This window comes from Modestobacter sp. VKM Ac-2985, assembly GCF_026967925.1.
Lineage (GTDB): Bacteria > Actinomycetota > Actinomycetes > Mycobacteriales > Geodermatophilaceae > Modestobacter.
The window spans coordinates 1,083,613-1,309,944 of the sequence record NZ_JAPVBI010000001.1 but is presented as its reverse complement, the minus strand read 5'-3'; the positions used below and the strand labels follow the sequence as shown (position 1 = coordinate 1,309,944).

The 226,332-nt window shown below is 74.1% G+C and carries 218 protein-coding genes, 6 tRNA genes and 1 pseudogene (1 of these 225 only partly in view); 92 read left to right on the top strand and 133 right to left on the bottom strand.

Annotated elements, in window-relative coordinates:
• The 3 genes in view from O2V61_RS06190 to ndk are tightly spaced (at most 60 nt apart) and all read right to left on the bottom strand, a layout consistent with a single transcriptional unit that may run on beyond the window.
• On the bottom strand, nucleotides 1–757 hold the 5' portion of the coding sequence (locus tag O2V61_RS06190) for a TIGR03936 family radical SAM-associated protein (RefSeq protein ID WP_269182434.1). The gene continues 11 nt to the left of window position 1, outside the view; the window shows 757 of its 768 coding nt (coding positions 1–757); the start codon lies at nucleotides 755–757; its stop codon lies off the left edge, out of view.
• A complete protein-coding gene (locus O2V61_RS06185; RefSeq protein ID WP_269182433.1) occupies nucleotides 757–2,685 on the bottom strand; it encodes a TIGR03960 family B12-binding radical SAM protein in 1,929 nt (642 codons plus the stop codon). The genes O2V61_RS06190 and O2V61_RS06185 overlap by 1 nt, the downstream gene beginning before the upstream one ends.
• A 60-nt stretch (nucleotides 2,686–2,745) precedes the next feature.
• Complete coding sequence (ndk, locus tag O2V61_RS06180; protein WP_269182432.1) at nucleotides 2,746–3,165, bottom strand: nucleoside-diphosphate kinase; 420 nt, start codon at nucleotides 3,163–3,165, stop codon at nucleotides 2,746–2,748.
• A gap of 72 nt (nucleotides 3,166–3,237) precedes the next feature.
• On the opposite strand from ndk, the gene O2V61_RS06175 reads away from it, so the two are divergent.
• Nucleotides 3,238–3,459: a helix-turn-helix domain-containing protein gene (locus tag O2V61_RS06175; RefSeq protein WP_036336706.1), complete on the top strand. Its 222-nt coding sequence runs from the start codon at nucleotides 3,238–3,240 to the stop codon at nucleotides 3,457–3,459.
• A 1-nt stretch (nucleotide 3,460) separates the two neighbouring features.
• The gene (locus O2V61_RS06170; RefSeq protein ID WP_269182431.1) at nucleotides 3,461–3,997 is read left to right on the top strand and encodes a Clp protease N-terminal domain-containing protein; all 537 of its coding nucleotides are present in this window, start codon (nucleotides 3,461–3,463) and stop codon (nucleotides 3,995–3,997) included.
• 7 nt (nucleotides 3,998–4,004) lie between these two features.
• Here the strand turns inward: O2V61_RS06170 and O2V61_RS06165 are convergent, their stop codons facing one another.
• Nucleotides 4,005–4,394: a DUF4233 domain-containing protein gene (locus O2V61_RS06165; RefSeq protein WP_269182430.1), complete on the bottom strand. Its 390-nt coding sequence runs from the start codon at nucleotides 4,392–4,394 to the stop codon at nucleotides 4,005–4,007.
• On the bottom strand, nucleotides 4,391–5,788 hold the full coding sequence (locus O2V61_RS06160; protein WP_269182429.1) for a bifunctional folylpolyglutamate synthase/dihydrofolate synthase: 1,398 nt from the start codon (nucleotides 5,786–5,788) through the stop codon (nucleotides 4,391–4,393). Before O2V61_RS06160 ends, O2V61_RS06165 begins: the two co-directional genes overlap by 4 nt.
• A 19-nt stretch (nucleotides 5,789–5,807) precedes the next feature.
• Here O2V61_RS06160 and valS point away from each other — a divergent pair, with 19 nt between their 5' ends.
• Nucleotides 5,808–8,393, top strand: a complete 2,586-nt coding sequence (valS, locus tag O2V61_RS06155) for a valine--tRNA ligase (RefSeq protein WP_269182428.1) — start codon at nucleotides 5,808–5,810, stop codon at nucleotides 8,391–8,393.
• Nucleotides 8,394–8,435: 42 nt separating this feature from the next.
• On the opposite strand, the gene O2V61_RS06150 is transcribed toward valS, so the two are convergent.
• The 6 genes from O2V61_RS06150 to O2V61_RS06125 all read right to left on the bottom strand — a co-directional run bounded on the left by O2V61_RS06150 (nucleotide 8,436) and on the right by O2V61_RS06125 (nucleotide 14,332).
• Nucleotides 8,436–9,287, bottom strand: coding sequence for a DUF559 domain-containing protein (locus O2V61_RS06150; protein ID WP_269182427.1), 852 nt, complete (start codon nucleotides 9,285–9,287; stop codon nucleotides 8,436–8,438).
• A gap of 242 nt (nucleotides 9,288–9,529) precedes the next feature.
• A complete protein-coding gene (gene clpX, locus O2V61_RS06145; protein WP_269157253.1) occupies nucleotides 9,530–10,804 on the bottom strand; it encodes an ATP-dependent Clp protease ATP-binding subunit ClpX in 1,275 nt (424 codons plus the stop codon).
• Between the two features lie 321 nt (nucleotides 10,805–11,125).
• Nucleotides 11,126–11,761 carry an ATP-dependent Clp protease proteolytic subunit gene (locus tag O2V61_RS06140; protein WP_269182426.1) on the bottom strand — a complete coding sequence of 212 codons (636 nt, stop codon included), beginning with the start codon at nucleotides 11,759–11,761 and terminating at the stop codon, nucleotides 11,126–11,128.
• Between the two features lie 2 nt (nucleotides 11,762–11,763).
• Nucleotides 11,764–12,414, bottom strand: a complete 651-nt coding sequence (locus O2V61_RS06135; RefSeq protein WP_442928895.1) for an ATP-dependent Clp protease proteolytic subunit — start codon at nucleotides 12,412–12,414, stop codon at nucleotides 11,764–11,766.
• Nucleotides 12,415–12,714: 300 nt separating this feature from the next.
• Nucleotides 12,715–14,163: a trigger factor gene (gene tig, locus O2V61_RS06130; RefSeq protein WP_269182425.1), complete on the bottom strand. Its 1,449-nt coding sequence runs from the start codon at nucleotides 14,161–14,163 to the stop codon at nucleotides 12,715–12,717.
• Nucleotides 14,164–14,258: 95 nt separating this feature from the next.
• Nucleotides 14,259–14,332, bottom strand: a tRNA-Pro gene (locus O2V61_RS06125).
• 76 nt (nucleotides 14,333–14,408) lie between these two features.
• Here O2V61_RS06125 and O2V61_RS06120 point away from each other — a divergent pair.
• Both O2V61_RS06120 and O2V61_RS06115 read left to right on the top strand, forming a co-directional pair.
• Nucleotides 14,409–14,482: transfer RNA gene (locus tag O2V61_RS06120), tRNA-Gly, on the top strand.
• Nucleotides 14,483–14,641: 159 nt separating this feature from the next.
• The gene (locus O2V61_RS06115; protein ID WP_269182424.1) at nucleotides 14,642–14,947 is read left to right on the top strand and encodes a hypothetical protein; all 306 of its coding nucleotides are present in this window, start codon (nucleotides 14,642–14,644) and stop codon (nucleotides 14,945–14,947) included.
• A 61-nt stretch (nucleotides 14,948–15,008) separates the two neighbouring features.
• Here O2V61_RS06115 and O2V61_RS06110 read toward each other — a convergent pair whose 3' ends face one another.
• The 4 genes from O2V61_RS06110 to O2V61_RS06095 all read right to left on the bottom strand — a co-directional run bounded on the left by O2V61_RS06110 (nucleotide 15,009) and on the right by O2V61_RS06095 (nucleotide 21,032).
• On the bottom strand, nucleotides 15,009–17,543 hold the full coding sequence (locus tag O2V61_RS06110; protein WP_269182423.1) for an ABC transporter permease: 2,535 nt from the start codon (nucleotides 17,541–17,543) through the stop codon (nucleotides 15,009–15,011).
• Nucleotides 17,540–19,087 carry an ATP-binding cassette domain-containing protein gene (locus O2V61_RS06105; RefSeq protein ID WP_269182995.1) on the bottom strand — a complete coding sequence of 516 codons (1,548 nt, stop codon included), beginning with the start codon at nucleotides 19,085–19,087 and terminating at the stop codon, nucleotides 17,540–17,542. The genes O2V61_RS06110 and O2V61_RS06105 overlap by 4 nt, the downstream gene beginning before the upstream one ends.
• A gap of 179 nt (nucleotides 19,088–19,266) precedes the next feature.
• Entirely contained in the window at nucleotides 19,267–20,475 is a 1,209-nt protein-coding gene (locus O2V61_RS06100) for a glycosyltransferase (RefSeq protein WP_269182422.1), read from the bottom strand.
• Complete coding sequence (locus tag O2V61_RS06095) at nucleotides 20,472–21,032, bottom strand: DedA family protein (protein ID WP_269182421.1); 561 nt, start codon at nucleotides 21,030–21,032, stop codon at nucleotides 20,472–20,474. The genes O2V61_RS06100 and O2V61_RS06095 overlap by 4 nt, the downstream gene beginning before the upstream one ends.
• Nucleotides 21,033–21,340: 308 nt before the next feature.
• Here O2V61_RS06095 and O2V61_RS06090 point away from each other — a divergent pair, with 308 nt between their 5' ends.
• Nucleotides 21,341–22,627: a sensor histidine kinase gene (locus O2V61_RS06090; RefSeq protein ID WP_269182420.1), complete on the top strand. Its 1,287-nt coding sequence runs from the start codon at nucleotides 21,341–21,343 to the stop codon at nucleotides 22,625–22,627.
• Nucleotides 22,624–23,301 (top strand): response regulator, encoded by a 678-nt coding sequence (locus O2V61_RS06085; protein WP_269182419.1) that lies wholly within the window; start codon nucleotides 22,624–22,626, stop codon nucleotides 23,299–23,301. The genes O2V61_RS06090 and O2V61_RS06085 overlap by 4 nt, the downstream gene beginning before the upstream one ends.
• Nucleotides 23,302–23,374: 73 nt before the next feature.
• Here O2V61_RS06085 and O2V61_RS06080 read toward each other — a convergent pair whose 3' ends face one another.
• From O2V61_RS06080 to O2V61_RS06030, 11 genes are all read right to left on the bottom strand, one after another.
• Nucleotides 23,375–24,067, bottom strand: a complete 693-nt coding sequence (locus O2V61_RS06080; RefSeq protein ID WP_269182418.1) for a GTP cyclohydrolase II — start codon at nucleotides 24,065–24,067, stop codon at nucleotides 23,375–23,377.
• On the bottom strand, nucleotides 24,064–24,783 hold the full coding sequence (locus O2V61_RS06075; protein WP_269182417.1) for a RibD family protein: 720 nt from the start codon (nucleotides 24,781–24,783) through the stop codon (nucleotides 24,064–24,066). The genes O2V61_RS06080 and O2V61_RS06075 overlap by 4 nt, the downstream gene beginning before the upstream one ends.
• Complete coding sequence (locus tag O2V61_RS06070; RefSeq protein WP_269182416.1) at nucleotides 24,776–25,732, bottom strand: lysylphosphatidylglycerol synthase transmembrane domain-containing protein; 957 nt, start codon at nucleotides 25,730–25,732, stop codon at nucleotides 24,776–24,778. The genes O2V61_RS06075 and O2V61_RS06070 overlap by 8 nt, the downstream gene beginning before the upstream one ends.
• A 47-nt stretch (nucleotides 25,733–25,779) precedes the next feature.
• The gene (locus O2V61_RS06065) at nucleotides 25,780–26,832 is read right to left on the bottom strand and encodes a glycosyltransferase family 4 protein (RefSeq protein ID WP_269182415.1); all 1,053 of its coding nucleotides are present in this window, start codon (nucleotides 26,830–26,832) and stop codon (nucleotides 25,780–25,782) included.
• Nucleotides 26,829–27,227 carry a 6-pyruvoyl trahydropterin synthase family protein gene (locus tag O2V61_RS06060; protein ID WP_269182414.1) on the bottom strand — a complete coding sequence of 133 codons (399 nt, stop codon included), beginning with the start codon at nucleotides 27,225–27,227 and terminating at the stop codon, nucleotides 26,829–26,831. Before O2V61_RS06060 ends, O2V61_RS06065 begins: the two co-directional genes overlap by 4 nt.
• A 4-nt stretch (nucleotides 27,228–27,231) precedes the next feature.
• A complete protein-coding gene (locus tag O2V61_RS06055) occupies nucleotides 27,232–28,206 on the bottom strand; it encodes a zinc-dependent alcohol dehydrogenase (protein ID WP_269182413.1) in 975 nt (324 codons plus the stop codon).
• Nucleotides 28,207–28,258: 52 nt separating this feature from the next.
• On the bottom strand, nucleotides 28,259–30,562 hold the full coding sequence (locus O2V61_RS06050; RefSeq protein WP_269182412.1) for a CDP-alcohol phosphatidyltransferase family protein: 2,304 nt from the start codon (nucleotides 30,560–30,562) through the stop codon (nucleotides 28,259–28,261).
• 162 nt (nucleotides 30,563–30,724) lie between these two features.
• A complete protein-coding gene (locus O2V61_RS06045) occupies nucleotides 30,725–31,618 on the bottom strand; it encodes a hypothetical protein (RefSeq protein WP_269182411.1) in 894 nt (297 codons plus the stop codon).
• Nucleotides 31,615–32,379, bottom strand: a complete 765-nt coding sequence (locus tag O2V61_RS06040) for a class I SAM-dependent methyltransferase (protein ID WP_269182410.1) — start codon at nucleotides 32,377–32,379, stop codon at nucleotides 31,615–31,617. The genes O2V61_RS06045 and O2V61_RS06040 overlap by 4 nt, the downstream gene beginning before the upstream one ends.
• A gap of 78 nt (nucleotides 32,380–32,457) precedes the next feature.
• Nucleotides 32,458–33,468: a sigma-70 family RNA polymerase sigma factor gene (locus tag O2V61_RS06035; protein ID WP_269182409.1), complete on the bottom strand. Its 1,011-nt coding sequence runs from the start codon at nucleotides 33,466–33,468 to the stop codon at nucleotides 32,458–32,460.
• 104 nt (nucleotides 33,469–33,572) lie between these two features.
• Complete coding sequence (locus O2V61_RS06030) at nucleotides 33,573–35,387, bottom strand: cell wall-binding repeat-containing protein (RefSeq protein ID WP_269182408.1); 1,815 nt, start codon at nucleotides 35,385–35,387, stop codon at nucleotides 33,573–33,575.
• Nucleotides 35,388–35,645: 258 nt separating this feature from the next.
• Between O2V61_RS06030 and O2V61_RS06025 the strand changes: the two genes are divergently transcribed.
• Nucleotides 35,646–36,971 (top strand): sensor histidine kinase, encoded by a 1,326-nt coding sequence (locus tag O2V61_RS06025; protein ID WP_269182407.1) that lies wholly within the window; start codon nucleotides 35,646–35,648, stop codon nucleotides 36,969–36,971.
• A gap of 17 nt (nucleotides 36,972–36,988) precedes the next feature.
• A complete protein-coding gene (locus tag O2V61_RS06020) occupies nucleotides 36,989–37,633 on the top strand; it encodes a response regulator (protein ID WP_269182406.1) in 645 nt (214 codons plus the stop codon).
• A 15-nt stretch (nucleotides 37,634–37,648) separates the two neighbouring features.
• Here O2V61_RS06020 and O2V61_RS06015 read toward each other — a convergent pair whose 3' ends face one another.
• Complete coding sequence (locus O2V61_RS06015) at nucleotides 37,649–37,999, bottom strand: MmcQ/YjbR family DNA-binding protein (RefSeq protein WP_269182405.1); 351 nt, start codon at nucleotides 37,997–37,999, stop codon at nucleotides 37,649–37,651.
• A gap of 180 nt (nucleotides 38,000–38,179) precedes the next feature.
• Here O2V61_RS06015 and O2V61_RS06010 point away from each other — a divergent pair, with 180 nt between their 5' ends.
• Nucleotides 38,180–40,393 (top strand): MMPL family transporter, encoded by a 2,214-nt coding sequence (locus tag O2V61_RS06010; protein ID WP_269182404.1) that lies wholly within the window; start codon nucleotides 38,180–38,182, stop codon nucleotides 40,391–40,393.
• A 71-nt stretch (nucleotides 40,394–40,464) separates the two neighbouring features.
• Nucleotides 40,465–41,706, top strand: a complete 1,242-nt coding sequence (locus O2V61_RS06005) for a GNAT family N-acetyltransferase (protein ID WP_269182403.1) — start codon at nucleotides 40,465–40,467, stop codon at nucleotides 41,704–41,706.
• A gap of 63 nt (nucleotides 41,707–41,769) precedes the next feature.
• On the opposite strand, the gene O2V61_RS06000 is transcribed toward O2V61_RS06005, so the two are convergent.
• Nucleotides 41,770–42,360 (bottom strand): hypothetical protein, encoded by a 591-nt coding sequence (locus tag O2V61_RS06000; RefSeq protein WP_269182402.1) that lies wholly within the window; start codon nucleotides 42,358–42,360, stop codon nucleotides 41,770–41,772.
• 10 nt (nucleotides 42,361–42,370) lie between these two features.
• The gene (locus O2V61_RS05995; RefSeq protein WP_269161910.1) at nucleotides 42,371–42,856 is read right to left on the bottom strand and encodes a ribose-5-phosphate isomerase; all 486 of its coding nucleotides are present in this window, start codon (nucleotides 42,854–42,856) and stop codon (nucleotides 42,371–42,373) included.
• Here O2V61_RS05995 and O2V61_RS05990 point away from each other — a divergent pair.
• Together O2V61_RS05990 and O2V61_RS05985 are read left to right on the top strand one after the other, a co-directional pair.
• Nucleotides 42,855–43,568, top strand: coding sequence for a DUF429 domain-containing protein (locus O2V61_RS05990; protein ID WP_269182401.1), 714 nt, complete (start codon nucleotides 42,855–42,857; stop codon nucleotides 43,566–43,568). The genes O2V61_RS05995 and O2V61_RS05990 overlap by 2 nt on opposite strands.
• Entirely contained in the window at nucleotides 43,565–44,320 is a 756-nt protein-coding gene (locus O2V61_RS05985; RefSeq protein ID WP_269182400.1) for an MBL fold metallo-hydrolase, read from the top strand. The genes O2V61_RS05990 and O2V61_RS05985 overlap by 4 nt, the downstream gene beginning before the upstream one ends.
• 58 nt (nucleotides 44,321–44,378) lie before the next feature.
• On the opposite strand, the gene O2V61_RS05980 is transcribed toward O2V61_RS05985, so the two are convergent.
• From O2V61_RS05980 to O2V61_RS05970, 3 genes are all read right to left on the bottom strand, one after another.
• Nucleotides 44,379–45,146, bottom strand: coding sequence for an SDR family oxidoreductase (locus O2V61_RS05980; RefSeq protein ID WP_269182399.1), 768 nt, complete (start codon nucleotides 45,144–45,146; stop codon nucleotides 44,379–44,381).
• Between the two features lie 42 nt (nucleotides 45,147–45,188).
• Complete coding sequence (locus O2V61_RS05975) at nucleotides 45,189–45,806, bottom strand: hypothetical protein (protein ID WP_269182398.1); 618 nt, start codon at nucleotides 45,804–45,806, stop codon at nucleotides 45,189–45,191.
• A gap of 206 nt (nucleotides 45,807–46,012) precedes the next feature.
• Complete coding sequence (locus tag O2V61_RS05970; RefSeq protein WP_269182397.1) at nucleotides 46,013–46,678, bottom strand: DsbA family oxidoreductase; 666 nt, start codon at nucleotides 46,676–46,678, stop codon at nucleotides 46,013–46,015.
• A 157-nt stretch (nucleotides 46,679–46,835) separates the two neighbouring features.
• Between O2V61_RS05970 and pepN the strand changes: the two genes are divergently transcribed.
• Nucleotides 46,836–49,385 (top strand): aminopeptidase N, encoded by a 2,550-nt coding sequence (gene pepN, locus O2V61_RS05965; protein WP_269182396.1) that lies wholly within the window; start codon nucleotides 46,836–46,838, stop codon nucleotides 49,383–49,385.
• Nucleotides 49,386–49,470: 85 nt separating this feature from the next.
• On the opposite strand, the gene O2V61_RS05960 is transcribed toward pepN, so the two are convergent.
• From O2V61_RS05960 to O2V61_RS05950, 3 genes are read right to left on the bottom strand one after another with little or no spacing between them, the layout of a single operon-like run.
• A complete protein-coding gene (locus tag O2V61_RS05960) occupies nucleotides 49,471–49,941 on the bottom strand; it encodes a DUF5130 family protein (RefSeq protein WP_269182395.1) in 471 nt (156 codons plus the stop codon).
• 58 nt (nucleotides 49,942–49,999) lie between these two features.
• Complete coding sequence (gene ctaJ / locus O2V61_RS05955; protein WP_269182394.1) at nucleotides 50,000–50,332, bottom strand: aa3-type cytochrome oxidase subunit CtaJ; 333 nt, start codon at nucleotides 50,330–50,332, stop codon at nucleotides 50,000–50,002.
• Nucleotides 50,333–50,378: 46 nt separating this feature from the next.
• On the bottom strand, nucleotides 50,379–51,815 hold the full coding sequence (locus tag O2V61_RS05950) for an amidase (protein WP_269182393.1): 1,437 nt from the start codon (nucleotides 51,813–51,815) through the stop codon (nucleotides 50,379–50,381).
• Nucleotides 51,816–51,852: 37 nt separating this feature from the next.
• Here O2V61_RS05950 and kynU point away from each other — a divergent pair, with 37 nt between their 5' ends.
• Complete coding sequence (gene kynU, locus O2V61_RS05945) at nucleotides 51,853–53,118, top strand: kynureninase (RefSeq protein ID WP_269182392.1); 1,266 nt, start codon at nucleotides 51,853–51,855, stop codon at nucleotides 53,116–53,118.
• A gap of 19 nt (nucleotides 53,119–53,137) precedes the next feature.
• On the opposite strand, the gene O2V61_RS05940 is transcribed toward kynU, so the two are convergent.
• The 4 genes from O2V61_RS05940 to O2V61_RS05925 all read right to left on the bottom strand — a co-directional run bounded on the left by O2V61_RS05940 (nucleotide 53,138) and on the right by O2V61_RS05925 (nucleotide 56,554).
• Entirely contained in the window at nucleotides 53,138–53,818 is a 681-nt protein-coding gene (locus tag O2V61_RS05940) for a class F sortase (protein ID WP_269182391.1), read from the bottom strand.
• A 1-nt stretch (nucleotide 53,819) separates the two neighbouring features.
• A complete protein-coding gene (locus O2V61_RS05935) occupies nucleotides 53,820–54,887 on the bottom strand; it encodes a hypothetical protein (RefSeq protein ID WP_269182390.1) in 1,068 nt (355 codons plus the stop codon).
• Between the two features lie 178 nt (nucleotides 54,888–55,065).
• The gene (locus tag O2V61_RS05930; RefSeq protein ID WP_269182389.1) at nucleotides 55,066–55,920 is read right to left on the bottom strand and encodes an SCO6745 family protein; all 855 of its coding nucleotides are present in this window, start codon (nucleotides 55,918–55,920) and stop codon (nucleotides 55,066–55,068) included.
• 22 nt (nucleotides 55,921–55,942) lie between these two features.
• Nucleotides 55,943–56,554: an HNH endonuclease gene (locus tag O2V61_RS05925; protein WP_331254056.1), complete on the bottom strand. Its 612-nt coding sequence runs from the start codon at nucleotides 56,552–56,554 to the stop codon at nucleotides 55,943–55,945.
• 132 nt (nucleotides 56,555–56,686) lie between these two features.
• Between O2V61_RS05925 and O2V61_RS05920 the strand changes: the two genes are divergently transcribed.
• A complete protein-coding gene (locus O2V61_RS05920; protein WP_269182388.1) occupies nucleotides 56,687–58,765 on the top strand; it encodes a prolyl oligopeptidase family serine peptidase in 2,079 nt (692 codons plus the stop codon).
• Between the two features lie 10 nt (nucleotides 58,766–58,775).
• Here O2V61_RS05920 and O2V61_RS05915 read toward each other — a convergent pair whose 3' ends face one another.
• Nucleotides 58,776–59,771 (bottom strand): ABC transporter substrate-binding protein, encoded by a 996-nt coding sequence (locus O2V61_RS05915; RefSeq protein WP_269182387.1) that lies wholly within the window; start codon nucleotides 59,769–59,771, stop codon nucleotides 58,776–58,778.
• 295 nt (nucleotides 59,772–60,066) lie between these two features.
• Here O2V61_RS05915 and O2V61_RS05910 point away from each other — a divergent pair, with 295 nt between their 5' ends.
• The 4 genes from O2V61_RS05910 to O2V61_RS05895 all read left to right on the top strand — a co-directional run bounded on the left by O2V61_RS05910 (nucleotide 60,067) and on the right by O2V61_RS05895 (nucleotide 64,118).
• Entirely contained in the window at nucleotides 60,067–61,392 is a 1,326-nt protein-coding gene (locus tag O2V61_RS05910) for an MFS transporter (RefSeq protein WP_331254216.1), read from the top strand.
• Nucleotides 61,389–61,787: a globin gene (locus O2V61_RS05905; RefSeq protein WP_269182386.1), complete on the top strand. Its 399-nt coding sequence runs from the start codon at nucleotides 61,389–61,391 to the stop codon at nucleotides 61,785–61,787. The genes O2V61_RS05910 and O2V61_RS05905 overlap by 4 nt, the downstream gene beginning before the upstream one ends.
• A gap of 107 nt (nucleotides 61,788–61,894) precedes the next feature.
• Entirely contained in the window at nucleotides 61,895–63,424 is a 1,530-nt protein-coding gene (locus tag O2V61_RS05900; protein ID WP_269182385.1) for a glycoside hydrolase family 13 protein, read from the top strand.
• Between the two features lie 94 nt (nucleotides 63,425–63,518).
• Nucleotides 63,519–64,118 carry a biotin transporter BioY gene (locus O2V61_RS05895; RefSeq protein ID WP_269182384.1) on the top strand — a complete coding sequence of 200 codons (600 nt, stop codon included), beginning with the start codon at nucleotides 63,519–63,521 and terminating at the stop codon, nucleotides 64,116–64,118.
• 86 nt (nucleotides 64,119–64,204) lie between these two features.
• Here the strand turns inward: O2V61_RS05895 and O2V61_RS05890 are convergent, their stop codons facing one another.
• Entirely contained in the window at nucleotides 64,205–64,618 is a 414-nt protein-coding gene (locus O2V61_RS05890; RefSeq protein WP_269182383.1) for an acyl-CoA thioesterase, read from the bottom strand.
• A gap of 81 nt (nucleotides 64,619–64,699) precedes the next feature.
• On the opposite strand from O2V61_RS05890, the gene O2V61_RS05885 reads away from it, so the two are divergent.
• Nucleotides 64,700–65,131 (top strand): protein-tyrosine phosphatase family protein, encoded by a 432-nt coding sequence (locus O2V61_RS05885; protein ID WP_269182382.1) that lies wholly within the window; start codon nucleotides 64,700–64,702, stop codon nucleotides 65,129–65,131.
• Nucleotides 65,132–65,278: 147 nt separating this feature from the next.
• Here the strand turns inward: O2V61_RS05885 and ettA are convergent, their stop codons facing one another.
• Entirely contained in the window at nucleotides 65,279–66,949 is a 1,671-nt protein-coding gene (gene ettA / locus O2V61_RS05880) for an energy-dependent translational throttle protein EttA (protein ID WP_269182381.1), read from the bottom strand.
• Between the two features lie 114 nt (nucleotides 66,950–67,063).
• The gene (locus tag O2V61_RS05875) at nucleotides 67,064–67,591 is read right to left on the bottom strand and encodes a single-stranded DNA-binding protein (protein WP_269182380.1); all 528 of its coding nucleotides are present in this window, start codon (nucleotides 67,589–67,591) and stop codon (nucleotides 67,064–67,066) included.
• A 201-nt stretch (nucleotides 67,592–67,792) separates the two neighbouring features.
• On the opposite strand from O2V61_RS05875, the gene O2V61_RS05870 reads away from it, so the two are divergent.
• Nucleotides 67,793–67,868: transfer RNA gene (locus O2V61_RS05870), tRNA-Arg, on the top strand.
• A 116-nt stretch (nucleotides 67,869–67,984) separates the two neighbouring features.
• Here O2V61_RS05870 and O2V61_RS05865 read toward each other — a convergent pair.
• Both O2V61_RS05865 and O2V61_RS05860 read right to left on the bottom strand, forming a co-directional pair.
• Entirely contained in the window at nucleotides 67,985–68,161 is a 177-nt protein-coding gene (locus tag O2V61_RS05865) for a hypothetical protein (protein WP_269182379.1), read from the bottom strand.
• Nucleotides 68,162–68,406: 245 nt separating this feature from the next.
• Complete coding sequence (locus O2V61_RS05860; protein WP_269182378.1) at nucleotides 68,407–69,147, bottom strand: response regulator transcription factor; 741 nt, start codon at nucleotides 69,145–69,147, stop codon at nucleotides 68,407–68,409.
• A 269-nt stretch (nucleotides 69,148–69,416) separates the two neighbouring features.
• On the opposite strand from O2V61_RS05860, the gene O2V61_RS05855 reads away from it, so the two are divergent.
• Nucleotides 69,417–70,079, top strand: coding sequence for a response regulator transcription factor (locus O2V61_RS05855; protein WP_269182377.1), 663 nt, complete (start codon nucleotides 69,417–69,419; stop codon nucleotides 70,077–70,079).
• A 12-nt stretch (nucleotides 70,080–70,091) separates the two neighbouring features.
• Here the strand turns inward: O2V61_RS05855 and O2V61_RS05850 are convergent, their stop codons facing one another.
• On the bottom strand, nucleotides 70,092–71,249 hold the full coding sequence (locus O2V61_RS05850) for a hypothetical protein (protein WP_269182376.1): 1,158 nt from the start codon (nucleotides 71,247–71,249) through the stop codon (nucleotides 70,092–70,094).
• A 199-nt stretch (nucleotides 71,250–71,448) separates the two neighbouring features.
• On the opposite strand from O2V61_RS05850, the gene O2V61_RS05845 reads away from it, so the two are divergent.
• Entirely contained in the window at nucleotides 71,449–72,183 is a 735-nt protein-coding gene (locus O2V61_RS05845; RefSeq protein ID WP_269182375.1) for a GAF and ANTAR domain-containing protein, read from the top strand.
• A gap of 9 nt (nucleotides 72,184–72,192) precedes the next feature.
• Here the strand turns inward: O2V61_RS05845 and O2V61_RS05840 are convergent, their stop codons facing one another.
• The gene (locus tag O2V61_RS05840; RefSeq protein ID WP_269182374.1) at nucleotides 72,193–73,263 is read right to left on the bottom strand and encodes an LLM class flavin-dependent oxidoreductase; all 1,071 of its coding nucleotides are present in this window, start codon (nucleotides 73,261–73,263) and stop codon (nucleotides 72,193–72,195) included.
• 238 nt (nucleotides 73,264–73,501) lie between these two features.
• Here O2V61_RS05840 and O2V61_RS05835 point away from each other — a divergent pair, with 238 nt between their 5' ends.
• Nucleotides 73,502–73,915 carry an STAS domain-containing protein gene (locus tag O2V61_RS05835; protein WP_269182373.1) on the top strand — a complete coding sequence of 138 codons (414 nt, stop codon included), beginning with the start codon at nucleotides 73,502–73,504 and terminating at the stop codon, nucleotides 73,913–73,915.
• A gap of 96 nt (nucleotides 73,916–74,011) precedes the next feature.
• Nucleotides 74,012–76,318: an EAL domain-containing protein gene (locus O2V61_RS05830; protein ID WP_269182372.1), complete on the top strand. Its 2,307-nt coding sequence runs from the start codon at nucleotides 74,012–74,014 to the stop codon at nucleotides 76,316–76,318.
• A gap of 58 nt (nucleotides 76,319–76,376) precedes the next feature.
• Here O2V61_RS05830 and O2V61_RS05825 read toward each other — a convergent pair whose 3' ends face one another.
• Nucleotides 76,377–77,207, bottom strand: coding sequence for an SGNH/GDSL hydrolase family protein (locus tag O2V61_RS05825; protein ID WP_269182371.1), 831 nt, complete (start codon nucleotides 77,205–77,207; stop codon nucleotides 76,377–76,379).
• A gap of 109 nt (nucleotides 77,208–77,316) precedes the next feature.
• On the opposite strand from O2V61_RS05825, the gene O2V61_RS05820 reads away from it, so the two are divergent.
• Nucleotides 77,317–78,102 carry a transglutaminase-like domain-containing protein gene (locus tag O2V61_RS05820; protein WP_269182370.1) on the top strand — a complete coding sequence of 262 codons (786 nt, stop codon included), beginning with the start codon at nucleotides 77,317–77,319 and terminating at the stop codon, nucleotides 78,100–78,102.
• A gap of 12 nt (nucleotides 78,103–78,114) precedes the next feature.
• Here the strand turns inward: O2V61_RS05820 and O2V61_RS05815 are convergent, their stop codons facing one another.
• Nucleotides 78,115–79,101: an NAD(+)/NADH kinase gene (locus O2V61_RS05815; protein WP_269182369.1), complete on the bottom strand. Its 987-nt coding sequence runs from the start codon at nucleotides 79,099–79,101 to the stop codon at nucleotides 78,115–78,117.
• Nucleotides 79,102–79,104: 3 nt separating this feature from the next.
• Nucleotides 79,105–80,529 (bottom strand): dihydrolipoyl dehydrogenase family protein, encoded by a 1,425-nt coding sequence (locus O2V61_RS05810; protein WP_269182368.1) that lies wholly within the window; start codon nucleotides 80,527–80,529, stop codon nucleotides 79,105–79,107.
• A 26-nt stretch (nucleotides 80,530–80,555) separates the two neighbouring features.
• On the opposite strand from O2V61_RS05810, the gene O2V61_RS05805 reads away from it, so the two are divergent.
• The 3 genes from O2V61_RS05805 to O2V61_RS05795 all read left to right on the top strand — a co-directional run bounded on the left by O2V61_RS05805 (nucleotide 80,556) and on the right by O2V61_RS05795 (nucleotide 84,585).
• A complete protein-coding gene (locus O2V61_RS05805; protein ID WP_269182367.1) occupies nucleotides 80,556–81,065 on the top strand; it encodes a flavin reductase family protein in 510 nt (169 codons plus the stop codon).
• A 248-nt stretch (nucleotides 81,066–81,313) separates the two neighbouring features.
• Nucleotides 81,314–83,914 carry a bifunctional FO biosynthesis protein CofGH gene (locus tag O2V61_RS05800; RefSeq protein WP_269182366.1) on the top strand — a complete coding sequence of 867 codons (2,601 nt, stop codon included), beginning with the start codon at nucleotides 81,314–81,316 and terminating at the stop codon, nucleotides 83,912–83,914.
• A 50-nt stretch (nucleotides 83,915–83,964) separates the two neighbouring features.
• Nucleotides 83,965–84,585, top strand: coding sequence for a hypothetical protein (locus O2V61_RS05795; RefSeq protein WP_269182365.1), 621 nt, complete (start codon nucleotides 83,965–83,967; stop codon nucleotides 84,583–84,585).
• 47 nt (nucleotides 84,586–84,632) lie between these two features.
• Here O2V61_RS05795 and yczR read toward each other — a convergent pair whose 3' ends face one another.
• The gene (gene yczR / locus O2V61_RS05790; RefSeq protein WP_269182364.1) at nucleotides 84,633–86,015 is read right to left on the bottom strand and encodes an aminotransferase-like domain-containing protein; all 1,383 of its coding nucleotides are present in this window, start codon (nucleotides 86,013–86,015) and stop codon (nucleotides 84,633–84,635) included.
• Between the two features lie 60 nt (nucleotides 86,016–86,075).
• Between yczR and yczE the strand changes: the two genes are divergently transcribed.
• Entirely contained in the window at nucleotides 86,076–86,732 is a 657-nt protein-coding gene (gene yczE / locus O2V61_RS05785) for a membrane protein YczE (RefSeq protein WP_269182363.1), read from the top strand.
• 88 nt (nucleotides 86,733–86,820) lie between these two features.
• Nucleotides 86,821–87,792 (top strand): LacI family DNA-binding transcriptional regulator, encoded by a 972-nt coding sequence (locus tag O2V61_RS05780; protein ID WP_269182362.1) that lies wholly within the window; start codon nucleotides 86,821–86,823, stop codon nucleotides 87,790–87,792.
• 42 nt (nucleotides 87,793–87,834) lie between these two features.
• On the opposite strand, the gene O2V61_RS05775 is transcribed toward O2V61_RS05780, so the two are convergent.
• The gene (locus O2V61_RS05775) at nucleotides 87,835–89,760 is read right to left on the bottom strand and encodes a glycosyl hydrolase family 28-related protein (RefSeq protein ID WP_269182361.1); all 1,926 of its coding nucleotides are present in this window, start codon (nucleotides 89,758–89,760) and stop codon (nucleotides 87,835–87,837) included.
• 155 nt (nucleotides 89,761–89,915) lie between these two features.
• On the bottom strand, nucleotides 89,916–90,761 hold the full coding sequence (locus O2V61_RS05770) for an SRPBCC family protein (RefSeq protein WP_269182360.1): 846 nt from the start codon (nucleotides 90,759–90,761) through the stop codon (nucleotides 89,916–89,918).
• A 134-nt stretch (nucleotides 90,762–90,895) separates the two neighbouring features.
• On the opposite strand from O2V61_RS05770, the gene O2V61_RS05765 reads away from it, so the two are divergent.
• The 4 genes from O2V61_RS05765 (at nucleotide 90,896) to O2V61_RS05750 (ending at nucleotide 94,835) form a co-directional block, all read left to right on the top strand.
• Nucleotides 90,896–91,345 carry a cupin domain-containing protein gene (locus tag O2V61_RS05765; protein WP_269182359.1) on the top strand — a complete coding sequence of 150 codons (450 nt, stop codon included), beginning with the start codon at nucleotides 90,896–90,898 and terminating at the stop codon, nucleotides 91,343–91,345.
• Nucleotides 91,346–91,387: 42 nt separating this feature from the next.
• Complete coding sequence (locus tag O2V61_RS05760) at nucleotides 91,388–93,067, top strand: DUF885 domain-containing protein (RefSeq protein WP_269182358.1); 1,680 nt, start codon at nucleotides 91,388–91,390, stop codon at nucleotides 93,065–93,067.
• 391 nt (nucleotides 93,068–93,458) lie between these two features.
• Nucleotides 93,459–93,722: a WhiB family transcriptional regulator gene (locus O2V61_RS05755; protein WP_269171920.1), complete on the top strand. Its 264-nt coding sequence runs from the start codon at nucleotides 93,459–93,461 to the stop codon at nucleotides 93,720–93,722.
• Nucleotides 93,723–93,821: 99 nt separating this feature from the next.
• Complete coding sequence (locus O2V61_RS05750; RefSeq protein ID WP_269182357.1) at nucleotides 93,822–94,835, top strand: NADPH:quinone reductase; 1,014 nt, start codon at nucleotides 93,822–93,824, stop codon at nucleotides 94,833–94,835.
• Here O2V61_RS05750 and O2V61_RS05745 read toward each other — a convergent pair.
• Nucleotides 94,832–96,367, bottom strand: coding sequence for a helix-turn-helix domain-containing protein (locus O2V61_RS05745; RefSeq protein ID WP_269182356.1), 1,536 nt, complete (start codon nucleotides 96,365–96,367; stop codon nucleotides 94,832–94,834). The genes O2V61_RS05750 and O2V61_RS05745 overlap by 4 nt on opposite strands.
• 144 nt (nucleotides 96,368–96,511) lie before the next feature.
• On the opposite strand from O2V61_RS05745, the gene O2V61_RS05740 reads away from it, so the two are divergent.
• The gene (locus tag O2V61_RS05740) at nucleotides 96,512–97,003 is read left to right on the top strand and encodes a nucleoside deaminase (RefSeq protein WP_269182355.1); all 492 of its coding nucleotides are present in this window, start codon (nucleotides 96,512–96,514) and stop codon (nucleotides 97,001–97,003) included.
• Nucleotides 97,000–98,295 carry a cytosine permease gene (gene codB, locus O2V61_RS05735; RefSeq protein ID WP_269182354.1) on the top strand — a complete coding sequence of 432 codons (1,296 nt, stop codon included), beginning with the start codon at nucleotides 97,000–97,002 and terminating at the stop codon, nucleotides 98,293–98,295. The genes O2V61_RS05740 and codB overlap by 4 nt, the downstream gene beginning before the upstream one ends.
• 95 nt (nucleotides 98,296–98,390) lie before the next feature.
• On the opposite strand, the gene O2V61_RS05730 is transcribed toward codB, so the two are convergent.
• The 6 genes from O2V61_RS05730 to O2V61_RS05705 all read right to left on the bottom strand — a co-directional run bounded on the left by O2V61_RS05730 (nucleotide 98,391) and on the right by O2V61_RS05705 (nucleotide 104,823).
• Nucleotides 98,391–100,721, bottom strand: a complete 2,331-nt coding sequence (locus tag O2V61_RS05730) for a LamG-like jellyroll fold domain-containing protein (RefSeq protein WP_269182353.1) — start codon at nucleotides 100,719–100,721, stop codon at nucleotides 98,391–98,393.
• Nucleotides 100,722–100,909: 188 nt separating this feature from the next.
• Nucleotides 100,910–101,161 (bottom strand): Txe/YoeB family addiction module toxin, encoded by a 252-nt coding sequence (locus O2V61_RS05725; RefSeq protein ID WP_269182352.1) that lies wholly within the window; start codon nucleotides 101,159–101,161, stop codon nucleotides 100,910–100,912.
• Nucleotides 101,158–101,403, bottom strand: a complete 246-nt coding sequence (locus tag O2V61_RS05720; RefSeq protein ID WP_269182351.1) for a type II toxin-antitoxin system Phd/YefM family antitoxin — start codon at nucleotides 101,401–101,403, stop codon at nucleotides 101,158–101,160. Before O2V61_RS05720 ends, O2V61_RS05725 begins: the two co-directional genes overlap by 4 nt.
• Nucleotides 101,404–101,442: 39 nt before the next feature.
• Nucleotides 101,443–102,603: an acyl-CoA dehydrogenase family protein gene (locus tag O2V61_RS05715; protein WP_269182350.1), complete on the bottom strand. Its 1,161-nt coding sequence runs from the start codon at nucleotides 102,601–102,603 to the stop codon at nucleotides 101,443–101,445.
• On the bottom strand, nucleotides 102,600–104,594 hold the full coding sequence (locus tag O2V61_RS05710; protein WP_269182349.1) for an ATP-binding protein: 1,995 nt from the start codon (nucleotides 104,592–104,594) through the stop codon (nucleotides 102,600–102,602). The genes O2V61_RS05715 and O2V61_RS05710 overlap by 4 nt, the downstream gene beginning before the upstream one ends.
• Before the next feature lie 52 nt (nucleotides 104,595–104,646).
• Nucleotides 104,647–104,823, bottom strand: coding sequence for a hypothetical protein (locus O2V61_RS05705; RefSeq protein WP_269182348.1), 177 nt, complete (start codon nucleotides 104,821–104,823; stop codon nucleotides 104,647–104,649).
• Between the two features lie 98 nt (nucleotides 104,824–104,921).
• Here O2V61_RS05705 and O2V61_RS05700 point away from each other — a divergent pair, with 98 nt between their 5' ends.
• Nucleotides 104,922–105,452 (top strand): ferritin, encoded by a 531-nt coding sequence (locus tag O2V61_RS05700; RefSeq protein WP_269182347.1) that lies wholly within the window; start codon nucleotides 104,922–104,924, stop codon nucleotides 105,450–105,452.
• 52 nt (nucleotides 105,453–105,504) lie between these two features.
• On the opposite strand, the gene O2V61_RS05695 is transcribed toward O2V61_RS05700, so the two are convergent.
• Nucleotides 105,505–107,106, bottom strand: a complete 1,602-nt coding sequence (locus O2V61_RS05695) for a carboxyl transferase domain-containing protein (protein WP_269182346.1) — start codon at nucleotides 107,104–107,106, stop codon at nucleotides 105,505–105,507.
• 63 nt (nucleotides 107,107–107,169) lie between these two features.
• Between O2V61_RS05695 and O2V61_RS05690 the strand changes: the two genes are divergently transcribed.
• A complete protein-coding gene (locus tag O2V61_RS05690; RefSeq protein ID WP_269182345.1) occupies nucleotides 107,170–107,766 on the top strand; it encodes an SACE_7040 family transcriptional regulator in 597 nt (198 codons plus the stop codon).
• A 10-nt stretch (nucleotides 107,767–107,776) separates the two neighbouring features.
• On the opposite strand, the gene O2V61_RS05685 is transcribed toward O2V61_RS05690, so the two are convergent.
• Nucleotides 107,777–109,537 (bottom strand): hypothetical protein, encoded by a 1,761-nt coding sequence (locus O2V61_RS05685; RefSeq protein WP_269182344.1) that lies wholly within the window; start codon nucleotides 109,535–109,537, stop codon nucleotides 107,777–107,779.
• 118 nt (nucleotides 109,538–109,655) lie between these two features.
• Nucleotides 109,656–110,879 (bottom strand): hypothetical protein, encoded by a 1,224-nt coding sequence (locus O2V61_RS05680; protein WP_269182343.1) that lies wholly within the window; start codon nucleotides 110,877–110,879, stop codon nucleotides 109,656–109,658.
• Nucleotides 110,880–111,018: 139 nt separating this feature from the next.
• Between O2V61_RS05680 and orn the strand changes: the two genes are divergently transcribed.
• Both orn and O2V61_RS05670 read left to right on the top strand, forming a co-directional pair.
• Entirely contained in the window at nucleotides 111,019–111,699 is a 681-nt protein-coding gene (gene orn, locus O2V61_RS05675; RefSeq protein WP_269182342.1) for an oligoribonuclease, read from the top strand.
• Between the two features lie 62 nt (nucleotides 111,700–111,761).
• Nucleotides 111,762–111,837: transfer RNA gene (locus tag O2V61_RS05670), tRNA-His, on the top strand.
• Nucleotides 111,838–111,979: 142 nt separating this feature from the next.
• Here O2V61_RS05670 and O2V61_RS05665 read toward each other — a convergent pair.
• Nucleotides 111,980–112,639, bottom strand: a complete 660-nt coding sequence (locus O2V61_RS05665) for a TVP38/TMEM64 family protein (protein ID WP_269182341.1) — start codon at nucleotides 112,637–112,639, stop codon at nucleotides 111,980–111,982.
• A 226-nt stretch (nucleotides 112,640–112,865) separates the two neighbouring features.
• Between O2V61_RS05665 and O2V61_RS05660 the strand changes: the two genes are divergently transcribed.
• The 5 genes from O2V61_RS05660 (at nucleotide 112,866) to O2V61_RS05640 (ending at nucleotide 117,956) form a co-directional block, all read left to right on the top strand.
• On the top strand, nucleotides 112,866–113,996 hold the full coding sequence (locus O2V61_RS05660) for a sensor histidine kinase (RefSeq protein WP_269182340.1): 1,131 nt from the start codon (nucleotides 112,866–112,868) through the stop codon (nucleotides 113,994–113,996).
• Nucleotides 113,993–114,664 (top strand): response regulator, encoded by a 672-nt coding sequence (locus O2V61_RS05655; RefSeq protein ID WP_269182339.1) that lies wholly within the window; start codon nucleotides 113,993–113,995, stop codon nucleotides 114,662–114,664. The genes O2V61_RS05660 and O2V61_RS05655 overlap by 4 nt, the downstream gene beginning before the upstream one ends.
• An 88-nt stretch (nucleotides 114,665–114,752) precedes the next feature.
• Complete coding sequence (locus O2V61_RS05650) at nucleotides 114,753–115,448, top strand: DUF2306 domain-containing protein (RefSeq protein ID WP_269182338.1); 696 nt, start codon at nucleotides 114,753–114,755, stop codon at nucleotides 115,446–115,448.
• A gap of 163 nt (nucleotides 115,449–115,611) precedes the next feature.
• The gene (locus tag O2V61_RS05645; protein ID WP_269182337.1) at nucleotides 115,612–117,468 is read left to right on the top strand and encodes a SpoIIE family protein phosphatase; all 1,857 of its coding nucleotides are present in this window, start codon (nucleotides 115,612–115,614) and stop codon (nucleotides 117,466–117,468) included.
• Nucleotides 117,465–117,956, top strand: a complete 492-nt coding sequence (locus O2V61_RS05640) for an ATP-binding protein (RefSeq protein ID WP_269182336.1) — start codon at nucleotides 117,465–117,467, stop codon at nucleotides 117,954–117,956. The genes O2V61_RS05645 and O2V61_RS05640 overlap by 4 nt, the downstream gene beginning before the upstream one ends.
• Before the next feature lie 58 nt (nucleotides 117,957–118,014).
• Here the strand turns inward: O2V61_RS05640 and O2V61_RS05635 are convergent, their stop codons facing one another.
• From O2V61_RS05635 to O2V61_RS05620, 4 genes are read right to left on the bottom strand one after another with little or no spacing between them, the layout of a single operon-like run.
• Nucleotides 118,015–118,680 carry a cation diffusion facilitator family transporter gene (locus O2V61_RS05635; RefSeq protein WP_269182335.1) on the bottom strand — a complete coding sequence of 222 codons (666 nt, stop codon included), beginning with the start codon at nucleotides 118,678–118,680 and terminating at the stop codon, nucleotides 118,015–118,017.
• Complete coding sequence (locus O2V61_RS05630) at nucleotides 118,677–119,072, bottom strand: ArsR/SmtB family transcription factor (protein ID WP_269182993.1); 396 nt, start codon at nucleotides 119,070–119,072, stop codon at nucleotides 118,677–118,679. The genes O2V61_RS05635 and O2V61_RS05630 overlap by 4 nt, the downstream gene beginning before the upstream one ends.
• Nucleotides 119,073–119,104: 32 nt before the next feature.
• Complete coding sequence (locus tag O2V61_RS05625) at nucleotides 119,105–119,425, bottom strand: DMT family transporter (RefSeq protein ID WP_269182334.1); 321 nt, start codon at nucleotides 119,423–119,425, stop codon at nucleotides 119,105–119,107.
• Nucleotides 119,422–119,778, bottom strand: a complete 357-nt coding sequence (locus O2V61_RS05620) for a DMT family transporter (RefSeq protein ID WP_269182333.1) — start codon at nucleotides 119,776–119,778, stop codon at nucleotides 119,422–119,424. The genes O2V61_RS05625 and O2V61_RS05620 overlap by 4 nt, the downstream gene beginning before the upstream one ends.
• A 135-nt stretch (nucleotides 119,779–119,913) precedes the next feature.
• Between O2V61_RS05620 and O2V61_RS05615 the strand changes: the two genes are divergently transcribed.
• Entirely contained in the window at nucleotides 119,914–120,456 is a 543-nt protein-coding gene (locus tag O2V61_RS05615) for a DUF1353 domain-containing protein (RefSeq protein ID WP_269182332.1), read from the top strand.
• A gap of 11 nt (nucleotides 120,457–120,467) precedes the next feature.
• Here the strand turns inward: O2V61_RS05615 and O2V61_RS05610 are convergent, their stop codons facing one another.
• On the bottom strand, nucleotides 120,468–121,670 hold the full coding sequence (locus tag O2V61_RS05610; protein WP_269182331.1) for a L,D-transpeptidase: 1,203 nt from the start codon (nucleotides 121,668–121,670) through the stop codon (nucleotides 120,468–120,470).
• A gap of 200 nt (nucleotides 121,671–121,870) precedes the next feature.
• Here O2V61_RS05610 and O2V61_RS05605 point away from each other — a divergent pair.
• Nucleotides 121,871–121,946, top strand: a tRNA-Lys gene (locus O2V61_RS05605).
• 317 nt (nucleotides 121,947–122,263) lie between these two features.
• On the opposite strand, the gene O2V61_RS05600 is transcribed toward O2V61_RS05605, so the two are convergent.
• Nucleotides 122,264–122,917: an ANTAR domain-containing protein gene (locus O2V61_RS05600; RefSeq protein ID WP_442929171.1), complete on the bottom strand. Its 654-nt coding sequence runs from the start codon at nucleotides 122,915–122,917 to the stop codon at nucleotides 122,264–122,266.
• Nucleotides 122,918–123,328: 411 nt separating this feature from the next.
• On the opposite strand from O2V61_RS05600, the gene O2V61_RS05595 reads away from it, so the two are divergent.
• The 3 genes from O2V61_RS05595 to O2V61_RS05585 are packed head-to-tail and all read left to right on the top strand — an operon-like array spanning nucleotide 123,329 to nucleotide 125,273.
• Nucleotides 123,329–124,054 carry a GAF and ANTAR domain-containing protein gene (locus tag O2V61_RS05595; protein WP_269182329.1) on the top strand — a complete coding sequence of 242 codons (726 nt, stop codon included), beginning with the start codon at nucleotides 123,329–123,331 and terminating at the stop codon, nucleotides 124,052–124,054.
• A gap of 32 nt (nucleotides 124,055–124,086) precedes the next feature.
• Nucleotides 124,087–124,881 (top strand): enoyl-CoA hydratase/isomerase family protein, encoded by a 795-nt coding sequence (locus tag O2V61_RS05590; protein WP_269182328.1) that lies wholly within the window; start codon nucleotides 124,087–124,089, stop codon nucleotides 124,879–124,881.
• A gap of 20 nt (nucleotides 124,882–124,901) precedes the next feature.
• Nucleotides 124,902–125,273: a hypothetical protein gene (locus O2V61_RS05585; RefSeq protein ID WP_269182327.1), complete on the top strand. Its 372-nt coding sequence runs from the start codon at nucleotides 124,902–124,904 to the stop codon at nucleotides 125,271–125,273.
• A 1-nt stretch (nucleotide 125,274) separates the two neighbouring features.
• Here the strand turns inward: O2V61_RS05585 and O2V61_RS05580 are convergent, their stop codons facing one another.
• Nucleotides 125,275–126,450 (bottom strand): MFS transporter, encoded by a 1,176-nt coding sequence (locus O2V61_RS05580; RefSeq protein ID WP_269182326.1) that lies wholly within the window; start codon nucleotides 126,448–126,450, stop codon nucleotides 125,275–125,277.
• A 56-nt stretch (nucleotides 126,451–126,506) separates the two neighbouring features.
• Between O2V61_RS05580 and O2V61_RS05575 the strand changes: the two genes are divergently transcribed.
• Nucleotides 126,507–127,058, top strand: a complete 552-nt coding sequence (locus O2V61_RS05575; protein ID WP_269182325.1) for a gluconokinase — start codon at nucleotides 126,507–126,509, stop codon at nucleotides 127,056–127,058.
• Nucleotides 127,059–127,112: 54 nt separating this feature from the next.
• Here O2V61_RS05575 and pruA read toward each other — a convergent pair whose 3' ends face one another.
• Nucleotides 127,113–128,738 carry an L-glutamate gamma-semialdehyde dehydrogenase gene (pruA, locus tag O2V61_RS05570; RefSeq protein ID WP_269182324.1) on the bottom strand — a complete coding sequence of 542 codons (1,626 nt, stop codon included), beginning with the start codon at nucleotides 128,736–128,738 and terminating at the stop codon, nucleotides 127,113–127,115.
• Nucleotides 128,739–128,792: 54 nt separating this feature from the next.
• Nucleotides 128,793–129,725, bottom strand: coding sequence for a proline dehydrogenase family protein (locus O2V61_RS05565; protein ID WP_269182323.1), 933 nt, complete (start codon nucleotides 129,723–129,725; stop codon nucleotides 128,793–128,795).
• A gap of 173 nt (nucleotides 129,726–129,898) precedes the next feature.
• On the opposite strand from O2V61_RS05565, the gene O2V61_RS05560 reads away from it, so the two are divergent.
• Both O2V61_RS05560 and O2V61_RS05555 read left to right on the top strand, forming a co-directional pair.
• Complete coding sequence (locus tag O2V61_RS05560; protein ID WP_269182322.1) at nucleotides 129,899–131,101, top strand: PucR family transcriptional regulator; 1,203 nt, start codon at nucleotides 129,899–129,901, stop codon at nucleotides 131,099–131,101.
• Between the two features lie 169 nt (nucleotides 131,102–131,270).
• Nucleotides 131,271–133,658, top strand: coding sequence for a SpoIIE family protein phosphatase (locus O2V61_RS05555; RefSeq protein WP_269182321.1), 2,388 nt, complete (start codon nucleotides 131,271–131,273; stop codon nucleotides 133,656–133,658).
• Between the two features lie 36 nt (nucleotides 133,659–133,694).
• Here the strand turns inward: O2V61_RS05555 and O2V61_RS05550 are convergent, their stop codons facing one another.
• From O2V61_RS05550 to O2V61_RS05530, 5 genes are all read right to left on the bottom strand, one after another.
• Nucleotides 133,695–134,327, bottom strand: coding sequence for a class F sortase (locus O2V61_RS05550; protein WP_269182320.1), 633 nt, complete (start codon nucleotides 134,325–134,327; stop codon nucleotides 133,695–133,697).
• Nucleotides 134,324–135,370 carry an ice-binding family protein gene (locus O2V61_RS05545; protein ID WP_269182319.1) on the bottom strand — a complete coding sequence of 349 codons (1,047 nt, stop codon included), beginning with the start codon at nucleotides 135,368–135,370 and terminating at the stop codon, nucleotides 134,324–134,326. The genes O2V61_RS05550 and O2V61_RS05545 overlap by 4 nt, the downstream gene beginning before the upstream one ends.
• Before the next feature lie 178 nt (nucleotides 135,371–135,548).
• The gene (locus O2V61_RS05540) at nucleotides 135,549–136,598 is read right to left on the bottom strand and encodes an FAD-dependent oxidoreductase (protein ID WP_269182318.1); all 1,050 of its coding nucleotides are present in this window, start codon (nucleotides 136,596–136,598) and stop codon (nucleotides 135,549–135,551) included.
• 44 nt (nucleotides 136,599–136,642) lie between these two features.
• The gene (locus O2V61_RS05535) at nucleotides 136,643–137,407 is read right to left on the bottom strand and encodes a class I SAM-dependent methyltransferase (protein WP_269182317.1); all 765 of its coding nucleotides are present in this window, start codon (nucleotides 137,405–137,407) and stop codon (nucleotides 136,643–136,645) included.
• On the bottom strand, nucleotides 137,404–138,441 hold the full coding sequence (locus O2V61_RS05530; RefSeq protein WP_269182316.1) for a methylenetetrahydrofolate reductase C-terminal domain-containing protein: 1,038 nt from the start codon (nucleotides 138,439–138,441) through the stop codon (nucleotides 137,404–137,406). The genes O2V61_RS05535 and O2V61_RS05530 overlap by 4 nt, the downstream gene beginning before the upstream one ends.
• A gap of 135 nt (nucleotides 138,442–138,576) precedes the next feature.
• Here O2V61_RS05530 and O2V61_RS05525 point away from each other — a divergent pair, with 135 nt between their 5' ends.
• Complete coding sequence (locus O2V61_RS05525; RefSeq protein WP_269182315.1) at nucleotides 138,577–139,596, top strand: ATP-binding protein; 1,020 nt, start codon at nucleotides 138,577–138,579, stop codon at nucleotides 139,594–139,596.
• 15 nt (nucleotides 139,597–139,611) lie between these two features.
• Here O2V61_RS05525 and idi read toward each other — a convergent pair whose 3' ends face one another.
• Nucleotides 139,612–140,160: an isopentenyl-diphosphate Delta-isomerase gene (gene idi / locus O2V61_RS05520; protein ID WP_269182314.1), complete on the bottom strand. Its 549-nt coding sequence runs from the start codon at nucleotides 140,158–140,160 to the stop codon at nucleotides 139,612–139,614.
• Nucleotides 140,161–140,312: 152 nt separating this feature from the next.
• Between idi and O2V61_RS05515 the strand changes: the two genes are divergently transcribed.
• Nucleotides 140,313–142,922 (top strand): EAL domain-containing protein, encoded by a 2,610-nt coding sequence (locus tag O2V61_RS05515; RefSeq protein WP_269182313.1) that lies wholly within the window; start codon nucleotides 140,313–140,315, stop codon nucleotides 142,920–142,922.
• Between the two features lie 39 nt (nucleotides 142,923–142,961).
• On the opposite strand, the gene O2V61_RS05510 is transcribed toward O2V61_RS05515, so the two are convergent.
• From O2V61_RS05510 to O2V61_RS05495, 4 genes are all read right to left on the bottom strand, one after another.
• Nucleotides 142,962–143,348 carry a DUF2267 domain-containing protein gene (locus tag O2V61_RS05510; protein ID WP_269182312.1) on the bottom strand — a complete coding sequence of 129 codons (387 nt, stop codon included), beginning with the start codon at nucleotides 143,346–143,348 and terminating at the stop codon, nucleotides 142,962–142,964.
• Nucleotides 143,349–143,413: 65 nt separating this feature from the next.
• Nucleotides 143,414–144,544, bottom strand: coding sequence for an enolase C-terminal domain-like protein (locus O2V61_RS05505; RefSeq protein ID WP_269182311.1), 1,131 nt, complete (start codon nucleotides 144,542–144,544; stop codon nucleotides 143,414–143,416).
• Nucleotides 144,544–147,633 (bottom strand): FAD-binding and (Fe-S)-binding domain-containing protein, encoded by a 3,090-nt coding sequence (locus tag O2V61_RS05500; protein WP_269182310.1) that lies wholly within the window; start codon nucleotides 147,631–147,633, stop codon nucleotides 144,544–144,546. The genes O2V61_RS05505 and O2V61_RS05500 overlap by 1 nt, the downstream gene beginning before the upstream one ends.
• A 3-nt stretch (nucleotides 147,634–147,636) precedes the next feature.
• Nucleotides 147,637–149,424: a thiamine pyrophosphate-requiring protein gene (locus tag O2V61_RS05495; RefSeq protein ID WP_269182309.1), complete on the bottom strand. Its 1,788-nt coding sequence runs from the start codon at nucleotides 149,422–149,424 to the stop codon at nucleotides 147,637–147,639.
• Nucleotides 149,425–149,593: 169 nt separating this feature from the next.
• Between O2V61_RS05495 and O2V61_RS05490 the strand changes: the two genes are divergently transcribed.
• From O2V61_RS05490 to O2V61_RS05470, 5 genes are read left to right on the top strand one after another with little or no spacing between them, the layout of a single operon-like run.
• The gene (locus O2V61_RS05490; RefSeq protein ID WP_269182308.1) at nucleotides 149,594–149,824 is read left to right on the top strand and encodes a hypothetical protein; all 231 of its coding nucleotides are present in this window, start codon (nucleotides 149,594–149,596) and stop codon (nucleotides 149,822–149,824) included.
• Between the two features lie 6 nt (nucleotides 149,825–149,830).
• Entirely contained in the window at nucleotides 149,831–150,274 is a 444-nt protein-coding gene (locus tag O2V61_RS05485; RefSeq protein WP_269182307.1) for a PPC domain-containing DNA-binding protein, read from the top strand.
• Nucleotides 150,275–150,323: 49 nt separating this feature from the next.
• Nucleotides 150,324–151,157, top strand: a complete 834-nt coding sequence (locus O2V61_RS05480; protein ID WP_269182306.1) for an alpha/beta fold hydrolase — start codon at nucleotides 150,324–150,326, stop codon at nucleotides 151,155–151,157.
• A gap of 53 nt (nucleotides 151,158–151,210) precedes the next feature.
• Nucleotides 151,211–152,581, top strand: a complete 1,371-nt coding sequence (locus tag O2V61_RS05475; protein ID WP_269182305.1) for an MFS transporter — start codon at nucleotides 151,211–151,213, stop codon at nucleotides 152,579–152,581.
• 53 nt (nucleotides 152,582–152,634) lie between these two features.
• Nucleotides 152,635–153,714: an NAD-dependent epimerase/dehydratase family protein gene (locus O2V61_RS05470; RefSeq protein WP_269182304.1), complete on the top strand. Its 1,080-nt coding sequence runs from the start codon at nucleotides 152,635–152,637 to the stop codon at nucleotides 153,712–153,714.
• 94 nt (nucleotides 153,715–153,808) lie between these two features.
• Here O2V61_RS05470 and O2V61_RS05465 read toward each other — a convergent pair whose 3' ends face one another.
• Together O2V61_RS05465 and O2V61_RS05460 are read right to left on the bottom strand one after the other, a co-directional pair.
• Nucleotides 153,809–154,963 carry an acyl-CoA dehydrogenase family protein gene (locus O2V61_RS05465; RefSeq protein ID WP_269182303.1) on the bottom strand — a complete coding sequence of 385 codons (1,155 nt, stop codon included), beginning with the start codon at nucleotides 154,961–154,963 and terminating at the stop codon, nucleotides 153,809–153,811.
• Nucleotides 154,964–155,034: 71 nt separating this feature from the next.
• Nucleotides 155,035–155,889: an aldo/keto reductase gene (locus tag O2V61_RS05460; RefSeq protein ID WP_269182302.1), complete on the bottom strand. Its 855-nt coding sequence runs from the start codon at nucleotides 155,887–155,889 to the stop codon at nucleotides 155,035–155,037.
• A gap of 596 nt (nucleotides 155,890–156,485) precedes the next feature.
• On the opposite strand from O2V61_RS05460, the gene O2V61_RS05455 reads away from it, so the two are divergent.
• Entirely contained in the window at nucleotides 156,486–157,085 is a 600-nt protein-coding gene (locus O2V61_RS05455; RefSeq protein ID WP_269182301.1) for a histidine phosphatase family protein, read from the top strand.
• Nucleotides 157,086–157,218: 133 nt separating this feature from the next.
• Here O2V61_RS05455 and O2V61_RS05450 read toward each other — a convergent pair whose 3' ends face one another.
• Nucleotides 157,219–158,298, bottom strand: coding sequence for an EAL domain-containing protein (locus O2V61_RS05450; RefSeq protein WP_269182300.1), 1,080 nt, complete (start codon nucleotides 158,296–158,298; stop codon nucleotides 157,219–157,221).
• A gap of 119 nt (nucleotides 158,299–158,417) precedes the next feature.
• Here O2V61_RS05450 and O2V61_RS05445 point away from each other — a divergent pair, with 119 nt between their 5' ends.
• On the top strand, nucleotides 158,418–159,038 hold the full coding sequence (locus tag O2V61_RS05445) for a TetR/AcrR family transcriptional regulator (RefSeq protein ID WP_269182299.1): 621 nt from the start codon (nucleotides 158,418–158,420) through the stop codon (nucleotides 159,036–159,038).
• A gap of 30 nt (nucleotides 159,039–159,068) precedes the next feature.
• Here the strand turns inward: O2V61_RS05445 and O2V61_RS05440 are convergent, their stop codons facing one another.
• Genes O2V61_RS05440 through O2V61_RS05420 form a run of 5 tightly spaced genes read right to left on the bottom strand, consistent with a single transcriptional unit; the run spans nucleotide 159,069 to nucleotide 162,743 of the window.
• Complete coding sequence (locus O2V61_RS05440) at nucleotides 159,069–161,336, bottom strand: heavy metal translocating P-type ATPase (protein WP_269182298.1); 2,268 nt, start codon at nucleotides 161,334–161,336, stop codon at nucleotides 159,069–159,071.
• Complete coding sequence (locus O2V61_RS05435) at nucleotides 161,333–161,539, bottom strand: heavy-metal-associated domain-containing protein (RefSeq protein WP_269157379.1); 207 nt, start codon at nucleotides 161,537–161,539, stop codon at nucleotides 161,333–161,335. Before O2V61_RS05435 ends, O2V61_RS05440 begins: the two co-directional genes overlap by 4 nt.
• 26 nt (nucleotides 161,540–161,565) lie before the next feature.
• The gene (locus O2V61_RS05430) at nucleotides 161,566–161,859 is read right to left on the bottom strand and encodes a metal-sensitive transcriptional regulator (protein ID WP_269182297.1); all 294 of its coding nucleotides are present in this window, start codon (nucleotides 161,857–161,859) and stop codon (nucleotides 161,566–161,568) included.
• Nucleotides 161,860–161,890: 31 nt separating this feature from the next.
• A complete protein-coding gene (locus tag O2V61_RS05425; protein WP_269182296.1) occupies nucleotides 161,891–162,388 on the bottom strand; it encodes a DUF427 domain-containing protein in 498 nt (165 codons plus the stop codon).
• A gap of 49 nt (nucleotides 162,389–162,437) precedes the next feature.
• Entirely contained in the window at nucleotides 162,438–162,743 is a 306-nt protein-coding gene (locus tag O2V61_RS05420; RefSeq protein ID WP_269182295.1) for a DUF3618 domain-containing protein, read from the bottom strand.
• 63 nt (nucleotides 162,744–162,806) lie between these two features.
• On the opposite strand from O2V61_RS05420, the gene O2V61_RS05415 reads away from it, so the two are divergent.
• From O2V61_RS05415 to O2V61_RS05405, 3 genes are all read left to right on the top strand, one after another.
• Nucleotides 162,807–162,890 (top strand) — tRNA-Leu (locus tag O2V61_RS05415).
• Between the two features lie 42 nt (nucleotides 162,891–162,932).
• Nucleotides 162,933–163,196, top strand: a complete 264-nt coding sequence (locus O2V61_RS05410; RefSeq protein ID WP_269182294.1) for a hypothetical protein — start codon at nucleotides 162,933–162,935, stop codon at nucleotides 163,194–163,196.
• 9 nt (nucleotides 163,197–163,205) lie between these two features.
• Nucleotides 163,206–163,904 (top strand): hypothetical protein, encoded by a 699-nt coding sequence (locus tag O2V61_RS05405; RefSeq protein ID WP_269182293.1) that lies wholly within the window; start codon nucleotides 163,206–163,208, stop codon nucleotides 163,902–163,904.
• On the opposite strand, the gene O2V61_RS05400 is transcribed toward O2V61_RS05405, so the two are convergent.
• Together O2V61_RS05400 and O2V61_RS05395 are read right to left on the bottom strand one after the other, a co-directional pair.
• A complete protein-coding gene (locus O2V61_RS05400) occupies nucleotides 163,897–164,817 on the bottom strand; it encodes a DUF6910 family protein (protein WP_269182292.1) in 921 nt (306 codons plus the stop codon). The genes O2V61_RS05405 and O2V61_RS05400 overlap by 8 nt on opposite strands.
• Nucleotides 164,818–164,857: 40 nt before the next feature.
• A complete protein-coding gene (locus O2V61_RS05395; RefSeq protein WP_269182291.1) occupies nucleotides 164,858–165,106 on the bottom strand; it encodes a hypothetical protein in 249 nt (82 codons plus the stop codon).
• Nucleotides 165,107–165,252: 146 nt separating this feature from the next.
• Here O2V61_RS05395 and O2V61_RS05390 point away from each other — a divergent pair, with 146 nt between their 5' ends.
• Nucleotides 165,253–167,241 (top strand): glycosyltransferase, encoded by a 1,989-nt coding sequence (locus O2V61_RS05390; protein ID WP_269182290.1) that lies wholly within the window; start codon nucleotides 165,253–165,255, stop codon nucleotides 167,239–167,241.
• On the top strand, nucleotides 167,238–167,783 hold the full coding sequence (locus tag O2V61_RS05385; RefSeq protein WP_269182289.1) for a hypothetical protein: 546 nt from the start codon (nucleotides 167,238–167,240) through the stop codon (nucleotides 167,781–167,783). The genes O2V61_RS05390 and O2V61_RS05385 overlap by 4 nt, the downstream gene beginning before the upstream one ends.
• On the opposite strand, the gene rdgB is transcribed toward O2V61_RS05385, so the two are convergent.
• Both rdgB and rph read right to left on the bottom strand, forming a co-directional pair.
• The gene (rdgB, locus tag O2V61_RS05380; RefSeq protein ID WP_269182288.1) at nucleotides 167,780–168,388 is read right to left on the bottom strand and encodes an RdgB/HAM1 family non-canonical purine NTP pyrophosphatase; all 609 of its coding nucleotides are present in this window, start codon (nucleotides 168,386–168,388) and stop codon (nucleotides 167,780–167,782) included. The genes O2V61_RS05385 and rdgB overlap by 4 nt on opposite strands.
• Nucleotides 168,385–169,107 (bottom strand): ribonuclease PH, encoded by a 723-nt coding sequence (gene rph, locus O2V61_RS05375; RefSeq protein ID WP_269182287.1) that lies wholly within the window; start codon nucleotides 169,105–169,107, stop codon nucleotides 168,385–168,387. The genes rdgB and rph overlap by 4 nt, the downstream gene beginning before the upstream one ends.
• A 224-nt stretch (nucleotides 169,108–169,331) precedes the next feature.
• On the opposite strand from rph, the gene O2V61_RS05370 reads away from it, so the two are divergent.
• The 3 genes from O2V61_RS05370 to gndA all read left to right on the top strand — a co-directional run bounded on the left by O2V61_RS05370 (nucleotide 169,332) and on the right by gndA (nucleotide 171,800).
• Nucleotides 169,332–169,736, top strand: coding sequence for a YjbQ family protein (locus O2V61_RS05370; protein ID WP_269182286.1), 405 nt, complete (start codon nucleotides 169,332–169,334; stop codon nucleotides 169,734–169,736).
• Nucleotides 169,737–169,784: 48 nt separating this feature from the next.
• Nucleotides 169,785–170,285: a thioredoxin-dependent thiol peroxidase gene (bcp, locus tag O2V61_RS05365; protein ID WP_269182285.1), complete on the top strand. Its 501-nt coding sequence runs from the start codon at nucleotides 169,785–169,787 to the stop codon at nucleotides 170,283–170,285.
• Between the two features lie 75 nt (nucleotides 170,286–170,360).
• The gene (gndA, locus tag O2V61_RS05360) at nucleotides 170,361–171,800 is read left to right on the top strand and encodes an NADP-dependent phosphogluconate dehydrogenase (protein ID WP_269182284.1); all 1,440 of its coding nucleotides are present in this window, start codon (nucleotides 170,361–170,363) and stop codon (nucleotides 171,798–171,800) included.
• A 65-nt stretch (nucleotides 171,801–171,865) separates the two neighbouring features.
• Here the strand turns inward: gndA and O2V61_RS05355 are convergent, their stop codons facing one another.
• From O2V61_RS05355 to O2V61_RS05325, 7 genes are all read right to left on the bottom strand, one after another.
• Nucleotides 171,866–172,825: a DNA polymerase domain-containing protein gene (locus O2V61_RS05355; RefSeq protein ID WP_269182283.1), complete on the bottom strand. Its 960-nt coding sequence runs from the start codon at nucleotides 172,823–172,825 to the stop codon at nucleotides 171,866–171,868.
• A 60-nt stretch (nucleotides 172,826–172,885) separates the two neighbouring features.
• Nucleotides 172,886–173,626, bottom strand: coding sequence for an MBL fold metallo-hydrolase (locus O2V61_RS05350; protein WP_269182282.1), 741 nt, complete (start codon nucleotides 173,624–173,626; stop codon nucleotides 172,886–172,888).
• The gene (gene murI / locus O2V61_RS05345) at nucleotides 173,623–174,450 is read right to left on the bottom strand and encodes a glutamate racemase (RefSeq protein ID WP_269182281.1); all 828 of its coding nucleotides are present in this window, start codon (nucleotides 174,448–174,450) and stop codon (nucleotides 173,623–173,625) included. Before murI ends, O2V61_RS05350 begins: the two co-directional genes overlap by 4 nt.
• Nucleotides 174,451–174,521: 71 nt before the next feature.
• Nucleotides 174,522–175,184, bottom strand: coding sequence for an HAD-IA family hydrolase (locus O2V61_RS05340; RefSeq protein WP_269182280.1), 663 nt, complete (start codon nucleotides 175,182–175,184; stop codon nucleotides 174,522–174,524).
• Entirely contained in the window at nucleotides 175,175–176,125 is a 951-nt protein-coding gene (locus O2V61_RS05335) for a PLP-dependent cysteine synthase family protein (protein WP_269157398.1), read from the bottom strand. The genes O2V61_RS05340 and O2V61_RS05335 overlap by 10 nt, the downstream gene beginning before the upstream one ends.
• Nucleotides 176,126–176,169: 44 nt before the next feature.
• Entirely contained in the window at nucleotides 176,170–176,448 is a 279-nt protein-coding gene (locus O2V61_RS05330) for a MoaD/ThiS family protein (protein ID WP_036333445.1), read from the bottom strand.
• Nucleotides 176,449–176,585: 137 nt separating this feature from the next.
• The gene (locus tag O2V61_RS05325) at nucleotides 176,586–177,059 is read right to left on the bottom strand and encodes a M67 family metallopeptidase (RefSeq protein WP_269182279.1); all 474 of its coding nucleotides are present in this window, start codon (nucleotides 177,057–177,059) and stop codon (nucleotides 176,586–176,588) included.
• 123 nt (nucleotides 177,060–177,182) lie between these two features.
• Between O2V61_RS05325 and O2V61_RS05320 the strand changes: the two genes are divergently transcribed.
• Nucleotides 177,183–177,536, top strand: coding sequence for a hypothetical protein (locus O2V61_RS05320; RefSeq protein ID WP_269182278.1), 354 nt, complete (start codon nucleotides 177,183–177,185; stop codon nucleotides 177,534–177,536).
• Here O2V61_RS05320 and O2V61_RS05315 read toward each other — a convergent pair.
• Together O2V61_RS05315 and clpS are read right to left on the bottom strand one after the other, a co-directional pair.
• Complete coding sequence (locus O2V61_RS05315) at nucleotides 177,475–177,984, bottom strand: DUF2017 family protein (protein WP_269182277.1); 510 nt, start codon at nucleotides 177,982–177,984, stop codon at nucleotides 177,475–177,477. The two genes, O2V61_RS05320 and O2V61_RS05315, sit on opposite strands and share 62 nt — an antisense overlap.
• Entirely contained in the window at nucleotides 177,981–178,277 is a 297-nt protein-coding gene (clpS, locus tag O2V61_RS05310) for an ATP-dependent Clp protease adapter ClpS (protein WP_269182276.1), read from the bottom strand. The genes O2V61_RS05315 and clpS overlap by 4 nt, the downstream gene beginning before the upstream one ends.
• Before the next feature lie 62 nt (nucleotides 178,278–178,339).
• On the opposite strand from clpS, the gene O2V61_RS05305 reads away from it, so the two are divergent.
• Both O2V61_RS05305 and O2V61_RS05300 read left to right on the top strand, forming a co-directional pair.
• The gene (locus O2V61_RS05305) at nucleotides 178,340–179,635 is read left to right on the top strand and encodes a nicotinate phosphoribosyltransferase (RefSeq protein ID WP_269182275.1); all 1,296 of its coding nucleotides are present in this window, start codon (nucleotides 178,340–178,342) and stop codon (nucleotides 179,633–179,635) included.
• Nucleotides 179,636–179,687: 52 nt separating this feature from the next.
• On the top strand, nucleotides 179,688–180,248 hold the full coding sequence (locus O2V61_RS05300) for an isochorismatase family protein (RefSeq protein WP_269182274.1): 561 nt from the start codon (nucleotides 179,688–179,690) through the stop codon (nucleotides 180,246–180,248).
• A gap of 112 nt (nucleotides 180,249–180,360) precedes the next feature.
• Here the strand turns inward: O2V61_RS05300 and serB are convergent, their stop codons facing one another.
• Entirely contained in the window at nucleotides 180,361–181,611 is a 1,251-nt protein-coding gene (gene serB, locus O2V61_RS05295; protein WP_269182273.1) for a phosphoserine phosphatase SerB, read from the bottom strand.
• Between the two features lie 158 nt (nucleotides 181,612–181,769).
• Nucleotides 181,770–183,530, bottom strand: a complete 1,761-nt coding sequence (ctaD, locus tag O2V61_RS05290; protein ID WP_269182272.1) for an aa3-type cytochrome oxidase subunit I — start codon at nucleotides 183,528–183,530, stop codon at nucleotides 181,770–181,772.
• A 275-nt stretch (nucleotides 183,531–183,805) separates the two neighbouring features.
• Between ctaD and O2V61_RS05285 the strand changes: the two genes are divergently transcribed.
• Complete coding sequence (locus O2V61_RS05285) at nucleotides 183,806–184,081, top strand: GlsB/YeaQ/YmgE family stress response membrane protein (protein ID WP_269182271.1); 276 nt, start codon at nucleotides 183,806–183,808, stop codon at nucleotides 184,079–184,081.
• A gap of 82 nt (nucleotides 184,082–184,163) precedes the next feature.
• Here O2V61_RS05285 and O2V61_RS05280 read toward each other — a convergent pair whose 3' ends face one another.
• From O2V61_RS05280 to O2V61_RS05265, 4 genes are all read right to left on the bottom strand, one after another.
• On the bottom strand, nucleotides 184,164–185,012 hold the full coding sequence (locus O2V61_RS05280) for a putative RNA methyltransferase (protein WP_269182270.1): 849 nt from the start codon (nucleotides 185,010–185,012) through the stop codon (nucleotides 184,164–184,166).
• The gene (locus O2V61_RS05275) at nucleotides 185,009–185,527 is read right to left on the bottom strand and encodes a metallophosphoesterase family protein (RefSeq protein WP_269182269.1); all 519 of its coding nucleotides are present in this window, start codon (nucleotides 185,525–185,527) and stop codon (nucleotides 185,009–185,011) included. The genes O2V61_RS05280 and O2V61_RS05275 overlap by 4 nt, the downstream gene beginning before the upstream one ends.
• 57 nt (nucleotides 185,528–185,584) lie before the next feature.
• Nucleotides 185,585–186,508, bottom strand: coding sequence for a cation diffusion facilitator family transporter (locus tag O2V61_RS05270; RefSeq protein WP_269182268.1), 924 nt, complete (start codon nucleotides 186,506–186,508; stop codon nucleotides 185,585–185,587).
• A gap of 113 nt (nucleotides 186,509–186,621) precedes the next feature.
• Nucleotides 186,622–187,506 carry a M23 family metallopeptidase gene (locus tag O2V61_RS05265; protein ID WP_269182267.1) on the bottom strand — a complete coding sequence of 295 codons (885 nt, stop codon included), beginning with the start codon at nucleotides 187,504–187,506 and terminating at the stop codon, nucleotides 186,622–186,624.
• A gap of 294 nt (nucleotides 187,507–187,800) precedes the next feature.
• Between O2V61_RS05265 and O2V61_RS05260 the strand changes: the two genes are divergently transcribed.
• The 3 genes from O2V61_RS05260 to O2V61_RS05250 all read left to right on the top strand — a co-directional run bounded on the left by O2V61_RS05260 (nucleotide 187,801) and on the right by O2V61_RS05250 (nucleotide 191,301).
• On the top strand, nucleotides 187,801–188,982 hold the full coding sequence (locus O2V61_RS05260; RefSeq protein ID WP_269182266.1) for a zinc-dependent alcohol dehydrogenase: 1,182 nt from the start codon (nucleotides 187,801–187,803) through the stop codon (nucleotides 188,980–188,982).
• A gap of 172 nt (nucleotides 188,983–189,154) precedes the next feature.
• The gene (locus O2V61_RS05255; RefSeq protein WP_269182265.1) at nucleotides 189,155–190,372 is read left to right on the top strand and encodes an MFS transporter; all 1,218 of its coding nucleotides are present in this window, start codon (nucleotides 189,155–189,157) and stop codon (nucleotides 190,370–190,372) included.
• A 38-nt stretch (nucleotides 190,373–190,410) separates the two neighbouring features.
• On the top strand, nucleotides 190,411–191,301 hold the full coding sequence (locus O2V61_RS05250; protein WP_269182264.1) for an oxidoreductase: 891 nt from the start codon (nucleotides 190,411–190,413) through the stop codon (nucleotides 191,299–191,301).
• 119 nt (nucleotides 191,302–191,420) lie between these two features.
• Here O2V61_RS05250 and O2V61_RS05245 read toward each other — a convergent pair whose 3' ends face one another.
• From O2V61_RS05245 to O2V61_RS05230, 4 genes are all read right to left on the bottom strand, one after another.
• Complete coding sequence (locus O2V61_RS05245) at nucleotides 191,421–193,067, bottom strand: ABC-F family ATP-binding cassette domain-containing protein (RefSeq protein WP_269182263.1); 1,647 nt, start codon at nucleotides 193,065–193,067, stop codon at nucleotides 191,421–191,423.
• Nucleotides 193,068–193,081: 14 nt separating this feature from the next.
• The gene (locus O2V61_RS05240) at nucleotides 193,082–193,291 is read right to left on the bottom strand and encodes a hypothetical protein (RefSeq protein ID WP_269182262.1); all 210 of its coding nucleotides are present in this window, start codon (nucleotides 193,289–193,291) and stop codon (nucleotides 193,082–193,084) included.
• Nucleotides 193,292–193,458: 167 nt separating this feature from the next.
• A complete protein-coding gene (locus O2V61_RS05235) occupies nucleotides 193,459–193,890 on the bottom strand; it encodes a DUF1801 domain-containing protein (protein WP_269182261.1) in 432 nt (143 codons plus the stop codon).
• A 133-nt stretch (nucleotides 193,891–194,023) separates the two neighbouring features.
• Nucleotides 194,024–194,941: an isopenicillin N synthase family dioxygenase gene (locus tag O2V61_RS05230; protein WP_269182260.1), complete on the bottom strand. Its 918-nt coding sequence runs from the start codon at nucleotides 194,939–194,941 to the stop codon at nucleotides 194,024–194,026.
• Between the two features lie 65 nt (nucleotides 194,942–195,006).
• On the opposite strand from O2V61_RS05230, the gene O2V61_RS05225 reads away from it, so the two are divergent.
• Genes O2V61_RS05225 through O2V61_RS05215 form a run of 3 tightly spaced genes read left to right on the top strand, consistent with a single transcriptional unit; the run spans nucleotide 195,007 to nucleotide 197,695 of the window.
• Nucleotides 195,007–195,570 (top strand): GNAT family N-acetyltransferase, encoded by a 564-nt coding sequence (locus tag O2V61_RS05225; RefSeq protein ID WP_269182259.1) that lies wholly within the window; start codon nucleotides 195,007–195,009, stop codon nucleotides 195,568–195,570.
• 51 nt (nucleotides 195,571–195,621) lie between these two features.
• Nucleotides 195,622–196,674: a winged helix DNA-binding domain-containing protein gene (locus O2V61_RS05220; protein ID WP_269182258.1), complete on the top strand. Its 1,053-nt coding sequence runs from the start codon at nucleotides 195,622–195,624 to the stop codon at nucleotides 196,672–196,674.
• A 49-nt stretch (nucleotides 196,675–196,723) separates the two neighbouring features.
• Nucleotides 196,724–197,695 (top strand): aldo/keto reductase, encoded by a 972-nt coding sequence (locus O2V61_RS05215; RefSeq protein ID WP_269182257.1) that lies wholly within the window; start codon nucleotides 196,724–196,726, stop codon nucleotides 197,693–197,695.
• A gap of 32 nt (nucleotides 197,696–197,727) precedes the next feature.
• Here O2V61_RS05215 and O2V61_RS05210 read toward each other — a convergent pair whose 3' ends face one another.
• Nucleotides 197,728–198,645: an SDR family NAD(P)-dependent oxidoreductase gene (locus tag O2V61_RS05210; RefSeq protein ID WP_269182256.1), complete on the bottom strand. Its 918-nt coding sequence runs from the start codon at nucleotides 198,643–198,645 to the stop codon at nucleotides 197,728–197,730.
• A complete protein-coding gene (locus O2V61_RS05205; RefSeq protein ID WP_269182255.1) occupies nucleotides 198,549–198,995 on the bottom strand; it encodes a nitroreductase family deazaflavin-dependent oxidoreductase in 447 nt (148 codons plus the stop codon). Before O2V61_RS05205 ends, O2V61_RS05210 begins: the two co-directional genes overlap by 97 nt.
• Before the next feature lie 235 nt (nucleotides 198,996–199,230).
• On the opposite strand from O2V61_RS05205, the gene O2V61_RS05200 reads away from it, so the two are divergent.
• The gene (locus O2V61_RS05200; RefSeq protein ID WP_269182254.1) at nucleotides 199,231–199,860 is read left to right on the top strand and encodes a neutral zinc metallopeptidase; all 630 of its coding nucleotides are present in this window, start codon (nucleotides 199,231–199,233) and stop codon (nucleotides 199,858–199,860) included.
• A gap of 68 nt (nucleotides 199,861–199,928) precedes the next feature.
• On the opposite strand, the gene O2V61_RS05195 is transcribed toward O2V61_RS05200, so the two are convergent.
• The gene (locus O2V61_RS05195; protein ID WP_269182253.1) at nucleotides 199,929–200,792 is read right to left on the bottom strand and encodes a siderophore-interacting protein; all 864 of its coding nucleotides are present in this window, start codon (nucleotides 200,790–200,792) and stop codon (nucleotides 199,929–199,931) included.
• 354 nt (nucleotides 200,793–201,146) lie between these two features.
• Here O2V61_RS05195 and O2V61_RS05190 point away from each other — a divergent pair, with 354 nt between their 5' ends.
• Genes O2V61_RS05190 through O2V61_RS05180 form a run of 3 tightly spaced genes read left to right on the top strand, consistent with a single transcriptional unit; the run spans nucleotide 201,147 to nucleotide 203,306 of the window.
• Nucleotides 201,147–201,956, top strand: coding sequence for a hypothetical protein (locus O2V61_RS05190; protein ID WP_269182252.1), 810 nt, complete (start codon nucleotides 201,147–201,149; stop codon nucleotides 201,954–201,956).
• Complete coding sequence (locus O2V61_RS05185; RefSeq protein WP_269182251.1) at nucleotides 201,953–202,606, top strand: phage holin family protein; 654 nt, start codon at nucleotides 201,953–201,955, stop codon at nucleotides 202,604–202,606. The genes O2V61_RS05190 and O2V61_RS05185 overlap by 4 nt, the downstream gene beginning before the upstream one ends.
• Nucleotides 202,607–202,640: 34 nt before the next feature.
• The gene (locus O2V61_RS05180; RefSeq protein ID WP_269182250.1) at nucleotides 202,641–203,306 is read left to right on the top strand and encodes a DUF3618 domain-containing protein; all 666 of its coding nucleotides are present in this window, start codon (nucleotides 202,641–202,643) and stop codon (nucleotides 203,304–203,306) included.
• Between the two features lie 306 nt (nucleotides 203,307–203,612).
• On the opposite strand, the gene O2V61_RS05175 is transcribed toward O2V61_RS05180, so the two are convergent.
• Together O2V61_RS05175 and O2V61_RS05170 are read right to left on the bottom strand one after the other, a co-directional pair.
• Nucleotides 203,613–204,791, bottom strand: coding sequence for an acyl-CoA dehydrogenase family protein (locus tag O2V61_RS05175; RefSeq protein WP_269171208.1), 1,179 nt, complete (start codon nucleotides 204,789–204,791; stop codon nucleotides 203,613–203,615).
• Nucleotides 204,792–204,984: 193 nt separating this feature from the next.
• Nucleotides 204,985–205,767, bottom strand: a complete 783-nt coding sequence (locus O2V61_RS05170) for an isocitrate lyase/PEP mutase family protein (protein WP_269182249.1) — start codon at nucleotides 205,765–205,767, stop codon at nucleotides 204,985–204,987.
• A 111-nt stretch (nucleotides 205,768–205,878) separates the two neighbouring features.
• Here O2V61_RS05170 and purT point away from each other — a divergent pair, with 111 nt between their 5' ends.
• A complete protein-coding gene (gene purT / locus O2V61_RS05165) occupies nucleotides 205,879–207,069 on the top strand; it encodes a formate-dependent phosphoribosylglycinamide formyltransferase (protein WP_269182248.1) in 1,191 nt (396 codons plus the stop codon).
• Between the two features lie 129 nt (nucleotides 207,070–207,198).
• Entirely contained in the window at nucleotides 207,199–208,407 is a 1,209-nt protein-coding gene (locus tag O2V61_RS05160) for a DUF2786 domain-containing protein (RefSeq protein WP_269182247.1), read from the top strand.
• A gap of 124 nt (nucleotides 208,408–208,531) precedes the next feature.
• Here O2V61_RS05160 and O2V61_RS05155 read toward each other — a convergent pair whose 3' ends face one another.
• Nucleotides 208,532–208,675, bottom strand: coding sequence for a hypothetical protein (locus O2V61_RS05155; RefSeq protein ID WP_269157432.1), 144 nt, complete (start codon nucleotides 208,673–208,675; stop codon nucleotides 208,532–208,534).
• 125 nt (nucleotides 208,676–208,800) lie between these two features.
• Entirely contained in the window at nucleotides 208,801–209,409 is a 609-nt protein-coding gene (locus tag O2V61_RS05150; RefSeq protein ID WP_269182246.1) for a TetR/AcrR family transcriptional regulator, read from the bottom strand.
• Nucleotides 209,410–209,497: 88 nt separating this feature from the next.
• On the opposite strand from O2V61_RS05150, the pseudogene O2V61_RS05145 reads away from it, so the two are divergent.
• Nucleotides 209,498–210,748: pseudogene (locus O2V61_RS05145) on the top strand (DHA2 family efflux MFS transporter permease subunit); the annotation flags it as partial.
• 281 nt (nucleotides 210,749–211,029) lie between these two features.
• Here O2V61_RS05145 and O2V61_RS05140 read toward each other — a convergent pair.
• Nucleotides 211,030–212,622 (bottom strand): APC family permease, encoded by a 1,593-nt coding sequence (locus O2V61_RS05140; protein ID WP_269182245.1) that lies wholly within the window; start codon nucleotides 212,620–212,622, stop codon nucleotides 211,030–211,032.
• Nucleotides 212,623–212,825: 203 nt separating this feature from the next.
• Here O2V61_RS05140 and O2V61_RS05135 point away from each other — a divergent pair, with 203 nt between their 5' ends.
• The 3 genes from O2V61_RS05135 to O2V61_RS05125 all read left to right on the top strand — a co-directional run bounded on the left by O2V61_RS05135 (nucleotide 212,826) and on the right by O2V61_RS05125 (nucleotide 217,529).
• A complete protein-coding gene (locus O2V61_RS05135; protein ID WP_269182244.1) occupies nucleotides 212,826–214,931 on the top strand; it encodes a SpoIIE family protein phosphatase in 2,106 nt (701 codons plus the stop codon).
• A 117-nt stretch (nucleotides 214,932–215,048) separates the two neighbouring features.
• A complete protein-coding gene (locus O2V61_RS05130) occupies nucleotides 215,049–216,011 on the top strand; it encodes a sensor histidine kinase (protein ID WP_269182243.1) in 963 nt (320 codons plus the stop codon).
• Nucleotides 216,012–216,230: 219 nt separating this feature from the next.
• Nucleotides 216,231–217,529, top strand: a complete 1,299-nt coding sequence (locus O2V61_RS05125) for a Cache 3/Cache 2 fusion domain-containing protein (RefSeq protein WP_269182242.1) — start codon at nucleotides 216,231–216,233, stop codon at nucleotides 217,527–217,529.
• A gap of 30 nt (nucleotides 217,530–217,559) precedes the next feature.
• Here the strand turns inward: O2V61_RS05125 and O2V61_RS05120 are convergent, their stop codons facing one another.
• The 11 genes from O2V61_RS05120 to O2V61_RS05070 all read right to left on the bottom strand — a co-directional run.
• Nucleotides 217,560–218,447, bottom strand: a complete 888-nt coding sequence (locus tag O2V61_RS05120) for a type II secretion system F family protein (protein ID WP_269182241.1) — start codon at nucleotides 218,445–218,447, stop codon at nucleotides 217,560–217,562.
• The gene (locus tag O2V61_RS05115) at nucleotides 218,447–219,385 is read right to left on the bottom strand and encodes a type II secretion system F family protein (protein ID WP_269182240.1); all 939 of its coding nucleotides are present in this window, start codon (nucleotides 219,383–219,385) and stop codon (nucleotides 218,447–218,449) included. Before O2V61_RS05115 ends, O2V61_RS05120 begins: the two co-directional genes overlap by 1 nt.
• Nucleotides 219,385–220,695, bottom strand: a complete 1,311-nt coding sequence (locus O2V61_RS05110; RefSeq protein WP_269182239.1) for a CpaF family protein — start codon at nucleotides 220,693–220,695, stop codon at nucleotides 219,385–219,387. Before O2V61_RS05110 ends, O2V61_RS05115 begins: the two co-directional genes overlap by 1 nt.
• Nucleotides 220,696–220,751: 56 nt before the next feature.
• On the bottom strand, nucleotides 220,752–221,930 hold the full coding sequence (locus O2V61_RS05105; protein WP_269182238.1) for an AAA family ATPase: 1,179 nt from the start codon (nucleotides 221,928–221,930) through the stop codon (nucleotides 220,752–220,754).
• Nucleotides 221,927–222,664: an RcpC/CpaB family pilus assembly protein gene (locus tag O2V61_RS05100; RefSeq protein ID WP_269182237.1), complete on the bottom strand. Its 738-nt coding sequence runs from the start codon at nucleotides 222,662–222,664 to the stop codon at nucleotides 221,927–221,929. Before O2V61_RS05100 ends, O2V61_RS05105 begins: the two co-directional genes overlap by 4 nt.
• A gap of 5 nt (nucleotides 222,665–222,669) precedes the next feature.
• Nucleotides 222,670–223,632, bottom strand: a complete 963-nt coding sequence (locus O2V61_RS05095; RefSeq protein WP_269182236.1) for a pilus assembly protein TadG-related protein — start codon at nucleotides 223,630–223,632, stop codon at nucleotides 222,670–222,672.
• On the bottom strand, nucleotides 223,620–224,042 hold the full coding sequence (locus O2V61_RS05090) for a TadE family protein (protein WP_269182235.1): 423 nt from the start codon (nucleotides 224,040–224,042) through the stop codon (nucleotides 223,620–223,622). Before O2V61_RS05090 ends, O2V61_RS05095 begins: the two co-directional genes overlap by 13 nt.
• A gap of 95 nt (nucleotides 224,043–224,137) precedes the next feature.
• Nucleotides 224,138–224,359 carry a Flp family type IVb pilin gene (locus O2V61_RS05085; RefSeq protein WP_269182234.1) on the bottom strand — a complete coding sequence of 74 codons (222 nt, stop codon included), beginning with the start codon at nucleotides 224,357–224,359 and terminating at the stop codon, nucleotides 224,138–224,140.
• A gap of 181 nt (nucleotides 224,360–224,540) precedes the next feature.
• Complete coding sequence (locus O2V61_RS05080) at nucleotides 224,541–225,239, bottom strand: prepilin peptidase (RefSeq protein WP_269182233.1); 699 nt, start codon at nucleotides 225,237–225,239, stop codon at nucleotides 224,541–224,543.
• Nucleotides 225,240–225,323: 84 nt separating this feature from the next.
• Nucleotides 225,324–225,815 carry a class I SAM-dependent methyltransferase gene (locus tag O2V61_RS05075; protein ID WP_442929164.1) on the bottom strand — a complete coding sequence of 164 codons (492 nt, stop codon included), beginning with the start codon at nucleotides 225,813–225,815 and terminating at the stop codon, nucleotides 225,324–225,326.
• Nucleotides 225,816–225,919: 104 nt separating this feature from the next.
• Nucleotides 225,920–226,332 (bottom strand): LytR C-terminal domain-containing protein (locus O2V61_RS05070; RefSeq protein WP_269182232.1); only part of this gene is annotated, 413 nt, incomplete at its 5' end.

The window sequence follows — 226,332 nt, the reverse complement described above, 5'->3', positions numbered from 1 at the left end:
CCGGCTCCCCCTGGCAGCGGGAACTGGCCACGCGGTCGGGCCCGAGCGGATCGGCGACGTCACCACTGTCGTCGAGCCGGCCCTGCGCCTCACGCACGGCCCGGGCGGGCAACGGCGGGTGCAGGTCGGCGACGGCAGCCAGAGCGGCCATCACGTCATCCGGTCGAACGGTCGGCGTGAGCTGCCGTACGACCAGGAGCAGTATGGCACAACCTGCCTCAACGGAGACTGCAGCCGAGACGACGGCGGCCCGCGCGTCGACGTCCTTGGTGCCGTTCTTGGTCCGTTTCGCGACCAGCACCACCTCATGGGCGAGGAACGTCTGCACGGCGGCGGAGAGCTCGTCGGCGTCCACCCCGGGCAGGTCGATCCGCCACCGGGTGGCGTCGAGCCGGTCGGCCAGGGAGCCGTTGCCCTCGACGGCCTCGACGCACTCCAGGACGTCGATGCCCGGCGGCAGCGAGGCGTCCAGTGCGGCCCGCACCTGCTCCGGGTCGCGCCGCGCGGACAGCCCGATCTCGAAGTACTCCGCCTCCGAGGCCGTGCCGGTCGGCGCCGCCCCCATGTAGGAGATCTTCGGGTGCGGGCTGAACCCGGCGGAGAACGCCATCGGCACCTGGGCACGACGGAGCGCACGCTCGAGGGCGCGGGCCAGGTCGCGGTGCGAGGCGAACCGCAGCGGGCCGCGCTTGGTGTAGCGCAACCGCAGCTTCTGCACGGTCGGCGGCGGCGGCGGGCCGTCCGGGGTGCGGGCCACTACCGGTTGACGGGGGTCAGGGGCAGCAGGCTGCGCCCGGTGGGCCCGATCTGGATGTCAGTGCCCATGGTCGGGCAGACACCGCAGTCGTAGCAGCCGGTCCAGCGGCAGTCGCCGACCTCGTCCTCGCTGATCGCGTCCTGCCAGTCGTCCCAGAGCCACTCCTTGTCCAGCCCGGAGTCCAGGTGGTCCCAGGGCAGCACCTCGTGCTCGGTGCGCTCCCGGGTGGTGTACCAGGCCAGGTCGAGCCCGAACGCAGCGAGCTCCTCGGCCGCAGCCGTCTGCCACCGGTCGTAGGAGAAGTGCTCGCTCCAGCCGTCGAAGTGCCCGCCGTCGCGCCAGACCCGCTCGATGACCCGACCGACCCGGCGGTCACCGCGGGACAGCAGCCCCTCGATCACGCCGGGCTTGCCGTCGTGGTAGCGGAGACCGATGGAGCGGCCGATCCGGCGGTCGGCGTTGATCGCCTCGCGCAGGATCCGCAGCCGGTGGTCGATCGTCTCGGCACTGGCCTGCGCCGCCCACTGGAAGGGCGTGTGCGGCTTGGGCACGAAGCCACCGATGGAGACGGTGCAGCGGATGTCCTTGGTGCCACTGGCCTCGCGGCCGGCGCGGATCACCTCGACCGCCAGCTCGGCGATCTCCAGCACGTCCTCGTCGGTCTCGGTGGGCAGACCGCACATGAAGTAGAGCTTCACCTGGCGCCAGCCGTTGGCGTACGCCGTGGTGACCGTGCGGACCAGGTCCTCCTTCGACACGGTCTTGTTGATCACCCGGCGGATCCGCTCGCTGCCGCCCTCGGGCGCGAAGGTCAGCCCGGAGCGGCGGCCGTTGCGGGAGAGCTCGTTGGCCAGGGTGACGTTGAAGGCGTCGACCCGGGTGGAGGGCAGCGACAGGCCGGTGTTGGTGCCCTCGTACCGGTCGGCGAGCTCCTTGGCCAGCTGGCCGATCTCGGAGTGGTCGGCGCTGCTCAGCGAGAGCAGGCCCACCTCCTCGTAGCCGGTGGCCTTGAGCCCGGCGTCGACCATCGAGCCGATGCCGGTGATCGTCCGCTCGCGGACCGGGCGGGTGATCATCCCGGCCTGGCAGAAGCGGCAGCCACGGGTGCAGCCGCGGAAGATCTCCACGCTCATCCGCTCGTGCACGCTCTCGGCCAGCGGGACCAGCGGCTGCTTGGGGTAGGGCCACTCGTCGAGGTCCATCACCGTGCGCTTGCCGACGCGGGCCGGGACGTCGTCCCGGGTACGGCGCACCTCGGCGATCGTGCCGTCGGCGGCGTAGCTGACCGCGTAGAAGCGGGGCACGTAGACCCCGTCGACCCGGGAGAGCCGGGCCAGCAGCTCGACCCGCCCACCGGGGCGGCCCTGCTCCTTCCAGGCGGCGACGACGTCGGTGATGTCCCCGACGACCTGCTCACCGTCCCCGAGCACCGCGCAGTCGACGAAGTCGCTGACCGGCTCGGGGTTGAAGGCGGCGTGCCCGCCGGCGACGACCACCGGGTGGCTCTCGTCGCGGTCGACCGCGTGCAGCGGGACGCCGGCGAGGTCGAGCGCCTCGAGCAGGTTGGTGTACCCGAGCTCGGTGGCGAAGCTGACGCCCAGCAGGTCGAACTCCCGCACCGGGCGGTGCGCATCGACGGTGAACTGACCGACGCCGTGCTCGCGCATCAACCCGGCGAGGTCGGGCCAGACGGCGTAGGTGCGCTCGGCCAGGGCGTCGGGGCGCTCGTTGAGCACCTCGTACAGGATCATGAGGCCCTGGTTGGGCAGGCCCACCTCGTAGGCGTCGGGGTACATCAGCGCCCAGTGGACGGCGACGTCGTCCCACGGCTTCACCTGGGCGTTGAGCTCGCCGCCGACGTACTGGATCGGCTTCTGCACCTGGGCGAGGAGGGGCTCGAGGCGGGGGTATAGAGACTCGACAGTCATGACCCGCCCAGGGTAGCCGCTCTCGCCAGGGGCCAAAGTCGCGACTTTGGCCCCTGGGTGTCAGAGGGCGGGGAAGAACAGCGCGATCTCGCGCGCGGCGGACTCGGGCGAGTCGGAGCCGTGCACGATGTTGGCCTGCACCTCGAGGGCGAAGTCGCCGCGGATCGTGCCGGGCGCGGCCTTCACCGGGTCGGTCGCGCCGGCCAGCGCGCGGAACGCCTCGATGGCGCGCGGGCCCTCGACCACGAGGGCCAGCAGCGGCCCCCCGGTGATGAACTCGACCAGCGAGCCGAAGAACGGCCGCTCGCGGTGCTCGCCGTAGTGCTCCTCGGCGACGTCGGCGGTCAGGGTGCGCAGCTCGGCGGCGACCAGGCGCAGGCCCTTGGCCTCCAGGCGGGCGATGACCTGGCCGACCAGGCCCCGGGCCACGCCGTCGGGCTTGATCAGGACCAGCGAACGCTCAGCAGTGGGTGCAGACACGCCCGGGAGCGTACGGGACCTCGGCTGTCAATCCAGGTTGACACCTCACGCCCGTCAATCTAGGTTGACGACATGGCCTCCCCCACCGACGTCACCACCGCCGCCGCGGCCGACGACCCGGACACCGGGCTCCGTGCCATCCGTGCGCTCCGCGACCTCGCCGACCGCCTGGAGGTGCTGCAGGTCGGCAACGCCCGGGCGCGCGGCTGGTCCTGGCAGCAGATCGCCGACGCCCTGGGCGTCAGCAAGCAGGCCGTCCACAAGAAGCACGCCACCTCGAGAAGGGACCGCTGACGTGTTCGAGCGCTTCACCGACGAGGCCCGCCGGGCCGTCGTCGTCGCCCAGGAGGAGGCCCGCACGCTGCGGGCGGAGAAGATCGACCCGGTGCACCTGCTGCTGGCCCTGGCCGAGGACCCCGGCCGCGGCGGCGCGGTGCTGCGTGCCGCCGGCGCCGACCACCCGACCCTCCGGTCGGCTCTGGACCGGTCGGGCAGCGCCCTGGACGCCGACGCGCTCGCCACCGTGGGCATCGACCTGGACCAGGTGCGCGCCGCCGCGGAGTCCGCGTTCGGCCCGGGCGCCCTGGACCGCGGCGCTCGCGAGCCGGCCGGGCACATCTCCTTCGCCGACGGCAGCAAGCGCGCCCTCGAGGAGTCGCTGCGGCACGTGCTCCGGTCGAAGGTGCGCCGACGGGCCCGGGCCATCGACACCGGAGCCCTGCTCGCCGGGCTGCTGGCCGTCGGCGACCCGGTCGTGACGCGGGTGCTCCGGCAGGTGGGCACCGACGCCGACCGGCTGCGCGGTCAGCTCGGGGACGCCTCGGCGGCGTGAGCTCCCGTCAGCCGGCGGGCGGCGCCGGAGGTGCGGTCGGCGGCGGCCCGAAGGGCGTGCCCAGCAGCTCCTTGCGGACCTGGAGCAGGTACAGCCAGATCAGCACGAACACGCCCCCGACCACCCACATCGCCCCGCTGATCAGCCCGGTGAGCAGCAGCGGCACCTGCAGTGCCGTGCCGATGACCAGACCCTGCGGACGGCGCTGCACCCCGCTGGCCAGGATCAGCAACACGGCCAGGACGAGCACGACCGTGAGCCGGGTGCTGGTCAGCCCCTCCCCGGTCTGCGCGATGCCGCGCGGCACGAAGAGGACGGCGATCCCCTCCAGCAGCAGGATCGCGGCGGCAGCTCCCCCCAGCGCCTTGCCGGCGCGCACCGGGTCGGGCGCCGTCACGACCGCGTGCCGCCGAGCAGGCTGCGGGCCTCCCCCGCGGTGATCACACTGCCGGTGACCAGCACGCCGGACCCACCGAGTGCGTCGTCGGGACCGGCCTCGGCCAGCTCCATCGCCGACTCCAGCGCGTCGGTGAGCAGCGGGTGCACGCTGACCCGGTCGGCCCCGAACACGTCGACCGCCAGGGCCCCCAGCTCGTCGGCCGGGATCGCCCGCGGGGAGCTGTTCTGGGTGACCACCAGTTCGGCGCACAGCGGCTCCAGCTCGGCCAGCATGCCGCTCACGTCCTTGCCCTGGACGCAGCCGACGACGCCGACCAGCCGGGTGAAGTCGAAGGACTCCCGGACCGCCTCGACGGTGGCCGCCATCCCGGCCGGGTTGTGCGCCGCGTCGACCAGCACCGCCGGAGAGGTGCGCACCCGCTCCAGCCGCCCGGGCGAGCGCACTGCGGCGAAGGACTCCTGGACGACGTCCTGGGCAACCGGGCCGGTGGCCGACCCCGCGCCCAGGAACGCCTCCACCGCGGCCAGCGCCACGGCGGCGTTCTGCGCCTGGTGCGCACCGAACAACGGGAGGAAGACCTCGTCGTACTCACCGCCCAGCCCCTGCAGCCGCACCTGCTGGCCGCCGACGGCGACCCGCCGCTCCAGCACGCCGAACTCGGTGCCCTCGCGGGCGACGGTCGCGTCGACCTCGATCGCCCGCCGCACCAGCGCCTCCAGCGCGCCGGCCGGCTGGTGGGCGAGCACCGCGACCACACCGCCGTCCGGTCGGCCGTCGGGCAGCACGCCGTCCCCGGTGGCCGGCTTGATGATCCCGGCCTTCTCGGTGGCGATCGTGGCGACGTCGGGCCCCAGGTACTCGGCGTGGTCCATCGAGACGGGCGTGACGACGGCGACCCGGGCGTCGGCGACGGTGGTCGCGTCCCAGGTGCCCCCCATGCCGACCTCGACGACTGCGACGTCCACCGGCGCCTCGGCGAAGGCGGCGTAGGCCATCGCGACCATGACCTCGAAGAAGGACATCGGGACGTCGCTGCCCGCGTCGACCATCTGCACGTAGGGGGCGACGTCGTCGTAGACCTCGACGAAGCGCTCGGCCGGCAGCGGCTCGCCGTCGAGCACGATCCGCTCGCGCATCGACTCCAGGTGCGGGCTGGTGAACCGGCCGACGCGCAGGCCGAAGCCGCGCAGCAGCTCGTCGACCATCCGCGCCGTCGTCGTCTTGCCGTTGGTACCGGTCACCTGGACGACGGGCATCGCCCGGTGCGGGGAGCCGAGCAGGTCGACCAGGGCGGAGATGCGGGTCAGCGACGGCTCGAGCCGGTTCTCCGGCCACCGCGCCAGGAGCGCCTGCTCGACCCGGGCCAGGTCACGGGAAAGGGAGGTGCTCATCGCTCTTAGGATGCCAGTCATGGTTGCCGACACCCGATCCCTGGACAGCACTCCCCCGGGGAGCACCGGCGGCGTACCCGAGAAGCCCTCGATCGACGGGCTGGAGGAGAAGTGGGTGGCCCGCTGGGCCGAGGGCGACACCTATGCCTTCGACCGTGACGCCGCGCTGTCCGCACCCCGCGCGCAGACCTACGCGATCGACACCCCGCCGCCCACGGCGAGCGGGTCGCTGCACGTGGGCCACGTGTTCAGCTACACCCACACCGACATCGTCGCCCGCTACCAGCGGATGCGCGGCAAGCACGTCTTCTACCCGATGGGCTGGGACGACAACGGCCTGCCCACCGAGCGCCGGGTGCAGAACTACTACGGCGTGCGCTGCGACCCCTCGCTCCCCTACGACGAGGACTTCCAGCCGCCGGAGAAGCCGGGCAAGGACCAGCAGCCGATCTCCCGGCGCAACTTCGTCGAGCTGTGCGAGCGGCTGACCGCCGTCGATGAGGCGGAGTTCGAGAAGTTGTGGCGCCGGGTCGGCCTCTCGGTCGACTGGGCAGGTGTGTACCGGACCATCTCGGAGTCCTCCCGGGCCACCGCGCAGAAGATGTTCCTGCACAACCTGGCCCGCGGTGAGGCCTACGCCCAGGAGGCACCGACCCTCTGGGACGTCACCTTCCGCACCGCGGTCGCCCAGGCCGAGCTGGAGGACCGGGAGCGCCCCGGCGCCTACCACCGGATCGGGTTCCACTCCGCGGACGGCCCGGTCTTCATCGAGACCACCCGGCCCGAGCTGCTGCCGGCGTGCGTGGCCCTGGTCGCCCACCCCGACGACGAGCGCTACCAGCCGCTGTTCGGGACGACGGTCACCACTCCCCTGTTCGGCGTCGAGGTCCCCGTGGTCGCCCACCGGCTGGCCGAGCCGGACAAGGGCTCGGGCATCGCGATGATCTGCACCTTCGGTGACCTGAACGACGTCACCTGGTGGCGGGAGCTGCAGCTGCCGACCCGCGCCGTCATCGGCTGGGACGGCCGCTTCCTCGCCGAGCCGCCGGCCGACGTGCCCGCCGACGTGTACGGCGAGCTGGCCGGCAAGACCTCCTTCAGCGCGCAGCAGCGGATCGTGGAGCTGCTCCGCGAGTCCGGCGACCTGGCGGGCGACCCGAAGCCGATCACCCACCCGGTGAAGTTCTTCGAGAAGGGCGAGCGCCCGCTGGAGATCGTCACCACCCGGCAGTGGTACATCCGCAACGGCGGACGGGACGGCGACCTGCGCGACGCGCTGCTCGCCCGCGGCCGGGAGATCCAGTGGGTGCCCGAGCACATGCGGCACCGCTACGACAACTGGGTCGAGGGGCTCAACGGGGACTGGCTGATCAGCCGGCAGCGGTTCTTCGGTGTGCCGTTCCCGGTCTGGTACTCCCTCGACGCCGAGGGCGAGCCCGACTACTCCGCGCCGATCCTGGCGCCGGAGTCGGCGCTGCCGGTCGACCCGTCCTCCGACGTCCCCGAGGGGTTCACCGCCGACCAGCGCGGCGTGCCCGGCGGGTTCATGGCCGACCCCGACGTGATGGACACCTGGGCGACCTCGTCGCTGTCGCCGCAGGTCGCCTCGGGCTGGGAGACCGACCCGGAGCTGTTCGCACACGTCTTCCCGATGGACCAGCGGCCGCAGGCGCACGACATCATCCGCACCTGGCTGTTCTCCACCGTCGTCCGGGCGCACTTCGAGCACGGCACGGTGCCGTGGACGCACGCGACCATCTCCGGCTTCGTGGTCGACCCCGACCGCAAGAAGATGTCGAAGTCCAAGGGCAACGCGACCACCCCGATCGACGTGCTGGAGCGCTACGGCACCGACGCGGTGCGCTGGCGCGCCGCCGGTGCCCGGCCGGGAGCGGACTCGCCGTTCGACGAGGCGCAGATGAAGGTCGGCCGCCGGCTGGCCATGAAGGTGCTCAACATCGGCAAGTTCGTGCTGGGGCTGGGGGCCTCTCCCGACCTGACCGCCGAGGCGGTCACCGAGCCGATCGACCGCGGGCTGCTCGCCTCCTTGGCGCAGGTGGTCGACGAGGCCACCGCGGCGATGGAGGCCTACAACTACACCCGGGCGCTCGAGGTCACCGAGTCGTTCTTCTGGTCCTTCTGCGACGACTACGTGGAGCTGGTGAAGACCCGGGCGTACGGCTCCGGGGCCGCGGCGGCCTCCGCCCAGGCCACGCTGGCGCTGGCGCTGTCGGTGCAGCTGCGGCTGCTCGCCCCGGTGCTGCCGTTCGTGACCGAGGAGGTCTGGTCCTGGTGGCAGACCGGCTCGGTGCACCGTGCGCTGTGGCCGACCGCGACCGAGCTGCCGGCCGGTGGCGACCCGGCGGTGGTGTCGGCGGCGGCCGAGGTGCTGTCGCTCGTCCGCAAGGCGAAGTCGGATGCGAAGACGTCGATGCGCACCGATGTCGCGACGACGACGGTGACCGTGTCCGAGGCGCGGATGGCGGCGGTCGAGGCCGCGCGCGGTGACCTGGTGGACGCCGGCCGGATCGCAGAACTGACCGTGGTCGCCGGCGACGGCCCCCTCCACGTCGACGTCGTCCTCGCCGAGACACCCGAGGTCTGACCGTGTGCGCTGAGTGCCAGGTGCCGACTCTGGATCTGGCACTCAGCGCACGACGTCGAGCCCGAAGAGGCGGCGGCGGGCCGCGTGGACGGTCAGGATCTCTCTTCGGCAGGCGGCGGCTTCGGCCGTGAGCCTCCGGTAGCCGAACCGGAGCGTCTGCCACCCGACCGTGGCCACCACGGCGTCCCGGCGGATGTCCCGCTCCCGCTGTTCGCGGGAGCCGTGCCAGGCGGCACCGTCCATCTCGACGGCGAGCAGCACGTCCTCGCAGGCGGCGTCGAGGAGGAACCGCTCCCCCGCCACGGTGAGCGGACGCTGCTGGACGAACGCCGGCATGCCCGGAGCCCGCAGGACCTGCAGGCAACCCCAGATCTCGAGCTCGCTCTGACACCCGTCCGCGAGCAACCGGACGAGTTCGGTCAAGGCAGCCCGCCCGGGCAACCGGGGACGCCGAGCCAGCTCATCGGCCAGCTGTCGCGCCGTGCACAGCCGCCGGCGGACCGCGGTGATCGCTGCTGCGCGGACAGCGGGGCGCCCGGCACCGGAGGGATCAGCCCACGCGTCGACGACCGAACGTTCGACCGACGTCACCGGCAACCCGCCGACCGGCCGCACGTGCCAGTCGACGTCGGCCACCCGGTGCAGCACGACTCCCGGGACACCCCGACCGCTGCGGCCCGGCGCCACGGTGACGTGGACGGGACCGGCGGGCGGCGCGACGAGGCCCCAGAGCGCCAGGGCGGTGGCGTGGCTGACCACGGCCTCCCGCGACCGGACGGCGGCAGCCACCCGGACCCGCCAGTCGGTCGTCGACCCCGGCACCGCGTAGCAGCCACCACCGAGACGCAGCAGCCGGCCACTCGCGACCCAGGAGCGGACGGTCGTCGGGCTCACCTGCGCCGTCAACTGCGCCCACGTGGTCCATCCTCGCGGTCCGATCAGGCCTTCGACGTCGTGCCGCACCCTGACAGCCTGGCGCGCGCAGCCCGGGCGCCGCAGCCGCGCCGAACATCTGTGGACGGCGGGCGCGGACTGTCAGTCGGGCAGCTGCCAGCTGACAGTCTGCGCACACCGAACCCGGAAGAAAGCGACGGCCCGCTCCCCGGAGGGGAACGGGCCGTCGGGTTGGGGCTGGGTTACGCGGACTTCTCGCGGGGGGCGCGGGCGGGCTTGCGGGGCACGATGGTCGGGTTCACGTGCTCCAGGACGACCTCGCGGGTGATGACGACCGTGGCGACGTCCTCGCGGCTGGGGATGTCGTACATCACCGACTGGAGCACCTCCTCCATGATCGCCCGCAGACCACGGGCACCGGTGCCCCGCAGGATGGCCTGGTCGGCGATCGACTCGAGTGCGTCGTCGGTGAACTCCAGCTCCACCCCGTCGAGCTCGAACAGCCGCCGGTACTGGCGCACCAGGGCGTTCTTCGGCTCGGTGAGGATGTTCATCAGCGCCGTGCGGTCGAGCTTCTGCACGCTGGTGATCACCGGGAGTCGGCCGATGAACTCGGGGATCATGCCGAACTTCAGCAGGTCCTCGGGCATGACCTGCGCGAAGGCGTTGGCCTCCTCGATCTCGGCCTTGCCGCGGACCTCGGCGCCGAAGCCGATGCCCTGCTTGCCGGTGCGCGCCTCGATCACCTGGTCCAGCCCGGCGAACGCACCACCGACGATGAACAGCACGTTGGTGGTGTCGATCTGGATGAACTCCTGGTGCGGGTGCTTGCGCCCGCCCTGCGGGGGGACCGACGCGGTCGTGCCCTCGAGGATCTTCAGCAGCGCCTGCTGCACGCCCTCACCGGAGACGTCCCGGGTGATCGACGGGTTCTCGCTCTTGCGGGCGATCTTGTCGACCTCGTCGATGTAGATGATCCCGGTCTCGGCGCGCTTGACGTCGTAGTCGGCCGCCTGGATGAGCTTGAGCAGGATGTTCTCGACGTCCTCGCCCACGTAGCCGGCCTCGGTGAGCGCCGTGGCGTCGGCGATCGCGAAGGGCACGTTGAGCATCCGGGCCAGCGTCTGCGCCAGGTGCGTCTTGCCGCAGCCGGTCGGGCCCATCAGCAGGATGTTGGACTTGGCGAGCTCGACGCCCTCGTCCCGGCCCCGGTCGGTGCCGCCGGCCTGCACCCGCTTGTAGTGGTTGTAGACGGCGACGGCGAGCGTGCGCTTGGCCTGGTCCTGGCCGATGACGTACTGCTCGAGGAAGTCGTGGATCTCCTTGGGCTTGGGCAGCTCGTCGAACTTGAGGTCCGACGACTCCGAGAGCTCCTCCTCGATGATCTCGTTGCAGAGGTCGATGCACTCGTCGCAGATGTACACCCCAGGGCCAGCGATGAGCTTCTTGACCTGCTTCTGGCTCTTCCCGCAGAACGAGCACTTGAGCAGGTCGCCGCTCTCACCGATACGTGCCACCTGGCTGACCTCCACCTCGAATGGGACAGCGCTGCCGCGGTCCCGTTGGTTCGTGCTGTGTCATGCCCTCGTCGACGCCCATCCAGCTGGCGTTCGGTGTCCCTGCGGTCGTGACCGGGGAGTCGGGCGTTCACCGAACCTACCCGGCTGATCCGACGTTCCCGGGCAGGAACTCACCCGGGTCGCCCGGCCCGCACCACCCGCCCCGACCCTCCCCCGTGACCCGGCGGAGTCCTCGCCGAGACCGCCGGAACGACAGATGGGAGAACGGTACGGGCCGAGAGCGCGACACGCGCACTCTCGGCCCGCACCGTCACCGGATCAGATCGGCGGCAGCGCGTTGAGCTTGCGGCTCTGGATGACCTGGTCGACGATCCCGTACTCCATGGCCTCCTGGGCCGTGAGGATCTTGTCGCGGTCGATGTCCTTGCGGACCTGCTCCTGGGTCTGCCCCGTGTGCCGGGCCAGGATGCTCTCCATCTGCACCCGCACCCGCTCGATCTCGCGGGCGTGGATCTCCAGGTCGGTGACCTGGCCGCCCGCCTCGCCGGAGGGCTGGTGGATGAGCACCCGGGAGTACGGCAACGCCAGGCGCTTGCCCTTCGTCCCGGCCGCCAGCAGGACGGCGGCCGCGGAGGCGGCCTGGCCCATGCAGACGGTCTGGATGTCGGGGCGGACGAACATCATCGTGTCGTAGATGGCCGTCAGCGCGGTGAACGAGCCACCGGGGCTGTTGATGTACATCGTGATGTCACGGTCGGGGTCGTTGGACTCCAGCGTGATCAGCTGCGCCATGACGTCGTTCGCCGAGGCGTCGTCGACCTGCACCCCGAGGAAGATGATGCGCTCCTCGAAGAGCTTGTTGTACGGGTTCGACTCCTTCATGCCGTAGCTCGTGCGCTCCACGAAGGAGGGCAGGATGTACCGGCTGGAGGGCATCTCGAAGCTGCTGCTCATGGTCACTTCTCCGGTCCGTCGGTGACCGGGTTGTCGGTCGAGGTCATGGACTCTGCGCGGGTCACCACGTGGTCGACGAAGCCGTACTCGAGGGCCTCCTGCGCGGTGAACCACCGGTCGCGGTCGGAGTCCTTCTCGATCTGCTCGACCGTCTGCCCGGTGAACTGCGCCTGCAGCTCGTTGAGCTGGACCTTGGTGCTCCGGAAGAGCTCAGCCTGGATGGCGATGTCGGAGGCGGTGCCGCCGACGCCGGCCGAGGGCTGGTGCATCAGGATCCGCGTGTGGGGCAGCGAGTAGCGCTTGCCCTTCGTCCCGGCGGTGAGCAGGAACTGGCCCATCGAGGCGGCCAGGCCCATCGCGTAGGTGGCGACGTCGCAGTCGATGAACTGCATCGTGTCGAAGATCGCCATGCCTGCGGTGACGGAGCCGCCGGGCGAGTTGATGTAGAGGTGGATGTCGCGCTTGGGGTCCTCTGCGGACAGCAGCAGCATCTGCGCGGCCAGCTGGTTGGCGATGACGTCGTCGACCTGGCTGCCGAGGAAGATGATCCGCTCACGCAGCAGGCGCTCGTAGACCGAGTCGTTGAGGTTCATCATCGAGCCGCCGGCGCGCATCAGCGGCGCGCTGGCGGTGATCAGGTCTGAGTTGCTCACGGGTGCGGTGACCTCCGTAGGACTGCGGTGCAGTCGGTCTCGTGGAACGGGTTGGCCGGTGGTCGGGGGCGACCGACGACGCTGCGGACGACCCTCGGTGCCGGTCGTCAGTGCGGCCTCGTGTGGTCGTCCTTCAGGGGTGCCTGAGTGTCACGTCGACCCTAACGCGCACCCCCGACCGGTTCCTCCCGGCGCGGGCCGGTGTTCGCCGTGGGCGCAGCGACGCCGTGCCGGTGCCCCCGGAACGGCAGCGCCGCCCGTACCCAGCTGGGTACGGGCGGCGCGGTGTGCCGGGGTGGATCAGGCCTTGTCGGCCGTCGTCTCGGTGTCCGTCTCCTCGACGTCGGCCTCGACGACCTCGGCCGCGTCGGCGTCCTCGGCGTCGGCCGCGTCGGCGTCCTCGGCGTCGGCCGAGTCGGCGGCGACGGTGCGCGGACGCAGCGCCTCCAGGTCGACGACGTTGCCCGACTCGTCGGTGATCGTCGTCTCCTCGAGCAGCTGGGCCAGCGCCTTGGTGCGCCGCACGTCGGCGACGAACTCGGAGATGTTGTTGCCCTGCTGGAGCTGCTGGGCGTACTGCTCGGGGCTGACCCGGTTCCGCTGGGCCTGGGCCATGATCTGCGCGGAGAGGTCCTCGTTGTCGACGGTGACCTCGCGGGCGTCGGCGATCGAGTCGAGCACGAACTGCGTCTTCACGGCCTTCTCGACGTTCGTGCGCATCTCGGCGTCGTAGGCCTCGCGGTTCTCGACCTCGGTCATCGAGAAGTAGGCGTCCCAGTCCATGCCGGCCTGCTGCAGCTCGCGCTCCATGGCCTGGCTGCGCCAGCTGAGCTCCTGCTCGACCAGCTTCTCCGGCACCGGGACCTCGATGGTCTCCAGCAGGTGCTCGACCAGCTTGTCGCGGGCCTGCGCGCCCTGCTGCAGCACCTTGGTGCGGGCCAGCCGGGTGCGGACGTCCTCACGCAGCTCGGCCAGGGTGTCGAACTCGCTGGCGATCGAGGCGAACTCGTCGTCCAGCTCCGGCAGCTCCTTGGCCTTGACCGACCGGACGGTGACGGTCACGTCGGCCATCTCACCGGCCTGGTCACCGGCGAGCAGCTCCGTGGAGAAGGTGGCGCTCTCGTCGGCGGAGAGCCCGCGCACGGCCTCGTCGAGGCCGTTCATCAGGTTGCCGGAGCCGACCTCGTAGGACATCCCGGTGGTGCTGCCGTCCTCGAGCACCTCGCCGTTGAGCGTGGCCTCCAGGTCGATGGAGACGAAGTCGCCGTCCTCGGCCGCGCGCTCGACACCGGAGAGGGTGGAGAAGCGCTCGCGCATGACGGTGATCTGCTGGTCGATCTCCTCGTCGGTGACCTCGACGTCGTCGACGGTCACCGCCAGGGAGTCCAGCGGGGGCAGCTCGAGCGTGGGGGCGACGTCGACCTCGGCGGTGAAGGCGAGGGCCTCGCCGTCGTCGATGCGGGTGACCTCCACGTCCGGCTGGCTGATGACGCGGACCTGGTTCTCCCGGATCGCCTCGGAGTAGACCTCCGGCACGGCGTGCTGGACGACCTGCTCGAGCACGACCGGGCGGCCGATCCGCTGGTCGAGGACCCGGTTGGGGACCTTGCCGGGGCGGAAGCCGGGAACGCGCACCTGCTTGCCCAGCTCCTTGTAGACCTCACCGAAGGCGTGGTCCAGGTCGCTCCACGGCACCTCGATCGCGAGCCGGACCCGGGTCGGGCCCAGGTTCTCGATGGTGCTCTTCACAGCGGCGTGCTCCTCAGGTACGACGGGGATGGGCGTGGCCTCCGCGGGGACGGCGGCCGATCGTGCCCGCGAGTCTTCCAGACCTCGCGGCAGTGTCGGGGTGACAGGATTTGAACCTGCGGCCCCCTGCTCCCAAAGCAGGTGCGCTACCAAGCTGCGCTACACCCCGTGGCCAACGGCGAGTCTAGGCCGACGGCCTGCGGACAGCGCCGCGCGGGCACGGGATAGGCTGGCGCGGTAAGCATGCGGGTGTAGCTCAATGGTAGAGCCCCAGCCTTCCAAGCTGGCCATGCCGGTTCGATCCCGGTCACCCGCTCCACGTCCTGACCAGCTCAGATGTCCGTCTGCGCAGCTCAGCGCGGCTCCGGCTCTGCTCCCCTGCCTCAACGGCGATGGCCCCTGCCGATCCCTGACCACCGGCTCTGGCCGGTGCTCGAGGCACGGACGGTGCTGACCGGGCAACACCAGCGACTCCGCGGTGCTGCAGCAGGTCACCGACGACCAGCGGGCCTGGCGGCTGGGCCGGGTGGTCACCGTGGTCGACCGCGACCCCTCCTCCGCGGCGGACCTCGACGACCTGCGCCGGGGCCGGCGGGCACGTCATCGCCGCGAGCGGATGCGCGCCGGCACCGCCCACGTCGAGGACGTGCTGGCCCGCCCGGGCCGCCACCGCCAGGTCCGGGACGATCTGCAGGCCCGCCCGGACGCCGCCCTGGGTGCTCTGCTCGGAGACAACGAGACAACGAGGCAACCGGCGCCGCCGCCCGGCGCGAGGCCGCGCTGACCCGCATCCGCGAGGAGCTGGCCTGCATCACCACCGCCGGGACTGTGCAGTGACTCTCGCATCAGCGGTCGCCGCGCACCAGCTCGAGCACGGGCGTCCGGGAGACCCGGAACGCGGGCCACGCTGCAGCGACCACGCCGGCTGCGACCGCGATGACGAGCGTCACTGCCAGACGGGTCCAGGGCATGACGACGGATGGGATCTCCGCGCCACCGGTGACGTCGATCAGCGCCCAGCCGAGGCCGGCTGCGACGGCGATGCCGATCGATGCCGCAACGAACGACAGGAGTGCCACCTCGAGCCGCACGATGCGACGCACCTCCCGGCGAGACGCGCCGACCGCTCGCAGCAGCCCGATCTCCCCGGAGCGTTCGTTGATCGCGAGCGCCGTGGTGTTGGCGACTCCGAGGAGCGCGATGAAGCTCGCCAGGATGAGCATCCCGTCGATGAAGTTCCCGAACGCCGCGATCTCGCTCCCGCTGTTGGCGATGTGTTCCTCTCGGGTCTCGAGGAACGACCCGGGCGCATCTCGGACCAGGGCACGCACGTCGTCCTCGGCGTCCGCGGCCGCTCCGTCGGCGAGGTCGACGAACACGAGTGCGTCGAGCAGGCGACCGACCGCGGCGTCGAGTGTCGCGGCGTCGACGAAGTACGCCGGCGCTTCGAAACCGCCGGTGCTCCTCGACACCACGGCGACGATCGGCGCTTCGATGGTCGATCGTCCGAACTCGATCTCCAGGGTCTCGCCGAGCCGCGCCGGGTCGTCACCGACCACGGCCACGCCTCCCGAGCTCAGGTCGGCGAGGTCACCGGCGATCGGGTCGAGGTCGACCAGGGCGGGCAGGGCGGTCGGGTCGATGCCGCCGATCGCCTCGGCTGTTCCTGCCACGATCCCTTCGGCGAAGGACAGCGCAGTGACCGCGTCGACGTCGGGCAGCGCTGCGATCCGGCCGGCCAGGGTGGGGTCGATCGTCGCGAAGTCGGGGGTCGCCGACGTGACCACCAGGTCCGCTCGCAGTCCCTCACGGACGTCGGTCCCGACCCCGCTCGTCAGAGAGCTCGCGAAGATCGCGAAGATCGTCACCATCGCGGTGCCGAGCATGAGCGCGAGCGCCGTCGATGCCGATCGGCGGGGACTCCCAGCCAGGTTGCCCGCTGCGATCCGGCCAGACACCCCGGCGGCGCGGCGGGCGACCGGAGAGCTCCAACGCGCCGTGGCGGTCACGATCGCCGGGCCGCACAGCACGAGCGCCGGGACGATGGCCGCAGCGAGCGCGAGCCACACCGGGCTCGAGCGCACCACGGCCAGAGCTCCTCCGGCGATCGCCGCCGCGGCGAGCACGAGTCCGCTCGCCGTCCGCACCGGGCTCACGAGCCGGGGTTCCGCCGCGCTCTCGCGCAGCGCCTCGATCGGGGGTGTCGCCGCCGCGCGGCGAGCCGGGATCCATGCCGAGAGGATCGTCGCGCCGACACCGACGGTCGCGGCGATCGCGATCGAGATCGGGCTCACGATCGACGGCCCGGTGAGCAGGCTGACCCCGGTGAGTCCGACGACCCAGCGCAGCACGCCCACTCCCGCGATCCCGCACACGAGTCCGGCGAGCGTGGCGATCGTCCCGACGAACACCGCCTCGATCACCACTCCACCGAGGACCTGGCGCCTTTCCGCACCGATCGCACGCAGCAGTCCCGACTCCCGCCGGCGGCGGGCGACGGTGAGCGCGAACGTGTTGAAGATGATCGTCACGCCGATCAACACCGCGACCACGGCGAAGGCCAGGAGGAACACGGTCAGGAACTGCAACGGTGACGTCGCGTCGTCCTGCATCGTCGCGATGTAGTCCGGTCCGTCGACGACCTCGGCGTCGGACAGCGCCGACAGTCGGCCGAGCACCTCGGCGCGGTCGGCACCCTCCGCGATGTCGACGAGCACCTCGGTCGGCGCCGCGAGGTCGAGCCAGGCGGGCACCGCTGCGTCGGGGAACAGCACCGTTCGCTGCAGTGGTGCCGTGTCCGCCGAACCGAACGTCGCGACACCGGTGACGGTCGCGTCGTGCATCCCCGTTGCGGTCAGCACCTGCACGGCGTCACCCGGAGCCACGCCTGCGTCATCGGCGAGCGATCGATCGATCACGATCTCGCCGACCTCGATCGGTTCCCGCCCGCTCACGAGCTGGAACGGGTTGAGCGTCGGGTCGGCGATCCAGTTGCGGCCGAGGTCGCTCGCCGTGCCGGTCCCGACCGACGATCCGTCGACGACCAGCTTCGCGAAGCCGACCCATTGCGAGGCGGCCTCGTCGACGCCGTCGACCGCTTCCACGCGCTCGGTGATGTCGGGGTCCAGTGATCGCTGAACCGACCTGGCAGGATCTCCCGGTCCTCCGCCGGGCTCGCCGAGGGAGACGCCCTGCACCACGGCGTCCGTCCCGGCCATCGCTTCGGCGATGTCACTGGCCGCTCGGCCGCGCAGCGAGTCGGACAGCACCAGCGTCGCGAGGAGGAACGCCACCGACAGTGTGATCGCCGTGCCCGTGAGCACGAACCGGTTCCGACCCGCGAAGACGCTCCGGGCCGCGCTCCGGATCATCTGGCTCATCGCCCGAGGCCCTTGATCACGTCGAGCACCGAATCGGCCGACGGGCGGTCCATCACGTCGTGCACCCCGCCGTCGACGACGAACACGACGTGGTCGGCCCAGGCAGCGGCGTTGGGGTCGTGCGTGACCATCACGATCGACTGACGGTGCTCGTCGACCGCTGATCGCAGGTGTCCGAGGATCTGCTGTCCGGACCGGGTGTCGAGGTTGCCGGTGGGCTCGTCGGCGAACACCACCTGTGGCCGGGCGACCAGCGCCCGGGCGACGGCGACGCGCTGTTGCTGGCCGCCCGAGAGCTCCGCCGGCCGATGGTGCATGCGATCACCGAGGCCCAGCATCGACACGACCTGATCGAGCACTCCATCGCTCGGCTGGCGGCCCGACAAGGTCAGCGGCAGGACGATGTTCTCCTCGGCCGTGAGCGTCGCCACGAGGTTGAACTCCTGGAACACGAACCCGATCCGTTCACGACGCATCCGGGTCAGCTCGCGGTCGTCGAGGGTCGACAGATCCGTGTTGCCCACGAATGCGCGGCCCGACGTCAGTCGATCCAACCCGGCGGCGCAGTGCATCAACGTCGACTTCCCCGAACCCGACGGGCCCATCACAGCCGTGAACCTCCCCGCCGGGAACGCAATGGTGACGTCGTCGAGCGCGACGACGGCCGACTCGCCGGAGCCATACCGTTTGACGGCGCCGACGAGCATGGCCGCAGCGTCGTCAGTGTTGGCTGACAGCGCGCTCCCGGACTGCCGATCGCCGACCGTGGGATCTGGATGTGGGGACACGAGACCTCCTAGGAGTGGTTGTGCCCACCACGGAGGAGGTGGGCCACCGGCGGCCGCGTCCACCTGCAGGAGGTGACGCGTACTCGCACGGGAGTACGTGAGGTCGGCGCACCCAGCGCGCCACCTCGATGACGACGGGGATGAGTGCGGCCGGCCCCACGCCGACGAGCACGCCGAGCAACGGGTCGTGCGCGAACGCCGCCGAGCCGAGGAAGCCGAGCAGCACGCACATCGAGGTCCACAGCACGGCGGAGCCTCGGCGCCGGCCAGGCCGGTGGCGACGAGCACCGCGGTCGTCGCCGTGCCGGCCAGCAGCAGCCGCTCGACCAGGCCGATGCCCGGCACCGGATCGGTGTCGCCGAACACGACGGGGACGTGCAGGGCCAGGAAGGACGCGCCCAGCCCGCCGAGGCCGACCGCCGCACCGCGCAGGGCGCGGCGAGCCGGGGGCGAGCAGGTCGCCGCGATCAGGAGCCCGACGAGCGGCGGCACCACCATCGCCACGGCGGCCGCCACCTGGTGCACCCGTCCCCACGCCGTCGTGTCGAGCCCGGGCAGGTCGGTGGGGAACGCGGCCACCGCGACGAGGCCGACCGACCACAGCGCCAGCAGTGCGAGCACCGCGGTCCGTCGGGCACCGGCCCCGAGGCGGCGGTGCACCCCGAGGGCCGTACCGGCCGCCGCGATCTCCAGCCCCACGATGCACCCCGCGAGCCACCAGCCGCCGGCGGGCCGGTGCACGGCGTCGCTGAGCATCCCGTCGAGGGCGTTCCCGCCGACGACGTCGGTGCCGATCCCGGCCAGGACGGCGACGGCCACCCCGAGCAGGACGACCGGCAACCACGGCGCGGACCGGCTGCTGGTCACCGGGACCGGGTGGACGTCCGCCGCAACGGCCGTCGCCGGTCCGGGGCGCGGCGGCGCCGACAGCGCGGTCATGTCGGCGCCAGGACGTGGCGGCGGGGCTGGTCCGGCGTGCGGGAGCGGAGGCAGGCGTCGTAGAGGCCGACGAACGCGCTGAGCGTGGCGCCCAGGTCGTGCTCTGCGGCGACGGCCCGGGCGCGCCGGCCCATCCGCCGGGCGGACGCGGGGTCGTCCAGCAGGGTGGTCAGCCGCCCGGCGAGCTCCTCGACGTCGCCGTGCCCGTAGAGCCAGCCGGTCCGCCCGTGACGCACCAGGTGCGGCAGCGCGCCGGCGTCGACGCCCAGCACCGGCAGCCCGGTGGCCATCGCCTCCAGGGTCACCAGGCTCTGCAGCTCAGCGGTGCCGGCCATGCCGAAGAAGTCCGCGGCCGCGTAGGCCTCGGGCAGCTCGGCGTCGCTCAGCACGCCGGTGAAGGTCACCGCCCCCGCCACGCCGCGCTCGGCGGCGAGCGCCTCGAGCCTGGTGCGCTCCGATCCGTCCCCGACGACGAGCAGGTGGAGGTCCCACCGCGCCCGGACCAGGGCGACCGCCTCGATGAGCTCGTGCACGTTCTTCTCCGGGTCCAGCCGGCCGACGTAGGCCAGGACGGGAACCGACGGCAGGCCGTGCGACCGGCGGAACCGGGCGCCGTCCCGGTCGGGGGAGAACCGATCCAGGTCCAGCCCGCAGGAGATGGGCAGCACGGGCCCGGGTACCCCGGCCGACTCCGCCAGGGCCGCGGCGAACGGCGTGGGGCTGGTGACCACGTCGGCGAGGGCGAGCACCCGGGCGGCGTCCCGCCACGCCCAGGCGTGCGCCCGGCGCCGGACGGCGGCGCCACCGGGCACGTGGTGCAGCAGGTTCTCCGGCATGAAGTGGTTGGTGGCGACCACGGGGATGCCCAGCGTGCGCGCCGCACGGAGCACCGCCCGTCCCACCAGGAAGTGGCTCTGGATGTGCACCACGTCCGGTCGCACCGTCCGGAGCACTGCTCGGACGCGGCGTTGCAACCCGGCGGGCGGGCAGATCCGGAAGCCGCGGCGGAGCAGCACCGGCACAGAACGCACCCGGTGCTCGATGACGCCTCCGGTGGCCTGCGCGGAGGTGCTGTGGTGGCTACGGGACGGGACGAGCACGTGCACCTCGTGCTCGGTGGCCAGGCCGGCGGCCAGCCGTTGGGCGAAGTAGGACGCGCCGTTGACGTCGGGCGCATAGGTGTCGGCGGCGATCAGGATCTTCACGGGAGAGCTCCTCGGGTCCGTGGGGAGAACAACCTCTTGGCGACGAGCGAGACGGCGAGCACGCAGCCGCCCAGTGCCGCGCTGAGCGCGACGAAGGCCCAGGGCGAGCTGGAGATCCCCGCGATGTGCGGACCCGCCAGCAGGCCGAGGGCGACCAGCACGGCCGCTCGCGCGGAGCTGGTGAACACGACCCAGCCGACGAAGCGGCGGTAGGGGACGCCGGCCAGACCGGCGGCCAGGAACGCCGGGACGGCGCCGATGTCGACGAGCTTGGCGCCGATGACCACCCGGGGGAGGTGACGCCCGACGTCCTTCCGGAGCCGCGCTGCGCGAGCTCCGTGGACACCGAGCCGGGCGAGCAGCGGGGACACGCGCCGATGCCCCCCGCACCGGCCGAGGGCGAACAGCAGGCTGTCGCTGACGACGTCGGCGGAGACGGCCAGCAGCCACACGGGCAGCAGCGACAGCACACCGGCGCCGACCATCGCACCGGCCGCCACCGTGGTGGCCGGTCCCTCCAGCAGCATCAGCACCGCCAGGACGAGATGGGGCTGCACCTGGTCGCTGCTCCCTCCCGACCGGCCCCGGGCGACGAGGCGGATCAACCGCCGGACCCTCCGGCGGCGAGGAGAAGCTAGGACGGCGAGGACGCCGTGGTCGTCGGCCTGCGGAGCTGTTCGGCATGGCTCCGCGGTGGCTGCACCAGGGGCGCGGACCAGTACCGGAGTAGGGGGTCCCCCCGCTCAGGAGAGGGACGACGGTCCTTCCGCGACGCTCTAGCGTGCATGCAGGAGAGCCCGCGGGAGCGCATCGGCGGCGGGCCGGTGCCCGTCCGGACGGCGGAGGAGCAGCAGGTGGAGGACGGATGGCGGTGACCCGGCCGGACGGCCGCGCCCCGACGAGGTCCTGGACGGCGGGCACGGCGATCGCCGGGATCCTGCTGGTCCTCCTGCAGGTACCGACCACGACGGGCACCTACGGCCTGTCGCTCGCCGCGGGGACACCGCTCGGCCTGCTGCAGGGCCTCGCGCTCCCGCTGGCGTTGCGCCGTCCACTGCTCGCCACCGCCGTCCAGTTCGTGGCGGCGGCGGCCACCGCCATGGCGGTCGACCCGGTCGACGGGCAGGCCTGGCCGCTCACCGTCCCCGGTGTCCTGCTCCTCGTCGCGCACGTCGGGCTGCTGGCGGTCTCCCGCGGCTGGCGGCCGGCTGCCCTGGCCTGGGGCGCCTCGCTCCTGGGCCTCGCCCTCCTGATGGCCGCCCAGGTGGTGGAGTGGGGCAGCGAGACCGCCGGCGACATCACCGTCGCGGTCTACGCGGCCGGCGCCCTGCTCGTGCTGGTGGCCGGGTCGGTGTGGCAGCAGCGGTCCCGGCTGGCCGGTGAGCTCTCGGCGGCCCACCGCGACGTGGCGGTCGAGCAGGCCCGGCGGGCACTGGTGGAGGAGCGCACCCGGATCGCCCGGGAGCTGCACGACGTGGTGGCGCACACGATGTCGGTCGTGCACATGCAGGCCAGCACCGCACGCTTCCGGCTTCCCGACCTGGGCCCGGAGGCGGCCGCCGAGCTGCAGCAGATCGCGGGTTCGGCCAAGGCCGCCATGGCGGAGATGCGCCAGCTGCTCGGCGTGCTGCGGGACGACGGGGCGAACGCCCCGGTCACGCCGACCCCGACCCTGGCCGACCTGCCCGAGCTGGTCGCCGGGACGGCGCGCGGCGGAACGGCGGCCCGGCTGACGGTGGACCCGGCACTGGTGACCCGGGAGGTCCCGGAGATCGTGCAGGCGGCGGCGTACCGGGTGGCCCAGGAGGCGCTGAGCAACGTCGTCCGCCATGCCCCGGGTGCGTCGGCGACGGTCGACGTCCGGCTCGCACCGGAGGAACACGCGATCGAACTGACGGTCACCAACCCATCGACCACCTCCCCTGTCGCTCCGCCCGGTCCGGGCATGGACCTCCGCGACCCCACCCGGGCTCGCCACGGGCTGATCGGCATCCGGGAACGCGCGGCGCTGCTGGGGGGCTGGTCGAGCGCGGGCCCCGTACCCGGTGGCGGATGGCGGGTGGACGTCCACCTGCCGCTGGCGGCGGAGGTCCCCGTCGCGACCGACCTGCCCGACCACGGCGTGGCGGCCGGACCAGGGGCTGCTCCGTGATCCGCGTGCTCGTCGTCGACGACCAGTCGATGATCCGGCTGGGCATCCGCTCCGTCGTCGACGCCCAGGAGGACATGACCGTCGTCGGCGAGGCGGAGAACGGGGAACGGGCGCTCGCGGCGGCCCGCAGCCTGCGCCCCGACGTCGTGCTGATGGACGTGCGGATGCCCGTCCTCGACGGACTCGAGGCGACGCGGCGCATGCTCGCCGCAGACCAGCCGAACAGCCACCGGCCGCGGGTCGTGGTGCTGACCACCTTCGACCTGGACGACTACGTCTACGCCGCGCTGCAGGGCGGCGCCAGCGGCTTCCTGCTCAAGGACAGCGAACCCGAGGAGGTGCTGCGGGCGATCCGCGTGGTCGCCGGCGGTGAGGCCCTCCTGGCGCCGGGGGTGACCCGCCGGCTGATCGAGCAGTTCGTCGACGCCCGCACCACCGTCCGACCGCCCGACCCGGCGATGAACGGGCTGACCGAGCGGGAGCGGGAGGTGCTGACGCTGATGGCGGGCGGGCGCTCCAACGCCGAGATCGCCGCGGAGCTGTTCATCGCCGAGCAGACCACCAAGAGCCACGTGAGCCGGGTGCTGCAGAAACTGCACCTGCGCGACCGTGTGCAGGCTGTGGTCTACGGCTACGAGAACGGGCTGGTCCGCCCCGGACACCAGGACCGCTGAGCCGGTGGCGGGGACCGCCGAGGACGCGGTGCCGACGGCCTGGACAGGCCGAGCACCATCCAGGCGGTCGCGCTCACCCGCCCGCGGACCGATCTGCCACGGGATCGTCGTCGTCGGGAGCTGCGGAGAGGTCGGGCGGCCTCGCCGTCGTGCGCAGCGGGTCCGGCACGTGGTGGCCGTTGCGGGACTTGGCCGAGAGGTAGGCGACGTTCGCCGGGGACAGGTGCACGTGCGTGGGCACCTGCTCGACCACGGACAGGCCCAGCCGGCCGAGCTGGTCGGCCTTGTCCGGGTTGTTGCTCAGCAGCGCCAGTCGCGAGACGCCGAGGGCGAGCAGCATCTGCGCCGCGACCGTGTAGTCGCGCTCGTCCGGCGCGTGCCCGAGGGCGACGTTGGCCTCGTAGGTGTTCAGCCCGGCGTCCTGCAGGGCGTAGGCGTCGAGCTTCTCGTACAACCCGATGCCCCGGCCCTCCTGCCGGAGGTAGAGCAGGTAGCCACCGGCGGCGCTGATCCGCTCCACCGCCTCCCGCAGCTGGGGGCCGCAGTCGCAGCGTCGGCTGCCGAGGACGTCGCCGGTGAGGCACTCGCTGTGCGGCCGGACCAGGGGCACGGCGCCCGGATCGCCGAGCTCGAGGGCGAGGTGCTCCCGACCGTCGACGAGACCGTGGAAGCTGACCACCTCGGCAGCGGTCTCGTAGCCGTCCGGGAAGCGCAGCGGGACGACGATCCGCCGGCGGACGGTGGCCTGGGGAGCCGGGGAGCTCACTGGCCCTCCCCCGGCGACGGCTCGGCGCCGAACCGCGCCGAGAGCGCGTAGCGCAGCAGCACGACGTCCCCGATCTGCCGGACCCCGACCAGCTCGGCCCGTCGGTCGGGGTTCCAGGGGAAGCGCCCGTCGCCGACCACCCGCGCGGCCCGCGAGTCGCCGACGAACAGCGGCGCCACCACCAGGTGCAGCTCGTCGGCCAGGTCCGCGGTGAGGAACTGGGTGAACACGACACCCCCACCCTCGACCATCAGCCGGTCGACCCCGCGCGCGGACAGGTCCTCGACGACCCTGCCCACGTCGACGTCCTCCCCCGGACCGGTGTCGACGACGGTCGCGGCCGGGCCGAGTCGCCGCCGCGTCGACCCGGCTGCGGCGTCCGGGCAGTAGACGAGCTTCTCTCCGTCCCCGCAGGTGAAGAAGGACGCCTCGGGAGCCAGGTCGCCGCACCGCGTCAGGGTCACCTTCGCCGGCGACGGCGGCAGCCCGTGCCGGAGCCGTTCCCGGCGGCGGTCGGGCGATCGGACCAGCAGCCGCGGGTCGTCGTTCCGGACGGTCGCCGCGCCCACGAGGATCGCGTCGCACCCGGCGCGCACGGCGTCGACCCGGTCGAAGTCCGCCGCGTTCGACAGCTGCAGCCGTCGGATCCCCGGGCTGTCCAGGTAGCCGTCGATCGACATCCCGCAGCTGAGCAGGGTGTAGGGGCGGTCAACCACGTGCCGCACCGTCCTCTCGTGGTCCGCCGTGCGCGACATGGTGTTCCTGCGTGGCCCGCTCCGCGCGCCCGGTGGGACGCAGCCGCCGGCCGACGAGCAGCACGACGGCGCCGGGCAGCACCGACACGAGCGTGAGCACGCCGAATGCCGTCGCGACCGCCACCCCCTCCACGGCCGTCCAGCCGGCGGCCGCGAACGACCAGGCGGCAACCCCCTCACGCGGGCCCCACCCGCCGAGGTTGAGCGGGATCGCCGCGGCGATCAGCACGATGACGGCCAGCGGCAGCAGCTGCACCGGTGAGGCCTCCACCCCGACGGCCCCGGCAGCCAGCAGGAACATGCCGACGTAGCCCACACAGACCACCGCGGAGCTGAGCAACACGGCCGGCGCGAGCATCCCGGCCCGCGCCTCGGCGGCCATCGTGCGCACCACCCGCGCCACGCCGGCCGGCACCCACCGGACCGCGACGCCGCCGGCGGTGGCGACGAGAGCCGCCGTCCCGGCAGCGGCCGCCGCGAGCACCGGGACCACGTCCTCCGCCGGCGAGGGCAGGGTCAGCAGCACCCCGAGCGCCAGCACGACCAGGACCACCTGCCCCGCGGTCCGCTCCCAGACGACGGCGCGGATCCCGCGGCCCGGGTCCCCGCAGTCCACGCCGTTGCGCAGCCCGCGGTGCACGTCGCCGAGCACCCCGCCGGGGAGCGTGCAGTTGAGGAACTGGGAGCCGTAGTACGCCGCGGTGGCGGCGGGCAACCGCAGGTCGCTGCCGAGCGCCCGCACCACGACCCGCCACCGCCAGGCCGAGCAGACCGTCGTGCCGGCGCCGACGGCGACGGCGACCAGCAGCGTGCCGGGGCTCAGCCCGCGGACCCCGGCCCGGAAGGGCTCGGTGCCGAGCAGCCAGACGAGGACGGCGAGCACCAGCGCACCGCCCAGCGGACCCGCCACCGCCCACGCCCCACGTCGGGCGTCCCCCGACGTCCGGGACGGGGGCGTCACGGCCGCCCACCGACGGCGGCCAGCACCGTGCCGAGGCGCTCGGTCGTCTCCGACCAGCCGGGCAGGGTCCCGCGGCGCAGCCGGGCGGCGTCCCGGAGCCGCGCACGCAGCTCCGGATCGGTGAGCCAGCACCGGAGCGCCTCGGCGAGGGCCGCCGGGTCCGGTCCCGGGACGAGGAGCCCCGGCCGGCCGGTCGGGGTGCACCCCACCGCCTCGGGCAGGCCGCCCACGGCGGTGGCGACCACCGGCAGCGCGGCGGCCAGGGCCTCCGGGACGACCATGCCGAAGGTCTCCACCCGGGACGGGACCACCAGGACGTCGGCGGTGCGGTACTCGCGTTCCAGCGCCGCGCCCGCGGCCACCCCGGGGAGTTCGACCCGGTCGGCGATCCCCGCCGCCTCGACCCGCCGGCGCAGCGCCGCGACGAACTCCCCGTCGCGGTCGAGCGGGCCGACCAGGCGGCAGGTCCAGGGCAGCTCGGTCAGTGCGGCCAGCGCCTCGACGAGCAGGTCCTGCCCCTTGATCGGGGTCAGCGCGGCCACGCACAGCAGCCGGCCGCCGGACGGCGACGTCGGTGCCGCGCCGGCCGGGTCGGTACCCGGACGGGCCACGTGCACGGCGGCGGGGTCGAGCCGGTAGTGCGCCAGCAGGTGGTCGCGGGTCCAGCCGCTGGTGGCGACCACCGCTCGCGCTGCCCCCAGCACGGCCTCCTCCTCGCCGGCGGGGACCTCGGCGCCGCCGAGCGGCAGGTGCACCAGGACGACCAGGCGGAGCCGCGCGGACCGCGGGACGAGCACCGCGGCCGCGGCCGAGGCGATCAGGCCGTCGACGAGGACGACGGCACCGTCGGGCAGGTCGTCGAGCGTGCGGCCCAACGCGGCCCGCGCCCCGGGGTCGGGGTGCGGCCAGCTCCCCGGGGCGGTCAGCTCCTCGACCGTCCACCCGCACCCACGCAGCCCGTCGCAGACCCGGCGGTCGTACCGGTTGCCGCCGCTGACCCGACCCGGGTCGTCCACCCCGGGTGGGAGGACGACGGCGACCGCGGTCACAGCGTCCGGTCGTAGCCGGCCCAGGCCACGTGGGACTCCTGCAGGGTGACCACCAGCCCGTCCAGGCCGTCGGCCCCCGGGCCCAGCGCGCCGGCCTGCATCCCCGCCACCAGCCGGTCGGAGACCACCCGGGCCAGCACCTCGGTCGTGGTGTTCACCCCCGCCAGCGAGGCGTCCTCGTCGAGGTTGCGGTAGCTGAGCTCGCCGAGCACCGTCCTGAGGAGCTCGGTGGCGGCGCCGATGTCGACGACCACGCCGTCGTCGTCCAGCTCGCGGCGCCGGAACGTCGCGTCCACGACGAACGTGGCCCCGTGCAGGCGCTGCGCCGGGCCGAAGACCTCCCCCCGGAGGCTGTGCGCCACCATCATGTGATCGCGGACCGTCACGTTGAACACCCGCTCACCTCCCGTAGTCGATCGTGTGGCACAGAGCGGGCAGCCGCCCGTCCGCGAGCTGCGGCATCACCTCGGGCAGCTCGTCGAACGGCGAGGACCCGGTGAGCAGCACGTCGAATGCCGGGTCGCGCAGCAGCTCCAGGGCGAGCGCCAGCCGATCGCGGGTGGTCCGGGAGCTCCGGCGCGCCGGCGCCACCATGCCCACCTGGCTGGCCCGCAGATCCAGCCGGCGGGCGTGGAAGGCACCGCCGAGTGAGACGGCGACCTCGCGGTCGCCGTACCAGCTCAGCTCCAGGAGCACCCCTTCGGTGCGCAGCAGGTCGAGCGAGAGCTGTAGCCCGGCCGCCGACGCGCTGGTGTGCACGACCAGGTCGCGACCCGGCGACGCGTCCTCCGGCCGGGCGAAGGCGGCGCCGAGCCGGGCGGCGACGTCCGCGCGCCCGCCGTCGACGTCCACGACCTCCACCGCCACGCCCGGCACCCGGGCGAGCAGCCGCGCGACACAGCAGCCGACCATCCCGGCGCCCACGACGCTCACCCGGTCGCCGATCAGCGGCGGCGCGTCCCAGAGGGCGTTCACCGCCGTCTCCACCGCCCCGGCCAGCACGGCCCGCCGGGCCGGGACGTCGTCGGGCACGGGGACGACGGCGGCGGCCGGGACGACGTACGCCGTCTGGTGCGGGTGCAGGCAGAAGACGGTGCGCCCGCGCAGCTCGATCGGCCCCTGCTCGACCACCCCGACGCTCAGGTAGCCGTACTTCACCGGCGCGGGGAAGTCGCCGTCCTGGAAGGGCGCCCGCATCGCCGCCCGCTGGTCCACCGGCACGCCGCCGCGGAAGACGAGGGCCTCGGTCCCCCGGCTCACCCCGGAGTGCAGGGCGCGGACCAGGACGTCCGCGGGGCCCGCCTCCGGCAGCGTCACCGGGCGGAGCTCCCCGTGCCCGGGCGCGCGCAGCCAGAAGGCGCGGGCCGCCGTCATCGGGTGCTCCCCCGCCGCGCCCGCGTGGGCAGGATCGGCACGCCGAGGGCGGTCACGGCGCGCTGAAGGCGTCGAGGAACCGGTCACGGAAGGCGTCCATGGGCCACCGCGGGGCGTTGATGGCCGGCAGCAGGCCGTCCTGCCACTGCCAGCCGGCGATGCGGTCGAACACCCCGGGGTCGCGGGCGATGATCGAGACCGGGACGTGACGGCCGGCGTCGGGGCCGCTGACCACGGTCGCGGGCTGGTGGTCGCCCACGAGGACGACGACCGGGTCACCCGGGACCTGCGTGGTCAGCCAGGAGAGGACGACCTGCAGGGAGTACTCGATGGACTCCCCGTAGAGCCGGTGGAGCGCCTCGGGGTCGGCCAGCGCCTCCTCGGCCGACAGTCCGCGCCTGGCCATGGGGTCGAAGACCGAGCCGTCGCCGACCTCCTCCCACGGCACCAGGGTGGGCAGCGGCGTCCAGGGGGAGTGCGAGGAGACCAGGTCGATCTCGGCCATGACCGGGGCGTGCCCGGGGCCGAGTTCCAGCCGCTGGAAGGCAGCGAGGGTGTACTGGTCCGGCATCGGGGCGTAGCTGAACCGCGGGCCCTCGTAGCCCACGGTCCGCCGGTCGTAGATCTGGTCCCAGCCGTAGAACGCCTGCCCCTCCGGCCAGTCCCGGTCGTTGGCGGGGATGGCAGCGACGGTGCGCCAGCCCTCCTCGCCGAAGACGGAGGCCAGGGTGGGCCGACCGCTGGCCAGGAGCTGCGCGTAGCTCTGCTCGTTGTCGATCCACAGCCCGGCCTGCAGGGTCGCGTGGGCGAGCCAGCTGGCACCGCCCAAGGTGGGCGAGTCGAGGAACGCGCTCTGCGCGGACCAGCCGTCCCGGGCCAGCTCGGCGGCGCCCTCCCCCAACAGCTCCCGGATCCCGGGAGAGAACGAGCCACCCCGGACGGAGACCTCCCCGTAGCTCTCGACGAAGACGATGAACACATCGGTGCCCTGCAGCCCGGAGAGCGGTTCCCAGGCGGGCGGGGCCACCGGCTCGTCGCTGCGCAGTGCTTCTTCCAGCTGCCGCTGTTCCTGCGCCGACGCCGCCACCTCGCGCACCTGCGCCGCGACCAGCCCAGCGGTGTTCGCCGAGGCGACGGGGGTGCCGGGCACGAGCTGCAGCGACAGCGCGGCGGAGAGCCCCCACACCACGCCCAGGACGGCGAGCGTGCGCGCCGAGCGCCGCCGGTGGCGCGCGGTCACCCCGCTGACCCGCACCAGCGACGCGGTGACGACCACGACCAGCAGCACGACGGCCACGCCCACCACGACCAGCAGGCCGTTCGTGGCGGCGTCCCCGATCGAGTCGCGCACGACACCGATCGCCGGCCCGAAGCTGCCCCAGTCGACCAGCGGGTCGAACCGCCGGCCGAGCTGGGAGTGGAAGCCCATGTCGAGCAGCTTGGCGACGGCGAGCAGGCCGCAGACGACGCCGACCACCGGCACGACCGGACGGCGCACCCAGGCCGGCAGCAGCAGCCCGACCGCGACGAGGGTCAGCCCCTCGATCGGGACCCGCGCGAAGGCGGCCGGTCGCAGCTGGTCCAGCCGGTCGGGGGCGACGAGGACGGCCCAGAGGACCGCGACCGCAGCGGCAGTGACCGTCCACCGCAGCGCCCGGCGGGTGCGCGGACCGGCGCCGTCGCGGTACAGCCGGACGACGTCCCGGCCGAACGACTCCGTCAGCAGCAGGAGGGCGACGACCAGTGCGGCCGTGGTCAGCAGGTCCGGCAGCAACCCGGAGACGGCGACGGTCAGCACGATGCCCTGCACGGCGGTGACGACCTTGCGCCAGTACCGGAACGGCAACGGACCGGCCAGCCAGGGCAGCGCCCACCCGGCGACCAGGAACGCGTAGCGGGCGGCGCCGATGGCCAGCACCCAGCCGCCGTGCTCGCGCGCGACCGCGACGCTCAGCACCAGGATCAGGAAGGCGTCGACCTCCCCGTCGAAGCGGCCGCCCAGCGGGGTCGCGGTGCGGGTGCGCCGCGCCAGCTGGCCGTCCACGGCGTCCAGGGCGAGCGCCACGGCGGCCAGGACGACCACCTCGGTCACCGGGAGCGGCCGGTCGGCGGAGGGGACGACGAGGGCGGCGACGCCGGCACTCAGCAACGCGCGGGCCAGGGTGACCTGGTCCGCCGGCAGCAGCCCCTCCCCGCGGCGCACCCGGGCGACGGCCATCAGCGCGGTCGCCGTCCACCCGGCGGCCAGCCCGGCAACCCAGCCGATCGGCGGCAGGCCGGCTGTGGCCGACAGAACACCGAGGAGGGCGGGCAGGAAGAGCGCGGCGATCACCACCGGGAGCCGGACCGCGTCCACCCACGCCCCCCTCGCCGCACCGGTCAGAGGCATTGGATCGTGCACTGCCGATCCGGCGCTCGTCCCGGCAGCCCGGCGGGACCGTCCGCTGCACGACGCGTCGCTGCGGAGCGTCTCGGTCCGGCTGCAGGCAGTGTCTGGCTGGGGTCCCGGGTGCCGGGATCACGCCGAGGCGGCGCCAGGGGCCCTGCCGAGGACGTCCAGCTGGTGGGCGATGTACACCAGGTCGGCGTCGGCGACCTGGCGGCGGCGGGCGGCGAGCCAGTCGGCGAGGGCCGCCGGGTCCACGCGGTCGGCCAGGGCGGCCTCGACCGTGCTCAGGATGAAGTCGAGGAACCAGGCCTCGTCGCCGGGGTAGCGACCGTCCGGGCCGGCGTGCACCACCCAGTCGGAGGAGCCGGCGGACAGCACCGGGGCCCCGGCGTCCCGGAGATGGTGGAACAGGTGCCGGCCGGCGCGGCTCTCGCCCGCGGGCCGCCCGTACCGGACACGGTCGTCCATGCTCGCCTGGTAGGCCCCCAGGACCTCGTCGTCGCCGGGATGGTCCGGCGCGAAGATGGTGTCGCCGTCGAAGTTGATCGTGAACCAGTAGGCGCCGCCCGGGGCCAGCTGCCGCAGCAGCCCGGGCAGGAGTGCCGGGACGTCCACCACATCGAGGAAGGCATGGGCGACCAGGAGGTCCACCGGTGCGCCCGGGCCGGCGTCGAGGTGCGCGCCGAGCTCTGCCTCCACCAGCCGTACCCGCAGGTCGCCGAGCAGCAGGCCGTCGGGTTGGGGCACGACCGGCAGGCCGCGGTCCCCCGCCCACGCGGTGAGCCACTCGCGGGAGTCGCGCAGCAGCTGGGGGTCGACGTCCAGCAGCGTGTACTCACCGGCGTCGAGGACCTGCCACTCCACCAGGCGGGCGACCATGGTGCCGAGCCCCGCCCCGACCTCGAGCACCCGCGGCGGGTGCGGCGGCAGCAGCCCGCGGAGGTCGTCGAGCACCCGGCGGTTGAGGGCGCGGTCGTCCACGGTGCGCTTGGCGGCCAGGTAGTGCGTGTAGGGGTAGGTCACCGTTTCTCGGCCACCACGGCGAACTTGCGGATCCGGCCGGACCCGAGCCAGGTCACCCACAGCTCGTGGGCGGCGACCAGATCGGCCGCGGCCTGCGGCCCGACCCGGGCGGCGATGTCCGCCTCGTCGGCGCGGTAGGACCGCAGCAGCGCTGCCGCCGTCGTCGCATGGGCGGCAGTGCACTCCTCCTGCCGGGTCACCACCAGCCCGGCGTCGCCGAGCAGCTCCGTGAGCTGCTCCATCTCGACGGGCCAGACGGTGTCGGCATCCGGCATCCGCTGCCGCTCCGCCTCGCTGAGCGGGCGGCCCGCCTCGACGGTGCAGGCGAAGCGGCCACCGGTGTCCAGCGCGCCGGCCACCGCGCGCAGCAGGGCCGCCTTGTCGGGGAAGGCGAGCAGGGTCTCCAGCAGCAGCACGACGTCGAACCGGCCCGCAGGCAGCGGCGGGACGTCCCCCTGCACGAACCGGCAGGGCAGGTCCCCGGCCAGCCGCGTGGCGATCTCCACCGCCTCGGCCGAGGAGTCGACCCCCAGGTAGCCGTTGCCGGACTCCGCCGTGATCAGCCGGCCGGGCCCCGCGATCCCGCAGCACAGGTCGAGCACCGCGGTACCGGGCCCGATCCCGGCGTGGTGGGCGAGCCGCCGGATCTCGTCGGCGAGCATGAAGCTCTCCTGCCCCACGTCCTGGCCCGGGGGGTAGGCAGCCGAGCGCGCGCGTGCCAGCGCCGCGACGAACGGCACCCGCTCGTCCTGCCTGGCCACCGCCGCATCAGACCACGGACCGCGCCGCGCTGCCTCCCGGCCGGCCCCGACGTCGTCGCCCCCGGAGGTCCCCTGCCCTCACCGAGCGGCGGCCGGGTCCCGGGGCAGACCGAAGAGGTCGAACAGCCGGGTGTCCAGGAACGCCGTCATCCGGGTGATCCGCCCGTTGGCCGTGGTCAGCGCGTGGACGGCCCATGGCCGGTGGGCGCCGTCCGGCCCGCTGGGCCGCCACTGGGCGAAGGCCGGGTTGCCGTTGAGCTCCAGCGGCACCACGTGCGAGCCGCGGCACTCCGCGCCCGGGCCGGCGAACCAGGTGCCGATGTCGGCGGCGCTGCGCAGCCACATCGCGTAGGGCGGCATGTCCATGACCGCGTCCTCGTGCAGCAGCGCGACCAGCGCCTCGATGTCGTAGCGGGTGAAGGCGTCCAGGTAGCGGGCCAGCAACTCGGCGTCCGGGGCGGCGACCTCCTGGTCGGGGGCCTTCTCCCGCGCCTGGTGGGCGGCGAGCGTGGCCCGGGCCCGCTGCAGCGCACTGTTCGCGGCGGCGACGGACGTCTCGAGCAGCGCGGCCACCTCGTCGGCCTTCCAGCGCAGCACGTCCCGCAGGATCAGCACGGCGCGCTGGCGCGGCGGCAGGAGCTGCAGCGCGGCGACGAACGCCAGCCGCACCGACTCCTTCTGCACCGCCAGGTCGGCCGGGTCGCCCCCCACCGGCAGGACGCTGCGGTCCAGCGCCGGCTCGACCCACGCGCCGTCGGCCAGCACGCCGGCCAACGAGGCCGGCACCGGGGCCGAGGACTCGTCGGAGAGGTCGACCGGGAGCGCCCGGCGCTTGCGGCCGTCGAGGGCGTCGAGGCAGACGTTGGTGGCGATCCGGTACAGCCACGAGCGAAGCGCCCCGCTGCCCTGCAGGCGGTCCAGCGACCGCCAGGCCCGGACCATCGTCTCCTGGACCGCGTCCTCCGCGTCGAAGGAGGACCCGAGCATCCGGTAGCAGTACCCGGTCAGCTCACGCCGGTGCTCGGCCAGCCGCGGTTCCAGTTCGGCGGCCGGGCCTGCACTCGGCCGCTCGGTGACGACACCGGTCATCGCAGCACTCCGCTCTCCGTCGTCGCCTGGTGGGCCCCGGACGAGGCGCGCTGCGACGTCCCGACCGATCCTGCCCGAGGGCCACGACAGAGAGAAGGACCCGGCTACTGGTAGGTGATGAGCTCGGGGGTGGGCTGCACCGTCCGGATGGTCTCCTCCGGCGAGATCATCGGGACGTCCTCGTCGATGAAGTTCTTCCAGCCCCAGTACAGCGGCGCCGGGGCGTTCCGCTGCAGCACCGCCCAGGTGTCCTGCTTGGCCGGCTGGCTGCCCTGCCCGTCGACGTGGACCATGATCGCGAGCTCGTCGCGGGAGGTGTCCAGCCGCTCCCGGTCGATGATCATCCGCACCTGGAACTGGTGCAGGATGAGCAGCTTCTGCGGCAGGTCGTTCTCCCGGGTGAGGTCGGCGAGCCAGGTGACCACCTGGTTGACCTCGTCCACCCCGACCTGGCCGATCTGACGCAGGTGGACCTCTCCCGGCTCCAGCCGCCACTCCGGGTCCAGTGCCAGCCCCACGTGCGGGTACTCCAGCAGGGACTGGTACTGCCTCGCCTGGGTCAGGAAGTCCGTGCGTCCCGGCTGCAGGTCGAGGACGACGTAGACGCCGGCCTCCGCAGCGGCCTCGATCCAGGGACGGAAGGTCTCCGGGTCGATCTCGGTCGAGTAGTTGCCGTCCGGACCGGCCTCCGCGGAGGCCACCGTCGCGATGATCTCGAACGCCGGGACGACGGGCGTCTCGACGAGGGGGTCGTACTGGGCGGCGTACTCCTGGGCGCGCTGGATGGCCCCCGGGAGGTCCTGCTCCCCCAGCAGCCCGAGCGCACCGGTGCCGGGGGTGCCGTACAGGGCCACCATCAGCCGGCCGGGGAAGAGCAGCTGCCCGCCGCCGGGCAGCTGGGTGCCGGTCGCCGCGGTGTCCAGCTTCCAGTCGATCCCCGGCGCACCGGCCAGGTCGGCACCGAGGACGACGACCGTGGGCTCGGCCGCGAGGCGCTCGACGACCGCCGCCGAGCCACGCGGGTCGGTCAACCCACCGGTGAGCAGCACCTCGGCACCGGCGGCCCGGGCCGTCGCGATCCCGGCCAGCGACTGCGCTCCCCCGCTCGACAGGACGACGACGTCCTCCAGCGGCTCGGCGCGCTGCACCTCGGGCAGCTCCCCCGTCGCCTCGACCGGCTCGGACTCCGACGCCTCGGACTCAGAGGCCTCCGACTCCGACGGCTCCGACTCCGACGGCTCGGACTCCGACGGCTCGGGCTCAGTGCCCTCTGCCGGCGTACCGGACGGGCTCGCCGGGGCCGGCGGGACCTCGGCCGTGAGGGCCGGGAGCGTGTCCGGTGCCAGCCCGGCCACCGCCGCGGCCCGCTCCGCGTCGGGCACGGTGGTCGCCTCGGCCAGGTCCAGGCCGGTCGCCTGCTCCAGCGCCTCGGCCTCTGCCGGGACGGTCACGACGTCGAGGTCGTCCGCGCCACCGGGGAGCAGGGCGTCGGCGTCGCCGCCGACGGTGAGCACGGTCTGCACGCCGAGGCGGTCCAGCTCCGCCCCGAGGACGTCGGCCGGGTCGTCGGAGCCCAGCAGCAGGGGCACCCCGAGCCCGACCGCCGCCACCGCGCCCAGCAGTTCGGCGTCGGCATCGCCGCTGCTGGCGACGACCGCCACGTCCGAGCTGCCGTACAGAGCCCGGCTGGTCGAGACCGCGGCGGCCACCGGGTCGGTGTCGGAGACGAGCGTGCGCGCCGCGTCCGGCGCCGTGGCGACGACCTCGGCCACGACCGGCTCGTCGGAGTCGCCGGACCCGCCGGCCGCACCGTCGTCGTCGGAGCCGGTGCACCCGGCGAGCACCAGCGCGGTGACCAGGGCGAGCGCCGGGACGGCGGGGCCGCGAGCGGGACGAGGCAGGACTGCGATGCGGCGCATGGGCTACTTCCTGTGCCCGCGGCCACCAGGGAGCCGGGGTCCCGGGGGCGGGCGGGCACGAACACGGTCGGGGCTCACCGAGGGTAGATGCGACCGACGACGTTGCGGTACCCGACGGGAGGCAGGTCCTGGACACGGCTGGTCCGCGGCAGGAGCATGCGTGCCCGAGATGAGCGCGCACAGGTCGGGACACCCCGAGTCCGCACCGGCCAGCCAGCGGGCTGGGTCGGCGCGTCGTCGCAGGTCAGGCTGGTCCGCATGACGACGACCACCGCCGAGCCGCCGGCCCAGGCCGAGCACCCCGTGGCGCACGAGCCCCGGCGCAGCTGGTGGCGCCAGCTCGGCATCGACACCGGCTACGTGCTGCTCGCCTTCCCGCTGTCGGTCCTCGCGTTCGTCCTGGTGATCACCCTGCTCGCGGTCGGGCTGGGCACGCTGGTCGTCTGGGTGGGGCTCCCGGTCCTGGTGCTGGGGCTGCTGGTCGCCCGCGGCCTCGCGACGCTGGAACGGAGGCAGCTGCCCGAGGTCCTGCGGCGGGAGCTGCCCACACCGGTCTACCGGCGCGCGGAGCCCGACGCCTCGCTGGCGCGCCGGCTGATCCGGCCGCTGGGTGATCCGCAGGGCTGGCTCGACGCGCTGCACGCCGTGCTGCGCATGGTCGTGTCGATCCCGGCGTTCGTCGTCACGGTCGTCTGGTGGTCGATCACCCTGGCCGGGCTGACCGCGGTGACGTGGGACTGGTCGATCCCCTACGACGGGTCGGGGCAGGCGGGCAACGACACGCTGCCCGAGCTCATCGGGCTGGGCGACAGCGCCACCACCCGGGTGCTGCTCTCCACCGCGATCGGGGTGCTGTTCGCCCTCACCCTGCCGGCCGTCGTCCGAGGGTGCGCCCTCGCCCAGGCGCAGCTCGGCCGGGTGCTGCTGACCTCCCGGGCCGCCACCCAGGCCGAGATCGGCCGGCTGTCGGAGGGCCGGGACGCCGCGGTCGCGGCCGAGGCGGTGGCCCTGCGCCGGCTGGAGCGGGACATCCACGACGGCCCCCAGCAGCGGCTGGTCCGGCTGAGCATGGACCTGCACCGGGCGCGCCGGATGGTCGACAGCGATCCGGACGGCGCCCGCGCGACGCTGGACGAGGCGGCGGTGCAGACCCGGGAGACGCTGGAGGAGCTGCGGGCGCTGTCCCGCGGCATCGCGCCCCCGGTGCTGGCCGACCGCGGCCTGGCCGCCGCGCTCGCCGCGCTCGCGGCCCGCTCCCCCGTCCCCGTGGAGCTCGCCTGCGCCCTGCCACCGGGCCAGCGGCTGACGCCCGCCGTGGAGAACTCCGCGTACTTCCTGGTCAGCGAGGCGCTGGCGAACGTCGCCAAGCACAGCGCGGCGACCGTGAGCCGGGTGACGGTGGTCTGCGAGGACGACCGGTTGCGGGTGGTGGTCGAGGACGACGGCCACGGCGGGGCGGTGCTGGCCCCCGGCCACGGGCTGGCGGGGCTCACCGACCGGCTGCGCGCGGTCGACGGGGCGCTGACCGTGGACAGCCCGCGCGGTGGGCCGACCCGGCTGATCGGCGAGCTGCCGTGCCGGTGACCGAGGGAGGGCCCCGGATGCGGGTCGTGCTGGCCGAGGACTCCGTGCTGCTCCGGGAGGGCCTGGTGCGACTGCTCGATGAGGCGGGCACCGAGGTGGTGGCCGCCGTCGCCGACGGGCCGTCGCTGGTCCGCGCGGTGGTCGAGCACCGGCCGGACGTCGCCGTCGTCGACGTCCGGATGCCCCCCACGCACACCGACGAGGGCCTGCGGGCCGCGGTCGAGGCGCGCCGCGCCGTCCCGAGCACCGCGGTGCTGGTGCTCTCCCAGTACGTGGAGGTCGCCTACGCCGACGAGCTGCTCGCCGACGGCGCCGGTGGCGTCGGGTACCTGCTCAAGGACCGGGTCGCGCAGGTGGACCAGTTCCTGACCGCCCTGGACGACGTCGTGGCCGGCGGCACCGTGCTCGACCCGCAGGTGGTTGCGCAGCTGTTCGCCCGGCGCCGGCGCGACGACCCGGTGCGCGCCTTGTCCCCGCGGGAGCGGGAGGTGCTGGGGTTGATCGCCGAGGGGCACTCCAACGCCGCGATCGCCCGGGAGCTCGTCGTCACCCTGGGCGCGGTGGAGAAGCACACCCAGCACATCTTCGCCAAGCTCGGTCTCGCCCAGGACGAGGACCAGCACCGCCGGGTGATGGCCACCCTGGCCTACCTGCGCAGCTGACCACCGGTCGCCGGCTCAGCCGCCGGCCGCGGCGTCGAAGGCCGCCCGCAGCCGGGCCGGCGCCCGCAGGCGCCAGCCCTCGGTGAGCAGCTCGGCCAGCTCTGCCCGGTCGACGGCCGCGAGCTGGACGACGACCATGCTGCTGTTCCGGTAGTGGTGCGGCACCGAGAACACCGCCGGGCGTTCCGCGGCCAGCTCGGCGTTCTCCCCGGGGGCCAGCCGGATCGCCACCCACTCCTCCGCCGGGGGCATCGACGCGAACACCTTGTCGCGCACCCGCAGGCAGGCCATGTCCCAGGCCGGTCGCTCGGTGACCTCGGGCAGGGCCAGGGCGATCGCCCGCACGTCGTCGGCGGTGGCTGGCATGGCGGCAGGGTGCCACCGGCCACCGACAGGACGCATCCCTCGTCGGGCTGGCCGACCGTCGGAGGTGGGGCCAGCCCGACCTCGTTCGGGGGGTCAGCGGCAACGACGTGATCGTCTCCGGCCGCGAGGCTCGGTGCAGCGACGCCGCACCCTGCGGCGCCCGAGCCGGAAGGCCCCGCCGTGAGCGTGCCCGTGCTGACCCCCCTGCCCGACACCGCGCCTCCTCCACCCACGCGGGCCGGGGTCGCCGTCCGGGTGGCCCGGTGGAGCGCCGCCCACCGCTGGACCGTCGTCGGGCTCTGGGTGCTGGCGGTCGCGCTGGCCGTGGTCATCGGCGGTGCCACCGGCACGAAGACGCTCACCGCTGCGCAGAGCGGCAGCGGCGAGTCCGGCCGCGCCGACGTCGCCCTGGACGGTGCCGGGTTCCCCGACCCGCCGACCGAGCAGGTGCTCGTGCAGACCCGCGACGGCTCGGCGATCGGCGCCGAGGGCACCGCGGCCGCCGCGGACGTCACCGCCGCCGTCCGCGGGCTGGACGAGGTGGCCGCCGTCGGCGACCCGGTCGCCTCCGCCGACGGGACGGCGCTGCTGGTGCCGGTCACCCTCGACGTCGGGGACCGCACCGGCTCGGCCGCCGCCGACGCGGCCGTCGACGCGGTGCAGCCGGTGCTGGACGCGGTCGCCGGTGTGCAGGCCGTGCACCCGGAGCTCCTGGTCGTCGAGTCCGGCGGCAGCTCGCTGGACGCCGTCGTCGACGAGCAGCTGGAGGAGGACTTCCTGCGGGCGGAGCTGCTGAGCCTGCCGGTGACGCTGGTCGTGCTGCTGGTGGCCTTCGGTGCCCTGTTCGCGGCCGGGGTGCCCCTCCTGCTCGGGCTCACCGCCGTCGGGGGCGCCCTGGGGCTGGTGTCCCTGGTCTCCCAGCTGACCCCGGTCGACGCGAGCACCTCCAGCGTCGTGCTGCTGATCGGCATGGCCGTGGGGGTGGACTACGCGCTGTTCTACGTCCGGCGGGCCCGGGAGGAACGACGGCACGGCGCACCCACGGCGCTGTCCGTCGAGCTGGCGGCCGCCACCTCCGGGCGGGCCGTGCTCACCTCCGGCCTCGCCGTCGCGGTCGCGATGGCGGGCATGTACCTGGCCGGGAGCCCGGTGTTCACCTCGTTCGCGACCGGCACGATCCTCGTGGTGCTCGTGTCGGTGATCGGCTCGCTGACCGTGCTGCCGGCGACGCTCGCGCTGCTGGGGCGGGGCATCGAGCGGCCGCGGGTCCCGCTGCTGGGCCGGCTGGTGGGCCGCTCGGACGACAGCCGGGTCTGGTCGGCCGTCGTCCGGCGGGTGGTGTCCCGACCGCGGACCTCGCTCGCGGTGGGGGTGGCGACGCTGCTGGCGGTGGCCGCTCCGGCGATCGGCATGGCCACCTCCAACCCCGGCATCGACGCGCTCTCCCGGGACAGCGAGGTGGTCCGGGCCTACGACGCCATCGCCACGGCCTTCCCGCAGCAGGGCAGCACCGACCAGGTCGTCGTCTGGCGCACCGACGGTCAGCGGCTGGACGTGCCCGCCGTCCAGGACGCGGCCGACGAGCTGGTCGCCCGGCTGCCGGACGCCACGGCCGCCGGCGAGCTCGAGATCAGCCCCGACGGCACGGTCGCCCGGCTGTCGGTGGCGGGTGCGGGTGCGGCCGGCAGCGACGAGGCCCGCGCCGTGCTCACCCAGCTGCGCGAGGACCTCGTGCCGGCCACGCTCGGTTCCGTGTCCGGCACGGCCACGGCCGTCACCGGGGCCACCGCCGGGGACGCCGACTTCAGCGACACGATGGCGCAGCGGCTGCCGATCGTGATCGGGTTCGTGCTCGCGTTGACGGTCGTCGTCCTGACCGTGGCGTTCCGGTCACTGGCGGTCGCGCTGATCGCCGCCGTCCTCACCCTGCTGTCGGTGGGCGCCGCGTACGGCGTGCTGGTGCTGGTCTTCCAGTCGACCTGGGCCGAGGGCCTGCTCGGCTTCACCTCCACCGGCGCGATCGTCTCCTGGATCCCGCTGTTCCTGTTCGTGGTGCTCTTCGGGCTGTCGATGGACTACCACGTGTTCGTGGTCTCCCGGGTCCGCGAGGCCGCCCGGGCCGGCATCCCGATCCGGCTGGCGGTGACCACCGGGGTCTCCCGCTCGGCCGGGGTGGTCACCAGCGCCGCGGTGGTCATGGTGGCGGTGTTCAGCATCTTCGCGACGCTGTCGATGCTGGAGTTCAAGCAGCTGGGGGTGGGCCTGGCGGTCGCGGTGCTGATCGACGCCACCCTGGTCCGCGGCGTGCTGCTGCCGGCGGCGATGGCGGTGCTGGGCGAGCGGACCTGGTGGCTGCCGCGGTGGCTGGGCTGGCTGCCGGCCGCCAGCCACTGAGATCCTGGTGCGCGGAGCGCAGGCCCGGAACTGGTTGGCCGACCGTCGTCCCCGCCGGGTAGACACCTCCCGTGACCGACATCGCCGACCAGCTCCGCCCCATCACCACCGAGGAGTGGCCGCGCTTCGTCCGCGGCATGCGCACCACCTTCGGCCACGACCACTCCGGCCCGTACATGGACTCCCCGTCCCCGACGGCCGAGCTGGACCGCTCGCTCGCCCTGTTCGACGGCGAGCGGGTGGCGGCCACCTCCGGGATCTACAGCCTGGAGATGTCCGTGCCGGGCGCGGTGGTGCCGACGGCGGGCGTCACCTGGGTGACCGTCTCCCCCACCCACCGGCGGCGCGGGGTGCTGACGGCGATCATGCGGCGCCAGCTGGCGGAGGTGCACGCGGCCGGCCGCGAGCCGGTGGCGGCGCTGTGGGCCGCCGAGTGGCCGATCTACGGCCGGTTCGGGTACGCCCCGGCCGCCCGGCGGGGCGGCTGGACCGGGCTGACCGAGCGGCTGCGCCTGCGACCGGACGTCGACTGCGGCACCGGCACCGTGCGGCTGGTCGACGTGGCGGAGTTCCGCCCGGCGGCCGCGGCGCTGCACGAGCAGGTGCGCCGGCCCGTCCCGGGCAACATGGCCCGCGACGAGCGGTGGTGGGAGCGGCGGCTGCACGACTCCGCCGAGCCCACCGCCGGCGGCCCGCCCCGCCAGCTGGCACTGCACACCGAGGCCGACGGGACGGTCACCGGCTACGCGAGCTACCGGGTGCGCGCCTCCTGGACCGAGACCAGCGAGCCCGACGGCACGCTGACCGTCCAGGAGGTCCGGGCGGGCAGCCCGGCCGCCCACGCCGCCCTGTGGCGCTTCCTGCTCGGGCACGACCTCATGCGCACGATCGAGTACCCGTCCGGCTCCACCGACGACCCCCTGCCGCACCTGCTGGTGGACGGACGGGCCTGGCACGCCCGTCCGGTCGATGCGCTCTGGCTGCGACTGGTCGACGTGGGCGCTGCGCTCTCCGCCCGCCGCTACCCGGCCCGCCTGGACATGGTGTTCGAGGTGCGCGATCGGTTCTGTGACTGGAACGACGGGCGCTGGCACGTCTGGGGCCATCCGGCCGGTGCTTACAGCGACCGTACCGACCGCGACCCGGACCTGGTCCTGGACGTGGATGCGCTGGCCGCGGCCTACCTCGGCGGCGTCTCCCTGGCCGCCCTGCAGGCCGCCGGTCGGGTGACCGAGATCAGCCCGGGTGCGGTGACCCAGGCGTCGACGGCCTTCGGCTGGCCGGTCGCCCCCTGGTGCCCCGACGACTTCTGACGGCCCCGCTGCAGGGTCCCGCCGCGAGCTCGCGGGTGGTGGGGGGCAGCGGGGTCCTTCCGCTCACCTGGGCTGGGTGCCGTCCCACTCCGAGAGGGGGGCGCAGTGCCAGCGCCAGGAGGTGACCGGTTCCCGGCCGGGGAGCTCGCCGCGGCCGGTGGCCCAGAGCAGGGCGGCCCACGGGTCGGCATCGGCCGGGGCCCACGGGAAGAGCCGTGCCCGGGTGGCCTCGGCCAGCCGGGACGGCGGGGTCCAGTCCAGCTGACGGTCCATGGCGACGTCGCCGGTGTGCAGCAGCAGCTCCGCGCAGCCCATCCCGGCGAAGCCGGAGGCGTCGGCCAGCCCCCAGTCGTGGGCACCGCGCTCGGCCGGGCCGGCGGCGTCGACCACCCGGGCCAGCACCTCGGCCGCGGCGGTCACCTGCAGGCAGGTCTCGGCGAGGTCGGCGTCGGGTCGGCGGACCACGTCGAAGGCGCTCACCTCCACCGGCCCGGCGACCAGGTCCTGGGCGTACCAGGTCAGGCAGGAGGTGATGTGCGCGGCGACGCCGATGACGTCGGTGCCCAGCGTCGGCACCGCTGCCGCGCCGTCGGGCACCCGGGCGAACACCTGCTGGACCGCGGTGACCGCGGCGCGCAGGTCGTCCCCGGTCACCGGCGCCTGCTCACGGGTTGCGGGTGGGCAGCCCGCCGGCCGGGCGCTGCCGGTTCTGCTCGTACTCGGTGAGCAGACCGATCCGGCGGGAGTGCCGCTCCTCGCCGCTGAACGGCTCGCGGAGGTAGGTCAGCACCAGCGCGGTGGCCTCCTCCACGCTGTGCTGCCGGTTGCCCACGGCGGCGACGTTGGCGTCGTTGTGCTGGCGGGCCAGCTGGGCGGTGCTCTCGTTCCAGATCAGCGCGGCCCGGACGCCGGGCACCTTGTTCGCGGCGATCTGCTCACCGTTGCCCGAGCCCCCGATGACGATGCCGAGGCTGCCCGGCTCGGTGACGACCCGCTCCCCCACCTCGAAGCAGAACGGCGGGTAGTCGTCCTGCGGGTCGTAGTCGAAGGCCCCGCAGTCGACCGGCTCGAAGCCCTCGTCGGCGAGCACCTGCATCAGGTGGGACTTCAGTTCGAGGCCGGCGTGGTCGGTGCCCAGGAAGACGCGCATGCGCCGATCTTCTCAGCACTCCTGGCAGGCTGGCCGGGTGGCGGTGCTCGGGGTGGACGGCTGGCGCGGCGCGTGGGTCGGCGCGCTGCTCGACGGGCGGTCCGTGCGGCTGGTGGTGCTGGCCGATGCAGCCGCCGTGCTGGCGGTGCCGGACGTCGAGGTGGTCGCGATCGACATGCCGATCGGGCTGTCCGAGGACGGCGTCCGCCCCTGTGACGCAACGGCTCGCGACCTGCTGAAGCCCACCGGCGCAGCGAGCTCCGTCTTCCCCGCCCCGGTACGCGCCGTCCTCGCCGCCGCCGACTACGCCGAGGCCCGGGAGCTGAGCCGCGCCGCGGCCCACGGGCGGGCTCCGTCGGCGCAGACCTTCATGCTGGTGGCGGCGATCAGGGACCTGGACGACGTCCTCGGCGACCCACCGACCGACCGGGTGGTCGAGGTGCACCCCGAGCTGGCGTTCCGGCTCGGTCTCGGCGGGGTCACCGACCGCAAGGGCACCGCCCGCGGCTCGGTGCAGCGGCTGCGGGCACTCCGCGCGGTGATGGACGTGGAGGAGGCGCTCGCCGAGGCGCCGGCCGGCGTCCCGCTGGTCGACGCGCTCGACGCCTGTGCCGCTGCCTGGTCGGCCCAGCGGCTGGCCGCCGGCACCGCCGAGCGGGTGGGCGACGGGACGACGGACTCCCGCGGCCGGCCGATGCGGATCTGCTGGTGACCGCCGGCTGGCGGGAGATCGGCGACCGGGTGTTCGTCCGCCGGCACCGCGAGCTCGACCTCAACTGCGGCCTGGTCGTCGGCGACGGCGGCTGCCTGGTGATCGACACCCGCTGCCACTTGGGCGAGGGCCGCGCGCTGGCCGAGGCGGTCCGGGCGGTGACCCCGCACCCGTGGACGGTGGTGAACACCCACGCGCACTTCGACCACTGCTTCGGCAACGCCGCCTTCCGCCCGGCCGAGATCTGGGGCCACCGCCGCTGCGCCGATGAGCTCGAGGCGACCGGCGAGCACCAGCGGGCCTCGGTGGTCACCGCCCTCCGGGAGGAGGGCGACCCCGCGGCCGAGCTGGTCGCCACCGCACCGATCGACCCGCCGGACCACCTGGTCGACGACCTCGCCCGGCTCGACGTGGGCGGCCGCAGCGTCACGTTGCGCCACCTCGGACGAGGCCACACCGGCGCCGACCTGGTGGTCGCCGTGGACGACGTCGTGTTCGCCGGTGACCTGGTCGAGGACGGGGCGCCGCCGGCGATGGAGGACGCCTACCCGCTGGAGTGGGCGCAGACGGTCACGGCGCTGCTCGAGCTGGTGCGCGGCCCCGTCGTGCCCGGGCACGGCGGGGTGGTGGACGCCGCCTTCGTGGCCGCCCAGCGCGACGAACTCGTCCAGCTGGCGACCTGGCTGACCGACCCCGGCGCACCCCCGCCCTTCGACGAGGCGACCCGGGAGACCGCCCGCGGCCGAGCATGATCGGCCCGACGGGCGGCCAGGGCCGTCGTCGAGCGCGCCGCCGGGAGCCTGTGGACCCTCAGGCGAGCCGACGGACCAGCGGCAGCGGCAGGACCCGCAGCAGCCCGGCGACCGGGCGCCACGGCCACTCCGGGACGTAGGCGCGCACCGGCTCCCGCTCGATCGCCGCGGTCAGCGCGGTCACACCGGTCTGCAGGTCGACCGTGAACGGACCGCGGCGGCCGGTGTTGATGTCGGTCTCGATGAAGCCCGGGTGGATGGTGCTGACCCGGATGCCGCGAGTGCGCCGGTCCCCCAGCAGGTCCGCGCGGATGCCCTCGGCGAGCACGGCGTCCGCGGCCTTGGAGGTGGCGTACGCCGTCCGGGTGCCGCCCATGCCACGCACCCCGGCGACCGAGGAGATGACCACCAGGTGGCCACTGCCCTGGGCGCGGAAGAGGGCCACGGCCGCCTCGCAGCAGGCGTGGGTGCCCAGCACGTTGGTGACCAGGACCTGCCGGTTCGGCCGCGCCCCGCCGCTGCCCACCGGGGCGCCCTTGCCCAGGCCGGCGTTGGCGATGAACCGGTCGATGCCCCCGAGCTCCCCGGCCAGCCGGGGCACGGTCGCTGCGACGGCCTCGGGATCGTCGACGTCCAGCTCGCCGACCACCACCTGGATGCCCGGGTGCTGGGCCGACAGCTCCTCGCGCAGCGCCCACAGCCGGTCCAGCCGGCGGGCCACCAGGACCAGGTCACGGCCGCGGGCGGCGAACTCCCGGGCCATGCCCTGACCGAGACCAGCGCTGGCACCGGTGATGAAGATCCGCTGACGACGGGGGTGCGGCATCGGGTCATCCTGCCGCACCCACTCGCACCCCGTGCCGCGATCTCAGCCCCTGGCTCTGGCCTTCGCCACGACCTTGGCCAACGCCTTGGCCGTGGCCTCGGCGTCTTCCCTGGTCAATCCCTTGGCCTTGGCCAACGCCCTGGCCTTGGCGAGGACGAACGCCTTGGCCTTGGCCTTGGCGTCGTCCTCGTCGCCCTTCTCCGGGCCGGTCGGCTGGGACGGCGGGGTGGGTGCGGGCTCGGCCACCGTCACGGTGACCGGCGGGAAGAACTGGACCCGGTAGAAGTGATCGCAGACGCCCTCGATCGTGTACTCCCCCGGGGCCGTCCCAGGCTGGAACGACTCGTCGAAGGTGACGATGCCGTCAGGGTCGGCGTTGGCGGCGTTGGTGTCGGTGATGTCGTTCCCGTTGGTGATCTCGTACCAGACGAGGGGAAGCGATCCGTCTGCGTCGGGGAGCGACCCGACCGCGTCGGGGCCGCACCCGGTGAAGGTCACGGTGAACGGCTGCCCCGGGACGACGGTCGGGTCCGAGAGGACGGGGGTCGGCAGCGGTGCCGGTGCGGCCAGGGCCGCCGGCGCAGCGACCAGGGTGGCTGCACCGGTGACCAGGCCGGCCATGGTGACGGCGGCGACGCGGCGCGTGGACAGGGCGGACATGGGGTCTCCGTCGCTGTTCGGCGGCCCGGTCGGCCCGGCCCGGCTGCGGCATGTCTAGCGGCTGAGCTGTGGCACGTCCAGTGCTCACCCGCCCTGGTCGACGACGCCGGCCCGGACACGCCGACGGAGTCCCCGGGCGAGGACGAGACGAGCCCCACGGACGACGACGGCCGCCTCCCCGTCCGGGGAGGCGGCCGTCCACGGCGTCAGCGGGTGCCGGTCAGCTCCAGGGCGTCGGCGGGCACCGAGGACATGTCCGGGCCGGAGAGGCGGGTGCGCTTGAGCTCCCAGAAGTCGGGGAGGTTCGCCAGCAGGACGGCGCCGTCGAAGGCCTTTCCGGCGTCCTCTCCGGTCGGCACCTTGCTGATCACCGGGCCGAAGAACGCCACGCCGTCGATGTGCATGACCGGGGTGCCGACGTCGTCGCCCACCGGGTCCATGCCCTCGTGGTGGCTCTTCTCCAGGGCCTCGTCGTACTCGGTGGAGCCGGCGGCCTCGGCGAGCTCGGCGGGCAGGCCCACGCGCTCCAGGGCCGGGGCGATGATCTCCTCGATCTCCCGGCCCTCGTGGTGCCGCAGGGTGCCCATCGCGGTGTAGAGGTCGCCGAGCACGGCGTCGCCGTGCTGCTGGGCGGCGGCCACCGCGACCCGGACCGGGCCGATCGCCTTCGCCATCATCTCCTGGTAGTCCGGGGACAGGTCGCGGCCGCGGTTGAGCACCGACAGCGACATCACGTGCCAGTGCAGGTCGATGTCACGGACCTTCGCCGCCTCCAGCACCCAGCGGCTGGTGAGCCACGCCCACGGGCACAGCGGGTCGAACCAGAAGTCGACGCGGGCCTTCACGGGAGAGCTCTGCACTGCCTCGGTCATGGGTGCTCCTCAGTCGGTCGTCGGTGCTCCGGGCGGGCGCTCGCGCCCCACCCGGTCGTCTGCGCCCAACCAAGTCGGGCCGTCCCCGGCTTGTTCCCCGCCCTCCCCAGGGGCACACGAGAGGAGACCGTCGTCCCCGCATGGGAAGCTCCGGGGCGTGGCAGTTCCCAACCTGACTCGTGACGACGCCGCGGCCCGCGCCGCGCTGCTGACCGTCTCCAGCTACGACCTCTTCCTGGACGTGACCGACGGCCAGGGCCATCCCGGCGAGGAGACGTTCCGCTCGGTCACCACCATCCGGTTCGGCGCGCGCACGCCCGGCGCCGACACCTTCGTCGACCTGGTGGCCGACCGGGTGCGCTGGGCGACCCTGAACGGCGTCGAGCTCGACGTCAGCGCGTACACCGCCGAGCACGGCCTGGCCCTGCCCGGGCTGGCCGACACCAACGAGCTGGTCGTCGACGCCGACTGCCGGTACTCCCGCACCGGCGAGGGCCTGCACCGCTTCGAGGACCCGGAGGACGCCCAGGTCTACCTCTACACGCACTTCGAGCCGGCCGAGGCCAAGCGGGTGTTCGCCTGCTTCGACCAGCCCGACCTGAAGGCGACGTTCACCGTGCACGTCACCGCGCCGTTCGACTGGCAGGTCATCAGCAACACCGGTGACCGCACGATCGAGGCCGGCGAGGCCGGTTCGCAGCTGGTGCACTTCACCCCGACCAAGCGGATCTCCACCTACCTGGTGGCCCTCGTCGCCGGGCCCTACGCGCGGGTCACCGACCTGCACGACGGCATCCCGCTGGGCATCTACTGCCGGGCGTCGCTGGCCCAGCACCTCGACCCGGACGAGATCTTCGCCGTCACCAAGGCCGGGTTCGACTTCTACCACCGGGTGTTCGACTACCCGTACCCGTTCGACAAGTACGACCAGCTGTTCGTCCCCGAGTTCAACGCCGGGGCGATGGAGAACGCCGGCTGCGTGACCTTCCTGGAGGACTACGTCTTCCGGTCCAAGACCAGCCGGGCACGCTACGAGCGGCGCGCGGAGACGATCCTGCACGAGCTGGCGCACATGTGGTTCGGCGACCTGGTGACCATGCGCTGGTGGGACGACCTGTGGCTCAACGAGTCCTTCGCGACCTACATCTCCACGCTGTGCCAGGCCGAGGCCACCGAGTACACGACCGCGTGGACGACGTTCGCCAACACGGAGAAGTCCTGGGCCTACGCGCAGGACCAGCTGCCCTCGACCCACCCGATCGCGGCCGACATGGTCGACGTCGCCGCGGTGGAGGTGAACTTCGACGGGATCACCTACGCCAAGGGCGCCTCGGTGCTCAAGCAGCTGGTGGCCTACGTCGGGCAGGAGGACTTCCTCGCCGGGGTGCGCAAGTACTTCCGCAAGCACGAGTACGGCAACACCACCCTCGACGACCTGCTCAGCGAGCTCTCCGAGGCATCGGGCCGCGACCTCTCGGACTGGTCGGCCCAGTGGCTGCAGACCAGCCAGGTGAACACCCTGCGCCCGGTGTACGAGCTCGACGAGTCCGGCCGGTACGCCTCGTTCGCGATCGAGCAGACCGCCGTCGCCGCGCACCCCGTGCTGCGGCGGCACCGGCTGGCGGTCGGCCTCTACAGCTCCGGCCCCGACGGGCTGACCCGGTCGCACCGGGTCGAGCTGGATGTCGACGGCGCCCGCACCGAGGTGGCCGAGCTGGTCGGCCACCCGGCCGCGGACCTCGTGCTGGTGAACGACGACGACCTGACCTACGCGAAGCTGCGCCTCGACGAGCGGTCGCTGGCCACGCTGCGCAGCCAGATCGGCACGATCCCGGACTCACTGCCCCGGGCGCTGTGCTGGTCGGCGGCCTGGGACATGACCCGCGACGGGGAGCTGGCGGCCCGCGAGTGGGTCCAGCTCGTGCTCGCCGGCGTCGACGCGGAGACCGAGATCAGCGTCGTCCAGTCGCTGCTCGCCCGGGTGCAGTCGGCGCTGGCCTCCTACGCCGACCCGGCCTGGGCGCCGACCGGCTGGGAGATGCTGGCCGACAAGGCGCTGGCCGCTCTGCACAGCGCGGCGCCCGGCAGCGACGCGCAGCTGCAGTGGTCGCGCACCCTGGCGGCCGCGGCCCGCGGCGACGAGCACGTGGCGGCGCTGCGGGGGCTGCTCGACGGCTCCCTCGCCGTCGAGGGCCTCACGGTCGACACCGATGCCCGCTGGGCGTTCCTGCACGGCCTGGTCGCCGTGGGGGCCGCCGGTGACGCGGAGATCGACGCGGAGGCCGAGCGGGACGCCACCGCCACCGGCGCCCGGCGGGCTGCGACCGCCCGGGCGCTGCGGCCGACACCGGAGTCGAAGGCGGAGACCTGGGAGCGGGCGTTCACCGACGAGTCGATCGCCAACGCCGTGCACGAGGCGATGGTGGCCGGCTTCTGGCACCCGGCCCAGCAGGAGCTCACCGCCCCCTACGTGGACCGGTACTTCGCCGACATCCGCGGGCTGTGGGACCGGCGTCCCGGCGAGATCGCGAAGAACGCCGTGGAGTACCTGTTCCCGAAGGTCATCGACGAGCGGACGCTCGCGGCGGCCGATGCCTGGCTGGCCGACCAGCCCGCGCCGGCACCCCTGCGCCGGCTGGTGAGCGAGGGCCGGGACGGCGTCGCCCGGGCCCTGTGGGCGCGCAAGCGGGACGCCGCCGCCGGCTGAGGTCGCCAGGGCGTCGAACGCCGGCGGCCCAGGACTCGTCGAGTCCTGGGCCGCCGGCGTTCAGCCCCCCGCCGGGGGCGCGTGCTCAGTGGGCGTTGCGGCGCGCGGGGTGACCGGCGGCGTCGGACAGCTGCCGCAGCCCGTTGATGATCGCCCCGACCAGGTCGCCGGCGCCCAGTCGACTGGTCATCGACAGGACGGCCAGGGCGCAGGCCCGGTCGGGCAGCCGGCGGGCGGCAGCCGTGCCGGTGACGATCTCCAGCACCCGCTGCCCGGGCGAGAGGGCGACCAGGACGCTGTTCGTGGTGTCGCCGCCGGACCGCGCGTGCAGGTCCTCCGCGGTGGCCCGGGTGTCGCTGCCCAGCTCACCGACGTAGAGGGTGAACCGCAGCCCGGTCTCCTTGGCGGACATGGTCAGCGCCTCGTCGAGCCGGGCGAGGTCGCGGTAGCTGAACGGCCCGGAGCCGGGCTCCATGACGGAGCTGTTCCCGGTCTTCTCCGTCGCGCTGGGCCCGTGCTGGTCTGCGGCGGGCTGCCGGTTGAGCTGCTGGGTCATCGGGGGGATGTCTCCGGAGGAAGGAGGGAGCTGGGCAGCAGAGGTGCTCATGGCCCGGTCACCAGGTCCCGCGGGCGCCGCCGGCGGCGGTGCGCCGGACGGTGTCGGCCTCGGGCACGTGCGGACGCTGGCCGATGGCCAGTGCCGAGGCGGTGGCGCCCAGCCGCGGGGCCGCGTGCCCCGCCCCAGGAGCGTCCTCCGCGTGGCCACCGACCACGCCGGGGACGTCCGGGTGCGGCTCGTACCAGAGAGGCGCGTAGTCCCAGGACTGCCCGGGGCGGTACTTGGTGCGGTCCTTGCTGCGGCCGGGGAACAACGTCACCGCAGCGAACAGCAGCACGATCACCAGCGGGACGACGCCGTAGATGAGCACGGTCTCGAGCACGGACATGGGGGCAATCTACCGGGACCATCGAGCACCGGCCCGGCAGGACGGGTCACCAGAGCGCCGGGTGTCGGTGCGCCCACGGTCGCGCCTCCTCCAGCTGTGCGGACAGCGAGATGAGGGTGGCCTCGTCGGCCGGGCGGCCCACCAGCATGGTCCCGATGGGCAGCCCACCCGCCGTCCACCACAGCGGCACGCTGACCGCGGGCTGGCCGGTGACGTTGTAGACCGCCGGGAAGGCCGCGTACCGCTTCTGCCGCTCGAAGTCCGCGGCCCCGTCGCCGTCCCCGTCGAACCAGCCGACCGGCTGCGGCGGCAACGTGCAGATCGGGGCGAGCAGCACGTCGTACCGGGAGGTGGCCTGGATGAACCGACGGGCGAAGACCCGCAACGTGAACATCGCCTGCATGGCGTCCCGCGCGCTGAGGGCCAGCCCCCGGTCGCGGAGGAACCGGGTCAGCGGCCGCAGCCGGTCCAGCTGGGACGGCGGCACGGGCAGCGTCGTGGCCGACAACGCCCAGACCACCTCGAAGGCGGGGAAGACCTCGGGCGTGAGCGGTGCGGCCGGCAGGTCCTCGACCTCGTGGCCCAGGCCGGACAGCAGCACGGAGGCGTCCTCGAACGCCGCCCGCACCTCCGGGTCCAGGTCGGCACCGGGCATGCCGGAGTCCAGGTAGCGGCCGATCCGCAACCGGCCCGGCGGGCGGTCGGCGTAGCCGAGGAAGGTCTCCCCGGCCGGCGGCGGCGGCGCCCAGAACGGGTCACCCAGCACCGGCCCGGCCATGGCGTCCAGCATCGCCGCGGCGTCCCGCACGGTGCGGGCCAGCGGCCCCTGGACGCCCAGGCCGGTGGTCTCGCTGCCCAGCGGGGCGTTGCTGACCCGGCCGCGGCTGGGCTTGATGCCGAACAGCCCGTTGATCCCCGCGGGGATGCGGATGGAGCCGCCGCCGTCGGACCCGTGGGCGAACGGCAGCAGCCCGGCGGCCACCGCGGCAGCCGCACCACCGCTGGAGCCGCCGGCCAGGAGCGAGGGCTCCCACGGGCAGCGGGCCGGGCCGGCGAGGTCGTTGTCGGTGTAGCAGGGGAAGCCGAACTCGGGGGTGTTCGTCTTGCCCAGGCTGATCGTGCCGGCGGCGGCCAGCGCGGTGACCACGGCGTCGTCCACGGTGGGCACGAAGTCGGCCAGCACCGCCGAGCCGAAGGTGGTGCGCACCCCGGCGGTGTTGGCCAGGTCCTTGATCGCGGTCGGGACGCCGTGCAGTGGCGGCAGGTCCCCTCCCCCCAGCACTGCCTGGTCGGCCGCCGCCGCCGCCGCGCGCGCCCGGTCGGGGGTGACGGTCAGGAACGCCCCGAGGGCGGCGTCCAGGGCCTCGATGCGGGCCAGGGAGTGCTCGACGAGCTCGGTGGGGCTCACCTCCTTCGCGCGCACCGCCGCCGCCTGCTCCAGCGCGGTGAGGTCGTGCAGCTGGGTGCCGGGCGAGGAGGTCACCTCCCGGACGCTAGCCGTCGCGGGCAGGATCACCGGTGTGGACCTCTCCCGCGCAGCCGCCGAAGCCGCCGACGCCACCGACCCGCTGGCCGGGTTCCGCGCCCGCTTCACCGGCACCGACGACGACGGCCCCGACCGGCTGCTCTACCTGGACGGCAACTCCCTCGGCCGACTGCCCACGGAGACCCCCGCCGCGGTGGCCCGGGTCGTCGAGCAGGAGTGGGGGCAGGGGCTCGTGGGCTCCTGGCGTGACTGGGTCCAGCAGTCCGGGCGGATCGGCGACGTCCTGGCCGAGGGGGTGCTGGGGGCGCGGCCCGGTGAGGTGCTGGTCGGCGACACCACGAGCGTCGACCTGTACAAGCTGCTCGTCGCTGCGGCCGACGCCCGCCCGGACCGGGACGTGCTGGTCTGCTGCGCCGACGACTTCCCCACCGACCGCTACATCGTGGCGGGGGTGGCCCAGGCGCGCGGGATGACGGTCCGCGAGGTGGCGGCGCACATCGACACCGGCCTGGACCTCGACGTGCTGGCCGGCGCGCTGGACGAGCGGGTCGCCGTCGTCGTCCTCTCCCAGGTGGCCTACCGCTCGGGTGCGCTGGTCGACATCGCGGAGGTGACCCGGCTGGCCCGCGAGGCGGGGGCGCTGGTGGTGTGGGACCTCAGCCACGCCGCCGGCGCCGTGCCCGCCGACCTCACGGCGGCCGGTGCCGACCTGGCGGTCGGCTGCACCTACAAGTACCTCAACGGCGGACCGGGGGCCCCGGCCTTCCTCTACGTGCGCCGCGAGCTGCAGGAGCAGCTGCGCCAGCCGATCTGGGGCTGGTTCGGTGCTCGCGACCAGTTCGCCATGGGGACGGCGTACGACCCGGCCGACGGCGTGGACCGGTTCGCCGTCGGCACTCCCCCGGTGCTGGCCATGGCTGCGGTGGAGGTCGGGGCCCGGCTGTCGGCAGAGGCCGGCATCGACCGACTGGCGGCCAAGGGCCAGGCCCTCACCGAGCTGGTGATCGCCCTGGCCGACGAGTGGCTGGCCGAGCACGGGGTCCGGGTCGCCTCACCGCGGGAGGCGACCCGGCGTGGATCGCACGTCAGCGTCGCCCACCCGCAGGCCTGGCAACTGACCCAGGCGCTGATCGACCGCGCCGTCGTGCCGGACTTCCGCACCCCGGACCGGCTGCGGCTGGGCCCCGCGCCGCTCTACACCCGGTTCGTCGACGTCTGGGACGCGATGGACCGGCTGCGCACCGTGCTGGCCGGCCGGGCGCACGAGGGCTACCCGACCGAGCGCAGCCGGGTCACCTGAGCGCACACGGCGAGCTCGCTCAGGACTCGGCGAAGACGACGAAGTTGTCGTCGGTGGTGCGGCCGTCGTCGTCGACGAAGCAGGTGATCAGGACCAGCCGGCCCGGCATCACCGTCCACACGTCGGTCGCGCCGGGCAGCGCGTCCTTGTCGTAGCGCTCGCTGCGGGTGATCGTGTAGTCGACGTCGCCGCCGGGGGTCCGCACCGTGACGACGTCTCCGTTCGAGACCCCCACCCCGTGGTCGCCGGGCATGAGCGCGTTGAACGCAGCCGCGCCCTTCGTCCACGAGTGGCCGGCGATGTAGACGGTGTTGTCCGGCTCGGTGCCCGGCTCGCCGTAGGGCTCGACCCAGTAGCCGTCGACCATCGACGGCGGGTCGATGACGCCGCTCCGGGGCCTGTAGGCGAACACCGGGACGTCGAGGCCGACCGACGGGACCTCGAGGCGCACCGAGGAGGCCCGGGGAGCCTCCTCAGGTGTCTCGGTCGGCGTGGGCGCCGGGGCCTCCGTCGTGGGAACGGGGGTCGTCGTCGTGGCCGGCGCCGGCGCGGAGGTGACCGCCGACGCTGCGGCTGCAACGCGTGCCGCGCCCTCGCCTCGGCCGCCGGTGAGCACCAGCACGAGCACCAGCGCGACGACACCGAGCACGGCGGCCCCCGCGAGGGCCGCCGTGCGTCGGGTCAGGGGCAGGGTCGGCACGTCAGCCCTGCGGCACCGAGCGACGGGAGCGGGCGACGCCGGCCACGGCCAGCACACCCACCGCACCGAGCGCGACCGGGAGGAGCACCGGCGCACCGGTGTCGCCACCGGTCTCCGACCGCAGCCCGGGGTTCACCGCCGGCGCGGCGACGTCGAGCACGGTGCGGACGATGTGCACGTGCTCACCGGTGCCGTCACCGATGACCCCCTCCAGCTCGTAGCGACCCGGGACCGCGCCCGCAGGCACCTGGAGCGTCGCGGACCGGCGGTCCGCCGACAGCGCGGCCGTCAGGGCCGTGACGGAGTCCGTGGCCGGGTCCTGCGGGAACCGCGCCTCGATCGACCAGTCGCTCTGGCCGAGGTCGACCACGCCCATCCGGTCGAGGTGCGAGCCGGCGGGCAACGACACGGTGAACGACGACCCGGCGGTCAGCGGCACGGCGCACGCCTCGATCCCGTCGCAGGGGGTGTGTCCCAGCGTCCAGAAGTGCGGCGCGAGCTCGACGGCGGCCGGCCCTCCGACGGTGAGGTCGAGCGCGTAGGGGGCCGGGTCGTAGGCCCCGACGTCGGACGCGCCGACGGGCTCGAAGCCGGTCAGCCGCAGCTCTCCGTTGGTCCTCCCGGAGCCGTCGTCCGCAGGGAGGTCGATCCGGTACCGGTTGCCACCGAGGGCGGTGAGGCCGAGGTCCCACGCGGGGTCGGCGCTGTCGGAGTCGTAGCTCACCCGGTCGGTGGGCGTGGACGACGACAGCACGAGGTTGGCCGAGGCGGTCTGCTCCGCCAGCTCGGGCGGCATCTCGATCGTCACCGACCCACCGAAGGCCGCCGGGACCGCGGTGAACGACCCACCTTCGGCCACCGGGCTCTCCACCGGGACCGGCCCGGTGTTCTCGTGCGGCAGGATCGACCACCACACCGGGCCCGCTCCCAGGTCGATGACCGGCGCGTCAGCCGCCGCCGCACTCCCCAGCCCGAGGGTGGCGGACGCCAGCACGGCTGCGACGGCGACGCCGGTCGCGCGGGCGAGGGGACGACGGACGGGACCGCGGACCGCGGTGCGCGATGACATGGAGGGGCCTCTCTGGCGGTGAGTGCGGCACCGATCCGGTGTCGCCGAAGCGGAACCTATCCGTCCAGCGATCCTCCACAAGAGCGCTTCCCGCCGACTGGTCCAACTTCGTCAAGACCTGCCAGGTGAAGGACCCGCACCCGTCACTTCTGCCTACGCCCTTCGACACACCCCGGGTTCAGGCGGGATCCGGGACGCCGATCGGGTTCTGCGCCGGCCACTCACCGGCCGCCACGATCGCCCGGCGCACCGGCGCCAGCAGCTCGGCCAACCGGTCGCAGCCACCTGCGCCCAACGCCGTCCACGGGCCCTGCGCCAGCCGGTCGGTGTCGGCCTCGACCGCCTGCCGGAGCGAGACACCTCCGGGAGTGAGCCCCCCGTCGGCCAGCAGGCCGCGTCCGGTGAGCTCCTCGGCGCAGGCCGCCCACTGCTCCGGCGACCAGCCCCGGGCCTTCTGCAGCCAGTCGGCCGACGACGTCCCGGCCGCCGCGGTCAGCACCAGCGCCGGCAACCCGAGCAGCTCGTGCTGCAGCAGGACGGCCAGGTGGCCGTCCCCCCGGTGCTCGCGCAGCGTGGTCAGCGCCTGCCACAGCACCAGGTGCGGCTCGACCGGCCAGAGCACGTCCGCGTTCGCCGCCGCCAGTGGCCGGCCGAGGACGTCGACGGCGTCGGCGGCGCGGCGGGCCAGCGTCGCGGCCTCCTCGGCCTCGGGGGAACCGAGCCACTCCGGGAGCGACCGGCGAGCCGCGGCGTCCACCCCGGCCAGCCGGGCGGCGAGAGCATCGGCCGGGGACGTCGTCGTCCACACGTCCGGCACCCGGCGGGCGACGAACTCGGGGGCGAAGGAGCCGAAGGTCGCCGTCACCAGCGCCGGCCCGACCGGCCCCAGGGGGGCTGCGCGGCCGGCGAAGTAGCCCGCCCAGAAGCCGCGGAGCCCGACCTCGGCGTAGGCGGTGCGCGACTCGTCGGCGAAGTAGGTCAGGGCGTGGAACGGCTCGCCGAGCGCCCACAGCTGCCGTGCTCGGTTGTCCACACCACAGATCCTGCCAACTCCGTCAGGCGCTCACCGAGTCGGGCATGCCCAGCCACTCCCGCCAGCGCGGGTCGACGGTGCGGTGCCCGAGCAGCCGCCACGCGGCACCGCTGGGGGCTCCGGGCGGGTGCGGCAACGACCACCCCATCTCCGCCAGCGACCGGTCGGCCTTGGTGTGGTTGCAGCGCCGGCAGGCGGCCACGACGTTGTCCCAGGTGTGGGTGCCGCCCCGGCTGCGCGGCACCACGTGGTCGATGCTCGTGGCCGAGCCCCCGCAGTACACGCAGGTCTGCCCGTCCCGGGTGAACACCGCCCGGCGGGACAGCGGCACCGAGACCGGGTAGGGCACCCGCACGTAGCGGGTCAGCCGCACCACGACGGGCACGGCGACGGTCACCCGCTCGGCGTGCACCTCGTCGTCGGTGACGTCGACGGCCTCGGCCTTGGCGGCGAGGACGAGCACGATCGCGCGGCGGCTGGAGACCACGCACAACGGCTCGTAGGTGGCGTTGAGCAGGAGCGTCGCGCCGGTGGTGGACGCCGCCGGGGCAGGCGCGTGCGGACTGGCCAGGGCGTCGCGTCGGGAGCCGGTGGTACCCGGCCCGGACGACGACCCGAGTGCGGTGATCGACACGGGACACCTCCGAGTGCCCCCGGCCACCGACGGCTTCGACAGCCCACGGGCACCTTCATCCTGCACTGCCCCGGTGTGATAATGGGAGCGACCCCCGCCGACGGCCGGCCGTGCCCGGATTACGGTCGGCGCGTGCGCTACCCCGATGCCCCCCGCCTGGACCTGGTCGACGACCTGCACGGTCACCCGGTCGCCGACCCCTACCGCTGGCTGGAGGACGCCGCGGACCCGCGCACCGTGGCCTGGGCCGCGGCGCAGGACGAGCTGGCCGCCGACCTCCTCGCCGGCCTCCCCGGCCGCCCGGCGTTCGCCGAGCGGATGGCCGAGTTGGTGCACGCCGGTGCGGTCGGCATCCCGGTGTGGCGCAACGGCCGCGCCTTCTCCACCCGCCGGGACCCCGGCCAGGAGCACGCCGTGCTGCGGGTCACCGAGCCCGACGGGAGCGTGCGGGTGCTGGTCGACCCGACCGCGCTGGACCCGGCCGGCACCACCACGCTGGACGCCTGGTCCCCCTCGTGGGAGGGCGACCGGCTGGCCTACCAGGTCTCCGTCGGCGGCGACGAGGAGTCCCAGCTGTTCGTGCTGGACGTCGGCACCGGCGAGCTGGTCGAGGGCCCGATCGACCGCTGCCGCTACTCCCCCGTGGGCTGGCTGCCGGGGGGCGCGGAGCTGTTCTACGTGCGGCGGCTGGCCCCGGGGCTGGTCCCGGCCGGCGAGGAGCAGTTCCACCGCCGGGTGTGGCGCCACCGGGTGGGCACCGACCCCGCCGACGACGTCCTGGTGCACGGCGAGGGCAGCGACCCCGCGACCTACTTCGGCGCCCGCACCAGCGCCGACGGCCGCTGGCTGGTCGTCTCCGCCTCGGTCGGCACCGCCCCGCGCGACGACGTCTGGCTGGCCGACCTGGCCGGGGACGGCGTCCTCCGCGAGCTGCAGGTCGGCGTGGACGCGCAGACCTCGGCCTGGGTGGCCCGGGACGGCCGGCTGTGGCTGCACACCGACCGGGACGCCCCGCGCAGCCGGCTGGTGGTGGCCGACCCGGCCGACCCGGCCAGCTGGGCGCCGTCGGCCTGGCAGGAGGTGGTCCCGCAGGCCGACGACGGGGTGCTCGGCGACGTCGCCCTGGTCGACGGCCCCGACGGCGACCTGCGGGTGCTCGCCGTCCACGCGGTCGACGCCACCGACCGGCTCTCGGTGTGGGCCGCGGACGGCTCCGGCCGGCTCGCCCAGGTGACCGCCCTCCCTCCCGGCAGCGTCGCCGGCGTCAGCGCGCCGCCGGAGGGCGGCACGACCGCCTGGGTCGGCTTCACCGACTACGCGACGCCCCCGTCGGTGCTCCGCTGGGACGCCGCCGATCCCAGTGCGCTCACCGCCCACGAGCAGGCGCCGGTGGCCGGCAGCGTGCCCGACGTCCAGGTGGTCGAGGCCCACGCGACGTCGCCGGACGGGACGCCGGTGCACCTGTTCGTGCTGTCGGCCACCGGCACCCCCGACACCCCGCGCCCGACCGTGCTCTACGGCTACGGCGGCTTCAACGTCTCGCTCACCCCGGCGTACAGCGCGCAGGCGCTGGCCTGGGTGGCCGCCGGCGGGGTGTGGGTGGTGGCGAACCTGCGCGGCGGCTCCGAGCACGGTGAGGATTGGCACCGGGCCGGGATGCGGGAACGCAAGCAGAACGTGTTCGACGACTTCGCCTCGGCTGCCGGTCACCTGATCGCCGAGGGCTGGACGACGCCGGGCCAGCTGGCGGTGATGGGCGGTTCGAACGGCGGGCTGCTGGTGGGCGCCATGACCACCCAGCACCCCGAGCTGGTCGCCGCCGTCGTCTGCAGCGCACCGCTGCTGGACATGGTGCGGTACGAGCTGTTCGGGCTGGGCCGCACCTGGAACGACGAGTACGGCACCGCCGCCGACCCCGTGGAACTGGGCTGGCTGCTGGCGTACTCGCCCTACCACCGGGTGGTCGAGGACACCGCCTACCCCGCGGTGCTGTTCACGACCTTCGAGTCCGACACCCGGGTCGACCCGCTGCACGCCCGCAAGCTCGCCGCCGCCCTGCAGCACGCGACGACGGCGTCGGCCCCGATCGTGCTGCGCCGGGAGCTGTCGGTCGGGCACGGGGCCCGGGCGGTCAGCCGCACGGTCGGCCTGGCCGCCGACCAGCTGGCCTTCCTGGCCGCGCACACCGGGCTGGAGACCACCCGGAGCTGAGGGCGAACGCTCACTCCAGGTCGGCGAAGACGTTCTCCAGGTCCACGCCCTCGGGGATGATCCCGTCCTCGACGCCGAGCTCGAGCAGCAGCTCGACCGAGTCCCGGTTGATCTCGGTCTGGTACGTGGGCAGCGTCAGCTCCTGGGCGATCGCCGGGTCGATGTTCGTGTAGCTGCCCAGCACCTCGCGCACCTCGTCGGGGTTCTCCGTGGCGTACTGCTGCGCCTCCTCCATCGCGTCGGCGAAGGCCTGCACGGTCTCGGGGTCCTCCGCGGCGTACTGGTCGGAGGTGAAGTACCCGGCGACGGTCAGCGCCTCGTCGGTCTGCGTGTACGGGGCGGCGACCACGCGCATGCCCTGGCTCACCCCGACGGTGGCGAACGGCTCCACGGCGAAGGCCGCGTCCACCGAGCCGTCGGCGACCGCGGCGACCATGTTGGGGAAGGCGAGCTCCACGAACTGGATCGACGAGGGGTCGCCGCCGTCCTGCCGGACGGTCTCCCGGACGACGGTGTCGCTGATGTTGTCGATCGAGTTGATCGCGACCCGCTTCCCGGCCAGGTCGGCCGGCTCCTGCACGTCGGAGTCGTCGGGGACGATGACCGCGGCGAAGTCCTCCTCCGGATTGCCGGTGGCCCCCGGCCCCGGCGCGACCAGGGCCAGCGGCACCCCGCGCGCCTCGGCCTGCAGCAGGCTGGTGATGTTGGAGAAGCCGAACTCCGCCTCCCCGGAGAGCACCGCCGGCACGATGGCGGCGCCGCCCTGGGCGAGGAAGGGCTCCACCGCCAGTCCGTGGTCGGCGAAGATCCCGACCTCCTGCGCCAGGTACAGCGGCGCGACGTCCACGATCGGGATCGCACCCACCCGCACGGTGGTCAGCTCACCGGATGCCGCACCGGCCGCGGGCTCGGCCGCCTCGTCGTCCCCGCCGCCGCATCCGGCCAGCACCAGGGCGCCGATCACCATCGAGCCCAGCACGATCGAGCTCCTGGATGTCCTGAGCACGCGTTCCTCCACTGGGTCTCGGCGTCCGCCACACCCGAGACAGCTGGACGACGTTCGGGTGGGTGGCGGCGGACGCTAGGTCGTGATGCAGGTCACGTCAACGGGGTCTTCCGTCATGTGGCAGTCGCTCGCTCTCCCGGTCCGCAGACCCCACCTGGGCGTTCCGGTACCGGAACGTGGGCGGCACGCCGAGCGGCGCCGCTGCCGGTGAGCGACGGCGTGCGACCGACCTGCCACACTCCCGCGTCATGGAACGGGCACGAACGGTGATCGCCGCCCCTGAGGGCAGGGGACGCTGCTGAGCCGCCCCCGCTCGCGTCCAGCGCGCGCGACCAGCCGGCCGGCCACCTACGGCCAGGTCTTCGCCGTCGGCGAGTTCCGTCCGCTGTTCGGCTCCTACCTGCTCTCCACGATCGGCGACGAGCTCGCCCGGGTCGCGCTGACCGTGCTCGTCTACCAGCGCACCCAGTCGGCGCTGCTGTCGGCGATCACCTTCGGGATCAGCTATCTGCCGTGGGTCCTCGGCGGCCCGCTGCTGGCCGCGCTGGCCGACCGGCTCCCCCGGCACCGGGTGCTGATCACCAGCGACGTGATCCGCGCGGTGCTGGTGGCCGGCATGGCGGTCCCGGGCATGCCGCTGGCGCTGCTGCTGGGCCTGCTGCTGCTGGTGTCGCTGTGCTCGCCACCGTTCGAGGCGGCCCGGTCGGCGCTGATGGCCGACGTGCTGGAGGGCGACCGCTACGCCGTGGCCACCTCGCTGACCGGCGTCACGGCACAGGTCTCCCAGGTGGTCGGCTTCCTGCTCGGCGGCGCCCTGCTCCTGCACTTCTCCCCCTCGGCGGCGTTGCTGCTCAACGCCGCCACCTTCGCCGTCTCCGCCGGCTGGCTGGCCCTCGGCCTGCAGCCCCGCCCGGCACCGGGGCCGGTCGACCCCGAGGCCGAGGTCCGGTCGCTGTGGCGGGAGACCGCCAGCGGCATGCGCTTCGTCGCCGCCACCCCCCGGCTGCTGTCCATCGTCGGGGTGCTCTGGGTGGCCGCCCTGTTCGTCAACGCCCCCGAGGGCATCGCCACCCCGCTGGGCCTGCAGCTGCAGGGCACGACCGCGGCCACCGGCGTGCTGCTGGCCGCCGCACCGGCGGGCACCGCCCTCGGCGGTCTGGTCGTCGGCCGGTTCTGCCCGCCACACGTCCGCGAGCGACTGCTGGCCCCGCTGGTGGCCCTGTCGTTGACCGGCGTGCTGCTGGCCGGGCTGGTGCCGGTGTGGCTGGGGACCGGCGCCGCCGCGTTCACCGCCGTGGTGGCGCTCTTCTTCGTCGCCGGGATCGGCGGCGCCTGCTCGATCCCGCTGAACGTCGCCTTCGTGCAGGCGGTGCCCAGCGCCTACCGCGGGCGGGCGTTCGGCGTCGCGGCCGCGGGGCTCGCCGGCGTCCAGGGGCTCGGTGTGGTGCTGGCCGGGCTCGGGGCCGAGGCCCTGGCGCCGAGCACGGTGGTGGCGCTGTCGGGCGGCCTCGGGCTGGTCGTCGTCGTCGTCCCGCTGATCGCCCTGCGGCGCAGCCGACCCCCAGCGGCCACGGCCCCCGTGCACCCGGCGCCCGCCCCTGGAGGACCATCGCAGTCATGAGCGAGACGAGCCGGTCGCTGCCGTCGGCGGGCAGCTTCTACGACGAGATCGGCGGCGAGCAGACCTTCCGCACCCTGGTCGGGCACTTCTACGGCGCGGTCCGGGAGGACCCGATCCTCCGCCCGATGTACCCGGCGGACGACTGGGAGGGCGCCGAGACCCGGCTGCGGATGTTCCTGCAGCAGTACTGGGGTGGGCCGCGCACCTACTCGGAGGAGCGCGGGCACCCCCGGCTGCGGATGCGGCACGCGCCCTTCGCCGTCGACGAGAAGGCGCGCGACGCGTGGCTGACCCACATGCGGGCCGCCGTCGACTCCCTCGAGCTGACCGCCGAGCAGGACGCGACGTTGTGGGGTTACCTGGAGATGGCGGCGCACAGCATGCAGAACCGCTGACGGACCCTGCGCCGCGGCCGCACCTGCACCGATCTCCCGAGGAGCCTCCGCTGAGCCAGCACCCGACGCCCGTCTCCCCCACGACCGCCGACTGGTGGCGGGATGCGGTGTTCTACCAGGTCTACGTGCGCAGCTTCGCCGACGCCACCGGCGACGGCGTCGGTGACCTGGCCGGCATCCGCGCACGCCTGCCGTACCTCGCCGAACTCGGCGTCGACGCGCTGTGGATCACGCCGTTCTACCCGTCGCCGATGCACGACCACGGCTACGACGTCGCCGACCCCCGCGGCGTGGAGCCGGTCTTCGGCGACCTGGCCGGCTTCGACGCGTTGCTGCACGACGCCCACGCGCTGGGCCTGCGGGTGACCATCGACCTGGTGCCCAACCACAGCTCCCACGACCACGAGTGGTTCGCCGAGGCGCTGACCGCCCCGCCGGGATCGCCGGCCCGGGACCGGTACTTCTTCCGCGACGGGTCCGGCCCGGACGGCGCGCAGCCGCCGAACAACTGGCCCTCGGTGTTCGGCGGCCCGGCCTGGACCCGGGTGCCCGACGGCCAGTGGTACCTGCACCTCTTCGCCCCCGAGCAGCCCGACCTGGACTACAGCAACCCCGAGGTGGTCGCCGACCTGGAGGAGACCCTGCAGTTCTGGCTCGACCGCGGGGTGGACGGCTTCCGGATCGACGTGGCGCACGGGATGGCCAAGCCCGCCGGGCTGCCGGACATGGTGCCGGCCGAGGACACCGGCCTGTTCGCCGACGACGGCCCCGGCGACCTGCGGTTCGACCAGGACCACGTGCACGCGTTGCACCAGCGGGTGCGCGCGGTGCTGGACCGGTACCCCGACCGGATGGCGGTGGGCGAGGTCTGGGTCTTCGACGACGAGCGGCTGGCCCAGTACCTGCGCCCGGACGAGCTGCACCTGGCGTTCAACTTCCGGCTGCTGACCGCCGAGTGGGAGCCCGAGGAGCTGCGTTCGGCGGTGGAGCACTCGCTGGCCACCGTCGCCGCGACCCCGGCGCCGGCCTGCTGGGTGCTGTCGAACCACGACCGGCCACGGCACGTGTCCCGCTACGGGGGCGGCGAGGTCGGCACCCGGCGGGCGCGGGCCGCGGCACTGCTGCAGCTGGCGCTGCCCGGGGTCGCCTACGTCTACAACGGCGACGAGCTCGGCATGCCCGACGTCGACCTGCCCGACGAGGTGCTCCAGGACCCGATCTGGGAGCGGTCGGGGCGTACCGAGCGGGGCCGGGACGGTTGCCGGGTGCCGGTCCCCTGGTCTGGCGACCAGCCGCCGTACGGCTTCTCCACGACCGCCGACACCTGGCTGCCGATGCCCGCCGGCTGGGCGCCGCTGACCGCCGAGGCCCAGGTGGACGACGCGGACTCGATGCTGTCGCTGTACCGGGCCGCGCTGGCGCTGCGCCGCAGCTCACCTGCCTTCGCCGGTGACGACGTCGAGTGGCTGCCCGCACCGCAGGGCTGCCTGGTGTTCCGGCGACCCGGTGGGCTGGTCTGCCTGCTCAACCTCTCGGCCGACCCCGTCCCACTGCCGGAGGGGCAGGTCCTGCTGGCCAGCGCACCGGTCACCGACGGCGCGGTGCCGGTCGACGGTGCGGTGTGGCTGCGCCCGTGACCTGGGCGCACCAGCGCTTCGGCTGCACGCCCGGGTAGGGCAGACTCTCAGCGACCCACGGCGCACCGCGCCGACCTGCACCTCAGGAGGACCCGTGGCCACTGCCTCACTGCCCGCGCTCCCGTCGCGCCCGCTCGTCCTCGCCGACCTCGTGCCCGCCGTCCGGGCGCGCAACGTCGCACTGGTCGGCCTCGGCGTGCTGTTCACCGCACTGCTGGCCCAGGTGGCCATCCCGGTCCCCGGCTCACCGGTGCCGATCACCGGTCAGACGCTGGCGGTCGTGCTGACCGCGGCCAGCCTCGGTCCCGTCCGCGGGGTGGCGGTGCAGGCCGTCTACATCATGGCGGCGCTGGTCGGGCTGCCGTTCTACTCGGAGGCCAGCGGCGGCGTCGAGGTCGTCTTCGGTGCCACCGGCGGGTACGTCGTCGGCTTCATCCCCGCCGCGTTCCTGATCGGCCTGGCCGCCCGTCGCGGGATGGACCGGCAGCCGCTGAAGGCCGCACCGCTGTTCGTCGCCGGCCAGGCGGTCATCTTCGCCGTCGGGGTGCCCTGGCTGGCTGTCAGCGCCGGGCTCTCGGCCTCTGCTGCGCTGGAGGCGGGCTTCTACCCGTTCATCGTCGGTGGCCTCGTCAAGGCCGTCGTGGCCGCCGGGGTGCTCAGCGGCGCCTGGGCGCTGGTCCGCCGCAGCCGCTGATCCTCCCGGCACCTGCGGAGAAGCGCCCCGCTGCTGCGTCCGCCCCCGCGGATGCAGCAGCGGGGCGCTTCTCGTCGGGCGGTTGATCAGCCGCCGGGCTCGTCGAGGTAGCGGCCCAGGAAGGTCTTCTCCTCGGGGTTGAGCCGACGCGGCCGGTTCAGCGCGAAGTCGAACGTCACCAGCAGGGTGCTGCCGGTGACCGCCAGCCGGCCGTGGTCGCGGAGCTCGTAGTGGCAGGTGAACGCGGCAGCCCGGACGTCGGAGACCCAGATCTGCACCTGCAGCGGGTCGGCGTCGTAGAGCACCGGCCGCTTGTAGGCGATCTCGTGGGACGCGACCACGATGCCCCGGCGCAGGCCGGTCTTCTCGTCGTGGGTGGGCTGGTCGAAGAACAGGTCGACCCGCGCCATCTCGAAGTAGCCGAGGAAGGCCACGTTGTTGATGTGCTGGTAGGCGTCCATGTCCGACCAGCGCATCGGGACGGCGACGGTGTGCCTCACACCGGTCACCCTGCCTCATGGCCCGCCGCCGTCCGCACCGGCCCTGTTCCCCCGCGGCCCGTGCGGGCCTACGGTGCGCTGGTGGACCCATGGGCAGAGACCGACCCAGGCGTGCTGGTGCTGCCGTCGGGACGCCGGGTCCGCGGTCGCGGTCTGCGCCGGCCACTGCCGGAGAACGCTGCGGCCCCCGTGTTCGGCCTGTACCTGCTGGGGCGTCCCCCGTGTCCCGTCCCCTGGTCGACCCGCTGGGTGTGCTGGCCGGACTTCCGGTTGCCCACCTCCCCCGGCGACCTGCACGAGGCGTTGCGCGAGCTGTGGCAACGGGCGGAGACCGAACGGGTCGAGGTCGCCTGCGCGGGCGGCACCGGCCGCACCGGGACCGCGCTGGCCTGCCTGGCTGTCCTGGACGGCCTCCCGCCGGCCCGGGCGGTCGCGTTCGTGCGGGGGCACTACCGCCGGCACGCGGTGGAGACCCGCGGCCAGGTGCGCTTCGTCGCCCGGTTCGGCGGCTGACGCAGGCCGGACACCGAAGGCCACCACGCGACGACGGCCGGCCAGAGCGAAGCGCTCCGGCCGGCCGTCTGGTGACGCGATGGAACGGCCCCCTTGCAGGGTCCCGGTACGAGCCTGCGAGTGCCGGGGGGGCAAGGGGGCCCTTCCTCAGTCCCGGGTGAGCTTCCGGTAGGTGGCGCGGTGCGGGCGGGCGGCGTCCGGGCCGAGCCGCTCGACCTTGTTCTTCTCGTAGTCGTCGAAGTTCCCCTCGAACCAGAACCACTTCGAGTCGCCCTCGTAGGCCAGGATGTGCGTCGCCACCCGGTCGAGGAACCAGCGGTCGTGGCTCACGACCACAGCGCAGCCGGGGAACTCCAGGAGCGCGCCCTCCAGGCTGGTCAGCGTTTCGGTGTCCAGGTCGTTGGTGGGCTCGTCGAGCAGCAGCAGGTTGCCGCCCTGCTTGAGCGTCAGCGCCAGGTTCAGCCGGTTGCGCTCACCGCCGGAGAGCACCCCGGCCTTCTTCTGCTGGTCCGGGCCCTTGAACCCGAACGCCGAGACGTAGGCGCGGGAGGGCATCTCGACGTTGCCGACCTTGATGTGGTCCAGGCCGTCGGAGACGACCTCCCACAGGCTCTTGGCCGGGTCGATGCCGCTGCGGTCCTGCGCGACGTAGGCGACCTTGACCGTCTCGCCGATCTTGATGTCGCCGTCGTCGGGCTTGTCCTCGCCGACCAGCATCTTGAACAGCGTGGTCTTGCCGACGCCGTTGGGCCCCACGACTCCGACGATGCCGTTGCGCGGCAGCGTGAAGGAGAGGTCGTCGATCAGCACCCGGTCGCCGAAGCCCTTGGTGAGGTCCTTGGTCTCGATGACCACGCTGCCCAGCCGCGGGCCCGGCGGGATCTGGATCTCCTCGAAGTCCAGCTTGCGGAACTTGTCGGCCTCGGTGGCCATTTCCTCGTAGCGGGCCAGCCGCGCCTTGCTCTTGGCCTGACGGGCCTTGGCGCCGGAACGGACCCACTCCAGCTCGTCCTTCAGCCGCTTGGCGCGCTTGGCGTCCTTGGCGCCCTCGACCTTGAGCCGGGTCTGCTTGGTCTCCAGGTAGGTGGAGTAGTTGCCCTCGTAGGGGTAGGCCCGGCCGCGGTCGAGCTCGAGGATCCACTGGGCGACGTTGTCCAGGAAGTACCGGTCGTGGGTGACGGCGACGACGGTGCCGGCGTACTTCTCCAGGTGCTGCTCCAGCCACGCGACGCTCTCCGCGTCCAGGTGGTTGGTGGGCTCGTCCAGCAGCAGCAGGTCGGGGGCCTCCAGCAGCAGCTTGCACAGCGCCACCCGGCGACGCTCACCACCGGAGAGCACGCGGACGTCGGCGTCGCCGGGCGGGCAGCGCAGCGCGTCCATCGCCTGCTCGATGCGGTTGTCGAGCTCCCAGCCGTCGGCGTTCTCGATGACCTCCATGAGCTCACCCTGCTCGGCCATCAGCGCGTCGAAGTCGGCGTCGGGCTCGCCCATGGCGGCGCTGACCTCCTCGAAGCGGGTGAGCGCCGCACGGAGGTCCTTCACCGCTTCTTCCACGTTGCCGCGGACGTCGAGGTCCTCGTTCAGCGGCGGCTCCTGCTCCAGGATGCCGACCGAGGCGCCGGGGGCGAGCACGGTGTCCCCGTTGGACGCGGTCTCCATGCCGGCCATGATCTTCAGGACGGTCGACTTGCCGGCACCGTTGGGGCCGACGACACCGATCTTGGCGCCGGGCAGGAACGCCAACGTCACGTCGTCGAGGATCACCTTGTCGCCGTGCGCCTTGCGCGCACGGACCATCGAGTAGATGTACTGGGCCACTGAGTGGGAGCCTTCCGTCGGGTCGCGAGTGGGGGGCGGGGCGGGCAGCCGCGCTCGGCCGTCACCGGCCCCGCCCCCTGCGTTCTCAGCTCCGATCCTCCCAGCCGGGGAGGCTCACGTCAGCGCCGGGACCGCCGGCTCCTCGGACGTGACCTCGGAGTCCGAGCTGTGCAACGTCTCCGACCCCCCGGTGTAGTCCGTGGGCCGGTGGGCGTACGGGTCCTCGGTCGGCGACGCGTCCTCGCCCGGCTCCGGCGGGGAGGAGACCCCGGCCGACCGGTCGACGCGCGGCGGCCGGGTGAAGTCCGACCAGCCACGAGCGAGGTTCAACCCGACCGCCATCGCCTTGATCCGGTTGGCGCTGCGGCGCCCCGCCTCGCTCTCCCAGGACTCGGTCAGCAGGTTGCCGACGACGACCACCGGGTCGCCCTTGGTCACGCTGCGGGCCACGTTGCCGCCCAGCTCGTTCCAGCAGGCCACGTCGATCCACAGCGTGGCGCCGTCGACGAAGCCCTTGGTCTCCTCGTCCCAGCGACGGGACGTGGAGGCCATCCGGAAGTTGGTCACGGACCCGTTGCTGGTCCGGTTCTGGCGCGGGACGTCGACCACGTTGCCGACGACGTGCAGAGGGGTGTCGTTCACGGTGCTCCTCAGGGTGCGGTCCCCGGCGACCTGCCGGGCTGGGGACCACCGTGGAGCGCAGCGGCGGCCCAGGACAGGCGTCCGGGCGGACTGTGGACACTCCCGCTCGCTGTGGACGACCGACGCCGAGCGGGCGGTGCCGACCGCTACGCCCGCGGTTCCGGCACAGTGGTCTGGTCCGATGCGATGATCTGGCCGCGAGCGCCCGTAGCTCAGTGGATAGAGCAGGTGCCTTCTAAGCACTTGGTCGCAGGTTCGATCCCTGCCGGGCGCGCCACTGGCTCCCTCGTCCCGGGTGCACGCGGGCCCGGTCAGCCGCCTGGACGCAGTCGGTCGGCGGGGCGCGAACCGCGCACCCCGCCGACCGACTCGGTCGTCCCTGCCGGACGACTCCTAGTCGTCGTCCTCCTCCTCGTCGACCATGCCGCCGTCCTCGACCACGCCGGTGTCCTCGAGGCCCTCGTCCTCAGCACCGCAGGCGGTCATGGTGAAGGACGCGGCGGCGATGGCGACCCCGGCGGCGGCGGAGCGCCACCGGTTGCGGCGTGCGGGCAGAGAGATCCTGGTCATCGTTCTCCTCATGGCCGATGTCGGGTGTGCGCAGAGCCGATCTGCCCGGCGTCCCATGGCCCCAACCCCGGATCCCCGCTCACGTCACGAGGACGCACGGACCGGGGGACGCAGCACCGGCCGGGTCGGGCGGTCAGCCGGCGCAGGGCGTCTCGGCGCCGCGGGGTCCACGGCACAGGTCAAGAGCTCCCGGGAAGGCCGGCCGGCCGGGGCCGGGGCCCGGCGTCCACCCGAGCGCGGCGGGATCAGACCTGGCACGCCTCCCGCTGCCGCCGCTCCACCACCGCGAGGACCCGACGTCCGGACCGTGTCCGGGCACCCGGCCCGGCGAGCAGGTAGCCGCGCCCGCGCACCGTCGTGACCAGCTGCGGCTGGGCCGGGTCGGGCTCCACCTTCATCCGCAGCCTGCGCACGTGCGTGTGGAGCAGCCCCCGGTCGCCGCGGTACCCCGGCCCCCAGACCCGGTCGAGGAGGTCCTCCTGCGAGACGACGGACCCCTGCGCCAGCGCCAGCTCCCGCAGGATGCAGAACTCCGTCCGGGTGAGGGCGACCGCACGCCCGCCGCGCAGGACCACCCCGCCGTCCGGCAGGACCTCCAGGTCCCCCGAGGGGATCCGCCGTGGGGTGGCGCCCCCCTGGTGGCGGCGGCAGAGCGCCCGGACCCGTGCCGAGACCTCCTCCGCCGTCCACGGTGCGGACACGTGGTGGTCGGCACCTGCCTCGAGCGCAGCCACGACGTCACGGGTCCCCCGCCGGGCACTGAGCACGATCACCGGGGGCTGCCCACTGCCGCTCAGCTCCCGGCACATCGCGAGGCACGCCCGGTCCGACCGCAGGACGTCGATCAGGACGACGTCGGAGCGGCACTCCGACAGCCGCCGCCGTACATCGGCAGCTGTCCCGGCTTCGCGCACCTCGAGCCCCTCAGCGGCCAACGCCCTGCTGAGGTCCCGACGCCGCGTCGCGTCCTCCTGGATGACGAGCACCGAGTGCACCACGGTGAGGCCCTTCGCGATCGCCCGCAGACAGACCCCGGTCCTCGAGGTCGCGCAGGGGTCCACTCCATGGGCCCCGCGCGCGGGCCGCCCACCCCGCGAGCCCCCCAGCGCACTGGCGCCGCGGGGCCTGCGGTGGCCGACTCCTCGATCCTGCCCTGCGACGAGCAGCCCGGGCCACTCGTCACCCGGGAGCCGGAGGCCAGGCGACGGCGGTTCAGCGACGCCCGAGCGGGCAGACCCTCGGGGTGTCCTGCTCCGTGCTCGTCGTCGAGGAGGTCGAACGCATCCGTCGCGTCCTCGCGACGACCCTCCGACAGGAGGGGCTCGACGTGACCGAGGTGGCGACCGAGGAGCAAGGGCTCCGTCTCCTGGACACGCGGCCGCACGACGTCGTGCTCCTCGACCTGAAGACGCCCGACCGCAGCAGCTTCCAGAGGTGCCGCACCGTCCGCAGGCGCACGGAGACCCCGATCATCGTGATCGCCCTCCGGACCACCAGCCACGACGTCGTCGCCGGGCTGGACGCGGGGGCGGACGACTACGTCGTCACTCCCTTCACGACCGAGGAGCTGTCCGCGCACATCCGGGTCCTGGCCCGCCGGACACGGGGCCGGCCAGGACCGAGGATCCGGATCGGGGACCTGGACATCGCCCCACGGGACGGGACGGTGACCCGGTCCGGCGAACCCGTCGCGCTCACCCGGACGGAGTTCCAGCTGCTCAGCGAGCTCGCCACCGAACGCGGGCGGGCGGTCAGCCGGGAGGAGCTGATCGAGCGGGTCTGGGGCGCGGACCACGTCGGCGACTCCCGGCTGGTCGACGTCCACGTGTGGCGCCTGCGCAGGAAGATCGAGCCCACGCCGTCCCGGCCGACCGTGGTGACGACGGTGCGAGGCCTGGGATACCGCCTCCCCGAGTGACCGCCGTCCGCATCAGGGAAGCGTCCGGAAGGTGCCCGCGGCGACCACCGTCCGGTCCGTCCCGGTCTCCAGCTGGTAGTGGTAGGACCTGTTCGGGGCGAGGCTGCGGGTGAGGGACAGCGGGACGACGTCGTTGCTGGTCGTGCGGTAGGTGTAGAAGCCGGTCTGCGAGCCGAACGGTGCGGCGGAGACCCGGAGGGTGGTCCGCGTCGTGTCCGGGGGGACGTACGCGGACACGGTCACGCCGATGCGGCTCGGGGTGACGGTGTGCTCCCACGGCTGCGGGCCGGCCGCGGGCTCGGACCCGGCGATCGGGGCGGCGTGCCGGTCGAGGACGCCGTCGATGATGGTGCCGAACTGACCGTTGCGGGCGTGGCCGACCCCGGCCGGGTGCTCGTGCGACGTCCGGAAACCGCGGTCGGCGTACCAGGCCTCGCCGACCTTGGCCCCGTAGGGACCGTTCAGCGAGTTCAGGCCACCAGGCGCGGACCCGTTGGTGTCGGTGTCCAGCTCGCCGGTGTCCCAGTGCATGTGCACGTCGGCCTGGAGCGACGCGGGGAACGCGTCCGCGGCGACCGCGGGTGCGCCGCCCCCGCCGATCACGATGGTCCCGCCGCCGGTCAGGAGATCCGAGTGCCGGGGGAACAGGAACCGGGTCATCAACTGCGCACCGCTGCTGTACCCGCCCAGCCACACGCGGTCCCGGTCGATGTCGTACTGGCCGTGGACGGAGTCGATCAGCGCGGCCAGGTGGTCGGCGTACCCGGTCGGGTCGCCCCGCTCCCAGCACTGGCAGGCGCGGTTGGGACTGGAGGGCACCAGCAGCACCATGTTGTTCCGCTTCGCCACGGCGACGACCCCGTTGACCCCACCCAGTGAGTAGCTGGCCGACGGGTTCTCGAACCCGTACTCGCCGGTGCCGTCGGCGTAGACGAGCAGCCCGACCGGCTGGGAAGGGTCGATCCCGGCCGCGTACAGGTGGTGCTGGGCGGTGTACCCGGCGCCGGTGGAGGTCTGGAACGTGCGGTCGGTGAACGGGCCGCCCGATCCGCCGGTCGGGGCGGCGACAGCGGGCGTGGCGGTGGCGGTGGCGAACAGCGCGACCAGCGCTGCCAGCACGAGGCGGGACGGGCGCACGAGGGCTCCAAGCGCGTTGAGGGGTTCGGACATCTCGCCGACGGGGTGCGTGGAGGACCCGTCCGTGCGCAGCTGATGTCACAGGCCGGTCACAGCCTGCGGGGTCGGCGCGAGGCACGCCCGGGGATGCCGAGAGAGTCTTCTCACCGTTCAGCAGCCGGCTGCCTGCACGTCCGGCAGCGCGCGCGGACGACGAGCCACCGACCGCCCGCCTGGGGCCTACGCTGCCCGCATGTCCGCCCCACACGTCCCAGCCGAAGCCGGATCGGATCACTCCAGCCGGATGCCGGACGACCTCGGGGACGTGATGGGCCGGATCGCCCGCACCCTGCAGGAGGAGCACGGCGACGTGGACCGGACCCTGGCGTCGATCACCGCCGCTGCGGTGGACACGGTGCCGGGCACGGACATGGCCAGCATCAGCCTGGTCATCCGCCGCCGCGTCGAGCCGCAGGCCGCCACCAGCGAGCAGGCCCGGGAGATCGACGCCCTGCAGTCGGAGTTCGACGAGGGGCCCTGCTTGGACGCCCTCCGCGAGGAGCAGACCGTCCGGGTCGACGACCTCGCCGACGAGCGGCGCTGGCCGCGTTTCGCCGCCGCAGCCTCCCGGCGGGGGGCCGGCAGCATGCTGAGCTTCCAGCTGTTCACCGAGGGCGACAACCTGGGCGCCCTGAACCTCTTCGCCCAGGAGTCGCACTCCTTCGACGCCGAGTCGGAGACCGTGGGGCAGATCTTCGCCTCGCACGCCGCCATCGCGCTGTCCGCCGCGCGACAGGAGTCGAACCTGCGTTCCGCCATGGACAGCCGCGACCTGATCGGCCAGGCCAAGGGGATCCTGATGGAGCGCCACCGGCTGACCGCGGTCCAGGCCTTCGAGCTCCTGGTGCGCGCGTCGTCGCACACCAACCGCAAGCTGCTCGACGTCGCCGACGAGCTGACCAGCACCGGGGCCATGACGGCCGACTGACCGCCGCCCTCAGGTCGCCGGGCGCTCCCCTGACGGCGCCCAGCCGATCGCCGGCGCGACGTGCCGCGCCACCGTCTCCAGCAGGTGGGCGTTGTACTCGGCGCCCAGCATGTTCGGCACCGTGAGCAGCAGCGTGTCGGCGTCCCGGACGGCGGCGTCCTTGGCCAGCTCCTCGGCCAGCTGGTCGGGCTCCCCGACGTAGCTCTTGCCGAACCGGGCCCGCACGCCCTCCAGCAGGCCGACCTGGTCGTCGCCTCCCCGTCCCGAACCGAAGTACTGCCGGTCGGTGTCGGTGGTGATCGGCAGGACGCTGCGGCTGACCGAGACCCGCGGCTCGTGCGCCCAGCCGGCGTCGGCCCAGGCCGCGCGGTACAGCGCGATCTGCTCGGCCTGCAGCTCGTCGAAGGGCACCCCGGTGTCCTCGGACAGCAGCGTCGAGCTCATCAGGTTCATCCCCTGCTGTGCGGTCCAGACCGCGGTCTGCCGGGTGCCCGACCCCCACCAGATCCGCTGTCGGAGCCCCGGGGACTGCGGCTGGACGGCGAGCCGCCCGCCCGTCCCGCCGGTCATCCGCGGGTCGGCGTCCACGACGGTTGCCCCGCTGATCGCGGCGAGGAACAGGGCGGTCTTCTCCCGGGCCAGGTCGGCGTCGCTGTCGCCCGCGGCCGGCACGTAGCCGAAGGCCTCCGAGCCGCGCAGCGCCGTCTCCGGCGATCCCCGGCTGACGCCGAGCTGCAGGCGGCCCGCGCTGAGCGGGTCACCCGCGCTGAGCAGGTCGGCGGCCGCGGCCTCCTCGGCCATGTACAGCGGGTTCTCGTAGCGCATGTCGATGACGCCGGTGCCCAGCTCGATCCGGCTGGTGCGCATCGCCATCGCGGTCAGCAGCGGGAAGGGCGAGGCCAGCTGCCGGGCGAAGTGGTGCACCCGTACGTAGGCGCCGTCCAGGCCCAGCTCCTCGGCGGCCACCGCCAGCTCGACGCTCTGCACCAGGGCGTCCCGCCCGGTCCGCACCTGCGAGCCCGGGATGGGCTGCCAGTGCCCGAAGGACAGGAAACCGATCCGCTTGTCCACTGCACTCACCTCTCGTCGTCTGCCCTGCGGCCAGCGCCGGCGGAGCCGGCGGTGTTCCCGCGTGCCCCGGTCAGACGAGCCGAGCCGGTGCGCGCGCTGCCCGGCGTGTCCACGACCACGACCGTCGCTGCATGATCGACGGCACGGGCGTACGGTCGGGTGCCTGGTCGAACCACCGGCCGTACCGCCCGCTCGTGGGGCCGTGCGAGTCAGGACCTCGACTCCCGGGCCCCGGTTGGGACTCGCCATGTCGCCGCTGCTGACCACCGCCCCACCCCTGACGACCGGCCCGGCCCCGTCCGCGGAGCTCACCGTCTCCGTCGACCGGGCGCACGCCACCGTCGTGCTGAGCGGTGAGCTGGACCGGGACTCGGTCCACCACCTGACCGGTGCGCTCGCGGCCCTGTCCGCCAGCAGCAACGCCCGCTGGGTGGTCGACACGGCCGGGGTGACCTGGTGTGACGCCGGCGGGCTCCGGGGCCTCGCCGCAGCGCACGCGCAGGCCGTGGACTCGGGCCGGGAGCTCCGGCTGACCGGGACCCCCCGCTGCGTCGACCGGCTCCTCCGGCTGAGCGGTCTCGACCAGCTGATCGCCGACACCGCACCACGGGTCCGCACGCCGCTCGTGCCCGTCGGGTGTGACACACCGCGGGCGGTGTGACCAGAGGGGCGATCCATCACCCAAAGTGACGGCACGAACACACGTCGATCGGCCGGGTTCCCCGGCTGAGCGACCTCGATGCGCGACGCTGTCGCGGTGACCTCCTCCGCCCCCGAGTCGCCGGGCGCCCCCGTGCCCGCCGGCACCGCCGGGCGACGACTGGCCGCGGCCGACGTGCTGCTGGCCGATCGCGGCCAGCTCTTCCGCGCCCTCTTCCTGTCCGCACCCGTCGCCAAGGCCGTCGTGGACCCCAGCGGACGGCTGCTCGTCGTCAACTCGGCGATGTGCGAGCTGACCGGGCGGACGTCCGGCGAGCTCGTCGGCCGGCACCTGGACCTGCTCACCCACCCCGACGACGTCCCCCTGGAGGACCGCGCGGCCGAGCACCTGCCCGGCACGCCGTTGCTGGACCCCCAGCTGCAGGTCGTCGGCGAGCGCAGGTTGCGCCGCGCGGACGGCAGCAGCATCTGGGCGATGCAGACCCAGGAGCTGATCCACCGCAGCAACGGCGAGCCGCAGTTCGTGCTCCTCACCCTGGTCGACGTCACCGACCGCCGCCGGGTCGAGGACGACCTGGTCCGCCGCACCTTCACCGACCCGCTGACCGGGCTGCCCAACCGGCGGGCCCTCACCGAGCGGCTGCAGCGGGCGCTGGCCGGGTCCGGCCGGCGCGGGACGCTGGTCGGGCTGCTGCACCTGGACCTGGACCGCTTCACCGCCGTGAACGACTCCCTCGGCCACGAGGGCGGTGACCAGCTGCTCTGCCAGGTCGCCGACCGGCTGCGCTGGAGCACCCGGGTCGAGGACACCGCCGTGCGTTTCGGGGCCGACGAGTTCCTCGTCCTGGCCGAGGACGTCGAGGACGTCGAGGGGCTGCGCACCCTGGCCGACCGCCTGCTCGGCGTGCTCGACGAGCCCTTCCACGTGCTCGACCGGGAGGTCACCCTCTCGGCCAGCATCGGCATGACCCTGGGCACCGACCTCACGCCCGAGGCGCTGCTGCGCCAGGCGCACACCGCCCTCGCCCGGGCCAAGGCCAGCGGCGGCCGGGGCCGGGTCGAGGTGCACGACGGCGCCCTGAGCGAGGGCTACGTCGACCAGCTCCAGCTCGAGACCGACCTGCGGCACGCCCTGGAGGCCGGAGAGCTGCGGCTTTTCTACCAACCGATCGTCGCGCTCTCCGACGAGCACCTGCTCGGCTACGAAGCGCTCATCCGCTGGCAGCACCCGACCCGTGGGCTGCTGCCGCCGGGGGCGTTCCTGTCGGCTGCCGAGGACAACCGGCTGACCTCCCGGCTGGGCGCCTGGGTGCTGCACCAGGCCTGCTGGGACGCCGCCGGCTGGGACCCCGCGCTCCGGGTGCACGTGAACATCTCCGCCCGGCACCTGGCCGAGCCGGGCTTCAGCGAGCTGGTCGCCGATGCCCTCGCCGAGTCGGGGCTGGCCCCGGAGCGGCTGGAGCTGGAGATCACCGAGTCGACCGCCCTGTTCGCCGCGGATGCCACGTTGCACGCCGTCGACACGGTGACCGAGACCGGCGTGACCCTGGCGCTGGACGACTTCGGCACCGGCTACTCGGCGATCACCGCGCTGCACCGGCTGCCCATCCACACCCTGAAGATCGACCGGTCCTTCGTCGCGGACATCGTCGCCCAGCCGGCCACCGCCGCACTGGTGCAGGGCCTGCTCCAACTCGGCCAGGGCATGGGGCTGCAGGTGATCGCCGAGGGCATCGAGGACGTCGAGCAGGCCCGCTGGCTGCGCGAGCACGGCTGCTCGATGGCCCAGGGCTACGCCTTCGGCCGGCCGGCCCCGCTGCCGGCCCGCGAGCTCGACCTGTACCCGGCGCCCCCGGGGATCCACGACCTCGACGACCCCTCGGCCGAACCCGGCCACGGACCCACCGCCGGTGCGGACGCCGCCGCACCGGAGCACGAGTGGTCCGGGCGGGACGACGAGGAGCCGGAGCCCGGGGACGGGTTCGACCTGGGTGCCGCGCTGGCCGAGCAGGACCTCGAGGGGCCCGGCCCGGTCGTGGCCGGTGCCGCCGTCCCCCAGCTCGACTCGTTCCAGCTGCCGGGCACCACGCCGGAGCCCGCAGCGCCGCAGGAGGCTGAGCCGCCGCGGGGCACCGAGGCGGGCGCGGAGCCCGACGGCTCCTTCGACCCAGGGGTCTTCCGGGCCTCCAGCGAGCTCCTGGAGCTGCGCGCCCTGCTGGCCGCCAACGGCGCGCCCGACGCCCCGGGTGTCCCCGGGCCGCGGCAGCCGGCGGAGCTGGGCGACCTGCGGGCGCTGACCGCCGACCCGAACGACCTCTCCGGACTCCGCCCCTGGCTGGAGTCCTTCCAGGAGCGACTGGGGTCGCTGGACACCGGAGACCTCCCGGAGGTCGGCCGCAGCTGATCCCCGGGGCGGGGCCGGTCGAGCTCCCGACGAGGAGCCCGTCGGCCCGCCCCCGGGGTCAGGAGTCGTGCACGGCGGTGAGGGCGGCGCGCACCGGGATCGCCTCGGGTCGCTTCGCCGCACGCCCGTCACCCGAGGACTCACCGCGCAACCGGCGGCCGATCCAGGGCAGGACGAACCCGCGCACCCAGGCGAGCTCCTGCCCGACCACCTGCCGCACCGGCAGCGGCGGCGCCGGGTCCAGCGGGGTGCGCCAGTCCGTGCCGTCGCCGGCCACCGGGACGCCGAGCGCGGCCGCGGCGGCCAGCGCCGTCCGCCGGTGCCCCTCCGCGGTCAGGTGGATGCGGTCACCCGGGTCCCACATCCGGGCGTCCTGCAGCCAGGCGGCGCCCCACTGGTCGAGCACGACCGCGCCCTGCCGGGCGGCGATCGACCACAGGTGGGTGTTGAAGACCGCGACCTGGCCCCGCGTGCGGCGGATGATCGGCGTCTGCCGCGGGTCCACGCCGGTGGCCAGCAGCACGTCGGCCCCGGCCGCCCGGAGGGAGACGACGGCGGCCTCCAGGTCCGCGGCCAGCCGGTCGGGGTCGGCTCCCGGGCGGAGCAGGTCGTTGCCGCCGGCGACCAGGCTGACCAGGTCGGGCCGGGACGCGAGCGCGACCGGCACCTGCTCGGCCAGCACCTGCGGCAGCAGCCGGCCGCGGACGGCGAGGTTGGCGTACTCGACGCTGCCCGCGGGCGAGGCCGCGGCCAGGTGCTCGGCGAGCCGGTCGGCCCAGCCCCGGAAGGAGTCCGGCGTCCCCGGCTCCGGGTCGCTGAGGCCCTCGGTGAAGGAGTCCCCCAGCGCGATGTACCGCTGCCACGTCCGACGATCACTGCCCGGTTGCACGTCCCCTACTGCACCACGCCCCTCCCGCCGCCGCGGCGAGGGGTCCCGTGCCGGAGGCCACATCCGCCGGACACCTGTCGGTGACACGAGCAGGCCAGGATCTGCGGTCATGCGCACCGACGTCGCCTGCTCGCTCACCGTCTCCTCCCCCGCCCCGGCGACCGCGCTGCTGCAGGTCGCCGTCGCCGCGCCCGCCGACGAACAGCTGGTCGTGCTCACCGACGGCCACCCGGTGCCCGCCGAGGAGGTCGCCGTCCCCGGTGCGCGGGTGCACCGCCTGCAGCTGCCGGCCGGCGAGACGACGATCAGCTACCGCGCGCAGGTCTCCTCCGGTGGCGCCCCGCGGCCGGTGACCCCGGCCGACTGGGCGGAGTTCGTCCGGCCCAGCCGTTACTGCCCCTCCGACCAGCTGGAGGGCTACGCCGGCACCGAGTTCGACCGGTCGCTGCCGCGGGCCGAGCTGGTCGCCGCCGTCGCTGCCTGGGTGAACCGTCGGCTGGTCTACACCTCCGGCTCCAGCCGCCCGGTGGACACCGCCGTGGACACCCTGCTGCTCGGCCAGGGCGTCTGCCGTGACTACGCGCACCTGACGATCACGCTGCTCCGCGCGCTGGAGGTCCCCGCCCGGCTCGTCGCCGTCTACGCCCCGGGCCTGTCGCCGATGGACTTCCACGCGGTCGTCGAGGCCGACGTCGACGGGGTGTGGCAGACCGTGGACGCCACCCGGCTCGCCCCGACCTCGGCCCTGGTCCGGATCTGCTCCGGCCGGGACGCCGCGGACACCGCCTTCCTCTCGCTGTTCGGCGGGCGGGCCGCCTTCCGGGGCATGACGGTCACCGCCACCGTGGACGGCGACCTCCCCGCGCCGGCCGACGAGCCGTTCCCGCTGCCCTGAGGCCGGCCCGGCTCAGCTGACGTCGCCGGGCCCGCGGGCACCCTGCGGCGCCCGGACCGGGCCGGTGCCCGGGGCCGGCACGCCGCCCGGTGTCCGGCGCCGCAGCAGCTCCTCGGGCACCAGCTCCACCAGCTCCTCCGGCAGCAGCGGCAGGTCCAGCAGCGAGAGCTTGACCCGGCTGCGGTCGGCGGCCAGCCAGTCGTCCAGCCGGACCAGCAGCCCGGCGTCCGCGCGGGCCTCGACGTGCAGCTCGTCCCCCGGCCCCAGGCGGCCGACCACCAGGCCGTCCACCTCCACGGCCGGGCGGCCGGCGGTCTCCGGCAGCGCCAGGTGCAGCGGCTCGTGCGGCCCCAGCACCACGGTGCGGTCGATGCCGTTCAGCGGCGCCGACGGGGTGACGAGCACGCCCGCGGCCCCCGGGGACATCACCGGACCGCCGGCGGCGAAGTTGTAGGCCGTCGACCCCATCGGGGTGGCGATGATCAGCGCGTCGCTGCGGTAGTGGCCGTACCGGCGGCCGGCCACCGACAGGGTCGCGTCGACCATGCCCTCACCCGGCACCCGGGCCAGGACGACGTCGTTGAACGCCACGGTCTCCCAGCCTGGCCCACGCACCACCAGGCAGCTGCGCGACTCGATCGTCGAGCGGCCCTCGGCCAACGCGGTCAGCGCCCCGTCCAGCTCGCGGCCCTCGACCTCGGTGAGGAAGCCCAGCCGGCCGAAGTTGACGCCCAGCACCGGGACCGGGTCGGCGACGACCATCCGCATCGCGCCGAGCAGCGTCCCGTCGCCGCCGAGGGCGATGAGCCCGTCGCAACTGGTGGCCAGCTCGGCGACGTCCACCGGCGTCACGCCGTGCAGGTGCAGCCGTTCGACGTCCGCCGCCGCGGCGACCAGCTCCACCCCGTGCGTCGTGGTCCAGGCGAGCACCTGGGCCACCGCGCCCGCGCAGTCGCGGTGCGGGTGCAGCACCAGGCCGATCCGGCTGCCGTCGTGCACCCGTCAGCCCCGGTACGTCTCGAGCAGCCGCAGCCAGATCTCGCTGATCGTCGGGTAGGAGGGGACGGCGTGCCAGAGCCGGCTGATCGGCACCTCACCGACCACCGCGATCGTCGCCGAGTGCAGCAGCTCGGCGACCCCGGGCCCGACGAACGTGACCCCGAGCAGCACCTCGCGCTCGGTGTCCACCACGGCGATCGCCGTCCCGGAGTAGCCGTCGGCGAACAGCGACGCCCCGGCCACGTTGCCGATCGGGTACTCCACGACCCGGTGCGCGACGCCGGCGTCGGCCGCCTGGGCCGCGGTCATCCCGACCGACCCGACCTGGGGCTCGGTGAAGACCACGCTCGGCGTCGCCCGGCGGTCGGCGGTGGCCACGAATGGCGACCAGTCGGCCAGGTCGACCTGCTGCCCCCGGGCCCGGGCCACGATCGCGGCGCCGGCCTGCCGGGCCTGGTACTTGCCCATGTGGGTCAGCTGCTGCCGGCCGTTGACGTCGCCGATGCCGTAGAGCCAGGGCGACTCGGGCACCTGCAGCGACTCGTCGACGTCGAGGTACCCGCCCGGCGCCAGGCCGACGGTCTCCACCCCGATGTCGTCGGTGTTGGCGGCGCGGCCGGTGGCGACCAGCACCTCGTCGCCACGGAACTCGCCGTCGGCGGTGCTGAGCACCACGTCGCCGCCGTCCTCCCGGCGGGCCGAGCGCACCTCGCTGCCCAGCCGGACGTCGACGCCCATCTCCCGCAGGGACGCCTCGACCGCCGCCCCGGCGGCCGGTTCCAGGGCCGGCAGCAGCCGGGGCCCGCGCTGCAGCAGGGTGACCGAGGAGCCCAGCTGCTGCCAGGCGGTGGCCATCTCGCTGCCCACGTAACCGCCGCCGAGCACGAGCAGCCGGCCGGGTGCCTCCTTGGCGCTGGTCGCCTCCCGCGGCGTCCACGGCTGCACGTCGGCCAGGCCCTCGACCGGCGGGACGGCGCCCCGGGACCCGGTGCACACCGCGACGGCGTGCCGGGCGGTGAGCACCAGCTCGGTGCCGTCGTCCTGGGTCACGACGACCCGCTTCTCCCCTGCCAGCCGGCCGTGTCCGCGCACGAGGGTGATGCCGGCGCCCTCGACCCACTGTGCCTGGCCGGCGTCGTCCCAGTGGCTGGTGAAGCCGTCCCGGCGGGAGAGGGTGGCGGCGACGTCCTGCTCGCCGGTCACCGCCGCCGCGGCGCCGGACACGGCGCGGGCCTGGGCGAGCGCCTCACTGCCCCGCAGCAGCGCCTTGCTGGGCATGCACGCCCAGTAGGAGCACTCGCCGCCGACCAGCTCGCTCTCCACCAGCACGGTGCTCAGCCCGCCGCGGGTGACGATGTCGGCGACGTTCTCCCCCGTCGAGCCGGCACCCAGGACGATGACGTCGTACGTCTGCTCCGCAGTGGTCACCTCGGCATTGTGGTCGACTGACCCCCGTGCCTGTCGATCCCGCCGACCACGCCGCCGCCCTCCGCCAGTACGCCGCCGGGGTCGTGCTGCTCACCGTGCGCGACGACATCGACGACGTGGGGACGACGGTCACCTCGATGATGAGCGTCTCCGCCGACCCCCCGCTGATCGCCGTGGGGCTGGCCGCCGACGGGTACCCGGCCGAGGTGCTGCAGGCCATCGGCAGCGGCGCGGTGAACGTGCTGAGCACCGGGCAGGCGATCCTGGCCAGCCGGTTCGCCTCCGCCGGGCGGCCCAGCGCCCGGCACCTGCTGGAGTCGGTGCCCTGGCACCGAGCCCCGGTCAGCGACGCGATCGTGCTGGACGAGGCGCTCACCGCCCTGGACTGCACGGTCGCCTCGGTCGTCGAGGTCGGCAGCCACGTGGTGGTGCTGCTCTCGGTGGAAGGGGTGCCGGTGCTCGGGGACGGCGACCCGCTGGTGCGCCTGCGCGGCCGCTGGGCCGACGGCGTCGGCGCCCCCCTCCGCCGCCCGTAGCGCCCGTGTCCCCGTCCGGGCCGCCCGCCGTCCGGGCCGCCCGCCGTCCGGGCCGCCCGCCGTCCGGGCCGCCCGCCGTCCGGGCCGCCCGCCGTCCGGGTTGACCCGGACGAGCTGGGGTTGAGCCGCGCCACGACGCGGCTCAACCCCGGCTCACGCGGCTCGACCCACCTCACCGACCGGCGGCACCGGCCCGGAACGGAGCCACGGAACGCGGTGGTCACACCGCGGGGTTAGCGTCGTCCGTGATGAGCACCGCCCTGCCCGCCCCGTCCGACTCCGCCCTCCGCCGTGCCCTGGTGCGCGCCGAGCGCGGGGTGACGCTGGACGCCACCGAGGCCGAGACCCTGCTGCACGCCCGCGGGCTGGGCGAGGGTGAACCGCTGGACCGGCTGCTGACCGCCGCCTCCCGGGTACGGGATGCCGGGCTCGCCTCGGCCGGGCGCCCCGGGGTGGTCACCTACAGCCGCAAGGTGTTCATCCCGCTGACCCACCTGTGCCGGGACCGGTGCCACTACTGCACGTTCGTGACCACGCCCGGACAGCTGCGCACGGAGGGCAAGGCCCCGTACCTGTCGCCGGACGAGGTGCTCGACATCGCCCGGGCCGGGGCCGCGCTGGGCTGCAAGGAGGCGCTGTTCACCCTGGGCGACCGCCCGGAGGAGCGCTGGCCGGTCGCTGCCGAGTGGCTGGAGGCTCACGGGTTCGACTCGACGCTGGGCTACCTGCGGGCGATGGCGATCCGGGTGCTGGAGGAGACCGGGCTGCTCCCCCACCTCAACCCCGGGGTGCTGTCCTGGGAGGAGATCCAGCGGCTCAAGCCGGTGGCCGCGTCGATGGGGATGATGCTGGAGACGACGGCGACCCGGCTCTGGTCGGAGAAGGGCGGCCCGCACTTCGGCAGCCCGGACAAGGAACCCGCCGTCCGGCTCCGGGTGCTGGAGGACGCCGGCCGCTCCGCCGTCCCGTTCACCACCGGCGTGCTGCTGGGCATCGGCGAGACCTACGCGGAACGGGTCGACGCGATCGCCGAGATCCGCGCCTCGGCCCGGCGGCACCAGCACGTGCAAGAGGTCATCGTGCAGAACTTCCGGGCCAAGCCGCGCACCGCGATGGCCGCGCACGACGACCTGGAGCTGCAGGAGTACGTGGCCGCGGTGGCGGTCACCCGGCTGATGCTGGGGCCGTCGGCACGGGTGCAGGCCCCGCCCAACCTGAGCGACTCCACCGAGCTGGCGCTGCTGCTGCGCGCCGGGGTCGACGACTGGGGCGGGGTCTCCCCCCTCACCCCCGACCACGTCAACCCCGAGCGACCGTGGCCGAACACCGACAAGCTCGCCGCGCTGAGCGCCGAGGCCGGGTTCACGCTGCGCGAGCGGCTGGCCGCCCAGCCCGGCTACGTCACCCAGCCCGAGCCGTGGCTGGACCCGCGGGTGCGCCCGCACGTCTCCGCCCTCGCCGGCGACGACGGCCTGGCGGTCGAGAGCCGGCTCCCGGTGGGCCTGCCGTGGCAGGAGCCGGACGAGGCCTGGACCTCCTCCGGCCGGGTCGACCTGCACACCGAGATCGACACCGTGGGCCGCACCGGTGACCGGCGCAGCGACTTCGACGCCGTCTACGGCGACTGGTCGGAGCTCCGCGAGGCGACCGTCGCCGCCCGCGACGGCTCCTCGACCGCGCTGACCGTCGGCGACCGGGAGGTGCTGGCCGCCCTGCTGCACGCCGAGCAGGACCCGGCCGGGCTCAGCGACGCCGAGTACCTGACCCTGCTCGGCGCCGACGGCTCCGACCTCGAGCACCTGTGCGCGCTGGCCGACGCCGTCCGCCGGGACGTCAACGGCGACGACGTCACCTACGTGGTGAACCGGAACGTCAACTTCACCAACGTCTGCTACACCGGGTGCCGGTTCTGCGCGTTCGCCCAGCGCCGCACCGACGCCGACGCGTTCACCCTGTCGATGCAGCAGGTCGGTGACCGGGTGGACGAGGCCTGGGCCGGCGGGGCGACCGAGATCTGCATGCAGGGCGGCATCCACCCCGACCTGCCCGGCACCGCCTACTTCGACCTGGCGCGCGAGGTGAAGTCCCGCCGTCCCGACATCCACCTGCACGCGTTCTCCCCGATGGAGGTGGTCAACGGGGCCGCCCGCACCGGGCTGTCGTTCCGCGACTTCCTCACCGCGGTCAAGGAGGCCGGCGTCGACTCCCTGCCCGGCACCGCGGCGGAGATCCTGGACGACGACGTCCGGTGGGTGCTCACCAAGGGCAAGCTGCCGACGGCGACCTGGCTGGAGATCGTCGAGACGGCGCACAGCGTGGGCCTGCCGACGACCTCGACGATGATGTACGGCCACGTCGACACCCCCGCCCACTGGGTCGCGCACCTGCGCACCCTGGCCGCCCTGCAGGACCGGACCGGCGGGTTCCGGGAGTTCGTGCTGCTGCCCTTCGTGCACCACAACTCGCCGATCTACCTGGCCGGCGTGGCCCGGCCGGGGCCGACGAACCGGGAGAACCGGGCGGTGCACGCCGTCGCCCGACTGCTGCTGCACGGCCGGATCGACAACGTCCAGACCTCGTGGGTGAAGCTCGGCGACACCGGCACCCAGGCGATGCTCAACGGCGGGGCCAACGACCTGGGCGGCACGCTGATGGAGGAGACGATCAGCCGGATGGCCGGCTCGGGCAACGGGTCGCTGAAGACCATCGCCGAACTCGAGGCGATGGCCGCCGCGATCGGCCGACCGGCCCGCCAGCGGACGACGGACTACGGCACCCCGAGCGCCGAACGAATGGCGACCGCCCGCACCGACGAGGGCCGACGCGCCCTCACCCTGAAGCTGCTCTGACCGCTCGGGCCCGTAGCCTCCCCCCTCCGGGACGACGAAGGAGCGGCGGCATGCGACGAGCAGCGGCGCTGAGCGGCCGCCTGCTGGCCGGCGGGGTGCTGGCCGGCGGGGCGCTGGCCGGTTGCGGCACCGGAGGCACAGACCCGGGGGACGCGCTCGACGTGTCCCTCGACGGCTTCGTGGCGGCCGCAGAACGGCCGACCCCCGCGACGCTGTGCGAACCGGACCCCACGGCCACGGCCAGCACGCCCCCGGGGCTGCCCGCCGGACTCGGCGACCCGGAGGCGGCGTACCTCCAGTCGGCGCCCACGACCGTCGAGGCGTACGTCTGGACCGCCGAGGACGCCGACGCGGCCCGGACCCTCGTCTCCGAGGCCACCGTTGCCGCGTCGGCCTGCACCTGGACTGTCACCCAGGACGTCGATCTCGACGGCGACGGAGTCACCGAGACGCCGGGGGCGCACGCCCAGCAGGTCGAGCAGTGGTCGACCGACGACTGGTCGGGGACGCGGATCGTCCGCACCGTCCCCGGGGCCGAGCAGGTGGACCGCCGGCTGGTGGCCGACGGTGCCGTCGTCCTGTTGGTGGTGACCCGGACGGACGGCGACGACCCCACCCTGCTGACCCCCGCCGACGACTACCTCGACGCGGTCGCCGAACGCCTCGCCTGACCCGGCGCGCGCAGACCTCCGGCAGCTCGGTCAGGCAGCACCGCCGGTCAGGCGGTCCAGCGGGACGGGGTGCGGCGGCTGTCCGCCCCGCTGGCCGTGCGCGCCCACGCCGCCTGCAGCACGGCGGCCACCTCGTCGGCCTGCTCCGGGGGCGCGCTCAGCGGCAGCCGCAGCCACCGGTCGGCGGTGCCGTCCACGGTGAACCGCGGCCCCGGGGTCACCCGCAGGCCGAGGTCCAGGGCGTGTGCGGCGAGCCGGGTGGAGCTCTCCCCCGGCAGCTGCACCCAGAGCACCGAGCCGGCCCGCGGCCGCACCACCCGCCAGTCCGGCAGCCGGGCGGCGAGCGCGCTGAGCAGCGCGTCCCGGGCGGCGGTCAGCCAAGCCACCCGGTCGGAGAGCACGTCGTCGGCGACGGCGAGCAGCCGGACGGCGACCAGCTGCTCCAGCACCGGGCTGCTGAGGTCGACGGTGCCGCGCGCCTGGGCGAGCCGGGCCAGCAGCGCCGGGTCGGCGCGCACCCAGCCCACCCGCAGCCCCGACCAGTACGCCTTGCTCATCGAGCCGAGCGTCACGACCCGGCGGTCGAGGCCGGCGAGCGCGGTGGGGCGGGCGCCGTCGAGCACGAGCTCGGCGAACGTCTCGTCCGTGGCGACCACCGGGGCGTCGAGGGCGGACAGCAGCGCTCGGCGCTGGCCGTCGTCGGCGAGCAGGCCGGTGGGGTTCTGCCCGTCCGGGGTGACCAGCGCGACGTCGGCCGCGGCGACCGGCAGCTCCCAGCCCTCGGTGCCCACCGGCAGCGCGACCGGCCGCAGGTGGTGGGCCGCGAGACAGTCCAGCGCCGCCGGGTAGGTGGGCTGCTCGACCAGTGCCCGCTGCCCCGGCCGGGTGACGGTGCGCAGCAGCAGGTCCCAGCCCGCCAGCGCGCCGTTGGTGACCAGCACCTGCTCCGGCTCGGTGGCCAGCCCCCGACCGGTCAGGTGCCCGGCGACCGCGGCGCGCAGCGCGGGCAGGCCGTAGGGGTGCAGGCCGTGGCCGGCCAGCAGCGGGCGCAGGTCGGCGGTGGCCCCGGCGACGGCGTCGAGCAGCTGGGCGGGGGCCGGTGCGGCCGCGATCGTGAGGTCCCGGACGACGGCCGGCTCCCCCGGGTCGGCGTCCGGGCGGACCGGCGCGGGCGACGGGAGGGTCACCCGGCTCCCGGCACCGGCCGCGCTGTGCAGGTACCCCTCGCCCCGGAGCAGGTCGTAGGCGGCGCTCACGGTGGTGCGGCTCAGCCCCAGCGCCTGGGCCAGCTGCCGTTCCGAGGGCACCCGGGCGCCCACCGACAGCCGGCCGTCCAGCGCGAGGCCGCGGATCCCGGCGGCGACGCCGGCGTAGGCGCGGCCGTCGCCCAGCCACGGTCCCAGGAGGTCGGCCAGCCGCTCGGTGTGCACCGGGCCATTGTCCGCGACTTGGCCCTGTCCGGACAGGGCCAAGTCGTCCAGGGTGGCTTCATGCGACTGATCGACCCGGTGCCCGCCGACCGCCGTCCCGCCCGGCTGGCACTGCTGCTGGGCGGGCTGGCCCTCTACGGCATCAGCGTCGGGATGATGCTGCGGGCCGGGCTGGGGCAGATGCCGTGGGGCGTGCTGGACCAGGGGGTGGCCGGCGTGCTGGGCGTCGAGGTCGGCACCGGCTCGATCCTGGTCGGTGCGGTGGTGCTGCTGCTGTGGGTGCCGCTGCACCGCAGGCCGGGCCTCGGGACGCTGTGCAACGTCGTCCTCATCGGGCTGTCCATCAACGCCACGCTGGCGCTGCTGCCCGCACCGGAGGCGCTCGCCGTCCGGGTCCCGCTGCTGCTGGCCGGGGTGCTGCTCAACGCGGTGGCCACCTGCGCCTACATCGGCGCCGGTCTCGGTGCCGGGCCACGCGACGGGCTGACCACCGGCCTGGCCGCCCGCGGCCACTCGGTGCGGGTGGTGCGGACGACGATCGAGCTCCTGGTGCTGGGCATCGGCTGGCTGCTCGGCGGGACCGTCGGCCTCGGGACGGTGCTTTACGCCGCCGCGATCGGGCCACTGATGCACAGCATGCTGCCGGTGTTCCGACTCCGCGACGGGTCGGTCTCGCCGGTCATCGTCCCCCCGGCCCCCACCGTCGCCCCCGGCTGACCGGCCGGCGCACGAGCGCACACCCCGCCCGCGACCGGTGCGGCACGATCACCGCACCACAGCGGGCGGGAGGACGGACGTGCCACGGGTGACCAGCGCCGACGTCGCCCGGGAGAGCGGCGTCTCCCGGACGACGGTGAGCTACGTGCTCAACGACAAGCACGGCGCGATGATCTCCGCGGACACCCGGGAACGGGTGCTGGCCGCGGCGGCCCGGCTGGGCTACTCCCCCTCGGCCGCGGCCCGGACGCTGCGCAGCGGCCGCAGCGACCTGGTGCTCTGCGTGCTGCCGAACTGGACGGTGGGCCCGATCCTGGACACCGTCCTCGACGAGCTCACCCGGGAGCTGGCCGACCGGCAGCTCTCGGTGCTGGTGCACCACGGCCGGGGACCACGCCCGCTCGCGGAGCTGTGGCGGGCGGTGACGCCGCGCGCCGTCGTCGGGTTCACCGACTTCGCGGCCGAGGACGCCGACGCGATGCGCGGGGCCGGCATCCAGGTGCTCACCACCTCCCTCGACGACGACCCGCACGCGGTGTTCGCCGTGCCGCAGACCCGGGTCGGGCAGCTGCAGGTGCGGCACCTGGCCGACACCGGGCACGTCCGGCTCGGCTGGGCCGCACCCGCCGAGCCCCGGCTGGCCGACTTCGCCGAGCGGCGGCTGACCGGGGTCCGCGCCGAGTGCGCGCGGCGCGGGCTGGCCGCCCCGGTGGTGCAGGACGTCGACCTGACCGTCGGCTCGGCAACCGACGCCGTCCGTACCTGGTCCAGCGCCGGGGTCACCGCCGTGGCCGCCTACAACGACGAGGTGGCGCTGGCCGTCCTGGCCGGCGTGCGCGCCTGCGGGCTGACCGTGCCGGGCGACCTCGCGGTGGTCGGCGTCGACGACGTCCCCGCTGCGCGGCTGAGCGACCCCGCGCTGACCACCGTGGCCCAGGACGCGACGGTGCAGGCCCGGGCGATCGCCGCCGCCGTCGCCGCCGCCCTGGACGGCAGCACGCCGCCGCCCTCCCCCGACCCGGCCCGGGTGCTGCGGCTCGTGGTGCGGGGCTCGGCGTGACCGGCGGGCCGGGGCAAGGCGCCCCGGCCCGCCGGCGACGAGTCAGCCCGGGTAGTCCACGACGTACTGCGGCGTCCCCTGGGTGCTGGCGTCCGACCGGCCCCCCACGTCGTCGACCACGTTCTCGATCACGCCGATCCCGTCCAGGTGGACGGTCATGACGTGGTGCAGCTGCACGCCCGGGGTGACCGGCACCTCGAACCCCGTCTCGGTGGTGATGCCGGGCTCGGCGTTGCGCTGGTAGCCGTAGACCCCACCGCCGTCCAGCCGGTGCTGCCGGACGTGGTCACCGACCTTGTAGCCGGCCCAGCCGAGCGTGCCGTCCGGCTCCTGCCAGTCGGCCTGCGACGGCGGGTCGTAGGGGATCTCGTTCTGGTAGAGCACGACCCGGCCGCGCTCGCCGTTCCAGATGGTGTTGTGCTGCTGGAAGTGCTCGACGAACAGGCCGGTGGCGGTGACGTCGTCACCGTTGACGACCACGCCGTTGCGCCCCACGTTGGTCCGCCACCGGTCGGTGTCGCCGTTGACGCCGACGGTGAAGTCCTCGACCCCGTGGTCGGCGCGCCACACCCAGGTGTGGTCGATCAGCACGTGGTCGCTGTTCACCTCCAGGGCGACGTCGGTCTTCCCGACGTGCGGGCCGCCGACCCGGAAGTACACGTCGGACAGCGTCGTCGGGTTCGCCGCGTCGGACCGCGACCGGCCCGTGCCGTCCCCCACCTGCAGCAGCACCGGGGACAGCTGGCTCCCGGCGTCGATGGTCAGTCCGGCGACGACCACGCCCGGCACGTCCTCGACCTCCAGCGGCGTGACACCGCGGGTGGCGGTGAGCGTCGCGTGCCCGATGCCCAGCACGACGGTGTCCGCCCGCTTGACCTTCAGGCTGTGCGCGACGTCGTAGACGCCGGGGGTGAACAGCAGGTGCCCGCCCCGGGCGAGCTGGGAGTTGATCCGCCCGAACCCGGTGTCCGGGGTCACCACGAGGAACTGCGACAGCGGGATCGTGCGCCCCGCCGTCATGCCCTCGTCCCAGCTCACGCCGCGGGTGTCGCGCTGGGCGTCCGGCACCCGGACGGCGTAGCGGCCACGCTCGTCCAGGAACAGGTAGGGCTTCTCCCGGCTCACCGGGGTGGTCTCCAGGGTGGTGTACGGCGGGGTCGGGAAGGCGGCGTCGTCCGGCGCGCCCTCGACGCCGGCGAAGACCTGGTTCCAGACGCCGTTGGTCCACTCACCGATCACGCTGTTGCGGGTGAACCACTGCTGCTGCGAGCCGTTGATGACGGTGCCGGCGGTCGAGTCGGCGATGAACCCGCCACTGGCGTACTGCGGCCCCGCGGTGCAGTAGTCCATCAGCGAGAGGTCGCCACCCTGCACCTGGACCCGGCGCATGGACACCGCCTGGGAGACGGCCCAGAAGTTCGTCGGCGCCCGGCAGCCGTCCTGCCCGGTGCCGTTGACCTGGATGGTCAGGTTGGAGACGGTGCGCCAGAAGTTGTTCAGCGCGATGCAGTTGTCCGGGGCGAGGCAGCGGTTGTAGGTCTCGACCTTGCCGTTGATCACGACGTCGGACGGCGAGGCACCGAGCCCGGAGATCTCCGTGTAGTAACCGACCTTGATCTGCAGCGGGTCGCTGTCGGTGCCGTAGGTGCCCGGCGCGAAGAGGTAGGCGTACCGCTCGGTGCCCATCTCGTCGTCGACCTGCTGGGCATGGGTGGCGTCGAGGGTGGCCTGGATCTGGTCGACCGGCATGCTCGGGTCGAAGACGGTGACGTTCGGACCGAGGTCGACGCTGCCCCCACCCGGTCGGTCGCCGGGCGGAGCGGCGCTCGCGGTCGCCGGGACGGCGGTGAACGCCAGGCCCAGGGGCAGGGCCAGGGCCAGCAGGCGACCGAGACGGTTCCCTCCGGCGGCGGGTGATCGCCGGCGGGGCGGGGACGGCGGGCGGGCAGGGACGCTGCGAGATGCCATGCGGAGGTCCTCGTCGTTGAGTGGGTGACACGTGTCACTGACTCGGAGGTTCGAGGAGCCCCACAGTGCTGTCAAGAGGTCGTCGGCGCGCCGGTCCGCACCACGACGCAGGGGCGGGCGGAGGGACCGAGTGGCCCCTCCGCCCGCCGCACAGGTCAGCGGGGGTGGCCGCCGGCGATCATCGGCTCCTCGCCGTCGTCACGTCCGGTCGTCGTGCCGTCCTCCTCGGCCGGGGTGACCCGGGCGCCGCCCTCGGGCTTCTCGACCACCACCTCGGTCCGCACCTCCTCCACCGGCGGCGTCGCTGCCGCCGGCCGCGTGGCGGTCACCGGTGGCGAGGCCGGCACCTCACCGGACCGCTCGGGCTGGGCGCCGCTCTCCTCGGACTGCGACCCGCTCTTCGAGCCGGCCATGGCCGCGCCGGCGACCGCCGCGCCGGCGACCGCGGCAGCCCCGGCGGCGACGGTCTTCGCCGAGACCCCCGCCTTGCCGCTGTCCCCGCGCGAGGACGCCGCCTCCTCGACGCCGGGCGTGCCGGCCCCCATGCCCGGCCGGACCGACCCACGCCACGCACCACTCGCGTAGCCCTCGTCCTCGATCAGGGACTTGAACTTCTGCAGGTCGGACTTCACCTGCCGGCTCACGACACCGAGCTTGTCGCCGGCCTGCTCCACCAGGCCCTCGGGCTCGTACTCCAGGGTCAGGTGGACGATCGTGGACGCGGGACCGGCCGGCTCGAACCGGACGGCGCCGGCGTTGGTCGCACCGCTGGTGGCTGCCCAGGCGATCTTCTGGTCCGGGACCTGCTCCAGGATCGCGGCGTCCCACTCCCGCTTCACCCCGCCGATCTCGGCCACCCAGTGCAGCCGCTGGTCACCCCGTTGCTGGACCTCCTTGACCCCGCCCATGAAGTGCGGGAAGTCCTCGAACTGCGTCCACTGGTCGTAGGCGGTGCGCACCGGGACGTCGACCTGGACGGACTCTTCGACCTTCGTGCTCATCGTCGTTCCTCCTCGTAGCAGGACGTGCTCTGGCTCACCCCCCTACCCGGTCACGTCGTGGATGCACGTCCCGTCCACCGGGAGGCCGATTCGGACAGGATGGGGACGACGTCCCGATCCGCTGGAGGAGCACCGTGACCCGACCGCAGCAGGACTTCCCCGACGAGTGGCACCAGCCGCTGCGCCACATCCGCGCCGGGGAGCTGTCCGAGGAGACCGCCCAGACCTCCGGGATGGCCCGGCGGGAGGCGATCTCGGCCGTGTCGGTCGGGGCCCAGCGGCTCTGGATGGGCGAGACCCACGTGCCTCCGCACACCGGCTCCGGCGACCACCACCACGGCGACTCGGAGACCGCGATCCACGTGCTGCGCGGCCACCCGGTGTTCGTCTTCGCCGCGCACGGCGAGGAGGTGCGGCTGCAGACCGGGCCGGGCGACTACGTCTTCGTGCCCCCGTACACGCCGCACCGCGAGGAGAACCTCAGCGACGAGGAGGCCGTGGTGCTGATCGCCCGCAGCAGCCAGGAGGCGATCGTGGTGAACCTGCCCTCGCTGCTGCCGCAGGGCGGCGGCGCCGACGACTGATCTCGGCTGCACGCGTGCGGGGGCGCAGCTAGCGTCCCCGGCGTGAGCGAGCCCGTGCGACCGCCGTCCCCCCTCGACCAGCTGGCCGACCGCTTCGTCGACGCCTACGCCGCCGACCAGCCCACCGTGGCGACCTACATCGGCGTCCCCGGGCACGACGACCACTGGCCGGACCTCACCCCCGGTGGGCACGCGGCCAGCGCCGACCTGCTGCGCCGCACGATCGCCGAGGTGCAGGCGATCGAGCCGGTCGACCGGCGAGACGACGTCGCCCGCAGCGCGATGCTCGAGCGGCTCGGCGCCGAGCTGGCGCTGCGCGACGCCGGCTGGACCCAGGCTGCGCTCAACAGCATGGAGAGCCCGCTGCAGGACTTCCGCACACCGTTCGACCTGATGCCGACCGAGACCGAGGACGACTGGGCCACCGTCGCCCGTCGGCTGACCGCCCTCCCCGGGGCGCTGGCCGGCTACGTGGCCGGGCTGACCGACGCCGCCGACCGCGGCAGGATCTCCGCGGCCCGCCAGGTGCGGCTGGCCGCCGGCATCGCCCGCCGCTGGGCCGGTGCCGCCGGTCAGCCCAGTTTCTACGCGGAGCTCACCGCCCGGGCAGAGGTCGGCGACGCGCTGCGGGCCGACCTCGAGCAGGCGGTGGCGGGGGTGGACGCGGCGCTCCTCGGGTTCGCCGACACCGTCGAACGCGAGCTCCTCCCCCGCGCCCCGGAGGACGACGGTGTCGGGCGCGAGCGGTACGCCCTGGAGTCCCGGTTCTTCACCGGCGTGGACCTGGACCTGGAGGAGACCTACGCCTGGGGCTGGGCCGAGCTGGCCCGGATCGTCGCCGAGAAGCAGGCGGTCGCCGAGCAGATCGCCCCCGGGCAGGGCATCGCCGGCGCGATCGCCGTGCTCGACGCCGACCCGGCCCGGCAGGTGTGCGGGCAGGACGCGCTCCAGGCCTGGCTGCAGGACACGGCCGACCGGGCGATCGCCGCGCTGGACGGCGTGCACTTCGACGTCCCCGGCCCGGTGAAGCGGATCGAGGGCCGGCTCACCCCCACCTCCGGCGAGGGCGTGTACTACACCGGCCCGACCGAGGACTTCAGCCGGCCGGGCCGGATGTGGTGGTCGCTGCCCGAGGGCGTCACCGACATGACCACCTGGCGGGAGACCACCACGGTCTTCCACGAGGGCGTGCCCGGCCACCACCTGCAGATCGGGCAGACCGTCCACAACGCCGCCCTGCTCAACCGCTGGCAGCGGCTGCTCTGCTGGTGCTCCGGGCACGGCGAGGGCTGGGCGCTGTACGCCGAGCGGCTGATGGGCGAGCTGGGCTTCCTGGACGACCCGGGTGACCGGCTGGGCATGCTCGACGCCCAGCAGCTGCGGGCCGCCCGCGTCGTCCTGGACATCGGCGTGCACCTGGACCTGCCCATCCCGCCGGGCCGGGCCACCGGTGACCGCTGGACCTACGACGTGGCACTGGCGTTCCTCCGCGAGCACGTCGACATGGACGACGCGATGCGGGTCGACGAGCTGCACCGCTACCTGGGCTGGCCCGGTCAGGCGCCGTCCTACAAGGTCGGCGAGCGGGTGTTCCTGACCTGCCGCGCACAGGCCGAGCAGCGCGCCGGCGGGGACTTCGATCTCGCGGCCTGGCACCGCGCCGTCCTGGACCTCGGTCCTCTGGGGCTGGGGCCGCTCGCGGCGGAGCTCGCCCGGTTCTGACCCCGCCGAGGGGTGGACGACCAGGGTCCGGTTCGTCCAGATCGAGCCGTACCGGCGGATCTCGATCTGGACGAACCGGATCCCCCCGGTGGGCAGAACCTGACCCTGGACACGGCGTGTCGGACTGATCTCCACATGCTCGTGAGGCGGGCGGGACAGCTGTGACTGGCGGGGTCCGGCGTCATCTGCCGGACATTTGACGCCTTGGGAACCACCCCCGTGTAATTCCCCTCGACGTCACCGACGGTGACGAAACGGCAACCGCGACCGCGGGACGCCGGAACGAGACGCAGGGGGACGCATCGTGATGGCTGACGTGACGTGGATGAGCGACTACCGGACTGCTGCTGCCGAGACGGCGCCGGTCACCTACGGCCAGGACGTGCTGGGCATGGCCGACGTCTTCGACGCCGGCTTCCCGGGCATGGACACCGAGGACCAGAGCTGGCAGGAGCGCGCCCTGTGCGCGGAGACCGACCCGGAGGCGTTCTTCCCGGAGAAGGGCGGCTCCACCCGCGAGGCCAAGAAGATCTGCACCGGCTGCGACGTCCGCGCCGAGTGCCTGGAGTACGCGCTGACCATGGACGAGCGCTTCGGCATCTGGGGCGGGCTCTCCGAGCGCGAGCGTCGCCGGCTGCGCCGCCGCGCCAGCTGAGAAAGGACCCTCCTGCCCCCCACCACTCGCAAGCTCGTGGCGGGACCCTGCAGAGGGGCCGACAGGCGTCAGTGCACAGCTGGCGGGTAGCAGGGGATCGTGCGAGCCATCACCTACACCCAGCCCGGCGGTCCCGACGTCCTGCAGCTCGTCGACCGCCCCACCCCCGACCCCGGCCCCGGTGAGGTGCGGGTGCGCCTGGCCTTCTCCGGCGTGAACCCCACCGACTGGAAGTCCCGCAGCACCGCCCAGCCCGGCCCCGACGGCCAGGTGCCCAACCAGGACGGCGCCGGCACGATCGACGCGGTCGGCGACGGCGTCGACCCCGTGCTCGTCGGCGAACGGGTGTGGATCTGGGAGGCCGCCTGGCAGCGGCCGCACGGCACGGCGGCCGAGTACACCGTCGTCCCGGCCCGGCAGACCGTGCTCCTGGGCGCCGACCCCTCCTTCGAACTGGGCGCCGCCCTCGGCATCCCCTTCCTGACCGCGCACCGCTGTCTCACCGTCGCCGAGTCGCTGCCCGACCGGCTCTCCCCCGGCTCGCTGAACGGCCGCACCGTGCTGGTGCAGGGTGGCGCCGGCGCAGTCGGCAACGCGGCGATCCAGCTGGCCCGCTGGTCCGAGGCCACCGTCATCGCCACGGTCAGCTCCCCGAGGAAGGCCCAGCTGGCCGCGCGGGCCGGCGCCGACCACGTCATCGACTACACCTCCCAGGACGTCGTCGCCGAGGTCCGCAAGATCGCGCCGGACGGCGTCGACTCGATCGTGGAGGTCTCCGCCGCCCAGAACGCGGCCATCGACGCGCAGCTGGTCGCGATGCACGGCGCGGTCGCCATGTACGCCGACGACGGTGGCGCCGAGGTGACCGTCCCGGTGCGCTCCCAGATGGTGCCCAACGCCCGCTGGCAGTTCGTGCTGGTCTACACCGAGCCCACCCGGGCCAAGGACATCGCGGTCGGGGACGTCAACGCCGCGGTGCTCGACGGCGCGATCCGGGTCGGGGAGGACGCCGGGCTGCCGCTGCACGTCCACCCGCTCGCCGAGACGGCGGCCGCCCACCAGGCGGTGCAGGACGGCGCCGTCGGCAAGGTGCTCATCGACGTCACCGCCTAGCCCGACCCCGGCCGACGGCGTCGCGGGTGCTGCTGGGCGATCCGTGCGTCCAGCAGCGCGCGGGCGCTGGTGGCGAGCACGAGGTGCTCGTGGGACGTCGGGTCGTCGACGGGGCGCCCCAGGAGCACCTCGATCCGGGCCAGCCGCTGGTAGAGCGACTGGCGCTGCACGTGCAGCGCCTCGGCGGTCCGGGTCTTGCTCCCGCCGTGCCGGAGGTGGACGGCCAGCGTCTCCACCAGGTCGCTGCCGTGCGCGGCGTCCCAGCTGAGCAAGGGCGCCAGCGCGTCGTCCACCAGCAGGGTCAGCGCCCGGTCGTCCAGCCGGCCCAGCAACCGGAACAGGGTGAGGTCGCGCGTCAGCGCGGTGCCCCGGCCGAGCAGCGTGGCCACCGGCAGGGCGTCGTGCGCCTCGCGCAGCGACCGGCCGGCGTCGGCGACCGGCACCTCCGGGCCGACGGTGGTGACCGCACCGGCCGACGGCAGGGCGCCCGCGAGCCACCCCGCCGGGTCGGGCCGGTCCGGGGCGGGCGGCACCGCGACGAGCCCCACGGCCTCGCCCCGGACCCGGTCGGCGAGCAGTTCCAGGTCGTGGGTCACCGCCACGCGGGTCCAGGTGGCCAGCACCTGCCGGGGATCGGGCGCGGACGCCGCGATGCCGAGCACCCGCGCGTCCGGCGAGGGGTGGAACCGCGCCAGCCCGGCGCGGACCAGCAGCTCACGCACCCCGGGGACGGCGTCGGCGAGCAGGTCGGCCAGCAGCGGCGCCGCCAGGTCTCCCGGCGACCCGGTGCCCGACTGCCCGACCGCCACCGCCGCCACGCTCGCCAGCCGGGCAGCCAGCACCCGCAGCCCGGGCAGGTCGGTGCCGGGCCCCGGCCCCAGGAGCACCGCCCCCCAGTCGACGTCCCAGATGCGCACCGGCGAGCTCGCCGCGGGCCGGCGGAGCAGCCGTTCGGTGGCCCGCTGGTCCCGCACGCCCGCTGCGGCGACCACCTGGCCGGACCGGGTGACCAGGGCGGCCGGGCCACCGGTCGCGGCGGCCGCGCAGCCGACCACCGCCGGGGTGCCGCCGCCGGCGGCCAGCTCGGCGTGCACCTGGTGCACCACCTGGTCGGCCATCCGCAGCCGCGGTGCGTCGGCGTGCAGGATCGCGCCGTTGGCCTCCTCGGAGATGCGGATGAAGGGGACGACCTGGCGCAGCAGGTAGAGCGGCAGACCCTGCCGGGCGGCCTCGTCCAGGATCTCGCCCGGCAGGTCGGGCAGCGACCGGCCCAGCTCCATCGCCACCGCCGCCACCCCGCGCGCGGCCAGCTCGCGGACCCAGTGCCGTCGGGCACCGGCGTCCGCCCCGGCCAGGCCGAGGCCGGTGGTGAGCAGCAGGTCCCCGGCCGAGAGCAGGGGGCCGATCTCGTAGATCTCGCTGGAGTGCACCCAGCGGACCGCCGCGCCGAGCTGGGCGGGCGGGACGGCGACCTCCGGCCTGGCCTGCCGCACCGACGGCAGCAGCAGGAACTCGGCCAGTGTCAGGGCCACGAGCAGCCTCCGGGTGGGACAGATCGTCATGGACCCGGGCGATGATCCCTGACGGTCTGCTCATTGCCCAGCGGTGTCGACAGGGCGACCCTCGTGCCGAGCCCGCCACCGCGCGGCGCCGGCACCACGAGGAGGACCACGCAGATGACCCCCACGCAGCACGAGCAGGACCAGGACCGCGCCTGGCTGGCGGTGGCGCTGGAGGAGGCCCGAGCCGGGCTGGCCACCGGCGGGGTGCCGATCGGTGCGGCGCTGATCGGCCCGGACGGCGAGGTGTGGGGCCGCGGCCACAACCGACGGGTGCAGGACGGCGACCCGTCCGTCCACGCCGAGACGGCGGCGTTCCGGGCGGCCGGCCGCCGGCCCTCCTATCGCGGCACCACGATGGTGACCACGCTGTCCCCCTGCTGGTACTGCAGCGGGCTGGTGCGCCAGTTCGGCATCACCCGGCTCGTCGTCGGTGAGGCCCACACCTTCTCCGGTGGGCACGACTGGCTCGCCGAGCACGGCGTGGAGGTCGTCGTCCTCGACGACCCGGGCTGCATCGACCTGATGACCGACTTCATCGCCGCCCAACCGGCGCTGTGGAACGAGGACATCGGCGAGGACACCGCCGCCGCGGAGGCGGCCCGATGAGCGCCAGCACCAGCCGCCGGGCGGAGTCCCCGCCCGACGCCGTCGACCCGGACTACCCGATCGACCCGGTACCGACGTCCGCGCGCCGGTCACTGTTCTCGCTGTCCGTCGTGCTGCTCGGGTTCACCTTCTTCACCCCGACGATGCTGGCCGGCGCGCAGATCGGGGCGGCCTTCCCGGCCACCAGCCTGATCTGGGTGCTGCTGCTGGGCAGCGCCGTCCTGGGCGGCTACGTGGCCGTCATCGGCGGGATCGGTGCCCGCACCGGGCTGACCACGGTGATGATGTGCCGCTACACGCTCGGCACGCGGGGGGCGAAGCTCGCCTCGCTGCTGCTCGGCGGCACCCAGGTCGGCTGGTACGGGGTCACCGTCGCCACCCTCGCCCAGCTCACCGCCAGTGCCCTCGGCTGGGAGGGGCGCGGGCCGGAGGTGGCGCTGATGCTGGTCGGCGGCGCGGTGATGGGCGCGACGGCCTACTTCGGCTACAAGGGCATGTACGCCCTGTCGCTGGTCTCGGTGCCGCTGCTGCTCGTGCTGGCCGGCTGGGTGACCTGGCGGTCGCTGGAGGAGGTGGGCGGCTGGAGCGGGCTCACCGCGATCGTGCCGACCGAGACGATGACCGTCGCCGTGGCGGTGACGATCGTCGTCGGCACCTTCGCCTCCGGGGGCACCCAGGCGCCGAACTGGACCCGCTTCGCGCGCACCCCGTCGGCGGGCTTCTGGGCCTGCCTGATCGCCTTCCTCGTCGGCCAGCTGCTGATGCTCGGCTTCGGGGCGGTCGGCGCCGTGGCGTTCGGCGAGGGCGACTTCGTGCTGGTGCTCTACCAGCTCGGCCTGGTCGGCTGGGGGCTGGTCTTCCTGGTGGCGAACCTCTGGACGACCAACGACAACACGGCCTACAACTTCGGCGTCGCCGGCGCTGAGATCGCGAACTCGCAGTCGAAGAAGCCGTTCGTGGTCGGCGGCGTCGTGCTGGGCACACTGCTGGCCGTCACCGGCATCTACGACAACCTCATCGACTACCTGGTCTGGCTGGGCATCCTCGTCCCTCCGCTCGGCGGCGTGGTGATCGGTGACTTCCTGGCCCGGTGGCGGGGTGGGATGACCGGGGCGACGGCGCTGCTGCCCGGCGTCGAGTGGCGCAACCTGGCCGTCTACGTGGTGGCCTCGCTCGCCGCCTGGGCGAGCAACGAGGCCGGCTGGGGCATCCCACCGGTGATCGGCGTGGTCGTGGCGGTGGTCGGGGTGCTGGCCGTGCAGCGCGGCCGGCGCCCGGCTCCGGTCGGCTGAGCCGGGGGCAGGACGACAGCGGGGGGTGCGGACCACGGTCCGCACCCCCCGCGGTGTTCAGCGGCCGGCCCGGGAGCGAGCCGGCCGCCGGGGGGTCACCGGCCGGCGACGGTGAAGGAGACGGTCACCGGATCGGCCGACCGGTCGCCCATGGACTGCCGGGCGACCAGCTCGTGCGTGCCCGGGCGCAGCGTCCCGAGGTTCGCCCGCCAGACGCCGTCCGCGCCGACGGTGACCGTGCGGTCGATGTTCGCCTCCACCGTGACGGTCGCCCCGGGCGTGCCGGTGCCGCTGGCCGTGACCGTCCGCGACAGGGTCGCGTCCGGCGCCGGGGTGGTGACGGTCAGCCCGTCGAGGTCCACCCGCGCGGTCAGCCACTCGTCCTGGCCGATCGGGTGGTCGACGACCCGGGTCTCCCCGATGCAGCCGTTCCAGCCGTTGGTGGCCTGGTCGTCGACCCAGTCGGCACCGAACAGCCACGGCATCGCGCCGTCCAGGCCGTGGCCCACGGTGTTCGAGGCGTTCCGCAGCACCGGCGCACCGTCGACGTACATGGTCGTGGTGGCTGTCGCCGGGTCGTTGACGACCGCGACGTGCACCCAGGTGTCGACCATGATCTCGCCCGACCACGCGGTGCGGTCACCCTTGGCGGTGTCGATCGGCACCTCGGTCCACTGGAACTCCTTCAGGTTCGACAGGCCGAGGGCCACCGGGGACGCCGTCCAGTCCCAGCGGGTGCGCGGCACGCCGATCTCCGAGCGGTTGCCCGACCGGACGATCGCCTTCATCCAGGCGTTGTCGCTCTGGGTCCAGCTCTCGTCGATCTTCAGGAACGTCTCGATCGTGTACCCGTCGGCCAGGGCAGCGGTGTTGACCGGGGCGTCCGACCGGGTCGTCAGGTAGCTGTACCGGTCGGTCTGCTTGCTCGAGTTGGCGAAGCAGACGGCCGCCCCGTCGGAGGAGAACGGGTTGGCGTCGTCGGTGAAGCGCACGTCACCGAGCTGGGCCGTCGGCGAGCCGGACTGTGCGATCGGGACGCGCATCAGGTTGTTCCGGTTGTTGCCGGCGACGTCGCGGATGACCCCGCCCTGAGCGACCACGCCGTGGCGCCCGTTCATCCGCCAGTGGGCGAGGGTGCCCTCCACGATCGGGTAGTCGGCCGTGGAGCCGGGCAGCGACGTGGTCACCGGTTCCGGGGCGACGAAGCCGTCGAGCAGGATGTCGCGGGCCGCCTGGGTGAGCGACGGCTCGTCCGCGGAGCCCGCGGTGAACGCGGGGTTGAAGCCGCCGAACCGCTGCTGGAAGTCGATGTCCACGGTGAACTGCTGGCCCGGGCCCTCCAGGAACGCCTGGTCGTAGGAGGTGAGCTTCTCCTGCGGCTTGGCGACCACCCACGGCGAGCCGGTCTGCACCGAGATCGTGTCGTTGGTGAGGTCGAACTCGAACAACCCGAGGTAGCCGTTCCCGCCCTCGTAGGCCATCTGGTAGTCCATCAGCACCTGGGTCACCGCGTGCCCGGCGTCGTTCTGCTTGACCAGCTGCGTCGCGCCGTGGAAGTGGCCGTTCAGCGTCATGAAGATCTGGTCGTTGCCCTTGATGAGCTGGTCCCACAGCCGCAGGCCGTACCCGGTCTCCTGCGGGGAGACGCCGTCGTCCTGGATGCCGATGACGTCGTGCGAGGTCAGGATGACCGGCACGGTCGGGTGCTGGGCCATGACCTCGTCGGCCCAGCGCAGGGTGGCGTCCGAGGCCCGCCAGGACAGCGCCAGCACCATGAACTGCTGACCCTCGGCCTCGAACACGTGGTACTGGTTCATCCCCGTCGGGTCGCTGCCGCCGTAGGTGGACTGCTCCGCGGCCCGGTCCGGGCCGAACCAGCGCAGGAAGGGCTCGGCGGCGAGGTCGTACTGGTCGTCGAACCGGTTGCTCGCCGAGTTCCGGACGTCGTGGTTGCCGGCCAGCACCGAGTACGGCAGGTCGGCGTCCTCCAGCGTCTGCATGGCGGCGTCGGCGGTGCGCCACTCGCCCTCGGTGTTGACCTGGTCGACGACGTCGCCGAGGTGGGTGACGAACGGGATGCGCAGCTCGTCGGCGTGCTCGGCCAGCCACTCGGTCTGGACGGCGAAGGGGTTGTTGCCGTCGCCGTACCGGTCGGGCCGCTCGAACTCCGACTCGGCGTAGCGGGAGTAGAACTGCGTGTCCGGCAGGACGGCGAGGGTGAAGCGGGAGGCCGGCTCGGTGGCCGCAGCCGCCCCGGGAACGGCATCGGCGGGTGCGGCCGCCGCCGGGCCGGCGGTGACCAGGCCACCGGCAGTGGCGAGACCGGCGACCGTGGCCGCCACCCCGACGCCGGCGACGGCCTGCAGGCACGTCCTCCGGGTGGGGGCGGCACCGCGGGGTGCGGGCCGTGATCTGAGCAGGTGCATGGGAGGTGCCCTTCGACGGTGCTGGGGGCGGTGGGTGGTCCCACTGCCCCCAGGCACGCTGTCGAGCGGCTGTGGCCGGCTGGTGTCCGCGCTGTGTACGCCGCACCAGCCGGACGTGAAGCATCTAGATCAACTTCCCGCCCCGGGACGTACCGGAACGGTGATGCCCTCAGTCCAGGCGCACGGGGTCAGTAGTGATAGCGAGCCTGCAGGACGACGAGGTCCTCGCCCTGAACGGTGTACACGAGCCGGTGCTGCTGATCGATCCGGCGCGACCAGCACCCGGAGAGATCTCCCCGGAGCCGTTCGGGCTTGCCCGCCCCCGCGCCGGGATCTCGCGTGGCCTCGTAGAGGAGGCGGTTGATGCGGATGAGCACCTTCCGGTCTCCCGCCCAGCTGGTGTGGTCCTCCCATCCGTGGGTGGTGAAGACGATCCTCACGGGATGAGCTCGTGCGGCTCCACTCGGCCGGCGGCCGCCTCGGCGAGGCTCTCCCGGAGGCGCCGCGCGTTCTCCGGCGACTGGAGGAGGTGCACCGTCTCCTTCAACGAGTGGTACTCATCAGCGGAGACGAGAAACGCCGTCCCCTTCTTCGACACGATCTCCACCGCGACCTGGTCGTCGTTCACCTCTTCGATGAGCGGGAACAGTCGTTGGCGGGCTTCGCTGGCGGTGACGGACACGAGACCTCCATCGGCAAGTGGTACGAGAAACTGTACTACTCAGCCGAGGCCGAGGGAGCGGGCGATGAGCATCCGCTGCACCTCGGACGTCCCCTCGCCGATCTCCAGGATCTTGGCGTCGCGGTAGAACCGGCCGACCGGGAACTCGGTCATGAACCCGTACCCGCCGTGCACCTGGGTGGCGTAGCGGGCGTTCTCCATCGCCATCTCCGAGCTGTACAGCTTGGCGATCGAGGCCTCCCGCTTGAACGGCTCGCCGCGCAGCATCTTCTCCGCCGCCCGGTAGTAGGCCAGCCGCGCGGTCGAGGCTCGCACCTCCATGTCGGCGATCATGAACTGCACCGCCTGGTTGCGGCCGATCGGCTGCCCGAACGCCTCGCGCTCCCCGGCGTACTTCACCGACTCGTCGACGCACCCCTGGGCCAGCCCGACGGCCAGCGCGGAGATCGCGATCCGGCCCTCGTCCAGGATCGAGAGGAACTGGGCGTACCCCCGCCCCTGCTCGCCCACCAGGTTCTCCGCGGGCACCCGGCAGTCGCTGAAGGAGAGCTCGCGGGTGTCCGAGGCATTCCAGCCGACCTTCGCGTACCGCTTGCCGACGGCGAGGCCCGGGGTGCCCGACGGCACGATGATCGCGGAGATCTCCTTGCCGCCGTCAGGCTTCGTGCCGGTGACCGCGGTGACGATGACCAGGTCGGTGATCTCGGTGCCGGAGTTGGTGATGAACGCCTTCGAGCCGTTGATCACCCACTCGCCGTCCTCGAGCCGGGCGGTGGTCTTCGTGGCCCCGGCGTCCGATCCGCCACCGGCCTCGGTCAGCCCGAAGGCGCCGAGCGCCTCCCCGGCGCACAGCCGGGGCAGCCACTGCTGCTTCTGCTCCTCGGTGCCGAACCGGAAGATCGGCATGGCGCCCAGCGACACCCCGGCCTCCAGGGTGATCGCCACCGAGCTGTCCACGCGGGCCAGCTCCTCCAGCGCCACGCACAGGGTGAAGTAGTCACCGCCCGAACCGCCGTACTCCTCGGGGAACGGCAGGCCGAACAGCCCCAGCTCGCCCATCTGCCGCACGATGTCGGTGGGGAACTCGTCGCGTTCGTAGAACCCGCCGATCTGCGGTGCGACGACCTCCACGGCGAACTCGCGGACCACCTTCCGCAGCGCCTCGGTCTCCTCGTCGAGCCGGTAGTCCAGCACGGTCACTCCTCCTCGCCGGGCGCCGGTGGGGTCACCACGGCCACCCGCTCGTCGAGCCGGACCGACTGGCCGGCCGTCACCGGGAGCTCGGTGACCGTCCCCGCGAGGGGGGCGGTCAGCACGTGCTCCATCTTCATCGCCTCGACGACCAGCAGCGGGGTGCCCGCCTCCACCTGGTCCCCGAGGGACACCTGTACGACCGTGACCGTGCCGGGCATCGGTGCGGACACCGCGCCGTCGGACCCGGCCGCCGTCCCGGCCGTCGCCAGCCGCTCGTGCTCGCGCAGCCCGACCGTGTGCCCGTCGCCGGCGAGCCAGACGGTTCCCCCGGCGTGCACCACCGTGTAGCGGGTGGTGACGTCGTCCAGGGTCACGCTGAGCTGGTCGCCGTCCCGGGCGACCCGGGCGGCCATCGGCTCGCCCTCCCCCACCCGTACCTGCGCGGCCGTGCTGCGGCCGCGCACCCGGACCGTCACCGGGTCCGCGCCAGGTGCCTGCAGCCGGCGGACCGTCCAGGCCGGCTCGCCGAGCCGCCACCCGGAGGTGTCCGCCCACGGGTCGACCACCACGCCGCGCGGCTCGCCCTCCGCCAGCAGCGCGAGCGCGGCCGCCGCGTGGACGTGCGGCGGGGTCGGGCGGGCCCCGGTCAGCGCCTCGCCGCGGCGCTCGATCAGCCCGGTGTCCAGCCGGCCGGCGACGACGTCGGGGTCGGTCAGCAGGTCGCGCAGGAAGCCAGTGTTGGTGGCCACGCCCAGGACGGCGGTGTCACCGAGGGCGGTGACCAGCCGCGCGCGGGCGGTCTCCCGGTCCGGGCCCCAGGCGACCACCTTGGCCAGCATGGGGTCGTAGTCGGTGCCGACGACGCCGCCGACCCGCAGCGAGCTGTCCACCCGGATGCCGGCGCCGGTCGGCTCGACCAGCCCGACGACCTCCCCGGCCTGCGGCAGGAACCCCCGCGCCGGGTCCTCGGCGTAGACCCGCGCCTCGATGGCGTGGCCGGTCAGCCGGACGTCGTCCTGCCCGATCGGCAGCCGCTCGCCGGCCGCCACCCGCAGCTGCAGCTCCACCAGGTCCAGCCCGGTGACGCACTCGGTGACCGGGTGCTCGACCTGCAGCCGGGTGTTCATCTCCAGGAAGAAGAAGTCCTGCGGGGAGTCGGCGTCCACGATGAACTCGACCGTGCCGGCGCCGGTGTAGCCGACCGCCCGGGCCGCCTCCACCGCCGCCGCGCCCATCGCCTGCCGTTGGTCCTCCGACAGCAGCGGGGACGGCGCCTCCTCGATCACCTTCTGGTGCCGTCGCTGCAGGCTGCACTCCCGCTCGCCCAGGTGGACCACGGTGCCGTGGGTGTCGCCGAAGACCTGCACCTCGATGTGCCGGGAGTGGCCGAGGTACCGCTCGACCAGCAGCGTGTCGTCGCCGAAGGAGCTGCGGGCCTCGCGGCGGGCACCGGCGATCTGCTCGGCCAGCTCGGCCGGGTCGCGCACCACCCGCATGCCCTTGCCGCCGCCGCCGGCGCTGGGCTTGAGCAGCACCGGGAAGCCCACCTCGACCGCGGCCCGGGCGACCGCGGCGTCGTCCATCCCCGGTTCGGTGCGGCCGGGCACGACCGGGACGCCGGCCGCGGACACGGTCTGCTTGGCCCGGATCTTGTCGCCCATCGCCTCGATGGCGGCGACCGGCGGGCCGATGAAGACGATCCCGGCCTTCTCGCAGGCCCGGGCGAACTCGACGTTCTCGGACAGGAACCCGTAGCCGGGGTGGACGGCCTGCGCGCCGGTGCGGCGGGCGGCGTCCAGCACCCGGTCGATCGACAGGTAGCTCAGCGCGGCCGGAGCGGGACCGATCGGCACGGCGACGTCGGCGAGCCGGGTGTGCAGCGCGCCGGCGTCGGCCTCGCTGTGCACCGCGACCGAGCGGATGCCCATCGCCCGCAGTGTCCGGATGACCCGGACGGCGATCTCACCGCGGTTGGCGACCAGGACGGTCTCGAACACGGCTCACCACCCCCCACGAGGGCAGAAATGGCCATTTCTGCCCGGAGAGGGGTCAGGCCGCCTTGCGGGTGCCCTTCGAGAGGTCGGCGCCGACCTTGACCAGCCGGCGCTTCTTGACCGTGTAGCCAGGCGGGAGGGTGCCCTCGGCGAGCGCACGCAGCGGGCACCGGCCACACCGTGGCTTGTCGACGCAGCACTTCTTCTTGGGCATCTTCGCCGGCTTCCCCACGCGGTGAGGTTAGCCAGGCCTTCCCGACCCGTCCACGGGTGCGGCGTGTCGCCCGATACCGTTCCAGCGACGTCACCTTGCGACCTACAGGAGTCCCGATGGCCGCCGATGCCTTCATCGACCTGCTCAACGCCCAGATCGGCCACGAGTTCGCCGCCCACCAGCAGTACGTGGCCTGCGCCATCTACTTCGACGAGCTGACCATGCCGCAGACCGCGCAGCTCTTCTTCGACCAGGCCGGCGAGGAGCGCGACCACGCGATGATGATGGTGCGCTACCTGCTCGACGCGGACGCCCCGGTGAAGATCCCCGGCATCGCCGCCCCGATCACCGAGTTCGCCGACGTCGTCGCGCCGGTCGCCCTCGCCCTGGCGCAGGAGAAGCGGGTCACCGAGCAGATCAACCAGCTCACCGCGGTCGCCCGGCAGCACAACGACTTCGCCTCCGACCAGTTCATGCAGTGGTTCATCAAGGAGCAGGTCGAGGAGGTCAGCAAGATGAGCGACCTGCTCGCCGTCGTCCGTCGCTCGGCCCACGACGTGGAGCAGATCGAGGACTACGTGCTCCGCGAGACCAAGCCCGAGGGCGCCGACCCGACGGCCCCCGCCATCGCCGGCGCCGCCGGCTGACCCCGCTCCCGTCCCACCACAATGGCCATTTTGGTGGGACGGAGTTGACCGCTCACATGCGGAAGACGCCATAGCCGACCTCCTCGAGGGGGGCGTTGGCGCACGCGGAGAGCGCGAGCCCGAGCACGGTGCGGGTCTGGGCGGGGTCGATCACGCCGTCGTCCCAGAGCCGGGCCGTGGCGTGGTACGGGTGGCCCTGCTCCTCGTACCGGGCGCGGATCGGCGCCTTGAACGCCTCCTCGTCCGCCGCACTCCAGTCGTCCCCGAGCCGGTCGCGGCGCACCTGCGCCAGCACGCTGGCCGCCTGTTCCCCGCCCATCACCGAGATGCGGGCGTTGGGCCAGGTGAACAAGAACCGCGGCGAGTACGCCCGGCCGCACATCGAGTAGTTGCCGGCGCCGAACGAGCCGCCGATGACGACGGTCAGCTTGGGCACCCGCGCGCAGGCCACGGCGGTGACCATCTTCGCGCCGTGCTTGGCGATGCCGCCGGCCTCGTAGTCGCGGCCGACCATGAAGCCGGAGATGTTCTGCAGGAACAGCAGCGGGGTCTTCCGCCGGTCGCAGAGCTCGATGAAGTGCGCCCCCTTGAGCGCCGACTCGGCGAACAGCACGCCGTTGTTGGCGATGATCCCCACCGGGTGCCCGTGCAGCCGGGCGAAGCCGGTGACCAGGGTCGACCCGTACAGCGGCTTGAATTCGGCGAACCGGCTGCCGTCGACCAGCCGGGCGATCACCTCGCGGACGTCGTAGGGCGTGCGGGTGTCGACCGGGACGACGTCGTAGAGGGACTCCGCCGGGTGGACGGGCTCCTCGACCGGTTCGACGTCCCAGGGCCGGGGCTCGCGCGGGCCCAGGGTGCCGATGATCTGCCGGACGATCTGCAGCGCGTGCGCGTCGTCCTCGGCGAGGTGGTCGGTGACGCCGCTGACCCGGGAGTGCAGGTCGCCGCCGCCGAGGTCCTCGGCGCTGACCTCCTCCCCCGTCGCGGCCTTCACCAGCGGCGGGCCGCCCAGGAAGATCGTGCCCTGGCCGCGGACGATGACCGCCTCGTCGCTCATCGCCGGCACGTAGGCACCGCCGGCGGTGCACGAGCCGAGGACGGCGGCGATCTGCGGGATCCCCGCCTTGGACAGGTTCGCCTGGTTGAAGAAGATCCGGCCGAAGTGCTCGCGGTCGGGGAAGACCTCGTCCTGCAGGGGCAGGAAGGCCCCGCCGGAGTCGACCAGGTAGACGCAGGGCAGCCGGTTCTCCTTCGCCACCTCCTGCGCCCGCAGGTGCTTCTTCACCGTCATCGGGTAGTAGGTGCCGCCCTTGACGGTGGCGTCGTTGGCGACGACGACGACCTCGCGCCCGGCCACCCGGCCGACCCCTGTGATGATCCCGGCGGCCGGCGCCTCGTCGTCGTACAAGCCGTGCGCGGCCAGCGGCGACAGCTCCAGGAACGGGCTCCCCGGGTCCAGCAGCGCGTCGACGCGCTCGCGGGGCAGCAGCTTGCCGCGGTCGGTGTGCCGTTGCCGGGCCCGCTCGCCCCCGCCGAGCGCCACCCGGGCCAGCTGGGCGGCCAGCGCGGCGGCCAGGCCGGCGTGGTGCGCGGCGTTGGCGGCCGCCGCCGGGTCGGCCGACGGGGCACTGGGCAGCACCGGTGCGTCCACGGGAGTGAGGTTAACCACGGTTCACAGTTCCGGTCCAGGGTGAACGGCCATTAACCTCACGCCGTGACGTCCCAGCAGGACAGCGCCCTGCACAGCGACGCGGCGAACCCGTCCCGCCGGGAGCAGATCCTGCGCGCGGCCGCCCAGCTGTTCGCCGAGCGCGGCTCGCGCTCGGTCGGCGTCGACGACGTCGGTGCCGCCGTCGGCGTGACCGGCCCGGCGATCTACCGGCACTTCGCCAGCAAGGACGCCATGCTGGCGGAGATGCTGCTGCGGATCAGTGAGCGACTGCTGGCCGGCGGCACCGAGCGGATCGCGGCAGCCGGCGCCTCACCGGTCGACCAGCTGCGCGCCCTGGTCGAGTTCCAGGTCGACTTCGCCCTGGACAACCCCGCGCTGATCACGGTGCAGGACCGGGACCTGGGCGCGCTGACCGACCGGGACGCCCGCCAGGTGCGACAGCTGCAGCGGCGCTACGTCGAGGAGTGGGTCGCCGTGCTCGCCCGGGTCCACCCCGCGGCCTCGACCGCGGCCTGCCGGGCCCGGGCGCACGCGCTGTTCGGGCTGATCAACTCCACGCCGCACAGCGCGGGCCGGGTCACCCGCCCGGCGATGGCCGGGCTGCTGGCCGGCATGGCCATGGCCGCCGCCATCAGCTGACGGCGCTGCCTCAGTTGGTGACGCCCTCGCCGGGGAGCGAGAGCCCGGCGCTGGCCAGGGCGTCCAGGCCCGAGGTGGCGCCCGCCTGGGCCCCGGCCCACGAGGTCTCCACGATGGTGACCGTGGCGCCCTGCTGGCTGCTGGCGTACTGGGCGCTGGACAGCCGCTCGGGTGCCCCGTCGTACCGCACCCCCTCGCGCAGCAGGTCGCTGACGTTGCCGCTGCCGTCGGTGTCGGCCAGCGACCGGAGCGCCTGGGCGCTGGCCGGGTCGGGCATGGTCACCCGGGCCACGGAGACGACCACGGGCAGGCCGTCGACCTCTGCCGACCACAGCGCCCGGTCCAGGTCGGTGCAGTCGCCGTTGGCGAAGAACCCGGCGACGGCGTCGTAGGCGTGCCCGTTGCAGGTCCCGTGCTCCTCGGCCGCCTGCAGCGTGAACGTGGTGCCGTTGACGACCGCGGTGGAGCCGAGGACGGGGCCCGGGGGCGCCGACGTGGTGGGCGCAGCGCCGGCGGTCGCACCCGCGGTCGTCGTCCCCGCATCGCCGTCGTCGTCGGTGAGCGCCAGGACACCGACGACGGTGAGCAGCGCCACCACCGCCAGCGCCGCCGCGACGAGCAGGAGCTGGCGGCGGCGGGACGAGCTGCCCCCGGCGGTCGACGCGGTGCTGCCCGACGCCGGGTGGAGGGGGCCGGCCTGCGGACGGGGACGGAGCTCCGGTGGCAGCTCGCGCGGCCGCTGTTCAGCAGGTCCCGCGCCGGCCTCGGGGGTGCCGAAGAGCCCGCCCAGGCCGCCGGTGTCCTCGGCTGGGCGGCCGCCCGGCTCGTGGACCAGGGCCATGGTGTCGCCGGGGCGGGCCGGTGACCGGGGTGCGTCGGGGACCGGTGCCGCCTCCGCGGCGGGGACGGCGGCGGAGGCGGACGCGTCGTCCCTCCGCTCGGCGGCCTCCTGCGCATGCACCGCGGCGGCGGCGATCCGGGCAGCGGCCGCCGGGTCGACCAGCGGCCCACCCTCGCCGCCGGCGCGCCTGGACTGCGGCGCGGGTGCCGGTGCCGCGGCGGTGGTCCGGCGGGGTGCTGCGTTGAGCGCGGCAGGGGTCAGCAGGTCCGGGCGGCGCAGCACGTAGGGCGAGTAGGGGAAGCCCTCGCCGTTGAGCTCCTCGACCGTGGGGATCCGGCCCGCCATGCCGAGGGCCTCGATGCCGGCCCGGACGTCGGCCGTCGTCCACAGTCGTGGGTTGTCCGTACCCGCGTGCCGGGCCGCGCGGGCCACGCCGAACTGCAGCGAGCCGGGCTCCAGGAGGGCGACCTGGTCACCCTCGCCCAGGTCGCCGTCGGCCGGCAGCAGCCCGGTCACCGACCCGGTGAGCACGGTCAGCCGGGCGATCCGCCCGGGCTCGATCCCGGCCTTGCGCAGGGTCACCGCGGCGTGCATCCCCGACCGCATCAGACCGTCGAGCGGGTTGGACCCCCCACCGGCCAGCTGGAGCACCTCACCGGGCCCGTCGCCGGGCCCGATCGTCCAGGCGCCCTCGGGGGCGGCGGTGACGACACCGGACTGGCGCTCCACCTCGACGACCCGGACGACGGCGACGCCCTCGGGCACGAAGAGCACCGCGTCGGACTGCCGGCGCTGCATCGGGCCCTCGGTGACCGGGAGCGAGGCCATGACGGCCCCCCGGACGCCGCTGCCGGTGTCCCAGCCCGCGAGTTCGGCGAAGAACGCACGCTCGGCCGCTGTCTGCAGCGGCGTCGGCGTGAGGATCAGCACGGACTCTCCAGGGGCAGGCAGCGTGGGGGCGGCAGGACGGGAGCGACCGCGGTGGGCGCCGCGGCGACTGGGCGGCGGACCGGTTCGACGTTACGTCATCGCCGGGCCCGTTCCGGGCTCAGCGCGAGGACGCGCCGCCCGCCGTTGCGCCGACCGGCGTGTCCCCGACCGCCGGACCACCCAGCTCCACCGGCGCCTGCCACCGGGCGAACCGGCGGCTCCGGGTGACCAGGTCCAGCCCACCCCACAGCACGGCCAGGCCGACCGCCACCATCGGCAGCGCCGACCAGTCCCACGGCGGGATCACGTCGAGCGCGGACTGGACGAAGGCCCCGACGGCCGCTCCTCCGGCGACGGCCAGGCCGGCCAGCCAGCCCGGCACCCGGGCGAGCACGGCCAGGTCGACGAGGACCGCACCGGCGAGCAGCATCAGCGGCAGGACCGAGGGCGGGAAGCCGGTGGCGTCCAGCAGCAGCCCGGTCACCGCCCGGTAGACGAGGTAGGCCCCGGCCAGGACGGTCGCCGTCCAGCGCAGGCCGACGGCCCGGCGGGCCATCACCAGGGCGAGCAGCCCGGCGCAGACCAGCCAGGCGGGATGCACCCAGGCAGGGACGGGCAGCATGAACTGGACGGGCGTCTGCCCCTGCGCGGCGGCGAAGTCCAGCAGCTGCGGTTCGGCGGTGGTCCGGCCGGCCCGGTAGGCGGCCAGGGACAGCACGCCGTGCTCCTGGTGCTGGTTGGGGAACATCACGTTCTCCAGGAAGAACAGCCACAGCCCCAGCGACACCAGGTCGCGCAGCCGGCCGGGCGCTGCGTAGAGCCACCAGCCCCGGATGGCGCCGGCGAGCATGATCGCCGTCCCCAGGTAGAGCAGCGCGTGACTGGGGCTCCAGCTGGTGATGTCCAGCCCGTTGACGCGGTGGTTGACGACGTCGATCGGGATGGCGACCAGGAAGGTGCCGATGCCGGCCTGCATGAGCCGCAGCGCACGCCGGTCGACGCCGCGGCCGCTGTAGCTGTGGAAGACCACGAGGGCGACGACGAGGGCGGTGCCGGCCGAGTTGAGCAGGTGCGGCGGGGCCAGGTCGTCGCGCAGCCACTTGAAGTGCCAGGAGACGTCCCAGGAGGAGCCGAGCATCTTCAGCGCGAAGGCACCCAGCCAGGTCAGGTAGATCCAGCGCAGCTCGTCCGGGCTGGTGGGCCGGCCGGGACGGCCCGGGGTCATGTGGTCCTGCCAGAGCCAGCGGAGGAGCGCGACCGGGTGCCGGAACGCGTCGCCCGGGGAGGCCGGTGCGGGCACCGACGGCCGGGACGGCGACGTGCGGGAGGTGCTGGAGGACACGAGCGGCTCCGCGAGGTCGGTGCAGGAGCCCGGACTGTAGCCACGCGAGAGGCCCGGAAGGCCCGTCCCCACAGCGGGCCGCGAGCCCTGGGGCGGGTGTGGCCGGTGGGCTGCCGCAGCGGTGCGTAGGGTCGCGGCCGTGGTGGACAGCGCAGCGAACAACCTGGTCTGGATCGACTGTGAGATGACCGGGCTCGACCTGGTCGGCGACAAGCTCATCGAGGTCGCGGTGGTGGTGACCGACTCCCAGCTCAACGTGCTCGACCCCGGCCTGGACGTGATCATCCACGCCGAGGACGCCGACCTGGCCGGGATGGCCGACGTGGTCACCGAGATGCACGCCAAGTCCGGGCTCACCGAGGAGGTGCGCGCCTCGACGGTCAGCCTCGAGGAGGCCCAGGCCCTCGTGCTCGCCTACGTGAAGCGGTTCGTGCCCGAACGCCGCACCGCGCCGCTGTGCGGCAACTCGATCGGCACCGACCGTGGCTTCCTGGCGCGGGACATGCCCGAGCTCGACGACCACCTGCACTACCGGATGATCGACGTCTCCTCGATCAAGGAGCTGTCCCGGCGCTGGTTCCCCCGGGTCTACTTCGCCCAGCCGCCCAAGGGCCTGGCCCATCGGGCGCTGGCTGACATCCTGGAGTCGATCCGGGAGCTGGCCTACTACCGGCAGACCCTCTTCGTGCCGGAGCCCGGCCCCAGCAGCGACCAGGCCCAGGCGGCGGCCACCGACGTCGTGACGGCCTTCGCGCCGCTGCTGGCGGCCGGCGCCGACGACGCCGAGCCGGCCCCGACCCCGGCCTCGTCGGAGAGCTGAGCGCCTCCGGTATCGTGTGCTCGTCCACCGGGCCGGCTCTCGCCAGCCGCCCGGTGTACATGGTGGGTGTAGCTCAGCTGGTAGAGCGCCAGGTTGTGATCCTGGATGTCGCGGGTTCAAGTCCCGTCACTCACCCCACCCGAGGCCCTGGTCAGCTCGCTGACCAGGGCCTCGTCCGTTGCACCGGCCGGCTCCCGGGCCCGACCATGCCGGCCTGCGCCCGCACGTGGGCCCACCGCCGTTCACGGGCACGTTCGAGGGCATCGCGGCAGCTTCGCCCTCAGCTGCCGGCGGGTCCGGGGCCATCGGGCTCCGGCGTCCTGGTGCGGCGGCGCCGGCGGTGGGCCACGGCCGCGCCACCTGCGGTCAGGGCGACCAGGACCAGGACGGCGACCACGAACGGCCACGACCCCGGGGACGTCCCGTACGCGCCGAGGGCGACGTGGGCGACGGTGCCCGGGACGATGCCCACCGCGGTGCCGAGGACGTAGTCGCGGAGACGGACGGCGGTCAGCCCGGCCGCGTAGTTGATCGCGGTGAAGGGCAGCACCGGCACCAGCCGCACGCCCAGCACGGCCAGCAGCCCGTGCCGGCCGAGGAGCGCATCGACCCGGGCCACCCGGCCGCCGGTCATCCGTTCGACCGCCTCCCGACCGAGCGCACGACCCAGCGCGAACGCGGCGAGGGCTCCCGACAGCGCGGCCAGCAGGACGATGCCGGTGCCCTCGACGAAGCCGAAGAGCAGGCCGGCCGCCACGCTGAACACGTTCTTGGGCACCGGGGCGAGGCTGGCCACCGCATAGACGAGGACGAAGAGGACAGGAGCGGCCGGCCCCACCGCGGCGACATCGGCCCGCACCTGCTGCGCGTCCGGCACCCCGACGACGACCGCGACGACCACGGCGAGCACGACCAGGAGCACCAGCACGGTCAGCCGCACCCACGTCGACCGCCGGGCGCGCACCCCCCGGCGAGGCCAGGCTCCCGGGGGGCGCTGGCCGGCGGACACAGGGACCATCAGACACGACCTGACGCTCCGCGGAGCCGGGGGGCTCGCTCACCTGCGACCGGGGTCCGTCGTCCACCCCACCGGCGGCCCGATCAGGTCGCTGGTCTCGTACTTCCGGCTGATCACCGCACGGCCTCCGGACTCGTACGGTGAGCCGGTGCACGCGCCGCTGAGCTCGCTCTGGAACGAGCCCAGACCCCCGGACCCACCCGACCGGGCCTGGCCGGACTGGGTGCTGGTGGCCCTGGCGGCGTCCTCGGCCGTGCTCGAAGGCGTCCTGCGGCCCGACCTGCCGTTCCGCTGGCTGCAGGTCGCCGTCCTCTGCGCGCTCGTCCCGCTCCTGGCGTGGCGCCGGGCGCGGCCGCTCCTCGTCCTCGCCGTCGTCCTCGGGTGCCTCCACCTCCTCGCCGTCCTGACCGGTGACGACGAGGGCCTGTACTCCGCCGCGGTCACGCTGGTCCTGCCCTACGCCCTGCTGCGGTGGGGCTCGGGGCGTGAGGCGCTCGACGGGCTGGTGGTCCTCCTGGGGAGCGCCGCCTCCTCGGCGGTCGTGGGCTCGGCGTCGCCCGGTGACGCCCTCGGCGGCGCGGCGGTCCTGCTGTCGTCCCTCGCCCTGGGCGCGGCCGCCCGCTACCGGGCCCGGGCCCGGGCCCGCGAGCTCGACCAGGTCGCCGCGCGGGAGCGGGAGGACCTGGCCCGCGACCTGCACGACACCGTGGCGCACCACGTGTCGGCCATCGCGATCCGCGCCCAGGCCGGGCTGGCCACGTCGGCCGCGCGTCCGGATGCCGCCACCGAGGCGCTGCGGTTGATCGAGGCGGAGGCGGCGCGCACGCTCACCGAGATGCGCAGCATGGTCCGCGTGCTGCGCCACGACGAGCCCGCGACGCTGTCGCCGACCCCCGGGCTCCCGGACCTGCAGGCGCTGGCCTGGCGCGGTCCCGACGGGCCGGACGTCGCAGTGCAGGTCGTCGGCGAGGTCACCGGTGTCTCCCCGTCGGTGGCGACGGCGGTCCACCGACTGGCGCAGGAGTCGATCACCAACGCCCGGCGGCACGCCCGGTGCGCCACCAGGGTCGACGTGCGGGTGGTCGTCGACGGTGCGTGGGTGCGCCTGCGGGTCGACGACGACGGCGAGGGCGGCCCCGCCCACGCCGGCGGGACCGGCTTCGGCCTCCGTGGCATGGCCGAGCGGGTCCACCTGCTCGGCGGCACCTTCGAGGCCGGGCCGGGGCCCGAGCGCGGCTGGACGGTCGCCGCGACGCTCCCCCGCCGGGGACCGGCATGACCGTGCGGGTGGTGGTCGCGGACGACCAGGAGATCGTGCGCACCGGGCTGCGGATGATCCTCGACGCCCAGCCCGGGATCGAGGTCGTGGGCGAGGCCGCGGACGGCGAGGCGGCCGTCGAGCTGGCCCGGCGGGTGCGTCCCGACGTCTGCCTGCTCGACATCCGCATGCCCGGCACGGACGGACTGGAGGCCACCCGCCGGCTCGCCGGGCCGGACGTCGCCGACCCGGTCCCCGTCGTGGTGATCACCACCTTCGACCTGGACGAGCACGTGTACGCCGCGCTGCGTGCCGGGGCCCGGGGCTTCCTGCTCAAGGACGCCGGCCCGGACCTGCTCGCCCAGGCGGTGCACGCCGCCGCCCGGGGCGACGCCCTGATCGCGCCCAGCGTGACCGGCCGGCTGCTCGACGCCTTCGCCGGGTCCGGGCCCGCCCCGCCCCCGGCTCAGCCCCTCGACCGGCTCACCGACCGTGAGGAGGAGGTCCTCTCCGCCGTCGCGCGAGGCCGGTCGAACGACCAGATCGCCCGCGAGCTGCACATCACGCTGAGCACGGTGAAGACGCACGTCGGCAGCCTCATGGCCAAGCTCGGCGTACGGAACCGCGTGGAGATCGCCATCTGGGCCCACGAGACGCACCGCGTCCCGCCACGCGCCCCGGGCCGGTAGCCCGCCCGGGCCATCCACCGGAAGTACGACGCCGGAACCGGTCCTTCCGGCGATGACCGCGGGCCCCGCGGTCACGACGATCCGGTGCATGACGACAGCAGTCCGTACGACACCCCGCCCGCGGCGGCAGTGGCTGGTCCCCGCCGGGCTCATCGCCCTGGCCCTGGTGCCGCTCGCCGCCGGCGGCGCCCGCCTCGTCGAGCTCTCCGGCGGAGCGGCGGTCCTGCCCGAGGCGCCGCACTCCGCGGCCACGCCGACACCCCTGGTGCTGCACATCGTCAGCGCGCTCCTCTTCACCGTCGTCGGCGCCGTCCAGTTCGTCCCCGGCACCCGCGGTCCGCGGCCCCGCTGGCACCGCACGACGGGACGACTGGCGGCCCCCGCCGGCCTCGCCACCGCGCTCACCGGGCTGTGGCTGACGCTGACGATCACCGAGGCCGACGCCGGGCTGCTGACCGCCTTCCGTGCCGCGGCGGGGATCGGGATGGCCGCCGCCCTCGGGCTCGGCATCGCCGCCGTCCTGCGCCGGGACGTCCCGCGGCACCGGGCCTGGATGTTGCGCAGCTACGCCCTCGGCGTCGGCGCGGGGACGCAGGTGTTCACCGCCGCCGCCGTGTTCCTCGTCGCCGGCGAGCCGGGGCCGACCGCCGAGGCCCTGGCCATGGGCGCCGGCTGGCTGCTCAACCTGGGCGTCGCCGAGTGGCTGATCCGCCGTCGGGCGAACCGGCCGCGGCCGGTCCCGGTCGTCGGGCCCCGCGCCGCGCCGGCCGGGGAGATCCACTGACACCGACCGTCCGGGAGACGGTCGGTCGCACCGGCGGAGGGCCCTCGACCACGCCCCGCGGACCACCTCCGGGGGGTGGCCGGCCGCCCGGGGGAGGCAGATGCCTCATGATGGATCGTCCAGCCGGGCGCAGGTGCTGCACCCTTCCCGGAGACTGCGTTCGGTGGGGGGACAGATGGGTTCGGGCGCGAGTGACCGAGATCGCGTCACGGCTGAGGACTTCGCCGCGATCTTCACCGCGCTCCCCACCGCGTACCTGGTCATGGACACCGACCTGGTCATCGTGGAGGCGAATCCGGCGTACCTGACGCTGCTGGGCCGCACCCGCGAGGAGCTGATCGGCCGCTACGTCTTCGACGCGTTCCCCCCGGCCCCGGACACGCTGGACGCCGACGGCGTCAACCCGCTGCAGACCTCGTTCGAGCGCGCCCGGGACAACGGCGTCCCCGACCACATGCCGCTGTTCCGGTACCACGTGGTCGACCGGAGCACAGGGCGCCCGGTTCCGCGCGCCTGGTCGTTGATCAGTGCACCGGTCCTGGACGCGGCCGGCCAGACCCGTCTGGTGCTCCAGCGGGTGGAGGACGTCTCGGAGTACCTCGCCGAACGGGAACGGATCAGCGAAGGCAGGGAGGACGGCAGCTGGGCCCGGCTCGACGGGCTGGAGGCGGACCTGTTCGCCCGCACGCAGGAGCTGCAGGCGGCGCTGGCGGCACGGGAGGCGGCGACCAGCCGGCTGACCGCGATGGCGCAGGTGGTGCTCCGGCTGGCGAGCGCGGAGACGGTCGAGGAGGTCACCGGCTCCCTGACCGGCGCGGGCCTGGCCGCGATCGGCGCGGACAGCGGCGCGATCGCGTTGCGCGACGACGAGCACGACGTCGTCCACCTCATGCTGATGCCGTCACTGGGTGCGGGGGCGCAGCTGCGGTTCGCCTCGATCGACCTGGACAGCCGGCTGCCCGCCGCAGAGGTGGCCCGCACCGGTGAGCCCGTGTCCCACGCGGACCTGGCCGACGCCAGCGCCTGGCCGCTCGACGTGCGGCAGGCGTTGGAGGTCACCGGGCCTCGGTCCTGGACCACCGTCCCGCTGTCCTCCGCCGGCCGGTTGCTGGGGTCGCTGGCCGCCGGCCGCGCGGTGGAGCGGACCGCCTCACCCGAGGAGGTCGAGCTGGTACGTGCCTTCGCGTCCCAGTGTGCGCAGGCCCTGGACCGGCTGCAGCGACTGGCCGTCGAGCGACGCTCGGCGGAGCGCAGCCGCCAGCTCGCCGAAGAGCTCCAGCGCAGCATGCTCAGCGAGCCCGTCCTGCCCGACCACTGCCAGGTCGCGGTCCGCTACCTGCCGGCCACCGATGCCGGACAGGTGGGCGGGGACTGGTACGACGCCTTCCTGCAGGCCGACGGGGCGGTGGACCTGGTCATCGGTGACGTCGTCGGCCACGACATCACTGCCGCGGCGACCATGGGACAGCTGCGCAGCCTGCTCCGCGGGATCGCGCTCACCGGCGAGGCGGGACCGGCGCAGGTGCTCGACTCCCTGGACGCCGCGGTCGCGCAGCTCGGCCTGCACACGTACGCCACCGTCGGGTTGGGGCGGCTGGAGCAGACCGCGGAGGAGGTCACCCGCGGGGTCGCCCGGCTGTGCTGGGCCAGCGCCGGGCACCCGAGGCCGATGGTCCTGGACGCCACCGGTGCGCTGATCGACGTGCCCGAGACCTCGGGCCGCCTCATGCTGGGCGTCGACCGCGCCAGCTCCCGCAGCCAGGTCGTCGTCGAGCTCCCGCCCGGAGCCACGGTGCTGCTGTACACCGACGGCCTGGTCGAACGTCCCGGCAGCGACATCGACACCGGGGTGTGCCGACTCCACCGCCTGGCCGGTGAACTGGCGCACCTGCCGCTCGACGAGCTGTGCGACCAGCTGCTCGGGCAGCTGGTCGACGACCGCCCCGCGGACGACGTCGCGCTGGTCGCCGTCCGGCTGCACCGGGGCACCGTCCCGCGCCAGCACAGGAGGGAACCGTGAGCGGCCCCACGCAGACTCCGGCCGAGTACGCCGAGGCGCTGGCCTCCTGGCGAGAGGACAGCCCCGTCCCGGCCGGAGCGGACACCCGCCTCTCCCTGCAACTGGCTTCGCTCCGCGACCTGAGCAGGGTGCGCAGGCAGGTCACGGCGTTCCTGCTCTCGTCGCTGGACCCAGGGCCGGCCGAGGGCGTGGACGCCGCGGCCGAGGACGCCGTCGAGCGGGCCGTCCTGGTCATCGACGAACTGACGTCCAACGCGTTGCGCCACGGGTCACCACCCTCCCGCCTGCACATCGGTGACGACGAGGGCCGGTGGATCGTCATCGTCAGCGACGGTGCTCCGGAGCGACCACCGACACCGGCCAGGGAACGCCCCGCAGGGCAAGGCGGCTACGGCCTCTACGTGATCGCTGATCTCACCGCAGACCACGGGGTCCACTACGAGGCAGACTGCAAGTTCATCTGGGCCTGCCTGATCAAGCCGACCTGAGCCCGGCAGCCGCGCGTGCCCGAGGAGCCGGGGCGGAGGTCAGCCGGCGTGCATCTCGTCAGTCCTCGTCCTCGTCCTCGTCCTCGTCCTCGACGAGTTCGCCGTCCCACGCCTCCCGCCCCTCGTGGACGGCGAAGGCCGCGATGACGAACCCGGCGACCGGATCGAGCCAGGCGGCACCGGTCACGGCGTAGAGACCCAGCCCGACGAGGGTGGAGATGCTCAGCAGCACGCAGATCCGGGTCTCGGCCGCGTCCGCGAGGACCAGCGGGTCCCCGCCGAGCGCCAGGCCGACCCGGCGCTTCGCGCGGGCCAGGAGCGGCATGACCACGATGGAGGCGGCCAGCAGCACCAGCCCGACCGTGGAGGTGTCCGGCTCCTCGTCGCCGAGCAGGCTGCGGACGCCCTCGATGACCACGTACGCGGCGAGGACGAAGAAGGTGACCGCCACGGCCTTCAGCGCACGACGCTCCTTGCGCTCGTCGGTGCTGCCGTGCCGCAGCCGCGCCGACAACCGGAGCCCGACGAGGACCGCGGCGAAGGACTCGATGCCGGAGTCGACGCCGAAGCCGACCAGGGAGACCAGCCCGGCGAGCAGGCCGGCGGTGATCGCGACGGCACCCTCGGCGACGTTGTAGACCACGGTGAACTGCGCCAGGCGCAGCCCGCGGCGGGTCAGCCGTTCGGTCTCGGCGTCGGTCAGTGCGGGCGACCGGTCGGTCACGCCCGACCGCTCTCGCCGTAGGTGGGGCACAGCGCGACCGCATCGCCGGTGGCGGCGAGCAGCCCCTCGGCGGCGGCCAGCAGCGCCAGCAGCTCCGGGGCGGTCGTCAGCGACCACATCGAGGCCCGCCCCTGTGGCCGGGAGGTGACCAGCCCGCAGTCGCGCAGGCAGGACAGGTGCGCCGACACGGTGGACTGCGCCAGGCCCAGGTGTTCGGTCAGCGTCACGACCTTGTGCTCGCCGAGGGTCAGGTGCCGCACGATCGCCAGCCGGGTCGGGTCGCCCAGGCTGCGGAACATGCACGCCGCCACGGTCAACGCCGCGGCCTCGTCGACCGGAGGAGCCGGCCCACCCGCCGGCGTCAGCACGGCTGCGTCGCCCCCGTCTCCCATCGCCACGCGGCGATGATAGCGAGAGGCGACCTTCAGTGCGCTCCCAGCTCCACGAGCAGCACCCCCACCGCGATGAGCGCGATCCCGGCGCCCATCGTCCGGGTGAGCGGGTCACGGAAGAGCAGGTGCGCGATCACCGCGGTCAGGGCAACGCCGCTGGCGGCCCAGATGCCGTAGGCGACCCCGATGGCCAGCCCTTCCCGCAGCGCGAGGGTGAGGAAGGTGAAGCAGGCCAGGTAACCCAGGACGATCAGCGGGGCCCAGCGCTTGTCGCGCAAGCCCTCCGAGGCGCGCAACGACATGGTGGCAGCGACTTCACAGGCGATCGCGGCGGCGAGGAAGACCCAGGTCACCGACCCTCCCCCGGCCCCGCGAGGGCGCGCTCGGCGCGGTGCGACCCGAGCTCCACCAGCAGGACCCCGGCGACGATGACCACGAAGCCGAGGCCCATCAGCGGGGTCAGCGCCTCACCGAACAGGAAGGCGGCGGCGACGGCCGTGAGCACGACCCCACTGGCAGCCCAGATGCCGTAGGCGACGCCGATGGCCATCCCCCGGCGCAGCGTGCCGGCCAGGAGGATGAACGAGGCGACGTAGCCGACGACCACGGGCAGGTACCAGGCCGCCTGCTCGACGGCTGCCCGCAGGGACAGCGTGGCGGCGACCTCGACGAGGATGGCCCCGGCCAGCCACAGCCACCGGTTCACCGGGCCTCCCTGCCGTGCATCGCCGGACCGCCTCGCCTGCCCCACACTGCGCTCACCCGGTCACCTCATCACCCGCCTCGGCCGGGACCAGCGTGGGCGGGTGTCGGGGACGGCGAGCGGGGGGAAGCTGCGGCGGTGCCCTTCGACTCCCTCGCCCTGACCGTGCGCCGGGCCACCGACACCTCGTGGGAGGTGCTGGCGCCGCTGGTCTACCGCGGTGACCAGGACACCTTCGTCGTCCCGCCCGGCTTCCGGACCGACTTCGCCTCGGTGCCCCGCATCGTGGTGTGGCTCTTCCCACGCTCGGGTCGGTACACCCCAGCCGCCGTCCTGCACGACTGGCTGACCGACGTCGGGGTGCCCACCGGGGTGCTCTCGGCCCGGGACGCCGACGGGGTGTTCCGGCGGGTGATGCGCGAGCTCGGGGTGCCGCCGCTGCGCCGGTGGCTGATGTGGTGCGGCGTTCGCTGGGGCGCCCTGGCCGACCCGGTGCGCCGGGCGGGCTGGTGGCTCGACGCCCCGCGGGTGCTGGCCCTGTCGGTGCTGGCCACACCGATCGTCGTCCCGCCGGCGGTGGTGATCGCGGTCGCGCTGACGGTCTACCGGGCCGCGGAGTCGGTGGTCGTCGCCCTGACGGCAGGTCGGGCGGAGGAGCCGGAGCACGACGTGTGGCGCTGACCCGGCTCAGGTCAGGACAGCGCGCTGCCGGCCGTCCACTCCTCCCACGGGATGGCCCAGTCGTAGATGTCGCCGTCGGCGACGGTGAGGGTGCCGCCGATCGAGTTGACGACCTCGACGACGTCCCCGGGCTGGGAGAAGTCGTAGAACCACTTCGCGTTCTCGGTGGCCAGGTTGATGCAGCCGTGGCTCACGTTCCGCGAGCCCTGGTCGGCCAGCGACCACGGGGCGGCGTGCACGAACTCGCCGTTGTTGGAGATGCGCGTCGCGTACTGGACGTCGGTGCGGTAGCCGCCGGGTGCGTCGACGGCCAGGCCGAACGTGGAGGAGTCCATGGTGATGTCGGCGAACTTCTCCAGGACGACGTGCGCACCGTTGTGCGTCGGGTTCTCTGCGTCGCCGGCGCTCATCGGGAAGGTCTGCACGAGCTGGTCACCGTCCTGGACGGTCAGGGTGTGGGCCGCGGCGTCGGCGACGGAGACGTGCCGCTCGCCCACGCTGAAGGAGATGGTGCGGTCCTTCTCACCCCAGACGCCCTCGCCGAAGTCGACCCCGTAGAGGTCGGCCTCCAGGGTCACCTCGGTGTCGGCCGGCCAGTAGGTGGAGGGCCGGAAGTGCACCTCGTCATCGCGCACCCAGTTCCACACCCCGTCGGTGGGCGTGCTGCTGGTGACCAGCAGGTGGCGCTCCACCTCGGCCTGGTCGGCGACCGGCTCGTCGAAGAACACCCGGATCGGCATGCCGACCCCCACGGTGGTGCCGTCCAGCGGGCCGATGCCCGGGGTGGACAGCGTCTCCGGGGTCACCGTGGTGAAGGACGACGTCGTGGTCGTCTCCTCGGCGGAGGCGTTGGCGGCGGTCGCGGTCACCGTGTAGCTCGTGCCGTAGTCCAGCTCGGTCTCCGGCGTCCAGACGACGGTCGACGGGTCGGCCGGCTCGGGTTCGACGCTGCCCGCGACCTCGGCACCGGCGTCGTCGGCGACCGTGACCTCCCCCAGCTCGCCGCCGGTGACCGTGACCTGCAGCGGGGCGGTCGGTGCGACGTCGACGGCGCCGTCGGCCAGGTCCACCGACACCGACGCGGCAGCCACGGTCGGTGCCGCTGCCTCCTCGTCCGGGGAGCTCTCGGACGACGACCCCGAACAACCCGCCAGCACGGCGAGCAACGCCGCGATGAGCAGTGCCGCGATCCGTCTCGCCTGCAGAGAACCCACGAAGACCTGCCCCCACTTCCGGTGCGCGCCGACCGGGACCCTCCCGGCGGGCGTCGTGCACCGTCGCCCAGTGTCCATGCCCGAGCTGACAGTTCGTTGTCTGCCGCAACACGTGACGCGGATGACCCTGCCCCACCAGACGGTGGAGGCCGATCGGCGTGTAGAGTCCTCTCCTGTTGCCCGACCACGTCGAGCGACACGCGCCATTAGCTCAATTGGCAGAGCAGCTGACTCTTAATCAGCGGGTTCGGGGTTCGAGTCCCTGATGGCGCACCAGGATCGACCAGCGGCTCCGTCCTCCGGGACGGGGCCGCTTCGTCGTTCCCGGGCCTCCCCCGGCGGGGCACCACCAGCGCCGGTGCGCGGCGGTCGGCCGCCCTGGCGTCGCCCCTGCCGAGCGGCCACGCCGGCCCGGGGTCAGGGGGACGACGCGACCGGGAGGTGTTCGGGCCGGGCGCCGTCCGCGGATGGGCGGCTCGGTGGCCGTGGTCTCGACCACCGAACCTGGGGTCCTCTGTGTGCCGGCACGCAGACGCCCCTGCTCCGTTCTGCCCGTCCCCGGTCCGGCTCAACCGAACGACGACGGCAGTCGCTCAGCCGGCCATCGGGGCGTCGGGTCGGAACTCCCCCGTCCGGACCAACGTCTCGGCGATCTCGCGCACCTTGCGGTTGCGCCGCATGGAGACCGCCGCCATCGCCTGGAAGGCCTGGTCGGCGGTCAGCTTGTGCCGCTCCATCAGGATGCCCTTGGCCTGGTCGATCACTGCTCGGGACTCCAGGGCGACCTGCAGGTTCTCGGCCATGTGCCGGGCGCTCTGGTAGGCGTGCATGTTCGACACGGCGACGGCCGCGTACGGCGCGAACCGCTGGGCGGCGGACCGCGACTCCTCGTCGAAGCCGTGCACCTCCCGGGCGTAGATGTTCAGGGCGCCCGACATCTGGTCCTGGAGCGGCAACGGCACCGACAGCGAGCTGCCGCTGCCCCGTTCCCAGGCGACCCGGCTGTACTCGGGCCACCGTTCCTCGGTGCGCGCGTCGTGGATCTCCACCAGCTCGCCGGTCGAGGCAGCGTGCAGGCAGGGGCCGTGGCCGCGGCCGTACTGGCTCTCGTCGAGGTCCAGTGCGAGCTTGCCGGTGTAGACCGTCGTCGTCGCCCGGTCGTTGGCCAGGAGCGAGATCGAGGCCTCGATCTCACCGGGCAGCACCTGCTTGACCAGGTCGGCGACGGTCTGCAGCACCGACTCCATCGAGTGGTCACGCAGAGCCAGGCTGCCCAGGCGCTCGAGCGCCTCGGTGGCGTCCCGGGTCAGGTGTCCGTCATAGGTGGGCACGTCAGACTCCGGTCTGTAGAGCACCGGGGATGGCCCCTCGGCAAGGACCCCGCGCTGAGGCCCCGCTCGCGTGCACGCCGCTGTCTGACGCACCGGCGCCTGGGCTCACCCGGGCGCCGGTGTCCACGGTACCTGCCGTGAACACCGTTCAGGGCGCTCCACCTGGGCCGTTGTCGCGGCTGGCTATGCTCCTCCCGCCACACCGTCACACAGCCGGCGTGCGGCATGGGGTCTCGCACCCCACGACAGTTGAGCCCCGAGAGACCCGGGGCCCTTCACCGCCGGCACGAGCGACGTCCGGTGCACATCTGACGCCGGAGTACCACCGTGACTCGCCCCACCCCCGATCCCGACGCCGACGTCGTCCAGCGCGCGTTCGACGAGCTGGGCCGGATGTCCTTCGCCGAGCACTCGCTGGAGTCGGTGCTGCAGAAGGTCACCGACCTGGCCGCGCAGGTCCTCCCCGGCGAACCGGTCACCTCGGTGACCATCATCGGGGACGGCCGGCCCGCCACCCCCGCCGCGAGCCACCCGCTCGCCCGCCAGCTGGACCAGGCCCAGTACGCGCAGGACGCAGGTCCCTGCATGGAGGCCGCCACCACCGGACGGCTGGTCGAGGTCGTCGACACCGGCACCGACGAGCGCTGGGGCCGCTTCCCGAAGCTGGCCGCCCAGCGCGGCTGCCGGAGCATGCTGTCCTTCCCGCTGCCCCCGCAGGAGCTGATCTGCGGCGGCCTGAACGTCTACGCCCGCACTGCTGCGCCCCTCGACCGGCGGTCCCGGGAGCTGGCCGCTCGCTTCGCCGCCTACGCCGTCGTCCCGGTGTCGAACATGTACCTCTACGAGACCGCCGTCGAACGCGCCGAGCACCTCCGCGCCGCCCTGGACTCGCGGGCGGTCATCGACCAGGCCAAGGGCATCCTGATGGAACGGCACAAGTGGCCGGCCGACCGGGCGTTCTCCGTCCTGGCCAAGCTGTCGATGGAGAGCAACACGAAGGTCCGCGACATCGCCGATCACCTGGTGCAGACCGGGGAGCTGCCCTCCGCCTGACCGGCCGGGCCCGGCGCGGGAGGATCGCGGCCATGAGCGAACCGCAGCGCCGCGAGTCCGGACTGGTCACCGAGACCCGGGGGCACGTCCGCGTGCTGACCCTCGACCGCCCCGAGCGGCGCAACGCGCTGTCCACGGCGCTGCAGGTCGACCTGGTCGACGAGCTGCTCGCCTGCGCCGAGGACGCCGACGTCCGCGCCGTCGTGCTCACCGGCAACGGCCCGGCGTTCTGCGCCGGCTTCGACCTCAAGGAGATCCGGGAGCGCGACCAGCGCGGTGAGCCCTTCCGGCCGCCGATGAACCGCCCCGGCCGCGCCCTGTTCGAGGTGCTGGGCGAGACCTACGTACCGGTGATCGCCGCGCTCGGCGGGCACGCGGTCGCCGGCGGGTTCGAGCTCGCGCTGGCCTGTGACATCCGGATCGCCGCACCCGGGATCAAGCTCGGCCTGCCGGAGGCGACGATCGGGATGGGTGCCAACTACGGGTCCGTGGTGCTGCCCAAGCGGATCCCGACCGGCATCGCGCTGGAGATGCTCTTCACCGGCGAGTACGTGACCAGCGAGGACGCGGCCCGGTGGGGGCTGGTCAACCGCGTCGTCCCGGTCGAGGAGGTGCTGCCCGCCGCCCTGGCCCTCGCCGAGCGGATCGCCGCCAACGCCCCCCTGTCGGTGCGCCGGATGAAGGAGACCGCGGTCAAGGGGCTCGAGCTCCCGCTGGCAGCGGCGCTGCGGCTGGACGTCGGCCCGAACCCCTACCTGAGCGAGGACCGGCGCGAGGGGATCGCCGCCTACCTGGACAAGCGCCCCCCGCAGTGGTCAGGACGGTGACGCCCAGGGACAGTGGAGGGGTGACCGCACCGTCCGAGTCCCCCGCCGACACCGGCGCCCGCCGTGCCGACGAGTACCTGCAGCTGCTGGCCGACGACCGGCCCGAGGACGCCGAGGCGCTCCTGGCCGGCCTGACCGACGTCCGCGAGCTGGTCTTCCTCGGCGCGAGTCTCACCACCCGGGCCCGCCGCACCGGGCGCACGCTGCCCACGGCGATGCGCGCCCAGGCCAGCGCCCGGCAGGTGCTGCTCGGCCAGCTGCGCGACCGCAACCGGTTCGACGTCGACGGGCTGCGCACCTGGCTGCGGGAGGCCGCCGCGGAGGTGCAGACGGTGACGCAGCTGGCCGAGGCGGCCCGACAGCGGCTGGGCGGCCAGGCCTCCACCGGCTGACTCAGCGTGCGGCGCGCAGCGCCCGGGGCAGCGTGACCGCCAGCGGGAGTGCCAGGGCGAGCAGCACCGCCACGAACACGTAGCTGAGCGGCAGGCCGACCTGGGCGGCGACCGCCCCGACGGCCAGCGCACCGATCGCGGTGCCGGTGTCGTAGCAGGCGTTCCACACGGCGCTGACCGTCGTGGTCTGCCCGGCGCCGGCCCGGGCCAGGGCGATCACCAGGGTCAGGTTCTGCACCGCGCCGTAGGCGACGCCCAGCGCGAAGGCCCCGGTCAGCACGGCCGCGGCCCCGCCGGCGCCCGCCGCCCGGAGCCCCAGCGCGACCAGCAGCATCCCGGCGACCCCACTGGCCAGCGTGGCCGGCAGCAGGACCCGCGCACCCAGCCGGTCGACGAGCAGCCCGGCACCCCAGCGGCACAGGGCGGTGCTCACCCCGAACACCAGCAGCGCGACCACCGCCAGCGCGCCGTCGGGCAGCTCGATCGGCAGGAAGGTCACCAGCCCGCCGCCGGCCAGGGTCACCACCAGCAGCATCAGCGACGGCGCGGCCGCGGCCCACACCGCCGCCCGCGACCCACCCGGGGTGGGCACCTCCGGCGGGCCGAGGGCCCGCACCAGCCCCGGCACGAACACCAGCGCGAGCACCGGTGCCGCGGCCATCGCGGCGACCCACGGGAAGTGGCCGGCCAGGGTGAGCGCCGTCCCGCCCGGCACCGCGGCGAGCGTCGGCACCGAGATCGCCAGCCCGTAGATGCCGATCGACTCACCGCGCCGCGCTGGTGGCACCGCCTGGGCCGCGATGGTGGAGCCGAGCACGGTGAGCACCGCGAACCCCAGACCGCGCACCACCGAGACGACGGCGAACCAGCGCACGTCGTCGGCCAGCAGGTACAGCGGGGACGGTGCCCCCAGGGCGACCAGACCCCCGGCCAGCACCGGGCCGATGCCCAGCCGGGCGACCAGCGCCGGCACCACCATCTGGGCGAGCACCGTGGCCACCAGGAACACCGTGGTCACCGCCCCGGCGGCGGTGAGCCCGGCGCCCAGCGCGGCGGCGTGCGCGGGCAGCGCCGAGAGCAACAGCGAGTAGCTGAGGAACCCGAGCGCGTTGAGCGCGACCAGGGAGCGGACGGCCGGGAGTCGCCACAGCGAACTCCGTCGCTCCGTCGTCGTCACGCCCCGTGCCCCCGTCCCGGTTCCCAACTCCTCCCTCGACTCAATACGGTCGGGGCATGGAAACCACCACGGACAGCATCCCGGCGACCACCTCGATCGTCGTCATGGGGGTCTCCGGCTCCGGCAAGTCGACCGTCGCGAACGAGCTCGCCCGCCGCCTGCAGTGGGAGTTCATCGAGGGCGACGACCTGCACCCACCGGAGAACGTCGAGAAGATGCGCAGTGGCACCCCGCTGGACGACGAGGACCGCTGGCCGTGGCTGCGCCGGATGGCCGAGCTGATCGGCGAGCACGAAGCCGCCGGGACGTCGTTCATCCTCACCTGCTCGGCGCTCAAGCGCAGCTACCGCGACCTGCTGTGCGAGGGCAACCCCTCGGTGTGGTTCGCGCACGCGAACACCTCGGAGGAGACCCTCACCGAGCGGCTGGCCAAGCGGCAGGGCCACTACATGCCGCCGTCCCTGCTGCGCAGCCAGCTGGACACCCTGGAGCCGCTGGGCGAGGACGAGCCGGGCGCGGTCGTCCCCGGCGAGGGCTCGGTCGAGGAGACCGTGGGCGACCTGCTCGCCGAGCTGTGCGACGAGCGCAAGATCCAGCTCCCCGGCTGAGCACCGCGACCTCGGTGAGTGGCCGGCAGCCACTCACCGAGGTCGGCCGGTGACTCACCCCATGTGCGGGTAGCGGTGGTCGGTCGCGGGGACGAACGTCTCCTTCAGCGCGCGGGTGCTGGTCCAGCGCTGCAGGTTCTGCTTCGCTCCCGCCTTGTCGTTCGTGCCCGAGCCGCGGCCGCCACCGAAGGGCTGCTGGCCGACGACGGCGCCGGTCGGCTTGTCGTTGACGTAGAAGTTGCCGGCGGCGTGCCGGAGGAACCGGCGCGCGTGGTCGATCGCCGTCCGGTCCTGGGCGATGACGGCACCGGTCAGCGCGTAGGGCGCCGCGGACTCCATCTGGGTCAGCACCCGGTCGTAGTCGGCGTCGTCGTAGACGTGCACCGCCAGCACGGGGCCGAAGTACTCGGTGGTGAAGACCTCGTGCCCCGGGTCGGTGCCCTCGATGACGGTGGGCCGGACGAAGAAGCCCTCGCTGTCGTCGGCGGTGCCGCCGGCGACCACGGTGAGCGCGTCGTCGTCCTTCGCGCTCTCCAGGACCTTCGACAGCTTGGTGAAGGACTTGCGGTCGATGACCGCGCCCATGAAGTTCGAGAAGTCGGTGACGTCGCCCATCGGGAGCTCCTCGACGGTGCCGATCAGGTCGTCGCGGATCTGGCCCCAGAGGCTGCGCGGCACGTAGGCCCGCGAGGCCGCCGAGCACTTCTGCCCCTGGTACTCGAAGGAGCCGCGGATCATCGCGGTGCGCAGCACGTCGGGGTCGGCGGAGGGGTGCGCGACGATGAAGTCCTTGCCGCCGGTCTCCCCCACCAGCCGCGGGTAGCCGCGGTAGCCGGTGATGTTCTCCCCCACGGTCCGCCACAGGTGCTGGAACACCGGGGTCGAGCCGGTGAAGTGGATGCCGGCCAGGTCGCGGTCGGCGAGCACGACGTCGGAGACGGCGACCCCGTCACCCGGCAGCATGTTGATCACACCCGGCGGCAGGCCGGCGGCCTCGAGCAGCCGCATGAGGAAGTGCGCAGCGAACTGCTGGGTGGGGGCCGGCTTCCAGATGACCGTGTTGCCCATCAGGGCGGGCGCGGTGGGCAGGTTGCCGGCGATGGCGGTGAAGTTGAACGGGGTGACCGCGTAGACGAAGCCCTCCAGCGGGCGGTGGTCGACGCGGTTCCACACCCCCGGGCCCGACACCGGCTGCTCGGCGAGGATCTCCCGGGCGAAGTGCACGTTGTAGCGCCAGAAGTCGATCAGCTCGCAGGCGGCGTCGATCTCGGCCTGGTAGGCGGTCTTGCTCTGCCCGAGCATCGTCGCGGCGTTGAGCGTCTGCCGCCACGGCCCGGCCAGCAGGTCGGCGGCGCGGAGGAAGACCGCCGCCCGGTCGTCGAAGGACAGCTCCGACCAGCCGGGTGCGGCGTCCTTGGCGCAGCGCACCGCCTCCTGGGCGTCGGCGGCGGTGGCGGCGGCCGAGGTGCCGAGCACCTGGGCGTGCCGATGGGGGGCGACGACGTCGAACGCGGCTCCCCCGGCCATCCGCTGGGTCCCGCCGAGGGTGGCGGTCAGCTCGACCGGCGAGGCGGCGAGCTCGGTGAGCCGCTGCTGCAGCGCGGCCCGCTCGGGGGATCCGGGGGCGTAGTCGCGCACCGGCTCGTTGAGCGGCGCGGGGACCTGGGTGACGGCGTCCATGGGGAGCTCCTCAGGAGACGAGGGCAGAAATGGCCATTTCTGCCCTGACGGGGATCAGGACTTGGTGGCGAGGGAACGGAGGAAGAACTGGAGGTTGGCGGGGCGCTCGGCCAGCCGGCGCATGAAGTAGCCGTACCAGTCGGCGCCGTAGGGGACGTAGGCCCGGACGGTGTGCCCCTCGGCGGCCAGCCGGGTCTGCTCGTCGGGGCGGATCCCGTAGAGCAGCTGGAACTCGTAGCTGTCGGCCGGCCGGCCCGTCTCGGCGACCAGGTCGAGCGTCTGCTGGACGAACCGCGGGTCGTGCGTGCCGACCATCGGGTACCCAGGCCCGCGGACCAGCGTCTCCAGGCAGCGGCCGTAGGCGGCGTCGACGGCGGCCCTGTCCTGGTGGGCGACCGACGCCGGCTCGTGGTAGGCGCCCTTGACCAGCCGCACCCGCGACCCGGGGACGGCGAGGGCACGGGCGTCGTCCTCGGTGCGGCGCAACATCGCCTGGAGCACCGCACCGGTGCCGGGGTGGTCGCGGCGCAGCTCGGCCAGGACGCCGAGGGTGGAGTCGACGGTGTGCGACTCCTCCATGTCCAGGGTGACGGTCGTGCCCAGCGAGGTCGCCAGCTCCACGACCGGGCGCACCAGCTCCAGCGCCAGGTCGTCGCCGCCGACGGGGAGCGCCTGGCCGAACGCGGAGAGCTTCACCGAGACCTCGGCGGCCCGGCCCAGGTCCAGCGGCGCCAGCGCCTCGAGCGCGGCCAGGTAGGCGTCCCGGGTGCGCTGGGCCTCGCTGCGGTCGGTCACGTCCTCACCCAGGTGGTCGAGGGTGACCGCGAGGCCGTCCACGGTCAGCGCCTGCACGACCTCGATCGCCTCGGGCAGGGTCTCCCCGGCGACGAAGCGCTCGACCACCCGGCGGGTGACTGGCGTGCCGGTGACCACCTTGCGCAGCCCTGGGCGGCGGGCGGCGGCGAGGAGTGCCTTCTGGGTGAGCACGGGGGGCCTCCGTCGGGGTGGTGGGGCGGGCGATGACTCGTGTGGTGGTGTCTCGCGTGGTGGTGCGGTGCTCCGAACGCTAGGGACGGCGACCCGCTGAGCACCATCGACAGATGTCCGGACTCGCCGGGACACCCTCGTACGATCGTCTGAAACGGTGAGAGGAACTCCCGGTGCGTGACGACCTGCAGGACCTGGTGGACGAGGTCTCCCGGCTGCTCGCCGCCCCGGCGACGCTGGAGGACCGCGACTTCACGATGCTCGCGTTCTGCGCGCACGGCGAGCCGGGGGGCGACGACGGCGGGGACGCGGGCAGCACGATGGACGCCGTCCGGGCGCGCTCCATCCTGGGCAGGGGCTCGACGCCGGAGGTGCGCCGCCGGTTCGAGGAGTTCGGCATCGCCGACGCCACCGACCCGCTGCGGGTGCCGGCCGACCCGGCGGCCGGCATCCTCACCCGGCTGTGCCTGCCGGTGCGCGCCAGCGGGCGGCTGCAGGGCTACCTCTGGCTGCTCGACGAGGGCCGGACCGACGTCGGCGACCCGGCCGCCCCCGGCCTGGCCGAGGCGGTGGCGCTGGCCGCCGAGGCGGGCCGGCTGCTCGCGGAGGGCCGGCCCGGCACCGCCGACCTGTCCGCCGCGCTGCGTGCCGTGCTCACCGGTGCCGCGGCCGGACGGGCGGTGCGGGAGCTGACCGACGCCCTGGGGGGCGACCGGACGACGGTGACGCTGGTGGCGTTGCGCCCGGCCGCCGGCGGCCTGCCCACCGACTGGACGCCGCCCGGCGCCGGCGCGGTCACCGCCGTGCTCCCCGCGCGCACCGACGCCGTCGCGGCCGCGGTGCTGCTGCCCCTGTCCGGGGACGGCGACACCCGTCCGGCCGGGGCGCTGAGCGCAGCCGCCCTCGCCCGGCTCCCGGCGGGCAGCACGGCCGGCGTCGCCGCTCCCCGGCGCGGCTGCCTGGAGCTCCCCGCCCAGTGGCACGAGGCGCAGACCGCGGCCCGGGTCGCCGCCGTCGACCCCCGGCTGGCCCCGGCGGCGTCCTGGTCCGAGCTCGGCGCGTGGCGCCAGGTCGCTGCGTTGCCCGGGCCGGACCCGTCGCTGGCGCGGCTGCTCGCCGACCCGGTGCTCACCGGCACCGCCGAGGCGTGGCTGGACTGCGCCGGCAGCCCGCAGCGGGCGGCGGCCCAGCTGTGCATCCACCGGCAGACGCTCTACTACCGGCTCGGCCGGATCGCCGAGCTCACCGGGCTGGACCTCGCCGACGGGGCCGACCGGCTGCTGCTGCACCTGGGCGTCCGTGCGGCGCGGCTCACGTCGGCGAACCGGGTTCCGGAACTCGCCGACCGCACCGGTGACCTAAGCTCGGCTGACTGATGAACTGTGCACGACGAGCGTCCACCCGGCATGGGAACGACGCCATGACCGACGGGGACCGGGTGGCCGCGAACGCCGACGGGTTCCGTCGCCCGCCCTCCGGGACGGCCGGTCACCACCCCGTCGAACAGCGGCGGGCCTCCACTGCGGCGATGAACGGGGCCACTGCGTGACGGATCAACTGCAGGCGGGCCCCTGGCTGGCGCCCGGCGAGCCGGTCGACCTGAGCAACTGCGAGCGCGAGCCGATCCACGTGCCCGGCAGCATCCAGCCGCGGGGGGTGCTGCTGGCGGTCAGCGAGCCGGACATGGTGGTCCGCCAGGTGTCCCGCAACCTGGCCGACGTCGTCGGCACGGCCTGGGACGAGGCACTGGGCCGTCCGCTCGCCGACGTGGTCGGGTCGGTGCCGGCCGGGGCGATCGCCCGATCGGCCAGCGCCTTCGGCGACCTGCGCGAGCGCAACCCGGTCGAGCTGATCCTGGACTGCGACGGCACGCCCTCTCCGGTCGACGCGATCCTGCACCGGTCCAACCACGCCCCCGACGGCAGCACGCTGCCGACCCCCGTGGGCACCTCACCGGTCGACGGCCAGGTCGTGACCCCCTCGGCCAGCACGCTGATCGTCGAGCTCGAGCCCGCCTACGGGCCGCGGCCGTTCTCCTTCCCGAACACCTACCAGGCGGTGCGCGGGACGATCGCCGACCTGAACCGGGCCGGTTCACTCCAGGCCCTCTACGACATCACCGCCGAGGCGGTCCGGGCGCTCACCGGGTTCGACCGGGTGATGGTCTACCGCTACGACGCCGACTACAACGGCGAGGTCGTCGCGGAGGCGAAGCTGCCCGAGCTGAACTCCTTCCTCGGGCTGCACTACCCGGCCTCGGACGTCCCCGCCCAGGCGCGGGCGCTGTACGAGAAGAACTGGATCCGGCTGATCTCCGACGTCAGCTACACGCCGTCGCCGCTGGAGCCGGTCGACCTGCCCGCGACCGGCCGGCCCCTGGACCTCACCTACTCCACGCTGCGCAGCGTCTCGCCCATCCACTGCGAGTACCTGCAGAACATGGGCGTCCGCTCCTCGATGTCGATCTCCCTGCTCCGCGGGGAGAAGCTCTGGGGCCTCATCGCCTGCCACCACTACACCGGCACGCACGCCCCGCCGTACGCCACCCGCGCGGCCGCGGAGTTCCTCGGCTCCACGCTGTCGCTGCGGCTGGTCGACCGCGCCGAGGACGAGGAGCACCGCCGGGCGCTGCGGGTCCGGTCGACGATGGCCTGGCTGACCGCCGCGGCGCTGGACGAGGACCGGCCGCTGTCGGAGACGGTGCTCGGCCGCCCGGGCCTGCTCGACGTCGTCCCGGCCTCCTCGGTGGTGGTGAGCCTGCAGGGGCACACCGGCGGCGCCGGTGTCCCCCTTCCCCCGGAGGTGGCCGGCGCGGTGGCCCGCTGGGCCGGTCAGCAGCCCGACGACGTCGTGAGCACCGATCGACTGCCCCTGGTCGCACCGCAGCTGGGTGTCCCCGCGGAGCTGGCCTGCGGGGTGCTGGCGCTGCCGCTGCCCGAGGGGCAGTACGTCATCTGGACCCGCAGCGAGCAGGTGCACTCGGTCGACTGGGGCGGCGACCCGCACAACAAGGCGATCGCCGAGCGGGAGGGCGACTCCATCCGGCTCTCCCCGCGCAAGTCCTTCGACCGGTGGCGGGAGACGGTGCGCAACCGCTCGGAGGCATGGAGCCCGGCCGAGCTGGCCGAGGCCGGCGAGCTGCGCAACAACCTGCTGGAGGCGCTCTACGCCCGCTCCCGGCGGGTGGCCCGTACCGCCCTGACCCTGCAGCGCAGCCTGCTGTCGGCACCACCGGAGCGCGACGACCTGGACTTCGCGGTGCGCTACGTGCCGGCGGCGCGGGAGGCCCAGGTCGGCGGCGACTGGTACGACGTCTTCCAGCAGCCCGACGGCGCGACGATGCTGGTCATCGGGGACGTCGTCGGGCACGACACGGAGGCCGCGGCCTGCATGGGGCAGCTGCGCGGGCTCCTGCGCGGCATCACCTACGACAGCGACGACAGCCCCGCCGGGGTGCTCCAGCGGCTGGACCGGGCCATGTCCGGTCTCGAGCTGAAGACGATGGCGTCGGTGCTCGTCGCCCGCCTGGAGCAGACGGCGGAGGAGCTCGGGCGCGGGGTCACCCGGCTGCGCTGGGCCAACGCCGGTCACCTGCCGCCGGTGGTCGCCGGCCCGGACGGGCAGGTCGAGGTCCTCGACGGCGCGCGTGCCGACATGCTGCTGGGCGTCGACCCCACGGCTGCGCGCCGCGACCACGTGCTGACCATCCCCCGCGGCTCGACCGTGCTGCTCTACACCGACGGGCTGGTCGAGCGCCGCGACCAGCTCTTCGACACCGGGGTGGAACGGCTGCGGGAGGAGTTCGGCCGGGTCTGGCAGGAGCCGGTCGACGAGCTGGCCGACCAGTTGCTGGCCCGGATGCTGCCCGAGCGCGCCGAGGACGACGTCGCGCTGGTCACCGTGCGGCTGAAGGAGCAGGACCGCCGCGCCTGACTCCCGTCCGGCGCCGGGCGTCGGCGGACTCCGGGGTCAGGCCGGCAGCACCAGGTCGGCGAAGACGACGGTGTTGTCCAGGTAGCTGTGCGCGGCGGGGTCGAACTCGCCGCCGCAGGTGATGAGGCGCAGCCCCGCGTGGTCCAGGTCTGCGTAGACCGCAGCAGTCGGGAAGGCGTCCTTCGGGTACTGCCCGACCTCGGTGACCCGGAACAGCGCGGTGCTGCCGTCCTCCCGCTGCACGGTGACCTCGTCACCGACCACCACGTCGCGGAGCTCGGCGAAGACCCCCGGGGCGCCCGCCCAGTCGACGTGCCCGGCGATGACGGCCGGACCGCGCTCTCCCGGGGTGGGCGCGTCGGTGAACCAACCGGCCGGGAAGCCGGACGGCGGCACCTCGAGCGTGCCGTCGGGCTGCAGTCCGAGGTCCATCAGGTCGGAGTCGACGCCGATGGCCGGGATCTGCACCCGCACCGGCCGGGACGCGGCCAGCACGGCGGGCAGCACGGCGGCCGGCGCGACGGCGTCCGGTGCCACGGTGCTCGTCGTTGCCGGCGCGGCGACCGGCGCGGAGCCGGCACAGCCGCTGGTGGTGACCGCCAGGGCGGTCAGGACGACGGCGAGCAGTGCCCGGGTCGGCCACGAGTGACGCCGTCCGGGAGCCGTCACCGGGTCGGCCGCGCCAGGGGGACGTCTGCGGTGCTGCCGTCACCGGTGTCGACCGAGCCGACCGGGACGCGACCGACCTGGCCGTAGGTCGTCTCGTCCTCGTCCCCGGTGTCGGCGTCGTCCTCGGCCCCGGTCGTGTCGGCGGCCGCAGTGGGGGACGCCGACGCCGTCGGAGGTGTCGTCGTGGGCGGTGCCGTCGTCGGGGGCGCCGTCGTCGGGGGCGCCGTCGTCGGGGGTGCCGTCGTCGGGGGTGTCGAGGGCGGCGTCGCGCAGGCCGGCCGGATGATCGTGTTGCTGTCCAGGGTGACTGCGCCGCTGGAGAGCACCGAGCCCTCCAGCGTGGCCCCGGTGTCCATCGTGGTGTCCGTCAGGGTCAGGACGACGCCGCGGAAGACCGAGTTCACGCCCAGCGTGGTCGAGCTGCTGACCTGCCAGAACACGTTGCACGCGGTCGCCCCGTTGATGAGGCTGACCGAGGTGCCCGGCTGGGTGATGAGCGTGGAACCCGCCTGGAAGAGGAAGACCGCGTTGGGGTCACCCTGACCGTCCAGGACCAGCGGCACGGGGCCGGCGATGCTGAGCGCGGACGGTGAGGTGTAGATGCCCGGGGTGAGCGTCTGTCCGGCCAGATCGGCCGAGATGGTGTCCCCGGGCCCCTGACCGGCGGCCGACACCAGGGCGTTGGTCAGCGCGGCGTTCGCACTGGCGGTGACGCCGTCGTTGCCGTGGTTGGTGCCGGTGAGCGTGATCGAGGTGGTGCCGACCATCGAGGGGTCGGATGCGCCGATGTCCCCGGCGATCACGGTGGGGCCGGTGTTCGAGAACGACGACCCGGACAGCACGGCGAACGGCTCCGCGGTGCCCAGCGGCACGGCGGTCGCCGCGGGCGCCGCCTGCGCACTGCCGGCGGTGGTGAGGACGAGGGCCGAGGCGGCCACCACCGCGACGCCACAGAGGGTGGTGCGGCGGGCGCCGGGCGACCGGAGCCGGTCACGACGTGTCCGGCGGGTGGGGCTGGGGAGCGTGCTGGGGACCGACGCCACGTCGGCGCTCCTGTCTCCGACGCGGGCGTCGGACTAGCAGTGCGCTGAAGACGTCATCGACGTGGATGCCGGTGCTCGGGATGCCCTCGACCCCGACCCTACGCAAACGTAGTCGGTCGATCACTCACTGTAGCCCCAATGGGTGACGAGCCGACCCGCCTCCTTCAGCAGGATCTGTTCATGCCGCGATGTCGTCCCGCAGCGTCCGGAGCAGTTCCCGCGCGGCGCGCGGGCCGGCCCGGTTGGCCCCGATCGTGCTCGCCGAGGGCCCGTAGCCCACCAGGTGCAGCCGCGGTTCGGCGACCACGCGGGTGCCGTCCATCGCGATGCCCCCGCCGGGCGTCCGCAGGCGCAGCGGCGCCAGGTGCTCCAGCGCCGGCCGGAACCCGGTCGCCCACAGCACGACGTCCGCCGGCACGAACCGGCCCGGGTCGCCGTCCCAGACCACCCCGTCGGCGGTGAGCCGGTCGAACACCGGCAGCCGGTCCAGCACACCCCGGGCCCGGGCGGCGAGCACCGCCGGGGTCTCGACCAGCCCGGTCACGCCGACCACGCTGCCCGGGGGCAGACCCGCGCGCACCCGTTCCTCGACCAGCGCCACCGCGGCCCGGCCGGCGTCCTCGTCGAACCCACCGGTGCGCCAGACCGGCTCGCGCCGAGTCACCCAGGTGGTGCTGGTGACCGCACTGATCTCGACCAGCTGCTGCACCGCGGACGTCCCGCCGCCGACGACGACCACGTGCCGGCCGCGGAACTCCTCCGCGCCGCGGTACTCGGCGGCGTGCAGTTGCCGGCCGTCGAAGAGCTCCCGGCCGGGGTAGGCCGGCCAGAACGGCCGGGTCCAGGTGCCGGTGGCGTTGACCAGCCCACGCGCCGTCCACTCCCCCGCGCTGGTGTCCAGCGCGAAGCCACCCGGGGTGCGCCGGACGGAACGGACGCCGACCGGCCGGTGCACGGGCAGGTCGAAGCGACGCTCGTAGTCGGCGAAGTAGTCGGCGACCACCTGACTGGCCGGCGCCGCGGGGTCGGCGTCCGGCAGGGCCAGGCCGGGCAGCGGGTGGATCCGGTGGGCCGCGTCCAGCCGCAGCGAGGGCCAGCGGTGCTGCCAGGCGCCGCCCGGCCCGGCGTCCCCGTCCAGGACGGCGGAGTCCGCGCCCGCCCGCTGCAGCGCGTACGCCGCCGACAACCCGGCCTGACCGGCTCCGATCACCACGACGTCGCTGTGCACGCCCCCTGCAACACCGCGGCCCCCGCGCCTGTGCCCAGCGGTGATCAGGCGCGGACGGCGGTGAGCAGCCGGGGGCGCAGTGCGCCCGAGCCCAACAGCCGGCCCACCCGGCGGGACTGCTCCTGCGCCTGCGCCCACGCCGGGTCGTCCCCGTGCCGGCGCTGCACCTCGGCGTCGACCGCGTCGGCCCGCTGCTGCCACTCCGGAGGGCTGTCGGCCAGGTCGGCGTCGGCGCGGCCGGTGACCGAGAAGCCGGCCCGGGCCAGGAGGGCGTCGACCTCCGCCGGGCTCGGGAAGCTGTTGCCCTCCGGCAGGGGCGGCGGCAGCGGTGCCTCCGCCACGAACACCAACAGGCCGAGCCGGCCGCCGGGCGCCAGCACGCGGGCCAGCTCGGCGAGCATCACGGGCTTCTCCTGGGTCGTGCACAGCACGCCCAGGCTCCAGGCCGCGTCGAAGGAGGCATCGGTGAACGGCAGCGCCTGCGACAGCGCCACCACCGAGGGCAGCCCGAACAGCGTGCGGCTGGCGTGCACCGCCTCGGCCATCGGCTCGGCGCAGACCGCCCGCACGCCCCGGTCGGCGGCCAGCCAGCCGGCCGGACCGCCGACCCCGGCGCCGGCGTCGAGCACCCGGTCCGCGGGGCGGAGGGCCAGCGCGTCGGCCAGCCAGCGCAGCGCTCCCTCGCTGCCACTGCCCCGGCAACCGGCCGGCACGGCGTGCTCCGGGCCGAGGGCCCGCACGGCCTCCTCGGTCCACCCGGCCACCGTGCCGAACTCCGACTCCATCGCCTCGCTGGCGATCTCGCTCACGCGCCCTCCCGGATCCTGGTGGCCACCTCGGCCTTGACTGCGGCGGCGTCGGCCGGCCCACCGGCCGATGCCAGCCCGGACAGGTTGACCCCCACCACCCCCGGCACGGCGAGCAGCGTGCGGGCCTCCCGGACCGCGGCATCGATGCCGGCGGCCATCGGGTCGGGTGCGGTGAGCACCCGCTCGACCGCCGTGTCGTCGAGGTGCAGGCCGGGGAAGGCCTGCAGCACGCGCGCCGAGCGCTCGTCGGTGTAGACGGCGACCGACGCGACGAACGGCAGGGTCGCCCCGGCCGCCCGCGCGGCCGCGGTGAAGGCTGCGAGCCGGGCCGGGCCGGCCACGTGGTTGAGCACGCACAGCCGGGCTCCGGCGCGTTCCTTCTCGGCCACCCGCTGCGGGCGCAGCGGCACCGGCGGCGCGTCCGGCGACTCGGGCACCGCCGCGATCAGCCCGGCCGCGGTGGCCAGGGCAGCGAGCCGGGTCCCGTCCAGGTCGAACACGGAGCTGACGCCGGGCCGCACACCCGGGCCCCGGCCGTCGCCGGTCACGCACAGCACCCCGTCGACCCCCACCGCGGCCAGGCCGGCCAGCTCCTGCTCCAGCACGACCCGGTTGCGGTCGCGGCAGGCCAGCGTCGTCCACGGCCGGCCGCCGGCGGCCAGCACCTCCTGCGCCATCAGCGTGGGTGGCAGGTCGGGCCGGTTCTGGTGCTCCCCGATGAGCAGGCCGTCACTGACCGGGGCCAGCGCGGCCACGACCGCCCGCACCGAGGCCGGGTCGAACGCGCGCACGGTCAGGTCGGTGAGGACCACCGGCCCGGTCCGGGCCCGCGCCAGCAAGCCCCTCGCAGGACGCAGCGGGGCCGGCGGGGCCGGGGCGGTCCAGCGCGGCAGCGGCGGCTCGAGGAAGACGCACGGGTGCGCCGCCACCTCGCAGCTCCCGTCGTCCCGCACCCCGCCGCACGGCCCGAAGACCATCCGCTTGGGGCAGCCGGGCCGCTCCTCGGCGGTGCCCGTCTGTTCCGCTGCACCCACTCCTGGTCGCTGACCCGGCGGGCACCGGTCGAAACCCCGAGCGGCCGCTGGCATCACGCCACGCGGCGATGTGTCCCGATCACCATCCTCGGGCACTGGCCACTGAGTCGGAGAAGACGACGAGGAGGTGGTCCCGTGACGCAGCGCGACGAGGAGCACCAGACGTCCCCGCACCCGCGGGTCGTACAGCAGGAGGTCCAGCAGGAGGTCCAGCAGCAGGGGTACCGGCACGTCGGGCACGTGCTCCGGCCGGGCCAGGACCTGACCGGGGTGGTCGGCCACGTGCTCCGGGAGGCGCTGTCCGCAGGCGAGCCGGTGGTGGTCGCCTGCCCCGAGGCCGTGGCGAACGCCCTGGTGGAGGCCCTGCGTGGGGCGGGTGACGTGCACGTCGCACCGACCCAGCGGATCGACGACCGGCCGCCGACCGTGCTCGCCGCGATCGCCGGACTGGTCGACGAACGGGCGCCCGGCGTCGGTCGCCGGCTGCACCTGGTGACCGGGCCGGGCGGTCCCGACGCCGACCCGGCGGTGTGGGTGCAGACGGAGGCGCTGCTGAACCACGTGCTCGCCGAGCGGCCGGTCGACCACGTGTGCCTGCTGGGCCCGACCGTCGAGGGCGGTCCGGACGTCGACGCCGTCGCCGCGGCCACCCACCCCTGGCTGCTGACCGAGCACGGCGTCGTCCGCAGCCCGGCCTTCCGGGCACCCGACGAGCTGCTCCGCGAGGTCCAGCGGGCCACGGTCCCCGACCCGCTGGAGGAGACCGAGCCGACGCTGACCATGGTCGACCTCGACGACATGCGGGCCCTGCGCCGGGCGCTGCACGAGGTGCTGGCCGACAGCTCCCTGTCCGCGGACGCCGCCCAGGACTTCGTGCTGGCCATCGACGAGATCACCGCCAACGCCTCCGAGCACGGCGTCCCCCCGGTCGACGTGCGGCTGTGGTGCACCCCGGAACGGCTGCTGTGCGCCGTCACCGACCGGGGCACCGCCTTCGACGACCCGCTGGTGGGCTACGGCCCGGCGCACGGGGACATGGCGGTCGGCGGGATGGGCCTGTGGCTGGCCCGCCGTTCGGTCGACAGCCTGACCGCGACGCCGGCCGACGAGTCCGGCGACGGCTGCACCGTGCGCCTGGTCGTCAACGCGTGCTGAGGCACCGCCTCCTGATCACCCGGCGGCGGGGACGAGGCCGGCGGCCTCGATGAGCCGGGCCTGCTCCCGGCACCAGGGCGACCACGCGTCGTACTGCTGGGTCTCCTGCCGGGCGCGGAAGGTGGCCCAGTCGACCACCTCCCACTCCCCCACCTCGGTGGGTTCGGGCGCCGGCGTGCCGGCGAACCGGCCGAGGTAGACCGGGCAGATCTCGTTCTCCACGACGCCCCGGAACTCGGCCCGGTAGCGGTAGGAGGGCAGCGCCGGCCGCAGGTCGGTGACGTCGATCCCGAGTTCGTACCGGGCGCGCCGGGCGATCGCCTGCAGGTCGCCCTCGCCCGGCCCCGGGTGCCCGCAGACGGTGTTGGTCCACATCCCGGGGAAGGTGGCCTTGTCCTGTGCACGCCGGGTCACCAGCAACCGGCCGTCGTCAGCGAAGAGGTAGGCGGAGAACGCGCGGTGCAGCGGCGTCTCGCCGGTGTGCACGAGGGGCTTGGGCATGGTGCCGATCTCCTCCCCGTCCTCGTCGACCAGCACGATCAGCTCTGCCGTCGGGGATGCCACCACGCCTCCATCGTCCCCGACGGACGCGCAGTGCGCGCGTACGGGTTCCGATCGGGACCGCCTCGGACGGGTGAGTCGGCATCGTCACGCTGCGCAATCGTTTGCACACTAGCCGCGTCACCACGGCAGGCGACCTGAGAGGACCACCACGGATGAGCAGCACCACGGCACCGATCGCCGCCCTCCCCGACGTCGCCCTCCCCGACGTCGCCCTCCCCGACGTCTCCGTCCCCGACGTGGCCCTGAAGGTCGCGCTCTCCGCGGACCTGGGCCGTGTCGATGCCGGCGGGACCCTCCGCGAGCTCGCGCAGCCCGTCCACCGGGTGCCGGAGGGCGCCACCATGTCCTCGGTCGACGCGCTCTTCCGCCGCGATGCCGCCCTCCGCTGGGTCGTCGTCGACGGGCCCGGCGAACCGGTGCTGGTCAGCCGCTCCTGGTTCGAGCTGTCCATGACCGGCCGGCTGGGCTACGGCCGGCTGCTCCAGCAACGGCGCCGGGTCCGGGACGCCGCACCGCCGGACACGCTGCGGTACCCCGCCGACTGCCCGGTCGCCCGCGCGGCCGCCGCCGTCATCCACCGGCGCGCCGCAGGTGAGGACCTGCTCGACGGTGTGCTCGTCTCCTGGCCCGACGGCCGGCTGGGCGTCGCACCGGTGACCGCCGTGTTCGAGCAGCTCGCGCAGGAGTACGCCTACCAGGCCCTGCACGACCCGCTCACCGGGCTGCCGAACCGGCTGTTCCTGCTCGAGCGGCTGCGGCAGGCGGTCTGCCCGGGGTCCTCGGCTGTCCTGTTCGTCATCGACCTGGACCGGTTCAAGGACATCAACGACCACCTCGGCCACGCGGCCGGGGACGACGTGCTGACCGACTTCGCGCAACGGTTGCGCACCGTGGCCCGCAGCGAGGACCTGGTGGTCCGGCTCAACGGCGATGAGTTCGCGCTGCTGACGCCGCCGCTGACCACCGCGCAGAGCACCGCGCTCGCGGAGCGGATCGTGCTCACCGCGGCAGCGCCGTTCGTCGTCTCCCCGCGGAGCGCCGACCGGGACGCCGAGCAGCTGGTCAGCCTCGGGGCGAGCGTCGGGGTGGCCGGCTGCACGGCGGAGGTGCACTCGCCGGACGAGCTGCTGCACCGGGCGGACCTGGCGTTGCTCCGGGCGAAGTCACTGGGCCGTGGCCGGGTCGCGCACTTCGGCACGGAGCTGCTGGAGGACGCCGAGACGACCGATGCGGTGCGTGCTCGACACCGGATGGAGCGGCGGCTGCGGCTGGCGATCGAGTCCCGGTCGCTCTCGCTGCACTACCAGCCCGTCGTCACGCTGCCGTCCGGCCAGGTGACCGGGGTGGAGGCGCTGGCCCGCTGGGAGGACGACGAGCTCGGCCGGGTGGCCCCGGACCAGTTCATCCCGCTCGCCGAGCAGACCGGCCTGGTCGTCGACCTCGGGCGGTGGGTCCTGCAGACGGCCTGCCGCGAGGCCGCCGGGTGGCCGGCCGGGCCCTCCGGAGTCCCCCCGACCGTGGCCGTCAACGTCTCCCCGGTGCAGCTGGCCCAGCGGGGCTTCATCGACGACGTGACGCAGGCGCTGAACGACAGCGGGCTGGCTCCGGACCGGTTGTGCCTGGAGATCACCGAGACCGCGGCGATCACCGACCTCACCGCCACCGCGGCGCGGCTCACCCAGGTGCGTGACCTCGGCGTGCGGCTGGCGCTGGACGACTTCGGCGCCGGGCACTCCGCGCTGACCCTGCTGCGCGCGCTGCCGGTGCACCTGGTCAAGATCGACCGCTCCTTCATCGAGCGGGTCGCCAGTGACACCGCCGACGCCGTGCTGGTCCGGCTGGTCATCGAGGCGGCACACAGCCTGGGCCGCCGGGTCTGCGCCGAGGGCGTGGAGACCGCCGAGCAGGCACAGCAGCTGATCTCGATGGGGTGCGACTCGGCGCAGGGCTGGCTGTTCGGCCGCCCGGAGCCGGCGTCGCCCCGGCTCGCCGCGCTGCTCACCGCCCGCGCGCGGGCGGAGCCGCTGGCCACGGACGCCGTGCTGCCGCTGGGCGGCAGCGACGAGCTCGTCCTGGTGACCACGCCGGAGCGGGTCATCACCTACGCCTCGGCCAGCAGCGGGCCGATCCTCGGCTGGCTGCCGCAGGAGATGGTGGGCATGTCCGTGGCCGACTTCATGCACCCCGAGGACGTCGCCCGGGTCAGCGCGGACGCCGAACTCGCTGCCCGGTTCACCACCGGCACGGGCGTGCACCGGGTGCTGCACCGGGACGGCAGCGTCCGCTGGCTGGAGAGCGACACCCGGCGGCTGGCCGCCGATGACGGCACGGTCCGGGAGGTGCTGTCGGTCTCCCGGGACGTCACCGCCACCGTCGAGGCCCGGCGGGACCTGGCCGACAGCGAGCTGATGTTGCGGCACGCCTTCGACGACGCCCCGATCGGGATGACGCTGACCCGGATGGACGGCTCGCTGGTGCGGGTGAACAAGTCCTTCGCGGCGCTGCTGGGCACGACGACCGAGGCGCTCCCCGCCTGCCGCGTCCAGGACCTGACCTCCGCGGACGGCCGGGCAGCGGTCGACGCGCTGTTCACCGAGTTCATCGGCGTCACCGAGCTCTCCACCCGCTTCCGGCACGCCGACGGCAGCGAGGTGCCGGTGCTGGTGCGTGTCTCGGTGGTCCACGACCAGGCCGGGGAGCCGACGTCGGTCTTCGCCCACGTCCTGCCCGAGCCGGCGCCGGCCCCCGTCACCGCGACGTGAGCCGCGGGCGTTGAGCCGGACCGCCGGCGGGCCGCCGGGTCAGTGCTGGGCGTTCTCGGTGTGCATCAGGTCGCCGTAGTCGGCGGGCAGCTGGTCCAGCACGTGCAGGTACTCGGCCCCCACCGCCTCCCGGAGGGCCGCGGTGACCGCGCGCGCGTGCTGGCGCGCCTGCTCGGGCGTGCAGCCCCGCCCCTCGGCGTCGGCCACCCGGCGGTAGAACTCCGCCAGGTCGAAGCGCTCGGCCGACCCGTCGGTCGGGACGGCGCCGGCCAGCTCCCCCGGCAGCTGCGCCGCCAGGTCGGTCGCCTCGGTGGACAACCGCTGGCCCAGCACCATGAGGGTGGCCCGGACCGCCTGCCGGGCGTGCTCGTGGTCGGGGATGCCGGCGGACTCCTGCACGGCGGAGACGAACTCGTGTTCCTGCATCGGTCGTTCCTCCTCGTTCCTCGGATGACGCGCCCGCGAGGTCCGCGGGCGCCGGACCGCACCGGTCAGCCGATGCGGAGGTCCTCGACGTCCTCGGTGCGCAGCGAGAGCCCCAGCCCGGGGGCGTCAACCGGCGGCCGGACGCGACCGCGCACCGGCTCGACGACGCCGTCGAAGAGCCGTCGCTCGAACCGCTCGTGGTCGTGGAACCACTCCAGGTGCCGCAGGTTCGGCGTCGCCTGTCCCAGGTGCACGTGCAGGGCGGGCACGCAGTGCGAGGAGACCTCCAGCTGGTGCCCGGCGGCCACCGCGCAGGCCCGGAGCCACTCGGTCACCCCGCCGCACCGGCTGGCGTCCACCTGCAGGCAGTCGACCGCACCGGCACCGCAGAGGGCGGCGAAGTCGGGCAGCCGGGCGCCGTACTCCCCGGCGGCGACGTCGCAGTCCAGGCTCTCGCGGACCAGCCGCAGCCCGGCCAGGTCGTCGGAGGAGACCGGCTCCTCGAACCAGACGACGCCGAGGTCGTCGAGCTCCCGGCCGACCCGGACCGCCTGCTTCGCCGTGTAGCCACCGTTGGCGTCGACGAGCAGGGCGACGTCGTCCCCCAGCACCTCGCGGGCCAGCCGGGTGCGGGCGAGGTCCCGTGGCACCGCCGTCCCCCACGACTCCCCGATCTTGATCTTCCCCTGGTCGTGGCCGCGGTCCAGCCAGCCGCGGAGCTGCTCGCGGGTGGCGGCGTCGTCGTAGCTGGTGAAGCCGCCGCTGGCGTAGACGGCGGCGTCCGGGCGCACCGCACCCAGCAAGCCCGCGAGCGGGACGTCGAGCAGCCGCGCCTTCAGGTCCCACAGGGCGACGTCCACCGCCGAGATCGCCATCGCCACCAGGCCCGGCGCGCCGGCGTTGCGGACCGCCCGCGCCATGTCGAACGCCGCGGCCGGCGGGTCGAGCACCGGGCAGCCGAGCACCACCTCGGCCAGCAGGCTGCGGACCACCGCCGCGGCCGAGTCGTCGGCATAGGTCCAGCCGACCCCGGTGCCGCCGCCACCGGAGGCGTGCACCACGACGGCGGTGGTGGCGTCCCAGCTGAGGGTCCCGTCCGCCTCCGGGCGGTCCGTCGGCAGCCGGTAGACGGCGACCTCCAGGCCGTCGACCCGCGGGTCCGACGGCGTCCCGCGCTCCCCCGGTCGCGCGGGCATCAGCCGCGCACCCGGCGCAGTCCGGTGGCCGCCGCGGCCAACCCCACGCCGGCCGCGGCGGCCAGGACCGCGCCCTGGGCGGTCCGGCCGGGCGGCCGCGGGCGGTCGGCCAGCACCTGCTCGGGGTGCTCGGCCAGCTGCGCCCCCTCGACCAGGCCGGCCAGCGCTTCGGCGGAGTGCACCGCGCGCCGTCCGGTGTCGCCCTGCTCGATCTGGGTGCGGCAGCTGAAGCCGTCCGCCAGCACCACCGCCCGGGGGTCGCCGTCGCGCACGGCCGGCAGCAGCACCTGCTCACCGCACGCCATCGAGACCTCGTGGTGGCCCTGCTCGAACCCGAAGTTCCCGGCGAGCCCGCAGCACCCGGAGTCCAGCACGTCGGCGTCGAAGCCGGCCTTGGCCAGCAGTTCGCGATCCGCGTCGAACCCCATGATCGAGTGCTGGTGGCAGTGGGTCTGCACCATCGCCGCCCGCTCGGCCGCCGGCGGGGCCCAGTCCGGGGCCCGCTCGGCGAGCAGCTCGGCGAGGGTCCGGGTGTTCTCGGCGAGCCGGCGCACGTCGTCGTCGTCGGGGAGGAGCTCGGGGGCGTCGGCCCGGAACACCGCGGTGCAGCTGGGCTCCAGCCCGACCACCGGCACCCCGTCCCGCACCGCGGGGCCGAGCGCCTGCGCCGTGCGCCGCAGCACCCGGGCGGCCACGCCCAGCTGGCCGGTGGAGATCCAGGTCAGGCCGCAGCAGAGCTCCTGCTCGGGCAGCCGCACCCGGAAGCCGGCGTCCTCCAGCACCGTGACCGCCGCCCGGCCGATGGCCGGGTGGAAGAACTCGGTGAAGGTGTCCGGCCACAGCAGCACCTCACCGCGCCGGCCGTCCCCGCGCGGTCCGCGCTCCCGGTACCAGTGGGTGAACCGCTCGTGCGCGAACAGCGGCAGCTCCCGCTCGGGGGTGAGCCCGCCGGCGGCCTGCGCCAGCCGGCGCAGCCCCGTGGTCTGGGTCGCGACGTTCACCAGCCCGGGAGCCAGCGCCGCGACGCGGGCCACCAGCGGCAGCCAACCCAGCGAGTAGTGGGTGCGCGGACGCACCCGGCCGGCGTAGTGGTGGGACAGGAACTCCGCCTTGTAGGTCGCCATGTCGACGTCGACCGGGCAGTCGCTCGTGCAGCCCTTGCAGGCCAGGCAGAGGTCCAGCGCGTCCCGGACGGCGGTCGAGCGCCACCGGTCCCGGATGACGTCGCCGCGGAGCATCTCGAACAGCAGCCGGGCCCGACCCCGGGTGGAGTGCACCTCGTCGCCGGTGACCTGGTAGCTCGGGCACATCACCGCGCCCTCGGCCCCCTCGCCCAGCTGGGCCCGGCACTTGCCGACGCCGACGCAGCGGGCTGAGGCCTGCGCGAAGGAGCCGCCGTCCTCGGGGTAGCCGAAGGTGACCTCCGGCTCCCAGGCGGGGAAGGCGGGGATGAGCCGCAGGTCCGCGTCCAGCGGCCGGGAGCGGACGACCTTGCCCGGGTTCATCCGGTTCTCCGGGTCGAACAGCTGCTTCATCTGCTCGAACGCCCCGATCAGCTCCGGGGGGAACATCCGGTCGAGCAGCTCACCCCGGACCTGCCCGTCGCCGTGCTCGCCGGACAGCGAGCCGCCGTACCGGCTGACCAGGTCGGCGGCCTCCTCCAGGAAGGCCCGGTAGCCCGCGGCGCCGCCGGGGGAACCGAGCTCGAAGGGGATGCGCAGGTGCACGCAGCCGTGCCCGAAGTGCCCGTACGTAGACGCCGGGGTCAGCCCGTGCCGGTCCAGCAGGTCCCGCAGCTCCTCCAGGTAGGGCCCCAGGTCCTCCGGCGCCACCGCGGAGTCCTCCCAGCCGGGCCAGGTGTCGCGCCCGCTCGGCGGGTGCGCCGTGGCGCCGAGCCCGGCCTCCCGGAACGCCCAGAGGTCGGCCTGCTCCGCAGGGTCGTCGAGCACCAGGACCGACGGCGGTTCCGGCGCCGCGCAGACGTCGGCGACCAGGCCGTCCATCCGCCGGCCGAGCTCGTCGGGATCGTCGTCGGCGAGCTCGACGAGCAGCCAGCCGTCCCCCTCGGGCAGCTTCTCCAGCGCCCGCGGGTTCATGCCCTCCTCGGCCTGGTTCCGGCGGAGGACGTCGTCGACGCCCTCCAGCCGGTGCGGCCGCCAGGGCAGCACCCGGGTGACCTCCCGGCCGGCGGTCACCACGTCCGGGTACCCGAGCACGGCCAGCCGCCGGTGCCCGGGCAGCTCGGCGAGCTGCAACTCCGCGCGCAGGACGGTCACCAGCGTGCCCTCGCTGCCGACCAGCGCCCGGGCCAGGTCGAAGCCGTTCTCCGGCAGCAGCGAGTCCAGGTTGTAGCCCGACACCCGCCGCGGGATCTGCGGGAAGCCGGTCCGGATCCGGGCCAGGTGCTCGTCCCGCAGCTCGCGGAGACCCCGGTACACCTCGGCCGGGCGCCCGCCGGCCTCGACGACATGGGCGTACTCCTCGTCCGACGTGGGGCCCACCCACATCCGGGTGCCGTCGGCCAGCAGCACCTCCAGCCGGGACACCCTGTCCACGGCCTTGCCGTAGACCTGCGCCGACGACCCGCACGCGTTGTTCCCGAGCATCCCGCCGACCGTGCAGGTCCAGTGGGTCGCCGGCTGCGGCCCCCAGGTCAGCCCGTGCTCGGCCAGCCGGCCGTCGAGGTGGTCGAGCACCATGCCCGGCTCCACGATGCAGGTCCGGCGGTCGACGTCCAGCGACTCCAGCCGGTTGCAGTGCCGGCTCCAGTCCAGGACGACGGCGGCGTTCGTGGTCTGGCCGGACAGGCTGGTCCCGCCGCCGCGGGACAGCAGCGGGACCCGGTGCTCGCGGCAGACCGCCGCCGCCTCGACGGCGTCCTCCACCGTGCGGGGCTCGACCACGCCCAGCGGCGGGACGCGGTAGTTCGACGCGTCCGTGGAGTAGGCGCCCCGGGTGCCGGCGTCGAACCGCACCTCGCCGTCGACCCGGCGGGACAGCTCCGCCTCGAGGGCGGCGACGTCGACGTCCTGCCGACCGGCCGGGCTCGGCCACACGGTGCGCGGATCGGGGAGATCGGTGGTGGCCACGGCTCAGCTCCGGTGCGGCAGGAACTCCTGGATCTTGGTCTTGGCGCCCTGCTTGACCACTCCCCAGGCGTTCTCGTCGCCCTTGAACAGCGACTTGGCGGTCTCGGTCATCTGCTCGAGCGTCGCGTGCGGCGGGATCGGGGGGACGTCCCCGTCGCACAGCACGTCGATCACCGCCGGCTTCCCGACGGCCAGCGCCCGGTCCCAGGCGGGACCGATCTGGTCGGGGTCGTCGACGGTGATGGCCTCGAACCCCAGCCCGGCGGCGAAGGCCGCGTAGGAGACGTCCGGGAGGGTCTGGGACTCCGCCAGCTTCGGCTCGCCGCCCATGGCCCGCATCTCCCAGGTCACCTGGTTGAGGTCGTTGTTGTGCAGCACCGCCACGACCAGCCGCGGGTCGGTCCACTCGTGCCAGTAGCGGGCGATCGTGAGGAGCTCGGCCATGCCGTTCATCTGCATCGCGCCGTCACCGGCGAAGGCGATGACCGGCCGGTCGGGGTTCCCGAACTTGGCGCCGATGCCGTAGGGCACGGCCGGCCCCATGGTGGCCAGGGTGCCGGAGAGCGACCCCCGGTTGTCCGGACCGAAGCGCACGTGCCGGGCGTACCAGTTCGCCGCCGAGCCGGAGTCCGCGGTGAGGATCGCGTTGCCGGGCAGCCGGTCGTTCAGCTCCCAGAACAGCCGCATCGGGTTGACCGGGTCGGCGTCGGTCATCGCCCGCATGTGGATGGTCTCCCACCACCGCCGGACGCCGTCCTCGATGCCCTCTCGCCAGGACCGGTCCTGCTTGCGCTGCAGCAGCGGGATCAGCGCCCGCAGCGTGGCCGCCGCGTCGCCGACGAGGTTGAGCTCGTAGGGGTAGCGCATCCCGATGTACTTGGCATCGTGGTCGATCTGCACGCCGCGGGCCTGGTCGTACTCGGGGAAGAACTCGCTGTAGGGCAGGTTCGAGCCCACCGTCAGCAGGGTGTCGCAGTCCTTCATCATGTCCCAGGTCGGGCGGGTGCCCAGCAGCCCGATCGCCCCGGTGACGAACGGCAGGTCGTCGGGGAGCACGTCCTTGCCCAGCAGCGCCTTGGCCACGCCGGCGCCCAGCAGGTCGGCGACCTCGATCACCTCGGCGCGGGCGCCCCGGGCACCCTGCCCGACGAGCATCGCCACCTTCTCGCCTGCGTTCAGCAGGTCGGCGGCGGCGCGGATCGAGGGGTCGTCGGGGGTCACCTGCGGCGTGGAGGTGTGCACGCCGGCCGAGGGCACCATCTTGTGCTCGTGCGTCGGCGGGCTGTAGTCCAGCTCCTGCACGTCCGCCGGGATGATGATCGCCGTCGGCGCGTGCTCGGCGGCTGCGATCCGCATGGCCCGGTCCAGGACGTTGGGCAGCTGCTCGGGGACGTTGACCACGTGCACGTAGTGGTGGGCGACGTCCTTGAACAGCGACAGCAGGTCGACCTCCTGCTGGTAGGAGCCGCCCATGGCGCTGCGGTCGGTCTGCCCGACGATCGCGACGACCGGCACGTGGTCGAGCTTGGCGTCGTAGAGGCCGTTGAGCAGGTGGATGGCGCCCGGGCCGGAGGTGGCCAGGCAGACCCCGACGCGACCGGTGAACTTGGCGTACCCGACCGCCTCGAAGGCGGACATCTCCTCGTGCCGGGACTGGATGAACTGCAGGTGGTCCTGCTTCCCGAACGACGCCAGGATCCCGTTGATCCCGTCCCCCGGGTAGGCGAAGACCTTGTCCACGTCCCACTCGTGCAGTCGTTCCAGCAGGACGTCAGCGACAGTGCGACTCATGGCGAGATCCCCTCGCGTCGACTTCATCGTCCTCCGCCCGCGTACCCCTGACCCGGGACAGAAAACGACGACGGACCCGACATCGGGCCGACCGCGGTCAGTTGTTCGTGCGGAGATCTCGGGGTAGGGATGAGTGGTCCAGATCACACACGGAACGGAGGGCCACGCCATGAGCACCCACGAGACCGGCAACGTCACCGGCACCGCTGACGAGGACTACAACCTGCTCTGGTTCACCCAGGCCAGCCTGGACAACGCGCTGCGCCTGGAGACCTACGTCCAGGATGCCGAACGCGCCGGCGACTCCGAGCTGGCGGAGTTCTTCCGCAAGGCGCAGCACGAGAGCCGCAAGGGTGGCGAGCAGGGCAAGGCCATGCTGCGTGCCCGGCTGGGCGGCTGACGCCACGTGCGGACACGACTGCTCACCGACGGCCCGCCACGGCAGCACGCCGTCGTCTTCGCCACCGACGACGAGGTCGTGGCCGGGCTCGCCGGCTGGGCCGAGGAGAACGACCTGCCGGGCAGCTCCTTCACCGGCATCGGCGCCTTCTCCTCGGCGACGCTCGGCTTCTACGATCTCGACGAGCAGGAGTACGCCGAGATCCCGGTGTCCGACCAGGTCGAGGTGCTCACCCTGGCCGGCGACATCACCCGGGACGGTGAGGGCGGCTGGCAGGTGCACGCGCACGTCGTGTGCGGCCGCCGGGACGGGTCGACCGTCGGCGGGCACCTGCTCCGCGCGGTGACCCGCCCGACCCTCGAGGTGGTCGTCACGACCGGCGCCCAGCACCTGCAACGCCGGCACGACCCAGGCTCAGGCCTGGCACTGATCGACCCGGACGCCTCCTGACGAGCTGTTCGGCGCGTGCACCCCGGGCGGAGCGGGCAGTGAGCCGGTCATGGACACCTTCCGGCACGGCGACCTGGTCTTCGACGTCCGCGACTCCGGGCCGGCCGACGGCGAGCCCGTCGTCCTGCTGCACGGCTTCCCGCAGGACGCCGGCGCCTTCGACCGGCTGAGCCCGGCGCTGCACCAGGCCGGGCTGCGCACGCTCGCCCCCGACCAGCGCGGGTACTCCCCCGGCGCCCGGCCCACGGGGCGCGCGGCCTACCGGCTGCGGGCGGTCGTCGACGACGTGCTGGCGCTGCTGGACGCCGCCGGCCTCCCCAGCGTGCACGTCGTCGGCCACGACTGGGGCGGGATCGCGGCGTGGGCGCTGGCGGCCTGGCACCCCTGGCGGGTGCGCACGCTGACCGCCCTGTCGGTGCCGCACCCGGCGGCGATGACGCAGGCCCTGGGGCACAGCGACCAGGCGGTGCGGTCCGCCTACGTCGGGTTCTTCCAGCTGCCCGCCGTCCCGGAGGCCACCCTGCTGGCCGGCCGGGGTGCGCTGCTGCGCCGGACGCTCGGCCAGGGCGGACTGCCGGCCGACCTGGTCGACCGCTACGTGGCCCGGATGCGCCAGCCGGGCGCGCTCACCGCGGCGCTGAACTGGTACCGCGCGCTGCCCCTCGCCGGCGGTGCACCGGTGGGCCCGGTGAGCGTGCCCACGCTGCACGTCTGGGGCGCCCAGGACCCCTACCTGGGCCGCGCCGCGACCGAGGCGACCGCTGCGTTCGTCACCGCCGCGTACGCCCTGGAGGTGCTCGAGGACGTCGACCACTGGATCCCCGAGCTGGCCGCCGAACGGACGGCGGAGCTGATCACCGCGCACGTGCGCACGGCCGGCTGACACCTGCCGGGAGCCGTGACTAGACCGCTGCACCCCGGGGGTAGGCGTCGGGGATGAGTGCCGATCACCGGACCGAGCACACGTCGACCGCGTCCTCCCTCACCCGGGCCGAGCGGCTGGACCGGCTCCCCGTCACCCGGGAGCACCGCAAGCTCGTCGTCGGGTCCGGCATCGGCTGGGCCCTGGACGCGATGGACGTCGGCCTCATCTCCTTCGTGATGGCAGCGCTGGCCGTGCAGTGGTCCCTCACTCCGACCGAGCTGTCCTGGATCGGCTCGATCGGCTTCGTCGGGATGGCGCTGGGCGCCACGCTGGGCGGACTGCTCGCCGACCGGATCGGACGGCGCCAGGTGTTCGCGCTGACCCTGCTGGTCTTCGGTCTGGCGACCGGAGCGGCCGCGCTGGCCTGGTCGGTCGGTGCGCTGCTGGTGTTCCGCTTCCTCATCGGCCTCGGGCTGGGTGCCGAGCTGCCGGTGGCGTCCACCCTGGTCAGCGAGTTCGCGCCGACGCGGGTGCGCGGCCGGGTGGTCGTGGCCCTGGAGGCGTTCTGGGCGGTCGGCTGGCTGCTCGCCGCCCTGATCGGCTACTTCGTGGTGCCGCGCAGCGACGCCGGCTGGCGCTGGGCGTTCGCGCTCGGGGCGGCCCCCGCCCTGTACGCCATCGTCGTCCGGCGGGGGCTGCCGGAGTCGGTCCGGTTCCTGGAGCTGCGTGGCCGGGAAGCGGAGGCCGAGGCGGCCGTGCGTCGCTTCGAGCGGTCGGCCGGCGTCGCGGCGGTGCCCTCGCCGGTGCCCGCACCGAGCACCCCGCCCGGGCCCCGGGCGCTGTGGGCTGCCGGCACCCGGCGGCGCACCGCCGCGCTGTGGACGGTCTGGTTCGGGATCAACTTCGCCTACTACGGCGCCTTCATCTGGCTGCCCACCCTGCTGGTCGAGTCCGGGTTCTCGCTGGTCCGGTCCTTCGGGTTCACCCTGCTGATCACGCTGGCGCAACTCCCCGGCTATGCCGTCGCCGCGTTCCTCATCGAACGGTGGGGACGCCGGCCCACGCTGGCCGCCTTCCTGGTCGGGTCCGCGGTCGGCGCGGGGCTGTTCGCCGGAGCGGCCGGGGAGACCGCCGTGCTGGTCACCGGGATGGTGCTGTCCTTCTTCAACCTGGGTGCCTGGGGAGCCCTGTACGCAATCACCCCGGAGGTCTACCCGACCGCCCTGCGGGCCACCGGCGCCGGAGCTGCGGCCGGGTTCGGCCGGATCGCCTCGATCGCCGCGCCGCTGAGCGTCCCGCCGCTGCTCGCCGCCGGCGGGACCGGTCTGGTGTTCGGCACGTTCGCCGCGTTCTTCCTGATGGCCGCGGTCGCGACCTGGGGACTGCCGGAGCTGCGCGGGATGGCGCTGGACGATCGGGCAGCCGAGGTCGCGCAGCACTGATCGTCCGGGCAGGTGACGGGTGACGGCGGGGTGGTAAGGGTAGCGCCGAGAGCATGGCTGAGCTGAACAGCGGACTCCTCCCGGGCATGACCGTGGCGATCACCGGCGCGAGCGGCAACGTGGGGACGGCGGTGCTGCGCGCCCTCGCCGACAGTGGGGTGGCCGAGGTGCGGGGGCTGGCCCGCCGCCGTCCACCGGAGGAGGAGCCCTACGCCGGGGTGCGGTGGTTCCGCGCCGACCTGGGCTCCGCGGACAGCGAGGCGGTGCTGGCCGAGTTCCTGGACGGCGTCGACGCCGTCGTCCACCTGGCCTGGGCGCTGATCCCGGACCGGGAGCCCGACGTGCTGCACGCGGTGAACGTCGAGGGCACCCGCCGGGTGCTCTCCGCCGCCGGTGCCGCCGGCGTCCGGCACGTGGTGCACATGTCCTCGATCGGCACCTACGCCGCGGGCCCGCAGACGCACCCGGTGCGCGAGGACTGGCCCGCCACCGGCGTCCCCAGCTCCCAGTACAGCCGGCAGAAGGTGCAGTGCGAGCAGTTCGTGCAGGACTTCGACGCCGCGCACCCCGACACGACCGTGTCGGTGACCCGCCCGACACTGGTGCTGCAGCCCGATGCGGCCAGTGAGATCGGCCGGTACTTCCTCGGCCCCGTCTTCTTCCCGGCCGCGCGAGCCCTGCCCGGGGCGGTGGCCAAGCTGCTCCCCCTGCCGTTGCCGAGCTCCCTGCACCTCGGCTTCGTGCACGCCGACGACGTCGCCGACGCGATCGCCCGGATCCTCGACCGCCGGGCGCCCGGGGCGTTCAACCTCTCCGCCCCGCCCAACTTCGACGCCGACGGGCTGGCCGGCGCCCTGGGCGTGCGGCGGGTGCCGGTGCCCGCCCCGGTGCTGCGCACCGGCATGCAGGCGGCGTTCCTCGCCCGTCTGCTGCAGATCGAGCCCGGCTGGCTGGACCTGGGGCTGGGCGTGCCGCCGCTGGACACCACGCGCGCCCGTACCGAGCTGGAGTGGGTCGCCCGGCACCGCGGCGGCGACCTGCTGCGCGAGTTCGTGGCCGCACTCAGCAAGGGCCAGGGCCACACCGGCCCGCTGCTGCACGCCGGCACCGGCCCCGAGCACACCCCCGCGTAGCCGCCGCCCCCCGTCATGGGCATAGGAGGCTTTTCACCCAGTCTGCGCGTGCAAACCGGGTGAAAAGCCTCCTATGCCTGGTGAGCGGGGGCGCTCAGCTCCGGGGCATGCCGGCGGCGCGGAGCAGCGCGTTCCCGATGATCACCTTCTGGACCTCGCTGGTGCCCTCGTACAGCCGGTAGAGCCGGGCGTCGCGGTAGAAGCGCTCGACCGGGGTGCTGCGCAGGTAGCCCAGCCCGCCGTGCACCTGCACCGCACGGTCGGTGGCCCGGCCGACCATCTCGCTGCAGAACAGCTTCGCGGCGGAGGGGCCGACCGAGGTGTCCTCGCCCGAGTCGTACCGGGCGGCCACGTCGACCACCATGCTGCGGGCGGCCAGCAGCTCGGTGTGCATGTCCGCGAGCATCGCCTGCACCAGCTGGAACCGGCCGATCGGCGCCCCACCCTGCTTCGCGGTGGCGGCGTAGGCGACGGACTCGTCGAGCACCCGCTGCGCCATCCCCACGCACAGCGCGGCGATGTGCAGCCGCCCGCGGGACAGCACGGTCAGCGCCTTGGCGTAGCCGCGGCCCTCCTCACCGATCAGCGCCCCGGCGTCGACCCGGGCGTCGTCGAAGAAGACCTCGGCGGTCCAGGCGCCGGACTGCCCCATCTTCTTGTCCTTCGGCCCGACCGTGACCCCGGGGGCGGTGGCGTCCACGACGAAGGTGGAGATGCCCCGGCCACCGCGCTCCGCCGGGTCGGTGCGGGCGAAGACGACGAAGAGGTCGGCGATCGGCGCGTTGGTGATGTAGCGCTTCCCGCCGCTGATCACCCACCCGTCGCCGTCCCGGCGGGCGGTGGTGCGCAGGCCGGCCGGATCGGAGCCGGCCTCGGCCTCGGTGAGCGCGAAGGAGCCGATCAGCTCACCCGCCGCCAGCCGCGGCAGGTACGTCTTCTGCTGCTCCTCGCTGCCGAACTTGGCGATCACCTGCCCGGCGATGCCGTTGTTGGTGCCGAACAGCGACCGGAACGCCGGCGTCGTGTAGCCGAACTCGAAGGCCAGCTGGACGTCCTCGCTCATGGTGACGCCGAGGCCGCCGTGCTCCTCGGGCAGCGCGTAGCCGAAGAGCCCCATCTCGGCGGCGGCGCTGCGCAGCTCGTCGGGGATCCGGTCATCGAGGTCGATCTCCTCCTCGCGAGGGACGACCACCTCCCGGACCAACTGCCGGACGGCGTCCTTGACCTGGCGGAAGACATCGTTGTCCATGCCGACATGCTGGACCCCCGGCCGCCAGGAACGCGACCGGGGGTCCAGCACACCGTCGTCCTCGGCGAGCACTACGCGAGGGCGTCGAGCCGGGCCATCTCGTCGGCGGAGAGCGTGAGCTGCGCGGCGCCGAGGTTCTCGGTCAGGTGGTCGATCGACTTGGTGCCCGGGATCGGCAGGATCACCGGGGACTTCTGCAGCAGCCAGGCCAGCGCGACCTGCGACGGGGTGGCGTCGAGCTCCTTGGCCACGGCCGCGACCGGGCTGTCCGGCTTGGCCAGGTCGCCGGTGGCGATGGGGAACCACGGGATGAAGGCGATGCCCTCGGCCTCCGCGTAGTCCAGCACGTCCTGGGACTGCCGGTTGGTCAGGTTGTAGAGGTTCTGCACGCTGACGATCTCGGTGATCGCGCGGGCGGCCTCCAGCTCCTCGACGGAGACCTCGGAGACGCCGATGTGGCGCACCTTGCCCTGCTCCTTGAGGTCGGCGAAGGCGCCGAGCTGGTCGGCGAGCGGCACCTGCGGGTCGATGCGGTGCAGCTGGATCAGGTCGATCCGGTCGACCTTCAGGTTGCGCAGCGAGAGCTCGACCTGCTGGGTGAGGTACTCGGGGCGCCCGCAGATCGGCCACACGCCGGGCCCGGTCCGGGTCAGGCCGGCCTTCGTGCCGATGACCAGGCCGTCGGGGTAGGGGAACGCCGCCTCGGCGATGATCTGCTCGCTGACCTGCGGGCCGTAGGAGTCGGCGGTGTCGATGAAGTCGACCCCCGCCTCGATCGCGGCCTGCACGACCTTGATCGCGCCGGGCCGGTCGGCCGGCTCGTCCCAGACACCGGGGCCGGTGAGCTGCATGGCGCCGTAGCCGAGGCGGTGGACGGTCAGGTCCCCACCGAGGTCGAAGGTCTGCGGGGTGGTGGCGGTGGTCATGGGTCCTCCTGCGCATCGGGTGTCCGGTGCCCGCGGCCGTGCCAGCGGGTCGTGTTGTGCACAAGGTGTCCCGTTCGTCGACCCTTCCCGACTCCGCCGACTGTGACCGGCCCCACCCGCCGTCCCCCGGCGACGACCGGCACCCGCGACTGGAGGACGGTGGCCCGGCGCAACGAGGTGGGCTGGTGCAGCGACGGCCAGCCCGGACGACGAGGCTGCCGCTCCTCCTGCTGGCCGCGTTTGGACCGCCGCGCTGCGCCAGCAGGTCGCCCGGCCCGCCCCGCGTGCACGGCATGTCCTGCGCGGCCGCCGGGGCCAGCTCCGCACTGTTCCCTCGCGATCGTGCGCCGTCCCGGGACCGACCGAGAACCGCCGGCTCTCGGCGATGGTGCAAGGTGGTGGCCACGTCGCCGCGGCGACGGGGCCCCTGGTGCTGAGCACGGTGCACGAACGCAGCGGTGGCTGGCGCGCGCCGCTGCTGGCCATCCTGGGCTCCGTCATCGTCAGGGCAGTGGCCGGCACGGCATCCGCCGGTGGCCGGACCGAGAGAGCAACCGAGGCGGGGCCGGCACCGGTCCCCGCGGGGAAGGAACACCGTGGGTGAGCTGGTGGTCGTCCGGCACGGACAGACCGAGTGGAGCGCGAGCGGGCAGCACACCGGCCTGACCGACCTGCCGCTGTTGCCGAACGGCGAGGACGACGGTCGGCGGCTGCACTCGGTGCTCGAGCAGCGGGAGATCACGCACGCCTTCGTCAGCCCGCTGGTCCGGGCCCGGCACACCGCCGAGCTCGCCGGGCTGTTCGAGGGCGGCATCGACGCCCGGCTGGAGCCCGACCTCGTCGAGGTGGACTACGGCGGCTGGGAGGGGCTGACGACGCCGGAGATCAGCGAGCGGGTCGGCCGGTCCTGGTCGCTGTGGCACGACGGCACGGTGCCCGGCGACTCCCCGGGCGAGACGCTGGCGCAGGTGGCCGAGCGGGTCGACCGGGTGCTGGAGAAGGCCCGCCCGCTGCTGGCCGACGGCGATGTCGCTCTGGTGGCGCACGGCCACGTGCTCCGGGTCCTCGCTGCCCGCTGGATCGGGTTCGGCCCGGAGCAGGGCGCGCTGTTCCCGCTCGCCACCGGCCGGTACGGCACGCTCGGGTTCGAGCACGAGTGGCCCGCACTGACCAGCTGGAACGCCGGCTGCCCCTGATCCGCCGCCCGCGCCCGCACGCCCCCCGGGATCAGGTGACCTGGTCCCGGGGGGACCTACCTGACGGCCGGCCGTCAGGTAGGTCCCCATACGACCAGGTCACCTGGTCATGGGCGGACGACGAGGGGGCCGATCAGGCGAAGGCGAGCTCCGGCTCGGCCTCGGGCTCCGGGCGCACGGGCCGGCCGAACAGCCAGCCCTGCCCGAGGTCGGCCCCCACCGCGCGCGCCTGGTCGGCGATCCGCTCGGACTCGATCCCCTCGGCGACCACCACCCCGCCCTGCAGGTGGGTCAGCTCGGTGAGGGCCCGGGCGATGGCGTTGGCACCGGGTTCGTGCAACCGGGACACCAGGGTCTTGCTGAGCTTGACGACGTCGGGGCGGACCACGCTCACCAGCGCCAGGCTCGACCAGCCGACGCCGACGTCGTCCAGCGCGACCCGCCAGCCCAGCGACCGGTGGTGCTCCAGCACCGAGAGCAGGTGCTCGTGGTCGATCACCGCGTGCGAGGCGACCACCTCGAAGACCAGCTGCCGTGGGTCGATGCCGCTGTCGTGCACCGCCCGCTCGGTGCTGGCCAGGCAGACCGAGGGCCGGTGGACGGCCGCCGGGTCGGAGTTCACGTAGAGGTCGGCGCTGCCCAGCCACCCGGCCGCGCCGCGGATGGCGGCCTCGCGGGCCACCCGGTCCAGCCGGCGCAGCCAGCCAGCTCGTTCGGCGAGGAAGAACAGGTCGCCGCCGCCGACCTCGCGTCCGTCGACCCGGCCGCGCAGCAGCGCCTCGTGGCCGACCATGCCGCCGGTGGTGAGGGACATGATCGGCTGGTAGACCGGCCACAGCTCGGCGTCGGTGAGCAGCGCCATCTCCACGGTCACCCCGCGGCGGGCCAGCTCGACGGCGAGCGTGGGCGCGGTGAGCAGCCGGGTCGCCAGGGCGACGCCGTCGCTGGGCGGGTCGGTGGTCACCCGGACGGCCTCGGTCTCCGCGGCGGTGAGCTCCCGGGCCAGCCGCTGGAGCAGCCGGTCGACCCGTCGGCCGCCCTCGTCGTCGACGATGTCCAGGAGACCGGGAGCAGTGCCGATCCGCAGCCCCATCGCCCCGGCGATCCGGGAGATGCTGGGCAGCACGTGGCTGAGCGTGCTGGCCAGCAACAGCCGGCGAGCGCGCTGGGGGGTCTCCCAGGAGGGACGGACGACGTCCGCAGGCCCGTTCACCGCTGTAGGATGACCGACGGTGACCCTGCGAACACGCAGGCGCGCGGACCAGGTGGCGGCGCGTCCGGGTTGCCCGACGTCACAGGCCGCCGAAGATCAACTCGGCTAGTGTCCCAGGTGTGCCTCCCCTTACTCCCGCCGATGGTGCACCCTCCGGTCGCGGCGGCCGGCCCCGAGACCCCTCCCGCGACGGGGCCATCCGGGCGGCGATCCTCCAGGTGCTGGCCGAGTCCGGCTACGGGGCCCTGACCATGGACGCGGTCGCCTCGGCCGCCGGTGTCGGCAAGGCCACGATCTACCGGCGGTGGCGGACCAAGTCCGACCTGGTCGCCGATGCGGTGGCCGAGCTGAGCCAGAAGTCGATCGAGCCGCCCGACACCGGGTCGCTGGAGGGCGACCTCCGGCTGCTGCTGCGCTGGCTGGTCGATGCGGTCAACGGTCCGCTCGGTGCGGCCACCCTGTCGCTGCTGTCGGCCCTGCCGCACGAGCCGGAGCTCCGCGAGGCCTTCCACCAGGGCCCGATGGAGGTCTGGAGCTCGACGTTCCGGGCAGTGTGGGAGCGGGCCGAGGCCCGCGGCGAGGTCCAGCCGACGGTGCTGGGCAGCGCGGTGGCCTCGACGGCGAGCTCGCCGATCCTGCAGCGCTGGCTGTTCGGCGGGGGGCCGGTGCCGGCCGAGTTCGCCGACGAGGTGCTCACCGACGTCGTCCTGCCGCTGGTCCAGGCCCGCCGCGCGGCCTGAACCGGCACCCGGTCCAGGCCGCCGGCGGCCTCAGGCCGCCGGCGCGCTGGACCGGAAGGCCCGCAGCCGCAGGCTGTTGGTGACCACCAGCACCGAGGACGCCGCCATCGCCAGCCCGGCCAGCAGCGGGTTGAGGAACCCCAGAGCGGCCAGCGGCACCAGCGCGACGTTGTAGGCGAACGCCCAGAACAGGTTGCCCTTGATCACCGCGAGGGTCCGCCGGGAGAGCCGGACGGCGTCGACCGCGGCGTCCAGGTCGGCGCGCACCAGCGTCAGGTCGCTGGCCTCGATCGCGACGTCGGTGCCCGAGCCCATCGCCAGCCCGAGGTCGGCCTGGGCCAGCGCGGGGGCGTCGTTCACGCCGTCCCCGACCATCGCCACCACCCGGCCCTGGGCCTGCAGTTCCCGGACGACGTCGACCTTGCCCGCGGGCAGCACCCCGGCGACCACCTCACCGCGGTCGGGGTCCAGCCCGACCGAGCGGGCCACCGCCGCGGCGGCACCGGCGTTGTCACCGGTCAGCAGCACCGGCGCCAGCCCCAGTTCCCGCAGCCGCACGATCGCCGCCGCGCTGGTGGGCTTGACGGTGTCCGCGACGACGCAGACCCCGGTCACCGCGCCGTCCACGGCGACCAGGACGGCGGTCTGCCCGGCCTGCTCGGCGCGCTCGACGACCCGGGCCAGCTCGGCCGGCACCGGGCCCGGCATCGCCGAGGTCCGCCCGACGACGACGTCCCGGCCCTCGACCCGGCCCTGCACGCCGATCCCCTGCTCGCTGGCGAAGCCCTCGACCTCGGGGAGCTCACCGGCGGCAGCGACGATCGCCCGGGCGATCGGGTGCTCCGACCCGGCCTCCACCGCAGCCGCCAGCCGCAGCGTCTCCGGGGGCCCGGCCACCTCCACCAGGCTCATCTGCCCGGTGGTGACGGTCCCGGTCTTGTCCAGCAGCACGGTGTCGACCCGGCGGGTGCTCTCCAGCACCTCCGGGCCCTTGATCAGCACGCCGAGCTGGGCACCGCGACCGGTGCCGACCAGCAGCGCGGTGGGCGTGGCCAGGCCCAGGGCGCAGGGGCAGGCGATGACGAGCACGGCGACCGCGGCGGTGAAGGCCGCCGTCACGTCGCCGGTCACGACCAGCCAGGTGACCAGGGTGGCCACCGCGATGAGCAGGACGACGGGCACGAAGACCGCCGAGACCCGGTCGGCCAGCCGCTGCACCGGCGCCTTGCCGCTCTGCGCCTGGGTGACCAGCCGGCCGAGCTGGGCCAGCGTCGTGTCGGTGCCCACCCGGGTCGCCTCGACGACCAGCCGGCCGCCGACGTTGACCGTCGCCCCGGTGACCCGGTCCCCGGCGGAGACCTCGACCGGCACGCTCTCCCCGGTCAGCATGGACAGGTCGACCGCGGAGCTGCCGCTGACGACGACGCCGTCGGTGGCGACCTTCTCCCCCGGCCGGACGACGAACCGCATCCCCACGGCGAGCTGGTCGATCGGCACCCGCACCTCGCGCCCGTCCTCCAGCACGGCGGCGTCCTTGGCCCCCAGCTCGAGCAGCGCGGTGAGCGCGGCGCCGGACCGGCGCTTGGCGCGGGCCTCGGCCCAGCGGCCGGCCAGCAGGAAGACGGTGACCGCCGCGGCGACCTCGAGGTAGATCTCGTGCGCGCCGGCGCCGCGCTCGGGGAGGAGCGTGAACTCCATCCGCATGCCGGGCATCCCGGCGTCGCCGAAGAACAACGCCCACAGCGACCACAGGTAGGCGGCGGAGATGCCGATCGAGACCAGGGTGTCCATGGTGCTGGCGCCGTGCCGGGCGTTGACCACCGCGGCGCGGTGGAACGGCCAGGCTCCCCAGACTGCGACCGGACTGGCCAGGGTGAGCGCCAGCCACTGCCAGTTGTCGAACTGCAGCGGAGGCACCATGGACAGCACCAGGACCGGCAGGGTGAGTGCGGCGCTGACCAGCAGCCGCTGCCGCAGCACGGACTCCGGCGACCGGGCCGCCTCGACCTCGGCGTCGTCGTCCTCGGTGACCGGCGGAGCCGGCAGCGCGGCGGAGTAGCCGGCGGCCGCCACGGTGGCCACCAGCTGGTCGGGGTCGACCCGCGTCGGGTCGAACCAGACGGTCGCGGCCTCGGTGGCGTAGTTGACGCTGGCCTGCACGCCGTCGAGCTTGTTGAGCTTGCGCTCGATCCGGTTCGCGCAGCTCGCGCAGGTCATCCCGGTGATGTCGAGGCGGACCTCGTCCTCCGCGGCCGGGGCCCCGGCTGCCGACGGCTCCGCCTGGGGCCCGGCGCTCATGCCGGCTGGGCGGTGTAGTCGCCCGCTTCGGCCACGGCGGCCTGCACCTGGTCGGCGGTCACGTCGCCGACGACGTGCAGCCGGCCGGTGGCCAGGTCGACGTCGACCTCCTGCACGCCGGAGAGCTCGGTGACCTCCTCGGTGACGGAGGCGACGCAGTGCTGGCAGGTCATGCCGGTGACGGTGAAGTCCAGGGTCTGCACGGTGGTTCTCTCCTCGGGAGGTCGGGTCAGGAACGGACGAGCCGGGCGATGGCCGCGGAGGCCTCGGCGATCTTGGCGTCGGCGGCGGCGCCGTCGTCCTCGGCGCTGCTGGCGACGGCCTCCCGCACGCAGTGCGCCAGGTGGTCGTCGAGCAGGCCGATGGCGACCGCCTGCAGCGCCTTGGTCGCGGCGGAGACCTGGGTGAGGACGTCGATGCAGTACGTGTCGTCCTCGACCATCCGCGCGATGCCGCGGACCTGGCCCTCGACGCGCTTGAGGCGCGCGAGCACCTGCTCCTTGTTGCCGTCGTAGCCCGTCATGCCCACCACTATACCCCTGGGGGGTAGGGGTTCACCAGCCGCGCGTGCCGGGCTCGCCCTTGAACGGGCCGACCACCTCGTCGGTGATCCAGCCGCCGTAGAAGTCGCCGGCCTGGGCGCGCACCGGCTCACCGTCGACCGTCGCGCCGTCCAGCCGGCTCGGGTAGAAGGCGAGCGCGCCGCGCAGCTGCTCGTAGCCGGCGGTGGGCTGCTCGTAGGACCAGGCGATGGAGGCGTGCCGCACCCCGTCGACGACGGCGTCCCAGTAGGTGGCCATGCCCTTGAACTCGCACCACGACTGACCGGCGCCCCGTTCCAGGACGCCGGCCTCGACGTCGTCGCGCGGCACGTAGAAGACCGGCGGGTGGCTGGTCTCGCAGACCCGCACGGCGCGGCCGGTGCGGGCGATGACCCGCCCGCCGAGGGTCAGCTCGAGGCGGCGTCCGGTCACCTCGGCCGAGGGCGGGCGCGGGTAGCTCCAGACCGACTCCTGGCCGGGTCCGACGGGGTCACGCGGCGGTGGGTACACGCCGTCGAGTGTGCGCCTCACCGGCCGAGGCCGGGTGGCGCTCCCCGGGTCAGCGCACCTTGCGGTAGGTGACCACGGGCTCGCGGCGGTAGGTGACCACCGGCTCGACCCGGCGGCGGTCGGTGCCCCGGACGCGGCGGACCACCTTCCGGGTCACGACGAAGGTGACGGTCAGGCCGACCACGCTGACGAGCGCGATCCCGGGCGGGCTCTGCAGGAACTCCTGCACCTTCGCCTTGCCCTGGTCGGCCAGACGCTGCGGGTTCGTGCGGAACGCCAGTTCGTCCAGGGTGGCCCCCAGCGACTCGCGGGCGGCGTCGATCTCCTGCTGGATCTGCTCAGGGGTCCTCGGCACGGGCGACAGCCTGCCAGATGGCATCCGTCCCGGCCGAACGGAGGCTCCTACACTCCCTCCGACGCGGGAGTGGTGTAACGGCAGCCACGCCAGACTTAGGATCTGGTGCCTTCGGGCGTGCGGGTTCGAATCCCGCCTCCCGCACCAGCCGGGTGGGGACACCACGTGCTGGCGCTGCGTTGAGGCGTCATGGCGACTGCGAAGTTCGACGAGGGCAAGACCTACCTGGTGAGCCGGCTGCACGTGCTGAACCGGGACGGCGACCCGGACACCGTGCAGGACGCCGCCGTCGTCTTCACCCCCGGCTGGTTGTTCGTCCAGGAGTCCGACCGCGACGGCTACGTGCTGCCACGTGAGCGGGTGCTCCTCGTCGAGGGGGTCAAGCGGCCCCGTTCCCCGGATGCGGTGGGGGTGCCGGACACCGACGTGCGGCCGCCGGGATCCGCCGGGTAGGCACGTCCCATGCGCGACGAGGGCACGACCCACCGGCCCACCCCCGACCCGACGGTCGAGACCGAGGGCCTGGCCACCCGGCTCGACCGGCCGATGGGCGCGCTCGGCCTGGTGTTCGTGCTGATCGTCCTGGGCCAGGCCCTGGCCCGGGAGCCCTGGCTGGTCACGACGCTGACCGTCCTGGGCTGGATCTGCTGGGCGGTCTTCGTGGCCGAGTTCGTCTTCCGCGCGGTCCGGGCACCCAGCCAGCGGCGCTTCTGGCTGCGCAACTGGTGGCAGCTGATCTTCCTGGTCCTGCCGTTCCTCCGCTTCGCCCGCGCCCTCACCCTGCTGCGGACCGCCCGCATCGGCGGCGTGCTCTCTGCCGCCGTCCGCGGCTCCCGGTCGGCCGGCCGGCTGCTCACGAACCGGATCGGCTGGCTCACCGCGGTGACCGGCGTCGTCGTCCTCGCCAGCAGCCAGCTGCTCTACGTGGTGGGCGCCTACGACACCTACGGCCCGGCCCTGCACGACGCCGCGCTGGCGACGATCACCGGGCAGGTGCTCGACACCGACCACGGTCTCGCCCGTTTCCTCGAGGTGGCCCTGGCCGTCTACTCGGTCGCGGTGTTCGCCACACTGGCCGGCGCGCTGGGTGCCTACTTCCTCGAAGGACGCCGCGAGGCGGGAGCCGACGAGGCCGTGCCGCAGCCCAGGGGGATCAGGTGAACTCGACCAGCAGCTCCAGCTGCACCGACGGCGCCGCCGGGTCGTCGTCGTCCACGACGCCCAGCAGGCACACCCGGGCGTCCTCGACCCCGCGCAATGCCAGCCCCTCCACCTTGTGCACGCGGCCGTCGACCTCGGGCACCGCGGCGATGTCGAGCACGATCCCGCCGTCGACCAGCGCGAGGGCGGCGGCGACCACCGGCCCGTCGTCGACCGCGTTCGGGGTGTCCTCGGCGGCCGCGGAGAGCAGCACCCGCCCGTCCGGCAGCGCGACCGCGTCGGTGACGGCCAGCCCCACCCCGGCCACCCGGCCGAGGTCGTAGGACCGGGGCGAGGAGATCGGCACCGCGTCGACGCCGGCCCGGCCCAGCACGGCGGCGACCAGGTCGGCCAGCGGGAGGTCGACGCTGGCCGGCCCTGCCCCGGCGGCGAGGTTCCCCCGGTGGAACCAGCGGACGGTGTCCCCGTGCCGGCTGCCCCCTTCCAGGTTCAGCTGGTCGGCCGGGACCTCCAGCAGCTGCGCCACCCGGGCGTAGAGCGGGCCCAGCTCGCCGGCCTGCGCGACCGGCTCGCCGCCCTCCAGCCGGACGAGCACCCCGCGCATCCGCCGCGGCGTCGACCCCGACCCCAGCAGCAGGACGGCCGGCTCGCCGTCCACCTCCGCCGGGCAGGCCACCTCCAGGTCCGGCTTGAGGTGCTTGGTCCCGGCCGGCTCGCTGAACCGGTCCAGCCCCTCGACCGGTGGCAGCACGCGCACCGGCGTGACCCCTCCCGGGCGCACCCAGGCCGCGATCGTCGCGTCGTCCGGGGCCACCAGCCAGCCGTCGCCCAGCGGCGCGATCGCGGACGCGGCCGTCACCGGCGTCCCGTCGTCGAAGGTCAGCGTCCGGACGCCCTCCACCGTGATCCGCATCCGGCCATCGTGCCCGCCGGGACGGCAGGCACGCCTGCGATCAGCCGAGAGAGTCCATCGCCTCGGCCCGGAACTGGGCCAGGAACTGGTCGCGGGTGATGCCCCGCCGCTCGGCCTCCCGCTCGCAGAGCATGGCGATCACCAGCGACGACTGCCGCACGACGTCCGCGCGGGTGTCCTCGTCCAGGCCGCCCAGCACCGCCGTCCAGGCCCGCCAGTCGCCGTCCCCGGCCGCCTCGGCCATCTCCAGCACCAGCCCGAACCGGCGCAGCTGCTCCAAGCTCGCCATCGACCACTCCCCCGTCCCCGGTCGCCCGCTGCGGCCGCTGGAGCCCGACGGTAGCGACGCCGCCCAGAGGGCACCGGCTCACCCGCCCGAGTGGCCCACCCGCCGTCCGAGCACAGCCGGACGACGCAGGTGCCGACCACCACGGGGTGACGGTCTTCGCGCCCCGCGGCGCCCTCCCCGGCCCGGCACTGCGCCCTGACCACGGGAAGCACGCCGCGCCCCAGCGGCTCGGCGCCGTCCTGGTCGAGCAGGGCGTGCTCACCGAGCAACAGCTGGCCGAGGCCCTGGACCAGCAGGAACGGGTGGGCGCACCGCTGGGCTCCGTCGTCCTGGCCAAGGGCTGGGTGACCCGGCGGGAGCTCTACGTCGGCCTGGCCGCGGTGTGGGGCGCCGACCTGGCGTTCGTCGACCCGGTGGACGTCGACGAGGGACTGGCCCGGCGCTTCCCCGCCGCGATGCTCGCCCGGGAGACCTGGGTGCCGCTGCGCGTCGAGGAGGACGGCGACGGCCATCGCCAGGTCGTCGTCGCCACCGCCGGCCGCCCGTCGGCGCACATCGCCGAGGTCGTCGTGCAGCGCACCGGCATCCCGCGGGTGCGCCAGGTGGTCACCACCGACTGGGACGTGCAGCGGGCGCTGCGCACCGTGTGGCGGGACGAGCTGGTCCACGACGCGGTCAGCGCGCTGGCCGAGCGCAGGCCGGACGAGTCGGCGTCCACGGTGTTCGTCCGGCCGCAGATCGCCGCCCTGATCGCCCTCCTCGTCGCCACCGTGACCGGGTTGGTGCTCGACCCCTCGCTGACCATGCTGGTCCTGGTCGCGACGGTGAACGTCGCCGTCGCCCTCGCCGTCGGCGCCAAGGCGGTGATCAGCACCGTCGGCACCGCCTGGGAGACCGTCGAGCAGGTCACCGCGGCGGAGGTCGACGCACTGGACGACGCCGAGCTGCCCGTCTACACGATCCTCGTCCCCGTCTACAAGGAAGCCGGCATCGTCGGGCTGCTGATGCGCAACCTGGCCGACCTGGACTGGCCGCGGGAGAAGCTGGAGATCCTGCTCCTGCTGGAGGAGGACGACCCGGAGACGCTGGCCGCCGCGCTGGCCGCCGCACCGCCGGACATCGTCCGCATCGTCGTCGTCCCGCACTCCCTGCCCAAGACCAAGCCGCGCGCCTGCAACGTCGGGCTCGCCTTCGCCCGCGGCGAGTACGTGGTCATCTACGACGCCGAGGACCGCCCCGACGCCGACCAGCTGAAGAAGTCGCTGATCGCCTTCCGCAAGGGCGGGGACGACCTGGTCTGCGTGCAGGCGGCGCTGAACTACTTCAACGCCCGGGAGAACCTGCTCACCCGCATGTTCACCCTGGAGTACTCCTCCTGGTTCGACTACACGCTGGCCGGCCTGGACAAGCTGCGGCTGCCCATCCCGCTGGGCGGCACGAGCAACCACTTCCGCACCCACATGCTGCGCGACCTCGGTGGCTGGGACCCCTACAACGTCACCGAGGACGCCGACCTCGGCATCCGCGCCTCCGCCCGCGGCCACCGCGTCGCCGTCGTCAACTCCACGACGTACGAAGAGGCCAACATGGCCGTCGGCAACTGGATCCGGCAGCGCAGCCGCTGGATCAAGGGCTACATGCAGACGGTCCTGGTGCACACCCGGCACCCCTGGCGGCTGCTGCGCAGCGTCGGCCCCCGGCAGGCGGCCGGCTTCGCGCTCCTCATCGGCGGCACCCCGCTGATGTTCCTGGCCGCCCCGTGGCTCTACGCGATGCTCGCGGTCGAGCTCCTGGCGCCCGGCGCCCTGACCCCGGCGCTGCCCGGCTGGCTGGTGCAGGTCAGCCTGGCCAACCTGCTGCTGGGCAACGGCGTGATCATCTACCTGTCGCTGCTGGCGGGCTTCAAACGACGGACCTACGGCCTGGTGCCGTTCGCGCTGCTCTCCCCGCTCTACTGGCTGCTGCACTCGATCGCCTCGTACAAGGCGCTGTGGCAGCTGCTGGTCAAGCCGTTCTACTGGGAGAAGACGAACCACGGGCTGTCCAGCCACGTCCAGGCCGAGGACACGCCGGACATGGACGCCGGGCCCGCCCCGGCGCCCGGCCCGGCGCGCACGGCGGAGGACCGGGCATGACCGCCGTGTCCCCGGTGCGGTCGGCCACCGTGGCCGGCCCTCCCCGGGTGCCGATCCGCTGGGCGCTGCTGGCCGGCGCCGTCGCGCTCGGGGTCCAGGGCGTCGTCCTGCTCACCACCGACCGGCCGGTGCGCGACGTGCTGCTGCCCGGCCACCTCGCCCTGGTCGTCGCGCTCGGGCTGGTCTTCTGCCTCGGCGCCGTCACCGTGGCCGGCTTCGCCGCGGGCGCGGCCGCCGCCGGCCTGGTCGTGCTGCAGCCGGACACCCTGCTGCCGCTGCTCGTCGGCGCCGCACTGCTGGCCCTGGGGTGCGGGCTCGCCCCCGGCTGGACCCGGGTCGAGGCCTGGCAGGCGGCACAGTCCCACCCGCTCAGCGCGGACGCGGAGGCCCCGGTCGTCCCGGTCGCCGACCGCAGCCGCGGTCAGCAGCTGCGGGACCGGTGGCGGTCCGACCGGGTGTTCGCGGCCTTCCTCGTGCTGGCGTTCCACCCGGTGCTCGCGGCGTGCTCACTGTGGTTCATCGACTGGACGCAGCGACGCTAGCGGCCGCCGAGCACCTCGCCGATGACCGGCAGCAGCGCGGCGAACGCCCGCCCCCGGTGGCTGATCGCGTCCTTCTCCGCCGGGTCGAGTTCCGCCGACGTCACGGTCAGACCGGTCGGCACGAACACCGGGTCGTAGCCGAAGCCGTTGCTGCCCCGGGGCTCCCGGACGACCGTGCCCGGCCAGCGCCGCTCGAGCACGTGCTCGCCACCGTCCGGCGTGACCAGGGCGGCCGCGCAGACGAACGCCGCGCCACGCCGTTCTTCGGGCACGTCGGCCAGCTGACCGAGCAGCAGGGCGGTGTTGGCCGGGTCGTCCCCGTGCCGCCCGGACCAGCGGGCGGACAGGATCCCCGGCATCCCGTTCAGCGCGTCGACGGTGATCCCGGAGTCGTCGGCGACCGCCGGCAGGCCGGTGTACCGGACCGCCTCCCGCGCCTTGAGCAGCGCGTTCTCCTCGAACGTCGCCCCGGTCTCGGGCGCCTCGGGGTACTCCGGGACGTCGCGCAGGCCGAGCACCTCGACCCCGGGGACGGCGGTGGACAGCAGCCGCTGCAGCTCGGCGAGCTTGCCGGCGTTGCGGGTGGCGAGCAGCAGTTGGCTCACGCCGACAACGCCACCTGCTGGGCCAGGGTCAGCTCCGCGCAGCCGGCGACGGCCAGGTCGAGCAGCTCGTCGAGGGTGGCCCGGTCGAAGACGGCGCCCTCCGCCGTCCCCTGGACCTCGACGAAGCCGCCGGTGCCGGTGCACACGACGTTCATGTCGGTGCCGGCGGTGACGTCCTCCTCGTAGGCGAGGTCCAGCCGCGGCTCGCCGTCGATGACGCCCACGCTGACCGCGGCGACCGAGTTCGGCAGCGGGGTCGCGCTGGCCAGCTTGCCGCGCTCGCCGAGCCAGCTCACCGCGTCGGCGAGGGCCACGTAGGCGCCGGTGATCGCGGCGGTGCGGGTGCCGCCGTCGGCCTGCAGGACGTCGCAGTCCAGGGCGATGCTGTTCTCCCCCAGCGCGGCCAGGTCGATGCTGGCCCGCAGGGACCGGCCGATGAGCCGGCTGATCTCGTGGGTGCGGCCGCCGATCTTGCCCTTGACCGACTCGCGGTCGCTGCGCGTGTGGGTGGCCCGCGGGAGCATCGAGTACTCGGCGGTCACCCAGCCCAGGCCCGAGCCGCGGCGCCAGCGGGGCACGCCCTCGGTGACGCTGGCGGCGCAGAGCACGCGGGTACGGCCGAACTCGACGAGCACCGAGCCCTCGGCGTGGTCGAGCCAGTTGCGGGTGATGGTCACCGGGCGGAGCTGGTCGGCCGCGCGGCCGTCGGGGCGGGTCACGTGGTCCGAGGGTAGTGCCGCGGCAGCCCCACTCCCGCGCCACCGCCCGCCCGGCCCGGCCCGGCCCGCGACCCCCCTCCCCGCGACCTCATTGCACGCTCTTCCTCCGCAGTGCTCATGCTGCAGCGCGTGCACTGCGGAGGAAGAGCGTGCAATGCGGAGAGACCGGCTGCCGAGCGGACGTCGCCGGGCGGGAGGGCCACCGCCCGTGCCAGGCTCGGGCCATGCGATCAGAGCTGCGCGCGGTGCGCACCGGAGGTGTCCCGTCGGTGGTCGACCTCACCGACGAGTGCGCGGAGTTCGTCCGCGGCGAGGGCGACGGCCTGCTCCAGGTGTTCGTGCCGCACGCCACCGCCGGGATCGCGATCATCGAGACCGGCGCCGGCAGCGACGACGACCTGCTCGCCCAGCTCGACGAGCTGCTCCCCCGCGACGACCGCTGGCGGCACCGGCACGGTGCCCCCGGGCACGGCCGCGACCACGTGCTGCCGGCGTTCGTCCCGCCGCACGCCACGGTGCCGGTGCTCGAGGGGCGGCTGACCCTGGGCACCTGGCAGCGCATCTGCTTCGTCGACACCAACGTCGACAACCCGTCGCGGCACGTGCGGTTCAGCTTCCTGACCGGCTGAGCGTCGACCGGGTTGGGAAGCGTCGGCCGGGTGCGGCACCATCCATCCATGACCGAGACCGCCCCCGGCATCGACACGGCCCCCGTCCGCCTCACCCCCGGTGACCCGGCGCCGGAGTTCACCCTCCCGGACGCCGACGGCACCCCCGTCTCGCTGTCGTCCTACCGGGGTCGGCGGGTCATCGTGTACTGCTACCCCGCCGCGCTCACCCCGGGCTGCACCACCCAGGCCGTCGACTTCACCGCCGCGGCCGGGGACCTGGCCGAGGCCGGGCTCGACATCATCGGCGTCTCCCCCGACGTCCCCGAGAAGCTGAGCCGGTTCCGGGAGCAGGAGGAGCTGTCGATCACCCTGGTCTCCGACCCGGAGAAGCAGGTGCTGACGGCCTACGGCGCCTACGGCCCGAAGAAGCTGTACGGCAAGGAGGTCGTCGGGGTCATCCGGTCGACCTTCGTGGTCGGCGCCGACGGCAAGATCGAGAAGGCCGCCTACAACGTCAAGGCCACCGGGCACGTGGCGAAGCTGATGCGCGACCTCGGCATCGACTGACGCCCCCCCAGCGGTTCCTGTCCAGGGGCTGGGACGGCGCTGGTCAGCCGGGCCCGGCTCGGGCAGGGTCGTGGCATGAGTGATCAGATCGGCGTCACCGGGCTCGCGGTCATGGGCGCCAACCTCGCCCGCAACCTCGCCCGGCACGGCCACCAGGTGGTCCTGCACAACCGCAGCAGGGGGCGCACCGACACCCTCGTCGAGCAGCACGGCAGCGAGGGCGACTTCGTGCCGACCGGGTCGATGGAGGAGTTCGTCGGCGCCCTGCAGCGCCCGCGCAAGATCATCGTCATGGTGCAGGCCGGCGCGGCCACCGACGGCGTCATCGAGGAGATCGCCCCGCTGCTGGACTCCGGCGACGTGCTGATGGACGGCGGCAACGCCCTGTTCACCGACACCATCCGGCGCACCGAGGCGCTCACCGCCCGCGGCCTGCACTTCATGGGCACCGGCATCAGCGGCGGCGAGGAGGGCGCGCTCAACGGGCCGAGCATCATGCCCGGGGGCTCGACGGAGGCCTACGCGCTGGTCGGCCCGCTGCTGGAGTCGATCGCCGCCGTCGTCGACGGCGAACCGTGCTGCACCCACATCGGGGCCAGCGGCGCCGGCCACTTCGTCAAGATGGTGCACAACGGCATCGAGTACGCCGACATGCAGCTGATCGCCGAGGCCTACGACCTGCTCCGCCAGGGGCTGGGGCTGACGCCGGCCGAGATCGGCGACGTCTTCGCCGGCTGGAACGAGGGCGACCTCGAGAGCTACCTGATCGAGATCACCGCGCAGGTGCTGCGGCACACCGACGCCGAGACCGGCGGGCCGTTCGTGGACATCGTGCTGGACGAGGCCGAGCAGAAGGGCACCGGCCGCTGGACCGTGCAGTCCGCTCTCGACCTGGGCGTGCCGGTCAGCGGCATCGCGGAGGCAGTCTTCGCCCGGGCGCTGTCCGGGCACCGGGAGCAGCGGCAGGCGGCGCAGCGGGTGCTGCCGGGTCCCGACCGGGAGTGGGACGAGCAGGTGGCCGACAAGGAGGCCTTCATCGAGTCGGTGCGCCAGGCGCTGTACGCCTCGAAGGTGGTCGCCTACGCCCAGGGGTTCGACCAGATCACCCAGGGCGCCGACCAGTACGGCTGGGACATCGACCGGGCGGCGCTGGCCAAGATCTGGCGCGGCGGCTGCATCATCCGGGCGCGCTTCCTGGACCGGATCAGCCAGGTGTTCACCGACGAGCCCGACGTCACCACCCTGCTGACCAACGAGTACTTCCGGAACGCGGTCAGCGAGGGCCAAGAGAGCTGGCGGCAGGTCGTGGCCGGCGCGGCCCGGCACGGGGTGCCGGTGCCCGGCTTCGCCAGTGCGCTGGCCTACTACGACGGGCTGCGGGCCGAGCGCCTGCCGGCCGCGCTGATCCAGGGCCTGCGCGACCTGTTCGGCGCGCACACCTACCGGCGGACCGACCGCGAGGGCTCCTTCCACACCATGTGGGGCGAGGACGGCCGCGAGGTGCAGACCAGCTGAACGACCCCGCGTGACCGTGCGGTGGCGGGGCTCGTCCTACCGGGCGGGCCCCGTCCTGCCGTCGGTCACGACCCGCTCTCGGCCGCCTTGGCGCGGGCGCGGCGCTTGCCCTCGTGCATCGCGGCCACCCGGGCGACCGGGATGGTGTGGCCCTCGGCGACCAGGTCGGCGGGCAGCTCCTGCGGGTCGGGCAGCGCCGCCGCCCACGGGTCGCCGTCCCCGATCCGCTCCCGCGCGGTGCGCACGGTGACGTCGCCGGGCCGGACGCCGTCCAGCGCGTCCCAGGCCGCCGGCGTGGACACCGGCAGCCCGGGCCGCACCCGCGGGCTGTACGCCGCCGCGACCGTGCCGCGGCCGGAGCGGGTCGAGTCGACGAACACCCGGTCACCCCGCTCGGCCACAACGTAGGCGGTGGTCGCCAGGTCCGGGTCCAGCCGCTCGGTGTGGGCAGCCAGGGCCCGGGTGGCGGCGGCGACGTCCTCGGCCGGTGACCCGTGCACCGGGACGACGACGTGCAGCCCCGTCGACCCACTGGTCTTCACCGCCGCCGTCAGCCCGACCTCGGCGAGCGCTCGGCGGCACAGCAGTGCCGTGCGCACGACCACGTCGAACGGCGCACCGTCGGGCGGGTCGAGGTCCAGCACCAGCCCGGTGGGCTGTTCCTCCCCCACCCGGCTGAACGGCACGTGGTACTCCACGGCCCGCTGGTTGGCCAGCCACAGCAGGGTGCGGCGGTCCTCGACCAGCACCTGGTGCACCTCGCGGTGCGCCCGGTCGGACCAGGTGGCCACCGTCCGGACCCACTCCGGCGCGCCCTTCGGCACGTCGCGCTGGACGAACGGCGCCGCACCGGGCCGGACGCGCTTGATCGTCAGCGGCCGCCCGGCGAGCAGCGGCACGAGCCGGTCGGCGAAGGCGTCCAGGTGGTCGACGAGCTCCCGCTTGGTCACCTCGAGCCCGTCGCCCAGCGGGGAGTCCAGGCTGCTCAGCCGGACGCCGTCCCGTTCCTCGTCGCTGCTGGCCACCCGGTCACCGTGCCGCGCCCGTCGGCGCAGGGCAACCGGGCCCGGACGCGCCGCGCCGGCTCAGATGTCGTGGACCCCGGCGTGCCGGGCCAGCTCGGCGGCCGGGAAGACCGACCGGGCCGCGGCCAGCTGCGCCTCGGCGTCCACCCAGGCCGGCACGTGCGTGACCAGCATCCGGCCGACCCCGGCGGCGGCCGCGAGCTCACCGGCCTGCCGGCCGGTCAGGTGCAGCCCCGGGGGCAGGTCGGGCACGTCGGGGTGGGCGGCCTCGGCCAGCAGCACGTCGGCGCCCCGGGCCAGCTCGACCACGGCGTCCGACGGGCCGGTGTCGCCGGTGTAGACCAGCGACCGGCCACCGGCGGTCAGCCGCACGGCGTAGCACTCGACCGGGTGGGCCGTCCGGACCGTCTGCACCTGGAACGGCCCGATGGACCAGCTGCCGGGGCCGACCGGGGTGACGTCGAAGACGTCGTCGATCGGCCCGCCGTCGGCGTCGTAGGCGGCAGCCAGCCGGCGGTCGGCACCGACCGGTGCGTACAGCGGCACGGCGCGGCCGTCAGAGCGGCCCGAGTAGCGGTGCCACACGATGAACGGCGCCGCGTCCAGGCAGTGGTCGGCGTGCAGGTGGCTGAGGTAGACGGCATCGACCCGGCCGGGGTCGGTGAGCCCCTGCAGGGCGCCGAAGGACCCGTTGCCCAGGTCCAGCAGCAGGGCGAACTCCTCGTGCTCCACCAGGTAGCAGGACGCCGGGGAGGACGGGCCCGGGGCGCTGCCGGAGCAGCCGACGACGGTGAGCCTCACGCCCCGGCCTCCGCACCCGCACGCAGGACGCTGTCGACCTCCGGGCCGAGGAAGCGCCGGCCGAGCCGGGCGAAGGGCTCCGGGTCGCCGGTGGCGAGGAACCGGTGCACCGGTGGCGGGCCCTCCGGGTCGCGCACCAGGTCGGTCCGGGTCAGCACCCGGTACACGTCCTTGGCCGTCTCCTCCGCGCTGGACACCAGCGTGACCTCCTCACCCAGCACCAGCGACAGCACGCCGGTGAGCAGCGGATAGTGCGTGCAGCCGAGCACGACGGTGTCGACGCCGGCTCCCAGCAACGGGTCCAGGTAGGACTGCGCCAGCCCCACGAGCTGCCGGCCGCTGGTGATCCCGCGCTCGACGAAGTCGACGAAGCTGGGGCAGGCGGCGCTGGTGACGCTGACCTGCGGCGCGGCGGCGAAGGCGTCCTCGTAGGCGCCGCTGGTGACCGTGGCCTGGGTGGCGATGACGCCTACCCGGCCGTTCCGCGTCGCCGCGGTCGCCCGGCGGACGGCGGGCAGCACCACCTCCACCACCGGGACGTCGTAGCGCTCCCGGGCATCGCCCAGGCAGGCGGCGCTGGCGGAGTTGCAGGCGATGACGAGCATCTTGACCCCGTCGGCGACCAGCTGGTCCATCGCCGCCAGCGAGTGCCGGCGGACGTCGGCGATCGGCCGGGGCCCGTACGGGCTGTGCGCGGTGTCGCCGAGGTAGCGGATGGCCTCGTGCGGGAGCTGGTCGAGGACCGCGCGGGCCACGGTGAGCCCACCGACCCCGGAGTCGAAGATCCCGATGGGTGCGTCCGCACCCGCTGTCGCAGTGCTCATGTCGGCAGCCAGGCTAACGGCCCGGTCGGACAACGCCGCGCGTCCGGGCTGAGACGACCGTCTCAGCCCGGTCAGGGGCGACGCAGCAGCGCCGCGTCCGGGAGCAGCAGCCCCTCGGCGGTCCAGCGGGCCCCGGTCAGGTCGCGGACGACGGCGGGCGCCTCGCTGGCCAGCGCGGTCGCCCCGATGCCCAGCACCGTCGCGCCGGCGGTCAGCCCCGCGCGGACCCCGCTCGGGCTGTCCTCCAGCACGATCAGCTCGCCCGGCGGCAGCCCCAGCCGGCTCGCCCCGGTGAGGTACGGCTCGGGGTGGGGCTTGCCCATGACGACGTCCTCGGCGGTCACCACCACGTCCGGCGCCGGCACCCCGGCGGCCAGCAGCCGCGCCGTCGCCAGCTCACGGACGCCGGAGGTGACGACCGCCCAGGGCACGTCGGCCAGCTGGGCGACCAGGTCGAGGACGCCCGGCACGGCGAGGGTGCCGGCGACGTCCTCCAGCTCGTAGCGGGTGATCAGCGCGGTGGACCGCTCGACGTCCTCGGGCTTGACGAACAACGCCACCGTGTCGGCGGCCCGGCGCCCGGGCACCGCCGCCATGACCTCGTCCGGGTCGAGCCCCGAGTCGATCGCCCAGCGGGACCAGGAGCGCACCACGCTGGGCTCGGAGTCGACCAGCACCCCGTCGTTGTCGAACAGCAGCCCCCGTGCCGGGAGCAGCAGCTCCCTCAGGCCCACAACTGCCCTTCGAGCGCTGCGCTGGCCTGCTCGAGCGTGCCGGCGTAGGCCCCGGTGGAGAGGTACTTCCAGCCGCCGTCGCAGACGATGAAGACGATGTCGGCCTTGCGGCCGGCCGCGACCTCCTTGTCGGCGATCCCGAGGGCCGCGTGCAGGATCGCCCCGGTGGAGATGCCGGCGAAGATGCCCTCGCGCTCGACCAGCTGGCGGGTGCGGTGGATCGCGTCGTCCGGGCCGACGGAGAACCGCGAGTCCAGCAGGTCGGCGTCGTACAGCTCGGGGATGAACCCCTCGTCGATGTTGCGCAGGCCGTACACCAGCTCGCCGTAGCGCGGCTCGGCCGCGATCACCTGGACGTCGGGCTTCTTCTCCCGCAGGTACCGGGAGACGCCCATCAGCGTGCCGGTGGTGCCCAGCCCGGCCACGAAGTGGGTGATGGAGGGCATGTCGGCCAGGATCTCCGGACCCGTGCCGGTGTAGTGCGCCTCGGCGTTGGCCGGGTTGCCGTACTGGTACAGCATCACCCAGTCCTCGTGCTCGGCGGCCAGCCCCTTGGCGACGGCGACGGCCTGGTTGCTGCCGCCGGCGGCCGGGGAGCTGATGATCCGCGCGCCGTACATCTCCAGCAGCTGGCGCCGCTCGATCGAGGTGTTCTCCGGCATCACGCAGATCAGCTCGTAGCCGCGCTGCCGGGCGACCATCGCCAGCGAGATGCCGGTGTTGCCGCTGGTGGGCTCCAGGATCGTGCTGCCCGGCTGCAGCCGCCCCTCCTTCTCGGCCGCCTCGATCATGGCGATCGCGGCGCGGTCCTTGATCGAACCGGTGGGGTTGTGGTCCTCGAGCTTGGCCCACAACCGGACGTCGGGCGTGGGCGACAGCGCCGGCAGCCCCACCAGCGGGGTGTTGCCGAGCGAGTCGACGAGGGAGGCGAAACGGGCCATGACGGGTCTCCTGGAGTCGCGGTGCCGGGCGGGGAGGCTCCGGGTCAGCAGCCGCCGGCGACGGCGGGCAGGATCGTGACCGAGTCGCCGTCCTTGACCGAGGTGTCCAGCGCACCGGTGAAGCGCACGTCCTCGTCGTTGACGTAGACGTTCACGAAGCGGTGCAGCTTGCCCTCGTCGGTGACCAGGCGGCCCTTGATCCCGGGGTGCTGGCTGTCGATGTCGTCGACCAGCGCGCCGAGCGTGTCGCCGTTCCCCTGGACGGTCTTGTTGCCGCCGGTGTGGGTGCGCAGGATGGTCGGGATGCGGACCTCGATGGCCATGGCGTGAGAACTCCTCGGGTGGGGATGTGCGGGATCGGGCTGGGACAGGGGTCGCGCGCAGGGCGCACAGAGCCGGCTGCTCGGAGGAACGCCGGTGGGCGGCCGGCGATTCCGCCGGCCGCGGGGTGAGCTGGCGCTCAGTCGTAGACGACGGTGGTCGGCGAGTGGCCGAACAGGTAGGACTCGACGACCTCGACGTCCTCCTCGCGCACCTCGCCGTCGACGATCCGGAAGCTGCGGAACTCCACGGTGTCCCCGGCCAGGCCGGTCCGGTCGCCGTGCTCGCGCGTGGAGACCAGCACGTAGTGCGCCTCGGGCTCGGAGGCGTAGCTGATGTCGGTGCGCGAGGGACGGGCCTCGGTGGCGGTGTGCGAGTGGTAGATGACCACGGGGACCTCGTCCCGGTCGTCCATCGCTCGGTACAGCTTCAGCAGGTCGCCGCTGTCGAACTCGTAGAACGTCGGTGAGCGGGCCGCGTTGAGCATCGGGATGAAGCGCTCGGGCCGGTCGCTGCCCTCGGGGCCGGCGACGACACCACAGGCCTCGTCCGGGTGGTCTTCCCGGGCGTGGGCCACGATGGCGTCGTAGGTCGCGCGGTCGATGCGCAGCACGGGCCCAGTCTAGGCAGCGCCGCCGCCCGACGTCCTCCCCGGTCCGGGACGAGGGCCGGAACGGGTGACCGCCGGGGGAACGGATTGCGTCCCCGGGGTGTCCGGACGATAACGTCGCCGACCGTGGTGATCGAGGTTCTCATGGTGCTCGGCGTCGTCCTGGTCGCGCTGCCGGCCCTGGCCATCGGGTCGGCCCGGCTGCTCTACCGCAGTGGCCGCGCCACGGACCAGCGGACCGACCGGGTCGAGCTGGTGCTGGTGGTGCTCGGCCGGCTCATCGGGCTGGTGCTGCTGGCCGCCCTGTCCGGCATCACCCTGGTGTCCTGCATCGGGGCGATCGTGCAGGACGTGACGGTGCACAGCCTGGTCTACGTGTTCTTCGTCGCCGACCTGCTCGTCGCCATCCTGGTGCTGCTCACCGTCGGTCGCCTCGACCGGCGGCCACGGCGTCGATCAGCGAGCCCTGCACCGCGGTGAGCCAGTAGTAGACGGCCAGCTGCGAGTCGTCGTCCGCCCCCTCCCCCGAGGGGTCGATCTCCGGGGGCTCGGTCTCCGCGGTGATGCCCAGCCGGGTGCCCATCGCGAGCCGGAGGTCGTTGGTGGTGCGCAGCCAGGCTCGCGCCTGCTCGGCGTCCAGCCGCACCTCGCCACCCCCGGGGGGCACGGTGGCGCGGACCATCGCCAGGTCGTCGGCCTTGCCACTGCGCAGCCCGGCCTCGGTGAGCTCGCGGTACTCGGCGGCCAGCTGCGGGTCGCTGGCGTGCCCGCTGGGCAGCAGCCGGGCCAGGACCGGGTCGCCACCGGAGTCGGCTGCATCGGCGACGAGCAGCTGCTCCAGCTGGTCCAGCAGCAGGTTCACGATGTCGGCCTCGGCGTCGACCAGCCGGGCCACCAACTGGTCGCCCTTGCGGCGGAACGGCTTCATGCGTCCCGCTGGTAGGTGGCCCACAGCCCGTAGGCGTGCAGCCGGTTCGTGTCGTGCTCCATCCGCTCCCGCGGACCGGAGCTCACGATCGCCTTGCCCTCGTTGTGCACCTGCAGCATGAGCTCCGTCGCCGTCGCCTCGTCGTACCCGAACAGCTCCTGGAGCACGAAGGTCACATAGGTCATCAGGTTGACCGGGTCGTCCCAGACGACGGTGACCCAGGGGCGGTCGAGGGCGGACTGCTCCTCGGTCGTCGTCTCCGGCACCCGTTCAGGCGCAAGCGGTCCGGCCACGTGAGCACTCTAGGACGACCGCCTCCCCGGACGCAGTCGGTGGGCCCCTATCGTGCTGCTCCATGCCGCAGAGCCCGCCGCTCAGCCCCGCGATGTTCACCGACCGCTACGAGCTGACGATGCTGGCCGCCGCCCTTCGCGACGGCACCGCCGACCGGGACTGCGTCTTCGAGGTGTTCGCCCGCCGGCTGCCGCACGGCCGGCGGTACGGCGTGCTCGCCGGCACCGGCCGGTTCCTGGAGGCGCTGGCCGGCTTCCGGTTCGGCGAGGCCGAGCTCGACGCGCTCCGGCAGCAGGGCGTCGAGGACCCCCGACTGCTGGAGCACCTGGCCGGCTTCCGGTTCACCGGGGACGTCGACGGATACGCCGAGGGCGACCTCTACTTCCCCGGTTCCCCGGTGCTGACCGTGCGGGCCCCGTTCGGCCAGGCGGTCCTGCTCGAGACCCTCGTGCTGTCGATCCTCAACCACGACAGCGCCATCGCCGCGGCCGGGGCGCGGATGGTCGGCGCCGCCTGCGGCCGGCCGTGCATCGAGATGGGCTCCCGGCGCACGCACGAGGAGGCCGCCGTCGCCGCCGCCCGGGCCGCCGCCCTGGTCGGCTTCTCCGCGACGTCGAACCTGGCCGCCGGCGCCCGCTACGGCATCCCCACGACCGGCACCAGCGCACACGCGTTCACCCTGCTGCACGACGACGAGGCGGCGGCGTTCCGCGCGCAGCTGGACACCCTGGGCGTCGGGACGACGCTGCTGGTCGACACCTACGACACCGAGCAGGGCATCCGGACGGCGATCGAGGTGGCCGGCCCGGAGCTCGGCGCCGTCCGGCTGGACTCCGGGGACCTCGCCATCGAGGCGACCCGCGCCCGCGAGCTGCTGGACTCCCTCGGCGCGACGGGCACCCGGGTGATCGTCACCAGCGACCTGGACGAGTACGCGATCGCCGCCCTGGCGGCCGCCCCGGTCCACGGCTACGGCGTGGGCACCTCCCTGGTGACCGGCTCCGGCTCGCCCACGGTCGGGATGGTCTACAAGCTGGTGGCGCGGGACGGCGTACCGGTGGCCAAGAACTCCGTGGGCAAGCGCTCGGTGGGTGGCCGCAAGCACGCCGTGCGCCGGCACGACGCCGACGGGACGGCGACCGCAGAGGTGGTCAGCACGGCACCGGCCACCACCCGGGAGCACGACCGCGAGCTGATCCGACCACTCGTCCGTGGCGGGGAACTGGTGGAGCCCCGGTCCCCCGCCGACGCCCTCGCCGTGGCCGTGGAACTGCACGCCCGGGCACGCACCGCCCTGCCCACGGAGGCGTGGTCGCTGTCCCGGGGTGAACCGGCGATCGACACCGTCACCGAGTAGCGGCCGCAGGCCCCACCCGCCGGGAGGGCGGTCGTCGGGGCAGGATGAGGCCATGACCCGGGCACTGGTGATCGTGGACGTGCAGAACGACTTCTGCGAGGGCGGCAGCCTCGCCGTCGACGGGGGCACCGCCGTCGCCCGGGCGATCAGCGCCCACGCCGCCGCGACCGACTACGCGCACGTCGTCGCCACCCGGGACCACCACGTCGACCCGGGCGGCCACTTCGCCGAGCAGCCCGACTACCTGGAGACCTGGCCGGCGCACTGCGTCGTCGGGACGTCCGGGGTCGAGCTCCACTCGGACCTGGACCGGCGGCCGATCGAGGCGGTCTTCGACAAGGGCGAGTACGAAGCCGCCTACTCCGGCTTCGAGGGCTCGTTCGACGGGCAGGGTCTGGCCGACTGGCTGCGGGCCCACGAGGTCGACGCCGTCGACGTCGTCGGCATCGCCACCGACCACTGCGTCCGGGCGACCGCGCTCGACGCGGTCGGCGCCGGGTTCTCCACCCGGGTGCTGCTGCACCTCACCGCCGGGGTCTCCCCCGCCACGACCGACGCCGCCCTGGAACAGCTCCGCACCGCCGGGGTGGAGCTGAGCACATCGTCGTCCTGACGGACGACACCGCGGCCAGGAGCCGTGCCCGACTCGCGTGGAGCCGCTGAGCTGCCTCCTCGGGGAGGCCTCCGGCCTCCCGTCGTCGACAGTCCCCAGTGCGGACCCCCGCTCAGCTGGCGTCCAGCACCTCGTCCCGGGTGAAGCCGAGGACCTGGAGGACGGCGTCCAGGTAGGGCTGGTTCAGCGCCGCGTGTGCCTGGTCGCGGACGAACGGCTTGGCGTTGAACGCGATGCCCAGCCCGGCCGCGTTGAGCATGTCGAGGTCGTTGGCGCCATCGCCGACCGCGACGGTCTGGTCCATCGGGACGCCGTGCTCGGCGGCGAACCGGGCCAGCGCCCGGGCCTTGCCCGCGCGGTCGACGACCTCCCCGACGAGCCCGCCGGTGAGCCGCCCGTCGGCCACCTCCAGGGTGTTCGCGGCGGCGAAGTCCAGGCCGAGCTCGGCGGCGAGCGGATCGGTGATCTGGCTGAACCCGCCGCTGACGATCCCGCAGCGGAAGCCCAGTCGCTGCAGCGTGCGGATCAGGGTCCGGGCGCCCGGGGTCAGCACCAGGTGGGTCCGGACCTCCTCCAGCACGCCCACCGGCAGCCCGGCCAGCACCGCCACCCGCGCGCGGAGGGACTCCTCGAAGTCCAGCTCACCGTTCATCGCCGCCGCGGTGATCCGGGCGACCTCGGCGGCCCGGCCGGCGCGGGCGGCCAGCTCGTCGATCACCTCGCCGCGGACCAGGGTCGAGTCGACGTCCAGCACGATCAGCCGCTTGCCACGCCGTGCCAGCCCCACCTGCTCCACCGCGATGTCGGTGCCCGTCTCGGCGGCGACCGTGGCCAGCGCCGTGCGCAGCTCGGTGGAGGCGGCACCGGAGACGGTCAGCTCGAAGCTGGTGACCGGGTAGTCGGACAACCGGCGGATCGCCTCGATGTTGCCGCCCACCCCGGCGATGGCGCGCGCGGCGCCGGCGACCGCAGCCGGCGGGACCGGGCGGCCGAGCACGATGACGTGGTGGCGGGCGGTGCGCTCCTGGCGGGCGCTGCCGGCCGCGGTGGGCTGCACGCTGACCTGGACGCCGGTCCGCGCCGCCACCTCGGCTGCGGTGGCACGCAACCGGTCGGCCAGGGGCCCCTCGGCGGCGCTCTCCGGGCTGCCGACGACGACGCCGAGCACCAGCTGGCCGTGCACCACGACCTGTTCGACGTCGAGGACCTCGACCGGGTGCGGGCCGAGGGAGTCCAGCGCAGCGAACAGGGCCGCAGTCACCCCCGGCCGGTCGCTGCCGGTCACGGTCAGCAGCGCTCCGTCGGACGCCGGTGGGACGGCGGTCGGTTCGGTCGGCGCTGGGGCGGCGGCGCGGTCGGTCACCCGGCCATCGTGCCGGACCGGTGATCGCCCCCCGACCGCGCCCCGTCCGCTGCGCTCCCCCGGCCCCGGACGCACGGACGCCCCGTCAGCCAGTGGCTGACGGGGCGTCCGAGTCGGCCCGCTGCGTGCGCTGCCCTCGCGAGGCCAGCGACCTCAGCTCAGGTCGGGTCCTTGTCGTCGGCGCCCTGGCGGGCGCCTCCGGTCAGACCGGCCTCGCTGGCGTAGGGCTGGTGACCCTTGCCGGCGTGGGCCTCCATCTCCAGGCGGTCCCGCAGGTGCGGGTAGTGCAGCTCGAACGCGGGGCGCTCCGACCGGATCCGGGGGATCTCGACGAAGTTGTGTCGCGGCGGCGGGGACGAGGTCGCCCACTCCAGGGAGTTGCCGTGGCCCCAGGGGTCGTCGCGCAGCGCCAGCCGGCCGTGCTTCCACGACTTCACGACGTTGTAGACGAAGGGGATCACCGAGGCACCCAGGATGAAGGAACCGATCGTGGAGATCGTGTGCATCGTGGTGAAGGAGCCGCCGCCGTCGGTCGCGAGGTAGTCGACGTACCGGCGCGGCATGCCCTCGTTGCCCAGCCAGTGCTGGATGAGGAACGTGGCGTGGAAGCCGATGAAGGTCAGCCAGAAGTGCAGCTTCCCGATCTTCTCGTCCATCATCCGGCCGCACATCTTCGGGAACCAGAAGTACAGCCCGGCGTAGGCGGCGAACACCACGGTGCCGAAGACGACGTAGTGGAAGTGGGCCACGACGAAGTAGCTGTCGTTGACGTGCCAGTCCAGCGGCGGGCTGGCCAGCAGCACACCGGTCAGACCACCGAGCAGGAAGGTGATCAGGAAGCCGATCGAGAAGAGCATCGGCGTCTCGAAGGTGATCTGGCCCCGCCACATCGTGCCGATCCAGTTGAAGAACTTGATCCCGGTGGGCACCGCGATCAGGTACGTCAGGAAGGCGAAGAACGGCAGCAGCACCGCACCGGTGGCGAACATGTGGTGCGCCCACACCGCCAGCGAGAGCGCGGTGATGGCGATCAGCGCGAAGACCATGCCCTTGTAGCCGAACAGCGGCTTGCGGCTGAAGACCGGGATGACCTCGCTGATGATGCCGAAGAACGGCAACGCGATGATGTAGACCTCTGGGTGCCCGAAGAACCAGAACAGGTGCTGCCACAGCAGCGGCCCACCGTTCTCCGGCGTGTAGACCTGCGCATCGAGGTGCCGGTCGGCCAGCAGCGCCATCAGCGCGGCGGTCAGGATGGGGAAGGCCAGCAGGATCAGGATGCTGGTGACCAGCGCCGCCCAGGTGAAGATGGACATCCGGAACATCGTCAGACCCGGCGCCCGGAGGCAGACGATCGTGGCGATGAAGTTGACGCCACCCAGGATCGTGCCCAGACCACTGACCGCCAGGCCCGCGATCCACAGGTCACCACCGGCGCCCGGGCTGTGCACCGCGGTCGACAGCGGGGTGTAGGCGTACCAGCCGAAGTCGGCCGCGCCACCCGGGGTCAGGAAGCCGGAGACGGCGATCGAGGCGCCGAAGAAGAACAGCCAGAAGGAGAAGGCGTTCAGTCGCGGGAACGCGACGTCGGGCGCACCCAGCTGCAGCGGCATGATCAGGTTCGCGAACGCGAAGAACATCGGCGTCGCGAAGAACAGCAGCATGATCGTGCCGTGCATCGTGACCAGCTGGTTGTACTGCTCGGGCGAGAGGTACTGCAGCTCCGGGCGGGCCAGCTCACCACGCATCAGGAGTGCCATGAAGCCACCGAGGAAGAACCAGATGAACGCCACCGTGGTGTACATCAGGCCGATGGTCTTGTGGTCGGTGGTGCGCAGCAGACCGAGGAGCCGCGATCCCTTCTCGGCCTCGTGGGCCGGGCTCGGCCGGCTCACGATCGGGGCAGGTGCGATCGTCACGGTCGGAGCTTAGACCGTCACGTCACGGCTGACGCGGCGGGAGCAGGAGTCGGTGCGGCGCGCCCCGGGGAGGCCTGGCGGCGACCCGACCCGGCGTCGGGGAGAACCGCAGGTCGGCGCGGTACGGGGCCGGTGGGGCCGGTGGGGCCGGCGCAGCAGGGAGCACGATGCGACGCCCGCGGGGAGTTTGCTCACGTCCGTGCGAGGCTACTGTTGATCTTGCGCTGGACGGACCAGCGCGAGACGGCTCGACCGTCGTGCACCGGAGGTCACCCATGAGCATCGGTGGAGTTCTCCTCGCGATCCTGATCGGCTTCGTCGCCGGCCTGATCGCCCGCGCCGTCGTCCCCGGCAAGCAGGACCTCGGCCTCGTCGCCACCCTCGTGCTCGGCCTCATCGGCTCGGTGGTGGGCAACCTGGTCTTCAGCCTCGTCCAGGGCGACGGGCTGCAGTTCGACCTCGGCGGCTGGTGGGCGTCGATCGTGGGCGCCGTCCTGGTGCTGGCGGTCTACGTCGCCGCCACCGGCAAGCAGCGCCGCGTCACCCGCTGACCCGGCCGCCCGCGGGCGGGAACCAGCAGCTCCTCCGAGGGCCCGGCCGCGAGGCCGGGCCCTCGGCCGTCCTGCGGTGGGCTCAGTGGCGGGTCCAGCTGCCGACGTCGACCGCCACGGTGACCCGGACCGGGTCGGGCAGCGCGGCCACCCGGGCGGCCAGCTCCGCCGGGGCGAGGTGCCGGGCGTGTGGCCCCATCCCGACCAGCGTCCGCACCGCGGCGTGGTCCAGCTCCAGCACCGACCGGTGACCCGCCGTCCCGGCCGGGTTCAGGTGCGGCTCGAGGGCGGCGGCCAGCCGGTCGGCCTTGGCCGGGTCGACGCGCAGCAGACCCAGCGGGCCGACGAGCTCGGCCAGGTGGTCGGCGGCCGGGGTGACCACCACGAGCCGGCCGTCCGGGGCCAGCACCCGGGTGGTCTCCGCGCCGTTGCGCGGGGCGAACACGACGAGCACCCGGTCGACGGAGGCATCCCGCACCGGCCAGCGCGCCCAGGAGTCGGCCACCACCGCCATCGCCCGAGGATGCGCGCGAGCCGCCCGGCGGGCGGCGTAGCGGGAGGCGTCCACCACCACGCCGACGGCGTCGGGCGCGCGGTCCAGCACCCCGGCGAGGTGGGCGCCGGTCCCGCCGCCCAGGTCGAGCAGGGTGTGCGGCGGCGGCCCGGTGAGGGCGGCGTCCGCCAGGGCCGCGGTGATGCCGCCGTAGTGGCCGGCGGCCAGGAAGTCCGCCCGGTCGGCCACCATCGTCGCGGAGTCGCCCTCGTGCGGGCTGCCGCCCGGCGGCAGCAGCGTGACGTGGCCCTGCCGCGCCCGGTCGAAGGCGTGCCCGGCGGCGCAGCGGAGGCCGGCCGGGTCGGCGGCGAGCTGTCGGTCGCAGACCGGGCAGGCGAGCAGGGCGACCGCGGCAGCCGGGAGCGGGGGCGGGCTCACCGGCGCGGCGGGCGCACGGGCAGCCGGTGCAGTGCGACGTCCCGCAGCTGCCCGGCCTCGGCGGTGGCGGTGAGGTAGGTGGCGAACGGCTGGCGGCGCCGGTCGGTGGGCGACCCGGGGTTGAGCAGCCGGAGCCCGGTGGACGCGGTGGTGTCCCAGGGGATGTGGCTGTGCCCGAACACCAGGACGTCGACGTCCGGGAACCGCGCCGCACACCGCTGCTCCCGGCCCGCGGCGTCCCCGGTCTCGTGCACCACCGCGATCCGGACGCCGTCGAGCTCCACCCGGGCGACCTCCGGGAGCCGCTCCCGCAGGACCCCGTGGTCGTTGTTGCCGTGGACCCCGACCAGCTGCCGCGACCGCTGCGTCAGTTCGTCGAGCAGTGCCACGTCCACCCAGTCGCCGGCGTGGACCACGACGTCGGCCGCCTCGATCCGGTCCCAGAGCGGACCGGGCAGGTCACGGGCGCGCTTGGGGACGTGCGTGTCGGCGATGAACACCACGGAGACGGGCACGTGGCCATCGTCGCAGCCGCCCACCACCTCGGAGGCGGGCGCCGTCAGGCGGCACCGTCAGTCGTGGACGGGCGACTCGTGGCCGCGATGGCTGGGTGACTCGAGCTGGAAGGTGCAGTGCTCCAGGTCGAAGTGGTCACCCAGGCAGTGACACAGCGCGTCCAGCACCCGGCCGCCGTGCCCGTCGGCCAGCGCCTCGTCGCTGACGACCACGTGGGCGGAGAGCACCGGCAGTCCCGAGGTGATCGTCCAGGCGTGCAGGTCGTGCACGTCCAGGACACCGGGGACGCCGAGCACGTGGTCGCGGACCTGCTCGAGGTCGACCCCCTTGGGCGCAGCCTCCAGCAGCACGTCCAGCGCCTCCCGCAGCAGCGACCAGGCACGGGGCAGCACGAGCGCCCCGACGGCGAACGAGGCGACGACGTCGGCCCCGGTCCACCCGGTGGTGAGGATGACGACGGCGGCGACGATCACCGCGACCGAGCCCAGCGCGTCCCCGAGCACCTCGAGGTACGCACCGCGGGTGTTCAGCGACTCACGCTGGCCGGACCGGAGCAGCGCCAGCGACCCGATGTTGACCGCCAGGCCGACGAGGGCGACGCCCAGCATCCAGCCGGAGTGGATGTCGGGCGGGTCCCCGATCCGGCGGACCGCCTCCACCACCACGTACCCACCGACCGCGAGCAGCAGCAGGCCGTTGCCGACCGCGGCGAGCACCTCCATGCGCTGCCAGCCGAAGGTCCGCCGGCCGCGGGCAGGGCGCTGGGCCAGGGTGACGGCGCCCAGGGCCATCCCGATGCCCAGCGCGTCGGTGGCCATGTGCGCGGCGTCGGCGAGCAGGGCCAGTGAACCGGAGATCAGCGCCCCGATGAGCTCGAACACGAAGACCGAGGCGGTGAGGGCCAGGACGATCGCCAGCCGTCCGCGGTGCCCGGCCGCCGTGGTGCCGGCACCGTGCCCCGCACCGTGGTCGTGACCCATCGACGTCCCCTCAGCTGTTCCGCTTCCTCACATGCACGATGCCGCATGTGGGGTCAGAACGCCAGGAGCCACCGCCCCTCCCCTTCTCGCGGGTCGGGATCAGGGGGCGCGCCTCAGATCGCGACGCCGCGCTCGCGCAGCCACGGGAGCGGGTCGATCCGGGGGCCGTCGAGGCCGCCGTCGTGCACCTCGAAGTGCAGGTGCGGCCCGGTCGACTGCCCCTCGTTGCCCAGCAGGGCGATGGTGTCGCCCGCCCGCACGGTCTGCCCCTCCTGGACCAGGATCTCCTGCATGTGGCCGTAGACGGAGACGTCGCCGTCGGCGTGCTGGATGTAGACCGCCAGCCCGAAGCCGCTGGCCGCGCCGGCCCGGAGCACGACGCCGTCCATCACCGCGTACTCCGGGGTGCCCAGCGGTGCGGCGAAGTCGATGCCGGCGTGCAGCGTGCCCCAGCGGGAGCCGAACTGGCTGGTCAGGCGGCCCTGCACCGGGAGCACGGCCGTGGGGCGAGCCGCCTCCTCGGCGGCCGCGGCGGCCGCCGCGGCCGCTGCCGCGGCAGCCTCGGACGCGACCCGGTCCGCCTCGGCCTGCACTTGGGCCGCGGCGGCCTCGGCGTCCTCGCGCTGGGCGCGGGTGGCGGCCAGTTCCTGCAGCCGGGCGGCAGCCGCCGCACCGGTGAGCGCGGGCTGCTCGTCGGCGACCATGCCCAGCTCCTCGGCGACGCTGACCGGCTCCTCGCCCGCCGCCCGGGCGACCGGGGACGGCGCGCCCGCTGCGGTGAGACCCAGGCCGGTCACCCCGATGACCGCGGCGGCCACGAACAGCGCCGGACGACCGGCGACGAGGCGGCGCGGGTGACGGACGGCTCGGCAGACGGCCAGCACGGGAGCCAGCACCCCGCTGCGGTCGGACGGCGGGGTGGCGACGGACCCGCCATCGGTGCCGATCGGGCGCACCGCCCCTTCGTCGTCCAGCCGGGCGGGGTGTCGCTGGTCCATGCACCTGTCTTTCCGTCGGGGGCGATTCGAGTGGGGGCAGTGCAAAAGCGGGGCCCATGTAAACACGCCGTGATGGGTTCGAGATGTGAGCCGAGGGGTACGCACGACCGGTCAAGTGATCGAGGTCACAACACTTAGTGCCAAATGAGCACCCTCTGTCACGTCATCACTGCATGCTGCCGAGGAATCGAACGCGCCGTGATGGGTAGGAGCGAGGAACGTCACGCCCCGGAGAACGGCCTGCTGACCGACGTCGCGGCCGCCCGGAGCACCCCGATCCGAGGAGTTCCTCCCATGCGCGCAGTCACCTGGCACGGCCGCGACGACGTCCGGGTCGACACCGTCCCCGACCCCGAGATCAAGGACCCCACCGACGTGATCGTGCAGATCACCTCCAGCGGGATCTGCGGCTCGGACCTCCACCTGATCGAGGTCATGGCCCCGTTCATGACCGTCGGTGACGTCCTGGGCCACGAGCCGATGGGCATCGTCCGCGAGGTCGGGCCCGGCGTCACCGAGCTCAAGGCCGGCGACCGGGTCGTCGTCCCCTTCAACATCTCCTGCGGCACCTGCTGGATGTGCGACCAGGGCCTGCAGAGCCAGTGCGAGACGACGCAGAACCGCGAGCAGGGCTTCGGCGCCTCGCTGTTCGGCTACACCAAGCTCTACGGGCAGGTGCCCGGCGGCCAGGCCGAGTACCTGCGGGTGCCCTTCGGCAACACGCTGCCGATCAAGGTGCCCGAGGGCCCGGCCGACGACCGCTTCGTCTACCTCTCCGACGTGCTGCCCACCGCCTGGCAGGCCGTGCAGTACGCCGGCGTCGTCCCCGGCGGGTCGGTGCTGGTGCTCGGCCTCGGCCCGATCGGTGACATGGCCACCCGGATCGCCAAGCACCTCGGTGCCTCCCAGGTCCTCGCCGCGGACGTCGTGCCCGAGCGGCTGGCCCGGGCCCGCGCCAACGGGGTCGACGTCCTGGACTCCACCGAGCAGGCCGCCGTCGTCGCCTGGGTGCGCGACAAGACCGACGGCCGCGGCCCGGACGCCGTGATCGACGCCGTCGGCATGGAGGCGCACGGCTCCCCCGGCGCGAAGTTCGCCCAGAAGGCCAGCGCCCTGGTGCCCGACGCCATCATGGAGAAGGTCATGACGGTGGCCGGCGCGGACCGGATGGCCGCGCTGAACACCGCGATCGAGGCCGTGCGCCGCGGCGGCACCATCTCGCTGTCGGGCGTCTACGGCGGGGCGACCGACCCGATGCCGCTGATGCGGATGTTCGACAAGCAGATCGAACTGCGGATGGGCCAGGCCAACGTGTGGCGCTGGGTGCCCGACATCCTGCCGCTGCTCACCGACGCCGACCCGCTCGGCGTCGACTCCTTCGCCACGCACCGCGTGCCGCTGGAGCAGGCGCCCCAGGCGTACGAGACCTTCCGGCAGAAGCAGGACGGCGCGGTGAAGGTGCTGCTGCAGCCCTGACCTGCACGTCCACGGGCCGCGCACGGGACTGGTGTCCCGGCGCGGCCCGTGGCGCGCGTGGCGACGTGACCAGCCTCATGTGCGTCCGGGGCAGCGCAACCGGTGCCACTGCTCTTGGCTGGACCGGGGCGCCGTCCCCGCCGTCCCCGCACCGCCCCTGAGGAGCCCCGCCGTGCCCCGCGCGCTGCTCGCCCTGTCCATCGGTGCCTTCGGCATCGGCACCTCCGAGTTCGTGATCATGGGCATGCTCCCCCAGGTGGCCGAGGACTTCTCCGTCTCGGTCGCCGCGGTCGGGATCCTGATCAGCGCCTACGCCCTCGGGGTCGTCATCGGGGCACCGACGCTGACCGCGCTGGGCGTGCGGTTCACCCCGCGGCAGACGCTCATCGGCCTGATGGTGGTCTTCACCGTCGGCAACACCCTCTCCGCGGTCGCCCCGACCTACGAGACGCTGATGGCGGCCCGGGTGGTCACCGCGCTGGCGCACGGCTCGTTCTTCGGCGTGGGGGCCGTCGCAGCCCGGGGGCTGGTGGCCAAGGAGAAGGGCACCCAGGCGATCTCGCTGATGTTCGTCGGGCTGACCCTGGCCAACGTCATCGGCGTCCCCATCGGCACGTTCGTCGCCCAGCAGCTCAGCTGGCGGCTGGTGTTCGGCGGTACTGCGGCGATCGGGTTGCTCACCATCGCCGGGCTGCTTGCGTGGATGCCACGGGTGGCCGCCGCGCCCACCGACCTCCGGCAGGAGCTGGGCGCCTTCCGTCGGCGTCAGGTCTGGCTCACCCTGGGTGTGACCACCATCGGCTTCGCCGCGTTGTTCTCGGTCTACAGCTACGTGAGCCCGATCCTCACCGACCTCGCCGGGATGCCCGAGAGCCGGGTCACCGTCGTGCTCGCGCTGTTCGGGGTGGGCACCACCGTGGGCACCCTGCTCGGCGGCCGGCTGGGCGACCGGTACGGCTTCGCCTTCGTCACCGTCGGCCTGCTGGTCACCGCCGCGCTCCTCGCCGTGTTCACCGTCGTGGTGGTGAACCAGGTCGCCGCCGTCGTCCTGCTCGTGCTCTTCGGCGCGATCACCTTCTCCGGCGGGCCGGTGGTGCAGAACCGGGCGATCGAGGCGGCCCGGGTCCAGGGCGGCAGCATGGTGTCGGCAGCCAACCAGGGCGCGTTCAACGCGGCCAACGCCCTCGGCGCAGCCCTGGGCGCGGCCACCCTCACCGCCGGCTGGGGCTACCGCGCGCCGATGTGGGTCGGGGCGGTGCTGGCGCTGCTGGGCGCGGGCCTGTCGGTGATCGCGCTGCGCAGCCAGCGGGCCGAGACGGCCCGCGACGCCGCCGCCGGAGCGACGGTCGCGACCCCGATGGAGGACCCCGTCCCGCTCCGCGCCGCCTGACGGTGTGCACGCCCGACGCCCGCGGGTAGGCACCGCCCATGACGACGACAGCCGAGAAGTCCGGTCAGTTCGCCCTCGGTGACCGCACGGTGCACCGCATCGGCTACGGCGCCATGCAGCTCGCCGGCCCGCACGTGATGGGTCCGCCGGCCGACCGGGACGGCGCCGTGGCGGTGCTGCGCCGCGCGGTGGAACTGGGCGTCGACCACATCGACACCAGCGACTACTACGGCCCGCACGTGACCAACGAGATCATCCGCGAGGCGCTGCACCCCTACCCGGAACAGCTCACCATCGTCACCAAGGTCGGTGCCCGCCGGACGCCGGAGGGCGACTGGCCCGAGGCGCTGGGCGCCGACGAGCTGCGGCAGGCGGTGCGCGACAACCTCGACCACCTGGGGCTCGACGTGCTGGACGTGGTGAACCTGCGGATGCCCGGGTTCGCCGAGCCGGTGCAGCGCTCACTGGCCGAGCCGATGGAGGCCCTCGCCGGCCTCCAGCAGGAGGGGCTGGTCCGGCACATCGGGGTCAGCAACGTGACGCCGCAGATGGTCGCCGAGGCCCGCGGCATCGCCCCGGTGGTCTGCGTGCAGAACCACTACAACCTGGTCCACCGGGCCGACGACCCGCTGGTCGACGCCTTGGCCCGGGACGGCGTCGCCTACGTCCCGTTCTTCCCGCTCGGCGGCTTCTCGCCACTGCAGTCGGCGGCGCTGGAGACGGTGGCCCGCCGGCTGGAGACCACGCCCATGCAGGTGGCGCTGACCTGGCTGCTGGCCCGCTCCCCCAACCTGCTGCTCATCCCGGGCACCTCCTCGGTCGCCCACCTGGAGCAGAACCTGGAGGCGGCGGCCCGGGTGCTCGGCCCCGAGGAGCTGACCGAGCTGGACCGGATCGGCGGTGACGGCACCCTCGACCCCGACCTCTGACCCGCGGCGCCCCCGCCCCACGATCAGGTCACCTGGTCGTAGGGGCACCTACCGGTCGGCACACCACCAGGTAGGTACCCACGGGACCAGGTGACCTGATCATCAGGGGACGAGGGCGTTCAGCGGGCGCGCTGGACGCGGCCCTCGTCGAACACCGGCTCGGGCACCTCGCGCACGCGCCCGTCCGCGCCGAACAGCAGGAACCGGTCGAACCTGCGGGCGAACCAGCGGTCGTGGGTCACCGCGACCACCGTGCCGTCGAAGGCGTCCAGCGCCTCCTCCAACGACTCCGCCGACAGCACGTCGAGGTTGTCGGTCGGCTCGTCCAGCAGCAGCAGGGTGGCGCCGGAGAGCTCCAGCAGCAGCACCTGGAACCGGGCCTGCTGACCACCGGACAGCGAGCGGAACAGCTGGTCACCGGAGGGGGCCAGCCCGTACCGGCGCAGCGCGGCCATCGCCCGGCCGCGGTCGACGCCCGGGCGCCCCGGCTCCCCGTGCCACAGCAGGTCGACCAGCGTGCGGTCCAGCCACTCGGGGTGGGCGTGGGTCTGGGCGAAGAACCCGGGGACGACGCGCGCCCCGAGCCGCCAGTTCCCGGTGTGCGCGACGTCCTGACCGGCCAGCAGGCGCAGGAAGTGCGACTTGCCGGCCCCGTTGGACCCCAGGACGGCGACCCGGTCGCCGTACTCGACCTCCAGGTCGAAGGCGCCCATCAGCCCGGACAGCTCCAGCTGCTCGGCCATCACCACCCGCACCCCGGTACGACCACCCCGCAGCCGCATCGCCACGTGCTGCTCCGTCGGTGGCTCCGGCGGTGCCCCGGCCGCCTCGAACTTGGCCAGCCGGGTCTGCATCGCGTGGTACGTCGAGGTCATGGCCGGGGAGTTCTTGGCCTGCTGCTGCAGCGTGCGGACCAGGTCGATGAGCCGCTCGTGCTCCTCGTCCCAGCGCTTGCGCAGCTCGGCCATCCGCTCGTGCCGGGCGGTCCGGGCGGCGGGGTAGCTCCCCCAGTTGCCGCCGTGCACCCACGCCGTCCCGCCCTCGACGGTGACCACCCGGTCGGCGACCCGGGCCAGCAGCTCCCGGTCGTGGCTGACGAACAGCACCGTCTTGCGGGTCTCGATCAGCCGCTCCTCCAGCCACCGCTTGCCGGGGACGTCGAGGTAGTTGTCCGGCTCGTCGAGCAGCAGCACCTGGTCGGGTCCGCGGAGCAGGCACTCCAGGGCCAGCCGCTTCTGCTCCCCGCCGGAGAGGGTGTTCAGCTCGCGGTACTTGCAGCTGTCGTAGGGCACGCCGAGCGCGGCGACCGTGACGGTGTCCCAGGTGACCTCGACGTCGTAGCCGCCGACGTCGCCCCAGTGGGCCAGCGCGGTGGCGTAGGCCATCTGGGTGGGTTCGTCGTCCGCCTCCATCATCCGCAGCTCGGCGTCCTCGACGGCGTGCCAGGCGTCCCGGACGGCGGGCGGCGCCAGGCCGACGAGGAAGCGCTGGACGGTGGTGTCGTCGCGCACCGAGCCGATGAACTGGCGCATGACGCCCAGCCCGCCGATGAGGGCCACCGAACCGGCGTCCGGCGTCAGGTCACCGCTGATGATCCGGAGCATCGTGGTCTTGCCGGCGCCGTTCTCCCCGACCAGCGCGGCGCAGGCGCCCTCCCCGATCCGGAAGGAGACGTCGTCCAGGAGCACCCGCCCGTCCGGCAGAGTGAACCGGATGCCGGTGACGTCGACGTAGCCCATGCCCGCCATCATCGCCGACGGCGCCATCGGGTTCCCGGCGGTCAGTCCACCGGGCCCCGGAGGCGGTGCCGGGCGAGCCGCTCGACGAGCTCGGGCAGCGCCCCGGCCGGAGCCCCGCTGAGCTGCCGCCTGCACTCCTGCACCACGGGCCGGACCACCTGGGGCCGCTCCCCGAACTCGTCGGCCAGCCGGTCGACCGCCAGGTCGACGGCGGGGTCGGGCGTGACGGTGTGCAGCACGGCCAACGGCATCGTGGGCCCTCCGGTGCTCGTGCCCCGCGCGCCGCCGACCGGCCCGTCCCCCGGGGTCCTGCTCCGGCACCAGGCTGCCCCGCCGCCGGCACACCCACCAGGGACCTAGGACCCGGTCCGGCTGCGGAGGGCGACGACGAGGTGCTCGCTCCGCTGGGACGGGCGGGTCAGCCGGAGAAGCCGTTCTCCCCGCGGTCGGTGCTGGCCACGGCGTCGCGCAGCAGCTGGTCCAGCGCGGCCGTGTCCACCTCGTCCAGGGAGGTGAAGCGGATGCAGCTCTTGCCGCAGGACACCTTCCCCAGCTGCGCCGCCCGCGACTCGGCCAGGTAGGCGCCGTCCACGACGGCCGACACGTAGAGCGACATGTGCCGCTTCTGCGCCGCCAGTGCGATCAGCGGCCACGTCGTGGTCTCCTTCGCCGACCGCGGCCGGTAGGGCATCAGGCCGTACCCGAGCACCTGCCCACTACCCATCGGCACGAGCTGGCGGTCGATGCCGGGCGCGGCGGCCTGCACCAGCGCGTCGGTGGCCCGCAGCTCGGCCTCCCGCGAGCCGGCTGCGGCGAACCAGGCGTCGACGTCCGGGTCGCCGTCGGTCACAGGACGCCGCTGAACAGCACCGCTCCGGCGGCCAGCAGCATCGCCGCCACGATGATCCCGGCGACCAGCCGCTGCCGGCGTCGTCCCTCCGGGCCGAGGTTGCCCATCCCCATCATGCGAGCACGGTACGACGTCAGCCGACGGGGACGGACTCCCGCCGTTCCCGGAGGAACTCCCCGACGGTCACCGGCGGGTAGCGGGTGGGCCCGGCCGCTGCGGTGGGCAGCCGTTCGACGACGGCGAGCGGATCGGCGTCCTGGCGGAGCGCGAGGGAGAGCAGCTCCTCGGCGGGGGCCTCGACCGGCGGCGGCAGCACCCGGTGCGGCGCGGAGCGCCAGCGGTCGCCGGTCCAGCGGGCCAGCAGGTCCCCGGCGTTGACGGTGAGCGCACCGGGCACGTGCGGTGCGTCGACCCACGCGCCGTCCGGCGTGCGGATCTGCAGCCCACCCAGCCCGGCCTGGCGGTCGGTCAGCGTCAGCACGCCGTCATCGGTGTGCGGGCCGACCCGCAGCTGACCCGGCGCCACCGACCCGACGGCCTCCCGTCCCGGGTGCCAGGTGAGGTCGGCGCACCAGGCGTCCGCGGGACAGCGCGACACGAAGAACTCCTCGTCCAGGTCCAGCGCCAGGGCGAGGACCCGCAGCAGCTCCGCGGCGAGCGCTGCACAGCGGACGGCGAAGGCGGTCGCGGCCGGCCGCAGGCTGGGGGTGCCCGCCGGCCAGGCACCGGGATCGGGTCGGGGCTCCGGGCCGAAGCCGAACTGCTCCTTGAGGTCCGGCGGCGGCGCGGACCTGCGGGCGGGACCAGGGGGCACCCAACCGCGCCCACCCGGGAAGCAGGCCAGCGCCGCCTTGACGGCCGGCGGCTGCGCGAAGAAGGACCGCGCCTCCTCCCGCACGCAGGAGAGGAGGGCGGAGCTGATCGGATGGCCGGTGAGCATCAGGACGCCGACCTCGCACAGGGCCCGGTCGACGTCGGTGGCCACCCTCCGCCGGGCGTCCGGGTCACCGGCGGTCCACGGGGTCAGGTCGACCAGCGGGATGGTGGTCATCGGCTTCCTCTCCCCGGCGAGCCTGCGACGTTAGGGGCCCGTCGTTGCCTCCGGATGACGTCGCCGTGACGGTGTTGCAGGGTGAGGAGGTGCCCGCATGTCCGACGCCCCGGCTGGTGCCGTTCGAGCCCGAGCTGCTGCCGCGGGTGCTGCCCTGGTTCGACCACCCGGTGGTGCGGCGGCGGCTGGGCGGCCGCAGCTGGCCCGAGCGCGAGCTGGCGTTGCGCACCGCCGCCCGGGGCGAGGAGTTCCGCGGCCGGACCGTGCTGCGCGCGCACTCCTGCGTCGCGCTGGACGCCGACGGCGACCCGGTCGCGCTGATCGGCGGTGACGTCTACGACCGCTGGACCCAGTGGGACCCGGCCACCAACCGGGTCACCGCCGTCGACGAGCGCCGCACGATGGGCGCCGCGTACGTGGTCGACCCGGCCCGCTGGCGCCGCGGGTACGGGGCGGCCACGCTGCGGGCCCTGGGCACGGCCGACGCGCTGGCCGACGTCGAGCAGTTCGTGCTCGGCATCGAGCCGGACAACACCGCCAGCCTGCGGACGGCGACCGCGGTCGGGTTCGACCCGCTCACCACCGAGCCCGACGCCGAGGACCTGGTCTACCTGCACCTGGTCCGCTGACCGGACCGTGCGCCGACCCGCACTGTCGGCACCGGCTGCCAGGGTGTCGGCATGACGGTGGAGCTGGCCCAGCTGCGGATGGCGGCGCAGCGGCTGATCGGTGAACGGTGCCCGACCCCGGCCGAGGCGGTGCGCTGGTCGACCGCCGTCCAGGGGCAGGACCTGCCCGGTGCGCTGACCTCGGTCGCGCTGCGCACCGTCGGTGGCACGCGGGCCGCGGTCCAGGCCGCGCTGGACGCCGGCGAGGTGGTCCGGTCCTGGCCGATGCGCGGCACGCTGCACCTCACCGCCGCCGAGGACCTGCCCTGGATGCTGGAGCTGCTCGGCCCGCGGGTCCTGGCCGGCGCGTCCGCCAGACGGGCAGCACTGGGCATCACCGACGCCGAGATCGAGCGGGCACGGGAGCTGGCCGTCGATGCGCTCAGTGGCGGTGGACGGTCGTCCCGGGCCGAGCTCCTCGCCGCGATCTCGACCGGCGGCGTGCCCACGACCGGTCAACGCGGCTACCACCTGCTCTGGTACCTGTCCCAGACCGGCACGCTGGTGCTCGGCCCGACCGCCGACGGCGACCAGCAGTTCGTGCTGCTCGACGAGTGGGTGCCCAGCCCCCGCAGCCTGGAGCGCGAGGAGGCCCTCGGCGAGCTGGCCCTGCGGTTCTTCACCTCGCACGGCCCGGCGGCCGTGCCGGACCTGGTCCGCTGGGCCGGGGTCCTCGTCCGCGACGTCAAGGCCGGGCTGGCGATCGCCGCACCGCAGCTGGAGCGCCTCGTCGTCGACGGCACCGAGCACTGGCTGGACCCGGCCACGCCCGCCCGGCTCGCCGCCGCCCGCGCCGAGGCCGACGGCGTGCACCTGCTGCCCGGCTTCGACGAGCTGGTGCTCGGCTACGCCGACCGCAGCTGCACCGTGCCGGCCGCGTTCGCCGACCGGATCGTGCCCGGCAAGAACGGGGTGTTCCGGGCCACCGCGGTGCACCGGGGTCGCGTCGTGGGCGTCTGGCGGGTGGGCCGCGGCAAGGCCCGGGCGATCGAGCTGGAGCCGTTCACCGAGCTGCCCGCGACGGTGCTGGCCGCCGTGCAGGAGCGGTACGCCGAGCTGCCCTGAGCTCGGCCGCCCGGGGTTGCGCGCGGCCACGCCGGGGGAAGGAGAGGCCATGGAGTACACGCGTCTGGGCAGCACCGGCCTGCAGGTGTCCCGCCTCTGTCTCGGGATGATGAGCTTCGGCGACCCCGCCCGCGGCGGGCACCCGTGGAGCCTGCCCGAGGAGGAGAGCCGGGCCGTCATCGAGAAGGCGCTCGCCGCCGGGATCACCTTCTTCGACACCGCGAACGTCTACTCGGCCGGCTCCAGCGAGGAGATCACCGGCCGCGCGATCCGCGACTTCGCCGACCGGGAGGACGTCGTCCTGGCGACGAAGGTGCACGGTCGGATGCGGCCGGGGCCGAACGGCGCCGGGCTCTCCCGCAAGGCGGTCCTGGCCGAGCTCGACGCCAGCCTCACCCGGCTGGGCACCGACTACGTCGACCTGTACCAGATCCACCGCTGGGACCCGGCGACGCCGATCGAGGAGACGCTGGAGGCGCTGGACTCCGCGGTGCGCTCGGGGAAGGTGCGCTACCTCGGCGCCTCCAGCATGTGGGCCTGGCAGTTCAGCAAGGCGCTGCACCGGGCCGGCGAGCACGGCTGGCACCGGTTCGTGTCCATGCAGGACCACTACAACCTGCTCAACCGCGAGGAGGAGCGGGAGATGCTGCCGCTCTGCGCCGACGAGGGCATCGGGGTGATCCCGTGGAGCCCGCTGGCCCGCGGCCGGCTGACCCGCGACTGGGACTCCCAGACCAACCGGTCGGAGACCGACGAGTTCGGCAGCAGGCTCTACAACGACGAGGACCGGGTGATCGTCGGGCGGGTGGCCGAGGTCGCGGAGGCCCGTGGGGTGCCCCGGGCGCAGGTCGCCCTCGCCTGGGTGCTCAGCAAGCCGGTGGTGACCGCGCCGATCGTCGGCGTCACCCAGGACCGCCACCTGGACGACGCGGTCGCGGCGGTGGAGCTGCGGCTGTCGGCGGAGGAGATCGCCCGGCTCGAGGAGCCCTACACCCCGCACGCGGTGGTCGGCTTCTCCTGAGTCCGGGGTGGGCCCGCCGGCGGCGGGCCGACTCAGGCCGGCAGGCCCACCAGTCGCGCCGACACCTCCCACAGCTCGCGGGCCCGGGCGTCGTCCCTGGCCGACGGCGCCGTCCAGGCCGGTGACCGGTCCGCGTGGTGCCCGCCGTTGCGCCAGCCGTCGTCCGCGGTGGCCAGCCAGACCAGGGTGTCCGCGCCCTGGGCCGGGGTCCGCATGAAGGCGGTCAGCGGCGTCCGGAACACCAGGCCGGTGATGCCGCCGGAGGTCGTCCCGAACGACGAGGCGACCGCGCCCGGGTCGAAGCACGTCGCGCTGACCTCCGGGGCCCACCGGCGGGCCAGCTCCCGGGTGAACAGCACGTTGCACCACTTCGCCCGGGCGTAGGCGCGGCTGGCGAGGTGGGGGCCGACCCGGTCGAGCAGGTGACCGCGCCGCGCCCCGCCGGCCCAGTGCATGAACGACGAGGTGGTCACCACCCGCGCTCCCGAGGCGCGCAGCTGGTCCTCGAGCAGCCGGGTGAGCAGGTAGGGCCCGAGGTGGTCGACCTGGGCGGTCCGTTCGTGGCCGTCCTCGGTCAGCTCGCGCCGGGCGAAGGAAGCCCCGGCGTTGTGCGCGAGGACGTCGATCCGGGGCAGCTCGGCCAGCTCGGCAGCCAGCCGCCGGACGTCGTCCAGCCGGGCGAGGTCGACGGTCGCCGACCGGGCGCCGTCCAGCTCGGCGGCGACCGCGGCGGTCTTCTCCGGCGACCGGCCGACCACCACCACCTGGGCGCCGCTGCGGTGCAGCCGGCGGGCCGCGGCCGCACCGATGCCGTCGCTGGCCCCGGTGACGACGACGACCGGACCGTGGGCGTTCAGCTCTTCGGCTCGACGAGCACGACCGGGATCTCCCGGTCGGTCTTGCGCTGGTACTCCGCGTAGTCGGGGAACGCCGCGACCGCCCGCTCCCACCACACCGACTTCTCCTCGCCGGTGACCTCACGCGCCACGCCGTCCCAGACGCGGTCGCCGTCCTGCACGGTGACCTCGTCGGGGTGCGCCCTGAGGTTGAAGTACCAGGTCGGGTGCTTCGGCGCGCCGCCCTGGGAGGCGACCATCGCGTAGACGCCGTCGTGCTCGACCTTCATCAGCGGGTTCTTGCGGACCTTGCCGCTCTTGGCGCCGCGGGTGGTGAAGACGACGACCGGCTCGGTGCGGCCGGGCAGCGTGTTGCCCTCCCGGCCACCGGTGCGCTCGTAGACCTCCACCTGGTCGCGGACCCACTTCTCCGGACTCGGCTCGTACTCACCGTCGACGGGCATGACGCGACCCTAGGGCCCGGCGCCGACCGGCCGCACGACGTCGGCGTGCGCGGCCGTAGCGGCCCGGGCAGAGTGCTCCGCGCAGTCCAGTGAGTCCATGGTCGAGGTGCGCGGCTCGGTCGAGGTCACCTCCACCCCGTCCACCGCCGACCAGGAGGTCCCCACCCGATGAGGTTCCGTGAGAACGCCCGGCTGGACACCTCGGGCGTGCAGGACCGCCGAGGGCGGGGAGGCGGTGGCCGACATCGAGTCGATCCAGGACCACTGGAGCGCCGTTCTCGGCCCCGACCACCGCCCGGCGGACACCGTGTTCTTCGCCGGCACCGTGCAGACCGGCTGCGGCGGGGCGACCAGCGGTGTGGGCCCGTTCTACTGCCCGGCCGCCGAGCAGGTCTACATCGACCTGAGCTGCTTCGACGACCTGCAGACCCGGTTCGGCGCCGAGGGCGGCGCGTTCGTCAACGCCTACGTGCTGGGCCACGAGTACGGCCACCACGTGCAGACCCTGCTGGGCACCAGCCGGCTGGTCACCCCTGGGGAGGCCCGGCCCACCAGCGGCACCGTGCGCCTGGAGCTGCAGGCCGACTGCTACGCCGGCACCTGGGCGTACGCCGCCGAGTCGGTGCCCGACGACTCCGGTGCACCGCTGATCGCGGAGATCACCGACGACGACATCGACCGCGCCCTGGACACCGCCGGGCGGATCGGCGACGACTTCATCCAGACCGAGCTCGGCGGCGGCACCGTCGACGAGGACGCGTTCACCCACGGCTCCTCGGAGCAGCGCCGTCAGTGGTTCAGCACCGGCTACGCCACCGGTGACCCGGCGCAGTGCGACACCTTCGGCACCGACGACCTCGGCTGAGGGGAGCGGCACCACGTCACCCGGGTCCAGCGGGACACCGCCGGCCACGGTCCGAGGTCGGACGCCGCTCAGCCGGCGGCGAGCGCCTGTTCGGCCGCCTCGACCTCGGCGTTCCACTCCGGCTTCTCCGCCTGCCAGCGGTCCTCGGTGCGCCCCTGCCGCCAGTAGCCGGAGATCGAGGTGAACGCCGGGTCGAGCCCGCGCTCGGTGCGCAGGTGCAGCCGCAGCTCCTTCACCAGGCCCGCCTCCCCGTGCACGAACACGTGCCCCGTGCCGGCCGGCAGCTGAACCGCCTTCACCGCGGTCACCAGGGCCTCCCCCGGAGCGCCGTCCCCACGGTGCACCCAGACGACGGTGACCGCGTCGTCCAGCGGGAGGTCCGACTGCTGCTCGGCCGGGCCCTCGACCTCCACGAAGACGAAGGAGGGCACGCCGGCGGGCAGCCGGGGCAGGGCGGCGCCGATCGCCGGCAGCGCGCTCTCGTCACCGACCAGCAGGTGCCAGTCGGCGTCCGGGCTCGGGGTGTACGCACCGCCGGGGCCGGACAGCTGGATCCGGTCGCCGGGCCGCGCGTTCGCCGCCCACGGCCCGGCCAGGCCGGTGTCACCGTGGTGCACGAAGTCGATCGTCAGCTCGCCCGCGGCCGCGTCCCAGACCCGCACGGTGTAGGTGCGGGTGACCGGCCACAGCTCGGCCGGCAGCTCGGCGCGGACCTGGTCGGGGTCGAACGGGACGCCGTAGGGGGCCCCGGCCGGGGGGAAGAGCAGCTTCACGTAGTGGTCGGTGAACTCGTCGGCCGCGAAGCCGGCCAGGCCCTCGCCGCCCAGGACGACCCGGATCATGTGCGGGGTGACACGGGAGGTGCGCAGCACCTCGCCCACCCGGGCCACGCGGGTGCGGCGCACCCGGTCGCTCTTCGTCGGACTGGCCACGACGGCCTCCTCGGGGTCAGGGAAGGCTTGCCTTGCCTTCGCCCGGGTGACCCTACGCGGCGACACCGACAGCGCTCAGGCCCCGTCCGCGGACCGGCGAATTCCGGAAATGGCCGTTTGTGCTGCTGACTCCCGGGGGTAACAGCTGTCCAGCGGAACGGCGTCCCACCGAGGCCACGGTGGGGCCCCCCGATGTTCTCTCGACCCGGGCACGCACGTGCCCACACGCCGCCCCGCCAGCGAGCATGCCACCCGACCTCCTGGGTCGGCGCTGGAGCGGGTGTGGTCGACGGGCATGGACGCCCAGGGTTCGACGACAGACCACGTACATCCCATGCAGGACGAGGAGGAACGATGACCCACTCCATCGACACACCGAGGCAGCCCGCCACGAGTGGCACGCCGGGGACATCCGGCGAGTCGAAGACGTCCGACGTCGCGAAGGACCAGGCCCGCGACGTGGGGCACACCGCACAGCAGGCCGGCAGCCAGGTCGCCGGGACCGCAGCCGACCAGGCCAAGCAGGTCACCCAGGAGACCAAGCGCCAGGCGCAGGACCTCGTGCAGCAGGGCCGGTCGCAGCTCCAGGAGCAGGTCCGGGGCGGTCAGCAGAAGGCCGGCCAGGGGCTGAGCGACATCGCCCAGCAGCTGCGCACCATGGTCGACGGCAGCGACCAGACCCCCTCCGGCCCGGCTGCCGACCTGGTCCGCCAGGCCGGGGACAAGGTCGAGGAGCTCGCGGGCTGGCTGCAGGACCGTGAGCCCGGCGACCTGGTCGACGAGGTCCGCCGGTTCGCCCGCCGCAAGCCGGGTGCCTTCATGCTCGGTGCAGCCGTGGCCGGCATCGTCGCGGGTCGGCTGACCACCGGTGTGGTCGCCGCGCACAAGGACGAGAACTCCTCGGGCAACGGTGGCCAGCAGCGCACCGGCACGGCCTCGCCGTACGCCACGGACACGTACTCCCCCGACGCCTACGCGACCGAGACCGCCGGCACGAACTACGTCGCCGACACCCCGGCCGCCGGCTACGCGAGCACCGGCACCACCGGGACGGTCCCCCCGCCGCCGTACGGCACGGTGCCCCCGGAGGACGCCAGCGTGCCCCCGACCACCGCAGCCGGCTGGGACGACCCGGCTCGCACCCCGGGCGAGGGTCGTCGATGAGCAACCCGACCGGTCAGGGGGCCCAGCCGTACGGCCAGCCCGGGACCGGGTACGCACAGAGCGGCGCGACCGGCTACGCCGCCCCGCCGAGCCCCGATGACCACGGTGCACAGCACGTCGGGAACACGGCCCAGCCGATGACCGACGAAGGCCACCCCGCGATCGAGGACATCTCGGTCGGCCAGCTGCTCGGCGAGGTGAGCAAGGACCTCTCGACGCTGATGCGCCAGGAGCTCGAGCTCGCCAAGGCCGAGCTCCGGGCCGAGGCGAACCGCGCCACCGCCATCGCCAAGGAAGAGGCCAACAAGGCCAGCGCGATCGCCAAGGAAGAGGCGGCCAAGGCCGGCAAGGGCGCCGGGATGCTCGGCGGCGCCGGTTTCGCCGGCTACATGGTCGCGCTGTTCCTGAGCTTCGCGCTCTGGTGGGGCCTGGAGAACTTCATGGATGCCGGTCTCGCCGCCCTGATCGTCGGTGTGCTCTGGGCGATCGTCGGCGCGGTCCTCTACTCGGTGGGCCGCAAGAAGCTCAAGCAGGTCGACCCCAAGCGGCTCAAGCAGGTGGACTTCAGCCGGCTGAAGGAGGTCAACCCGAAGCCCGAGCAGACGGTCGACACGCTCCAGCAGGTGCCCAGCGCGCTCAAGCCCCACTGACCTCCTCCACAGCTACTCCCCCAAGGAGAACGACATGACCAGCAGTGACCCGGATGTGATCCGGCGCGAGATCGAGGACACCCGCGCCAACCTCAGCTACGACGTGGACGCGCTCAACGAGAAGGTCAACCCGACGCGGGTGATGGACCGCCGCGTCGGCAAGGCCAAGAGCGGCATGTCCGGCCTCAAGGACAAGGTCTTCGGGGCCGCGCACGACACCCGCGACCAGGTGGGCAACCGCGCCTCCCACGCCCAGGGCCAGGCCCAGGGCGCGGCGCACAACGCCGCCGGCAGCGTGCAGGGTGCCGCGCACAACGCGAAGGACGCCGTCCAGCAGGCGCCCGACACGCTGCAGCGCCAGGCGCAGGGCAACCCGCTCGCCGCTGGCCTCATCGCCTTCGGTGTGGGCTGGCTGGTCTCCTCGCTCCTGCCGACCAGCGAGAAGGAGAAGCAGCTGGCCTCGCAGGCGGAGACCGCGTTCAACGAGAACAAGCAGCCGCTCGTCGACCAGGCGAAGAACGTCGCGCAGGAGATGGGCGACAACCTGAAGCCGGCCGCGCAGGACGCCATGGAGTCGGTCAAGTCGACCGCTCAGGACGGCGTCGAGACGGTCAAGTCCGAGGGCCAGTCCGCTGCTTCGGACGTCCAGGGCAAGACGAAGGACTCCAAGCAGACGGTCCAGGGGCACGCCTCCTCCTGACCACGGCGACTCCCCGACGGGCCCCGGTGCAACTGCACCGGGGCCCGTCGTGCGTCTCCGTCCGCCCCACGGGGGCGGACGCCTCCCGGTCGGGTCTGACCTCAGGGACCACGACGACAACGAGGCCCGGTCCCCCTCGGGGGCCGGGCCTCGTCGTCGGATGCAGCTGTCGTTCCCAGGACCGAGTCTGGCCCTGGCCCTTCCGTCCGGAGAGCCACAGGGGCGCCCCACCTGGTGATCGTCGTCAGCTGGGCGGTCCTGCACCCCTGACCGGGCCCACCGCCCCGGAGGGGTGAGCCGCAGGGCTCACACGAAGGCGCTCATCCCGGTGATCGAGCGGCCGACGATGAGGGTGTTCATCTCACGGGTGCCCTCGTAGGAGTAGAGGGCCTCGGCGTCGGCGAAGTACCGGATGACGTCGTTCTCCAGCACGATCCCGTTCCCGCCGAACAGCTCGCGGGCCCAGGCGACGGTCTCCCGGCCGCGGCTGGTGACGTAGCTCTTGGCCAGCGCTGCCTGGTCGTCGCGCAGGTCGTCGGTCTCCTGCAGCTGGGACAGCCGGACGGTCATCCCGAGGCTGGCGGTGACGTTGCCCAGCATCCGGGCGAGGAGGTCCTGGATCAGCTGGAAGGAACCGATCGCCTTGCCGAACTGGTGGCGTTCCTTGGCGTAGGCCACGGCCACCTCGTAGGCGCCCAGCTGGCAGCCGACGCCGCTCCAGGCCACCCCGCCCCGGGTCACCTTGAGCACCTTGTTGACGTCCTTGAAGGTGTTGCCGTCCTCGAGCTTGTTCTCCGCGGGGATGCGGCAGTCGGTGAAGGTCAGATCGGCGTTCTGCACCGTGCGCAGCGCGAACTTGTCCTCGATCTTCGTGGCGGTGAAGCCGGGGGTGCCCTTCTCCACGACGAAGGTCTTCACCTGGTCGTCGGCCTCGTCCCGGGCGAAGACCACCACGACGTCGGCGAAGGTGCCGTTGCCGATCCAGCGCTTGGCGCCGTTGAGCACCCAGGAGTCGCCGTCCCGCCGGGCGGTGGTGCGCATGCCGCGGGCGACGTCGGAACCGCCCTCCGGCTCGGTCAGCCCGAAGGCGCCGATCGTCTGCATCTGCATCATCGACGGGATCCAGCGCTGCCGCTGCTCCTCCGAGCCGAGGATCATGATCGAGCCCATCGCCAGGCCGTTGTGCACACCCAGGAAGGTGGCCATCGACGGGTCGACCCGGGACAGCTCCATCGCCTGGAAGCCGGTGTACAGCCGGGAGGCGCGCGGGCGGCCCTCCCAGTCGTAGGAGCGGCCCACGATGTCGGCCTCGGCGAACTTCGGGATGAGGTCGTGCGGGAACTCGGCGGAGGCCCAGGCGGCGTTGACGCGCGGCTTGATCTCCGACTCGAGGAACTCGCGCAGCGCGAGCAGTTCCTTCTGCTCGTCATCGGACAGCAGTGTCTGGAAACCGAAGAAGTCGGCAGGCAGGAGCAGATCGGTCATGGCGGCGGTGCCTTCTCTCTCGTCGTCGTCGACGTCCTCCCCCGATGCTCCGCCCGAACTCCCACCCCAGCCACCGAGCGTGTCCCAGCTCACCCCCGGTCGTGCCCGCCGAGTGACAGCTGAGCGGGGATCCGCGGACCGGGAAGCCCGCTCAGCTGTCACTCGAGGGCGCTGCCGCAGCGCGCGCGGCGGGTCAGGTGAGGGGGCGGGTGGTGGGCGGGAGGGTGCCGCCGGCGACGAGTTCGACGACCGCGTCCTGCAGCGCGGTCAGCGCCACTCGCTGGGTGAACGGACCCGTGGAGACCCGGGCAACACCCAGGTCGGCCAGCTCGTGGCCCGACGGCGAGACCCCGGGGACGCTCATCAGCGAGACCCGCCTACAGCCCAGCCCGTCGACCAGCGCCACGATCTCCTCCCGGTCCACCGCACCGGGCACGAAGACGACGGGAGCGCCGGCCGCCAGGTAGGCCTGCCCGCGGCGCACCGCCTCGCCGACCAGCGCGCCCCGGTCGGCGGCGGGGTCGGCGAGCAGGAAGACGTCGGTGCGGGCGTTGAGCACGAAGTCGATGCCGGCGTCCCGGCCGGCGCGCAGCACCGCCTCGACGGCGGCGACCGCGTCGTCCAGCGGCCGCAGCTGGTCCTCCAGGTTCCCGCCGACGACGCCGACCCCGATCGCCCGGCGGGTGGTCTCCCCCGGATCGCCGTAGCCGGCCTCCATGTCCATCGACACCGGCAGGTCCACGGCGCGGGCGATGCGGGCGACCATGTCCAGGTGCACGTCGAGCGGGAGCTGTTCGCCGTCCTCGTGGCCGAAGGTGGCGGCGATCGAGTGGCTCGCCGTGGCCAGCGCCCGGACGCCGGGGGTGCCGGCCAGCACGGTCGCCGAGACGACGTCCCAGACGTTGGCGAGCACGAGCAGCTCCGGTGCGGTGTGCAGGTCGAGCAGGGTGCGGGCGCGGGCGGCGAGGTCGGTCACGGGAGCAACGTAGCCACGTCCCGGAGCGCTGACCGGCGGCTTCCGGCCCTGGCAGTGGCCGGTCCGCCGTCCGGCCCCGATCCGCTGCCGGGCGCTCTCTAGCCTGTCCGCATGGTCTCCCTGGGCACTCCGCTGTCTCCCTCGGCCACCCGCGTGCTGCTGCTGGGCAGCGGCGAACTGGCCAAGGAGGTGCTGATCGCCCTGCAGCGCCTCGGGGTGGAGACCATCGCCGCCGACCGGTACGACGACGCCCCCGGCCACCAGGTCGCCCACCACGCCCGGACGCTGACGATGAGCGACCCGGCGCAGCTGCGGGCACTGATCGAGGCCGAGCGGCCCGACGTCGTCGTCCCGGAGATCGAGGCGATCGCGACCCAGACGCTGGTCGAGCTGGAGGCCGAGGGGGTGCGCGTCGTCCCGACCGCGCGGGCCGCCCGGCTGACCATGGACCGCGAGGGCATCCGCCGGCTCGCGGCCGAGGACCTCGGCCTGCCCACCAGCGCCTACCGGTTCTGCGACTCGCTGGAGGAGCTCCGGGCGGCGACCGACGAGGTCGGCTTCCCGTGCGTGGTGAAGCCGGTGATGTCCTCCTCCGGCAAGGGGCAGAGCAAGCTCGACGGCCCGGCCGACGTCGACGGTGCCTGGGCGTACGCGATGGCCGGCGGCCGGGTCGCCGGCACCCGGGTGATCGTCGAGGGGTTCGTCGACTTCGACTACGAGATCACCCTGCTGACCGTGCGCTCGCTGCGGAACGGGCAGACCGTCACGAGCTTCTGTGCCCCGATCGGGCACCGCCAGGACGCCGGCGACTACGTGGAGAGCTGGCAGCCGCAGCCGATGTCGGCCGTGGCGCTGGACCGCGCGCAGGCGATCTCGGCAGCGGTGACCGCCGAGCTGGGCGGGCTGGGCGTCTTCGGCGTCGAGCTCTTCGTCCGCGGGGACGACGTGTGGTTCTCCGAGGTGAGCCCGCGGCCGCACGACACCGGCATGGTGACGATGACGACGCAGTGGCAGAACGAGTTCGAGCTGCACGCCCGCGCCCTGCTGGGCCTGCCGGTGGACACCGCGCTGCGCAACCCGGGCGCCTCGGCGGTCGTCTACGGCGGGGTCGAGGCCACCGGGATCACCTTCGACGGGGTCGACGAGGCGTTGGCGCTGCCCGGGGTCGAGCTGCGGCTGTTCGGCAAGCCGGAGAGCTTCACCCGGCGGCGGATGGGCGTGGCGCTGGCCCGTGCCGAGGACGTCGACACCGCCCGGGCCACCGCCCGTGAGGCGGCCTCGCGGGTGCACCCCCGCGCCTGAGCCGCCCGCCGGCGTCCACAACGGGAGGCCGGGTCCACAGCTGCCCGGGCACCGGCCGGGGCGGCTGAGGGTGGCCGCACCCTGGTCGGGGGCACCCAGGCCCCCGCACGTACGAGGAGAGGACCGCCGATGACCGCCGACGAGGTGCTGATGCTGCTGCAGGCCGGCGGCCGGCTGGCCGCCGAGCCCGGGGTGCAGGCCGCCGAGCTGGACCCGGTGGTGGCGCGGCTGGTCCGTCGGGACACCGGCGTGGACAGCGACGGCCGGGCACAGCAGGTGCTCACCGAGGCGCTGCCCCGGCTGTGGGAGGGCGGCTGGCAGCCGGCCGACGTCGTCCACGTCGCGCGCCGGCGGGTCAGCCAGCGCGGCGGCCGGCTGGTGGCCGCGGTGGTCGCCGCGGAGGCCGGAGCAGGGGCCGGCGCGCCGCCGGAGGCGTGGGCTGCCCAGCTGGCAGCGCTGCCCACCGGGCACCGGTCGGTCACCGAGTGGTGGCGGGGCGAACGGATCGAGCCGGCCGCCGCCTGGCGCGACGTGCTGCGGGTGATCGGGCTGTTCCGCGCACTGCCGCGGCTGGAGCAGCTGCTCCCCCCACCCAGCGGCTGGTCCGCTGCGCTGTGGCCGGTCGAGGCGTCGGGCAGCGGGACCGACGGCAAGGTGCTGCACCGGATCCGGTCGCTGCTGGCCAAGGCCGAGTCCACCGAGTTCGCCGAGGAGGCCGAGGCGCTCACCGCCAAGGCGCAGTCGCTGATGGCCCGGCACGCCATCGACACGGCGGTGCTGGCCCAGCGGAGGGACGGCGCTTCGGCCGGCGTGGTCGCCCGGCGGCTGCACCTGGACGACCCGCACACCGAGGCGAAGGCGGCCGTCGTGCAGGCCGTCGGCACCGCGAACGGGGTCCGCGTGGTGCTGCTCCCCACCTTCGGCATCGCCACCCTGGTGGGCTTCCGGGACGACGTCGACCTGGTGGAGCTGCTGGTCACCTCACTGCTGCTGCAAGCGGCCCGAGCGCTGGCCGACGCGGCGCACAGCGGCGGGGCCCGCGCGCGGTCGACGCCGTTCCGCCGCGGCTTCCTCTACTCCTTCGCCCAGCGGCTCGAGGAGCGGCTCACCCAGGCGCGCGAGCAGGCGACCGCCGAGGCCCGGGCCGACTACGGCGCCGAGCTGGCGCCGGTGCTGGCCGCGCGGTCGGCCGAGGTCGACCGCGCGGTCGAGGAGCTCTTCCCGTCGCTGCGCCGCCGCGGCGGGAGCACGGTCGACCCGGCCGGCTGGCACGCCGGGCGGCGTGCCGCCGACCAGGCGGATCTCGGGTCCGACCGCCGCGCCCTGCCGAGCAGGTGAGGCCCTGGAACGGCCCCCTTCCAGGGCCCCGCCCCGAGCGTGCGAGGGGTGGGGAGGAAGGTCAGGCCTGCCTGCAGGGGCCCGCCGCGAGCGTGCGAGCGGTGAGGGGCAGGGAGGTCCTTTGTCAGATCAGGACGTCGAAGCTCGCACCGAGGTCGCGCAGCAGCATCGCCTGCGCGGTCAGGTCGGTGGCCGTGGTGAGCCAGCCGGCCACGAACATCAGCGAGTCCGCCGGGGTGTCGTCCAGCGACGCCGTCGCCGCTGCCATCCCTGCCTGAGCCACTGCACTGCACGCCAGAGTCATCATGACCGGCCCCTTTCGTCTCTGCTGGTGTCGGCAGTGACGGCGGGGCGCTGGAGCGTCGTCGCGGCGAACGGTGCGCCGGCTCACCCTCAGGGGTGTGGTCGGCGGAGCCCGTCGACGATGAGCTGCAGCAGCGACTCGTAGGTGACCGCGGGGTCGGGGGTGAGCACCGCACCACCGAGTTCCAGGCTCACCGCCCCGTGCACCGAGCTCCAGATCAGCTGAGCGGTCTCGGTCGGGTCCTCCTCGCGCAGCGCGCCGCGGGCCATCGCGTACCGCACGTGGTCGACCAGCGCCTCGAAGGCGGCGGCGGCGTGCGCGACCAGCTCGTCGGCGCCCTCGGTGAGCAGCGGCCGCCCGCCGAACATCGCCCCGTAGTGCTGCGGCTGGGCCAGCGCGAACCGCCGGTAGTTGCGACCGCTGGCCAGCAGCCGGGCGATCGGGTCGGGGTCGGGGTCGGCGGTGACCGCGGCGCGCAGCCCGTCGAAGCCGCGGACCAGCACGGCGGCGATCAACCCGTCCTTGCTGCCGAAGCGGTTGTAGACGCCCATCGGCGCCACGCCGGCCTCGGTGGCGACGGCCCGCACGGTCACCGCGCCCAGCCCGTCCCGGACCAGCACCCGCTCGGCCGCGTCGACCAGCGCCTGCTCGACCGCGCGGCTGGGGGTGCGCCCCGCGCCGGCCCTGACATCTGTCACGACCTCATCCTCCTGCACGGATCCGCTTGCCTGTTGTAGTACGCCGTCCTACTGTTCTGGCACGTTGTTCTACAGACCGGAGACCGCGATGACCACTCCCCCGACCGCCCTGGCCACCCGTCGGTGGTGGGTGCTCGCCGTGCTCTGCCTGTCCGTGCTGCTGGTCAGCATCGACAACACGATCGTCAACGTCGCGCTGCCGACCATCAGCCGCGAGCTGTCGGCCAGCACCCGCGACCTGCAGTGGGTGGTCGACGGCTACACGCTGGCCTTCGCCGCGCTGCTGCTGCTCGGCGGCGCGCTCGGTGACCGGTTCGGCCGGCGGCGGGTGCTCCAGGCCGGGCTGGTCGCCTTCGCCCTGACCTCGGCGCTGGCTTCCGCGGCCACCAGCACCGACCAGCTCATCGCCGGCCGGGCCGCGATGGGCGTGGCCGCCGCGGCGATCTACCCGGCCACCCTCGCCCTGCTGATCACCACGTTCACCGACCGCCGGGAACGGGCCACGGCACTGGGCGTCTGGTCCGCGGTCACCGGCCTGTCGGTGGCCATCGGCCCGGTCACCGGCGGCCTGCTGCTGGAGCACTTCTCCTGGGGCGCGGTCTTCCTGGTCAACCTGCCGATCGCGGCGGTCGCCCTGGTGGCCGGCCGGCTGGTGGTCCCCGAGTCGCGCGCGGCCCGGGCACACCGCTTCGACCTGGTGGGCGCCGCCGCCTCGGTGCTCGCCATCGGCCTGCTGGTCCGGACGACGATCGAGGCGCCCGGGCACGGCTGGGGCTCGGCGACCACGCTGGGCGGCTACGCGGTCGCGGCGCTGGCGCTCGCCGGCTTCGTCGTCCACGAGCTGCGCACCGCCGAGCCGTTGCTCGACGTCCGGCTGTTCCGCGACCCGCGGGTGTCGGTCGGCAGCGGCGCGATCGCGCTGGCCTTCTTCAGCCTGTTCGGGTTCATCTTCATGATCACCCAGTACTTCCAGTCGGTCCGCGGGTACGACACCCTCGCCGCCGGCGTGGCCACCCTCCCCTTCGCCACCGTCATCGGCGTCACCGCGCCGCTGGCGATCGTCGCGATGCGGGCGGTGGGGACGAAGCTCGTGGTCGCCGCCGGGCTGCTGACCATGGCCGCCGGGTTCGCCGTCGCCGCCGGCACCACCCTGGAGTCCGACTACTGGGGCCGGATCGTGCTCGCGATGGTGCTCATGGCGGCCGGGTTGGGGCTGGTCACCAGCCCGGCGACCGAGGCGGTGATGGGCGCACTGCGCGGCGACCAGGCCGGGGCCGGCTCCGCGGTCAACGACACGGTGCGCGAGGTCGGCGGCACCCTCGGCGTCGCCGTCGTGGGCTCGACGCTGAGCACGGTCTACGGCCCGGCCGTGGTCGACGGGCTCACCGCGGCCGGCGCGCCGGCGGGGGTGGCCGAGAGCGCGACGGACTCCGTCTTCGCCGGGCTGGCCGTGGCCGGGCAGCTGCCGGGCGGCGCGACGACGGCGGTCCAGCAGGCCTTCCTGGACGGCGTCGTCGCCGGGTCGTGGGTGTGCGCCGCGGCCAGCGCGGTCGGGGCGGCCGTCGTCCTGGCGTTCCTGCCGGCCCAGCACCGGCTCCCCGAGCCGGTGTCCGCTCCGGATCACCGCCCGGGTGCGGACGGCCGGTCGTCGGGGTCGGCCGGTGCCACGATCGCGACGCCGTCCTCGAGCACCAGGTCAGCGGCGTCGTCGGGCATCGTCTCGCCGCGGAAGAACGCCGGCGCCACCCGGCTGTAGACCACCATCAGCAGCAGCCCCAGCACCAGCGCACCGATGCCCACCACGAACACCCCGCCGACGCCGCCGATCACCGTCTCGCCGTAGCCCGGGTCGGCGTACGCGACACAGGCCAGCACGAAGACGGAGAGCATGAACACCCCGCCCAGCAGCGGCAGGACCAGCCGCATCAGGGCGTCCCGCGGCCCGCGCAGCGCCCGGCGGAACTGCCAGGCGCAGGCGAAGCCGGTGAGCCCGTAGTAGAAGGCGATCAGCATGCCGGTGGCCGTGATCGAGTCGAGCAGCACGTTCTCGCTGACGATCGTCAGGCCGACGTAGAAGGCGATCGAGACGATCCCCATCCACATCGTGGACACCGTGGGCGTGAGGTACCGCGGGTGGATCCGGGCGAAGGACTTCGGCAGTGCGCCGTAGGCGGCCATCGCCAGGGTGCCGCGCGCGGTGGGCAGGATCGTGGTCTGGGTGCAGGCCGCGGCCGAGGTGAGCACCGAGATGATCAGCAGCGCCTCGAAGGCCCGCCCGAGGACGTCGTCCCCGAAGACCGTCGCGCCGAGGGCGGCGAACACGTCCTCGGCGTTGGCCTCGTTGCCGAGCCCGATGCCCTCGGTGCCGACGCCGGCGAAGGCCACCGTCGCGACGGAGACCACGGTGTAGATGCCGACCAGCAGCACCGTGGAGATGAGCGCGGCCCGCCCGGGCGACCGGGTCGGGTCGGCGGTCTCCTCGTTCACCGCGACGGCGGAGTCCCAGCCCCAGTAGATGAAGATCGCCAGCAGCACCGCCTCGGTGAGCGCCGGCCAGCCGATCCCGGCCGGCCACAGCCAGGACGGCGACGGGGTGAGCGAGCCCTCCGGCGCCGTCCCCGCGTACACCTTGACCAGGGCGTACACCGCGAAGGCCAGCAGCACGACGCCCTCGACGGACAGCAGCACCCGCTGCAGCCGCGCGGTCGGCTCGATGCCGCGGTAGCAGACCCAGGTCATGACCGCGATCCACCCGACGCCGGCGAGCGTCGTCCAGAAGGCGCTCTCCGCCAGCCCGTCGAGCCCGAGCAGCCGGTAGCCGTAGGAGCCGGCGATCTGCGCGAGGTTGGCCATCACGATGACGTCGGCGGCGATGATCCCCCAGCCGCCCATCCACCCGGTCCGCGGCCCGAAGGCCCGGGCGGCCCAGGTGAACGTCGTCCCGCAGTCGGGCTCGCGCTTGTTCAGCTCCGAGTAGGCGACCGCGACCAGCCACATCGGCACGAAGGCCAGCAGCATGATCGCCGGGGCCTGCACCCCCACCGCGATGACGACGAAGCCCAGCGTCGCGGCCAGCGCGTAGGCCGGGGCGGTCGAGGAGACGGCCAGGACGATCGAGGAGGCCAGGCCGAGGGCACCGGTCTTGAGGCCCTTGTCGACGGCGGCGCCCTCGACGCGGGGTGGCGCGGACGGCGCCGGGGACGAACTGCTCATGCCGGAGCCGTGCGGATGTCCATGTCAGGTGTTATCGCACAATCGCCCGCCGGCCCGGACACCGGTGCCCCGGCGGCCGATGGCCGGCGCGTGATCTTCGTCGACACACTTGACTCGACCATGTCGCGCGTGACATGACTCCCGCAGCTCAGCAGCGAGCGACGAAGATCCCGACCCGGGTGTCGGGCGACCAGGTGAAGTGGGTGGCAGTGGCAGAGCCCACGCACGTCGGCGGCCTCCAGGATGACGCCGCAGGCGATCGGCTGCGGGCGCGACTGGCGATCGACGCCGCGCGGATCGGGACGTTCGACTGGGACCTGCGCAGCGGCCGGCTCCTCTGGGACGACCGGCTGGTCGAGATGTTCGGCTACGACCGGACGACCTTCGAGCAGAGCATCGAGGCGTTCAACGCCCGCCTGCACCCCGACGACCTGCCCCGGGTGGGCGATGCGCTGCAGGACGCCATCGACACGTGCGGGGAGTTCGAGGCCGAGTACCGGATCGTCCTGCCCGGCGGGCACACCCGGTGGGTGTCGGCCCGTGGCCGGGCGCTCGGCGGCGGCCCCGACGGGACCTCGGCCCGGTTGATCGGGGTGGCCCACGACGCGACGACCGAGGTCGCCGCGGAGGCGCGGGTGGTGCGCCTCCTGGAGGCGATGCCGGCCGGCTTCTACTCCCTGGACGCCGACTGGCGCTTCGTCCACGTCAACGCCGAGGCCGAGCGGCTGCTCGGGCAGAGCCGTGACGACCTGCTGGGCCGGGTCATCTGGGAGGCCTTCCCTGCCGCGGTCGGCAGCCTCTTCGAGGAGAACTACCGCCGGGCCGTCGCCACCGGCGAACCGATCGCGTTCGACGCGTACTACCCCGCCCCGCTGAACGGCTGGTACGAGGTGCGCGCCTGGCCGACGCCCGAGGGGTTGTCGGTCTACGCCATCGAGGTCACCGCACGCCGGCAGGCGCAAGAGCAGGCCGAGCGGTCCGCCCGCCGGCTGGCGCTGCTGGCGCAGGTCAGCGCCGAGCTCGCCGGCGCCCTGGACGTGCAGTCGGCCACCGCCCGGCTGCCCCGGCTGGTCGTCCCGGCGCTGGCCGACTGGTGCATCGTCACGGTCATCGACGCCCACGGCCATCCGCGCGACGTCGGCAGCTGGCACGTCGACCCCGCGAGCCGGTCGGTGCTGGAGCGGTACGCCGAGGTGCGGCTGGACGCCATGCCGATCGCCGCGCCGGTGGGCCGCGCACTGCACGCCGCCGAAGCCGTGTCCTTCGCCGGTGCCGAGGTGCTCGAGCTGCTGCCGCCCGGGCAGGCCCGGGACCTGCTGACCGTGCTGGCGCCCCGGGCCGAGGTGGCCATCCCGCTCCGGGCGCGCGGCCGCACGCTCGGGCTCCTGACCCTGGCCTACGCCGACGGGCACACCGCCACCGACGCCGACGTCGCGGTGGCCCAGGACGTCGCCGACCGGGCGGGGCTGGCGCTGGACAACGCCCGGCTCTTCGCCCAGCAGCAGCAGATGGCCGAGGTGCTGCAGCGCAGCCTGCTCACCGAGCCGCCGGAGCCCGACCACGCCGAGATCGCGGTGCGCTACCTGCCCGCGGCCGAGGCGGCCCGGGTGGGCGGGGACTGGTACGACGCCTTCCTGCAGCCCAACGGCTCGACGATGCTCGTCATCGGGGACGTCGTCGGGCACGACACCGCTGCGGCGGCGGCCATGGGCCAGGTGCGCAGCCTGCTGCGCGGCATCGCCGCCTACAGCGACGCCGGCCCGGTGGAGGTGCTGCGCGGGCTGGACTCGGCGATGGCCCTGCTGCAGCTGGACACCCTGGCCACCGCTGCGGTGGCCCGGTTCGAGCAGACCGACGACGAGCGGGTGCGCGGGGTGACCCGGATGGTGTGGGCCAACGCCGGGCACCTGCCGCCGCTGGCGCTGCACCCCGACGGCAGCGTCGCGGTGCTCGCCGACTGGAAGGCCGACCTGCTGCTCGGCGTCGACGCCACGGTCCAGCGCACCGAGTCGGTGGTCACCCTGGACCGCGGGTCGACGGTGCTGCTCTACACCGACGGGCTGATCGAACGCCGGGACGCCGACCTGGACACCGGGCTGGCGCGGCTCCGGACGCACCTGGCCGAGCTGGCCGACCTCCCGCTGGCCGACCTGCTGGACCAGCTGATCGAGCGGCTGGTCGACGGGGAGCCCGAGGACGACGTCGCCCTGGTCGCCGTGCGCCTGCACCCGCAGGACCGCCCGCGCCCGGTGGAGGCCGGACCCACGCGGGTGCCCGACGTCGTCCCGGAGGACCCGGCGAGCCGATGAGGGGGTCGTCCAGGCGGTCCCGCGGGCCCTGCACAGAGCCGCCGGACCGACATCGGCCTACCGTGGGCCGAGCCCCCGGCCCCAGACGGACCCCGACGAGACGGAAGGACCCACCCCGTGCACGCACCACCGGACCAGCTGGGTCCGGACACGTTCCGGCACGACCTCGTCCTGTACAGCTCCGCCGAGGAGCTGGCCGCCGTCGCCGTCCCGTTCCTGCGGGCGGGCCTGGAGGCCGGCGCTGCAGCCGTCATCACCACCAGCGACCCCTCTGCCGCGATCCTGCGGGACGCCCTGGGCGACGACGAGCGGGTGCACGTGCTGCCGCGCGGCGAGGTGTACCGGGACCGCACCCCGGCCGCGATCACGGCCTTCCGCCGGCTCGCCGAGCGGGTGACCGGGCACGGCCACACCCAGCTGCGGGTGGTCGGCGAGACCTGGTTCGGGCGTACGCCGCGGGAGTGGCTGGAGTGGCAGCGCTACGAGGCGGTGCTGAACGAGGCGATGCGCTCCTGGCCGACCTGGGGGCTGTGCGCCTACGACCTCCGGCAGCTCCCCGACGAGCTGGTCGACTCCGGGCTGCGCACGCACCCGCACCTGGTCGACGCCGGCGGCCGCCGACCCAACCCGCACTTCACCGAGCCGGCCGACTACCTGCGCGCCCTGCCGGTCCCGGACGAGCCGCTGGAGGCCACCGAGCCGCTGCTGCAGGTCGACGACGCGAAGGACTTCGCCGGGCTGCGGCACACCGTCGGCGCCCGGCTGGCGCAGCTGCACGGCTCCCGCGACGCGCTGGAGGACCTGCACCTGGCGATCGACGAGATGAGCGCGAACGCGGTGCGGCACGGCGGGCCGCCGGTCCAGCTGCGGTTGTGGGCGTCGGCCGACCGGGTCGTCTGCCGGATCAGCGACGGCGGCACGGGGATGGACGACCCGTTCGCCGGCTACGGTCCCGCGCACGGCGACGACCTCTCCCACGGCGGGATGGGCTTGTGGCTGGCCCGCCAGCTGTGCGACCACGTGGACGTCGTCGACGGGCCGGACGGGCTGTCCGTGCGGTTGACGACGCTGCTGCGCTGACCGCGCGAGGGCCGCGACCGTCGGCCGGGTCGTGGGATCGTTTCCGCCGTGACCGACCCGGCGCGCCGCTCTCACCAGCACGTTCTCGGTCACCGCACGCCCTAGGCTGACCGCGCGAGCCCGCCGGCGACCTTCGTCCGGCCCCGCCGCTCCTGCACCGTCCCGTTCCGGCACGTGAGGCGAGGCGGGCACGGGCTCGCGTCCGAGAGGAGTCGAGTCGTGCGCTTCCCGTCCTCACGGGGCTCTGCACCGGTGCCCGGCGACGTCGTGTCCGGTGGCCTCGTGTCCGGTGGCATCGCGCCCCTGGTCGAGGAGCCCGCGACCGCTGCCCCCCGTCCGGCGGCGTCCCCGCGCACCCGGCGCCCGCCCGAGCAGGACGACAGCATGGCGGCCGCCGCCCAGCAGGCCGGCGTCCTCTCCTCGGCCAGCCGGGAGGTGTCCGACACCTCCCGGCAGGCCGCCGAGTCGCTGACCGAGCTGCGCTCGGCGATCACGGACATCTCCTCGAGCACCACCCGGGCGTCGACGGTCGCCGAGGAGGCCGTTCGGGACGCCCGCGCGGTCGACGAACGGATCGCCGCGCTGCAGGAGGCCAGCGAGTCGATCACCGAGATGGTGCGGCTGATCGCGGCGATCAGCCAGCAGAGCCGGTTCCTGGCGCTCAACGCCTACGTCGAGGCGGCGCGCGCCGGCGACGTGGGCCGGGGCTTCGCCGTGGTGGCCGACGAGGTCAAGCAGCTGGCCAGCCGCACCGCCCAGGCCGCCGAGGACATCGGCGCGCAGATCGAGGCGGTGCAGTCCGAGACCCGCCAGGCGGTCACCGCGATCGGCCGGATCACCGGCACGCTCGGCTCGATCGCCGACGCGCAGGACGCGATCGCCGCCGCCGTCGCGCAGCAGCGGGCCGCGACCGACCGGGTGGTGGACAACGTCGACCGGGCGGCCAGCGGGTCGGCCCGGATCACCCAGGCGGTCGCCGAGCTGGCCGACAGCCAGCGGCTGGTCTACGTCCGCCGGGCGCTGGCCCTCGCCCAGGACCTGCTCGACGAGGCCGGCGGGCTCGACGTGGGCGAGGAGGTCCAGGGGCGGACCGTCACCGACCAGGCGACCTCCGCGATGCGCACCGTCCGGCTGCCGGAACTGCTGCTCGGCGGCGAGGTGCTGGCGTGGGACGACGACCCGCGGCACCGGTCACCGCTGGTCGACGACGTGGTGGCCCAGGTCGGCGGCACCTGCACGCTGTTCCAGCGGCTCGACGACGCCGGTGGCATGGTGCGGGTGGCGACCACGGTGGTGACCCCGCAGGGCCGGCGGAACATCGGCACCGCCCTCTCCCCCACCGGCGCCGACGGCAACCGCAACCCGGTGCTGGCTGCGGTGCTCGGCGGGGAGGTCTACACCGGCCCGGCCACCGTCGCGGGCAAGCCGTACTTCACCGCCTACGCCGGCGTGCGCTCTCCCGCCGGCGCGCTCGTCGGCATGCTCTACGTCGGCCTGCCGATCGACGCGCCCGCCTGAGCCGGCGGTCCGCCCCTCAGCCAGGGGCAGTCAGCCCAGGGAGTCCAGGAGACCGAGGGCGGCCGGGCCCAGCAGGACGATCAGCAACGCCGGCAGGATGCAGACCATCAGCGGGAAGGTGACCTTGACCGGCACCTTCATCGCCTGCTCCTCCGCGCGCTGCCTGCGCTTGACCCGCAGCTCGTCCGCCTGCACCCGCAGGACGTCGGCGACCGGGACGCCGTAGGTCTCGGCCTGGTTCACCGCACCGATGAAGCGCTTGAGGTCCGGGACGCGGGTACGCGCGGCCAGGGCGTCGTAGGCCGCGCGCCGCGGCCGGCCGGCAGCCAGGTCGTGCTGGGTGTGCAGCAGCTCCTCCGCGAACACGCTCCGGCCGGTGCTGGCCGCCCGGGCGAAGGCCGCGTCGAAGCCGAGCCCGGCCTCGACGGCGATCATCATCTGGTCCAGGACGTCGGGGAGCTCCCGGCCGATCTGCTCCTGCCGCTCCTGCCCGCGGCTCCACAGGACCGCCTCCGGCAGGTGGTGGGCGAGCACCACGCCGGCCAGGACGGCGAGCGCACCGGGAGCGCTGGGCGCCTCGGCCTGCCACCACCCGCCGAGCAGCGCCACCACGGCCGGCAGCCACAGCTTCGCCCAGAGGAGCCGGGTCATGGTGAAGCCGGAAGGTCGGCCGGCGACGTCGAGCATGCGCCGGACCCGGCGGGCCACCGACTCGGCGGTCAGTGTGCGGAGGAGCGCGCCGGAACCGGTGCGGCGGGCCTCCAGGGTGCCCTCCTCGGGACCGGGTGCCACCAAGCCGTGCGTCAGGTTCTCCCGGACGACAGCGGCGGCGCGACCCGGCCGGGTGAGCGCGAACTGCGCACCGACGGCGAGCGGAAGGATGAGGGCGGCGACGGCGGCCCACACGAGGACGGGCATCAGAACCGCACCGTGACCACGCGGCGCACCCACACGGCGCCCACGACCATCAGCAGCCCGGCGATGCCGAGGAGCAGCAGTCCGGCCGGGGCCGCGGTCAGCTGGCCCATGTAGGCCGGCGACACGAGGGCCAGCCCGCCGCCGAGGACGAGCGGCAGCCCCAGCAGGACGACGGCCGACGCACGTCCCTCCGCCGACAGCGCCCGCGCCTGACGGCGCAGCTGGCCGCGATCGCGGATGGTGCTGCCGACCCGGTCGAGCACCTCGGCCAGGTTGCCGCCGACCTCCCGGTGGATCGAGACCGCCTGCGCGACCCAGCCGAAGTCGTCGCTGCCGGTGCGCAGGGACACCTCACCGAGTGCGGCCACGAGGTCCCGCCCCACCCGTACCTCGTTCAGCACCCGGGCGAACTCCTCCGCCGTGGGGTGGTCGGCCTCCTGGGACAGGACCTCCAGCGACCGGAGCACGCTGTGACCGGCCCGCAGGCTGCTGGCCATCAGCCGCAGCGTGTCCTCGAGCTGGTCGGCGAACCGCACCCGCCGCCGCCGGGCGCGCGCCCGGAGCACGACGACGACCCCGACCGGGACGACCGGCGTGAGCAGAAGACCTCCCAGGACGCCACCGGCCAGACCGCCCAGGACACCCCCGGCCACGGCGCCGACGAGCACCACGGCCAGCAGGTGCGCGGGCTCCCGCTGCACACCCGCACGCTCCAGTGCGGCCACGAGGGCGTCCCGCCGTCCCAGCCGGACCAGCAGTCCGTCACCGACGCGACCGCCGGCCACGGCGACGGCCGACCAGCCGTGCGGCACGGGACGGGCCGTGGGGTCCAGGCGCGTCAGCTCCACCCGCGGCCTGCTCGGCACGAGCAGCAGCGCGACCACCAGACCGACCGCGAGCACGCCGGCGGCCACCCCGGCCCAGGTCAGCGCGTCCATCAGCCCTGACCGCCCGTGAAGGACGGCCGCGGGACGTCGAACACCCGCGACGGCAGCGACACGCCCTGGTCGACCAGCCGGTCGAGGAAGTGCGGGCGCACGCCCGTGGGCACGGCGTGGCCGCGCACCCGCCCGTCGGCGTCCACCCCGGCGGAGTGGTCGAAGCGGAAGGCGTCCTGCAGGGTCACCGTGTCGCCCTCCATGCCCAACACCTCGGTGACGTGGGTGACCCGCCGGGAACCGTCCCGCAGTCGTGAGACCTGGACGATGACGTCGACGGCGGAGGCCACCTGCTCCCGCACGGCGCGCAGCGGCAGGTCCATGCCGGCCATCAGCACCAGGGTCTCCAGCCGGGCGACGGCGTCGCGCGGGGAGTTGGCGTGCACCGTCGACAGCGAGCCGTCGTGGCCGGTGTTCATCGCCTGCAGCATGTCCAGGCTCTCCCCGCCGCGGACCTCGCCGACGATGATCCGGTCCGGGCGCATCCGCAGGGAGTTGCGGACCAGGTCGCGGATGCTGACCCCGCCCCTGCCCTCGATGTTGACCGGGCGGGACTCCAGCCGCACGACGTGCTCCTGCTGCAGCTGCAGCTCGACGGCGTCCTCGATGGTGATGATCCGCTCGGTCTCCGGGATGAAGGAGGAGAGGACGTTGAGCAGGGTCGTCTTCCCGGTGCCGGTGCCCCCGGAGACGATGACGTTGAGCCGGGCCTGGACGCAGGCGCGCAGCAGGTCGGCCAGGTCGGCGGACAGGGTCCCGAACCCGATCAGGTCGTCGATCTGCAGCGGCTGCCGGGAGAACTTGCGGATGGTCAGCGACGAACCGCTGAAGGCCAGCGGCGGGATGATCGCGTTGACCCGGGAGCCGTCCGGCAGCCGGGCGTCGACCAGCGGTGAGGACTCGTCGATCCGCCGACCGACCCGCGAGACGATCCGCTCGATCACCCGCCGGAGGTGCTCCTCGGAGGCGAACCTGGCCGCCGTACGGACGATCCGCCCGCCCTGCTCGACGTAGACCGTGTCGGGGCCGTTGACCATGACCTCGGTGACCGAGGGGTCGTCGAGCAGCGGCTGCAGCGGCCCGTAGCCGAGCACCTCGTCGGTGAGCTCCTGGATCAGCCGGTGCCGGTCGTCGTCCGACAGGGGTGTCTGCTCGAAGGCGATGACCCGGCGGAGGTCCGCCCGGACCATCGCGTGCAGCTGCTCCTCCGGGATGTCGGCGTCGGAGAGCTTGCTGCCCAGTCGCTCGAACAGGGCACGACTGGCGCGGTCCTTGAGCTGGGTGAGCGTGTCCACCTGCGCGGGCTGCACCCGCGGAGCCGAGGCCGGCTCCTCACCACGGGCGTGGGCGAGGCGGTCGCTGAGGTTCATCGGGTGCCGGCCCGACGGCGCGCGCGCCGGCCACGGACCGGGGCGGTGGCAGGGGCGATGCGGGCGAGGAGCGCCTGCAGCCCGCGGGTGACCGGGTCCTTGCCGCCCTTCTCCAGCAGCGGGACCCCGGTGTTCGTCGACAGCGGGACGGCCTTGTGCCGCGGGAGCACCAGGTCCAGGGGCCCACCGATGGTCCGCTCGACGTCCTCGATCGCCAGACCACTGGCGGAGTCGGCACCGTTGAGCACCAGGTGCCGGCGAGCCGGCACCAGACCCAGCTGTGCGAGCACGTCGAGCTCCTTGCGCAGACCCCGCACGCCCGGCACGTCCATGCTGCCCATCAGCACCAGGTCCGTGGCCCGTTCCAGGGCGGTCAGCGTGTGGTCGGTCAAGCCGGGGGCGGTGTCCACGACGACGTTGCGGAACTCGCGGCTGAGCATGTCGACGAGCCGGGCCACGTCGGCGGCGGTGATCGTGTCGCCCGCGGCGGGCGAGTCGCTCCCGGCCACCACGTACAGCCCGGTGTGGTGCCGGCTGAGGTGGGTCTTGAGCACCAGCGGGTCGTTGCTGGCCGCGCCGCGGACAGCGTCGGGCAGGGTGTGCTGGGGCACCAGGGCGAGCGCCCCGGCGACGTCCCCGAACTGCAGGTCGAGGTCGACGACGACCGTCGAGCCGGGCTCGGCCGCGGCCAGCCCGATGGCGAGGTTCGTGGCCACGGTGGTCTTGCCCACGCCGCCCTTCGGCGCGGCGACGACCACCACCCGGCGGGTCGGCGCTGCCGTGGGCGCCGCGCCGTGGGCCGACCGGCGGGCCTGGGCGAGGCCGGTCGCCCGGGTCAGCACGGCCTGCACCGCAGCGGCGTCGGCGTGCGGGGAGAGCACGTCGCGCACGCCGGCCCGCATCGCCTCCTGCCAGAGGTCGGGATCGGGGAAGGCGACGAGCACCACGCTCGTGCCGGGTGAGACGACGTCCACCTGTCCGGCGAGGGACAGGGCGGTCCGCAGCGGGACCTGCGCGCCGAGGACCAGCAGGGCCGGCGCATGCGGGCCCGCCAGGTGGCCGGTCAGCGTGCCCTCGGCGACAGCCTCGGGACCGAGGGCGAGGACGTCGCCGCTGATCTCGTGGAAGGCCGCGCTCAGGGCGTCGTCGACGCCGATGGTCAGGACCGTGCTCACTTCTCGTCCCCCGTGGTCGTGGTGGTGGTGCCGGTGACGAGTACGTCGGCAGAACCGGCGGTGGACTGGAGCGACAGCCACACGCTCTCCTGCTCCATGCCGGCGATCACCGCTCGCGCGTCCGTCTCCGTCAGCCCGAGCGTCACGGTCACCGTCTGGATGGCCCCGGCCGACACGGTGACGTCCGCGCCCGTCGTCCCGCCGGCCACCCGGGTGACCAGCACGTCCCCGACGGCGAGGTCGGTGACGGCGGTCGGGGTGTTCGTCGCCGGGTCCAGGCCGGCCCGGCTGACGAACACGCCCACCCGGTCCCCGGGCGCGAGGACCGCACCCACGGCGCGCTGCAGGTCCAGCGTGAGGCTGACCTCCTGGGTGTCCGGGTCGAGCTCGACCTCCCCGTCGGTGGCCGCGGTCTCCGCCGGGTCGGCGAACCGGGCGGCCATCACCTGGTCGCCGGCGAGCAGGTCGACGGTGGTGGTCAGGCCCCGGACCGCGGCGAGGTCGTCGAGGGAGCCGGTGGCCTTGAGCCGGGCCGGGACCTGCTCCCTCGACACGAGGTCGGCGAGGTCGGCGACGGCAGTGCCGGCCGGGACGTCGGAGTCCACGACGAGCACCGGCACCAGCCGGGCCCCGGCCGCGGCACGGGCGTCGGCCCCGCGGACGTAGCTGACGAGCACGAAGGCGCCGAACGCGGCCAGGGCGAGGGCCGTGAGGGCGGCGAGTACGCGACGCATGGTGGTCATCCCTGCAGGTAGACGGAGCGCGCGCCCAGGTCGGGCGCTGTCGAGGTGGGGTTGGTCGTGGCGTCGGACTGCTGCGCGGCGTAGGTGAACCAGCCGAACAGGGCCGGGTCGCCGTAGTTGTAGACGTCGTAGCCGGTGATGTGGAACGCGGCGTAGCTGTGCACGTGGATGGCACCGCTGGGGCTGATGGAGTCCCAGACCGGGAAGAGGATGTCGCTCCCGATCAGGCTGGCCAGGTAGGCGTTGCTGCAGCTCGCGGGCATCCCGCTGCTGTACATCTGCGGGTAGGCAGGGATCGTGGCGCCGAGGGTCGACGTCGTCCGGCAGACGCTCGGGCTGTCCGGGGTGGTCAGGGCGTAGCCGCCCTTGACCGTCGTCCCGTTCGGGCCCGCGCACGACTGGTTCATGGTCAGGCCGTTGATCCGGTGCGCGGTCTTGTTGGTCAGCGGGTACCGGGCGACCTGCGCCCGGTACTCGCACCAGGAGATGGCCAGCGGGAAGTTGGCCCGGCCGCGGGTGGTCGTCGCCCAACCGGCGGTGGCCGAGGCGGTCACCCGGGTCGAGTCGTGGCCCAGCACCGGGGCGAACCAGTGGGCCTGGTCGGCGCGGACCGTGACCGTGACCGACCCGCCGGAGCTGGTCAGCGCAGGCGCGCTCACCGTCGGGGTGCCCAGCGTGGCGCCGGCCGCATCGGCCGAGCCGGCGTTCGCGGCCAGCGCCGACGTCGCCGTGGCGACGGTGTTGCCGCAGCTGCCGCGGGCGCAGTCCAGCGCGACGGCGATCGCCGCCGCGTCGGCGGCGTTCCGCAGCTGGGCCCGGTCGGAGTAGAGGGAGGCGACGTCGACGGCGATGGCGCCGAGGCCGAGGATCGGCACGATGAGCAGGGCCACCAGGACGGCGACGGCACCGCGCTCGTCGGCCAGCCGGGCTGCCCCGCGCCGGCGGGTCAGCCCCCGCATCGCATGGCCGCCCGTCCGGTCAGATCGACGCCGGTGCGCCCGAGGAACCCCGAGACGAACTCCTGCCGGTGCCGGATGGTGACCGTCACGGCGGTGGTCGCCGAGGCGCCGGTGCAACTGCTCGGACTGATGGTGATGGCCGAGCTGGGGACGCCGAGCTCCGCGGCCGCGTTCTGTGCGGCGGAACGGGCCTGGCCGACGTCGTTGGCCAGGGCCATGGTGCGGGCACCCTCCCGGGCCGCCGCGGACAGGGTCGCCTGCGCGTTGAACGCCCGGCTGTACTCCACGATCCCGAGCAGCAGGACGAGCAGCACCGGCACCACCAGCGCGAACTCGACGACGGCAGCACCGCGCTCACCCAGCAGGCGCTGGGCGGTGCGGTGGCGTCGCCACGCGGTCGGACCGGACACGGACGTGCTCCTGTCAGGAGAGGGAGGTGACCCGAGGACGGCGGCGCGCACGACCGGCCGCGCCGCCGGAGCCCCGGTGTGGTCGAGCCTCAGGATCAGAAGGTGATGGCCTCGAACATGGCCTGGATGCGGCCGCGGAGGCCGATGATGACGCCGATCAGCGCCACGGCGATGAGCCCGACCAGGAGGGCGTACTCGACGGCCGAGGCGCCCGTCTCCTCCTCCTTGAGGGCCTTGAGCCGGCCGGTGACCCGGTCGGCGGCGCGGTCGGCGGTCAGGTAGGACAGCGTGCACAGCGTCTGGAACAGCGAGCTCACGATGGTCTCCAGGGACTGGACCGTCGCCTGATCGGGTCGGGTGACCCGGACGCGGCCTCACCCAGGAGTTCGGCGGTGGGCAACGGGTCCCACAGTCCGAGCCCGTTCGGCTGACCCGAACGGGTGATCCCCGGTGGCGCACGGTGAGGGCAGCCCGTTCCCGCGCCCGGAGGGGACCCGTTCAGGCGAGGGTGAGCACCCAGTCCTCGGCGAGCAGCGCGGCGACCAGGGCGCCGGTGAGCAGAGCAGGCCCGAACGGCAGCCCGGTCCGGCGCCCCACCCGCCGGGTGGCGAGGAGCGCGAGCCCCACCACCGCCTGCAGCAGGAAGCCGAGGAAGACCCCGGCCAGGACGACGGGCCAGCCGAGCCACCCCAGGTACAGGCCGAGCAGGGCGGCCAGCTTGACGTCGCCCATCCCCAGGCCGCTCGGGGAGATCAGCGCCATCGCCAGCAGCACCGTGAAGGCCGCTCCCCCGGCCAGCACGGCCCGCCCCAGGCCCGGCCAGTCCCCGCCTGCCCCGGCGGCGACGGTCAGCAGGGCGAGGCCGCCGAGCAGCCCGGGCAGCAGCACCCGGTTGGGCAGCAGCTGCTCGCGCAGGTCGACGACGGTCAGCAGCAGCCCGACCGCGACGAACCACAGCCACGCGGGGAGCTGCGCCGTCCAGCCGAACCGCAGGGTCACCGCCGCAGCGCACAGCGCCCCGGCCAGCTCGGGCCACGGGGCGCCCACCGCCCGCGCCCGCCGGTCGACGCGGACCGCGACCGCGCCCTCGTCGGCCTCCGCCCGGCGGGGGGCGACCAGCGCCAGCGAGTCCGCGACCCGGCCGGCGAGGACCCCACCGACCCCGGCGACCACGACGGCGAGCAGGGCGCCGCTCACGTCAGGCGGGGCCGGGTCGGGTGCAGCACGCCGCACAGGGTGACACGCGCAGACCGCTCCCCCGGGCAGGCGCGAGGTGGCCGGCTACGCGCGCTCGTGCCTCGCGGCCAGCACCAGCCAGCGGTCCTCGGCGTCGTCGAGGTGGGTCACCTGCCATCCGGTGCGGGTGAGCAGCTCCCGGACCCGGGGTTCGCTGCGCACGTCGTCCGGGGTCAGCGTCCGGCCGTGCCGCCGGGCCAGCGCGGCGCGGCCGACCGGGTGGAACAGCCCCAGCCGGGCGCCGCCCGCGGCGACCCGGGCCAGCTCGCGCAGGCCGGCGTCCGGGTCGGGCAGGTGGGAGACCAGCCCGGAGGCGAAGACGACGTCGAAGGACCGGTCCGCGAACGGCAGCCGGGTGACGTCGCCGCGGACCAGCCGCGCCAGCTCCCCGCGGCCGCGCCGCCGGGCCTCGGCGAGCATCTCCGCGGTCAGGTCCAGGCCGACGAGCAGGCCGGCCGGGCCGGTGGCGGCGCGCAGCACCGGCAGGGCCCGCCCGGTGCCGCAGGCCGCGTCCAGGACGGCGTCGTCGGGCTGCACCCCCAGCTCGGCGACGGCCCGCTCGAACCGGGGCCCGTCGTCGGGGAACCTCTCCTCCCAGGTGGCGGCCCGGGAGCCGAAGAACGTCTGGGTGTCGCCCCCGTTCAGTCGGTCTCCTCGGCGGGTGCACCGTCGCAGGCCTCGCCGACGAGCGTGGCCATCGCCTCGACGAGCGAGGCCGCGTCGGCCGAGCCCAGCACGACGGTGAGGTGCTCCCCCGTCGCCGCCCGGAGCAGCGGGACGGCGCCGAGCGGCTCGGCCAACTGCCGCACCTGCTCCTCCTGGCCGTCGAGGTGCTCGATCGCGGAGGTGGCGACCTCGGCGGTGCGGACCGTGCCGAGGGTGAGGCCGGCGTCGGTGAGGAACCGGGTCACCGACTCCACCAGGGCCGGGTCACCGGTGCCGTCCACCACGTCGACGACGACCGGCTCGAACTCCACGCCGCACGGGACCGGCTCGACGCTCGGCTCCGGCTCGGGGGCCGGGGCGGACGTCGGCGGGGTCGCCGGCTCCGGGC

Coding starts and splice junctions, on each gene's coding strand:
- O2V61_RS05600 (WP_442929171.1), bottom strand. CDS start 122,917: ATGGAGTCGGTGCTGCAGACCGTCGCCGACCTGGTCAAGCAGGTGCTG.
- O2V61_RS05650 (WP_269182338.1), top strand. CDS start 114,753: ATGACGACAGCAGTCCGTACGACACCCCGCCCGCGGCGGCAGTGGCTG.
- O2V61_RS05240 (WP_269182262.1), bottom strand. CDS start 193,291: ATGCCGTTGGCCGTGCTGCACACCGTCACGCCCGACCCCGCCGTCGAC.
- O2V61_RS06025 (WP_269182407.1), top strand. CDS start 35,646: ATGACGACGACCACCGCCGAGCCGCCGGCCCAGGCCGAGCACCCCGTG.
- O2V61_RS05115 (WP_269182240.1), bottom strand. CDS start 219,385: ATGGACGCGCTGACCTGGGCCGGGGTGGCCGCCGGCGTGCTCGCGGTC.
- O2V61_RS05820 (WP_269182370.1), top strand. CDS start 77,317: ATGCGCACCGACGTCGCCTGCTCGCTCACCGTCTCCTCCCCCGCCCCG.
- O2V61_RS06175 (WP_036336706.1), top strand. CDS start 3,238: ATGGCCTCCCCCACCGACGTCACCACCGCCGCCGCGGCCGACGACCCG.
- O2V61_RS05155 (WP_269157432.1), bottom strand. CDS start 208,675: ATGGCAGCGGCGACGGCGTCGCTGGACGACACCCCGGCGGACTCGCTG.
- pruA (WP_269182324.1), bottom strand. CDS start 128,738: ATGGACGCCGTCACCCAGGTCCCCGCGCCGCTCAACGAGCCGGTGCGC.
- O2V61_RS05770 (WP_269182360.1), bottom strand. CDS start 90,761: ATGAGCACGAAGGTCGAAGAGTCCGTCCAGGTCGACGTCCCGGTGCGC.
- O2V61_RS05205 (WP_269182255.1), bottom strand. CDS start 198,995: ATGCCCGTCGACGGTGAGTACGAGCCGAGTCCGGAGAAGTGGGTCCGC.
- O2V61_RS05850 (WP_269182376.1), bottom strand. CDS start 71,249: ATGTCCGAACCCCTCAACGCGCTTGGAGCCCTCGTGCGCCCGTCCCGC.
- O2V61_RS05845 (WP_269182375.1), top strand. CDS start 71,449: ATGTCCGCCCCACACGTCCCAGCCGAAGCCGGATCGGATCACTCCAGC.
- purT (WP_269182248.1), top strand. CDS start 205,879: ATGGTCTCCCTGGGCACTCCGCTGTCTCCCTCGGCCACCCGCGTGCTG.
- O2V61_RS06185 (WP_269182433.1), bottom strand. CDS start 2,685: ATGACTGTCGAGTCTCTATACCCCCGCCTCGAGCCCCTCCTCGCCCAG.
- O2V61_RS05990 (WP_269182401.1), top strand. CDS start 42,855: ATGCGCCGATCTTCTCAGCACTCCTGGCAGGCTGGCCGGGTGGCGGTG.
- O2V61_RS05230 (WP_269182260.1), bottom strand. CDS start 194,941: ATGACCACCATCCCGCTGGTCGACCTGACCCCGTGGACCGCCGGTGAC.
- O2V61_RS05430 (WP_269182297.1), bottom strand. CDS start 161,859: ATGACGGGCTACGACGGCAACAAGGAGCAGGTGCTCGCGCGCCTCAAG.
- O2V61_RS05575 (WP_269182325.1), top strand. CDS start 126,507: ATGGAAACCACCACGGACAGCATCCCGGCGACCACCTCGATCGTCGTC.
- O2V61_RS05185 (WP_269182251.1), top strand. CDS start 201,953: ATGAGCAACCCGACCGGTCAGGGGGCCCAGCCGTACGGCCAGCCCGGG.
- O2V61_RS06055 (WP_269182413.1), bottom strand. CDS start 28,206: ATGACGGCGGCCCGCGCCTTCTGGCTGCGCGCGCCCGGGCACGGGGAG.
- gndA (WP_269182284.1), top strand. CDS start 170,361: ATGAGTGATCAGATCGGCGTCACCGGGCTCGCGGTCATGGGCGCCAAC.
- ctaJ (WP_269182394.1), bottom strand. CDS start 50,332: ATGTCCGTGCTCGAGACCGTGCTCATCTACGGCGTCGTCCCGCTGGTG.
- O2V61_RS05480 (WP_269182306.1), top strand. CDS start 150,324: ATGGACACCTTCCGGCACGGCGACCTGGTCTTCGACGTCCGCGACTCC.
- O2V61_RS05395 (WP_269182291.1), bottom strand. CDS start 165,106: ATGGCGAGCTTGGAGCAGCTGCGCCGGTTCGGGCTGGTGCTGGAGATG.
- O2V61_RS05300 (WP_269182274.1), top strand. CDS start 179,688: ATGACCCGGGCACTGGTGATCGTGGACGTGCAGAACGACTTCTGCGAG.
- O2V61_RS05465 (WP_269182303.1), bottom strand. CDS start 154,963: ATGGACAACGATGTCTTCCGCCAGGTCAAGGACGCCGTCCGGCAGTTG.
- O2V61_RS05795 (WP_269182365.1), top strand. CDS start 83,965: ATGCGACGAGCAGCGGCGCTGAGCGGCCGCCTGCTGGCCGGCGGGGTG.
- O2V61_RS05510 (WP_269182312.1), bottom strand. CDS start 143,348: ATGCAGGAACACGAGTTCGTCTCCGCCGTGCAGGAGTCCGCCGGCATC.
- O2V61_RS05285 (WP_269182271.1), top strand. CDS start 183,806: ATGAGCATCGGTGGAGTTCTCCTCGCGATCCTGATCGGCTTCGTCGCC.
- O2V61_RS05475 (WP_269182305.1), top strand. CDS start 151,211: ATGAGTGCCGATCACCGGACCGAGCACACGTCGACCGCGTCCTCCCTC.
- O2V61_RS05775 (WP_269182361.1), bottom strand. CDS start 89,760: ATGGCATCTCGCAGCGTCCCTGCCCGCCCGCCGTCCCCGCCCCGCCGG.
- O2V61_RS05270 (WP_269182268.1), bottom strand. CDS start 186,508: ATGGGTCACGACCACGGTGCGGGGCACGGTGCCGGCACCACGGCGGCC.
- O2V61_RS05260 (WP_269182266.1), top strand. CDS start 187,801: ATGCGCGCAGTCACCTGGCACGGCCGCGACGACGTCCGGGTCGACACC.
- O2V61_RS05335 (WP_269157398.1), bottom strand. CDS start 176,125: ATGGCCCGTTTCGCCTCCCTCGTCGACTCGCTCGGCAACACCCCGCTG.
- O2V61_RS05960 (WP_269182395.1), bottom strand. CDS start 49,941: ATGACCCAGCAGCTCAACCGGCAGCCCGCCGCAGACCAGCACGGGCCC.
- O2V61_RS05800 (WP_269182366.1), top strand. CDS start 81,314: ATGAGCACCGCCCTGCCCGCCCCGTCCGACTCCGCCCTCCGCCGTGCC.
- O2V61_RS05315 (WP_269182277.1), bottom strand. CDS start 177,984: ATGAAGCCGTTCCGCCGCAAGGGCGACCAGTTGGTGGCCCGGCTGGTC.
- O2V61_RS05160 (WP_269182247.1), top strand. CDS start 207,199: ATGACCGCCGACGAGGTGCTGATGCTGCTGCAGGCCGGCGGCCGGCTG.
- O2V61_RS05755 (WP_269171920.1), top strand. CDS start 93,459: ATGGCCGACGTCTTCGACGCCGGCTTCCCGGGCATGGACACCGAGGAC.
- O2V61_RS06105 (WP_269182995.1), bottom strand. CDS start 19,087: ATGCTCAGCGACGCCGTGCACCGGCCCGCCGGCGGCTGGTGGCTCGCG.
- O2V61_RS05700 (WP_269182347.1), top strand. CDS start 104,922: ATGGCCGCCGATGCCTTCATCGACCTGCTCAACGCCCAGATCGGCCAC.
- O2V61_RS05835 (WP_269182373.1), top strand. CDS start 73,502: ATGTCGCCGCTGCTGACCACCGCCCCACCCCTGACGACCGGCCCGGCC.
- O2V61_RS05120 (WP_269182241.1), bottom strand. CDS start 218,447: ATGCCCGTCCTCGTGTGGGCCGCCGTCGCCGCCCTCATCCTTCCGCTC.
- O2V61_RS05265 (WP_269182267.1), bottom strand. CDS start 187,506: ATGGACCAGCGACACCCCGCCCGGCTGGACGACGAAGGGGCGGTGCGC.
- O2V61_RS05995 (WP_269161910.1), bottom strand. CDS start 42,856: ATGCGCGTCTTCCTGGGCACCGACCACGCCGGCCTCGAACTGAAGTCC.
- O2V61_RS05590 (WP_269182328.1), top strand. CDS start 124,087: ATGAGCGAACCGCAGCGCCGCGAGTCCGGACTGGTCACCGAGACCCGG.
- O2V61_RS05495 (WP_269182309.1), bottom strand. CDS start 149,424: ATGAGTCGCACTGTCGCTGACGTCCTGCTGGAACGACTGCACGAGTGG.
- O2V61_RS05970 (WP_269182397.1), bottom strand. CDS start 46,678: ATGACCGAGGCAGTGCAGAGCTCTCCCGTGAAGGCCCGCGTCGACTTC.
- O2V61_RS05505 (WP_269182311.1), bottom strand. CDS start 144,544: ATGCCCGCGCGACCGGGGGAGCGCGGGACGCCGTCGGACCCGCGGGTC.
- bcp (WP_269182285.1), top strand. CDS start 169,785: ATGACCGAGACCGCCCCCGGCATCGACACGGCCCCCGTCCGCCTCACC.
- O2V61_RS05410 (WP_269182294.1), top strand. CDS start 162,933: ATGGCGACTGCGAAGTTCGACGAGGGCAAGACCTACCTGGTGAGCCGG.
- O2V61_RS05490 (WP_269182308.1), top strand. CDS start 149,594: ATGAGCACCCACGAGACCGGCAACGTCACCGGCACCGCTGACGAGGAC.
- O2V61_RS05730 (WP_269182353.1), bottom strand. CDS start 100,721: ATGCACCTGCTCAGATCACGGCCCGCACCCCGCGGTGCCGCCCCCACC.
- O2V61_RS05215 (WP_269182257.1), top strand. CDS start 196,724: ATGGAGTACACGCGTCTGGGCAGCACCGGCCTGCAGGTGTCCCGCCTC.
- O2V61_RS05245 (WP_269182263.1), bottom strand. CDS start 193,067: ATGGCGCCGTCGGCGATGATGGCGGGCATGGGCTACGTCGACGTCACC.
- O2V61_RS05905 (WP_269182386.1), top strand. CDS start 61,389: ATGAGCGAGACGAGCCGGTCGCTGCCGTCGGCGGGCAGCTTCTACGAC.
- O2V61_RS06015 (WP_269182405.1), bottom strand. CDS start 37,999: ATGCCAGCCACCGCCGACGACGTGCGGGCGATCGCCCTGGCCCTGCCC.
- O2V61_RS05405 (WP_269182293.1), top strand. CDS start 163,206: ATGCGCGACGAGGGCACGACCCACCGGCCCACCCCCGACCCGACGGTC.
- valS (WP_269182428.1), top strand. CDS start 5,808: ATGGTTGCCGACACCCGATCCCTGGACAGCACTCCCCCGGGGAGCACC.
- O2V61_RS05095 (WP_269182236.1), bottom strand. CDS start 223,632: ATGCGGGGGCTGACCCGCCGGCGCGGGGCAGCCCGGCTGGCCGACGAG.
- O2V61_RS05190 (WP_269182252.1), top strand. CDS start 201,147: ATGACCCACTCCATCGACACACCGAGGCAGCCCGCCACGAGTGGCACG.
- O2V61_RS06110 (WP_269182423.1), bottom strand. CDS start 17,543: ATGAGCCAGATGATCCGGAGCGCGGCCCGGAGCGTCTTCGCGGGTCGG.
- O2V61_RS05180 (WP_269182250.1), top strand. CDS start 202,641: ATGACCAGCAGTGACCCGGATGTGATCCGGCGCGAGATCGAGGACACC.
- codB (WP_269182354.1), top strand. CDS start 97,000: ATGAGCGCCAGCACCAGCCGCCGGGCGGAGTCCCCGCCCGACGCCGTC.
- O2V61_RS06030 (WP_269182408.1), bottom strand. CDS start 35,387: ATGCGCCGCATCGCAGTCCTGCCTCGTCCCGCTCGCGGCCCCGCCGTC.
- O2V61_RS05220 (WP_269182258.1), top strand. CDS start 195,622: ATGACGGTGGAGCTGGCCCAGCTGCGGATGGCGGCGCAGCGGCTGATC.
- O2V61_RS05630 (WP_269182993.1), bottom strand. CDS start 119,072: ATGGGAGACGGGGGCGACGCAGCCGTGCTGACGCCGGCGGGTGGGCCG.
- O2V61_RS06035 (WP_269182409.1), bottom strand. CDS start 33,468: ATGACCGGTGTCGTCACCGAGCGGCCGAGTGCAGGCCCGGCCGCCGAA.
- O2V61_RS06020 (WP_269182406.1), top strand. CDS start 36,989: ATGCGGGTCGTGCTGGCCGAGGACTCCGTGCTGCTCCGGGAGGGCCTG.
- O2V61_RS05400 (WP_269182292.1), bottom strand. CDS start 164,817: ATGCGGATCACGGTGGAGGGCGTCCGGACGCTGACCTTCGACGACGGG.
- O2V61_RS05370 (WP_269182286.1), top strand. CDS start 169,332: ATGCGATCAGAGCTGCGCGCGGTGCGCACCGGAGGTGTCCCGTCGGTG.
- O2V61_RS05305 (WP_269182275.1), top strand. CDS start 178,340: ATGCCGCAGAGCCCGCCGCTCAGCCCCGCGATGTTCACCGACCGCTAC.
- O2V61_RS05740 (WP_269182355.1), top strand. CDS start 96,512: ATGACCCCCACGCAGCACGAGCAGGACCAGGACCGCGCCTGGCTGGCG.
- O2V61_RS05865 (WP_269182379.1), bottom strand. CDS start 68,161: ATGACCAGGATCTCTCTGCCCGCACGCCGCAACCGGTGGCGCTCCGCC.
- O2V61_RS05175 (WP_269171208.1), bottom strand. CDS start 204,791: ATGACCGATCTGCTCCTGCCTGCCGACTTCTTCGGTTTCCAGACACTG.
- O2V61_RS05250 (WP_269182264.1), top strand. CDS start 190,411: ATGACGACGACAGCCGAGAAGTCCGGTCAGTTCGCCCTCGGTGACCGC.
- O2V61_RS05100 (WP_269182237.1), bottom strand. CDS start 222,664: ATGCGTCGCGTACTCGCCGCCCTCACGGCCCTCGCCCTGGCCGCGTTC.
- O2V61_RS05140 (WP_269182245.1), bottom strand. CDS start 212,622: ATGAGCAGTTCGTCCCCGGCGCCGTCCGCGCCACCCCGCGTCGAGGGC.
- murI (WP_269182281.1), bottom strand. CDS start 174,450: ATGAGCACTGCGACAGCGGGTGCGGACGCACCCATCGGGATCTTCGAC.
- O2V61_RS05980 (WP_269182399.1), bottom strand. CDS start 45,146: ATGCCGCACCCCCGTCGTCAGCGGATCTTCATCACCGGTGCCAGCGCT.
- O2V61_RS05655 (WP_269182339.1), top strand. CDS start 113,993: ATGACCGTGCGGGTGGTGGTCGCGGACGACCAGGAGATCGTGCGCACC.
- O2V61_RS05440 (WP_269182298.1), bottom strand. CDS start 161,336: ATGAGCGCCGGGCCCCAGGCGGAGCCGTCGGCAGCCGGGGCCCCGGCC.
- O2V61_RS05385 (WP_269182289.1), top strand. CDS start 167,238: ATGACCGCCGTGTCCCCGGTGCGGTCGGCCACCGTGGCCGGCCCTCCC.
- O2V61_RS06160 (WP_269182429.1), bottom strand. CDS start 5,788: ATGAGCACCTCCCTTTCCCGTGACCTGGCCCGGGTCGAGCAGGCGCTC.
- O2V61_RS05515 (WP_269182313.1), top strand. CDS start 140,313: ATGAGCAGCACCACGGCACCGATCGCCGCCCTCCCCGACGTCGCCCTC.
- O2V61_RS06140 (WP_269182426.1), bottom strand. CDS start 11,761: ATGAGCAGCAGCTTCGAGATGCCCTCCAGCCGGTACATCCTGCCCTCC.
- O2V61_RS05460 (WP_269182302.1), bottom strand. CDS start 155,889: ATGACCACCGCCACCACCCCGCAGACCTTCGACCTCGGTGGGGACCTG.
- O2V61_RS06090 (WP_269182420.1), top strand. CDS start 21,341: ATGGCGGTGACCCGGCCGGACGGCCGCGCCCCGACGAGGTCCTGGACG.
- O2V61_RS05330 (WP_036333445.1), bottom strand. CDS start 176,448: ATGGCCATCGAGGTCCGCATCCCGACCATCCTGCGCACCCACACCGGC.
- O2V61_RS05975 (WP_269182398.1), bottom strand. CDS start 45,806: ATGTCCGCCCTGTCCACGCGCCGCGTCGCCGCCGTCACCATGGCCGGC.
- yczE (WP_269182363.1), top strand. CDS start 86,076: ATGCGACTGATCGACCCGGTGCCCGCCGACCGCCGTCCCGCCCGGCTG.
- O2V61_RS05470 (WP_269182304.1), top strand. CDS start 152,635: ATGGCTGAGCTGAACAGCGGACTCCTCCCGGGCATGACCGTGGCGATC.
- O2V61_RS05935 (WP_269182390.1), bottom strand. CDS start 54,887: ATGTCATCGCGCACCGCGGTCCGCGGTCCCGTCCGTCGTCCCCTCGCC.